The 230686-nt window shown below is 62.8% G+C and carries 187 protein-coding genes, 9 tRNA genes, 3 pseudogenes and 1 riboswitch (2 of these 200 cut by a window edge); of the genes and pseudogenes, 110 read left to right on the forward strand and 89 right to left on the reverse strand.

Annotated elements, in window-relative coordinates; all coding sequences use genetic code 11:
• From denD to Q2K57_RS10535, 8 genes are all read left to right on the forward strand, one after another.
• A protein-coding gene (gene denD, locus Q2K57_RS10500) for a D-erythronate dehydrogenase (RefSeq protein WP_304524992.1) crosses the window boundary here: on the forward strand, positions 1-855 show its 3' portion. Its footprint begins 108 nt before the window's first position; 855 of the gene's 963 nt are visible here — the last part of the coding sequence; the start codon falls outside the window, past its left edge; it ends in the stop codon at positions 853-855.
• 59 nt (positions 856-914) lie between these two features.
• Entirely contained in the window at positions 915-1916 is a 1002-nt protein-coding gene (locus tag Q2K57_RS10505; RefSeq protein ID WP_112055172.1) for a TRAP transporter substrate-binding protein, read from the forward strand.
• 64 nt (positions 1917-1980) lie between these two features.
• Complete coding sequence (locus Q2K57_RS10510) at positions 1981-2646, forward strand: TRAP transporter small permease (RefSeq protein WP_304524993.1); 666 nt, start codon at positions 1981-1983, stop codon at positions 2644-2646.
• Positions 2643-3917, forward strand: coding sequence for a TRAP transporter large permease (locus Q2K57_RS10515; RefSeq protein ID WP_304524994.1), 1275 nt, complete (start codon positions 2643-2645; stop codon positions 3915-3917). The genes Q2K57_RS10510 and Q2K57_RS10515 overlap by 4 nt, the downstream gene beginning before the upstream one ends.
• 84 nt (positions 3918-4001) lie before the next feature.
• The gene (locus Q2K57_RS10520; RefSeq protein ID WP_304524995.1) at positions 4002-5462 is read left to right on the forward strand and encodes an aldehyde dehydrogenase family protein; all 1461 of its coding nucleotides are present in this window, start codon (positions 4002-4004) and stop codon (positions 5460-5462) included.
• A gap of 76 nt (positions 5463-5538) precedes the next feature.
• Positions 5539-6426 (forward strand): NAD(P)-dependent oxidoreductase, encoded by an 888-nt coding sequence (locus Q2K57_RS10525; protein WP_304524996.1) that lies wholly within the window; start codon positions 5539-5541, stop codon positions 6424-6426.
• A gap of 84 nt (positions 6427-6510) precedes the next feature.
• Positions 6511-7257 (forward strand): trimeric intracellular cation channel family protein, encoded by a 747-nt coding sequence (locus tag Q2K57_RS10530; RefSeq protein WP_304524997.1) that lies wholly within the window; start codon positions 6511-6513, stop codon positions 7255-7257.
• A gap of 70 nt (positions 7258-7327) precedes the next feature.
• A complete protein-coding gene (locus tag Q2K57_RS10535) occupies positions 7328-8410 on the forward strand; it encodes a DUF3541 domain-containing protein (protein ID WP_304524998.1) in 1083 nt (360 codons plus the stop codon).
• Between the two features lie 20 nt (positions 8411-8430).
• Here Q2K57_RS10535 and Q2K57_RS10540 read toward each other — a convergent pair whose 3' ends face one another.
• The 4 genes from Q2K57_RS10540 to Q2K57_RS10555 form a co-directional block, all read right to left on the reverse strand.
• On the reverse strand, positions 8431-9231 hold the full coding sequence (locus tag Q2K57_RS10540; RefSeq protein WP_304524999.1) for a PEP-CTERM/exosortase system-associated acyltransferase: 801 nt from the start codon (positions 9229-9231) through the stop codon (positions 8431-8433).
• 15 nt (positions 9232-9246) lie between these two features.
• Positions 9247-11997 carry an EAL domain-containing protein gene (locus Q2K57_RS10545; RefSeq protein WP_304525000.1) on the reverse strand — a complete coding sequence of 917 codons (2751 nt, stop codon included), beginning with the start codon at positions 11995-11997 and terminating at the stop codon, positions 9247-9249.
• Positions 11998-12130: 133 nt separating this feature from the next.
• The gene (locus Q2K57_RS10550) at positions 12131-13351 is read right to left on the reverse strand and encodes a hypothetical protein (RefSeq protein ID WP_304525001.1); all 1221 of its coding nucleotides are present in this window, start codon (positions 13349-13351) and stop codon (positions 12131-12133) included.
• A complete protein-coding gene (locus Q2K57_RS10555; RefSeq protein ID WP_304525002.1) occupies positions 13320-13718 on the reverse strand; it encodes a hypothetical protein in 399 nt (132 codons plus the stop codon). Before Q2K57_RS10555 ends, Q2K57_RS10550 begins: the two co-directional genes overlap by 32 nt.
• Positions 13719-14184: 466 nt before the next feature.
• Here Q2K57_RS10555 and Q2K57_RS10560 point away from each other — a divergent pair, with 466 nt between their 5' ends.
• Positions 14185-15204, forward strand: a complete 1020-nt coding sequence (locus Q2K57_RS10560; protein WP_304525003.1) for an IS30 family transposase — start codon at positions 14185-14187, stop codon at positions 15202-15204.
• 82 nt (positions 15205-15286) lie between these two features.
• On the opposite strand, the gene nhaD is transcribed toward Q2K57_RS10560, so the two are convergent.
• Positions 15287-16708, reverse strand: a complete 1422-nt coding sequence (gene nhaD, locus Q2K57_RS10565) for a sodium:proton antiporter NhaD (RefSeq protein ID WP_258396502.1) — start codon at positions 16706-16708, stop codon at positions 15287-15289.
• A 575-nt stretch (positions 16709-17283) separates the two neighbouring features.
• Here nhaD and Q2K57_RS10570 point away from each other — a divergent pair.
• Both Q2K57_RS10570 and Q2K57_RS10575 read left to right on the forward strand, forming a co-directional pair.
• On the forward strand, positions 17284-17997 hold the full coding sequence (locus tag Q2K57_RS10570; RefSeq protein ID WP_304525004.1) for a DUF3581 domain-containing protein: 714 nt from the start codon (positions 17284-17286) through the stop codon (positions 17995-17997).
• 178 nt (positions 17998-18175) lie between these two features.
• Positions 18176-19144, forward strand: a complete 969-nt coding sequence (locus tag Q2K57_RS10575) for a magnesium transporter CorA family protein (RefSeq protein ID WP_304525005.1) — start codon at positions 18176-18178, stop codon at positions 19142-19144.
• A gap of 15 nt (positions 19145-19159) precedes the next feature.
• On the opposite strand, the gene Q2K57_RS10580 is transcribed toward Q2K57_RS10575, so the two are convergent.
• Both Q2K57_RS10580 and Q2K57_RS10585 read right to left on the reverse strand, forming a co-directional pair.
• On the reverse strand, positions 19160-21142 hold the full coding sequence (locus Q2K57_RS10580; protein ID WP_304525006.1) for a serine hydrolase: 1983 nt from the start codon (positions 21140-21142) through the stop codon (positions 19160-19162).
• A gap of 136 nt (positions 21143-21278) precedes the next feature.
• Entirely contained in the window at positions 21279-22178 is a 900-nt protein-coding gene (locus Q2K57_RS10585; protein WP_304525007.1) for a hypothetical protein, read from the reverse strand.
• A gap of 256 nt (positions 22179-22434) precedes the next feature.
• On the opposite strand from Q2K57_RS10585, the gene Q2K57_RS10590 reads away from it, so the two are divergent.
• Positions 22435-22899, forward strand: coding sequence for a hypothetical protein (locus tag Q2K57_RS10590; protein ID WP_304525008.1), 465 nt, complete (start codon positions 22435-22437; stop codon positions 22897-22899).
• Positions 22900-23042: 143 nt separating this feature from the next.
• Positions 23043-23351, forward strand: coding sequence for an antibiotic biosynthesis monooxygenase (locus Q2K57_RS10595; RefSeq protein WP_304525009.1), 309 nt, complete (start codon positions 23043-23045; stop codon positions 23349-23351).
• Between the two features lie 37 nt (positions 23352-23388).
• Here the strand turns inward: Q2K57_RS10595 and Q2K57_RS10600 are convergent, their stop codons facing one another.
• Positions 23389-23604, reverse strand: a complete 216-nt coding sequence (locus Q2K57_RS10600) for a DUF3820 family protein (protein ID WP_304525010.1) — start codon at positions 23602-23604, stop codon at positions 23389-23391.
• Positions 23605-23849: 245 nt separating this feature from the next.
• Between Q2K57_RS10600 and Q2K57_RS10605 the strand changes: the two genes are divergently transcribed.
• The gene (locus Q2K57_RS10605; RefSeq protein WP_304525011.1) at positions 23850-24482 is read left to right on the forward strand and encodes an SDR family oxidoreductase; all 633 of its coding nucleotides are present in this window, start codon (positions 23850-23852) and stop codon (positions 24480-24482) included.
• Between the two features lie 99 nt (positions 24483-24581).
• Here the strand turns inward: Q2K57_RS10605 and Q2K57_RS10610 are convergent, their stop codons facing one another.
• Positions 24582-26108 carry an FAD-dependent oxidoreductase gene (locus tag Q2K57_RS10610; protein ID WP_304525012.1) on the reverse strand — a complete coding sequence of 509 codons (1527 nt, stop codon included), beginning with the start codon at positions 26106-26108 and terminating at the stop codon, positions 24582-24584.
• A gap of 185 nt (positions 26109-26293) precedes the next feature.
• Here Q2K57_RS10610 and nfsA point away from each other — a divergent pair, with 185 nt between their 5' ends.
• Entirely contained in the window at positions 26294-27025 is a 732-nt protein-coding gene (nfsA, locus tag Q2K57_RS10615) for an oxygen-insensitive NADPH nitroreductase (RefSeq protein WP_304525013.1), read from the forward strand.
• A 193-nt stretch (positions 27026-27218) separates the two neighbouring features.
• Here the strand turns inward: nfsA and Q2K57_RS10620 are convergent, their stop codons facing one another.
• Together Q2K57_RS10620 and Q2K57_RS10625 are read right to left on the reverse strand one after the other, a co-directional pair.
• Positions 27219-28265: an ABC transporter substrate-binding protein gene (locus Q2K57_RS10620; RefSeq protein ID WP_304525014.1), complete on the reverse strand. Its 1047-nt coding sequence runs from the start codon at positions 28263-28265 to the stop codon at positions 27219-27221.
• Positions 28266-28323: 58 nt separating this feature from the next.
• A complete protein-coding gene (locus tag Q2K57_RS10625; RefSeq protein ID WP_304525015.1) occupies positions 28324-30078 on the reverse strand; it encodes a chloride channel protein in 1755 nt (584 codons plus the stop codon).
• Between the two features lie 76 nt (positions 30079-30154).
• On the opposite strand from Q2K57_RS10625, the pseudogene Q2K57_RS18355 reads away from it, so the two are divergent.
• Positions 30155-30232 (forward strand): annotated as a pseudogene (locus tag Q2K57_RS18355) (oxygen-insensitive NADPH nitroreductase); the annotation flags it as partial.
• 61 nt (positions 30233-30293) lie between these two features.
• On the opposite strand, the gene Q2K57_RS10630 reads toward Q2K57_RS18355, so the two are convergent.
• Positions 30294-30821, reverse strand: a complete 528-nt coding sequence (locus tag Q2K57_RS10630; RefSeq protein WP_112055556.1) for a YgjV family protein — start codon at positions 30819-30821, stop codon at positions 30294-30296.
• 379 nt (positions 30822-31200) lie between these two features.
• On the opposite strand from Q2K57_RS10630, the gene Q2K57_RS10635 reads away from it, so the two are divergent.
• Positions 31201-32709: an MFS transporter gene (locus Q2K57_RS10635; protein WP_304525016.1), complete on the forward strand. Its 1509-nt coding sequence runs from the start codon at positions 31201-31203 to the stop codon at positions 32707-32709.
• 174 nt (positions 32710-32883) lie between these two features.
• Here the strand turns inward: Q2K57_RS10635 and Q2K57_RS10640 are convergent, their stop codons facing one another.
• On the reverse strand, positions 32884-33177 hold the full coding sequence (locus tag Q2K57_RS10640) for a coiled coil domain-containing protein (RefSeq protein WP_112055554.1): 294 nt from the start codon (positions 33175-33177) through the stop codon (positions 32884-32886).
• Positions 33178-33415: 238 nt separating this feature from the next.
• Here Q2K57_RS10640 and blaOXA point away from each other — a divergent pair, with 238 nt between their 5' ends.
• Positions 33416-34222, forward strand: coding sequence for a class D beta-lactamase (gene blaOXA, locus Q2K57_RS10645; RefSeq protein WP_304525017.1), 807 nt, complete (start codon positions 33416-33418; stop codon positions 34220-34222).
• Positions 34223-34257: 35 nt separating this feature from the next.
• Here blaOXA and Q2K57_RS10650 read toward each other — a convergent pair whose 3' ends face one another.
• Positions 34258-35028 carry a DUF1499 domain-containing protein gene (locus Q2K57_RS10650; RefSeq protein WP_304525018.1) on the reverse strand — a complete coding sequence of 257 codons (771 nt, stop codon included), beginning with the start codon at positions 35026-35028 and terminating at the stop codon, positions 34258-34260.
• A 299-nt stretch (positions 35029-35327) separates the two neighbouring features.
• Here Q2K57_RS10650 and Q2K57_RS10655 point away from each other — a divergent pair, with 299 nt between their 5' ends.
• The 3 genes from Q2K57_RS10655 to Q2K57_RS10665 all read left to right on the forward strand — a co-directional run bounded on the left by Q2K57_RS10655 (position 35328) and on the right by Q2K57_RS10665 (position 38932).
• Positions 35328-36029 (forward strand): nucleotidyltransferase family protein, encoded by a 702-nt coding sequence (locus tag Q2K57_RS10655; protein ID WP_304525019.1) that lies wholly within the window; start codon positions 35328-35330, stop codon positions 36027-36029.
• A gap of 158 nt (positions 36030-36187) precedes the next feature.
• The gene (locus Q2K57_RS10660; RefSeq protein ID WP_304525020.1) at positions 36188-36547 is read left to right on the forward strand and encodes a DUF427 domain-containing protein; all 360 of its coding nucleotides are present in this window, start codon (positions 36188-36190) and stop codon (positions 36545-36547) included.
• Between the two features lie 624 nt (positions 36548-37171).
• A complete protein-coding gene (locus tag Q2K57_RS10665; RefSeq protein ID WP_304525021.1) occupies positions 37172-38932 on the forward strand; it encodes a diguanylate cyclase in 1761 nt (586 codons plus the stop codon).
• Positions 38933-38945: 13 nt separating this feature from the next.
• On the opposite strand, the gene Q2K57_RS10670 is transcribed toward Q2K57_RS10665, so the two are convergent.
• The 3 genes from Q2K57_RS10670 to Q2K57_RS10680 form a co-directional block, all read right to left on the reverse strand.
• Positions 38946-39962 (reverse strand): TauD/TfdA family dioxygenase, encoded by a 1017-nt coding sequence (locus Q2K57_RS10670; protein WP_304525022.1) that lies wholly within the window; start codon positions 39960-39962, stop codon positions 38946-38948.
• Positions 39963-40171: 209 nt separating this feature from the next.
• Entirely contained in the window at positions 40172-41167 is a 996-nt protein-coding gene (locus Q2K57_RS10675) for an ion transporter (protein WP_304525023.1), read from the reverse strand.
• A gap of 127 nt (positions 41168-41294) precedes the next feature.
• A complete protein-coding gene (locus tag Q2K57_RS10680; RefSeq protein ID WP_304525024.1) occupies positions 41295-42359 on the reverse strand; it encodes a nitronate monooxygenase family protein in 1065 nt (354 codons plus the stop codon).
• Positions 42360-42452: 93 nt separating this feature from the next.
• On the opposite strand from Q2K57_RS10680, the gene Q2K57_RS10685 reads away from it, so the two are divergent.
• The 4 genes from Q2K57_RS10685 (at position 42453) to Q2K57_RS10700 (ending at position 46035) form a co-directional block, all read left to right on the forward strand.
• On the forward strand, positions 42453-43322 hold the full coding sequence (locus Q2K57_RS10685; RefSeq protein ID WP_304525025.1) for a LysR substrate-binding domain-containing protein: 870 nt from the start codon (positions 42453-42455) through the stop codon (positions 43320-43322).
• 109 nt (positions 43323-43431) lie between these two features.
• Positions 43432-43875, forward strand: coding sequence for a GNAT family N-acetyltransferase (locus Q2K57_RS10690; protein WP_304525026.1), 444 nt, complete (start codon positions 43432-43434; stop codon positions 43873-43875).
• 694 nt (positions 43876-44569) lie between these two features.
• Positions 44570-45034 carry a toll/interleukin-1 receptor domain-containing protein gene (locus Q2K57_RS10695; RefSeq protein WP_304525027.1) on the forward strand — a complete coding sequence of 155 codons (465 nt, stop codon included), beginning with the start codon at positions 44570-44572 and terminating at the stop codon, positions 45032-45034.
• Between the two features lie 29 nt (positions 45035-45063).
• The gene (locus Q2K57_RS10700) at positions 45064-46035 is read left to right on the forward strand and encodes a toll/interleukin-1 receptor domain-containing protein (protein WP_304525028.1); all 972 of its coding nucleotides are present in this window, start codon (positions 45064-45066) and stop codon (positions 46033-46035) included.
• A 30-nt stretch (positions 46036-46065) separates the two neighbouring features.
• Here Q2K57_RS10700 and Q2K57_RS10705 read toward each other — a convergent pair.
• Positions 46066-47633 (reverse strand): IS3 family transposase gene (locus Q2K57_RS10705; RefSeq protein WP_304525029.1). Its coding sequence is split into 2 segments (ribosomal slippage): positions 46066-47151 and positions 47154-47633, totalling 1566 coding nucleotides; the frame shifts between segments, so codons are not numbered across the junction.
• A 110-nt stretch (positions 47634-47743) separates the two neighbouring features.
• Between Q2K57_RS10705 and Q2K57_RS10710 the strand changes: the two genes are divergently transcribed.
• Positions 47744-49279, forward strand: coding sequence for a hypothetical protein (locus Q2K57_RS10710; protein WP_304525030.1), 1536 nt, complete (start codon positions 47744-47746; stop codon positions 49277-49279).
• Positions 49280-49701: 422 nt separating this feature from the next.
• On the opposite strand, the pseudogene Q2K57_RS10715 reads toward Q2K57_RS10710, so the two are convergent.
• From Q2K57_RS10715 to dctP, 10 genes and pseudogenes are all read right to left on the reverse strand, one after another.
• A pseudogene (locus tag Q2K57_RS10715) lies at positions 49702-50010 on the reverse strand (integrase core domain-containing protein); the annotation flags it as partial.
• A gap of 120 nt (positions 50011-50130) precedes the next feature.
• On the reverse strand, positions 50131-52377 hold the full coding sequence (gene recD, locus Q2K57_RS10720) for an exodeoxyribonuclease V subunit alpha (protein ID WP_304525031.1): 2247 nt from the start codon (positions 52375-52377) through the stop codon (positions 50131-50133).
• Positions 52374-56471, reverse strand: coding sequence for a UvrD-helicase domain-containing protein (locus Q2K57_RS10725; RefSeq protein ID WP_304525032.1), 4098 nt, complete (start codon positions 56469-56471; stop codon positions 52374-52376). Before Q2K57_RS10725 ends, recD begins: the two co-directional genes overlap by 4 nt.
• Positions 56468-60148 carry an exodeoxyribonuclease V subunit gamma gene (gene recC / locus Q2K57_RS10730; protein ID WP_304525033.1) on the reverse strand — a complete coding sequence of 1227 codons (3681 nt, stop codon included), beginning with the start codon at positions 60146-60148 and terminating at the stop codon, positions 56468-56470. The genes Q2K57_RS10725 and recC overlap by 4 nt, the downstream gene beginning before the upstream one ends.
• A 121-nt stretch (positions 60149-60269) precedes the next feature.
• Positions 60270-60905, reverse strand: coding sequence for a methylated-DNA--[protein]-cysteine S-methyltransferase (locus Q2K57_RS10735; protein WP_304525034.1), 636 nt, complete (start codon positions 60903-60905; stop codon positions 60270-60272).
• Positions 60906-61131: 226 nt separating this feature from the next.
• A complete protein-coding gene (locus Q2K57_RS10740) occupies positions 61132-62655 on the reverse strand; it encodes a malonyl-CoA synthase (RefSeq protein ID WP_304525035.1) in 1524 nt (507 codons plus the stop codon).
• Positions 62652-64013, reverse strand: a complete 1362-nt coding sequence (locus Q2K57_RS10745; protein ID WP_304525036.1) for a malonyl-CoA decarboxylase — start codon at positions 64011-64013, stop codon at positions 62652-62654. Before Q2K57_RS10745 ends, Q2K57_RS10740 begins: the two co-directional genes overlap by 4 nt.
• A gap of 114 nt (positions 64014-64127) precedes the next feature.
• A complete protein-coding gene (locus Q2K57_RS10750; protein WP_112055534.1) occupies positions 64128-65468 on the reverse strand; it encodes a TRAP transporter large permease in 1341 nt (446 codons plus the stop codon).
• 2 nt (positions 65469-65470) lie between these two features.
• The gene (locus Q2K57_RS10755) at positions 65471-65992 is read right to left on the reverse strand and encodes a TRAP transporter small permease subunit (RefSeq protein ID WP_220086277.1); all 522 of its coding nucleotides are present in this window, start codon (positions 65990-65992) and stop codon (positions 65471-65473) included.
• 108 nt (positions 65993-66100) lie between these two features.
• The gene (gene dctP, locus Q2K57_RS10760; protein WP_112055578.1) at positions 66101-67105 is read right to left on the reverse strand and encodes a TRAP transporter substrate-binding protein DctP; all 1005 of its coding nucleotides are present in this window, start codon (positions 67103-67105) and stop codon (positions 66101-66103) included.
• A 169-nt stretch (positions 67106-67274) separates the two neighbouring features.
• Between dctP and Q2K57_RS10765 the strand changes: the two genes are divergently transcribed.
• Positions 67275-67961, forward strand: coding sequence for a GntR family transcriptional regulator (locus Q2K57_RS10765; protein WP_304525037.1), 687 nt, complete (start codon positions 67275-67277; stop codon positions 67959-67961).
• A gap of 69 nt (positions 67962-68030) precedes the next feature.
• Complete coding sequence (locus Q2K57_RS10770; protein ID WP_304525038.1) at positions 68031-69506, forward strand: YdiU family protein; 1476 nt, start codon at positions 68031-68033, stop codon at positions 69504-69506.
• A gap of 265 nt (positions 69507-69771) precedes the next feature.
• Here Q2K57_RS10770 and katG read toward each other — a convergent pair whose 3' ends face one another.
• Together katG and Q2K57_RS10780 are read right to left on the reverse strand one after the other, a co-directional pair.
• Entirely contained in the window at positions 69772-71949 is a 2178-nt protein-coding gene (katG, locus tag Q2K57_RS10775; RefSeq protein WP_304525039.1) for a catalase/peroxidase HPI, read from the reverse strand.
• A gap of 239 nt (positions 71950-72188) precedes the next feature.
• Entirely contained in the window at positions 72189-73247 is a 1059-nt protein-coding gene (locus Q2K57_RS10780) for a LysR family transcriptional regulator (RefSeq protein WP_304525040.1), read from the reverse strand.
• A gap of 279 nt (positions 73248-73526) precedes the next feature.
• Between Q2K57_RS10780 and Q2K57_RS10785 the strand changes: the two genes are divergently transcribed.
• Positions 73527-75026 (forward strand): CoA-acylating methylmalonate-semialdehyde dehydrogenase, encoded by a 1500-nt coding sequence (locus tag Q2K57_RS10785; RefSeq protein WP_112055530.1) that lies wholly within the window; start codon positions 73527-73529, stop codon positions 75024-75026.
• A 168-nt stretch (positions 75027-75194) separates the two neighbouring features.
• Here Q2K57_RS10785 and Q2K57_RS10790 read toward each other — a convergent pair whose 3' ends face one another.
• On the reverse strand, positions 75195-75866 hold the full coding sequence (locus tag Q2K57_RS10790) for a hypothetical protein (protein ID WP_112055529.1): 672 nt from the start codon (positions 75864-75866) through the stop codon (positions 75195-75197).
• A 265-nt stretch (positions 75867-76131) separates the two neighbouring features.
• Positions 76132-76265, forward strand: a riboswitch (TPP riboswitch).
• Here Q2K57_RS10790 and Q2K57_RS10795 point away from each other — a divergent pair.
• Complete coding sequence (locus tag Q2K57_RS10795) at positions 76255-77679, forward strand: sodium:solute symporter (RefSeq protein ID WP_112055528.1); 1425 nt, start codon at positions 76255-76257, stop codon at positions 77677-77679. (Overlaps the previous riboswitch by 11 nt.)
• Before the next feature lie 137 nt (positions 77680-77816).
• Positions 77817-79505 (forward strand): dihydroxy-acid dehydratase, encoded by a 1689-nt coding sequence (gene ilvD / locus Q2K57_RS10800; RefSeq protein ID WP_304525041.1) that lies wholly within the window; start codon positions 77817-77819, stop codon positions 79503-79505.
• A 144-nt stretch (positions 79506-79649) separates the two neighbouring features.
• Here the strand turns inward: ilvD and Q2K57_RS10805 are convergent, their stop codons facing one another.
• From Q2K57_RS10805 to Q2K57_RS10825, 5 genes are all read right to left on the reverse strand, one after another.
• Positions 79650-81191: an ABC transporter permease gene (locus Q2K57_RS10805; protein ID WP_304525042.1), complete on the reverse strand. Its 1542-nt coding sequence runs from the start codon at positions 81189-81191 to the stop codon at positions 79650-79652.
• Between the two features lie 30 nt (positions 81192-81221).
• Positions 81222-81875 carry an ATP-binding cassette domain-containing protein gene (locus Q2K57_RS10810; RefSeq protein WP_304525043.1) on the reverse strand — a complete coding sequence of 218 codons (654 nt, stop codon included), beginning with the start codon at positions 81873-81875 and terminating at the stop codon, positions 81222-81224.
• On the reverse strand, positions 81875-82717 hold the full coding sequence (locus Q2K57_RS10815; protein WP_304525044.1) for a putative selenate ABC transporter substrate-binding protein: 843 nt from the start codon (positions 82715-82717) through the stop codon (positions 81875-81877). The genes Q2K57_RS10810 and Q2K57_RS10815 overlap by 1 nt, the downstream gene beginning before the upstream one ends.
• Positions 82718-82919: 202 nt before the next feature.
• Positions 82920-85223: a selenide, water dikinase SelD gene (gene selD, locus Q2K57_RS10820; RefSeq protein WP_304525045.1), complete on the reverse strand. Its 2304-nt coding sequence runs from the start codon at positions 85221-85223 to the stop codon at positions 82920-82922.
• Positions 85224-85426: 203 nt separating this feature from the next.
• Positions 85427-85714 (reverse strand): XRE family transcriptional regulator, encoded by a 288-nt coding sequence (locus Q2K57_RS10825; protein WP_092525639.1) that lies wholly within the window; start codon positions 85712-85714, stop codon positions 85427-85429.
• A gap of 184 nt (positions 85715-85898) precedes the next feature.
• Here Q2K57_RS10825 and Q2K57_RS10830 point away from each other — a divergent pair, with 184 nt between their 5' ends.
• The 4 genes from Q2K57_RS10830 to Q2K57_RS10845 all read left to right on the forward strand — a co-directional run bounded on the left by Q2K57_RS10830 (position 85899) and on the right by Q2K57_RS10845 (position 90441).
• Positions 85899-86441 carry a YaeQ family protein gene (locus tag Q2K57_RS10830; RefSeq protein WP_304525046.1) on the forward strand — a complete coding sequence of 181 codons (543 nt, stop codon included), beginning with the start codon at positions 85899-85901 and terminating at the stop codon, positions 86439-86441.
• Between the two features lie 257 nt (positions 86442-86698).
• Positions 86699-87658: a TAXI family TRAP transporter solute-binding subunit gene (locus Q2K57_RS10835; protein WP_304525047.1), complete on the forward strand. Its 960-nt coding sequence runs from the start codon at positions 86699-86701 to the stop codon at positions 87656-87658.
• 94 nt (positions 87659-87752) lie between these two features.
• Positions 87753-88367 (forward strand): DUF1850 domain-containing protein, encoded by a 615-nt coding sequence (locus tag Q2K57_RS10840; RefSeq protein WP_369700257.1) that lies wholly within the window; start codon positions 87753-87755, stop codon positions 88365-88367.
• A 64-nt stretch (positions 88368-88431) separates the two neighbouring features.
• Positions 88432-90441 carry a TRAP transporter permease gene (locus Q2K57_RS10845; RefSeq protein ID WP_304525048.1) on the forward strand — a complete coding sequence of 670 codons (2010 nt, stop codon included), beginning with the start codon at positions 88432-88434 and terminating at the stop codon, positions 90439-90441.
• A gap of 177 nt (positions 90442-90618) precedes the next feature.
• Here the strand turns inward: Q2K57_RS10845 and Q2K57_RS10850 are convergent, their stop codons facing one another.
• A complete protein-coding gene (locus Q2K57_RS10850; RefSeq protein ID WP_304525049.1) occupies positions 90619-91275 on the reverse strand; it encodes a YbaY family lipoprotein in 657 nt (218 codons plus the stop codon).
• 276 nt (positions 91276-91551) lie between these two features.
• On the opposite strand from Q2K57_RS10850, the gene purE reads away from it, so the two are divergent.
• Positions 91552-92058 (forward strand): 5-(carboxyamino)imidazole ribonucleotide mutase, encoded by a 507-nt coding sequence (purE, locus tag Q2K57_RS10855; protein ID WP_304525050.1) that lies wholly within the window; start codon positions 91552-91554, stop codon positions 92056-92058.
• A gap of 12 nt (positions 92059-92070) precedes the next feature.
• Positions 92071-93237: a 5-(carboxyamino)imidazole ribonucleotide synthase gene (locus tag Q2K57_RS10860; RefSeq protein WP_304525051.1), complete on the forward strand. Its 1167-nt coding sequence runs from the start codon at positions 92071-92073 to the stop codon at positions 93235-93237.
• A 154-nt stretch (positions 93238-93391) separates the two neighbouring features.
• Here the strand turns inward: Q2K57_RS10860 and Q2K57_RS10865 are convergent, their stop codons facing one another.
• A complete protein-coding gene (locus Q2K57_RS10865; protein ID WP_304525052.1) occupies positions 93392-94387 on the reverse strand; it encodes a YeiH family protein in 996 nt (331 codons plus the stop codon).
• Between the two features lie 97 nt (positions 94388-94484).
• Between Q2K57_RS10865 and Q2K57_RS10870 the strand changes: the two genes are divergently transcribed.
• Complete coding sequence (locus tag Q2K57_RS10870; protein WP_304525053.1) at positions 94485-95390, forward strand: LysR substrate-binding domain-containing protein; 906 nt, start codon at positions 94485-94487, stop codon at positions 95388-95390.
• A 22-nt stretch (positions 95391-95412) separates the two neighbouring features.
• Here Q2K57_RS10870 and Q2K57_RS10875 read toward each other — a convergent pair whose 3' ends face one another.
• A complete protein-coding gene (locus Q2K57_RS10875; RefSeq protein ID WP_112055512.1) occupies positions 95413-95724 on the reverse strand; it encodes an NGG1p interacting factor NIF3 in 312 nt (103 codons plus the stop codon).
• Positions 95725-95932: 208 nt separating this feature from the next.
• Between Q2K57_RS10875 and Q2K57_RS10880 the strand changes: the two genes are divergently transcribed.
• The gene (locus tag Q2K57_RS10880; protein ID WP_304525054.1) at positions 95933-96442 is read left to right on the forward strand and encodes a fasciclin domain-containing protein; all 510 of its coding nucleotides are present in this window, start codon (positions 95933-95935) and stop codon (positions 96440-96442) included.
• 191 nt (positions 96443-96633) lie between these two features.
• Positions 96634-97473, forward strand: coding sequence for a fructosamine kinase family protein (locus Q2K57_RS10885; protein ID WP_304525055.1), 840 nt, complete (start codon positions 96634-96636; stop codon positions 97471-97473).
• Between the two features lie 79 nt (positions 97474-97552).
• Here Q2K57_RS10885 and Q2K57_RS10890 read toward each other — a convergent pair whose 3' ends face one another.
• Positions 97553-98464 carry an alpha/beta fold hydrolase gene (locus tag Q2K57_RS10890; protein WP_304525056.1) on the reverse strand — a complete coding sequence of 304 codons (912 nt, stop codon included), beginning with the start codon at positions 98462-98464 and terminating at the stop codon, positions 97553-97555.
• A 483-nt stretch (positions 98465-98947) separates the two neighbouring features.
• Between Q2K57_RS10890 and Q2K57_RS10895 the strand changes: the two genes are divergently transcribed.
• From Q2K57_RS10895 to Q2K57_RS10905, 3 genes are all read left to right on the forward strand, one after another.
• Positions 98948-100414: a TolC family outer membrane protein gene (locus Q2K57_RS10895; protein WP_112055509.1), complete on the forward strand. Its 1467-nt coding sequence runs from the start codon at positions 98948-98950 to the stop codon at positions 100412-100414.
• 315 nt (positions 100415-100729) lie between these two features.
• Entirely contained in the window at positions 100730-101902 is a 1173-nt protein-coding gene (locus Q2K57_RS10900) for an efflux RND transporter periplasmic adaptor subunit (protein ID WP_304525057.1), read from the forward strand.
• A gap of 3 nt (positions 101903-101905) precedes the next feature.
• Complete coding sequence (locus Q2K57_RS10905; RefSeq protein WP_304525058.1) at positions 101906-105082, forward strand: efflux RND transporter permease subunit; 3177 nt, start codon at positions 101906-101908, stop codon at positions 105080-105082.
• 213 nt (positions 105083-105295) lie between these two features.
• Here the strand turns inward: Q2K57_RS10905 and Q2K57_RS10910 are convergent, their stop codons facing one another.
• Positions 105296-105952 (reverse strand): TetR family transcriptional regulator, encoded by a 657-nt coding sequence (locus Q2K57_RS10910; protein ID WP_112055507.1) that lies wholly within the window; start codon positions 105950-105952, stop codon positions 105296-105298.
• Positions 105953-106222: 270 nt separating this feature from the next.
• Between Q2K57_RS10910 and Q2K57_RS10915 the strand changes: the two genes are divergently transcribed.
• A complete protein-coding gene (locus Q2K57_RS10915) occupies positions 106223-107254 on the forward strand; it encodes a succinylglutamate desuccinylase/aspartoacylase family protein (RefSeq protein WP_112055506.1) in 1032 nt (343 codons plus the stop codon).
• 133 nt (positions 107255-107387) lie between these two features.
• Here the strand turns inward: Q2K57_RS10915 and dusA are convergent, their stop codons facing one another.
• The 3 genes from dusA to Q2K57_RS10930 form a co-directional block, all read right to left on the reverse strand.
• On the reverse strand, positions 107388-108413 hold the full coding sequence (gene dusA, locus Q2K57_RS10920) for a tRNA dihydrouridine(20/20a) synthase DusA (RefSeq protein ID WP_304525059.1): 1026 nt from the start codon (positions 108411-108413) through the stop codon (positions 107388-107390).
• Positions 108414-108956: 543 nt separating this feature from the next.
• Positions 108957-109310, reverse strand: a complete 354-nt coding sequence (locus Q2K57_RS10925; protein WP_304525060.1) for a hypothetical protein — start codon at positions 109308-109310, stop codon at positions 108957-108959.
• A gap of 649 nt (positions 109311-109959) precedes the next feature.
• Positions 109960-110349: a tautomerase family protein gene (locus Q2K57_RS10930; RefSeq protein ID WP_112055503.1), complete on the reverse strand. Its 390-nt coding sequence runs from the start codon at positions 110347-110349 to the stop codon at positions 109960-109962.
• Positions 110350-110678: 329 nt separating this feature from the next.
• On the opposite strand from Q2K57_RS10930, the gene Q2K57_RS10935 reads away from it, so the two are divergent.
• The 4 genes from Q2K57_RS10935 (at position 110679) to Q2K57_RS10950 (ending at position 113120) form a co-directional block, all read left to right on the forward strand.
• The gene (locus tag Q2K57_RS10935; protein WP_112055502.1) at positions 110679-111011 is read left to right on the forward strand and encodes a TraR/DksA C4-type zinc finger protein; all 333 of its coding nucleotides are present in this window, start codon (positions 110679-110681) and stop codon (positions 111009-111011) included.
• 386 nt (positions 111012-111397) lie between these two features.
• Positions 111398-111760, forward strand: a complete 363-nt coding sequence (locus Q2K57_RS10940) for a hypothetical protein (RefSeq protein WP_146742489.1) — start codon at positions 111398-111400, stop codon at positions 111758-111760.
• Positions 111761-111986: 226 nt separating this feature from the next.
• Positions 111987-112121: a hypothetical protein gene (locus tag Q2K57_RS10945; protein ID WP_258396483.1), complete on the forward strand. Its 135-nt coding sequence runs from the start codon at positions 111987-111989 to the stop codon at positions 112119-112121.
• A gap of 102 nt (positions 112122-112223) precedes the next feature.
• Positions 112224-113120 carry a LysR family transcriptional regulator gene (locus tag Q2K57_RS10950; RefSeq protein WP_112055500.1) on the forward strand — a complete coding sequence of 299 codons (897 nt, stop codon included), beginning with the start codon at positions 112224-112226 and terminating at the stop codon, positions 113118-113120.
• A gap of 55 nt (positions 113121-113175) precedes the next feature.
• Here the strand turns inward: Q2K57_RS10950 and Q2K57_RS10955 are convergent, their stop codons facing one another.
• Positions 113176-113916 carry an SDR family NAD(P)-dependent oxidoreductase gene (locus tag Q2K57_RS10955; RefSeq protein ID WP_112055499.1) on the reverse strand — a complete coding sequence of 247 codons (741 nt, stop codon included), beginning with the start codon at positions 113914-113916 and terminating at the stop codon, positions 113176-113178.
• Between the two features lie 164 nt (positions 113917-114080).
• On the opposite strand from Q2K57_RS10955, the gene gltX reads away from it, so the two are divergent.
• The 3 genes from gltX to Q2K57_RS10970 all read left to right on the forward strand — a co-directional run bounded on the left by gltX (position 114081) and on the right by Q2K57_RS10970 (position 115836).
• Positions 114081-115559, forward strand: coding sequence for a glutamate--tRNA ligase (gltX, locus tag Q2K57_RS10960; protein ID WP_304525061.1), 1479 nt, complete (start codon positions 114081-114083; stop codon positions 115557-115559).
• A gap of 79 nt (positions 115560-115638) precedes the next feature.
• Positions 115639-115714 (forward strand) — tRNA-Ala (locus Q2K57_RS10965).
• Positions 115715-115760: 46 nt separating this feature from the next.
• Positions 115761-115836: transfer RNA gene (locus Q2K57_RS10970), tRNA-Glu, on the forward strand.
• An 857-nt stretch (positions 115837-116693) separates the two neighbouring features.
• Here the strand turns inward: Q2K57_RS10970 and Q2K57_RS10975 are convergent.
• On the reverse strand, positions 116694-117620 hold the full coding sequence (locus Q2K57_RS10975) for an NAD(P)-dependent oxidoreductase (RefSeq protein ID WP_112055498.1): 927 nt from the start codon (positions 117618-117620) through the stop codon (positions 116694-116696).
• Between the two features lie 120 nt (positions 117621-117740).
• Entirely contained in the window at positions 117741-119030 is a 1290-nt protein-coding gene (gltA, locus tag Q2K57_RS10980; RefSeq protein WP_112055497.1) for a citrate synthase, read from the reverse strand.
• A gap of 403 nt (positions 119031-119433) precedes the next feature.
• Between gltA and sdhC the strand changes: the two genes are divergently transcribed.
• From sdhC to sucD, 9 genes are all read left to right on the forward strand, one after another.
• Complete coding sequence (gene sdhC, locus Q2K57_RS10985; protein WP_112055496.1) at positions 119434-119811, forward strand: succinate dehydrogenase, cytochrome b556 subunit; 378 nt, start codon at positions 119434-119436, stop codon at positions 119809-119811.
• Positions 119805-120152: a succinate dehydrogenase, hydrophobic membrane anchor protein gene (gene sdhD, locus Q2K57_RS10990; protein ID WP_112055495.1), complete on the forward strand. Its 348-nt coding sequence runs from the start codon at positions 119805-119807 to the stop codon at positions 120150-120152. Before sdhC ends, sdhD begins: the two co-directional genes overlap by 7 nt.
• A 3-nt stretch (positions 120153-120155) precedes the next feature.
• Positions 120156-121928, forward strand: a complete 1773-nt coding sequence (gene sdhA / locus Q2K57_RS10995) for a succinate dehydrogenase flavoprotein subunit (RefSeq protein WP_112055494.1) — start codon at positions 120156-120158, stop codon at positions 121926-121928.
• Between the two features lie 17 nt (positions 121929-121945).
• Positions 121946-122650 (forward strand): succinate dehydrogenase iron-sulfur subunit, encoded by a 705-nt coding sequence (locus Q2K57_RS11000; RefSeq protein WP_175072129.1) that lies wholly within the window; start codon positions 121946-121948, stop codon positions 122648-122650.
• Positions 122651-122901: 251 nt separating this feature from the next.
• Positions 122902-125736, forward strand: a complete 2835-nt coding sequence (locus tag Q2K57_RS11005) for a 2-oxoglutarate dehydrogenase E1 component (RefSeq protein ID WP_112055492.1) — start codon at positions 122902-122904, stop codon at positions 125734-125736.
• A 43-nt stretch (positions 125737-125779) separates the two neighbouring features.
• Positions 125780-127369 carry a 2-oxoglutarate dehydrogenase complex dihydrolipoyllysine-residue succinyltransferase gene (odhB, locus tag Q2K57_RS11010; protein ID WP_304525062.1) on the forward strand — a complete coding sequence of 530 codons (1590 nt, stop codon included), beginning with the start codon at positions 125780-125782 and terminating at the stop codon, positions 127367-127369.
• A gap of 49 nt (positions 127370-127418) precedes the next feature.
• Positions 127419-128855 (forward strand): dihydrolipoyl dehydrogenase, encoded by a 1437-nt coding sequence (gene lpdA / locus Q2K57_RS11015; protein ID WP_304525063.1) that lies wholly within the window; start codon positions 127419-127421, stop codon positions 128853-128855.
• Positions 128856-128995: 140 nt separating this feature from the next.
• Complete coding sequence (gene sucC / locus Q2K57_RS11020) at positions 128996-130162, forward strand: ADP-forming succinate--CoA ligase subunit beta (RefSeq protein ID WP_112055489.1); 1167 nt, start codon at positions 128996-128998, stop codon at positions 130160-130162.
• The gene (gene sucD, locus Q2K57_RS11025) at positions 130162-131034 is read left to right on the forward strand and encodes a succinate--CoA ligase subunit alpha (protein WP_112055488.1); all 873 of its coding nucleotides are present in this window, start codon (positions 130162-130164) and stop codon (positions 131032-131034) included. The genes sucC and sucD overlap by 1 nt, the downstream gene beginning before the upstream one ends.
• A gap of 273 nt (positions 131035-131307) precedes the next feature.
• On the opposite strand, the gene Q2K57_RS11030 is transcribed toward sucD, so the two are convergent.
• Together Q2K57_RS11030 and Q2K57_RS11035 are read right to left on the reverse strand one after the other, a co-directional pair.
• Positions 131308-132384 carry a lysylphosphatidylglycerol synthase transmembrane domain-containing protein gene (locus tag Q2K57_RS11030; RefSeq protein ID WP_304525064.1) on the reverse strand — a complete coding sequence of 359 codons (1077 nt, stop codon included), beginning with the start codon at positions 132382-132384 and terminating at the stop codon, positions 131308-131310.
• A gap of 91 nt (positions 132385-132475) precedes the next feature.
• On the reverse strand, positions 132476-133594 hold the full coding sequence (locus Q2K57_RS11035) for a glycosyltransferase family 1 protein (RefSeq protein ID WP_304525065.1): 1119 nt from the start codon (positions 133592-133594) through the stop codon (positions 132476-132478).
• A 173-nt stretch (positions 133595-133767) separates the two neighbouring features.
• On the opposite strand from Q2K57_RS11035, the gene Q2K57_RS11040 reads away from it, so the two are divergent.
• Both Q2K57_RS11040 and Q2K57_RS11045 read left to right on the forward strand, forming a co-directional pair.
• Entirely contained in the window at positions 133768-134310 is a 543-nt protein-coding gene (locus Q2K57_RS11040; protein ID WP_304525066.1) for a phospholipase D-like domain-containing protein, read from the forward strand.
• A 51-nt stretch (positions 134311-134361) separates the two neighbouring features.
• Positions 134362-135024, forward strand: a complete 663-nt coding sequence (locus Q2K57_RS11045; RefSeq protein ID WP_304525067.1) for a phosphatidylserine/phosphatidylglycerophosphate/cardiolipin synthase family protein — start codon at positions 134362-134364, stop codon at positions 135022-135024.
• 114 nt (positions 135025-135138) lie between these two features.
• On the opposite strand, the gene Q2K57_RS11050 is transcribed toward Q2K57_RS11045, so the two are convergent.
• On the reverse strand, positions 135139-137079 hold the full coding sequence (locus Q2K57_RS11050) for an exoribonuclease II (RefSeq protein WP_112055484.1): 1941 nt from the start codon (positions 137077-137079) through the stop codon (positions 135139-135141).
• Positions 137080-137271: 192 nt separating this feature from the next.
• On the opposite strand from Q2K57_RS11050, the gene Q2K57_RS11055 reads away from it, so the two are divergent.
• From Q2K57_RS11055 to Q2K57_RS11085, 7 genes are all read left to right on the forward strand, one after another.
• Entirely contained in the window at positions 137272-138069 is a 798-nt protein-coding gene (locus Q2K57_RS11055; RefSeq protein WP_304525068.1) for a Cof-type HAD-IIB family hydrolase, read from the forward strand.
• A gap of 229 nt (positions 138070-138298) precedes the next feature.
• On the forward strand, positions 138299-139033 hold the full coding sequence (locus Q2K57_RS11060) for a response regulator (protein ID WP_304525069.1): 735 nt from the start codon (positions 138299-138301) through the stop codon (positions 139031-139033).
• A 122-nt stretch (positions 139034-139155) separates the two neighbouring features.
• Positions 139156-140574, forward strand: coding sequence for an ATP-binding protein (locus Q2K57_RS11065; RefSeq protein WP_304526683.1), 1419 nt, complete (start codon positions 139156-139158; stop codon positions 140572-140574).
• A 236-nt stretch (positions 140575-140810) separates the two neighbouring features.
• Positions 140811-142082: an ABC transporter substrate-binding protein gene (locus Q2K57_RS11070; protein ID WP_304525070.1), complete on the forward strand. Its 1272-nt coding sequence runs from the start codon at positions 140811-140813 to the stop codon at positions 142080-142082.
• Between the two features lie 92 nt (positions 142083-142174).
• Positions 142175-143104, forward strand: coding sequence for a carbohydrate ABC transporter permease (locus Q2K57_RS11075; protein ID WP_304525071.1), 930 nt, complete (start codon positions 142175-142177; stop codon positions 143102-143104).
• Positions 143097-143975 carry a carbohydrate ABC transporter permease gene (locus tag Q2K57_RS11080; protein ID WP_112055479.1) on the forward strand — a complete coding sequence of 293 codons (879 nt, stop codon included), beginning with the start codon at positions 143097-143099 and terminating at the stop codon, positions 143973-143975. Before Q2K57_RS11075 ends, Q2K57_RS11080 begins: the two co-directional genes overlap by 8 nt.
• A gap of 58 nt (positions 143976-144033) precedes the next feature.
• Positions 144034-145155: an ABC transporter ATP-binding protein gene (locus Q2K57_RS11085; RefSeq protein WP_304525072.1), complete on the forward strand. Its 1122-nt coding sequence runs from the start codon at positions 144034-144036 to the stop codon at positions 145153-145155.
• A 136-nt stretch (positions 145156-145291) separates the two neighbouring features.
• Here Q2K57_RS11085 and Q2K57_RS11090 read toward each other — a convergent pair whose 3' ends face one another.
• The 7 genes from Q2K57_RS11090 to Q2K57_RS11120 form a co-directional block, all read right to left on the reverse strand.
• The gene (locus Q2K57_RS11090; RefSeq protein ID WP_112055477.1) at positions 145292-145732 is read right to left on the reverse strand and encodes a universal stress protein; all 441 of its coding nucleotides are present in this window, start codon (positions 145730-145732) and stop codon (positions 145292-145294) included.
• 88 nt (positions 145733-145820) lie between these two features.
• Entirely contained in the window at positions 145821-146873 is a 1053-nt protein-coding gene (locus Q2K57_RS11095; protein WP_304525073.1) for a TIGR01620 family protein, read from the reverse strand.
• Positions 146870-148261: a YcjX family protein gene (locus Q2K57_RS11100; RefSeq protein ID WP_112055475.1), complete on the reverse strand. Its 1392-nt coding sequence runs from the start codon at positions 148259-148261 to the stop codon at positions 146870-146872. Before Q2K57_RS11100 ends, Q2K57_RS11095 begins: the two co-directional genes overlap by 4 nt.
• Positions 148262-148286: 25 nt before the next feature.
• A complete protein-coding gene (locus Q2K57_RS11105; protein ID WP_304525074.1) occupies positions 148287-149465 on the reverse strand; it encodes an MFS transporter in 1179 nt (392 codons plus the stop codon).
• Positions 149456-150484 carry a GlxA family transcriptional regulator gene (locus Q2K57_RS11110; protein ID WP_304525075.1) on the reverse strand — a complete coding sequence of 343 codons (1029 nt, stop codon included), beginning with the start codon at positions 150482-150484 and terminating at the stop codon, positions 149456-149458. Before Q2K57_RS11110 ends, Q2K57_RS11105 begins: the two co-directional genes overlap by 10 nt.
• A 241-nt stretch (positions 150485-150725) precedes the next feature.
• Positions 150726-152321, reverse strand: coding sequence for a solute:sodium symporter family transporter (locus Q2K57_RS11115; protein ID WP_304525076.1), 1596 nt, complete (start codon positions 152319-152321; stop codon positions 150726-150728).
• Between the two features lie 331 nt (positions 152322-152652).
• Positions 152653-152868 (reverse strand): hypothetical protein, encoded by a 216-nt coding sequence (locus Q2K57_RS11120; protein WP_304525077.1) that lies wholly within the window; start codon positions 152866-152868, stop codon positions 152653-152655.
• A gap of 143 nt (positions 152869-153011) precedes the next feature.
• Between Q2K57_RS11120 and Q2K57_RS11125 the strand changes: the two genes are divergently transcribed.
• Both Q2K57_RS11125 and Q2K57_RS11130 read left to right on the forward strand, forming a co-directional pair.
• Positions 153012-153560 (forward strand): DUF924 family protein, encoded by a 549-nt coding sequence (locus Q2K57_RS11125; protein ID WP_304525078.1) that lies wholly within the window; start codon positions 153012-153014, stop codon positions 153558-153560.
• Positions 153561-153900: 340 nt separating this feature from the next.
• Positions 153901-154143, forward strand: a complete 243-nt coding sequence (locus Q2K57_RS11130; protein ID WP_112055470.1) for a GlsB/YeaQ/YmgE family stress response membrane protein — start codon at positions 153901-153903, stop codon at positions 154141-154143.
• Between the two features lie 110 nt (positions 154144-154253).
• Here the strand turns inward: Q2K57_RS11130 and gabT are convergent, their stop codons facing one another.
• On the reverse strand, positions 154254-155552 hold the full coding sequence (gene gabT, locus Q2K57_RS11135) for a 4-aminobutyrate--2-oxoglutarate transaminase (RefSeq protein ID WP_304525079.1): 1299 nt from the start codon (positions 155550-155552) through the stop codon (positions 154254-154256).
• A gap of 29 nt (positions 155553-155581) precedes the next feature.
• Complete coding sequence (locus tag Q2K57_RS11140; protein WP_369700258.1) at positions 155582-157021, reverse strand: NAD-dependent succinate-semialdehyde dehydrogenase; 1440 nt, start codon at positions 157019-157021, stop codon at positions 155582-155584.
• A gap of 292 nt (positions 157022-157313) precedes the next feature.
• Here Q2K57_RS11140 and Q2K57_RS11145 point away from each other — a divergent pair, with 292 nt between their 5' ends.
• From Q2K57_RS11145 to Q2K57_RS11155, 3 genes are all read left to right on the forward strand, one after another.
• A complete protein-coding gene (locus Q2K57_RS11145) occupies positions 157314-159791 on the forward strand; it encodes a YbeU/YbeR family protein (protein ID WP_304525080.1) in 2478 nt (825 codons plus the stop codon).
• A 222-nt stretch (positions 159792-160013) separates the two neighbouring features.
• Complete coding sequence (locus Q2K57_RS11150; protein ID WP_304525081.1) at positions 160014-160622, forward strand: C40 family peptidase; 609 nt, start codon at positions 160014-160016, stop codon at positions 160620-160622.
• 57 nt (positions 160623-160679) lie between these two features.
• Positions 160680-161852 carry an MFS transporter gene (locus Q2K57_RS11155; RefSeq protein ID WP_304525082.1) on the forward strand — a complete coding sequence of 391 codons (1173 nt, stop codon included), beginning with the start codon at positions 160680-160682 and terminating at the stop codon, positions 161850-161852.
• Positions 161853-161859: 7 nt separating this feature from the next.
• On the opposite strand, the gene msrA is transcribed toward Q2K57_RS11155, so the two are convergent.
• Positions 161860-162528 (reverse strand): peptide-methionine (S)-S-oxide reductase MsrA, encoded by a 669-nt coding sequence (msrA, locus tag Q2K57_RS11160; protein ID WP_304525083.1) that lies wholly within the window; start codon positions 162526-162528, stop codon positions 161860-161862.
• Positions 162529-162821: 293 nt separating this feature from the next.
• Between msrA and Q2K57_RS11165 the strand changes: the two genes are divergently transcribed.
• The 4 genes and pseudogenes from Q2K57_RS11165 to Q2K57_RS11180 all read left to right on the forward strand — a co-directional run bounded on the left by Q2K57_RS11165 (position 162822) and on the right by Q2K57_RS11180 (position 167442).
• Entirely contained in the window at positions 162822-165083 is a 2262-nt protein-coding gene (locus Q2K57_RS11165) for an FAD-dependent oxidoreductase (RefSeq protein WP_304525084.1), read from the forward strand.
• The gene (locus Q2K57_RS11170) at positions 165061-165687 is read left to right on the forward strand and encodes a CDP-alcohol phosphatidyltransferase family protein (protein ID WP_304525085.1); all 627 of its coding nucleotides are present in this window, start codon (positions 165061-165063) and stop codon (positions 165685-165687) included. The genes Q2K57_RS11165 and Q2K57_RS11170 overlap by 23 nt, the downstream gene beginning before the upstream one ends.
• Positions 165684-166379, forward strand: a complete 696-nt coding sequence (locus tag Q2K57_RS11175; protein ID WP_304525086.1) for a DUF3047 domain-containing protein — start codon at positions 165684-165686, stop codon at positions 166377-166379. The genes Q2K57_RS11170 and Q2K57_RS11175 overlap by 4 nt, the downstream gene beginning before the upstream one ends.
• 116 nt (positions 166380-166495) lie before the next feature.
• Positions 166496-167442: pseudogene (locus Q2K57_RS11180) on the forward strand (IS1595 family transposase).
• Positions 167443-167510: 68 nt separating this feature from the next.
• On the opposite strand, the gene slyD reads toward Q2K57_RS11180, so the two are convergent.
• The gene (gene slyD / locus Q2K57_RS11185) at positions 167511-167993 is read right to left on the reverse strand and encodes a peptidylprolyl isomerase (RefSeq protein WP_304525087.1); all 483 of its coding nucleotides are present in this window, start codon (positions 167991-167993) and stop codon (positions 167511-167513) included.
• A gap of 217 nt (positions 167994-168210) precedes the next feature.
• Here slyD and Q2K57_RS11190 point away from each other — a divergent pair, with 217 nt between their 5' ends.
• Positions 168211-168495 carry a hypothetical protein gene (locus Q2K57_RS11190; RefSeq protein WP_175072094.1) on the forward strand — a complete coding sequence of 95 codons (285 nt, stop codon included), beginning with the start codon at positions 168211-168213 and terminating at the stop codon, positions 168493-168495.
• Between the two features lie 296 nt (positions 168496-168791).
• Here Q2K57_RS11190 and Q2K57_RS11195 read toward each other — a convergent pair whose 3' ends face one another.
• The 10 genes from Q2K57_RS11195 to Q2K57_RS11240 all read right to left on the reverse strand — a co-directional run bounded on the left by Q2K57_RS11195 (position 168792) and on the right by Q2K57_RS11240 (position 178496).
• On the reverse strand, positions 168792-169274 hold the full coding sequence (locus Q2K57_RS11195) for a glycine zipper 2TM domain-containing protein (RefSeq protein WP_304525088.1): 483 nt from the start codon (positions 169272-169274) through the stop codon (positions 168792-168794).
• Positions 169275-169561: 287 nt separating this feature from the next.
• Positions 169562-169780: a hypothetical protein gene (locus tag Q2K57_RS11200; RefSeq protein WP_304525089.1), complete on the reverse strand. Its 219-nt coding sequence runs from the start codon at positions 169778-169780 to the stop codon at positions 169562-169564.
• A 419-nt stretch (positions 169781-170199) separates the two neighbouring features.
• Complete coding sequence (locus Q2K57_RS11205; RefSeq protein ID WP_304525090.1) at positions 170200-171798, reverse strand: isocitrate lyase; 1599 nt, start codon at positions 171796-171798, stop codon at positions 170200-170202.
• A 340-nt stretch (positions 171799-172138) separates the two neighbouring features.
• A complete protein-coding gene (locus Q2K57_RS11210; protein ID WP_304525091.1) occupies positions 172139-172582 on the reverse strand; it encodes a GNAT family N-acetyltransferase in 444 nt (147 codons plus the stop codon).
• A complete protein-coding gene (locus Q2K57_RS11215) occupies positions 172579-173781 on the reverse strand; it encodes a cupin domain-containing protein (protein ID WP_304525092.1) in 1203 nt (400 codons plus the stop codon). The genes Q2K57_RS11210 and Q2K57_RS11215 overlap by 4 nt, the downstream gene beginning before the upstream one ends.
• A gap of 100 nt (positions 173782-173881) precedes the next feature.
• On the reverse strand, positions 173882-175249 hold the full coding sequence (gene purB / locus Q2K57_RS11220; protein ID WP_304525093.1) for an adenylosuccinate lyase: 1368 nt from the start codon (positions 175247-175249) through the stop codon (positions 173882-173884).
• A 78-nt stretch (positions 175250-175327) separates the two neighbouring features.
• Positions 175328-175963, reverse strand: a complete 636-nt coding sequence (hflD, locus tag Q2K57_RS11225; protein ID WP_304525094.1) for a high frequency lysogenization protein HflD — start codon at positions 175961-175963, stop codon at positions 175328-175330.
• A complete protein-coding gene (gene mnmA, locus Q2K57_RS11230) occupies positions 175960-177114 on the reverse strand; it encodes a tRNA 2-thiouridine(34) synthase MnmA (protein WP_304525095.1) in 1155 nt (384 codons plus the stop codon). The genes hflD and mnmA overlap by 4 nt, the downstream gene beginning before the upstream one ends.
• Positions 177115-177336: 222 nt before the next feature.
• The gene (locus Q2K57_RS11235; protein WP_304525096.1) at positions 177337-177786 is read right to left on the reverse strand and encodes an NUDIX hydrolase; all 450 of its coding nucleotides are present in this window, start codon (positions 177784-177786) and stop codon (positions 177337-177339) included.
• Positions 177783-178496 carry a pseudouridine synthase gene (locus Q2K57_RS11240; RefSeq protein WP_304525097.1) on the reverse strand — a complete coding sequence of 238 codons (714 nt, stop codon included), beginning with the start codon at positions 178494-178496 and terminating at the stop codon, positions 177783-177785. Before Q2K57_RS11240 ends, Q2K57_RS11235 begins: the two co-directional genes overlap by 4 nt.
• 285 nt (positions 178497-178781) lie before the next feature.
• On the opposite strand from Q2K57_RS11240, the gene Q2K57_RS11245 reads away from it, so the two are divergent.
• The 3 genes from Q2K57_RS11245 (at position 178782) to clpA (ending at position 184094) form a co-directional block, all read left to right on the forward strand.
• Complete coding sequence (locus Q2K57_RS11245) at positions 178782-181016, forward strand: NADP-dependent isocitrate dehydrogenase (RefSeq protein ID WP_304525098.1); 2235 nt, start codon at positions 178782-178784, stop codon at positions 181014-181016.
• A 252-nt stretch (positions 181017-181268) separates the two neighbouring features.
• On the forward strand, positions 181269-181655 hold the full coding sequence (clpS, locus tag Q2K57_RS11250; protein WP_112055447.1) for an ATP-dependent Clp protease adapter ClpS: 387 nt from the start codon (positions 181269-181271) through the stop codon (positions 181653-181655).
• A 156-nt stretch (positions 181656-181811) separates the two neighbouring features.
• The gene (clpA, locus tag Q2K57_RS11255) at positions 181812-184094 is read left to right on the forward strand and encodes an ATP-dependent Clp protease ATP-binding subunit ClpA (protein WP_304525099.1); all 2283 of its coding nucleotides are present in this window, start codon (positions 181812-181814) and stop codon (positions 184092-184094) included.
• Between the two features lie 245 nt (positions 184095-184339).
• Here clpA and infA read toward each other — a convergent pair whose 3' ends face one another.
• From infA to aat, 3 genes are all read right to left on the reverse strand, one after another.
• A complete protein-coding gene (gene infA, locus Q2K57_RS11260) occupies positions 184340-184558 on the reverse strand; it encodes a translation initiation factor IF-1 (protein WP_007111068.1) in 219 nt (72 codons plus the stop codon).
• Positions 184559-184749: 191 nt separating this feature from the next.
• A complete protein-coding gene (locus Q2K57_RS11265) occupies positions 184750-185490 on the reverse strand; it encodes an arginyltransferase (RefSeq protein ID WP_304525100.1) in 741 nt (246 codons plus the stop codon).
• Between the two features lie 2 nt (positions 185491-185492).
• Positions 185493-186218 carry a leucyl/phenylalanyl-tRNA--protein transferase gene (gene aat, locus Q2K57_RS11270; protein WP_304525101.1) on the reverse strand — a complete coding sequence of 242 codons (726 nt, stop codon included), beginning with the start codon at positions 186216-186218 and terminating at the stop codon, positions 185493-185495.
• Positions 186219-186441: 223 nt separating this feature from the next.
• Here aat and Q2K57_RS11275 point away from each other — a divergent pair, with 223 nt between their 5' ends.
• Both Q2K57_RS11275 and lolA read left to right on the forward strand, forming a co-directional pair.
• Positions 186442-189702 carry a DNA translocase FtsK gene (locus tag Q2K57_RS11275; RefSeq protein ID WP_304525102.1) on the forward strand — a complete coding sequence of 1087 codons (3261 nt, stop codon included), beginning with the start codon at positions 186442-186444 and terminating at the stop codon, positions 189700-189702.
• 156 nt (positions 189703-189858) lie between these two features.
• The gene (gene lolA, locus Q2K57_RS11280) at positions 189859-190488 is read left to right on the forward strand and encodes an outer membrane lipoprotein chaperone LolA (RefSeq protein ID WP_304525103.1); all 630 of its coding nucleotides are present in this window, start codon (positions 189859-189861) and stop codon (positions 190486-190488) included.
• Between the two features lie 160 nt (positions 190489-190648).
• On the opposite strand, the gene Q2K57_RS11285 is transcribed toward lolA, so the two are convergent.
• Complete coding sequence (locus Q2K57_RS11285) at positions 190649-191986, reverse strand: replication-associated recombination protein A (protein ID WP_304525104.1); 1338 nt, start codon at positions 191984-191986, stop codon at positions 190649-190651.
• Between the two features lie 396 nt (positions 191987-192382).
• On the opposite strand from Q2K57_RS11285, the gene Q2K57_RS11290 reads away from it, so the two are divergent.
• From Q2K57_RS11290 to Q2K57_RS11305, 4 genes are all read left to right on the forward strand, one after another.
• Positions 192383-192928, forward strand: coding sequence for a hemerythrin domain-containing protein (locus tag Q2K57_RS11290; protein WP_304526685.1), 546 nt, complete (start codon positions 192383-192385; stop codon positions 192926-192928).
• 382 nt (positions 192929-193310) lie between these two features.
• Complete coding sequence (murI, locus tag Q2K57_RS11295) at positions 193311-194138, forward strand: glutamate racemase (protein ID WP_304525105.1); 828 nt, start codon at positions 193311-193313, stop codon at positions 194136-194138.
• A gap of 32 nt (positions 194139-194170) precedes the next feature.
• Entirely contained in the window at positions 194171-195277 is a 1107-nt protein-coding gene (gene trmA / locus Q2K57_RS11300; RefSeq protein WP_304525106.1) for a tRNA (uridine(54)-C5)-methyltransferase TrmA, read from the forward strand.
• A 160-nt stretch (positions 195278-195437) separates the two neighbouring features.
• Positions 195438-200279 carry an NAD-glutamate dehydrogenase gene (locus Q2K57_RS11305; protein ID WP_304525107.1) on the forward strand — a complete coding sequence of 1614 codons (4842 nt, stop codon included), beginning with the start codon at positions 195438-195440 and terminating at the stop codon, positions 200277-200279.
• 146 nt (positions 200280-200425) lie between these two features.
• Here Q2K57_RS11305 and mgtE read toward each other — a convergent pair whose 3' ends face one another.
• On the reverse strand, positions 200426-201781 hold the full coding sequence (gene mgtE, locus Q2K57_RS11310; protein ID WP_304525108.1) for a magnesium transporter: 1356 nt from the start codon (positions 201779-201781) through the stop codon (positions 200426-200428).
• 112 nt (positions 201782-201893) lie between these two features.
• Here mgtE and Q2K57_RS11315 point away from each other — a divergent pair, with 112 nt between their 5' ends.
• Both Q2K57_RS11315 and Q2K57_RS11320 read left to right on the forward strand, forming a co-directional pair.
• A complete protein-coding gene (locus Q2K57_RS11315; protein WP_112055437.1) occupies positions 201894-202184 on the forward strand; it encodes an encapsulin-associated ferritin-like protein in 291 nt (96 codons plus the stop codon).
• Positions 202185-202397: 213 nt separating this feature from the next.
• Positions 202398-203420, forward strand: coding sequence for a quinone-dependent dihydroorotate dehydrogenase (locus tag Q2K57_RS11320; protein WP_304525109.1), 1023 nt, complete (start codon positions 202398-202400; stop codon positions 203418-203420).
• Between the two features lie 168 nt (positions 203421-203588).
• Here Q2K57_RS11320 and rmf read toward each other — a convergent pair whose 3' ends face one another.
• On the reverse strand, positions 203589-203795 hold the full coding sequence (gene rmf / locus Q2K57_RS11325; RefSeq protein ID WP_092526096.1) for a ribosome modulation factor: 207 nt from the start codon (positions 203793-203795) through the stop codon (positions 203589-203591).
• Between the two features lie 276 nt (positions 203796-204071).
• Between rmf and rlmKL the strand changes: the two genes are divergently transcribed.
• The 3 genes from rlmKL to Q2K57_RS11340 all read left to right on the forward strand — a co-directional run bounded on the left by rlmKL (position 204072) and on the right by Q2K57_RS11340 (position 207714).
• Positions 204072-206411 (forward strand): bifunctional 23S rRNA (guanine(2069)-N(7))-methyltransferase RlmK/23S rRNA (guanine(2445)-N(2))-methyltransferase RlmL, encoded by a 2340-nt coding sequence (rlmKL, locus tag Q2K57_RS11330; RefSeq protein ID WP_304525110.1) that lies wholly within the window; start codon positions 204072-204074, stop codon positions 206409-206411.
• A 242-nt stretch (positions 206412-206653) separates the two neighbouring features.
• Positions 206654-207310 carry a thiopurine S-methyltransferase gene (gene tmpT, locus Q2K57_RS11335; protein ID WP_304525111.1) on the forward strand — a complete coding sequence of 219 codons (657 nt, stop codon included), beginning with the start codon at positions 206654-206656 and terminating at the stop codon, positions 207308-207310.
• A complete protein-coding gene (locus tag Q2K57_RS11340; RefSeq protein ID WP_304525112.1) occupies positions 207307-207714 on the forward strand; it encodes a glutaredoxin family protein in 408 nt (135 codons plus the stop codon). Before tmpT ends, Q2K57_RS11340 begins: the two co-directional genes overlap by 4 nt.
• Positions 207715-207749: 35 nt before the next feature.
• Here Q2K57_RS11340 and Q2K57_RS11345 read toward each other — a convergent pair whose 3' ends face one another.
• On the reverse strand, positions 207750-208031 hold the full coding sequence (locus tag Q2K57_RS11345; RefSeq protein ID WP_112055432.1) for a hypothetical protein: 282 nt from the start codon (positions 208029-208031) through the stop codon (positions 207750-207752).
• A 227-nt stretch (positions 208032-208258) separates the two neighbouring features.
• On the opposite strand from Q2K57_RS11345, the gene pdxB reads away from it, so the two are divergent.
• Positions 208259-209449 (forward strand): 4-phosphoerythronate dehydrogenase PdxB, encoded by a 1191-nt coding sequence (pdxB, locus tag Q2K57_RS11350; protein WP_304525113.1) that lies wholly within the window; start codon positions 208259-208261, stop codon positions 209447-209449.
• A 188-nt stretch (positions 209450-209637) separates the two neighbouring features.
• Complete coding sequence (gene nhaC / locus Q2K57_RS11355) at positions 209638-211155, forward strand: Na+/H+ antiporter NhaC (protein ID WP_304525114.1); 1518 nt, start codon at positions 209638-209640, stop codon at positions 211153-211155.
• 172 nt (positions 211156-211327) lie between these two features.
• Here the strand turns inward: nhaC and htpX are convergent, their stop codons facing one another.
• The 4 genes from htpX to msrB form a co-directional block, all read right to left on the reverse strand.
• A complete protein-coding gene (gene htpX / locus Q2K57_RS11360) occupies positions 211328-212227 on the reverse strand; it encodes a protease HtpX (RefSeq protein ID WP_304525115.1) in 900 nt (299 codons plus the stop codon).
• Positions 212228-212349: 122 nt separating this feature from the next.
• Entirely contained in the window at positions 212350-213582 is a 1233-nt protein-coding gene (locus Q2K57_RS11365; RefSeq protein ID WP_112055428.1) for a pyridoxal phosphate-dependent aminotransferase, read from the reverse strand.
• Positions 213583-213711: 129 nt separating this feature from the next.
• Positions 213712-214683, reverse strand: coding sequence for a ribosome biogenesis GTPase YlqF (gene ylqF / locus Q2K57_RS11370; RefSeq protein WP_112055427.1), 972 nt, complete (start codon positions 214681-214683; stop codon positions 213712-213714).
• 92 nt (positions 214684-214775) lie between these two features.
• Complete coding sequence (gene msrB, locus Q2K57_RS11375; RefSeq protein ID WP_112055426.1) at positions 214776-215177, reverse strand: peptide-methionine (R)-S-oxide reductase MsrB; 402 nt, start codon at positions 215175-215177, stop codon at positions 214776-214778.
• Positions 215178-215497: 320 nt separating this feature from the next.
• On the opposite strand from msrB, the gene Q2K57_RS11380 reads away from it, so the two are divergent.
• The 12 genes from Q2K57_RS11380 (at position 215498) to Q2K57_RS11435 (ending at position 220180) form a co-directional block, all read left to right on the forward strand.
• Positions 215498-215573: transfer RNA gene (locus Q2K57_RS11380), tRNA-Glu, on the forward strand.
• 35 nt (positions 215574-215608) lie between these two features.
• Positions 215609-215683, forward strand: a tRNA-Gly gene (locus tag Q2K57_RS11385).
• 3 nt (positions 215684-215686) lie between these two features.
• Positions 215687-215762: transfer RNA gene (locus Q2K57_RS11390), tRNA-Glu, on the forward strand.
• 40 nt (positions 215763-215802) lie between these two features.
• Positions 215803-215877: transfer RNA gene (locus Q2K57_RS11395), tRNA-Gly, on the forward strand.
• A 3-nt stretch (positions 215878-215880) separates the two neighbouring features.
• Positions 215881-215956, forward strand: a tRNA-Glu gene (locus tag Q2K57_RS11400).
• Positions 215957-215977: 21 nt separating this feature from the next.
• Positions 215978-216052: transfer RNA gene (locus tag Q2K57_RS11405), tRNA-Gly, on the forward strand.
• A gap of 194 nt (positions 216053-216246) precedes the next feature.
• On the forward strand, positions 216247-217185 hold the full coding sequence (locus Q2K57_RS11410; protein WP_304525116.1) for an ABC transporter ATP-binding protein: 939 nt from the start codon (positions 216247-216249) through the stop codon (positions 217183-217185).
• Positions 217182-217955: an ABC transporter permease gene (locus Q2K57_RS11415; protein ID WP_304525117.1), complete on the forward strand. Its 774-nt coding sequence runs from the start codon at positions 217182-217184 to the stop codon at positions 217953-217955. The genes Q2K57_RS11410 and Q2K57_RS11415 overlap by 4 nt, the downstream gene beginning before the upstream one ends.
• A 2-nt stretch (positions 217956-217957) precedes the next feature.
• On the forward strand, positions 217958-218794 hold the full coding sequence (queF, locus tag Q2K57_RS11420) for an NADPH-dependent 7-cyano-7-deazaguanine reductase QueF (protein ID WP_304525118.1): 837 nt from the start codon (positions 217958-217960) through the stop codon (positions 218792-218794).
• A gap of 127 nt (positions 218795-218921) precedes the next feature.
• Positions 218922-219482: a nitroreductase family protein gene (locus Q2K57_RS11425; protein ID WP_304525119.1), complete on the forward strand. Its 561-nt coding sequence runs from the start codon at positions 218922-218924 to the stop codon at positions 219480-219482.
• A 3-nt stretch (positions 219483-219485) separates the two neighbouring features.
• Positions 219486-219983 (forward strand): YiiD C-terminal domain-containing protein, encoded by a 498-nt coding sequence (locus Q2K57_RS11430; RefSeq protein WP_304525120.1) that lies wholly within the window; start codon positions 219486-219488, stop codon positions 219981-219983.
• Positions 219984-220092: 109 nt separating this feature from the next.
• Positions 220093-220180, forward strand: a tRNA-Ser gene (locus tag Q2K57_RS11435).
• A gap of 181 nt (positions 220181-220361) precedes the next feature.
• Here Q2K57_RS11435 and Q2K57_RS11440 read toward each other — a convergent pair.
• The 4 genes from Q2K57_RS11440 to Q2K57_RS11455 all read right to left on the reverse strand — a co-directional run bounded on the left by Q2K57_RS11440 (position 220362) and on the right by Q2K57_RS11455 (position 224654).
• Entirely contained in the window at positions 220362-220700 is a 339-nt protein-coding gene (locus Q2K57_RS11440) for a cation transporter (protein WP_304525121.1), read from the reverse strand.
• Positions 220701-221066: 366 nt separating this feature from the next.
• On the reverse strand, positions 221067-223118 hold the full coding sequence (locus Q2K57_RS11445) for a bifunctional DedA family/phosphatase PAP2 family protein (RefSeq protein ID WP_304525122.1): 2052 nt from the start codon (positions 223116-223118) through the stop codon (positions 221067-221069).
• Between the two features lie 39 nt (positions 223119-223157).
• Entirely contained in the window at positions 223158-223706 is a 549-nt protein-coding gene (locus Q2K57_RS11450) for a phosphatase PAP2 family protein (protein WP_304525123.1), read from the reverse strand.
• A gap of 450 nt (positions 223707-224156) precedes the next feature.
• Positions 224157-224654: a hypothetical protein gene (locus Q2K57_RS11455; protein WP_304525124.1), complete on the reverse strand. Its 498-nt coding sequence runs from the start codon at positions 224652-224654 to the stop codon at positions 224157-224159.
• A gap of 610 nt (positions 224655-225264) precedes the next feature.
• On the opposite strand from Q2K57_RS11455, the gene Q2K57_RS11460 reads away from it, so the two are divergent.
• Positions 225265-226278, forward strand: coding sequence for an isocitrate dehydrogenase (locus Q2K57_RS11460; protein ID WP_304525125.1), 1014 nt, complete (start codon positions 225265-225267; stop codon positions 226276-226278).
• 172 nt (positions 226279-226450) lie between these two features.
• On the opposite strand, the gene Q2K57_RS11465 is transcribed toward Q2K57_RS11460, so the two are convergent.
• Complete coding sequence (locus Q2K57_RS11465; protein ID WP_304525126.1) at positions 226451-226945, reverse strand: CIA30 family protein; 495 nt, start codon at positions 226943-226945, stop codon at positions 226451-226453.
• Positions 226946-227179: 234 nt separating this feature from the next.
• Here Q2K57_RS11465 and Q2K57_RS11470 point away from each other — a divergent pair, with 234 nt between their 5' ends.
• Positions 227180-228298: an alkene reductase gene (locus Q2K57_RS11470; RefSeq protein WP_304525127.1), complete on the forward strand. Its 1119-nt coding sequence runs from the start codon at positions 227180-227182 to the stop codon at positions 228296-228298.
• Between the two features lie 151 nt (positions 228299-228449).
• Here Q2K57_RS11470 and Q2K57_RS11475 read toward each other — a convergent pair whose 3' ends face one another.
• Complete coding sequence (locus Q2K57_RS11475) at positions 228450-229724, reverse strand: O-acetylhomoserine aminocarboxypropyltransferase/cysteine synthase family protein (RefSeq protein WP_304525128.1); 1275 nt, start codon at positions 229722-229724, stop codon at positions 228450-228452.
• A 192-nt stretch (positions 229725-229916) separates the two neighbouring features.
• On the opposite strand from Q2K57_RS11475, the gene Q2K57_RS11480 reads away from it, so the two are divergent.
• Positions 229917-230351: a DUF3617 family protein gene (locus Q2K57_RS11480; RefSeq protein ID WP_304525129.1), complete on the forward strand. Its 435-nt coding sequence runs from the start codon at positions 229917-229919 to the stop codon at positions 230349-230351.
• 42 nt (positions 230352-230393) lie between these two features.
• Here Q2K57_RS11480 and Q2K57_RS11485 read toward each other — a convergent pair whose 3' ends face one another.
• On the reverse strand, positions 230394-230686 hold the 3' portion of the coding sequence (locus Q2K57_RS11485; protein ID WP_304525130.1) for an STAS/SEC14 domain-containing protein. Its footprint extends 124 nt past the window's final position; 293 of the gene's 417 nt are visible here — the last part of the coding sequence; the start codon falls outside the window, past its right edge; the stop codon is at positions 230394-230396.

Below are 230686 nucleotides of genomic sequence, written 5' to 3' on the forward strand. Positions count from 1 at the left end.
GTCGACCAGGTGGAGGCACCCGCGCCCGAAATTGCAGGCGTCGAGTGCGTCGCTCGGGCCATCGACATCGCCGCTCCCGGTGCACTGGACTCAAGCCTCGACGAGCACCCGGAGGTCATCTTTCACCTCGCCGCGGTGGTCAGTTCGGCCGCCGAGGCCGACCTGGATCTGGGTATCACCGTCAATTTCGAGGCCACTCGGGCGCTGCTCGAGGGCTGCCGGGCCCGCAAGCTATCGGCCACTCGCCTGATCATGGCCAGTTCGGTGGCGGTCTATGGCGGCGACCTGCCGGATGTCGTCGAGGACATGACCGCGCTGACGCCGCAGAGCTCCTATGGCACCCAGAAGGCGATGTGCGAGTTGCTGATTACCGACTACAGCCGCCGCGGCCTGATCGATGGGCGGGTGCTGCGTCTGCCGACCATCGTCATCCGCCCGGGTCGGCCCAATGCCGCGGCCTCGAGCTTTGCCTCGAGCATCCTGCGCGAGCCGCTCAACGGCGAGGATGCCGTCTGCCCGGTGCCCACCGATCTCGAGCTGTTCGTGATGTCGCCGCGCCGGGTCACCGAGGCGCTGATCCACGGCGCCGAGGTAGCCGGCGAGGCCTTCGGCCCCTCCCGAGCCCTGATGCTGCCGGGCATCACGGTGAGCGTCGCCGAGATGCTCGAGGCGCTGCGCGAGATCGGGGGCGACGAGGCACTGGCTCGAGTCCGCCACGAGGCTGACCCGCGCATCGAGGCCATCGTCGCCAGCTGGCCGTCTCGCTTCATCAACGCACGCGCCCGGGAGCTCGGCTTCCAGGGCGATGCCAACCTTCGCGACATCGTCGAGAGCTATCTCGGCGAGCGTGACTGAGTCCTCGATCCCGTCGAGGAACACCCCAGCGTGTCTCTGCAACCCAAGAGGTCATAACAATGAAAGCCAAGTTTGCACGCCACAGCCTGTCCGTTGCCATCGGCAGCCTCACCACCGCTGCCCTGGCGCTCGGCGCCATGAATGCCCAGGCGGCCCAGACCATCAACCTGGGGCATACCCTCTCCGACAGTTCCCACTACTCGGTGGGCGCGGATGCCTTCAAGGAGACCCTCGAGCGACTGAGTGACGGTGAGTTCGAGGTGGTCGAGCATCCGTCCGGCGCCCTGGGTGGCGAGCGGGCGATGATCGAGGGGCTGCAGATTGGCACCGTCGATGTGGTCATCACCTCCACCGGCCCGCTGGGCAACTTCGTGCCGCAGACTTATGTGCTGGATCTGCCGTTCCTGTTCAAGGACTACGATCAGGCCCGCTGCGTGCTGGACGGCGAGATCGGCCAGGATCTGCTCGACAAGATGGGCGAGCATAATCTGGTGGGGCTTGCCTGGTCGGAGAACGGCTTCCGCCACATGACCAACAGCAAGCGTCCGGTGACATCGCCGGAGGACGCCGCGGGACTGAAGATCCGCACCATGGAGAACAAGGTGCACATGGCGGCCTTCGAGCAGATGGGTGTGCATCCGACGCCGATGGCCTTCCCGGAGGTCTTCACGGCGCTGCAGCAGGGCACCGTGGACGGCCAGGAGAACCCCATCACGGTGATCGTGGCGAGCAAGTTCTGGGAAGTGCAGGATAACCTGTCGCTGACCGGCCACGTCTACTCGCCGGCCATCGTGCTCGGCTCGCCGGTGCTGATGGATGGCCTCAGCGAGGAAGAGCAGGGCTGGTTTGAACAGGCCGCTCAGGCCTCTGCCCAGGCCACTCGCGAGGAAGTGTCGCGCCTCGAGCGTGATGGCGTGGAGATGCTTCGCGAGAAGGGCATGACCGTCGAGACCGACATCGACAAGGCGCCGTTCCAGGAAGCCGTCAAGCCCGCCTACCAGATCTACACCGACCAGTACGGCAGCGAGATGCTCGACCGTATCCGTGCCAGCGACTGCTAACGCTGGCGACACCCTGATCCGGCGCCGGGCGGCGCCGGATTTTCCCTAAAGTATGGTGGATGTGATGGTGGAGCTCTTCCTGCGCTTCGAGCGCCTGACCACCCGGATCGCCCTGCTGGCGGCGATCGCGATGCTGATCATCTCGGTCACCCTGGGCTTCTATCAGGTAGTGACCCGCTTCGTGCTGGACGCGCCTTCGACCTGGTCGGAGGTGATCTCCCGCTCGGCGATGATCTGGTGCGTGTTCCTCGGCGCGGCGGCCGGCTTTCGCGGCGGCTTCATGATGTCTGTCGAGGTCATCTACAAGCTGCTGCCTACGCGTCGACTGATCTGGCTCGAGGCCTTCGTGGCCCTGTGCTGCCTGATCGTGTTTCTGGTGCTGGTCCAGTACGGCACGTCCATGACCCTGCGCGTGCGGACGCAAATGCTCTCTGGGCTAGAGGTGTCGATCGCCTGGGCCTATGCGGCCATGCCGGTCGGGGCGGGTTTCGCGCTGATCGCCGTGCTGGCGCGCCTGCTCGCTCAGGTCACCGGTCGCGAGACCATCGGCCCTGAGGAAAGTGAGACCCCCAAGGTCGCGGCGCCCACGCCGGACACCCATTCGCGCTCGGTGCATCAAGCCAGCGCTCCTGAATCAAATACTCCTGAATCAAGTGCTACTCAATCAAGTGCTTCGCGCGATGGCGCGACGGCGCAGACGACCCATCCGCAAGACGAGGTGCGCCCATGAATGCGGCCATTGGTCTGTCGTTGATCATCCTGTTCAGCCTCGGGGTGCCGATCGCCATCTCGATTCTGCTGGCCTCGATCATAGGCATCGAATTCTTCTCGCGTCTGCCGCTGCTGCTGGTGCCGCAGCAGATGTTCGTCGGCATCGACAATTTTCCGTTGATGGCGATTCCCTTCTTCATCCTCGCCGGCAACCTGATGGCCGCCGGCGGGATCTCCCGGCGCCTGGTCGATCTGGCCAAGGCGATGGTCGGCGGCGTGCAGGGCGGCCTGGCCATGACCTGCGTGCTGACCTGCATGATGTTCGCGGCGGTGTCCGGCTCAAGCGTGGCGACTACCTTCGCCATCGGCTCGATCCTGATTCCGGCGATGGTTAAGCACTACTACCCGCGGCCGCTGGCGGCCTCCATCCAGGCCTCGTCGGCCGAGCTCGGGGTGCTGATTCCGCCCTCGATCCCGCTGATCCTGTATGGCGTCAGCACCGATACCTCGATCGGCAAGCTGTTTATCGCCGGCATAGGCCCTGGGCTTCTGATCGGCGGCGCGCTGCTGCTGTTTTTGTACCTCTTCTGCAAGATCCGCGGCTATGGCCTGCGGGACCGTGAGGATCGCCACGATCTGCCCACGGCCTTCAAGCGCGCCTGGGCAGCGATGCTGATGCCGGTGGTGGTGATCGGCGGTATCTACGGCGGCGTCTTCACGCCCACCGAGGCGTCCGCGGTGGCAGTGTTCTATGCGGTGATCGTCGGTGGATTGGTGTATCGCGAGCTGAACATGGACGAGCTGGTGCCGATCCTCAAGCAGAGTGTGATTTCCACTGCTGCGGTGATGCTGATCATTGCGGCCGCAGCCCTGTTCAGCTTCCTGATCAGCCGCTCGGGTCTACCGGCTCAGGTAGCGGGATGGGTGACGCAGGTCTTCGATAGCCCGATCTCCTTCCTGCTGGCGGTGAACGTGATGCTGCTGATCGTCGGGATGTTCATCGAGACCTCGGCGGCGATCCTGGTGCTGGCCCCGATCTTCACGCCGATTGCCGTCCAATACGGCATCGACCCGGTGCACTTCGGCCTGATCGTGGTGGTCAACCTAGCACTCGGCATGTTCACGCCACCGCTTGGCGTCAACCTGTTCGCCGCCTGTGCGGTGGCCAAGCTGTCGATCGACCAGCTGTTGCCCTGGCTGATGCGCTTCGTGCTGGTGGTGCTGGCCTGCCTGATCGCGATTACCTATATGCCTTGGATCTCGCTCGGCCTGGTCGACCTGCTGTACTGACCGCCACCGATCAATCAACGACGAACGACGTAGACATGAGCGCGCAACACTCAGATATAACAACAAGCAAAGGAGAGTTAATCGATGCGTGAGCTGCCTATCACGCCTCCTGCGGGCGCCCTGATCGACGGCCGCTGGATGGACATTGCCGAGACGCTGATGGTCGAGGCCCCGGCCAGTGCGGAGCCGCTGGCGCGGATTGCCCGCGGTGGCGAGGCCGAGATCGACGCCGCCGTGGCGGCGGCGCGCCGTGCCTTTGATGGTGAGACCGGCGACTGGCCTGCCTGGCCAGCGCGCCGCCGCGGGCAGTGGCTCTCGGCTTTCGCAGACGCCATCGAGGCTGATGCCGAGACGCTGGCGGCCCTCGAATGTGCCGATACCGGCAAGCCGATCAGCCAGGCCCGGGCGGATATCGCCGCCTGTGCTCGCTATTTCCGCTTCTATGCCGGCGGGGCCGACAAGCTTCACGGCGAGACGATTCCCTTCGAGACCGGCTATGCGGTGATGACGCTGCGCGAGCCCTTCGGCGTCTGTGCGCAGATCATCCCCTGGAACTATCCCGCCCAGATATTCGGTCGCTGCGTGGCCGCGGCGCTGGCCGCCGGCAACACCGTGGTGTTGAAACCCGCCGAGGATGCCTGCCTGAGCGTATTGCACCTGGCGACGCTTGCCAGCCGCACGGAGCTGCCGCCTGGGGTGCTCAACGTGGTGCCGGGGCTCGGGCGCGAAGCGGGTGCGGCGCTGGCGGCGCACCCGGGTATCGATCATTTATCGTTCACCGGTTCGCCGGCCACCGGGACCCGGGTCAACCAGGCGGCCGCCGAGCACCATGTGCCGGTGACCCTGGAGCTTGGCGGCAAGTCGCCGCAGCTGGTATTCGCGGATGCCGATCTGGACGCAGCGCTGCCGGCGGTGCTGCGCGGCATTATCCAGAACGCGGGTCAGACATGCTCGGCCGGCAGCCGCCTGCTGGTCGAGGCGGCCTGCTTCGATGAGGTGGTGTCGCGACTGGCCGATCACTTCGCGGCCCTGCGCTGCGATGCCGGCGAGCGTGATGCTGACTGTGGGCCGCTGATCAACGGCCGCCAGCGCGAGCAGCTGGAAACGCGGCTTGCGGCGGCGAAGGCTGACGGCATTCGCGTTGCGGCGGCGGGGCAGCTTGCCCCGGACGCCCCCGAAAGCGGCCACTTCGTGGTGCCGCAGCTGCTGGTGGATGTGCCCGACGGGCATGCGGTGACCCGCGAGGAGCTGTTCGGGCCAGTGTTGGTGGTGCAGTCCTTCGAAAGCGAGGCTGAGGCCCTGAAACTCGCCAATGCCACCGACTTCGGTCTCTGTGCCGGCGTCTGGACCCGCGATGGAGGGCGTCAGTTGCGCCTGGCCAAGGGTATCCGCAGTGGTCAGGTGTTCGTCAATAACTATGGCGCCGCAGGCGGCGTCGAGCTGCCCTTCGGTGGGGTGGGGCGCTCCGGCCATGGTCGCGAAAAAGGCTTCGAGGGCCTGAAGAGCTATACCCGCCTCAAGACCGTTGCCATCCGCCACGGTTAGGCGCACTGACCCCCTTTTCCAATTTATCCCCCTTTTTATCACGGCCTATTCATCAAGGCTGACAAGGAGCAAGAGCATGACGGATTCCCGACGGGTAGGGCTGATCGGTGTTGGCCTGATGGGGCACGGAATCGCCCGCAATCTGCTGCGCCATGGCCACGCACTGAGTTTTCTCGATCACCCGGGCAACCAGCCGGTGGATGACCTGATAGCCGAAGGCGCAACGCGCCTGTCGAGCGCCGCCGAGGTGGCCGCGGCCGCCGATGTGGTGATCCTGTGCGTGACCGGCTCGCCTCAGGTCGAGGCGGTGCTCTGCGAGGCCAGCGGGGTGCTAGATGGCCTGGCGTCCGGCTCCATCGTCATCGACTGCTCCACGGCGATTCCCAGCTCGACGGTGGCGATCGCCGAGCGGGTCGTCGCCCGGGGCGGGCGTTTCTGCGACGCCGCCATGACCCGGACGCCCAAGGAAGCCGAAGAAGGGCGGTTGAATCTGATCGTCGGCGCTCCGGATGAGCTCTTCGCCGAGATTCGCCCCTTGCTCGAAAGTTTCGCCGAGGCGATTACCCACGTCGGACCGGTAGGCAGCGGGCATCGGGTCAAGCTCTTGCACAACTTCGTCTCGTTGGGTTTCTCGGCGGTGCTTGCCGAGGCATCAGCCGCCGCACGTCGGGCCGATGTCTCGCCGCAGGCGCTGATCGAAGTGCTCGGCAATGGCGGTGGTGCAGGCGTGGTCTTCGAGCGCCTGAAACCCTTCATTCTTGCCGATGATGCATCGGGCTTTCGCTTTTCGCTCTCCAACGCCGACAAGGATATCGGCTACTACCAGCAGATGGTCGAGGAATTGGGGGCCAGCCACCAAGCGGCTGATGGCATCGCCGGGCTGTATCGACAGACCATCGAGCAGGGGCACGGTCAGGCGGCGGTACCGGAGCTTGTCGCCCTGCTGGCCGAGGCATCGCGTTAGGTTTGGTGATGCCCGAAGGTGAATAGACACGGCGCCGTCACAAATCGCGTATCCTTACCTGGAACATGAGCAAGGAGCGATGATGTGACGGCGTTGGTCTATTGGATGGACATGGCGGGGGTGATCGTCTTCGCGCTGTCGGGGGTGATTCTTGCCTGCCGCACGCGCATGGATCCCTTCGGCATGCTGGTGCTGGCGGCGGTGGCCAGCATCGGCGGTGGCACCATTCGAGACCTGGTGCTGGGCGTGCGCCCGGTGTTCTGGGTCACTGATCCCACCTATCTGTGGGTGGTTCTGGCAACCGTGGGCCTCTCGATTCTCGGGTTTCACTATATTCATCGCCTGACGCGCACTTTTCTGCCGGTGACCGATGCCTGCGGGCTTGCGCTGTTCACCGTGATCGGCACTCATAAGGCGCTGATGCTGGGCAGTGCCGGCGTGGTGGCGGTGTTGATGGGCATGATGACCGGGGTAGCCGGCGGCATGCTGCGCGACGTTCTGGCTCGGCGGGTACCGATGGTGTTGCGCCAGGAGATCTATGCCACGGCGTCGATCATTGGTGGCACGGCCTATGTGCTGCTCCTCGAACTCCAGATGAATACTGTCCTTTCGATTGGCCTGGCACTGGGTTTGACCCTCTCACTGCGACTTGCGGCCATCTACTGGCAACTAAGCCTGCCGACCTTTGCCTGGGTGGTGACGCCACCACCAGAGCCCTCTGATACTGAATCCCGCGACGCCGCGGCCAGCGATGCCACGGCCAACGTGCGGCGCCGGCCCAAGGTGAGGGTTAAACTGATCAGCCCCAGAACGACACGCCGCCGCCGCTGAGGCATCTTCTGCAGTGAGGCTATACTTCGTGCAGCCATGCTGTTCAACCATCTTGTGGTAGGAGGGCGTCATGCGGTCTAGGTCATCTAGGTATGAAGCCTATCATCCAATGCAGAGCCGGGTGCGCTGGGCTCTGCTATGGCTGCTGTGCTGTCTGGTTGTGGGATGTGCTACTACCTATCCGCTTTCACAGCAGGATATTGCGGCCGAGATTCGCGCACGCTATGACACTGCCTTCGACACACTTCCCGTCGCCAACCAGCGCCATTATGCCCAGCGGCTTTATCGTCTTACCGGCGACGACCGGTACTTGCCTCCACTGCAGGACTACGGCACGCGACTCGTGGCATCTTTGCAAAAGGATATAACCGGCTTGGCCCAGCCGGGTTATGCCGCTCATCGAGCCGCCGGGATGCTAGAACGCTATCCTGAACGCACGGGCAAGCAACGCAGACGCAAGCAGATGCTGGGGGAGTGGGGCGAAATGATCTTCGCTAAAACCCTCGCCTTTCGGCTTAATCAGGCGCGCTTCCATGGCCTGTTGAATGACAAGCAGCTGCCGGAAATCGGTAGGGTGATGGCGTATCTCGAAGACCAGCCGTATCGCGACTTCCTGACGTCTCCCGAAGTACTCGAGGTCTATGCCGCCCAGGTCGCAAACCTGACCTATGATCTCTATGGGCTGGGGCTAGCTGATCTACGCCATGAGGTCCAGGCGGCCTTTCGTGATCACTACCCACCGGCCCGCGATGCAGCGCTGTCGCAAGCGTCCTTTCGCAACAAGATCTATGGCATGACGCACTTCGTGATTGCCGCCAGTGACTATTATCAGCATCCCGTGTCGGCCGCAGACAACGCCTGGATCCTCGAGGCTTTCGATGCTCAGATCGAGCGTATCCTGGCCGAGACCAAGGAAGACATCTACACCGAAGTCGGTATCAGCTTTCAGCTGGCAGGGCTGACCGATCACCCGGTCGTCTCGCATACTCAGCAGGCACTGATAAGGGCCTATGACCCAGAGGCAAGAATGATCCCCGGGGAGTTCGGCAGCACTGATCTGGCACGGGGCGAGCACCGCAATGTGCTGGCCATCATGCTGCTGGATTGGCCCGAGAGGCTCTATCCGGGGCCTATGCTTTTGATAGAAAAATAAGCTTCTTAGGATGACTCATTTTAAAGTTTCTGACTGACCGAGATGTGTTCGGCAGGAAGTTTTTCCTTAATCTGGTTTCTAATGTGTAGGTAGAGAGGGTTAAGCTCTTTCTTGAATTCATTTTTTGCACTTTCGTAGTTTATGTAGAAAGCACCTCTAGTTCCAAAGTATTCGAATATATCTGTTACCCTTGTAAAATAAAACCCTGAAAATGATAGGGCTCTAGGTAAGTTAGGTTGCATTAATGCAAAGACATGTGGTCTTCCTGTTAGTCCGACTAAGGCGAAGGTTGCAAGGAAGAGGCTGATCATGATTATTGGAAACAATTCAGACTCTTCGTCTTGGAATTTAAAGTTTTTTGAGCTTTCAGTTTCTTGGTTTTTGTTCTTCCGGAAAATCTTAGGGATTGCGAACCTTGATACTTCGCACACCTCATTATTAGGAAAGTTTCTTGGGTGAGAGTTGGGGTGATTAAAAAGTGGTGTGCAAACATCCTCTAGAGGTAGTGATAAATTATCCGAATCACCCTTCACGGGTTTAACTAGCCTCATGCACCCTGCTATCATTCCAGTTCTTTTATGCGTAATAAAGCAGTGTATAGATGAGTTGTCAAAGCGATCGTATTCAAATTGTTTATCTTTGTCAGCATTAAGCTTGTATTCAAGTTCTTCGATGAATATTTCATGCCTTAGCCTTCGGAGATTTTCCTCCTCCTTTTGTGTGCTGGCGATGTTGACTTGGAAATACTTGTCGAATAAATAGGCGTTTCTTCTAGCCGTATATTTTTTTTTGCTTGTCTCTAATTTTTCTTTAGTTTCCATGGGCTTTATTTTCGTTCAGGTTGTTTGTTTTCTAAATAGTATTTTTTTGGCAAGCTCTGGTTTTCCGATATGGAATCCTTGGCCATATTTTATCCCATAACTCTGTAAAGCAATGATGGTTTCTTCGTCTTCGATGAATTCTGCAATGGCTTGTTTCCCAAGCCCAGTGGATATATCTGATATGGCTTTTACGATAACTTTGCTATTATTGTTTGAGCATATTTCTCGGATAAATGACCCGTCTATTTTTATATAGTCAATCGGAAGTTTCTCTAAGTAGTGAAAGCTGCTAAAGCCAACTCCGAAGTCATCAAGTGCAGTTTTGCAGCCTATGTTGCGTAAGGATTGAAGCATATCTCTGGCGGTGATGAAGTCTGTCACTGCAGCTGTTTCGGTAACTTCCAAGATCAATTTTTCTGGGTTGGCGCCACTATCAATAACTTCCTGCTCAAGAAATTGTTTTAGCTCTTTGTCGTGAAGTGTGTGCCCGGAGAGGTTTACAGATATGGTGATTTCGGTGTTGTTGAGAAGGCTCAGGAGCTGGAGGCTTTTCCTAATCACCCAGCGGTCTATTTGAATAATCTGCCCGCTACGTTCGGCGATTGGTATAAAATGCCAAGGCGATATTAATTCTCCATTCTCACCACGAAGCCTCAGGAGTATTTCGTAATGTTTTACTTCGCGGTCGGCTAATCGAGCAATAGGTTGAGCCATTAGCTCAAACTCATCGTTTTTTAGTGCGTAACGAATTCGCTCTATCCAATAGACACGTTCTTGCAGCTCGGTTTTTGCTTCATCAAGAGTAGAAAGTATATGCCAACGATTGAGGCTGCTCTCCTTCGCTTTGTACATGGCAACATCGGCGTTGGCCATCAGATCCGCTGGCGTATGGCCATGTAGAGGATAGCAGGCGATGCCGATACTTACACTTGCGCGGTGACGACGTCCGTCTGGTAGCAACAAGCTAGTATTATCGAGTATTTTTTCGATAGCTTTCGCAATCTGAATAGCCTCGCCATCGCCTGAGTTCTCCAATAATACTGAAAACTCATCGCCACCCAGCCGAGCGACAATGCCTCGGCTTCCCAGATTATCCTCAATATTGCGGGCTACGATTTCAAGTAGTCTGTCACCGGCGGGGTGGCCGCTGAGTTCGTTGACATCCTTGAATTGGTCAAGATCCATGAACAGGATTGCCCCTGGAATGCCGCTATTTAATGCTTTTTCTACCCTATCTTGGAAAGCACGCCGATTATATAGACCAGTCAGAGGGTCACGGCTTGCTAGCCAGGCGAGTCTAGACTCTGCAGCTTTTCGGTCGGTTATGTCGATGCCGACAGAAATGGTATGCATAGAAGGGTCGCTGCTGTCAGATAGGCGAGCGTGATACCAGACAATAGTGCGTTGTTCTTCATTTTTACCGCGAAGTAGGCGTTCCTCTGCCTGGTGAGTCCTAATCTCATAATCAGCGTCGCTTGGATTATGGAATAGCGCTTCGAATCGTTGTCCAAGCATAATATCGTATGGCTGGCCAAAAATATCTTGGCAGTACTGGTTGACCAAGCTGATTCTGCCTTGATCGTCTTGTGTCAGAATCAAAACATGTGCAGTATCTAGAAGACTTTCGATGAAATCTCGCTCTCTGGCTAGTTCTGCCAGGCGGGCGTTCAAAAGCTCGCCGCGAGACTGGACTTCACCTTCAAGGGTCTCCAACTGACCTGCAAGATCCAATGCAGCGGCATCGAGTAGGTCGATTTCATCCAAAAGACGCCGTTTCGGCAGCGGTATCATCTGTTTAGCCTTGGCAAAACCGCCTTCTGCGAGTGCTGGCAATACGCTTGATAGCCGGCGAACCCGCGCCATGGGCTTCCAGAGGATGGCTAGAAGCATTGCTTCTGCAGCTAGCCATCCAATTAAACCGGTCGCGAGGATTGTGCCAGTATCTCGGTCGATGGCATCCATTTGCGATGAAATATCGGACATAAGTAAGAAGTGGCCATTCGCACTTCGTGTACTACCGCTGTTGAGGAGAATCGCGCTGATTTCTATATGATTATTATCATGTTTCAGCCTAATGGACCGATCTTGCAACTCTTCTAATGAACTGAGATATGCCGCTTGGTGTATAAGTGGCAAGGTTTCTTTTTGGTTGGTGAGTGTGGCCAACTTGCCATGCCAGGAACTGACACTGCGTGTTACGTCCAATTGCTCTCGAGCATATTGCCCTGTAATCAGCAGGGCGACATCGCTTCCGGATACTTCTCGGGCCTGCCGAGTTACATCAGCTAGTGAGCGAGAGACCAAGATAGCACCATGGCTTTGGCCATCTACCAGAATAGGAGCCAATGCATACTGCCGGCAGTTAGCGAAGCAGCGTAATGTCGTGAAGGGCATGTCGGAAGCAATAACTTTCTTGCCCCATTCCGTGATGGGTAAGTCATGGCCGGCCTGACTGGCACCCCATTGAGCAAGCGGCTGGCCAGTGCCATCTAGTACCATGAGTTCGTCGATACCCGCTTCCAGTTGTAGTGTTGGCCATTTATTACTGAAAGAGTCGGCGATGATTGTTTGATCAGCTTGCTTCAGAGCATTTCCAAGACCTGGGGTGAGAGAGGCGTTCAGTGCTGCGATCTGCCGCAGGCTATCCATAGACTGGCTGAGGGCTTGACGAATTATTCTGGTTTGCCGTTTCAGCTGAACGTTGCGGGAATCATCGAATTGTCGCAGAAGGTTGTCTCGGCCGACCATCGTGAAGACTGTAGTCATTCCAAGTAGCAGAAGGCTACTCAACGCAATTACGCGCCAAGTCAATCCAAGCTTAGGTTTTGTCTGCTGCGACCTGTCCATGGGTGAATAATTTTATCCTATTAGCATATGCCTGATCATAATGAAGAGGAAGTTAAAAGCGCAGCGAAAACTGAGTCAGGAACATATTCCAGTATTGACTAGTATTGGCCGCGTCAGGGTTGTCCTGAATAGGGGTCCAGCCCGTACCATTGATATAATGGTATTCTGCCGAGATGAGAATCTTGGGGTATGGTTGCCACTGCAGGCCCATGGTCCAATCCTTTGCAAACTGTGAGTGGGCTGGTCCCGCTCCACTGGATTCAAAGTACTTGCCTGAAGGGTCATCACGGTTGCTGATCAAGCTGTCATAACGAACAAGCCACTGCCAGTCCCTTCTCAGGCGATAGATGTACTGTAAATACCAGCTGTTTCCTGTGGATGAAAAATTCCTTGGCTCATTAAACCCATAAAGCTCAGTCTTTCTGACCGCATATTCTCCAGTCAGGCTCCAGTTCTCGGAATTATACTGAACAGAGAATACCCATGGTTGGAAATTAAGTTTACCGTTGTTGAGGTTGTTGTCATTTGATTCGTAATCTGCCTTGGCATGTCCAACACTAATGGCAGAGATGACCCGTCCAGCATCGTGCTCGTATCGAACTTGACCTATGAGGGAAGACTGGGACTTAAAGGACCCTGACTTATTGTAAAATCCAAGTGTTCTATCGACATCTTCACCTACTTGGGCCTCCCCGATGCCAACTTGTGCCCTAATGCTACCTGTGCTTAGTCGCTCCTCTGCGTAGATGCTAGCACCATCACCAGCCAGACCCAGAGAACGAGTTCTATCAAAATAGATCGATTGAGGAAGCAGGATGCTTGGCCGTGTAAAAGCTACATCGCGTGTCTGGTTGTAAAAGCCGAAAGGGTTTTTGAATCGCCCCAGCTGCAAGCCTATGTTTCGCTCCTGGTTTGAGAGTATTTGATAGTCAATTACTCCATAGTCCAGCTCGGGTTGCGCCTCACTTCCATCGCCACCTGCGCGCCTGCTTAGTACCTGCGCGGCGACCAGAACATCCTCGTGGGGACGCACGGAAAAGTTAACGCCGACTTCGGTGAACTTGGTGCTGCCACCGCTTTCGCTGCTGGGCCCGAAGAAATTATTGTCATCAGTGATCACTAGTGCCTGGCTGAGAAAGCCATGGACTTGTAGTGTATCGCCCATATCCTGAGCATCTGCATGTGTAGCAGTTCCGAGAAGACCCACAAGGCCGATGACGCCAAGGAGTCGTGCCCCTGCTTCACTCCATTGATATGACTTGGACACGATCATCCAGATGCTCCCTGTCGAGATACCCCAGACTTCCCGGGGTAGTGGCGATGCGTTCTAGCATTTCCGATTGTGATATCACTTTCGTGGGGGCCTGCCCGGTTCCCGAAAACACGACACGATCCCAGGACAGCTGAAGCTGGTGCGGGTAGACCGAAAGGTGCTGCTTGGCGAAGCGCTCATGTACGGGATGGTCGTTTGGCAGCACGAACACCCTCAATGCTTGTCCGTCTGGCCAGGTGCGTTGCCGCATGGCGAACATGGCTCGGGCGGTATCCCGGTTTAGCGATGTTGTTCTGACACCCTGGTGCGCGACCATGACGATATCGAGCTGTCCTTCCTCAGCAATAGAGATTGGTGCGAGCACCATGGCCAAGCTCGTTAGCAGCCAGCGCGCCAAGCTGAGAGGCAGACCAGACCTTATTCCCGACATGGTTCACCCAAACGGTTAATGGAACCTGGTTGGGCACTTCGCTGTTTACAAACTGCCCTGACAGCGTCATTCACGCTGCTGCTGGCAGAACAAGTGCTTGGGCCGGGAGAAAGGCACGCACAGCGAGCTATATTTAACGTCGGCTGATTGATAGACCTTTCACTCCTCATGTCGCAGTGGCCAAACTTGTGCGATCAGGTTCTAGTTACAACTTGAAATATTATTGCACTCATGAATTATGCTTATTTAAGCATCTTAAAGCACGCCTGAGGTATTGGCTATGCCGGCTGCTGCCTGAGCTGGAAAAGTCAGTGACAGGTGAGTCGAGACAGACAAACGCTATGAAAAGGGGGCGGTCTCAATGACCAAGTGCAACACGTAACCCATCAGGTACGGTGTTGCCATGACCTACTGCTACCGCCATCTCACTGCTGAAGACCGAGCTGCCATCATGATGATGCGAACGACTCACTCGATCCGAGCTATCGCCTGTCATCTGGGCCGTGCCCCGAGTACCGTATCGCGTGAAATCGCTCGCCATACGATTGACTCCATCAAAGGCTACGATGCCAGTCTCGCCGGCTACCGGGCCCGCCTAACGCGTCATCGGCCACGTCAGCGCCCCAAGCTGCATCCCGACGGCGAGTTGTTCGAGGTCGTGGTCCATCTGCTGCGCAAGTACTGGTCACCGCAGCAAATAACCCGCACACTGAAACGCATGTCTCCCAACGATTCACATCGACAAGTTTCTCATGAGGCCATCTACAACGCGCTCTATGTGATGCCCCGTGGCAGCCTCAAAAAAGAGCTCATCGCCTGTTTGCGGCAGGGCAACGGCAAGCGTCGGCCACGCAGCCGTGGCTCAGATCGGCGCCAGCAGATTCCCGATCTGGTCAGTATCCACATGCGGCCGCCTGAGATCGAAGACCGCTTGATGCCTGGCCACAGGGAGGGCGGCCTCATCATTGGCGCCAATAATCGCTCCGCGGTCGGTACATTGGTGGAGCGCACCACGCGGCTGGTGATCCTGGCGAAGGTGGATGGCACCACGGCTACGGCGGCGGCGGTTGGCTTCAGCGACAAGCTCAATGAAGTGCCTCGATCCCTGCGTCTGTCCATGACGTACGACCAAGGCAGGGAGATGGTTAAACATGCCGAGATCACCCAAAAGACCGGTACGGCCATCTACTTCGCTGACCCGCATAGCCCATGGCAGCGGGGCTCGAATGAGAACACCAACGGGCTGTTACGGCAGTACCTGCCGAAAGGCACAGATCTTTCTGTCTACAGCCAAGAAGAGCTCGACGCGATCGCGGACTCACTAAACACGCGGCCGCGCAAGACACTGGACTGGCGCACGCCAATGGAAGTATACGCCGAGGTGCTCAAAAAATCGGTCGCCGGTCCCGGCACCCTTCAATAGCGTTGCACTTGGAACTTGAGACCGCCGAGGAAATAAGGTCGGAGAAAGGTAGCCGGCAGCGGAAACTGCCGGCTAGAGCAGGTTAGTGCAGAGCGAAACTGCCTGCATTCAGCCACAGATGGACGAGGATACTGGCCACATAGCCGAGGAAAATGATGGGTGTCCACTTGAGGTGTCCGAGGAAGGTATAGGAGCCGCGTGCCTGCCCCATCAGCGCCACGCCCGCAGCCGAGCCGACCGACAGCAGACTGCCGCCGACGCCAGCGGTCAGGGTGATCAGTAGCCAGTGACCATGCGACATATCCGGTTCCATGGTCAGTACCGCAAACATGACCGGAATGTTATCGACCACCGCCGAGATCAGGCCCAGAAACACATTGGCCCAGGTGGCATCCCACTGGCTGTAAAGCACTTCGGAGAGCATCGACAGGTAACCCATGAAACCCAGGCCACCAACGCACATCACTACCCCATAGAAGAACAGCAGCGTATCCCACTCGGCACGGGCAATGCGGTTGAATACGTCGAATGGCACGACACTGCCCAGGCGTTCCAGCGCCTGGAGGTCTCCGCGCTGCCGGTAATGATTGCGCTGGCGCTCCAGTTCGCGAGGCAGGCTGCGGCGCAGGTAATAGCCGAAGAATTGCAGGTAACCCAAGCCTGTCATCATGCCGAGCACCGGTGGCAGATGGAGCAGGGTATGACAGGCCACTGCCGTCGCCACCGTCAGCAGGAACAGCAGCACGATTCGCCGCGCGCCGCGCTTCATCTCGATATGCTCACCGTGGGCCTTGGGATGATATTTCTGGACGAAGAAGCTCATCACCACCGCCGGCACCAGGAAGTTGGTCAACGACGGCCCCAGTAGCTCGAAGAATTCATAGAATTCCACCAGACCGGCCTGCCAGACCATCAGGGTCGTGATATCGCCAAACGGGCTGAAGGCGCCCCCGGCATTGGCGGCCACCACGATATTCACGCAGCACAGGTTGATGAAGCGGTGATTGCCTTCAGCCACCTTGGTGACAACGGCGCACATCAGCAGGGCGGTGGTCAGGTTGTCGGCGACGGGGGAAATCACGAAGGCCAGGCCGCCCGTCAGCCAGAACAGGCTGCGGTAGCTGAAGCCGCGTTCCAGCATCCAGCCACGCAGGGCATCGAACACCCCGCGTTCATCCATGGCATTGATGTAGGTCATCGCGACCAGCAGAAACAGCATCAATTCCGAGAATTCGAGTAGCGTGGCCCGAAACGCATGTTCGGCAGCGTCCGGCATGCCATTGCTAACATAGACCCAGCCGATCAGTCCCCAGATGATGCCCGCGGCCACCAACACCGGCTTCGACTTGCGCATGTGCAGCTTTTCTTCAAGCATGACAAGTACATAGGCAAGAACGAAGATGGCGACGGTGAACATGCCTACCGCCGAACCGGTTAGGTCGAGCTCGCCGGACATGGCCAGCACCGAGGGGCTGACGGCCAGGCAGAGCAGGGCGAGTGCCATTGCTGGGAGGTAGCGTTGCCATGAAAAAGGCGATTTATTGTTCATAATTTATTGTATCGGCTTTGGTTTAAATAACGGTTTTCTACGATGCTATCATGCCGCGTAGTCACACCAATTAGAGACCTTCGATGCATAGCGGCAATTAACCTGCGTGCATGCTCTACATCATGATTCTTATTCAGCTTTAGGGTGGACAGAAAAGCATCTGAGAAGGGAATTCTGAATACCCGCGATACAGAGAGCACCGATTCGACAGATCGTCGTCAATCATGGCGGTGATGGCGGTATTCAGGAAGGAGTGGACTTGCGAGTTGGTGCGGATATCGCATCGCAGCGATAGGCGAATTTTTGACAACATGTTACGTTACCCCCGCGAAGTCTAGTGATACAGCAGAGAGTGCTGGCTTCCGCGAAGCATGAGGACTAGGTGAGACAATAGTGTCGCTCATCGCCGACAATTTGCCGGCCAATGGCGTCAGGTAAACAGGATGTCCGCTGTCCTTGGACTGTCGTGACCGCTCTCGCCCCGGGAAGGGCGAAGCCTAATCTTTTCTTGAGGTGCAATAAGACGACGCATGTTTCTCGACAAATTCCATCAGGTCCACGACGGCCGCATCAGCATCAGTGCGGAGCAAGCCAGCCATTTCGCCAAACAGGTCGCCGGAGACTACAACCCGATCCACAACCCGGATGCGCGGCGCTTCTGTGTGCCGGGGGATCTGCTCTTTGCGCTGGTCTTGTCGAAGTTCGGCTTGTCTCAATGCATGACCTTCCATTTTCGCAGCATGGTAGGGGCGGAGGTCGCGCTGGATTTCCAAGAGCATGACGATGGCTCCATCCGCGTCACTGACGACCATGGCAAGGTGTATCTGGAAGTAGAGCGAAGCGGTGGACTGACGCATGACGAAGACGTGATTGCGGCGTTTACGCGTCGGTATGTGGCGTTTTCTGGCAAGAACTTCCCTCATTATCTCAAGCCGCTGATGCAGACGCATGGCGTCATGTTCAATCCCCAGCGTCCGCTGGTGATTTACGACAGCATGGGCTTTTCGCTGGACCGCCTCGACGTCGAAGACCCTGGCCTTGAGCTCGAGGACTCATCCTTCGAAGTGCTCGGCAAGCGCGGCGAGGCCCTGCTGGAGTTCGGCCTCACCGCCTGTGGCCAAAATATCGGCCGGGGGTCCAAGAAGCTGGTGGTCAGCGGTCTGCGTGACTATGACACCGCCGCCATGGATGAGATCGTCTGCGAGTTCTACCGCCTCAAGGCCGCCTATGAGGCAGCCGTCTGATGTGATTGCCCCTACGACGAGGTCTCTCGGTAGGGTGTTGCTCTAGCACCTGCCTGCATGATGCTCAGTTGCGTGTTTGTCAGCCCGTCTCTCAGTCAGTCCGTCTGTCAGCCAGTGCAAAGTCATGGGGACTGGCTTATCTTGGCACCTTTCCATTATCCAGGAAGGATCGTGCCTCATGATTCGCACGCTACTGCTCGACACCGAGGGTCATTCGCACACGGGCGGAGAAGAGTTGATCGCCAACTGGCGAGAGCAACCGGAAAGTCGCATCTGGATCGACCTGCAGGGCTCTTCACCTGAAGGACAGCGAGCCCTGCTCGAGGACTTCGACTGCCACCCTCTGGCGATCATCGACGCCCAGCGGGAGCGCCATCCTCCCAAGATCGAAGAATTCGAGACGCACACCCTGATTATTTATCGGGGCATATCGTCCTTTGACGCTGAGCTCAACTATGCCCCACAGCAGGTCGCCTTCTTTATCGGCGATCGCTATCTGATCAGCCTGCATCCGAGCCTTGCCATGAGCATTGATCGCATGTGGGGACAGGATGGCAGCAAGCTGCTGGGGCAATCACCCGGGCAGTTGGCGCTGAAGATCATGCATCTCTCGGCGGGTTTCTATCTCGAGAGCCTGCTGGAGTTCGAGACTCAACTAAGCGATCTAGAGGATGGCCTGATCGAAGCCGGCAATGACAGCCTGATGAAGCGGATCATCAGCTATAAGTCGCGGCTGGTGAAGATGCGTCGGATCTTCAACTACCATCAGGCGATCACCCAGGAACTGACGGCCTATGATTACGATCACCTGCCCCGGGAAGATGCCGACACCCTGCATGCCGTCAACGACGTTCATGAGCGTTTCGAGCGCCTTTATAGCCTGACGCAGATGTATTACGACATCTGCGGTGACCTGGTAGACGGCTATATCTCAATATCGTCTCACCAGCTCAACATCACCATGCGCGTGCTCACCGTTATCACCGCCATCTTCGTGCCACTCGGCTTCCTGGCCGGTCTCTACGGGATGAATTTCGCCTATATCCCCGAACTCGGCTATCAATATGGCTATTTTGCCCTGCTTGGCGTGATGGCCGTGATTGCGACCAGCCTGATCTGGCTGTTCCGCCGCAAGGGCTGGATGTAGCCGGGGTTACGAGACTCAGGTACCCAGTAGCTGAAAGCCTAGGAAATGAAACCCCAGGGCATTGAAGCTCCAAAGGATCGCTGTGCAGGTCACCATGATCAGTACCACCAGGGTATGCCGCAGGCATCGCCAGTTTGGCCAGTGCCCGCGGCGCCATACGGGATAGAGCAGCCCCACGCTGATCAGGGTCAACCCGGACGCAAGCAGGGCGATGGCCAGGGACGCGAGGAACAGCGGCGACGGGAAGTGGTAGAAGACGTTGGCCGCGTCTCGGGTGAGCGGCAGGGCGGCGACCAGGCCGGTTGCAAAGGTGGCCAGCCATGCCAGTGTCGCTGCCACGATCAGGCGGCCAGCCCAGCGCTCACCCGCTGCCTGCCTCGAGCGTCGACGGCGCCGCAGCCAGGCCCCCACCGGCACGGCGGCGAAGACCGGCATTGCCGCGCCGAGGGCGAGTTGGCGAAGCTGGGGATTCTTCCACGCCGAGACCTTCTCCATAACCATCACCGGAATCGGCAGCGCCAACTGAGTCACCTGGCCGGCCTCATCGCGCAGGAACCTGACCCGCTCACCGGTCTTCGGGATAACGAAAGTATCGCTTCCTTCCTCGCTGGCCCCATCATCCGCCCTCGCCAGTCGAGTTTCCCGGCCATGCCAGGTCAGTAGCAGGTCTCCTTCTTCGCCGGCGCCGATCGTGGCCAGCGGCACGTTAAGCAGCGCCTCGACGGTGGTATAGGCGCGCCGGGTAGACAGGTAACTGCCGACATAGTCGTCCAGGGAGAGAGCCGCATGGCTTTTGGCCGGTGCGGCGGCTGCTGAATCGGGTGTGGAGCGTCCAGCCGCCGACGGGCCAGGAAAATAGCGGGTCACCAGTTCGCGCACGAAGTCGCGTACCAGCGCCTCGCCGCTGGGGGTGTTGGTGGACACGAACACGCCGAGCCCCAGGGCCGGAATCAGCTGCAGGTCGGAGACAAAGTAGACGGTACCGCCGCCATGGCCAATGGCCCGGTAGCCGCCGATCTCGCTCTCGATGAAGCCATGGGCGATGCCCGGCAGGCCCGGGGCGAGGGTGGCATGCTGGCGGTGCATGCGCCGCGCCGTTTCTGCGGCCAGGATGCGCGAGCCGTCCAGTTCGCCGGCGTTGAGTTGGGCCAGCATCCAGCGGGCCATGTCGGTGGCGGTGGTCGAGAGCGCCCCGGCGGGGCCGATGCCGCTGATGAACGCGAAGCCGCCGGGATGGAAGGCGCCATGGCGGTAGACATAGCCCCGGCTGACCTCTGCCCGCAGTGCCTCGCTCATGGGCCTCCCCGGGCGCTGCGGCCCCCAGGGTTCTCGGAAGGTGCTGTGGGCCATGCCCAGCGGCGCGAAGAGATGCTGCTCGGCGTAGGCCTCCCAGGACATTCCGCTGACCTCAGCGACGATCAGACCGGCCAGCGCTACCCCGAAGTTCGAGTAGGCGGGCAGTGTGCCCGGCGGGCGAACCTGGGTGGGATGATGGCTGACGAGGTAGTCCCGCAGCGTCTGTACCTGCGTCGGGTCGTCCTCGAACAGGTGGCCCATGGCTGAATCCTCGAAGCCCGCGCGATGAGCCATCAGGTCAGCCAGGGTGATCGGGGTGTCGAAGCGCGTCTCGAGGGGGAAGTCGGGTAGGTAGCGGCGGATATTCGCGTCGAGCGACAGCTGCCCCTGCTCGACCAACTGCATCACCGCGGTCCAGGTGAACAGCTTGGAGATCGAGCCCGGACGAAAGAGCGTGCGGCTGGCATCAACGCGCCGGCCGTTAGCCAGGTCGGCATGGCCATAGCCCTTGGCCAGGACAAGCTCACCCTGATGCACGATCGCGACGCTGAGCCCGGCAATGTTATGGGCGGTCATGCGCGCCTCGACGAAGCCATCGACGAAGGCCGCCAAGTTATCCCGCGGCAGCAGGCGTGATTCGGCCTGTACTGAGGGTGCCATCAGGCTACAGGCCAGCATCACCAGGCCGATCAGTGTCCGCATTCTTTTCGCCTCGCTCGTATGCCTGTTTATTCGATCCCGAGGGGGTCAGTAGACACGAACGAAGCGCCAGGTCCGATGACCTGGCGCAAGAAAAGGCAGCATGCTGATCCGGCCATCGTTTATGGCCGGTGCTTTATCACTGCAAGTAGATCTGACCCTGTCCATAGAGGCTCTGGCAGTCGGCGGCGTCGTGATAGCGGTCTTCAGCGAGGTTGTTCGCATTCACCCCGGGGCCGGCAAATCGCGGATCGTCGCATTCACCGTCGTTGGACCACTGGCTGGTGTTATCACCCCACTGGATGTCGTTTGAGCTGTTGACCGTGCCACTTTCCGACGCGAGCGTGATACGGCCCTGTTCATAGAGACTCTGGCAATCCACAGCGTCGTGATAGCGGTCCTCGTCGACGTTGAGCGAGTGCACCCCTTCACCTGCGAAGCGCGGGTCATCGCATTCGCCATCATTGGCCCACCGGCTGGTATTGTCGCCCCATTCGATGTCGCCGCTATTGTTGACCGGCGTGGTGCTCGAAGAGGAGTCGCTCGGCATGCCTGTCCATTCAGGGTCGCGCTCGGATACCTTGACGACCGCCTGGGGCATTTCGCCGGGGTTAAAGGTGCCAACCCAGACGTTATAGTTGCCGGAAGGCGCTGAACTCCATTGCAGCGCTGGATTGTTGCCGCTGGTGGTCGAATAGTCGTCGTTGCAGTGCCAGTTGCCGTTGGCGTCATAGACCACCAGCGTCGTGTCTGCTTCGGACTCAACATAGATGGTGAGTGGGTACTGGCCAGCCTGGAAGTTGATGTCCAAATCCGGCGTTTCGCCGTTTACGAAGCCGCTGCAGTTGGGGCCGGCTTCTGAGGCGTCGATGTCACCGCCCGCGCTTATGCTGATCTGGTGAGGATCAGGCTGGAAACCTGATTTCAATTCAATGGTTTCGTAGAGCGGCGCGGCCTGCCAGTTCAGCGCCTGGGCGGTGCTGGCCAAGCACAGCAGCGGGACGGCGGCGAAGACAGCACAACGTGAAGCGGACATCATGAATGCATTTCCTTGCAATGAGAGAGCGATGATGAGGCACATCGCAGGATAATATGGTCAGAAATGCTGAGAATGTCACGCGATGCAAGACTTTTGGGGGTGATTTTCCTGGACTCCTTAGCTGAGCGCCTGGCCTGAACGATCACCTGAGTTGGAGCCTTCCAGGCTGTCTTTGCCGGCAAGGGGCCGGGCAAGCCACTATGCTGTGGACAGGCCCGTTCGGGCCTCTTCGTCATGCTTCGGGAGGTTTCGCATCATGGACAGGAATCACTTCACGCTTCGCTCAGCCACTTCAATGCTGATCGCCACGGCTCTCTTTTCCACCGCCTTGCTGGCCGCTCCAGCGCTGGCCGCCGATGGTCAGGATCTCACCTTCCAGGGAGACGCCAGCTTCGGCGGCCCACACGGCGGCCAGGAGATTAAGGCTGCCCTTGTCGATACCGCCTCGGGCGAGGTGCTTGCCGTGCAGTCCGACACTGTTTCCGCCGACGGCGATCCGGCCTTCTCGTTTACCTTCCCCGGTGCGCTGCAGGCCGGTGGTAGCTATGCGGTCGACTACTGGATCGATTCCAACTTCGGTGGCGGCAGCGTCGGCACCTGCGACGGCATGCAGAATGACCACCAGTGGCATATCCCCATCGAGGCCGGAGATATGGCAACGACACATGTCGAAAGCCACGATCCCTCCGCGCAGTCCCCGGTTTGTGCAAGCTTCGAATAGCCGCTGCACCCTCCGTTCAGCCGCGAGGGCGAATTCACATTCTTGAGGCCACCCGGGCTGAGGTCCGGGGTTGGCCGGCCTGACTAACCTGCCGTGGAAGGGATGACAACGGTCAATTCGGGGCCGATCGACAGGAGACCCGCATGAAGTATCTCTTCGAAGTGCGTATCAAGGACGGCTATACCGCCGAGGAGTATGCCGAAGCCTGGGTGCGGGCCAGCGAACTTATCCAACAGGCGCCCGGCGCCCGCGGCACCGAGTTACATCGCAAGATCGGCGATCCCGACACTCTGATCGCCATTGCTCGCTGGGACAGCAAGGCCAGTCGCGACGCCATGGAAGCCGAGCATCCGCCAACCATCGACGCCATTATCAAGAGCGCGGCCCCTTGCTGTGAGATTAGTGTGATTGGCGAGTTCGAAGAACCCGATTGGGTCGTAATGCCAGAGTGATAAGCAAAGAAGCGCTCGAGGCCGCCTTTATATAGCGTTAGGCACGGCGACGCAGCGGATCGAGCAGCCCGCTGAGGCCGTTGTGGTCGATCTCTTGCATCAGCTGTAGTAGCCGACCGATCTCGCCATTAGGAAAACCCTCCCGGGCAAACCAGTTGAGATAGCCGCCGGGCAGGTCCGCGATCAGCGTGCCCTGGTGCTTGCCAAAGGGCATCTTCAGGGTCACCAGGCGTTCCAGATCTTCGGGGTTCACGGCATTCTCCTTGAAAGGCGTGCGATGGTTTGCGGCGTCCATGAAGGCTTGGGGTAGGGATAAGGTCTCGGCTCATCCATGTGAGCGGCGAGCTTACGTCAGCGGCCGTCTTCGCTCCAGCCTCATCCCTCCTTGTCGGCCTGTTGCCAGCAAGCGCCAGCATGTTGAGAATGCTGGTGGTGACGACTATTAGGAACCTAATAGTCGGAACCTAGCGAGCGACACGAACCGACAGGGAGACGAGCATGACCACCTTAGTGATCGGTGCCAACGGCCAGATCGGCCACCAGTTCTGCGCGATTGCCGCCAAGGCCGGACTGCCCATCAAGGCCATGATCCGTAATGAAGACCAGCGCACCTGGTTCGCCGAGCAGGGCATCGACACCGTGATCGCCGATCTGGAAGGCGACTTCCGCCATGCCTTCGAAGGCTGCGATCAGGTGCTCTTCACCGCCGGCTCCGGCCCCCATACCGGGCCCGACAAGACGCTGCTGATCGACTTGTACGCCGCCACCCGCGCCGTCGATACCAGCCGCGAACTCGGCATCAAGCGCTTCCTGATGGTCAGCGCCCTGCGCGCCGAAAACCCGCAGGAAGCCCCCGAGAAACTGCGCCCCTACATGGCCGCCAAGTTCGCCGCCGATGCCTACTTGAGAAGTGCCGGCGTGCCCTACCTGATCCTCAAGCCCGGGCGGCTGACCGACGAGCCCGCAAGCGAGCGCGTCGCTACCTCGCTCGAGGAAACCGGCGGCGTGAATACCGTCTCTCGCGCCAACGTCGCCCATGCGCTGGCGCATCTGGTTAAGGCAGATGACCTCACCGACCGCGAGTTCTACTTGCTCGACGGCGAGCGCGAGATCGGCGCGGTGCTGCGCTAGCCGCCCGCTTGGTATCACTCGACCCGGCATGCCCGTCCCTGCGTCGCCTGGCGGGGCGATGCCGTCGCCTTCCGGCAGGCGTGCACCACTAGGCCGCGCCTAGCGTGAGCGGATACGGGCCTCCATCTTGGCCTCGGCCTCTAGGCTCTCCCTATCCCGGAAGATTGTCGCCACCGCCAGAGCGTGGCCGCCGGCGATGAAGCGCGCAGTGAAGTCGTGGGCAGCCGGGGCGCCGTCGGTCTCGATGCGATCCCAGTGCGTGGCATGGCCCACGTAGTTGATGCCGATGTCGTAGTGCTGGCTCCAGAAGAAGGGCACGGCGGCCCGGGTATCCTCGGCGCCGAGGATATTGCGAGCGGCGCGCTGCCCCTGGCGCTGGGCCACCGTCCAGTGCTCGATGCGCACGCGCTCACCGCTCAGCGGATCCGGCCCGCAGGCGATGTCGCCGGCGGCATAGATGCCGGACACGCTGGTTTCCAGGGTGTCGCTTACCCAGACGCCATTGTCCACCTTAAGGCCCGCGGCCTCGGCCAGTGCGGTGCGCGGGAGCACGCCGATGCCGGCCACCACCAGATCGGCGTCGAGGCGCTCGCCGCCTTCAAGTTCCACCATATCGGCGCTGATGCTCGCCACGCGCTCTTCCAGGTGGAAGATCACGCCCTTCGATTCGTGCAGCCCGCGGATAAAGTCACTGAGCTTCTCGCCGAGGACTCGCTCAAGCGGGTGTGCCTCGGGGGCGACCACCCGCACCTCGAGCCCACGCTGGCGCAGCGATGCCGCCACCTCGAGGCCGATGAAGCTGGCGCCGATCACCACGGCCTGACGGGCACCTGCCTCGACGGCGGCGATCAGCGCCTCGCTGTCGGCCTGGCTGCGCAGGGTATGCACGTGGGGCAGTTCGGCGCCCGGCACCGCCAGGCGCACCGGCTCGGCGCCGGTCGCGAGCAAAAGCGCCCCGTAGCCGAGCACCTCGCCATCGGCGAGACGCAGTCGCGCGGCCTTGGGCTCGATCGCCACCACCGCGGTGGCGAGCCGCAGGGTGATATCGTGGCGTGCATAGAAGTCATCGCCACGCAGCGGAATCCAGGCGGCCTTCGCCGTGCCGGCCAGGTAGTCCTTGGAGAGGTTTGGCCGGTCGCAGGGCGGGGCCGCCTCCTCGCTCAAGATCGTCACCGGCCCCGTGTAGCCCTCGCGGCGCAGCATCTCCGCGGCAGCCTCGCCGGCCGCTCCACCGCCCACGATCACCACCGAGGAGGGCGACCGGGCCGGACGGCGCGCGGGCGCAGGGTCGGCGCGCTCGCGCACGTGGACCCGGTCGCCGACCACCTCCGTCTTCCAGCAGGCCAGGCCGTCCAGAGCCGGCGCGGCCAGGGCCTCACCGCTGCGCAGGCTGAAGCAGGCGTGATGCCAGGGGCAGCGCACGCTGTCATCGACGATCAGCCCATCGCCGAGCGGCGCGCCATAGTGGGTGCAGTGGGCGCCGACGGCATGGAAGTCGCCGCCGCTGCGAGCCAGCAGCACGGCATCCTCGCCGACATGGCCGGTGAGCATCTCGCCCTCGGCCAGCTCGCTCAATGGGATGCCGTCGGCCAGGTCCGGGCCACTCGGGGACTTGTCGGTGCTCATGGCGCTCACTCCTGTGAATGAAGGGATGTCTTCAGTCACTATAGGAGCCGTACCCAGAAGTCGCGTTGGCGCTTCACCCTGCGTCGAGTCGAGGTGGCGCTCGTCCGGTGCTGACATTCAGGGTGGAAGATAATAAGCAGGCTAGGTATCTTGGCCTGTTCCCCTACTGCATTCCGCGAGGTTCCATGAACGCTACCATCGAGTTGCTGAAATCCCATCGGTCGATCCGCAAGTTCACCGAGCAGAAGATTTCCCACGAGCTGCTGCTGGAGCTGATCCGTGCCGGCCAGAGTGCCGCCACCTCCAGTCACGTTCAGGCGTATAGCGTCATCCACGTGAAGAACCCGGCTAACCGCAAAAAAATTGCCGAACTGGCCGGCGGACAGGCCTATGTGGCCGACGCCTCTGACTTCCTGGTGTTCTGCGCCGATATGAAACGCCCCACCGAGGCTTCCGAGCGCACCGGTGCCAATGTCGTGCGCGGCATGACCGAGCAACTGCTGGTGGCCAGCGTCGACACCGCCCTGATGGCGCAGAACGTGGCGGTCGCCGCCGAATCCGAAGGGCTGGGCATCTGCTATATCGGGGGTATCCGTAACGATCCCCAGGCCGTCAGCGACCTGCTGCACCTGCCCGAACACGTCTATCCGGTATTCGGCATGTGTATCGGTTACCCGGCCCAGACCCCGGATATCAAGCCGCGGCTGCCGGTAGAGGCGATTCTCAAGGAAGACTACTACGACGATGATCATGAGCAGGTGGCGGCCTTCGACGACACCATGCAGCGCTATTACAGCGAGCGCAGCGGCGGCACCAAGGACACCAACTGGTCCAAGAACCTCACCCCACTGTTTGATACCAAGCTGCGCCCGCACATGCGCGACTTCCTGATAGAGCGCGGCTTCAAGATGAAGTGAGATTCGGTCTCAAGAACGGTCCCAGCTTCAGCCGTGAATGTGGCGCAGCGGGCATCCGACCCAGGCCGAGGTCGTGCTTGGTCTCTCAGGAGCCCGGGCTGAGCGTCTCGCCGCCCGCAGGGGGCTCGGCGCTGGCGCCGGATGCCTCGTTGGGCGTGTCGAACAGGGCCGCGCGGAAGTACTAACGAAAGTACTAACGAAAGTACTCATGAAAGTACTCGCCGACCCGCTCCTGGGTCCGGGCATACCAGTCATCGTCGCGGGTCACCGCGCGCTCGGCATTCAGGGGATGGGTGGGAATGTGCAAGCGCATGTCGATGCCGGTGTCGTGGTGGGTGGAGACCTGGCGTGCCGCCGACTGCCGGGATGGGCCGTAGGGTATGTACCGGGCCAGCTCCGCCTGGCGCTCGGTGGTGGTGGCGAAGCGCAGGAAACGACGGGCCGCCTCGGGGTGGGGAGCGTGGCGAGGGATGACCCAGGTCTCGTGCTCCTGAAACTGGCCGTCCCAGAGGATCTCGATGGGCAGGCCTCGGTTGACCATGGCGTCGAAGAAGCGTCCGTTGTAGCCCGAGGCCATGACCACCTCTCCCTCGGCCAGCAACCGCGGCGGCGTGTCGCCGGCCTGCCACCAGCGCAGGTCCTCCAGGCCGGCCAGGCGCGCCAGGGCGAGGTCCAGGCCGCGCCGGGTGCTGAGCAGCCGGTAGAGTTCCTCCCGGGGGACGCCGTAGGCGAGCAGGGCCCACTCCAGGTTGGCCGCCGGGGTACGTTGCAGGGCGCGTGGCCCGGGGAAACGACGCTGGTCGAAGAGGTCGGCGATGGAGGTGGGGCGGCGTCCCGGGAAGGCGTCGCGGCGATAGGCCACCACGGTGGCGAACACCGAGTGGGTGATCGCGCAGTGGTCGAAGGAGCCGGGGAGGAAGTCCTCGGCGGGCGGGGTGCCATCGGGGGCTGGGGCCACCAGCGAGGGCAACAGCGGTTCGAGCAGGCCCTCCGCGCAGGCGGCCATGGCCTCGCTGCGGGTCATGTCGATCAGATCCCAGGGCACGTCCTGCTCGGCCACAGCACGGCGCAGGGCCGCAAGGCCGCCGTTGTAGCGGGCCACGCGCACGGGGATACCGGTGGTCTCGGTGAAGGGCTCGAACAGGGCGCGCTGCTGGGCCCGTTCGTAGGCACCGCCCCAGCTCAGCACCGTCAGGGCGGCCGGCGAAGCGGCGGCCGGCAGGGGCCTGCACAGCGCCATGCCCATTGCCAGGACCAGGGCAATGACCCACGCCAGGACGGGGGCGCCCCGCCTGCGCTCAGCCCGCACCATATTCTTCTCGGCGCAGCGCATCGCTGTGCTGCAGGAAGGCCCGGGCGATGCTGGTCTCGTAGACCACGCCCAGGAAGACACCGTCCGCGGCCTCGTCCACCACGGCGATGGCCTCTCCGGTGACCTCCTGGAGATGGCGCATCGCCTCCCAGACCGAGGCCTGGGGCCCCAGCACGGGGCGCGGCGTGCTGGGGCATTCCTCCACCGGGCGCTGGCCGTCGCCGTCCTCCCGCATGGCCTCCAGGTCGGCCAGGGTCACGCTGCTCCGGTAGCGGCCCTGAGCGTCGACCAGGTGGGCCTCGCCGTGGCCGGAGCGGCTCAACCGGGTCACTGCCTCGCTGACGCACTGATCCGGAGGAAGGGTCACGCAGTCGTGACTCAGCAGGTCGTGGAGCCGGGCATCCTGCAGCACGGCACGGCTGCGACCAGCGGAGAGGTCCAGGCCCCGCTTCGCCAGCTGGATGTCGAACAGCGAGCGACCGAACAGCTGGGCCGCGATGGGGCTGGCGAGGGTCACGCTTGCCAGGGCCGCGGTGGTTAGCGCGTAGTTGCCGGTGAGCTCGAAGACGATCAGCAGGCTGGTCAGGGGGGCGCCGATCACTGGCGCGGTCACCGCCACCATGCCGCAGATGGCATAGAAGACGAAGGTGTCCTGGGCGCCGCCGAGGCCGCCGACCAGGGTGCCGCACAGGGCCCCGAACAGCGTGCCGATCACCAGCGCCGGGCTGAACACCCCGCCGCCAAAGCCCATGCCCAGGCACAGCGCCGTGGCAGCCAGCTTGAGGCCCAGCACTACCAGCAGTTCCAGGCCGCCGAAGGCCCCGGCGATGGTGGCGAAGCGCAGCGTCTCCTGGCCCATGCCCAGGATGTCTGGCACCCACAGGGCGGTCACGCCGAGCAGGGCCCCGGCAATCGCAGGTCGCAGAGAGGGAGAGAAGGGCAGGCGTTCGGCCAGCCGACCGACGCCGAGGATCGAGCGCATGTAGGCACCTGCCACCAGGGCGCCCAGACCGCCGATGAGCACGAATACGGCGAATTCCCAGGGGCGGGGCAGCACGGTATCGGCGACATGGAAGAGGGCGCCGCGGGAGAGCACATTGGTGGCGATGACGTGTCCAACGATGGCCGCGGCCGCCACCGGGGCGAAGGCGCGCAGGGCGTAGTGGCGCAGCACCACCTCATGGGCGAAGACGATGCCGGCCAGGGGCGCGTTGAAGGCCGTGGCGATGGCCGCCGCCACGCCGCAGGCGATGGTGATGTTGTCGTCGGAGCGGTCCAGCCTGAGTAACCGTGCCCCCCAGGACCCCAGGCTCGCCCCCAGATGCACCAGGGGACCGTACTGCCCCACCGAGGCGCCAGCGCCCAGGGAGACCAGGCCGCTCAGCGCCGAGAGCACCCCGGCCCGCACCGGCAGTCGGCCGCGGCGAGTCTGCACGGCGGCGATGACGTCGGCAGGTGTGTGAGGGCGGCGCTCGGGGGTGGCGCGGTGCAGCAGGCCAACTACCAGCCCGCCCAGGGTCGGTACCAGCACGGTGGCGATCGCCAGCGCCTCGGGGTGGGCGAACATCATGCGTCCCCGGGGTGAGACCAGCAGTAGGTCGTTGAGCCACAGCACGGCCGCCACGAACCCCACCGCGGCGAGTGCCGCCAGGCCGCCGATCAGCGCGCCCAGCGCCACCAGTCCCAGGAAGCGCAGCATTCCCTTGGGCCCTGGTGGAACATCTTCCCCTACATCCGGCATGGTCATCTTCAAGGTGTAGGCGGGCCGGTAACCCCTTGCAAGGATGACCGACCCTGGCGGGGCGAGGATAGGCCGCCTAATCCCACTGTTCGATACCAAGCTGCGCCCTCACATGCGGGATTTCCTGATCGAGCGCGGCTTCGATATGAAGTGAGGCACTGTTTCCGCAACGGCCTCAGCAACAGTCTCAGCAACGGCCTCAACTGGTCTCGGCATCAGCCGTGGATATAGCGCAGGTGGGCATCACGCCGAAGGCGGATAATGGTGATCACGTTAGTCACGAAAATCAGGCTTTCGGCGATGGTGCCGCCAATCGAACCAGCGAGCAGGTTGCTGGCGACCCAGCATAGCGCCGCCACCGCCAGGGCGGCGCGCATGGCAATACCGCGCAGCATGAACATGCCCCAGGTGCCCAGCAGCCCCGCCGCCACCGCCGGGATGTCTCGCGGGCCGCTCCAGGTCAGCATAGCCACCGCCAGGGTGGCCAGTAGCATCCCGAGCATAAGCCTGACGTTGCGTGGGAAACGGCGCACCAGCGCGATGCGCAGCACGATCAGCGCCGAGATTCCCGCCGCCACCCAGCTACCGAACAGCGCGAACTGTGCGGCGAAGGCGACGTTGGCGAACAGCAGCAGTACGAACAGTTTGTCGTCGCGTTTGCTGGCAAAAGCGACTAAACAGAGGGCCAGGGCCACCAGGCTGACGCCTTGGCCCAATAGCCATGTTGGGCTGATCTCTTCCATGCAAGATTCCATTCAACACTCCATGCAACATCCGCTGTCGGGTTGCGGGAGTGGTCGGGGGATACGATCGGAGATCGGCCCATGCTATCACGCTGATTGCGCGACAGTGGTCGCCCTGGCTAGCCAGATCCGCTGGCGACAAGCCCCGCCAGGTTTGCGGAAAAATGCGTGGCGTCGATAAATGGGCTATCGCTAAGCGCATTAGCGTCTATCGTTGGTTCATGCTCGGGCCAAGGCGGGGGTGAGTCTGTTACCGTCGGGCCTGCGATAGTCGGCGCCTTCATATGCTGCTTGACTAGAGCGTGCGGTCAGCGCTGCAGGGGCAGTACCTGAAGCCGAAGCGGGCCGCCAGTGTCGATGCTTGCCAGAAGGAGTCCGAATGAAGCCGCTCTCTAGTACCGGGTTTGCGCTCTTTGGTGCAGCGCTGATCGCGATCAGTTTCGGGCTCGCGCGTTTTGCCTTCGGCCTGTTCGTGCCTCCCATTCGCGATGAGCTGGAACTCACGGCATCCGTGATCGGTATCATCGGCGCGCTGCCCCTCATCAGCTTCCTGCTGGCCACGCTAGTTGCCCCGTTCGCTGCCGATCATCTCGGTGCCCGTAATGCGGCGGTGCTGTCTGGAGCCTTCGGCGTCGTCGGGCTGGCGTTGATCAGTCAGTCCACTGGCGCACTGACCCTCGGTGCAGGGGTGTTCGCGTGCGGCATCTGTACCGGCCTGATGATGCCAGCGCTCACGGCGGCCATGCAGGCGTTGGTCAGGCGCTCGCTGCACGGGCGTGTTAGCTCGGTCATGAACGCGGGCACTAGTATCGGCGTGGTCGTGGCCGTGCCAACGGTGCTGTTCCTGACCGGTGCCTGGCGCCTCGCCTATATTTCCTTCGCCGTTCTGGCAGGCATCGGCGTGATCGCCGCATGGTTTCTCCTGCCCTCGGTGTCACGGATCTTGCCGGCGAACGCCGCTCCGCCGCCTCCGGTCAGCGAACTGCCGTGGTCGCGCCTCGTCAGGCTCTCGCTGTTTGCCTTCGTGATGGGCTTCGTCTCAGCGGCCTACTGGATCTTCGCGCCTGATCTGGTGGTCACCCTGGGCGGCCTGCCGGCTGGTACCACCGGGTGGCTGTGGCTCGCGGTGGGTGTCGCCGGCCTTGGCGGGGCCGTGGTGGCTGACCTGGCCGATCGCAACAATCCCCCCATCACCCATGCCCTGATGTTGATGATGCTGGCGGCAAGCCTAGCATTGCTCGCGGCAAGCCCCGGTCAGTCGCTGCTGGCGTCATTTTCTGCGCTGGTCTTCGGTTTGGCCTATATGAGCCTGACGGGCCTCTATCTGATGACCGGCATCCGCCTGTTGCCGGGGCGGCTGTCGGTAGGGCCGGTGCTGCCCTTCATGGCCGTATCGCTGGGCCAGGCGACCGGCTCGCCCGTCGTCGGCATGCTGGTGAACGCATTCGGCTACGCCAGTGCCTTTGCCATGTTCTCCGCCCTCGGCATCTTGGTGGCCATCCTCTCGCCATTCTATCCGGGCTACATCGCCCAGGCCGAAGAGGAAGACACCGAAGAAGAGTCTGGTCTCCAGGCGGCCTACGATTACCAGCTGCAAGACGAAGAGGGCGAGCCGCTTCAGCCCGAGGCGGATATTGTCGAAGAGGCTGAGGAAGCCGAAGCCGAAGCCGAAGCCGAAGCCGAAGAAGCGGCTAAGGCAGAAGAAGCCATAAAGGCAGAAGAAGCTGAAGCTGAAGCTGAACAAGCTGCCAAGGCCGAAGAAGCGAAGACCGAGGCCGCCTCTGAAGGTGAAGAAGCCAAAACCGAAACCGCTCCTGAAGGCGAAGAGGCCGCCAAAGCCGAAAAAGCCACCGATCCGCGGAAGCCAACCCCTAAGGGCGATAACTGAGGGACGTCGCCCACAACGGCCAAGGTCAGGGCGACGGCATTCCTTGCGTGAAGGGAAGAGAAGAACGGGGCAGTGAGGGGGCCGCGCCGAGTTGGCATGAGAAGGGTTGGCATGAGAAGGGTTGGCATGAGAAGGGCGCCCACGAGAAGGGCGCCCAAGGTATGAGGTGGTGGATTACTTGAAGCGGGAACGCGCTTTCTCCAGGGAGTCGCTCAGAGAGTCCCAGGCACGTTCCGCGCCGGCCTTGATGTCGTCCCAGGCGTCGTCGCTTGAGTTGCGAAGCTCATCGAGCTTCTCGCGCATCTCATCGCGTCTTTCCTCGAGCTTATCGATCTCCTGCTGTTGCTCCTGCTTGATACGCGCATCGGCCTGGGCACCCTGGGCTTTCGCCTTCAGTTTATCCACCTCGGCCTGTAGCTCATCCAGCTTGGCGCGCAGCTTCTGCTCGTAGGCACTCTTCTCGCTCATGGGAAACTCCTTTCCTTTTTGCCGATATAGGGAACCTTGAAGATAGCTCGTCCTGGGCGACAAGGCAGTTTCGTGCCAGCGTGACATACCGAGCCGGGGCGGTTGCAAGGCCAGGATAGTCCCAACGGCCAACATGTTATGTCGCGCACGCTACCTTGCCGGCTATTTCGTCACGTTTTTCGATACGCTCTCCCTTTGCCCTTATGATAACGCCTGCCCATACGGAAACGCCGATCGCATGACACGACTCGCCCACCTGGCCGCTGTGGCCCTGCTTGCTCTGATACCCCTGAACGCCTCGGCCGATGATTGGCAACAGCGCCCGGACTGGGCCGACGTGTTCGCCGAGCAGAAGGCCGTCAACGGCACGCTGGTGATCGTCGATAAGCGTGAGGGCCGTGCAGGACGCTTCGTGGTGAACCCCAGACGTGCCAATGAGCGGCTCTCGCCGGCTTCCACCTTCAAAGTGCCCCACGCGCTTTTCGCGCTGGATGCCGGCGCAGTAGATGACGAGTTCGAGGTGTTTCCCTGGGATGGCACCGAGCGTGATGTGCCCGCATGGAATCAGGACCAGACCCTACGCTCGGCGCTGCGCTACTCCACCGTCTGGGTCTTCCAGCGTCTGGCCAACCAGATCGGCCGCGAGCGCGAGCAGGCTTACCTGGGCGAAATCGGCTATGGCAACGCCCGGGTGGGTGACGGTGTCGAAACCTTCTGGTTGGATGGCAGCCTGAGAGTCAGCGCCGTCGAGCAGGTCGACTTCCTCGAACGGCTCTATGACATGGCGCTGCCTTTCACCGAAGCCGACCAGCGGCTGGTGAAAGACATCATGATCAATGAAGCCGGTCGTGACTGGATTCTGCGCGCCAAGAGCGGCTGGGACGGCCAAGTCGGCTGGTGGATGGGTTGGGTCGAGCGGCCCAGCGGCCCGGTGTTCTTCGCCATGAACCTCGACACCCCCGAGCGCATGGCCGACCTGCCCAAGCGCGAGGCCATCACCCGAGCCGTACTGCGTCGCCTGGAAGTGCTACCGGCACCGGAATGAGCAAAGCCCCGCGCTAACTGACGCTTTTTGAGCCGCTAGTCCGCCGCCACCCGCGCATCCAGAGCCACCAGGAAGTCCTGGATGCGGGCGGCATTGGTGCCCAGGTCGCTCTTGCCGATGCGTGAGGCCGAACGCATGTCGACCTGAACCCCGGCGTCCGTCTGCGTCAGGCGGATCGCTACATCGTCCTTGAAGCCGAACCAGCGGGTGGTGGCGGTGGCCTCAAGCCTCGAGTCGCTGACGGCGGCCACGTCCCAGCCCTGTGCCTCTACCGTCGCCTTCACGGCGGCCATGGCCTCAGCCATCGACACGGGGAGGGGGATCGCGTGCAGCCTGCCATAGGCCGCTCGTTGCTGGTCGGCGAAGTCCTGTGGATAGGCCACCTCGTTGGGGGCGGCTTCCCGCGCTGCGGCCAGCGCCTCAAAGGCGGGCGGATTGTCGAGATCGGTAGTGATGTCATGGATTGGCGGCACCGTCTGGGCCCGCTGCATCATCTGCGCGGGCAGGGCGACCATCGCCACCACTGCGGTACTGGTGAGCAGCCCCACCATCACCGGGCGCCAGCGACGGCAGAGCGCCGCTACCAGCACCGTCACCAGCCCCACCGCCCCAGCGCCTACCGCCAGGTGCGCGCCCTGGCGCAGCATCGAGAACGACGTGCTAAGCGACACCCAGTCCCACCGATAGGCCGTGCCCGAGACCGCCATCAGCACCGCTGAAGCGATTAGCAGCACAACCCCCAGCCAGGCGACCACGACCGGCCAGGCACCGCCGCGCGGTCGCGGCTTGAATATCGAAGATGCCATCTCGACTCCTTGTCAGTTTTTCACCCGGAATTCGTTGATGATTCGTCAGGCATTTGTCGTTGGCGTTATCTGTGTAGTTATCTATATAGCTGTCTATGTAGTTGAGTTGTCTATGTAGTTGAGCTGTCTAGGCAACAGTGGCCTCAGCATACGTGCAGGAGCGCCTCTCTGCCTATTCTGCTGCCAATGGCGGGTTGAGCCTTAGCGTTGGCGAGCGATACGGACAACACAATCCCCTGCGCGCTATTCTGCCCCGAAGCCACCGTTATTCCTGACTGATGGAGCCATACCCAAGCGCCATGTCCCCCACTTCCCACACGCATCCAGGTGACAGCCTGACAGCCAAGAGCACCGACCAGAGCGGGAGCCTGAATGTCAGAAAGAGCGCCAACACAAGCGTCGCCGTGATCATGGCCGCTGGAGCCTCAAGACGCTTCGGCGCCGCCGACAAGCGCCTGGCCAGCCTGCCGGATGGCCGACGCCTGCTCGCCGCCACCGTGGCCTCTGTGGCCGACGTCTTTCCCGCCCTGCGCGTGGTGCTGCGAGAAGGCGACGACACCAACGCACTCGGGCTTGCACCTGATACCCCAATCATTCGTGCGCCCCATGCAAGCGAAGGGTTGGGCGCGAGCATTGGTGATGCCTTCGCAGCCCTGGCCCGTGATGCCGAACTGGCTGATGCACAGGTCGCCGCCATTCTGCTCGGCGACATGCCAGCCCTACGCCCTGCCACACTCGATGCCTTGCAGCGTGAGGCCGGGCGCGAGCTCATACTGCGACCGATTCAAGCCGGTCGCCCGGGCCACCCCGTACTGTTCGGCCGCGCCTTCTGGCCTGAGCTTGCGGCCCTGGGCGATAGCGCAGGCGGTGAAGAGGGCCGCGACGAAGGAGCAAGAAGTGTGATCCGCGCCCATCGCCATCACTATGTGGAGCTTCTCGTCGACGACCCCGGCATCCATCTGGATATCGATAAGGTAACCGACGTGGCTCGCCGGCTTTGAATCAGAACGTCTTGAATCAGCCTGCCTTGAATCAGACTGACCGGAATCAGACTGACCGGAATCAGAGAGCTGATAAAAAATAGGCTAAAGCACGGGTGACAGTCGCAGACATCCTGATAGGCTAGGTTCTAATAAGGATCTCCCAAAGGACCTGTGTGATGCCTAATACCTCAAGCACTCCCCGCATCACCCTGCACCCGAACACTCGCCGGGTACGCATCTATTCAGGCGACACCCTGATCGCCGACACCGAAAACGCCATCGAACTGCGCGAGCGTGGTTATCCACATCGTCACTACATCCCGAAAGAGGATGTGGATATGTTGAAGTTGTCGACGTCCCCCACCGTGACCCACTGCCCCTTCAAGGGCGACTCCACCTATTACTCACTCCCCAGCATTACCGACGCTGCTTGGAGCTATGACCAGCCGATTGAGGAAATGAAAGCAATTGCCGGGCGCTTGGCGTTTGATACGGAAAAAGTGACGGAGCGGGTAGGGTCGCGAAAAACATCATGACGGCGAAACATCGGATGGTCGTAGGGTTAAAATAAAGGCCACTATGAAGAAACCTCTTAAGTTTCCGGTTGACCATGTCATCCATGGCTGTGCCGGGATGAAAGATTCACTCTAATGGCTCATGCATTGAAATATTCAATGGGTCTGGAACGGCTCTCTGGGAGGCCGGGAAATATCGGGGCTATAAATAACAACCTTCACTTAATTTTTTTACTGTACTTGAGAGGCCAAGTTAAACGATTGAAGAAGAAGGTCGGATAACGAAATTTCTAACAAAAAGATAGGCTAAAACCGCTTGATCATAGCGTTATATACAAGGATTAGTGCTAGGGAATGGAGGGTGGACTAAGGCGTGCTAATTAAATCAAGGTTGGTCAGCCCCTTTGCATCTCTGCTTTTCTCTGTGCCCACAGCCTCTTTCATCTGGCTATGGGTCGCCGATCAAGCACCATGTCCCAAGGTATGTTTGAATATATTGCGGTCGACTACAGTCGCACGGAAGCGCATAGCGTGTCTTAATTTGCCTGCCTGCACGCTTTGGGGCAGGCTGTTCGCGATTAACTGAGTGCTCAATGAGCGGTGGCGCTATACAAAAAACCGGACCTTACAGGCCATAGGATGGCAATGACTTTCGCTATAACCGACCAGGAGCTACTGCAAACCGCCCTCGAAACCGTTCGTGAAGCGGTTCTGATCACGGACAGCCAACTGGCACGTCCTGGTCCTACTATCGTTTACGCTAACCCCGCCTTTCGTGAGCTGACCGGCTATACGGCTGAGGAACTGCGTGGGCAAACGCCGCGACTGCTTCAGGGCGAGGAAACCGACGGTGATCTGATGCAAAGCCTGCGACAGCAACTGTCAGCGGGTGAAGTGTTTTCCGGTGAGACCGTGAACTATCGCAAAGACGGCCGTCCGTTTCGCATGGAATGGACTATTCGCCCTTTTCCCGCTGAAGGCGAGCCGCGCTATTTCATCGCCGCCCAGCGCGATGTTTCGGCAGTGCGCAATCTTGAGCAGCAACGCCAGCAGCTGCAGACCCTGGCTGAGATCCAGACCCGTGTGGGTACCGCCGGCCTGGATTTGCAGGAGCTGCGCGATCAGGTCGCCGATATAGCGCTGGCGGTGACAGGCGCCGATGGCGCCGCGATTGAGGAAGCCGAGGATAGTGAGATGGTCTATACCGCCACCAGCGGCCGGGCTGTCGGCTCAGTGGGGATGCGACTGCCGATTTCGGGCAGCCTATCCGGTCTCTGCTACCACCAGCGCGAGTCGATTCACTGTCGCGATACCCACGAGGATACCCGCGTGGCAAGGGTCGCCGCCGATCATGTCGGCTTCCGCTCGGGTTTTCTGGTACCGCTGATCCATCAGGATCACTGCTTCGGCGTGCTCAAGGTCTATTCAGATCGCCCTCATGCCTTTAACGAGGGCGACCTGCAACTGCTCAATATGGCCAGCCATGTGCTTGCTTCCTCGCTGTCTGATGCTCGGCTCTTCAAGGGTGAGCGCGACCGGCGCAGCCTGCTGGTGGATTCGCTGCCGATTCTGATTTCGTACATCGATAATCAATTGCGCTATGTCGAGATCAACGTCGCCTACAACCGCTGGTATAACCTCCCGACCGAGCAGGTTGTCGGTAGGCGAGTGGCAGAAGTCATGGGCGAGGAGGCATTCGAATCAATCCGTCCTTATATGCTGTCTGCACTGGCCGGCGAGCGGGTGACATTCGAAAACCGCTTTCCTCACCCGGATGGCACTGTCACGCCGGTAGAGGTGGACTACACGCCGGTGCGTAACACCCACGGCGATGTTCAGGGCTTTTTCTCAATGATTCGTGATATCAGCGATCTCAAGCGCGCCGAACAGGACTACTTGACCGGGGCATTCAACCGCCAGGGCTTCGACGACCGGTTGGCAATGGCCTGTGCTACGTCTCGACGCTACCTCCGCCCGTTGGCGCTGATCTTTTTAGACCTGGACCACTTCAAGAGTATTAACGACAGCTATGGCCATGCCGTGGGCGATGACGTACTACGCGGCGTGGCGAAGACCCTGTTGAACGAGGTTCGCGATAGCGACATTGTCAGCCGCTGGGGTGGTGAAGAGTTTGCCATCTTGACGCCGGAAACCTCGTTGAAGGATGCCTTAGGTCTCGCAGAGCGGTTGCGGCAGGCGTTGAATGAACACCACTACGCGGCCGTGGGCCGAATCACCGCAAGCTTTGGCGTGGCGGCGTTCGACCCCGACGAAGTCGAGAGGGACTTTGTACGCCGCGTTGACGAGGCGCTTTACAAAGCCAAGGTTGGTGGCCGCAACCGAGTCCAGCAGGCTAGCCACCTGTCGCGGTCACACCATTCGACCCTGAGCTCAATGCCTTTTTGAATGCGAGCGTGGATCAGTTTTGCATGGGAATACCATCTTCCCAGCGAAAGCCGATACCGCCGCCCTGCCAGACGCCTTCATCCAACGGGCTGGGCCCATTAATGTCCACATGCAGTGGCAATCCAAAGCCGGGCGCGAGGTCCTGGGTGCCGCGAACGGTACTGCGGTGCATGATCCGCAGACCCTGCTCCTCGGCGGGCAGGTGAGCGCCGGGGGCCGCGCGATGCGCGACGGCCAGGTTGTCGATGAACACGCAGTCGTTTTCCTGATATTCGAATTCGGCGGCGTAGCCGTTCTCAAGCCCCGCATTCAGGATATCGTTGTATTCATGGCAAAGCCGCTTCAGTTCATCGGCGGTCAGCAGGCGAAAGGCCTCCTCGTCGGGGAGCTTTTCGATCACCGCCCCCGTCATGCCCAGGTGCAGCCAGATGCACTTGCGCTTGGAGATGGGGTGCTCGTGCACCACAGGATGCACCACGCCGGATGAAGAGTTCACCGAGGCGAGGCGGCTCCAGTAGGCCTGCCGATCCGCCGGAAGGGCGTCATAGGCGGCACCCTGATGGGCGAAATAGGTGCCCCCACCTTTCTCGGCCGGGCGGATGATGTGGTAGCCCGAATGCGAGAAGGTATCCGGGTTGAAGCTGCCGTCGTTGTGCCATTGCGGCCCTACGCCGGGAATGCCATGACGCTGATCGTTCGACAGGCGGAAGATGTGCCGATTGCCCTTGGGTGTGGCCGGGTGCACGCCATGGGTGCTGTGCAGCTCCTTACCACCCCACCAGCAACTGGCGCGCAGAAAGTCGTCAGCCTCTAGTGGCGTGTCGTTCTTGAACACCAGAAAACCGCGATTGGCCATTTCCTGCTCGAGCGCCTCGATCACCTCAGGCGGCGGCGCGTCCTGGGCCGACAAATCGATGCCGCGCACCTCGGCGCCTAGCGGGTCGAGCGGGGTGATGGTGCCGCCGAATTGCTCGATGACGGCGACGCGGGTGGAGTCGAGGGGCGCAATGGTCGATGGGTTAGTCGTCATGGCTAACCTCCTGTTGCTGATTCCCGTGCCAGACGAATGACAGTGCCGCGTAAGGCGACATCTTGAGGAAAAGGCGCCATCGGCGGGTCCCCGTCATCCGCGCACGGAATGGATGTGGCCCTCATTCTGGCAGAGACAAAATACTGCTCCAAACGCCGGCCGTTCACTCGATGACCCACCCATGCCCGGGCGGCGTCGCGCCGGCGCGCTCACTCGTACTTGTGCTGCCAGCGCTTCACCGCGATCTGTTCCTTGAGCAGTTCCAGCATATCCACCAGCACCTGCTCGGTGATCTGTTCGGTTTTGGGGTCGGTGCGCAGCCAGGCATCGAAGCCGCTCTCGGCCAGGTGCTCCACCAGCGATGAAAACTCCGCCGATTTCAGCCCCGCCAGCGCCTCGTCGACGAGGTGGCAGGCCAGGTCGGAAAGCGATCCCTCGAGGCCGCGCGTCAATTGGCTGCCCATCGGCAGGCGCGAGAGCCGCTTGAGCTCCGGGCTTTCCGCCAGGGTGCGGCTGACCAAGCCGCGCACATAGCGCAGGGTATCGTCACGATTATTGGTGTAGGCATCGCCCGCCATGGCCTCCAGCCGCTGGCTGATCTCGCGGATCAGCGCCTGTTTGCGGGGCTCCACCACCCGCTCGACCATCGAAGACGAGAGCCCATCGCCGGAACGCAATTCCTGCTGCACGTTGTCGAGCATGCGAATGGCGATGCGGTCGGTGAGCTCCTCCATGAGGATATCCACGTACTTGGCGACCACGCTGTAGAGGTACCAGCGGCGCACATCGATCAGCCCCATGCGCTGCAGGCGGTGAAGCAGCGAGATCACGCGCAGGAGTCGCAGCAACCGAAAGCCACTCAGCGGGATGCAGCCCAGCACGTCGTACCAGTGCACGAAGGGATAGAAGAACCAGCGGTGATAGTGCCGCTCGGCGATGGCCACCGCCCAGCCCAGCAGCACGTCGAGCAGAAAAACAGCCACGAACGCCAGGTCGATGCTGAGGAAGTTGGCGTGGATGTTCTGTTCGTAAGCGCCATGCAGGCCGGGCGCCACCGCCTCGAAGGCAGCGTTCAGTGGCGGCAGCAGAAACAGGCTATCGAACAGCAGCAGCGACAGGTTGGCGATCACCAGCACGATGATGAACAGGTCCCACACCAGGTGGGCCCGTTCCAGGGCGGGCGAGGTCGTGCGGGTGGCAGGCATGGTGCCTCCTTGAACTCGATGCCGAGGGGTCGCTCCCTATCCTATAGCCTCCGCCTGCCGTCGACACCCTGGCGTGCTCCTAGACGCTGGCACCGCATGGTAATCAGGCGTTTATTGCCCCATGACGTCAGGTGCCGTTTCGCCATTCCTGAAGCAGCCGGCTCACGAGTTCACCGGCGGGGAGTTCGCGTGCCAGTGGCGCGCCCTGTCCGGCCCAGTGTGCCGCGAATTCATGATGGCCGAGGCCGGCCGCCGACGCGTTGAGCCGCTTGGCCGCGTCGTACGCCACGGGGTAAGCGGGAGGCATTGCTCCAGGGGTGGCATCGGCATGGCGAATCAGGCGGTTGAGGATGCCGCGTGCCGGGCGCCCCGACAGTACCGACGTCATGCGGGTCATCTCGGCGCGTTCGCTCTTGAGGGTCGAACGATAGCCTTCATTGGCCGCCGATTCGGGGCAAAGGATAAAGGCGGTTCCCAGTTGGGCGGCACAGGCGCCGAGCGCCAGGGCCGAGCGAATGCCCTGGCCATCCATGATGCCGCCGGCCGCGATGACCGGCAGGGCCATCTCCTTGACCAGCCGGCGAACGAGCACCGGCGTGCTTAGCCGTTCATCGCCAGCTTGCGGATCAAAGCAGCCGCGATGCCCGCCCGCCTCATAGCCCTGGGCCACGATCGCGTCGACGCCCCGCGCCTGGATAGTGCTCGCCTCCTGCAGGTTGGTCGCCGTCGCCAGCGTGTAGATGCCGGCCTCCCGCAGGGCGCGTATCCGCGCCTCGGACGGCAAGCCGAAGTGAAAGCTGACCACGGCGGGGCGCGTCTCGAGCAGCATCGCGAAGGCCGCATCGTCTTCCACGAAGCTGCGGTAGATCTCATCGAGCTCGGCTGGCGGCTCACCGCCACTTTCCCGAAACAGCGGCGCCAGATGCGCGAGCCAGGCCGACTCCCGGGCCGCGTCACGCAATGCGGGCGCATGGCAGAAGACGTTGACGTTAAACGGGCGTGACGTCAGCGCCCGGGTCTGTTCGATCATCGTCCGGGCTTGGTCGACGCCGCTGGCGCCGATGCCCAGAGAGCCCAGGCCGCCGGCATTCGACACGGCTGCCGCCAGTTCCGGCGTGGCCACGCCGGCCATGGGTGCCTGGATGATGGGCTGGATGCCCAGCCGGTCGGTCAGGGGATTCGACGATGTCATGTGAACGGCCTCCACGAGCGCGAGAAACGATGGCTTTTATTCATTCTCATATTAAGAATAAAATAGGTTAATAGATTCCAAAAGGCGAATCATATGGACCTGGAAACCCTGAAAATATTCGAGGCCGTCGCCGCTGAGCTGAGCGTGACCCGCGCCGCCGCGCGGCTTGGGCGTGCCCCCTCCAACGTCACGACGCGCATACAGCAATTGGAAGCGGAGCTGGACGCGGCGCTGTTCATTCGCCTTGGCAAGCGCATCACGCTTTCGACGGCGGGGCAGCGCTTCCTCACTTACGCACAGCGCCTGCTGGCGCTGGAAGACGAGGCCCGGCAGGCCGTGGGTGCCGGTAGTGGCGGCAGTCTGCGGATCGGCAGCATGGAGAGCACGGCGGCTAGCCGGCTGCCGGCGCCGCTGGCAGCCTTCAACCGCGCCCATCCGGCGACCCGGCTCGAAGTCAGCACCGGCCCCTCGGGCCCGCTGGTGGAAGAGGTGCGCGACGGGCGGCTGGACTGCGCTTTCGTGGCCGTTCCCGCAGAGCTCGAGAACGAGCCAGCCCTGGCCGAGATGGGGCTGCAAAGCGCACCGGTTTGGGAGGAATCGTTGCTGCTGTTGTTGCCGCCCGCCGATGCCGGGGCCAGCTCGACGGCGGAGCTGCGTACCCGCACCCTGGCGGCCTTCAAGCCCGGCTGCACGTACCGGGCCATGGCGGAGCAAAGGCTCGGCATCGTCGTCGGGAGCGCGTGGCGCATCCAGGAACTGGGCTCCTACCACGCCATGGTAGCGGCCGTTTCTGCGGGCGCCTGCGTCACCTTGCTGCCGCGCAGCGTGCTGGAGCTGAGCCGCGTGTCGGACGACCTGACCACGCTGGAGATGGGCAGCGTCACCACGCGCCTGCTGTGGCGCCGTGGCTACGAGACGCCTGCGTTCCAGGCGTTCGCCGGGCAGTTTCTGGGGGACGCATGACCCGCGCACCCGCGTGGCTGTGCTCCGCCTTCATTATTTGACACTGGCAGGCGGCATGGCGTCTTTTATTGGCGCGGTAGCTGTACATGACGCAACAAGGGAATGTTTGATGCACGTCGAGAGCGTAGGGAAAAAAGACTATCGTGAGCTGCTGGATGTCTGGGAGGCATCGGTCAGGGCAACACATGATTTCTTGCGCGAACAGGACCTGTTGGAGCTGAAGCCCCTCATTTACGAGCAGTATTTCGGCGCGGTCGATTTAACGTGCGTAAAAGGCGGGAGTGGTGAAATTCTGGGCTTCTGTGGCGTGCACGACGGCAATATCGAGATGCTATTCATCGCTCCGCAGGCGCGCGGGGAGGGCATCGGCTCTTTGCTACTGGATGACGCGGTGACAGCCCAAGGCGCCACCAAGGTAGACGTCAACGAACAGAACCCACAGGCGCTGGGCTTCTACCAGCACAAAGGGTTTGCCGTCAAAGACCGCTCCCCGCTCGACGGGTTGGATAAGCCCTACCCATTGCTGCATATGGAACTTGAAAATACGCCGTGATTTGCTGCGGCAGCGGCGCTTCTGCGCAGCGCCTTTGCTCATCCCGATAATCTTCCACAGCCCATTATCGCCACCCTCATGATGCGCAAGTGGCGTTAGCGCAAAGCATCCGATGCCTCGGTTGATGCTGCGCGGGCTACTCTCATGAGACTGACGTTGATCAAAAGCCTAAGTGAAATTGGCCTCAAGCGGTGACATTCTGAGTCCCTCGTTCTAGGCTGAAGGATCAGCCAACCAGCAAGGGACTGCCGATGGCCTATCACTCCGCCTCACCCCGCATTACCCTTCACCCGCACTCCCGGCGGGGCCGCATCCTTGATGGCGATACCCTGATCGCCGATTCGTGCAACGCCATCGAACTGCGAGAGCGCGGTTATCCATCGAGACACTATCTCCTGGGGGTGGATGTGGGTAGGTCGAAGATCTCGGTATCCGCCAGCGTGATGCATTGCTCGTGTAAAAGAATTCATCCGTTACTCTCTGCATGCTGTCGTCAACTTAGTCTGCGGAGATGATGTGAAAGTTATGGCTCTTGGGCTGGGGTTTTATGCCGGAAATTTCCTGAGGTTTATGGGGTGAGGGGTTCTATAAACTTTAACAGGTCATTGCGACATCGCTACTCATCTAAGGTTTAAGGTGTGAGTGATGCTCATTGGTTATTTAGAGTTTTTTTTGCTGTCTTTGGGCTTAGGGTATGTTGGTATTAATTGATGGAGGTGAATTGATGAAGAAAGTTTTTTTCTCTTATTCTCATAAAGACGAAAGCATGAGAGATAAGCTTGAGGTGCAACTATCTTTACTGAAAAGAAGGGGGCTTGTTGAGGCATGGCATGATAGGGCCATTGATGCTGGCGAAGAGCTAGACGAAAAAATCAATGAGCATATTAAAAGTGATGATATAATATTGCTTCTGATTAGCCCTGATTTTATTGCCTCAGATTATTGTTACGATACTGAGATGAGGGTTGCGATGGAACGCCACAACAGCGGCGATGCCGTCGTGGTGCCAATTATTATACGACCCTGCGACTGGCATGAAGCTCCCTTTGGGAAGCTGATGGCAGTTCCTACGGATGGCTACCCAGTGAGTTTATGGGTAGACCAAGATTCGGCTTTTCTCAATGTGGTAGATTCAATAAAGAAAGTAATAAGTCGCTGAAGAGGCTTATGGTTTTTAGGAGTGAATTAATGAAAAAAGTAGTAATAAGTTACAGTAGAGAAGATGAAGAGTTTAAGGAGCAGCTGATTTCCCACTTGAGTGGGTTGGTAAATAGGGGTGTGATCGAGACTTGGCACAATAGAGACATTGTTGCCGGCGATGTAAGAGCAGGGGAAGTTGATCAAAATATAAATCAAGCGTCAGTTGTTATTTTGATGGTGAGTCCCGAATTTATTGGTTCAGAGTACTGTTACGCTGAAGAAATGAAGCATGCGTTAAGATTGCACGAAGATGGGTGTGTAAGAGTAATACCTCTTAGGCTACGACCATGCGATATTGAAGGTGCTCCCTTTGAGCAGTTAAAATGCATTCCGGAGCAAAGGTGGATAAGTCAGTATGCAGATAGGGATAGTGCATTTTTAGAAGTGATAGAAGAAATTAAAATAGCAATAAAAGAGGTTGTTCCAAAAAAAGAATTAGCTTTAAGGGAGAGGCGCGAGTTAAATCATGAGTTTTCGAAGTGGTTGAATGATACAGAGGTTGTTTTAAAAAGCAGAGCAACTGAAGTGATAGAGCTAGATGATATATATGTTTATCCTGATCTTCGAAGTTTAGATTCAAGCGATGATAATTTTATAGAAACATCTTCGTCCCGCTTAGCAGAGGCGGAGGGATACACCCTTGTTCTTGGAGAAGAACAGTCGGGGAAAACAGCTTTTGCCAAGTCACTTTTCAAAAGCTGTTTCGAAAATAATAAAAAGCCGGTTTTTATCAATGCCGAGGATGGAAATGAGAGCAATATTTCGGAGCTTTGCAATGAGGCGATAAAGGCTCAGTATGAGGATATAAATGATCTGTCAGAAATAAATAAAAGCGATAGATTTCTAATAATTGATAATTTTTCTAGAATCTCTTTAAATAAGAAGCACCAGAATATATTGTTGGCTGGTATAGAAGGAGAGTTCAATACTTGCGTCATTCTCGCTGCTGACTCTCGGTAGTTTTCAACCCAGTTGTCCAAATCGCTTCCATTAAGCAGCTTTCTGATTCCGTTCTTTTTCCTGCGGCTTGCCAGGATTGAGCGATACTTGTCCGATGGCCTCCCAGCGTCGAACGTCGCCAGACCAGCGCTTGGGATTCAGGCGCTTTGCGCGTTCATAAACCCCTTTTCGCTCGGCCAAGCGCTTAGTATCCGTGCCACGATGCCGGTCGGCAGGCGTGACGAAGTTAATGCCACTGTGAAGGTGTTGTTCATTGTAGGCGTGCTCGAACGACAACATCCATTCCCGCACAACGGCCAGTGAGGAAAAGCCCTTCGCTGGCCACGCTGGACAGTACTTAACGGTGCGGAACAGCGCCTCTGAATAAGGATTATCGTTGCTCACGCGTGGTCGGCTATGGGACATCAGCATGCCCAGCTCCGCCAGTCTCGCGCGCAGGGTGTAAGAGGTCATCGGCGCGCCGTTATCCGAGTGCAGAACCGGCGGCGTTTGCCAGCAACCCTCACGCAGCAGCGCGCGCTCAACCAGTTGTTTTGCCAAGTATCCAGACTCGTTGTCATGGATTTCCCAGGCAATGATCTTGCGACTATAGACGTCCAGGATCAGGTACAGGTACCAGTGCTGACCACGCACCTCAGAGGGGCAGTAGCTGATGTCCCAACTCCAAATCTGGTTGGGTCCCGAGGCCGTGAAGCTGGTCGGTTCAGCGGCCTTGCGGGCTGGCGTCATGCGGCCCCGGTGGTTCAGCTGCTGGTGCTTTTTCAGTACCCGATAAAACGATGACTCCGAGGCCAGATAACGGCCCTGATCTGCCAGAAGAGGTACGATCTGTGATGGCGGCAAGCTCTGATACGCTGGTTGGCAACAGGTGTTCAGAATCGCCTCTTCTTCCGCCTGAGTGAGCTGATGGGGCTGCGCAACACGCGCGGCGTGCGGGCGCTGATCCATGGTCACGCTGCCATTGATCTGTCGCCAGCGTTTTAAGGTGCGCTGACTCAGCCCCATCACTTCGGCTGCCTTATAGCGTGCCGCGCCACCAGCCACCGCCTCATCAAAGTCCTTCAACAGCCTTGTACGTTCGCTCAACGACGTTAGTCGTCCTCGTTGTCCGGGGCTTCGCCGTACAAGGCTTCGAGCTTTTTTGACAGCACCAGCAACGAGGTCGTTTCTGCCAGAACCCGGTCCTTGCGACGGACGTCGGCCTTCAGCTTCTTGATCGTACGGCGGTCATCGCGCTGCTGCTTCTGAGCGGCTTTATCTCGGTTTTCCTGCATGCCGGCACCTTGGAGGCAGGCCTCCTTCCAGCGTTGCACCTGTTCAGGGTATAAGCCTTTTTCCCGGCAATACGTGCCAAGCTCGGTCTCTGATAGAGAAGCCGTTTCAATCACCACAGCCAGCTTGGCGTCAGCTGACCAATCATCTCCGGTCTTACGGTTCCCTGGCACAGGCACTCCTTGTCGGCGGCATGTTTTCAGCCAACCATACAGGGTCGCATCCGATATGCCTTCCTCGGCGGCCACCGACGCCACACTGCGGTTGTCAGGCGGTAGCAGCTTCTTTAGCACCGCGGCCTTACGTTCCTCGGAATAACGTGGCATGAACAATCCTATGCCGCCCACTCTGATGTGGATTCAGGCAAAATCGCCAACTGGACAACTAGGCTGACAGAGGGGGCTCTTTCCAATACGTTATCCCTGATATTGAGGGTGTGTCGGGCTTTTCCGTTAAGGAAATATTACCTTTCGGAAACTTTAAGCGAGAAAAGCTAATTGAAAAATGGGTTTCTGTTGGGAGGGATAAAGAGATTGATGAGGCGGAATTATTTTATAATGTAGATGAGCTTAAGACAAAAATAGATTCGCTAGTAAGACGCAGCGTGATTCCTCCAAAGCCTATATATCTTCTAAGTTTGTTGCAGATCTTTGAAGCATATACTGCCCAGCAAATTGACTTGACTTCATTTGGCCATTGTTACCAACACTTAGTATACCAGGCTTTAGAAAAAGCTGATATAGCCGGGAGAGAGATTGAGAAGTATATGAATGTAATGACTGAGTTTTCTTGGGCTCAGTTCGAAAACAGCGGAGAGCTTAGTGATGAAAAGCTTGGCGTTTTCTTTAAAAAATATTCAGAAGTATATTTGGCAGTAGATGAAAGGAATGTCCTGGACCGGCTGATGCGCTGTAGTATTTTGTCGAAAAACGAAAAAGGATATAAGTTTAAATACCCATACATATATTATTTCTTTGCAGCTAAGTATATATCAGAGCAGTACAATAAAAGCGATCATGTGAGAAGGAGGTTTATTTATTTGTTGGAAAATCTTCATAAAGAAGATTGTGCAAATATAATCATTTTTATCACTCATCATACAAAGGACGCTTGGATTTTGGATGAGATACAAGTTTGCATGATGGACTTGTTTCAAGAAGAAACTGCCGCTACTTTAGACCGCGATTCTTTAAGGTTCATGGAGAGTTTTCTCGAAGATATTCCAGATTTGATTCTTGAGAAAAGAAAAATTGAAGATGAACGTGAGAAAAATGCTCACGATATGGATCGGCTCGAAAAGCAAACAGCTCGTTTCGATAGTGAGATTGAAAAGTTAGAGCCAAGTGATACTTTGGCACGAATAAATAAGGCCTTTAAAGGGATAGAGATTGTAGGCCAAATTGTTCGAAACAGGTCTGCATCCCTTCCTAAAGATACTCTGGTTGATATAGTTGAGGAGGGGTTTCATACAGGATTAAGGTTTCTTTCATATTTTCTTGGCATAACAGATGTTTCAAAAGATGAGGTCCTGAAAATAATCGAGCATATCTTGCAAGAAAATCCGAGAGTGAGCGACAAGGACTTGGAAAAAGAGGCTAAGCATACCTATATGTTGCTTACATATGGCGTTATATTTGGTGTTCTTAGAAAAATATCGAGATCACTGGGAGGTGTGGAAGTAGAAGAAATATGCAGGATAATTGAGGAGAAAAATGGAACTCCCGCTATAAAACTGATTAACCAGTCTATGCACTTGCATTTCCATAAAAGATTGGACTTTAAACGCATAGCTGATCTACAAAGAGAATTTCGCTCAAATCCAACGTGCAAAAGAATTCTTAGAGAGAATATAATACAGCATACATACATGTTTCCTGTCAAATATAAGGATAAGCAGCGATTATCTCAGTCATTGAATGTAAGTATGCAGACGCAACGCCGGATAGAGAGTGCTAAAGGCGGTAAGGTATAAAGCATAAAAAAGCAAAAAACCGTGGTGGCGGCTCACGGTTTATCGATTCCACTGATTCGCAGGTGCTTATAGAGGTGCCTGCCTTTAAAGTGCTTGTCTCTCCCATCTCAGTGGTTAGAATTTTGGTAAATCATGCCTCGTTGGTTTGTTGTTTTTTTTTGCGATAGATTTGTGAGTTTTTTTATGGGTTTAAATTATATTTTAATCCGCCCTGGAGGTTTGGGTACTGGGTGGGGGTAAGTGTTTTTTTTTAGGTGGCCATTCCGAGCAATTGGGCGATTTTTGATTGTACTTAAAAACTATGCGGGCCACATAATAGAGTTCGCTGAATTATTTCTCTTGGCCGGAGACTGACCTGCGCTGTGTCTTGAACTGACCTTCCCCCTGATTTAGGTTCGCGCTCAATGTGAGAAACCGCTCCTTCATGCACACCGCTGGGCATAGGCAACAGGTGGCATATAACCCAGCGCGCTGTGCGGTCTGACATGGTTGTAGTGGGCCCTCCATTGGTCGATTTCATGTCTAGCATCGGTCAGGCTCAGAAACCAGTGCTGATTGAGGCAGCCATCGCGGAACTTGCCGTTGAAGCTCTCGATGAAGGCATTCTGTGTCGGCTTGCCCGGCTGGATGAAGGCCAGCGTGACCTTCCGCTCACGCGCCCAGAAGAACATCGCCTTGCTGGTCAGTTCGGGGCCGTTATCGCAGACAATCGACCCGGGCAGCGCACGCTGCCCCCCTCTGTCAGGTAAATACCATCACACCTCATGCTGTGGACGTTATGGCAGCCTGAACGCGCGCTCCCTGGCTGAGGAAAGGCTCTACTGCTACTTGAATAACGGAGCCGATGCTCATCAACTCCCCAACCCACTCACCCGCATCACCCTTCTCTGCGCCGCGTCCATCAGCTGGCCGCGGCCGGTTTCCACTAGCGTCAGCCAGTGGCGGGCGCGGGTGATGCCGGTGTAGACCAGCTCCCGGGTGAGGATGGGATTCGGCGCGTCGGGCAGCACCAGGGCGGCGTGGGTGAACTCCGAGCCCTGTGATTTGTGTACCGTCATCGCGAATACCGTCTCCACCGCTTGCAGGCGCGAGGGCAGTACCCACTTGATGCGGTCGGTGCCGTCGCCGGCTGGGAAGGCGACCCGCAGCAGGCGGCGGCTGCCGTCGCCGGGCTTTGCATCCGGGCGCGGCATATCCAGGGTGATGCCGATATCGCCGTTCATTAGCCCCAGTCCGTAGTCGTTCTTGGTGACGAGCACCGGGCGGCCGGGGTACCAGCGCTGGCGGCCGTCCTGGCTGTCGATCAGCTTTTCTCGCTCCAGCGCTTGGCGCACTCGCTCGTTCAGGCCTTCCACACCCCAGGGGCCGCGGCGCAGCGCGCACAGCAGCTGGAAGTCGCCGTGGGCCGCCAGCACGTCGCGGGCCCAAGCATCGAACTGTTCCTGTTCCGCGCCATCCGCCGGGCGCCGCTCCGCCATCACGCTCAGAAAGTGGCGATAGCCCACTGGGGGCGGCAGCGTTTCGCCGCGATGTATGCGGCCCTGGCCGGCATTGGGAAAACGCTCGGGGCAGCCGCTCACGGCCAGGCGGGCCAGGCCGCGCTCGTCGTCGGTGGAAAGTTTCAGGTGCGAAAGGTCGGCGAAGCCGTGGTTGAGTGCGTCACCGATGGCGCGGCGCTTGGCGGTGGGCTCGGCTTCCATGTTGATCGCGGCGGCCAACTGTCCGATGCCGCTCTCGGCGGTGAAGCGGTGGCTGACGCGCAGCATGGCGATGGCTTGGTCGAGGGTCTGGCCGTCGGCGTTCAGGGTGTTCTCGGGCAGCGGCTGGCCGGTGGCCTTGGCTAGCCAATCAGCGGTGGCCGGGGTGTAGTGGCCGCCCTCGGCCCGGGCGCACAGGTCACCGAGCACCGAGCCGGCCTCCACCGAGGCGAGCTGGTCCTTATCGCCCAGCAGCACCAGCCGCGCCCGGGGCGGCAGCGCTTCGAGCATCGCGGCCATCATGCCTACGTCTACCATCGAGGCCTCGTCCACCACCAGCACGTCTAGCGGCAGCGGGTTGTGGCGGTCGTGGCGGAAGCGGCGGGTGTCAGGGCGCGAGCCCAATAAACGGTGCAGGGTGCTAACTTCCTTGGGAATCACCTCGCGCAGCCTTTCGGGGTCGTCGGCTAGGCCGTTGAGATCGAGCTTGGCCACCTGGCCGGCGATGGATTCATTGAGCCGGGCGGCGGCCTTGCCGGTGGGCGCGGCCAGGCGGATGCGCAGGGCCTGTTCGCCCCCATCTTCTTCACCCTTGCTATTCGCCATGTTATTCCCCAAGGCAAGCGCCTGAAGCAGGGCGAGCAGGCGCACCACGGTGGTGGTTTTGCCGGTTCCGGGGCCGCCGGTGATCACCGCGAAACGCGAGCGGTCGGCCAGGGCGCAGGCGGCCTTTTGCCAGTCGAGGGGCGCGGGCTGTGTCGGCTCGGGAAACAGCGCGTCGAGAATCGGGCGCAGCCGGGCCGCGTCCGTAGCATCGTCGCTATCCGTTCCATCGAGCCGGGCGACGATCTGGCTGTGGATATCCTGCTCGTGCTGCCAGTAGCGGCGCAGGTAGAGGCGCGGGCGGGCGTTGGTGCCGGCGAGCACCAGTGGCGTGCTGCCGGGGCCTTCGGCCACCAGCTCGGGCTGAGTCAGCGCTGCGCGCCAGGCGTCGAGATCCAGCGCGGCCATCACTCGGCTGGGCAGCGGCGGCGGGTCTTCCAGGCTGTCGCCTTCCGGCGGCAGCGAGAGTGCCAGGTCCGGGGTGGCCAGCGTCTGGGCCAGGTCCAGGCAGACATGGCCGCGGCCGAGCTGATGGCTGGCCAGCGCCGCCGCCAACAGCAGTAGAGGTGAGGCCTCACTTACCGTTTTCGCCTCGCGATGCAGGAAGGCGGCGAAGGCGCGGTCCAGCGAGCGCAGCCAGCCGCGCTCCACCCAGCGGTCGAGTAGGGCGAACAGCGCCGCGTGATCGGCCAGCGCGTTTTCGGGCGCTCTAATAAGCGCGTTTTCGGGCGCTTGAATCAGCGCGGTCTCCGGGGCGTCGGTATTGACCGGGGAGGTGTTGGAAGATGTCGGCATCATGCGGTGGCCTCCTCGGCACTGAACAGGGCATCGAGCGCGAGGATCAGCTCGCTTGGCGGGCGTTCGGCGTGCACGCCGCGGGAAGGCGCGCGGGTGCCGCGCAGGAAGACGTAGAGCGCCCCGCCCAGGTGGCGTTCGATATCGTAGTCCGGCAGCCGGGCCTTGAGCAGCCGGTGCAGGGCCAGCAGGTAGAGGCAGTACTGCACGTCATAGCGCTTCTCGAGTACGGCATCGGCCATCGCCGTCTCGGTGTAGGCGGCATCGTCCGCACCCAGATGGTTGGACTTCCAGTCGAGCACATAGAAGCGCCCTTCATGTTCCACCACCAGGTCGATGAAGCCCTTGAGCATGCCGTTCAGCGTATCGGGCTCGAGCGCCGGCCGTGGACGCCCGTCGAGTGTGTGAGCGCTTACGAGGGCGTCCAGCTTGCGCGTATTCACCTTGTGGGCGGCGAACCAGAATTCCAGCTCGACGCGGTAGTCGGTAGCGCCGTCCAGGGCATCCAGGCGCAGCGGCGCGGCCTCTCCATCGCCTGAATCCGGCACTGGCAGCGGCGTGGTCAAAAGCTCCGGCAGCCACTGTTCGAGTGCGGCGATCTGGCCTTCCCAGCCGCGACGGTTGGCGCGCCGGGCCAGGGTGTCGGTGCGCAGCTCGGCGTCCTCGGCGATCTTGGCAAAGCCTTCCTCGCCGGCCCATTCCAGCAGGCCGTGCAGGAAGGTGCCTGCAGAGGGCCCGCGGGGGAAGCGGTGGAGCGAGCCTTCGCTCACCGTGGCGGCGTTGGCATCGAAGGGCTCGTGGATCACCTCCATGGCCGTCGCCTCATCGGCGGTGGTGGGCTCGGGCGACGGCTCCGCCTCGGCGCTGGCTTCTGTATTGTCCTCATCCGGGGTGGCGCCTGTGCGCAGCGCCGAGTAGCTGGCGATCCACCAGTGCTCGCGGATCGTCCGGGTGGGCGCGCGGGCCTCACCGAGCGGCGTGTCGTCGCTGGCGAGTTCCACCGGCGTGGCATCGGCCTCGGGAGCATCCTGCACCGTAACTCTTTGAGCTCCATCGCCGGCGTGCTCGTCGGCCAGCGCTTCGAGTGCCGGGCGCAGCTTGTCGGGTGAGAGCGCCTGGCCGCCAGCGATCAGATGGCCGACGGCGCTGCGTTCCATGGCCTCCAGCGGCGCCAGGCCGAGCCAGGTGGCGTGGCGGGCGCGGGTCAGGGCGACGTAGAGCTTGCGCAGATCCTCGCCCAGGCGCTCGTGGTCGGCGCGGGCGAGGGTGGCCTCGTCGGCGGACAACGTCAGGCGCAGGTTCCCGTCGTCGTCGTGCCAGCGCAGCGGCAAGTCGCCGGCCTTTACCGGGCGGAAGGCGGCGATGAAGGGCAGGAACACCAGCGGGTACTCCAGGCCCTTGGACTTGTGGATGGTAACCACCTGCACCAGGTCTGCGTCGCTTTCCAGGCGCAGGCGGTGGGTGTCGGATTGGGCCTGTGGATGCGCGCGGGACTCGGCGAGAAAGCGCAGCAGGGCGTGCTCGCCGTCGATCTCGGTACTGGCCTCCTGGAGCAATTCGCCGAGGTGCAAGAGGTCAGTGAGCCGTCGCTCGCCCTCGGGCACTGCAAGCAGCCGGCCGGGCACCGCGAAGTCGGCCAGCAGCCGATGCAGCATGGGCAGCACGCCACGGCGCTGCCACTGGCGGTGGTAGTCGCGAAACTGCATTACCCGCGCCTCCCAGGCCAGCTCGTCCTGCTGGGGGCCGCCGTTCAGGGCGTCGAGCTCGGCAAGCGACAGCCCCAGGCTCGGCGTGGCGAGCGCGGCACGCAGGGAGCGTTCGTCGTCCGGCGCGGCGCAGGCGGCTAGCCACATCTCCAGCTCGGCGGCGGCCTCGGTCTCGAATACGCCTTCCTTGTCGGAGAGGTAGACGCTGCGGATGCCCCGGGCCAGCAGGGCGCCCCGGATGGCGCGGGCCTCGCCGGCGTTGTTGACCAACACGGCCAGATCCGACGGCGCCAGCGGCTTAAGCGCTCCGTCTTGCTTGGTGTTCGTCTGCACAAAGCCCGTCTGCCCGGCCTGGCCCTCGCGTAGGAGACTGGCCATCTCGGTGGCGCAGCGTCCGGCCAGCTCGTGGAGGTAGGCCGATTTCGACAAGGCGTCTTCAGCGTCCAGGTGCCAAAGCGTCAGCGCGGGTTGGGGCGCGCCGAGGCGAACCAGGGCATCCTTGCGACCGTTCGCGTCCACTGGTGCAAAAGGCACCGGATTGTCATCGCCGCGGCGGAAGAGGAAGGCGCCGGCTTCGCTCTGCTCGGCATGTTCGAACACCCGGTTGACCGCCTCGACCATCGGCGTGGCGGAGCGGAAGTTGGTGCCCAGGGTGACGTGGCGGCCGGCGGTGTCGCGCCGGGCCTGAAGGTAGGTATGGATATCGGCGCCGCGAAAGGCGTAGATCGCCTGCTTGGGGTCGCCGATCAGCAGCACGGCGCTCTTGTCAGCGCCCGAAGCTGCGCTCTTGTCAGCGCCCGAAGCCGCGCTCTTGTCAGCGCCCGAAGCCGCGCTATTTTCAGCGCCCGAAGCTGCGCTGGGGCTCTTTTCACTGTCATCAACGCCGCCGCGGTTCTCGGCCAGCCGGTAGACCCGGTCGAACAGCCGGTACTGCACCGGGTCGGTGTCCTGGAACTCGTCGACCAATGCTACCGGGAACTGCTCGCGGATGCGGGCGGCCAGGGTCTTGCCGGCCTCGCCTGCGAAGGCGGCGTCCAGCCGGTGCAGCAGGTCGTCGGGGCCGAGCTCGGCGCGGCGGCGCTGCACGGTCTCGCGGCGGGCGGCCATCCAGTGAACGGCGTGGGCGAGCAGGTCGGCGAATGGGTCGGGCAGCTCGGCGAGCTGATCCGGCAGCGCTTCCAGGGCCTCCAGCGCCGGCAGGTTGGGGACGGGATCTTCCTTCCAGATCTCGGCGATGCCTTCGGGCGTCAGCCGTTTCCAGGCGGCGTCGGTCAGTGCCGGCTTGGCCAGTTCGGGGTCATTCGCCCAGTCGCGCAGGGCGGCGAGCCAGTTGGCGCGGCTTCGGGCGTTGAGCTTCTGGCCGTTGAACGCCTTGCGCTTGGCGGCGGCCTCAAGAAGCGCTTCTAACTCGTCGAGCCAGGCCGGCCACGGCGCCTTGAGCTCGGCCAGCGCCGCGGCGCGCTGCTCACGGTAGTTGGCCAGCGCCTCGAAGGGCGGCGGTGCCACGGGCAGGGCGGCGGCGTGGGTGCGCAGCCGGCCGGCGGTGTCGTTAAGGGTGTCCGGCGTGGTCCAGTAGCGGGCGATGAGCTGCAGCGCTTCGGGGTCGAGGTCGTAGTAGAAGCTGCGCCAGTAGTCCCGGGCGATCTCCAGGTCCATCTCCGACTGATCCAGCGACATCTCCAGGGCGAACAGGCTGCCGCTGTCGAAGGCGTGCTCGCGCAGCATGCGGTGGCACCAGGCGTGAATGGTGGAGACGGCGGCTTCGTCCATCCATTCGGCGGCCAGTCGTAGGCGGCGGGCGCAGGTCGGCCAGCTCTCGCGGGGGTAGCTGTCGCGCAGGGCGAGCAGAGGATCGCCGCTCGGCTTCTCATTGCTCAATGGAACGCCGCCCGACACTTCGTCTGCGGGCGCTACGTTATCCACAGCCGGTTCGGCGAAGAGATCACCTGTCAGTCCTTCGTCCGACGAAGCTGATTCGCCGGCAGACCAGCGCGGAGGCGCTATAGACCCGTCCTTGGGCGCTACCGATGCCATCCCTGGCATCGGACCTCCGCCATGGTCTGCCTTCGGCGCTTCGCCTTCTGGGTTGGCCGCTTGTTGAAACGCCTCAGCCGCTTCCACTAGCCGGGCGCGGATGCGGTCGCGCAGCTCCTGGGTGGCGGCATTGGTGAAGGTGACCACCAGGATCTCCGGCGGCGTCAGCGGCCGCGGGAAGCTGGCCGCGTCGTCTTCGTTCCGCGGGCCGAGCACCAGGCGCAGGTAGAGCAGGGCAATGGTGAAGGTCTTGCCGGTGCCGGCGCTGGCCTCGATCAGCCGGCTGCCGGTAAGCGGCAGGGCGACCGGGTCGAGGCGTGGCGTCTCGGCCGCTTGCATGGCTTCCGTCATCGTCATGCCTTGCCTCCCTGGCCCTTGCTGCCGTTCTTTTCGTTCTTTTTATCGCCGCTGCCCTTTGCCTTCACGGCATCGTGCAGCGGCGCGTAGAGCGCATTCGTCAGCTCGGTGAAGTGCTGCCCGGAGGTCTGATGGCGTACTAGGCTTGCGAGGTCGCGCCACTGGCGGGCCAGATACGGGTCGCGGTCGCGCTCACCGGGCGTGTAGTCGTTGCCCTCGAACACCTGAACGGCGGCCTTCCAGGCCTTGAAGTCGGCTTCCTCTGCTTTCTTCTCATCGCCACCGAAGACGCGGGCCAGGGCGTTCTCGTCGCCCCCCTTCTCGTGCCAGGCGAAGGCGGTGTCCCGGGCCAGCGGCAGCGGGGCGGTCATGCCGGCGCGCCAGGCGCGGGCGACGGCCTCTAAATGCTTGCGGGCGGTGCCGGCGTCCAGAGGCGCCAGGGTGCCGCCGCCGGCCCGGGAGAGCAGCACCGTGGTCATGGGGCCCAGGGCGAGTTGGCCGGCCAAGTGGGCGACCCAGGGGGCCAGCCAGTGCTTCCAGTTGTATTTGCCCTTGTTGACCAGGCTGCTGGTCATCAGCACCAGGCGGCAGCGTTCGCCGTCTGCGTTCTCGCGCAGGCCGTCCAGCCAGTCCTCCACCCGCAGCGGATCAGTCGACAGTGGGTCCTCGCCCGTATCAAGCGTCAGCGAGACCGCCGCCGGGGTCTCCCAGGCGTAGGGCCAGGCCTCGAGTTGGTCGGCGTAGTCGCCAAGCACCTTGTCCAGCGGCTCGACTAGCTGTTCGCGCATTAGCTCGGCGAAGCCGCCCATGGCCAGGCGCCCCTCGCGCTCCAGGCGCTCCAGAGTGTCGTGAATGGCGGGCGTTGGCGGTTCGGACGCATCGACGGCGCGGCGCCCGGCCTCGATCAGCGCCTGCTGGAGCTGCCAGTGGTCCAGGCCGTCCAGGGCGAAGGGCTCGTGGTCCGGGCTTTCCAGCGCCTCGCGCTCGAGGTAGACGCCGAGCCGGGTGGTGAAGAAGGCCTTCACCGGGTCCTTGAGAAAGCCACTGAGGCGCGCCAGTGGCAGTGCCGTGTCGATCTCCATCGGCGGCAGCTCGCCGTCGACGGCGGTTTCGGGAGATGAATGGCCGGCATGGATCGCTCGCCATTCATGAGCATAGGTATACAGGCCTCGCTCGCCCGTAAAGTAGTGTCTGCTAAACGGCTGCAGCGGATGCTCGGTGGTCAGGGCGTCGACGAGGGCCTGGCCGGTGGCGTCGCCTTCTTCTGCGCCGGCCAGTTTCCAGCCAGCGGCGAGGTGGTCGCGCAGCTGGCCGAGCAGTACCGAGGGTGGGCACGGCTCGTTGTCGTGGATACTGCGGCCGACCCAACTGATCATCAGGCTGTCGCGGGCCGAGAGCAGCGCCTCGAGGAACAGGTAGCGGTCGTCCTCGCGGCGCGAGCGGTCGCCAGGGCGGTAGTCGTGCCCCATCAGGTCAATATCCAGCGGGCGCTGTACCCGCGGGTACTCGCCGTCGTTCATGCCCAGCAGGCAGACGTGGCGGAACGGGATGGCGCGCATCGGCATCAGGGTGGCGACGTTCACCGCGCCGGCCAGGAAGCGCTGGGAGAGGTTGGCTTCGTCGAGCTGGCCAAGCCAGTGCTCGCGTACCACCGAGAGCGGTAGGGCTTCGGTAAGGCCAGCGTCCTCTGTGGTCTCCTGCCAGTCTTCCAGCAGTTCGCCCAGGCGGTTGAGGGTAGCAAGGTCGGCCTCGTCCTCGGCGGCGAAGCAATCGCTCAGCAAGCCGCGCAGGCGGCGGCACCAGGTGGCTACGTCGGCGGGCTCGCTGAGCGCGCGCCACTGGGCCTCGAGGGCGTCGAGCAGGTCCATCAGTGGGCCGGCCAGCGCGGCCTCCAGGCCGCCGATGTCGCCATAGGGCTCGATGTCGTGCCAGGGACCGCCGGCGCTTTCGTTGTCCGTACTTTGGCCCACCGCGTAGCCTAGCATCAGGCGACGCAGGCCAAAGGCCCAGGTGTTGGCGGTAAGACCGCCTGGCAGGTCGAGCCGGGCGCGCTGCTCGGCGTTGAGCCCCCAGCGGATGCCGGCGCCCTCGATCCAGCGGCGCAGCACCGGCAGGTCGTCGGCGGTCAGTCCGAAGCGCCCGCGCAGGGCGGGGACTTCCAGCAGGTCGAGCAGGTCACTCACCGTGAGCCGCGATTCCGGCAGGTGCAGCAGCGCCTCCAGCGCCACCAGCAGCGGCTGGCGGTGGCGGCTGGTCTGGTCGGAGAGCGTAAAGGGAATGTGGCGCGGGTCGTCCTGGGGTAGCCGGCCGAATACCGCTTGTACAGCGGCGGCGTAGGTGTCGATGTCCGGCACCATCACCAGCACGTCGCGCGGGCGCAGCGTGGGGTCGGCGTCGAAGGCGGCCAGTAGCTGGTCGTGGAGGATCTCCACCTCGCGCAGGGCGCTGTGGGCGACGTGGAAGCGCAGGCTGCGATCAAGGGCCGGGTCCACCGCTGGCCAGGTGTCGCGGGTCTCCTGGGGTGGCCGCAGTTCGAGGATGTCGTCCTGAAGTTGCTGCAGTAGCCCCGTGGTCTCGCCGTCGGCGGGCGAGTCGAACAGGTCGATGCGCAGCGCCTCGGCATCGAACAGCGCCCGGTAGGCGTCCTGGTCGTCGAACTCATCGAGTAGGCGCAGGTAGTCGCGGCCCTGCTTGCCCCATGCGGCCAGCAGCGGTTGGGCGTGCAGGTGCAGCTGGGTGTCATCGAGTTCGAGCGGCATGCCGGGGCGATGACGCTGGCGCCGACGGGCGGCCCGCAAGAGGTCCTTGTGCTCGATGATGTCTGCCCAGTAGTGGCGGCAGGGGTTGTGCACGCATAGCAGCACCTGGGTGACCTTCGACACCGCGGCTAGCGCCTCCAGCGTTTGGCGGGGCAGCGAGGAGATGCCGAATACCACTACCCGGCGCGGTAGTCCGGCCGGTCGCGTCTCTTTGTTCAGGGCTTCGGGCGTCAGTTCGCGGCAGGCCTCAAGGAAGCGGGTGTGTACCCAGGCACGGCTGGTGGCCAGGCCGTTTTCGCCCAGTCCTTGAGAAATGTCGTCGCGCAGCCGCCGCCACAGCGCCGGTTGCCAGCACTGGTCCTCGGCGAGCGGCCGGGCCTGGCCGCGGGCATCGATCAGCTCGTCGCGGCCCTCGGCCCAGGCGGCCAGCCAGTCGGCGCGGTAGACCTGGTACTGGTCGAACAGGTCGGCCAGGCGCTCGGCGAGCTGATGGCGCTTGCGCAGGTCATCGTCGTCGGCCAGAAAGCGCGCCAGCGGGGCGAAGGTCTCGTCATCCACCAACTCCGGCAGCAGACGCATCAGTCGCCAGATAAGGCGCGGCTTGTCCAAGGGTGATGACGGCGGCACGGCTTCATTGCCCAGCACTGCGCGGTAGGCCTGCCACAGGTAGCGGGCTGGCAGGGTGACATCCATCGCCGCGGCGATGCCGGCGCCGGCGGGCGGGTCGGCGGCCAGCGCCAGCTTCAGCCACTGGCTGATGCCGTTGCTCTGCACCAGAATCACTTCGTCTTCCAGCGGCCCCAGCGGATGGGTCCGCAGCCATTCCACCGCCAGGTCGCGCAGCGTTTCCAGGCGATTGCCGTGGATCACCATGAAGCCGGGGCTGAGCTCGGATCCCTGGGAGAGACGGAGGGGCATGGCGATTCCTTCGCGGCGTTGAGACGGAGGTCAATGGTGCCGCAAATCGCCCACGGCATAAATCAGCTGTCGCTCATTTCAGGTCGATGGGCGTGTTTCGAGCCGCCGGGCTTAGCCGAACTCACCCCAAGTCGAAGGGAATTTCGCCGGCCTCATGGGCGAGCAACCACTGCTTGCGGCCGATGCCGCCGGCGTAGCCGGTCAGGCGTCCGTCGCTGCCGATCACTCGATGGCAGGGCACCACGATGGCCAGCGGATTCTGGCCGTTGGCGCGGCCCACTGCGCGCTGGCCGCCACGACGGTTAAGCTGCTCGGCGATCTCGGCGTAGCAGCGGGTCTCGCCGAAGGGAATGGTGGAAAGCGCCTGCCAGACCCGCTGCTGGAAGTCGGTGCCCTTGGGCGCCAACGGCAGGTCGAAGGTCTGGCGCAGGCCGTCGAAGTATTCCTCGAGCTGGGCGTGGGCGCGGTCGGTCAGGGCGTTGGGACGGGGCGTTTCATCGGCCTCCGCCTCGCCGACGAAGACGATTTCGGTGAGACCCTTATCGCTGGCGCGCAGGCGGACCAGGCCCAGCGCGGCGGTTTCCGGCGGCCGATAGTAGTCGAGGGCCTGATCGTCGAGCAGATCGCCCCGGGATTCGGCGACCTGGTCGGCAGGACGGTCATCGTCACGCTCATCAAGGTGCTTATCCGGATGCTTATCCAGAAGGGCATCCGGTTGATCAAAAAGCGAGCGGGAGGCAGCGGGGGCAGAGGACATGACGGTGACTCCTGAGATGATCGTTCTGGAGAAGGATCTTTGGAAAGCGCTACCGAGACCATAGCGGAAACTGGCCCTGGCTGCTGGTGATGCTTGCTACTGTGTTCGTCTCTGCGCGTGTTATCGGTTCTTTTTTTTGCTCTCGTCGCCGGTCTCTACAACCGACGAGGCCGCCTCATGGGGCGGCCTCGGTGAGTGCTTATGTCCAGGTACGGGCAGGAGCCGGTCAGGCGTCGCTGTATAGGTCGCGGTAGTCGTCGCGTAGCTGCTTCTTCTGCACCTTGCCCATAGTGTTGCGGGGTAGGCTGTCGACGAACAGTACTCGCTTGGGCTGCTTGTACTTGGCGAGGTGGTCGCTCAGCGAGGCGATTACCAGTGCCTCGTCGATCGTGGCGCCGGGCTTTTTGACCACCACGGCGGTCACGCCTTCGCCGAAGTCGGGATGGTGCACGCCGATCACGGCCGATTCGACCACGCCGTCCAACTCGTCGATGACCTGCTCGACCTCTTTCGGGTAGACGTTGTAGCCCCCCGAGATCACCAGGTCCTTGTCCCGCCCGACAATATGCACATAGCCGCGCTCGTCGATCATCGCCAGGTCGCCGGTGACGAAGAAGCCATCGTCGAGCAGTTCTTCCTTGGTCTTTTCCGGCATGCGCCAGTAGCCGACGAAGACGTTGGGACCGCGCACCTCGAGCATGCCGATCTCGCCCTGGGGCAGGTCACGATGGCTCTCACGGTCGGTGATGCGAACCTCCACCCCGGGCAGCGGCATGCCAACGGTGCCGGCGATCCGGTCGCCCTCATAGGGGTTGGAGGTGTTCATGTTGGTCTCGGTCATGCCGTAGCGCTCGAGAATCGCATGACCGGTGCGGGCCTCGAACGCCTGATGGGTGTCGGCGGTCAGCGGGGCCGAGCCGGAGGTGAAAAGGCGCATGTTGGCGGTCAGTTCTGGTGTCAGGCGCGGGTCCTGCAGCAGGCGGGTGTAGAAGGTCGGCACGCCCATCATGGTGGTGCCGCGGGGTAATTCGTCGATGATCGCCTCGACGTCGAAGCGTGGCAGGAAGCACATGCTGGCGCCGGACATCAGCACCACGTTGCAGGCCACGAAGAGCCCATGGGTGTGGAAGATCGGTAGCGCATGGATCAGCCGATCGGCTTCGCTGAACTGCCAGGTGTCGACCAGCGCCTTGGCGTTTGAGCCCAGGTTTGCGTGGGTCAGCATCGCGCCCTTGGAGCGTCCGGTGGTGCCGGAGGTATAGAGGATGGCGGCCAGGTCGTCGCCTTCGCGGGCCTGAATGCCTTCATATGGCGTTGCCTTGGCGGCGGCCGTCATCAGGCTGCCGTCGGCTTCAATGCCCAGAGTGGCCACCTGCGCGCAGCCGGTCTCGTCGGCGATGCGCCGTGCTTCGTCCTTGACCGCGGGGCGACAGACGAACAGCGCAGGCTCCGCATCGCCGAGGAAGTAGCGGATCTCCTCGCCGGTGTAGCCGGTATTGAGCGGCAGGTAGACGCCGCCGACGCGTAGGGTGGCCAGGTACAGCAGAATGGTTTCGGGGCTCTTGTCGACCTGCACGGCGACCCGGTCCCCCGGGCTCACGCCGAGCGCGACCAGGGCACCGGCCAGTCGTTCGCTGGCTGCGAGGGCCTGGGCATAGCTGTAGCCGCGGCCGTCGCGGGTGGTGATGAAATCGGCGTCACCGCGCGCCCGCATGCGTTGAGCGAAGGTATCGAACAGGTTGTGGTTCATTTTGTTGGTTCTCCCTTGAGCAGTTTGCGGGCACGTCGGTCCAGGTCGCGCACGGCCGACGAGCAGGCGATCGTGCCGTGGGTGGTGTATTTCTCGTGATTGCGTTCGATGTCTTCGAGCACATAGAGGTAATTGACCATCAGCCCGGCGGCCTGATGGAGTCCCTTGCCCGATGTGTCGCCCAGCCAGTTGATGCGATGCAGTTGAGCGCCGTTGCCCAGGTGAAAGCGGGCTACGGGATTGAGAGGCAATGCCTTGGCATTCTTTTCCTTGAGCAGGTAATGCGCCGCCAGCGGTTTGATGAGTTCCTTGAGCCGCTGTGATTGTTCGGGGTCGCTGGCCCAGTCGGGCGCATTGAGGTGCTCAAGCGCCGCCTTTGCGTCCTCGTCGAGGCCGTCGCCTGCGTCTTGCAACACGGTCTCCAGCCACTTGCGAAAGCCCGGCACCGGCGACAGGGTGACGAAGTGCTTGAGATGGGGCAGTTCCTGCTTGAGTTCTTGCACCACCTGCTTGATCAGGAAATTGCCGAAGGAGATGCCGCGCAGCCCGGTCTGGCAGTTGCTGATACCGAAGAAGGCGGCGGTGTCGGCGGCCTCCGGGTCCTCGATGTCGTAGGTGGCGGGATCAAGGATCGCCTGGATCTGGTCGGGCAGTCCCTTGTGCAGGGCCACTTCGACGAAGATCAGCGGCTCGTCGCCGAGAGCCGGGTGGAAGAAGGCGAAGCAGCGCCGGTCGCGGGCATCGAGGCGCCGGCGCAGGTCGTTCCAGTCGTGGATCTCGTGCACCGCCTCGTAGCGGATGATCTTCTCGAGGATCACCGCCGGCGTGTTCCAGTCGATACGCTTCAGCACCAGGAAGCCGCGATTGAACCAGGAGGCGAATAGGTGGGCGAAGTCTGCATCGATGGCCTTGAGATCGGGGTGTTCGCCGAGCATCGCCAGCAGATCCTCGCGCATGTGCACCAGCTCATGCGTGCCGCCGCTTGGCAGGTTGAGCCGGCGCAGCAGTTCCTGGCGACGGGGCTCGCAGACATCGAACAGGTGCTGCTGCGTGAGGTTGTCGCGGGTCTCGCGGTAGGCCGCGTAAGCGGCATCGATCTCCTCGGGGTCGGCGGCGAAATCGTCGGCCAGCCCCATGAAGAACTGCCGTTTCTGGTCGTCGTCAAGGCGGGCATAGATCGCCAGGGTCTGGCTCGCCAAGGTGATGCTCGAGGCCTCGCCGTCACTTTCGAGCAGCGCCTGACAGGCCTTGATCAGCATGGCGTGATCGACGGGAGAGCGCTCATCTTCTCGGCGCCTGAGCAGTACATCGCGCTGAGTGATGTTGCTGAACAGCTCCTGCAGGAAGCTCATATTCATTATTGATCCCTCATTGGTGAGCCCAGGTCCAAAGACAAAGATAAGGACAATGACAAGGGCGCGTCGGCGTCCGGGTGCAAGTGCAATGCTGGCGCATGATCAGCTGGCGCATGGTCAGGGCTGGCCCATGATCAGGTTGGGTAGCCAAGTCACAATGCCCGGGAAGAAGCACAGCACCACGATGCCCAGCACCATGCACAAGGCATAGGGCAGGCTGCCCATCAGCACGTCACGCAGTGAGATGTCCGGGGCGATGCTGTTGATGATGAACAGGTTGAGGCCCACTGGCGGCGTGATCAGGCCGATCTCCAGGTTGATGGTCAGGATGACGGCGAACCAGTAGGGATCGAAGTCAGCGGCCAGGATGATCGGTAGCAGGATCGGTGCTGTCATCACGATCACTGCTACCGGCGGCAGGAAGAAGCCGGCCACCAGCAGGAACAGATTGATGATGCCCATCAGCACCCAGCGGTTGACCTCCAGATCGGCGATGGTGGCCGCCACTGTCTGGGTGATGAACAACGATGACAGTGCATAGGCGAAGACCTCGGCGGCGGCGATGATCAGCATGATCATCACGCTCTCGCGCAGGGAGTCGCGCATGATCAGCTTGATCGGAGCGACGTGCCACATGCGATAGACGATGATCGCTAGCGCCAGGCACAGGAAGGCACCGGCCCCGGCCGCCTCCGAAGGCGTGGCCAGACCGCCGTATAGCGCGAACAGAATGCCGGCCACCACCGCCAGGAATGGCAGCACTCGCACCAGCGCCTTTAGGTTGCTGTCGACGTTGGCCTTGATCGTTTCCTTCATCTTGTCGGTGGCCGTGACCATCGGGGTGTCATAGCCTCCTGCCAACTTGCAGGCTATCAGCGTCCAGACCATAAACAGACCGGCTAGCATCAGCCCTGGGATCGCACCGGCGATGAACAGGCGTCCGATCGAGGTTTCGGTGGCAATGCCGTAGACGATCATGGTCACCGAGGGAGGAATCAGGATGCCCAACGTGCCGCCAGCGGCGATGCAGCCGGCGGCCACGCCATCCGGGTAGCCGCGCTTGCGCATTTCGGGGATGCCCATCTTGCCGATGGCGGCACAGGTGGCGGGAGAGGAGCCTGAGAGGGCGGCGAAGATCGAGCAGGCGCCGATGTTGGAGATCGCGAGACCACCGGGCAGGCGTCCGAGCCACAGATCCAGCGAGCGATAGAGGTCGCGACCAGTGGGCGACGAGGCCACGGCCGCGCCCATCAGGATGAACATTGGAATCGCCACGAAGCCGAACTCGGCGATGCGGTCGAAGAAGGTCTCGCCGAAGTAGGTCAGCTCGCTCATGCCGCGGTCGGCCACCAGGGCAATCAGCGACACGGCGCCCAGGGCGAAGGCGATCGGGGTGCCGATGGCCATCAATACAAGCAGCCCCACGGCCACGGCAATGCCGGCGGTAATCGGGTCCATGGTCAAGGCTCCTTACGCAGGGTTTCGGCGACGTATTGCAGTGTCAGCAGGGTGGACCCGAGCGCCATCGGCACCAGTGCCGGCCATAGAAGTGGGTTCCATACCGAGCCGGTGGTCCACTGCTGGTGGTAGGCCTCGGCCACATAGAGCCAGGCGGCATAGGCCAGGGCGGCGCAGAAGCCGATTCCGACCAGGGATGACACCAGGCGCATGATCTTGCGGGGCAGCCCGCCGATCATGTCAGGCAGCAGGGTGACCGCCACATGGCCGCCCGTCATCAGTACATAGGAACTGCCCATCAACATCGCGCCGCTGACGATGTAGATGGTGAATTCGGTCTGCCAAGTGGAACTCATGCCCAGGATGGTACGCACGAAGATCATGTGACAAATGGCCAGCACGCCGGCCATCAGCATGGCCGCGGCCAGGTAGGCCATGGCGCGCGACAGGCGATCCATGACGTGTGTATAGATGCCGATGATCTTGACGGGGGTCGAGAGCTCGCGGCGAGAGAAGTGCTCCATATGCCCTCCGGATAGTGTGAAGGAGGGCCGCCTCATGCAGGGCGGCCCGGCAAGCCGTGAACCGTCAGGCGGTCATCGGCATTGATGTCACAGGTAGCGGAGGTGGTGTCACTCCACGGCGAGGGCCGCATCAATCAGGGCCTGGCCGTTGGGCACGTTCTCGGCGAAGGTTTTGTAGGAGCTCTGCTGGGCGATATCCAGCCAGGCCTGGTAGTCCTCTTCAGACATGCTGACTACCTCGACGCCATTTGCCTTGAACTCGTCGATCATCTTCTGATCCAGTGCCGCGGCTTCACCGGCGAAGTACTCTTCTGCCTTCTGACCGGCCTCGACCAACGCCTGCTGCTGCGCTTCGTCGAGCTTGTTCCAGCTCTGTTCTGAAATCAGGACCGGTTCATACATGAACCACAGCGCGTTTTCACCGGGCGCTGTCAGGCAAGACACCTGCTCGTAGATGCGATATGACACGAACGAGCCGGACGACGTGTTGGCGCCGTCGAGCACCCCGGTTTGCATGGCGGTGTAGATATCCGAGGACGGCATCGAGGTGATAGATGCGCCGGCGCTGGCCAGCATTTCATCGAACGCCGGGCCGGCGGCGCGCAGGGTCTGGCCCTCGACCGTTTCCGGCGAGGTGATACAGCGCTTGTTCGAGGCAAAGCCACCGGCCAGCCAGGCGTCGGCCAGCACGCGGGCGCCGCCTTCATGAATCACGTCCTTGATCATGGTCATGAACTCGGAATCGTTGAGCCGCTGGGCACGTTCGTGATTGCGCACCAGCCCCGGCATCAACGTTGCCGAGAACTCCGGGTGGCGGCCACTGGCGTAGTCAAGCGGCAGCGATGTCATGTCCAGGCGGCCACGCGCCAGGGCGCTCCACTGTTCCTTGGCCTTGAACAGGGATTGGCCTGGATAGACCTGGATGGCGAGGTCAACGTCGGCTGCGGCGACTTCCTTGGCCATCAACTGCACCATTTCGTCTCGAACATCGCCCTGTCCACCAGGGAACTGGTGCGAGGCGCGCAGCACGGTTTCTGCCGAGGCAACGCTTGAAAAGGCAAGGGTCAGGGTGGCGGCCGCGATGGCGGCGGTGGAGGTGAGCTGGTGTGTCATCGGGCGTGTCATAGTGGCGTGACTCCATCGGTCTATTATTCTTGTGAAATGTTTATCATCGACGATGATGTATACTTGAATAGGCTTCTGGGATATTTGTGTCAATTAAATGACGCTAGACCATGGTCGATGCGGTGACGCAAGCGATTGATCGGGCAAGGGGGAAAATATGGCGGGCACCAAGCGATCGAATGCTCAGCGGCTCAAGGATTCGCTGGAGGACGACATCATCAATGGTCGACGGGTCCCCGGTGAGCGTCTCGATCCGGAAGTTTTGGGCAATGAGTTCGAGGTATCCCGCACGCCGGTGCGTGAAGCCATCCAGCAACTGGTGGCCAGTGGGTTGGTAACAGTCTCGCCGAAGAAGGGCACCTTCGTGGCCAAGGTGAGCATCGAGCAACTGATCGAGATGTTCGAGGTCATGGCTGAACTCGAGGGCATGTGCGGACGCCTGGCCACGCGGCGCATCACGCCCGGTGAGCTGTCCGATCTGCATCAGGCGCTTGAGCGCTGTGAGGCCGCCTCGGCAGGCGGAGATCCCGATGAGTATTACTACGAGAACGAGGTCTTCCATCACACGATCTACGCGGCGAGCCACAATGCCTTCCTGGCCGCGGAGGCCCGTCAGCTCAAGCTGCGACTGAAGCCTTATCGGCGACTGCAGTTACAGGTCCGCCATCGCATGAGCAACTCGCTGAGCGAGCATCGTGAGATCATCGCGGCCATCGAGGCCGGTGATGCCGTCCGGGCAGAACAGGCACTGCGGGATCATGTGCTGGTTCAGGGTGAGCGCTTCAGCGACCTGATCGCCAGTGTGAAGGATTTCGGTATCAAGGATGCCGACGAGCCCGTATAGAAAGGCAGGGAATGTTGGCCGCATTTGCCTGTCCCTGTAGGGTAGGCGAGCCCTTTTGGAGGAGGCGTCATGTTCCCGAGTTTTTCCCTACGCTATGCGCACCTGCCGTCGCGCATGAGTGCCGAGTGTGCCCCGACGCGGGTGGCGAATCCGCGCCTGGTTGCCTTCAATCATGCGCTTGCCGAGGAGCTGGGCTTCGACTCGACTGCATTCGATGCTACCGAGGCCGCCGAAGCGCTGTCCGGAAATGCGCCGCCTGACGGCAGTGAACCGCTGGCGATGGCCTACGCCGGCCATCAGTTCGGTAATTTCGTTCCTAGGCTCGGCGATGGTCGGGCGCTGCTGCTCGGCGAGGTCATCAACCGCGAGGGGGAGCTGCGCGAACTGCAGCTCAAGGGCGCCGGGCGCACGCCCTTCTCCCGGGGCGGCGACGGCCGGGCGCCGCTGGGGCCGGTGCTGCGCGAGTATCTGGTCAGCGAGGCCATGCACGCGCTGGGCATTCCCACCACCCGGGCGCTGGCCGCGGTGACCACCGGCGAGCGGGTCATGCGTCGCCTGCCCGAGCCCGGTGCGGTGCTGACCCGGGTGGCGTCGAGCCACCTGCGGGTGGGGACCTTCCAGTATTTTGCCGCCCGCCAGGACGTCGAGGCGATCCAGTTGCTGGCCGACATGGCCATCGAGCGCCACTATCCGCACCTTGCGCCGCTGAGCGGCGGCGGGCGCTATCTGGCCCTGCTCGAGGCGGTGGTGGCTCGCCAGGCCGAGCTGGTAGCGCGCTGGATGGGCGTGGGCTTCATCCATGGGGTGATGAACACCGACAACTCGACGATCTCCGGCGAGACCCTGGATTACGGCCCCTGCGCCTTTATGGATGCCTACGATCCGCTCACCGTGTTCAGCTCCATCGACGAGCGCGGCCGTTATGCCTTCTCCAACCAGCCCCACAGCGCCCAGTGGAACCTGGCCCGCTTCGCCGAGACGCTGCTGTCACTGCTCGATGAGGATCATGACCGAGCTGTTGCGCTTGCTACCGATGCTATCGAGGCCTTCCCCGAGCACTTCGAGGCAAGCTTTGGCGCGGTCAAGCGCGGCAAGCTGGGACTTGTCCGGGTCGAGGAAGGCGACGAGACCCTGGCTCAGGAGCTGCTGGACACCATGCAGGCCGGCCACGCCGATTACACCCTGACCTTCCGCCGCCTCGCTGATGTGTTTGAGGAGGACGGCGAGGCGCGGCTGGTGGAACTCTTCGACACGCCCGAGGCCATTCGGGCCTGGCTGACGCGCTGGCGTGAGCGTCTTAGCCGCGAAGACGCCGATGCCGCGACCATTGCCGCGCGTCTGCGCGCCACCAACCCGGCGGTGATTCCCCGCAATCATCAGGTTGAGCATGCGTTGATGGCGGCCGCCGACGAGGACGACTACGGTCCCTTCGAGGCGCTGCTGGCGGCCATTACCCGGCCCTTCGAGGCACCCGAGGGCGAGCCTGACTACACCCAGCCGCCGCAGGCAAACGAGCGGGTGTTGCGGACTTTCTGCGGTACCTGAGACGCCGCTGAATCACGCAGTAGCGACATCAGACAAGACAAAAGGAAGCCGCGCTGGCCAAGGGCCAACGCGGCTTTTTTTAGCTTGCTTCTCTTACTGGCGGTGATGCATCCGGCTGTTAACCGAACTGCCGAAACCTGTGTCCTTTAAAACGGTGCTCTTTAACCCTTTGCCCTTTAAACCTGTGCTCCATAAAGCTGTGACCTATGGGCGCCGCCGGGGCAGCGCCCAAGGGTCAGGGTAGAGCAGGCCGAATCAGGACGTTTCAGGCCAAGTCGAAGCGGTCGGCGTTCATCACCTTGGTCCAGGCCTTGACGAAGTCCTTGACGAACTTCTCCTGATTGTCGTCCTGGGCGTAGACCTCGGCGTAAGAGCGGAGGATGGAGTTGGAGCCGAACACCAGATCAACCCGAGTCGCGGTGAACTTGGTGTTGCCGCTCTGGCGGTCCACGATGCCGTACGCGTTCGCTCCCTGGGACTCCCAACGGTTTGCCATGTCGGTCAGGTTGACGAAGAAGTCGTTGGTCAGCTGGCCCACGCGATCGGTGAACACCCCGTGCTGGGTGCCGCCGTGATTGGTGCCCAGTACCCGCATGCCGCCGATCAGCACGGTCATCTCCGGGGCGGTCAGGCCCATCAGCTGGGCACGATCAAGCAGCATCTCTTCCGGCTTGACCACGTACTCCTTCTTCTGCCAGTTGCGGAAACCATCTGCCAGCGGCTCCAGCGGGTCGAAGGAGGCAGCGTCGGTCATCTCGTCGGTGGCATCACCCCGCCCCTTCATGAAAGGTACCTGAACGTCATGGCCGGCCGCCTTCGCCGCCATTTCAATGCCCAGGTTGCCGCCCAGCACGATCACGTCGGCCACGCTGGCGCCGGTGTCGGCGGAGATCTTCTCGTAGACCTTCAGCACCTTGGCCAGGCGATCGGGTTCGTTGCCCTCCCAGTCTTTCTGGGGTGCCAGGCGGATTCGGGCCCCATTGGCGCCGCCGCGCATATCGGAACCGCGGAAGGTGCGCGCGCTGTCCCAGGCGGTAGAAACCAGCTCATTAATGCTCAGCCCGGCGTCCGCAATGCTGTCCTTGACCACCTCTTCGATGTAATTGGTCTCGCCCTGCGGCACCGGGTCTTGCCAGATCAGGTCCTCAGCCGGCACTTCCGGGCCGATATAGCGCGACTTCGGCCCCATGTCGCGATGGGTCAGTTTGAACCAGGCGCGAGCGAAGGCGTCCTTGAAGTATTCCGGATCCTTCATGAACTTCTCGCAGATGGCCCTGTACGTCGGGTCCATCTTCATCGCCATGTCCGCATCGGTCATCATCGGATTATGGCGAATGGAGGAGTCGGTGGCGTCGACCGGCTTGTCTTCCTCCCTGATGTCGACGGGCTCCCACTGGTTGGCGCCGGCGGGGCTCTTCTTGAGCTCCCATTCATGGCCGAACAGCATGTCGAAGTAGCCCATGTCGAATTGGGTGGGATTCGTGGTCCAGGCACCCTCCAGGCCGGAGGTGATGGCGTTGGTGGCCTTGCCCTGCAGGTTGGGGTTGAGCCAGCCGAAGCCCTGCGCTTCGACGTCGGCGCCCTCTGGCTCAGGCCCAAGGGCCTCGGCGTCGCCATTACCGTGGGTCTTGCCGACCGTATGGCCGCCGGCGGTCAGCGCCGCGGTCTCCTCGTCGTCCATCGCCATGCGCGCGAAGGTCTCGCGAACCTGCTCGGCGGTCTTGAGCGGGTCGGGTTGGCCGTTCACACCTTCCGGATTCACGTAGATCAGGCCCATCTGCACCGCGGCCAGCGGGTTCTCCATGGTATCGGGCTTGTCGACGTTGTCGTAGCGCTCGTCGGAGGGCGCCAGCCACTCCTTCTCGGCCCCCCAGTAGATATCTTTCTCGGGCTGCCAGATATCCTCGCGGCCGAATGAGAAACCGAAGGTCTTGAAGCCCATGGACTCGTAGGCGACGTTGCCGGCCAGGATGAACAGGTCGGCCCAGCTGATCTTGTTGCCGTACTTCTTCTTGATCGGCCACAGCAGACGCCGCGCCTTGTCGAGGTTGCCGTTGTCCGGCCAGGAGTTGAGGGGGGCAAATCGCTGGTTGCCGGTGCCAGCGCCACCACGCCCGTCGGCCAGGCGGTAAGACCCCGCCGCGTGCCAGGCCATGCGAATCATCAGGCCGCCATAGTGGCCCCAATCGGCCGGCCACCACTCCTGGCCGTCGGTCATCAGGGCTTGCATGTCCTGCTTGATGGCGTCGAAGTCGAGCTTTCTGACTTCTTGCCGGTAGGCGAAGTCCTCGCCCATCGGGTCGGCCTTGCGGTCGTGCTGGTGAAGGATGTCGAAGTTCAGCGCCTCTGGCCACCAGTCGGTGTTGGAATGCCCGGACGCGGTATTGCCGCCGTGCATTACCGGGCACTTGCCAGCATCGGTGCCTTGTTGTCCGTTGCCCATCGCGTTATCTCCCGTCATTGGTATGGATGGGGCTTGACTCCCCACCAGCTTCGATGGCCCTTTCTCTTTTATGGCGTGCTAATAGGTTTGCTGTCGACTCAGTCAGCGGAAAGGGCGCTTTTTACTGCTATTGCTTTACATCACAGCTTAGTGGCGACCCTCAGGGCTTCAATTTTTCTTTACTCAAGAAGCTGATAGCTAATTTTCATCGGAGATCGTGCATGCAAGCGAGGCCGGTGTCACTCGGCGCTGGGCCCTGCAGACGGGCATGTCAGGCAGGCGCCTGGTTCGCCCATCAGGAAGGCTCGGTTGGCCTCGACGGTCTCGCGCAGGTACTCCCAGGTCAGGCGGACACGAGACAGACGACGCTGCTCCTGGCGGGCGGTGATCCAGAATTGGCGGGTGAGGTCGATGTCGTCCACCAGCACCGCTTCAAGCGCTGGATGCTGCTCGGCCATGAAGCAGGGCAAGACCGCTAGCCCCGCGCCCTGAACGGCCGCGCTGTACTGGGTGGTGACGCTGGTGCTGCGGATACTGAACTGCGGGGCGTGTCGCACGGTTTCCGGGGATGCGGCCGCGGCGGCGAGCGAGGAAGCTTCCTGCCGCGGCTTGCGCTGGGAGGCAAGCCGAGAATCTAGAGGCGTTTCGTGAGGGTGCTCGAGCGGCGGTTCGAGCAGCGGTTCCAGATAATTCAGCTGATCGCTGAAGATAAGGTCATCGATATAGCCAATCAGACGGTGCTGGCCGAGCTCACGGCGAGTCGTCGGCCGGCCATGGCGGGCCAGGTAGTCGCGACTGCCATAGAGCCGCAGCCGATAGTCACACAGCCGCGAGATCACAAGGCCCGCGCTGCTCGGGCGCTCCACGGTGATGGCCAGGTCGGCCTCGTGGCGACTTAAGTTGACCACACGTGGCAGTGCCAGCAGGTCCAGCGTCAGCGCCGGGTGGCGTTCGCCGAAGGCGGCTAGCAGGGGCGCGATCACCCAGGTGCCGAAGCCCTCGGTGACGCCGAGGCGTACCTGGCCGCTGAGCTGTCGGTCCTGATCGCTCAGGCCCTCGGCAGCCTCGATGGCGTGGCGGGCCATCTCCTCGGCGTGGGCCTGCAGGCGATGGCCGGCCTCGGTGAGTCGGTAGCCATGCGTGCTGCGCTCAAAGAGTTGGGTATTGAGTTTTTGCTCGAAGCGTTTAGTGCGCCGTGAAAGCGTCGAATGATCGACCCCCAGGCGCCGGGCCGCATCGGTCAGCCGCTCGCTGCGAGCGACCTCGAGAAAGACCTGAATGTCCTGCCAGTCGAGCATTGCAATGGCCCTCTCTTGGTTGCCTTGGGAGTGATGTCAGTTGTGCGTGGATGCACAAGCAATGTGCTGCGCTGCCCGTTGTGTGTCAATTCATCCCCTGTCTACACTCGAACTAGCCGCTTCCTACGCTTTGGCCGTGTCGATATGCACATAAAGTCGAAGCCGGGGTGCCATGGCTTAATGCACTATACCTCCGCCAGTTCATCCACAATCACAAGAGGCTGTCCCGCGCGTGGCGCCGTGTCGCCATCGCCAGAGGTCTGCCCAGGAGCCGCCATCATGTCAGTGCGTGAGATTTCCCTTTATATCGACGGTCAACCGGTGCCCTCCCAGAGCGGGGAATGGCGCGACGTGCTCAATCCGGCGACCCAGGAAGTGGTGGCCCGGGTGCCGTTCTGCACAAGCGACGAGGTCGACCGCGCCGTAGCCAGTGCCAAGGCGGCCTTCAAGACCTGGCGCAAGGTGCCGCTGGGCAAACGCATGCGCATCATGCTCGCCTTCCAGGCACTGATTCGTGAGCACACCGCCGAGCTCGCTGAACTGATCACCGAGGAGCACGGCAAGACCTTGCCGGATGCCGAAGGCGAGGTCGGTCGCGGCCTGGAAGTGGTCGAACATGCCTGCTCGATTCCGAGCCTGCAGCTTGGTGAGCTTGCCGAGAATGCCGCCAACGAAGTCGATGTCTACACCATGAATCAGCCTCTCGGCGTGGGTGCGGGCATTACCGCCTTCAACTTCCCGATCATGCTGCCCTGCTTCATGTTCCCGCTGGCCATCGCCACCGGGAACACCTTCGTCTTGAAGCCCTCTGAGCAAGATCCCTCTTCGACCATGCGCCTGGTCGAGCTGGCCCACGAGGCCGGCGTGCCGGCCGGGGTGCTCAACGTGGTGCACGGCGGCCCGGACGTGGCCAACCAGATCTGCGATCACCCGGACATCAAGGCGCTGTCATTCATCGGTTCGACCCATGTCGGCACCCATATTTATCGCCGTGGCTCAGAGGCCGGCAAGCGGGTGCAGTCGATGATGGGCGCCAAGAACCATTGCGTGGTGATGCCGGATGCCAACCGCAGCCAGGCCATCAACAACCTCCTGGGCTCGGCCTTCGGGGCCGCCGGCCAGCGCTGCATGGCCAACTCGGTGGTGGTGCTGGTGGGTGAGGCCAGGACATGGCTTGAGGACATCATCGAAGGCGCTCGCAACATGAAGGTCGGCCCCGGCACCCAGCGCGACGCCGATCTGGGGCCGCTGGTGTCGCCCGCCGCCCGCGAGCGGGTCGAAGCGATGATCGAGGCCGGAGCCAAAGAGGGCGCGACCCTGGCGCTGGACGGTCGCGGCCTCAAGGTTGAGGGCTATCCTAACGGTAACTTCGTCGGTCCTACGGTGTTCAGTGACGTGACCGCCGAGATGACCATCTACCGCGAAGAGGTCTTCGGGCCGGTACTATGCGTGGTGGGCGTCGAGACCCTCGATGACGCCATCGACTTCGTCAATGCCAACCCCAACGGCAACGGCACCTCGATCTTTACCAATTCCGGCTGGGTGGCACGGCGTTACGAAAGCGACATCGATGTTGGCCAGGTGGGCATCAACGTGCCGATCCCTGTGCCGGTCGCCTACTTCAGCTTCACCGGCTCGCGGGCCTCGAAGCTTGGCGATCTCGGCCCCAACGGCAAGCAGGCGATCGCCTTCTGGACTCAGACCAAGACCGTCACCGCCCGCTGGTTCGAGCCAGAGAACATCTCCGGCGGCATCAACAGCACCATCTCGCTGGGTTGATCGCGTTCTAGCCAAAGCTTTGTAGCCGGCGCTGGGTCGCCGGCACCTTGTCACAAGAGCTTTGTCACATGAGCGCTGCGGCGAAGTGCTTTCCCGCACGGTAATACACGGCCCCGTCTCGAGAGAGGCGGGGCCGTCTGCGTCGTTGGCTAACGTTTTCCCGGGCGTTCAGCTCAAGTCGCTCAGCAGCGCTAACACCGGCTCGACCTGGCTGACGTGCAGTACCAGTTTCACTCCGCCGGCCTTGGCATCGTGCAGCGGCGTAACCACTGCAAATTCGCCTTCCTCGAGGTGGAACTCATGGATTTCGCGCAGGCCTTCTGAGGTCTTACAGCAGATCGAGCGGTAGGCATCGTCTTCGCCGTAGGTCAGGCGGTGGTAGACCTTGAAGAAAGTGTAAAGGGCAAGGCCGTTGGGAAAGTCTGGCCAGCGGGCAGGACTTTCTCGGGTCTCAGCATCGATTGTTGCGCCGTTTTGCTCGGCCGAGGCGATAGCGTTGGCCAGGGGCTCGGCCAGCAGTGAGCCGGTATCGATCGGCAGCGGTGTCAGGTTAGCCAGAGCATCACGGTAGTAGGCGAGGCTGGCGGCGATGTCGTCTGTACCGCGAAGCTTATGCTCGTGGTGATGCAAATCCGCGGGTGCGAAGGCGCCATTTTCCCAGCCATGGATTACCTGCAGGGTCAGTCGTTGCTCGCGCAGCGCTTCGTCCAGTAGCGCCTGAAGTGCTACGCGCAGATGAAGCTTGCGTTCCGGGACATCGTTATCGAAGGCTTCGTAGGGCATCGCAAATATCTGGTGCAGGCACCCTTCGGCGTGCTCCTTGGCTTCTGTGTAGTTCATCCTGAATTCCTGCAGGTAATTGTTGGCATGGGGTATTCTGAGCATCGCCTAGGTTATCGGCTGAGAATGGCATTACCTGAGTGATTGAGGCGATTTGGCCGGCCGGGATGACTCAAGTATCCTGTCACGAGATAATCACAGCGTTATACTCGTCAGCAAAGTACTCACCATCGAAGTACTTACTAACGTAGTACTTGCTGACGAGTACTTGACGACTTAGTACTGACCATTTTAGTACTGACCATTTTAGTACTCACAATTCATTCACTGTCGCCAGGGGAGTCCCCGGCTGTGCCGTCAATATGGACAGGCGCGAGCTGGGACTGAGAGTGCACCACGTGCTGACCCTGGAACCTGATCCGGTTAATACCGGCGGAGGAAGTGCGACATGCCTTACCCAACGTTAGCCGCGCTGGGCGCGACGCTTGTGCTTTTCACTTTGCTTGGCCTGCGCGCCCGGCATTTCAACAGGGCGCTGGGTGACGGTGTTCCCGATGACGCCCTCGATGACTATGTCACCGCCCGCAACTCCCAGAACGCCTCGACCCTGGGGCTGTCCTTCCTGGCTTCCGGCATGGGGGCGTGGATTCTCTTCGCGCCGCCGGAAGTGGGTGCCTTCGCGGGGCCGGTCGCACTGGCCGGTTATGCCATTGGCGCGGCACTTCCCTTCCTGGTGCTCGCCGCCTGCGGCCCGGCGATCCGCCGCTATCTCCCCGAAGGGCGCAGCATCGGCGAATTCGCCGAGCGTCGCTACGGAGCCGGCGTGCGCCGCTATGTGTCGCTGATTTCTATCCTCTACATGGCCTGCTTCCTGGCGGCGGAGTTGACCGCCATCGGCGGCATCACCGCGCTGCTTTCCGAAGTATCGCCGGCGTTGGTGGTGAGCGGTGTGGCCCTCACCACGTTGCTTTACACGGCGCTCGGTGGGCTGCGGGCGAGCCTCGCCACCGATCGCTGGCAGGCGGGGCTCTTGATTGCGCTGCTGGCGGTGGTCGGCTGGCTGGGCCTGTCGCGGCTGCCGGCTTTGCCGGAAGAGGCTACGATGCCGGGCATCCCCACCGGCAGTGCGCTGTCCGTGGCGTTGACCCTGGTGATCGCGGTCACGGCGGCAAACCTTTTTCATCAGGGCTACTGGCAGCGGGTCTGGGCGGCAAAGAGCGGTCAGGCGCTGGGACGTGGGGCGCTGCTGGGTGGCCTGGTGACCGTAGCGGTGGTGGCGGTGGTCGGGGGCCTGGGCATTCTCGCCGCCATGTCAGGCGTTGCCCTCGGCGAGCCGCCGATGCCGTTCTTTGCCCTGCTGATCGACGCGTCGGCCGGCCTGAAGCTGCTTGGCCTGGTGCTGGCGGTAACGCTGGTGGCCTCGAGCGTCGATACCCTGCAGAACGCTATCGCCTCGCTGGCGGTCGGCGATGGCAGTGAACGCGGCCGGACGGGGCTTGGTCTGCCGATGGCCCGCTGGCTGACGGTGGCGCTGATGGTGCCGGTGGTGGTGCTGGCGCTGCAGAATCTCTCTGTGCTGCGACTGTTCCTGATCGCCGATCTGCTCTGCGCCTCGGCGATCGTGCCGGTGCTGCTCGGCCTGTGGCCGCGCATGACCACCTTGGCGGCGGTGGCCGGCGGTCTGGCGGGCCTTGTGGGTGCCGTGCTGCCCGGCTGGCTGGAACAGGGCAGCTTCACGGCGGGGCTCTTGGCGGCAAGTTTTCCCGGTGGCGTACCGACCCTTGAGCCTTTCCTCGGCGCGCTGGTCGCCTCGACGCTTCTAAGCCTCACCGTTGCATCTCTGCGCCCGGCGCGAGAGGCTCGCGCCGTCTAACCGTCGCCGAACAGGCTGCCTAGACGCGGGGGCTTGCCAAGGCGGCTTGCAAAGGCGGTTTGCAAGACCGTTTACAAGGGCAGGGCATGGCGCCCACTATCAGGGGATTGACGACCAACCCGCTGATAGGAGGCTCCATGTCTGACACGCCCAAGGATTCACGCCGGCGCTATTCCGCCCCGGTGGTCGATGGCCTCGGTAAGTCCGCCAGTCGCGCCATGCTGCGCGCGGTGGGCTTTACCGATGAAGACTTCGCCAAGCCCCAAGTGGGCATCGCCTCGACCTGGAGCCAGGTCACGCCCTGCAACAGCCATATCGACGGCCTCGCCGACGAGGCCAGTGCCGGTGCCGATGGCGCCGGTGGCAAGGGCGTGATCTTCAACACCATCACCATCTCCGATGGCATCGCCAACGGCACCGAGGGCATGAAGTATTCCCTGGTCTCGCGGGAGGTGATCGCCGATTCCATCGAAACCGTGGCCGGCTGCGAGGGCTTTGATGGCCTGGTGGCGATCGGCGGCTGCGACAAGAACATGCCGGGCTGCCTGATCGGCCTGGCCCGCCTCGATCGTCCCAGCGTGTTCGTCTACGGCGGCACCATCCTGCCCGGCGAAAACCACACCGATATCGTCTCGGTGTTCGAGGCGGTGGGCGGTCACGCCAAGGGCGATCTCGACCTGATCGACGTCAAGCACATCGAGGAAACCGCGATTCCCGGCCCTGGCGCCTGCGGTGGCATGTACACCGCCAACACCATGGCCTCGGCCATCGAGGCGTTGGGCATGAGCCTTCCTGGCAGCTCGGCGCAGAACGCCGTTTCACAGGCCAAGCGCGACGACTGCGCGGCTGCCGGGGCCCAGGTGCTCGAACTGCTCGAGCGCGATATTCGTCCCTCTCACATCATGACCCGCGAGGCCTTCGAAAACGCCATCACCCTGGTGATCGCGCTGGGCGGTTCTACCAATGCGGTGCTGCACCTGATCGCCATGGCGAATAGTATCGGCGTCGAACTGGGTCTCGACGATTTCACCCAGCTTGGCAAGCGGGTGCCGGTGCTCGCCGACCTGCGCCCCAGCGGCCATTACATGATGAGCGAGCTGATCGAGATTGGCGGCATTCAGCCGCTGATGAAGATGCTGCTGGAGGCAGGACTCCTGCACGGTGATTGCCTGACCGTGACCGGCCGGACACTGGCCGAAAACCTGGCGGGCGTGGCGCCGTATCCCGACGATCAGCGCATCATCGCGCCGCTCGATGCGCCGCTGAAGGCCGAAAGCCACCTGCGCATCCTGCATGGCAACCTGGCGCCGGAAGGGGCGGTGGCCAAGATCACCGGCAAGGAAGGGGTGCGCTTTACCGGCACCGCCCGGGTGTTTGGCTCTGAAGAGGAGGCTCAGGCGCGCATCAATGACGGCACCGTGGTGGCCGGCGACGTGGTGGTGATTCGCTACGAAGGCCCCCGCGGCGGCCCCGGCATGCGGGAGATGCTGACTCCGACCTCGGCGATCATGGGGCGTGGGCTCGGTGATTCGGTGGCGCTGATCACCGATGGGCGCTTCTCCGGGGGCAGTCATGGCTTCGTGGTCGGCCATATCACCCCGGAGGCCTTTGACGGTGGGCCGCTGGCGCTGCTCGAGAATGGCGATCAGATCACCATCGACGCCGAAGCCGACACCATCACCGTGGCGCTTCACGAAGACGAGCTCGAGCGTCGTCGTGCCGCCTGGCAGCAGCCGGCGCCACGTTATCGCCGCGGGGTGCTGGCCAAGTACGCCAAGACGGTGAGTTCCGCCTCGACCGGTGCAGTGACCGACCTGCCTGACTAGTCAGTGCCGCTGTGGCGGGTGGAAGCCGGCAAGGTTGGCGGGAAAGCTCGTCAGGAAAGCCCGTCAGGAAAGCTTGCTATGCAGTCTTGTCATGCGGGCTCGGCAGAAAAAATGGGCTGGCGTCCTGATCCTCCGGCCGGTCGCTCAGGGCTCGCAGTTGGCGGTATGGCGCAGCCGCAGGCGGGCGCGCAGGTGACGGGCCAGCACATCGACGCCGATGTTGAGCAGGGCGGTGATCAGGATCAGCACCATGGCGCGGTCGAAACGGATCTCCTGAATGGCGCTGTCGACGTAGAACCCCAGGGTGGTGATGCCGAGGATACCGAGAATGGCCGTCTCGCGCATGATGATCTCCCAGCGGTAGAACAACAGCGCCAGGAAGGGGCCGTATAGGCGCGGCGTGAGCTCGTAGGCATAGCGTTCGAGGCCGTGAGGCGCATCCTGGCGCAAGCGCACCTCGTTGCTGCGCCGGCCGACCAGGTGGGCGATGATGCCGCCGTTGTGAATCGCCAGCGCCACCACCGCCGGTAGCATCGAGGGCCCCCATAGCTGGAGCAGGATAAAGGCCAGCAGGTACTCGGGGGTCGAGCGCATGATCACCAGCAGCCCATGGCCGAGCAGATGAGCCAAACGATTGCCCGGGACTCTGGCGCCAGCTTGCTGTGTGCTGGCAAGCGCCAAACGCCCATGCCACCCACGTCCCTGAAAGAAATGACGCGAGACCAGCGGGTAGAGCGCCAGCGCCAGTAAGCCGGTCAGCACCAGGGCGATCTGGGTCAGCACCAGAGTTTGCCAGATGCCGGGCAGTGCCTCATTGGCCATGATGTCGCCAAGCCAGCCGACGAGACCGGATACTCCCTCACCATGGCGCAGCGGCGACGGCACGATGTCTTCGGTGAAGAAGCGCGAGACGTTGCTCCACACGATCGGCAGGCCGCTGCCCAGGCAGAAGGGCGCCACCACCAGATACACTGGCACCAGCAGCGGGCGCACCCAGAGCCGAAGGCTGGCGATCAGGGCGTAGAACAGCAGCAACAGGGCGCCCACGGTGTCGTAGTGGCCCTGGGCGAAGGCCGATTCCAGATAGAAGCCAAGCGTCGGCATGCCGACGAAGCCCAACACGGCGCTGGAGCGCAGGCCGCATTCGAGCCGGTAGCTGGTATAGCTGACCAGGTGCGGCCAGGCCTCGCGCAGCCGCGTGAAGGCAAGCGTCGAGAGCCGTCCGCTGCCGGCGGGCAGCACGCGCTCGGGAAGCGGGTCGGTTTCCTCGAGGATCTCCGCAAAGACCTTGGCGAATACCCCGGCATAGGGCAGGGCGATGGCCAGCACCCCGGTCAGCGGATGCAGGCCAAAGAACTGCAGGAAGATCAGCGCCCAGAACAGTTCGTGGATGGCGCGCACGAAGGCGCAGACGCTGCGCACCAGGCGTGAGTGAAAGACCAGCGCCAACAGGAAGCCTGCCGTCGCGCCGAGCCCCACACCGACGAAGGCGAAGGCCAGGGTGCGCAGCAGCGCCACCCACAAGTCATCGACGGCGCTGACATCCGGCTGCACCAGGCCCTGCACCAGCCGGCCGAGTTCATGCCAGGGATCGTGGGCAGTAATGGACAGATCGGCGATGCCGAGGCAAAAAATCGCCAGGGCCACGAAGCCTAGGCTTAAACGAACCGTTGCGGAATGCCACATGGGAAGGCCTTGCGGATAGGGTGCTTCAGTTCAGTAGAGTGGCAGCAGGTCCTGAGCGGTGAGGCGCACGCTGGGGGCGTCCAGCGCGATGCCGCCATCGGCGATGCCGATCACCCGGTCGGTGAAGCGCAGCGCCAGCTCGACGTCGTGCATGGCCAGCACGGCGGTGGGGTAAGCCTGGGTCAGCTCGATCATCAGCGTCTCCGACTGAGGGCCGTCCAGCGCCGAGACCGGCTCGTCGGCCAGCAGCACTTTGCCACCCTGATGGATCGCCCGGGCCGCCGCCACCCGCTGGCGCTGGCCACCGGAGAGCTCGCCGGCCATCGCCCAGCACTTGTCGTCGATCGCAAGCCGCGCCAGTAGCGGCCGGATGGCGGCTACGTCGCGGCGGAAGGGTTTCGCCAGGGTCACCAGGTTGTACCAGGTGGGGTGCGTCGCCAGCGCGCCCATATAAACGTTATGAAAGACGCTGAGCGACGGTACCAGGCCCAACTCCTGAGGCATCAGGGCCGCGCCGCGGCTCCGCCAGTGCTGGTGCATCACCGACAGCAGGCTAGATTTGCCGGCACCGCTCTTGCCCACCAGCGCGACGCGCTCGCCACGCTGAAGGGTCAGGCTGAGTGGCCCCAGCACTCGCTGGTGGCCATAGTCGGCGACCGCCTCGGTCAGGGCCAGGGTGCTCATCAGTCGATCAGGTCCAGTTCCTTGCCGACGGATTCGATGATCGCGTAGTCATCGTTGCTGGCCGGGATGAAACCGGAGCGCGGGAAGCTTTCCAAAAGCTCGGGGTCTTCCATGTTGAGCAGCGCCTTCTGGACACGATCGGCGAAGCCTGCGCCGAAGCGCTCATCGACGTCGCCGCGGATGGTCCACTGGTAGTCCGGGTAGTTCGGAGTCTTCCACACTACCTCGACCTGGTCGGTGTCGATGTTGCCGGCCTCGACCTCGTTCTCCCACACCGTGTAGTTGACGGCGCCCAGGTCATAGGCGCCGGAAGCCACCAGCGAGATGGTGCGGCTGTGATTGCCGCTGAAGCCGACCCGCGAGAAGACCTCTTCCGGCGGCTGACCGAAGGCCTCGCGCAGATAGTACTCGGGCATCAGGCGACCGGAGGTGGAGCCCTTGGAGCCGAAGGTGAAGGTCATGTCGCGCATCTTGTCCGACAGGCCTTCGCCTGCTTCAAGCCCCGTGCTCTGGTGAGCGATGAAGTAGGTCATGAACTCGGCATCCTCGACGCCCTGGGCGAGCGCGCGGGAATTCGGCACCCGGGCGCGGGCCTGGACGCCGAACCAGGCCAACTGGACCTGATTGTTGCGAAAGGCGGTCACGGCGGCGGCATAGGACTTCACGGGCACGAAACGCACGTCGACCTCGAGCTGCTCCTCCAGGTAGTCGGCAACATTCTGGAAGCGCTGCTGCAGGCGGGTCTCGTCCTCGTCGGGAATGGCGGTAAAGACGAAGGTTTCGGCGCTGGCGACCGGGGCAGCCAGCAGCACGGTCAGTGCGAGGGTCAGGCGCTTGAGCATCGATATTATCCTTGCGGCGCGAGTGGAGAGCCGCCGTGGCGGGCTTGATCAGGCGCTATGGTACTCAAAAACGGGCTGACTTGTCCCGCGCAGAGGGCAAGCGCCAGCAAGGCGAGTAACACCTTGTCGTGTGTCTGCCGAGAGTGGGTCAATGGATGCACGCGTTCATCGTCGATGCCCTTACTCGCCTCTTACTCGCCGCTTACTCGCAGAGCCGGATCGGGGCCGGGTCGTCGGTCGCATCCTCCGCTGGCGCGATTACCCGGCCGATGATGGCCGCCTCGGCGTAGCCCAGCGCCTTGAGCTCGGCGAGACAGGCCTCGGCCTTGTCGGCCGGGACGCCGGCCAGCAGGCCGCCAGCGGTCTGCGGGTCGAAGAGCAACCCGTAGCGGGGATGCTCGCGCCAGCGTGCCTGATCCCGAATGGCTCGGCGCAGACGCACGTTGGACGGCTGCAGCGAGCTCAGGATGCCAGCGGCGACGGTAGTCTCGGCCCCTTCGAGCAACGGCAGCGCCGACAATGTCAGTTCAGCACAGACGCCCGAGGGGCGGGTCATCTCGATCAGGTGGCCGAGCAGGCCGAAACCGGTGACATCGGTGCAGGCCTGGGCACCATGGGTCTGCAGGCAGGTCGCACCGGCCTGGTTCGAGCGGCACATGCTGTCCAGTGCCGCATCGATCCAGCGGCCGCGGGCGGCGAGCTGGGCCTGGGCGGCGAATAGAGTGCCGGTGCCCAGCGGCTTGGTGAGGATCAGGGCGTCTCCCGGGCGCAGGCCGCTCTTGCGCATGGGGCGATCGGGTTCGTCGTCGATCAGGCCGTTGACGGCGAAACCGAGCGCCAGCTCCTGGCCTTCGCCGGTATGCCCGCCGACCAGCTGGCAGCCGGCGGCGTCGAGCACCTCGACGGCGCCGGTCATCATCTGGCGCACGGTGTCCTCGACCTTGGCCTCGAGCCCCGGCGGCACCGTGGCCACCGCCATCGCGGTCTGGGCCTCGGCGCCCATGGCGAAAATATCGCCCAGCGCATGGTGAGCGGCAACCTGGCCAAACACATAGGGGTCGTCGATGAAGGCACGGAAGAAGTCGATGCTGTGCACCATGGCCTTGCCCGGCGGCACCCTGACTACGGCGGCATCGTCGGGGTCGGCGAGACCTACCACTACCTCGTCGTGCTCGATCGGGGAAAGCTCGGCCAGCGCGCGCGACAGCACCGAGGCGCCGACCTTGGCCCCGCAGCCACCGCAGCGCATGGCCAGTGCCGAGAGCGCCTGGGTGTGCTCGTCACCGTCCAGTGTCACGCGGCTGTCGGTGCGAGCTGGCGCCTTGTCGGTCATCGCGGGCAGCTCGCTGAAGCGTGCCATGAAGCGTCGGTCGATATGATCCTTCCAGCGCCACAGCCAGGCCCCGGCCCAGGAAAGGGGGCCGCGGGAGGCCACGGCGTAGCGGTCTCCGCTGCTGATCAACGCCAGCCACTGGCGCTGCGGGCAATAGGCTGTCAGCTTCTTGCCGATCAGGCTGGCACGCAGGTTGTCGGCCAGGGGACGTCCCTGGCGCACCGCGAACACACCGGCCTTTTCCCGGGGCCGCCCGTCCTGGCTGGCGATATCGCCGGCGGCGAAGATATCGGGGTCGTTGACGCTCTGCAGGTAATCGTTGACCCGAATGAAGCCCTGCTCATTCAGGGCAAGGCCAGTGCCTTCGAGCCAGGCGGTACCGCCGGCCTGCGTCACCCAGACGGTTTCGTCGGTAGCGAAGACCTCGCCCCGGGCATCGGTCAGCCTGCCGGCTTCGACGCGGGTGATCTGGCAATCGAGGTGCAGCGCGACGCCGCGGGCTTCCAAGAGCCGCGTGAAGCGTGCCCGTACCCGGCGGTTGTGGGTGGGCAACACCTCGGCGCTCTGGGTGAAAAGGGCGCACTGGAGCGCGTCGGGGTCGCGGCCCTGGGCCTCAAGCTCGCGGCGCAGGCGGTATTGCATGGCCAGCAGCAGCTCGACGCCGCCGGCACCGCCGCCCACCACCGCGAGGCGCAGCGGTCCGTCTCGCTCGGTGGGGCGCTCGGCGATGCGTGTGAGCAGCTCGCGCCAGCGCTCGCGGAACGCGCGGATTGGTTTGACCGCAACCGCATGATCCGCGGCGCCGGTCACCTGGCCGACACGCGGCGTCGAGCCGATATTGATCGACAGCTTGTCATAGGGGAGCGGCGGGCGGTGGGCGAAGGTCACCGTGCGAGCGTGGCGGTCGATGCCGGTGGCCTCGTCGCGCACGAAGCGTGCGCCGGCGGCCTGGGCCAGGTGGCGCAGGTCGATGTGCACCTCGTCGAAGTCATAGTGCCCGGCGACATAGCCCGGCAGCATGCCGGAATAGGGCGTGTGGGTGTCCCGGCAGACCAGCGTCAGGCGCACCCCAGGCTCGGGACGCATCGCGAAGCGCCGCAGCACGGCGACGTGGCTGTGCCCGCCACCGATGAGCACGATATCTCGACTGATCGGGGTGTCCGCTGACTGCATGCGCTGGGTCTCTGCAAGTGGGTGACTGATGAAGGTGGCTGATAGACGGTGATGCGCCGACCACACAAAAAATCCAGACCCGTCGCCGGGGCTGGACCTTTATAGTCTATCGACCGGGCGTGGCGTTACGCCATGCCGTCTTCCGCGCAGCGCTAGGCCGGGGCGAGGAATCGATCATAGAGTTTGAGTTGGAGAGTCATGTTCTAGGGCGGCAGTGGGCTGCCATCGTCGACGCAGACGCAGTTACGCAGCGATTGAAGCTCATCGACCGAGAATTGCTCGATCTTGCCGGCCAGCAGGTCGCTGAGCCGTTTGGAAGGGATGCCCGCGCGCTGGGCAATTTCGCGATTGGGAAGCTCGGAAAGAGCGATCTTGCGAGAAACAATGCGCATCAGGCGCGAGCGCTTCTCCAGTTCCCTGACGTCCAGGTCGGGTGCCATTCGCGAGGGTTCGAGGGCATCCCAACCGGTCGATAATCGTGCCGTACTCATGACGCTCCGTAGACTTGGCTTTCGATGGGCTCAGCATGCAAGGTTTTGGCGATATCCGCCAGAGGAATTGTCACGATTTTTGCGATCTTTTCTGCTCCTGGTCAAGGCCTGCCTCGTCTTCATCGTGCTGAGGCGGCAAGGGGAGTAGACTGCCGCCCCAACACCCCCTGACTGGACGTATTGCATGGCGCTTACCGCGACCCCCTACAAGGTGGATATCAACCTCACCGATCTTGATCGCAACGTCTACCAGACGCTGCGCTTCACCGTGGCCCGCCATCCTTCCGAGACCGAGCCGCGCATGGCGGCCCGCCTGTTGGCTCATGCGTTGTGGTATGACGAGGCGCTGGCCTTCGGCCGCGGCCTGTCTGATGTCGATGAGCCCGCGCTGTGGGTAAAGAGCCTGGACGGGCGCGTGCTGCACTGGATCGAGGTCGGCCAGCCGGATGCCGAGCGCCTGACCTGGTGTTCGCGGCGTACCGAGCAGGTGTCGCTGCTCGCCTATGGCAGCCTGCGGGTCTGGGAGACCAAGGTGCTGCCGGCGGTGTCGACCCTCAAGAACCTGTCCATCGCGGCCTTGCCTCAGGAGGCGCTGGAGGCTCTGGCCGAGGACCTGCCGCGCAGCATCAACTGGGCGATCATGATCTCGGAAGACACCCTCTATGTGACCGACGAGCGTGGCCAGCACGAACTGGCGCTTAGCTGGCTCCAGGGCGGCCGCGACTGAGCCGGACGTCTCGTGATGGCCGGGGACTGACATGGCGGTGTGGGGCCAGTTCGCTGGGGCCTATCCATTGGTCTAAGGGCATGGTGGCGCTGCGCGACTGCATGCTAGCGTTTTAGCTAAGTTGCATGAGGCGACGGGGCTGCCGGCATGACCGGGATGTCGTGTCGCTGCGAATCACAACCGCGGAGCCGCCCGGTTCGGGATATTCCGGCCGAGGCTATCCGGCGCCCGCCCAAGCCCTGCACCAAGGAGTCTCCATGCGCGTTCTCAAGTATGCTCTCGCCGCGTCCCTGATCGCGGCCTCGTCGTCGGCCATGGCTCAACAGATTTCGATCGCCACCGGCGGTACCGGCGGCACCTACTACCCCTACGGCGGCGGCCTCGCTGAGCTGATCAACAACCAGCTCGACGGCTATGAAGCCGTCGCCGAGGTCACCGGGGCGTCGGTTGAGAACATGGCGCTGATCTATCGCGAGGATTCGGACCTGGCCATCGCCCTGGCCGACACCGTCTACCAGGCCTATTCTGGAACCGGTGACTTCGACGGCCGTCAGGTCGAGAACGTGCGCGCCATCGCCTCGCTGTACCCGAATGCGGTACAGATCGTGACCCTGGCCGACTCCGGCATCGAGAGCCTTTCCGATCTCGAGGGTAAGGTGGTCTCGGTGGGTGCGCCGGGCAGCGGCACCGAGCTCAACGCCCGCGCCGTGCTGGAATCCAATGGCATCACCTATGACGATTTCGACCCGCGCCGGCTGAACTTCAACGAGACCGCCGATGCGCTGCGCGATGGCGATATCGCTGCCGGTTTCTGGAGCGTCGGCCCGCCGACCAGCTCGATCCTCAACCTGGCCACCACTCGCGATATCCGCCTGATCGGGCTGACCGACGAGGAAGTCGCCAACGCCCGCCAGGCATCCGAGGTGTTCGCGCCCTACAAGCTGCGTGCCGGCATCTATGAGGGCGTCGAGGAGCCGGTGCAGACCATCGGCATCCCCAACGTGCTGACCGTCAACGCCTCCATGGACGATCAGCTCGCCTACGACATCACCAAGCTGCTGTTCGAGCAGACCGACAAGCTGATCGCCATCCACCCGGCGGCCAACGACACCACCGTCGAGTTCAGCATCGATGCCACGCCGATTCCCTTCCATCCGGGTGCCCTGCGCTACTACGAGGAAGTGGGTGCCGAGGTGGCGGACTATCAGCGGCCGTAATGTCATGACGTCTTCGCTTCACGACGATCCACAGGGGCGAGCCGGCGGGCTCGCCCCCTTGTGTTCTAGCCTGTTAGCTAGACTGAGTGCTAGATTGACCCGTCGCCCCGTTGTTCGGCCGCGTGCTGTCTCGATGCTGTTGGCGCCGATAGCGATGCTGGTGCTGGTCGTCCCGGCTAGTGCTTCTCCAGACAGCAGTTCTCAAGGCAGCATGTCTCAGGGCAGTATTTCTCTCGAGAGTACGTCGTCTGACGCCTCAGCCCAGCGCGCTGTCGCCAACGCCGCCGAAGGCGCGTCTGAGAACCGGGTGCTCGAGGTGCGGGATCGCAGCGATTCGCTGTTGGTCAGTCTGCCGGTGCCGCAGGGAGAGGGCTGGTGTCTTAAGTGGAACCACTCGGTCGAGGGCTTCCCGGTCCTCGACTGCTACCGCAACGAGCACGGCCGGATGGTGCTCGAGCGCAGCCATCAGCCGGACTTTGCGGCCGGGCTCGGCCATGTGCCGGGACGGGGTCGCCAGGTCAGTGACGGCCATGGCGGCTACTGGATCGAGGATATCCACGAGCCGGTGCCAGGCAATCGCTACCTGCTGAGAGTCGGTGCGCTGCGGGTCAACCATCGCCTGATTCATGAAGGCAAGGCGACCAGCTTGAGCGCACGGGCGGCCGGGCAGCGGGTGAGCATCGGGCTTCGCCCGGCGCCTGCTCACTGATCGTTTTTCATCTGTCCGCTGCCATTGGGGCGGTCGGGCGATATCACCGTACTGAAGGGACTCCATGAGCGATTCGGCAACTTCCCCTATCGTGCCTGGCAGCCAGGCCAACCATGCGCGACCGATTCTGTGGCTGATCGCCCTGGTGGCGGTGGGCCTGTCGCTGTTTCAGCTCTACTCGGCCGGTATCCAGCCGCTGGGCCTCTTCTACCAGCGCAGCATCCACCTGGCGCTGATCATGATGCTGGCCTTCCTGATGTTCCCGGTCTTTGGCCCGAACCGCCGGCGGGGCATCGTGGGCGGGGTGATCGATCTGGCCTTCTTCGCCGGGGCGGTGGTCACCGGCGGCTACCTGGTGCTGTATCTGGATGACATCTTCAACCGCGCCGGCTTCTGGAACGACACCGATATCATCATCGGCTGCATCGCCACGGTCACGGTGCTCGAGGCCAGCCGCCGGGCGGTGGGGCTCGGCATGACGGTGATCGGCATCCTGGCGCTGCTTTACGCCTTCGCTGGCCCGCGGGGCGAGCTGCCCTGGCTCGGCCAATTCCTGCCCGGGATCATGGAGCATCGCGGCTACAATCTGGATCGGGTCGTGGGTCAGCTGTATCTGGGACAGGAGGGCATCTTCGGCCTGCCGATGGGGGTGGCCGCCACCTATATCTTCATCTTCGTGCTGTTCGGCGCCTTCCTCGAGATCACCGGGGCCGGCAAGTTCTTCATCGACATGGCCTACGCGGCCACCGGACGCCAGCGCGGCGGCCCGGCCAAGGCGGCGGTGCTCGCCTCGGCGGGGATGGGCTCGATCTCGGGTAGCGCCATCGCCAACGTGGTCACCACCGGGGCCTTCACCATTCCGCTGATGAAGCGGTTGGGCTTCAAGCCGGCCCAGGCCGGGGGCATCGAGGCCGCGGCCTCCACCGGTGGGCAGATCATGCCGCCGCTGATGGGCGCGGGCGCCTTCCTGATCGCCGAATATACTCAGGTGCCCTACCTCGAAGTGGTCAAGGTCAGCGTGCTGCCGGCCATTCTCTACTTCGCCACCGTCTACCTGTTCGTGCACATCATCGCCCTCAAGCAGGGCATGCAGGGCATGCCGCGCAGTGAGCTTCCTCAGATGCGCGAGGTGATGCGCTCGGGCTGGCACTTCCTGCTGCCGCTGGGGGTGTTGGTATGGCTGCTGGTGATGAACATGTCGCCGATGCGGGTCGGCTACTTTGCGGTGATCACCATGCTGGTGGTGGCAGCCCTGCGCTTCTCGGTGTGGTTCCTGTTCGTGGCGCCGGCCCAAGGCCAGCCGGTGACCGGTCCGCGCATTCGCGAGGCGCTGTGGGCCGGGGTGGTCAAGGTGACGCAGGGCCTGGAGCTTGGTGCACGCAACGCCGTGGCGGTGTCGATGGCCTGCGCGGTGGCCGGCATCATCGTCGGCGTGGTCGGCCTGACCGGCCTGGGGCTCAAGTTCTCGGCGATGATGCTGGCCTTCTCGGACGGCAACCTCTTGCTGGCGTTGGTCATGGTGCTGCTGGCAAGCTTGGTGCTGGGTATGGGCCTGCCGGTGACGGCGAGCTATATCGTACTCATCGTGCTGGTCGGTCCGGCGCTGTCCAACGAGTTCGGCGTGCCGCTGCTGATCGCACACCTGGTGGTGTTCTGGTATTCCCAGGACTCCAACGTCACGCCGCCGATTGCGCTGGCGGGCTTCGCCGGGGCGGCGATAGCCGGCAGCAAGCCAATGGAAACTGGCTTCCAGGCCTGGAAGTTCGCCAAGGGGCTCTATCTGATCCCGCTGTTCATGGTCTTCAATCCGGAGATCATCATCGGCGGTCCGGTGCCGGTGGTGATCTGGAATGGCGTGATTGCCATCCTGGCGCTGGGCGCCTTCGCCGCGGCCCTGGAAGGCTACCTGTTCACTCGCATGTCCTGGCCGGTGCGCCTGGTCATCGTGCCGGCAATCGTCGGGGTCTTCTATCCGGACCTGCGCGCCGAGATTGCAGGCGCCACGGTAATGGCGTTGGCCATCGCCGGCAACTGGCTGGCCTGCCGACGGGAAGCGTCACCAACGGCTGCCTGAGCGCCGTTTGATGCAACGGGCCGAATGACCGGTCAGCTCGTAGGCAAGAACGTCATGTGAGGAACAGGTCGTATCACTAAGCACAGGCCCCACCCGGGCAACGCGGGTGGGGCCTGTGCTTTTTGCGGCCGGGACGTGATAGCGGTGATTGGTTCACGCCTTGAGCAATGACCGGGTTCAGCTCTGTTCGGGCGCCTCTGGCTCAGCCTGTGCCTTTTCCGCCGCAGGTTTGGCCTGTTGGTCTGATTGGCTGAATACCTGCTCGCTCGGTGCGTTTTTCACGGGCTCCAACATCAGGGCCATCGGGCCCGGTGTGCTGTCGGCGTTCAGGGCCAGGGCTTCGGGCTCGGCCGTCGACCACAGCACCAGGTCATTCGCATTGCGCACCTCGGCCTGCAGCACCTGGCGATGGTCATCATTGAGGGTTGCACTCGGCATCGTCAGGCTGAAAGGCAGGGGCAGGGCGACCTGGTCGGCGTCGAAGGCTTCCTCGGTCAGTACCTTGGCGCCACCGTCCTCGAGAGACACATCGATCAGCTGCACGTGGATCTCGGCTTCGGCCGGCAGTGAGGTGCTTTCGGGGGCGCTGAGCGTGCCACTCAGGGTCAGCGTGGCGGCATTCTCTAGGGCTTCGTCATCGTTGCTGTCGGCGTTCTGCTGGGTGGTGGTCGTTTCGGCTAAGCCCTTCTCGGCGATGGCCTGACCCGTCGCTTGATTGGTGCTTGAGCCCGCGTTAGTGCTGTTGCCGGCGGCGTTCTCCTCGTTACGGGCATCGCAGGCGGCCAGGGTCAGGGCACTGGTCAGGGCGGCGATCAGGGTAAGATGGCGTGTCATGGGGCGTCTCCTTCAATCGAGATCGGGGGCGGGCCCCGGGATGACCGGCAATCCTGCCGGTGTCGATGGGGAGACCCTAACAAGCAAGTACGCACTCAGGGTGCAAGTTGCTGTCTCTGCTGAGCGACGCTAAGCGACCAAGAGACTTCCCCCAACGCCCGCGAGGCGGTATGCTGCGCGGTTTTCAGGCGGCTGGACCGGGTTGTGTCGGGCCGTCTCCTCGCCCCGCTGTGCGGCGTCCTCAGATCGTGCAGCCCAACCATCAGGAGCAAGGCGATGCAGCCGTCGAACGAGCCACCACGCGTTGGCGTGATCATGGGATCCAAGTCGGACTGGCCGGTCATGGAGCACGCGGTGGCGATGCTCGAGAAACTCGGCGTGGCCTACGAGACCAAGGTGGTGTCTGCCCACCGTACGCCGGATCTGCTCTTCGACTACGCCAAGAGCGCTTCTGAGCGCGGCCTCTCGGTGATCATTGCCGGTGCCGGCGGGGCTGCCCACCTGCCCGGCATGGTGGCCTCCCAGACGCCGCTGCCGGTACTCGGCGTGCCGGTGGAGTCGAAGTCGCTCAAGGGGCTGGATTCGCTGCTGTCGATTGCTCAGATGCCTGGCGGCATCGCCGTGGGCACCCTGGCCATCGGCAAGCCCGGCGCCACCAACGCCGGCCTGCTGGCCGCGCAGATCGTTGGCCTGCAGGATGCCAAGGTGCGCGAGGCCGTCGAGGCCTTCCGTGCCGAGCAGACCCAGAAGGTGCTGGATAATCCCGATCCCCGGACCGAGTGAGGAGAAACTGTCATGAGTGATGCTGCGAACGATGCTGCGAACAACGCGACCGGAACCGCCGTCGGCGTGCTGGGAGCCGGCCAGCTGGGTCGCATGCTGGCGCTGGCGGGCTATCCGCTGGCCAACCGCTTCGTGTTCCTGGACACCACGGGCAACCCGAGCGCCGGTATCGGCGAGGTGATGATCCTCGATCCGCAGGCGCAGCAGCGCCAGCTCGAGGAATTCCTCGCCAAGGTCGATCTGGTCACCTACGAGTTCGAGCACCTGCCGGTGTCACTGGTGCAGGCCATTGAGGCGCACAAGCCGGTCTATCCTTCTAGCGAGGCGATTCGCGTCTGCCAGAACCGGGCCGAAGAAAAGGCGCTGTTCGATCGCCTGAATATCCCCACCCCCGCCTATCGTTTGGTCGAGAGTGCCGAAGAGCTCGAGGCCGCTGCTCGCGAACTTGGCACGCCGGTGGTCGCCAAGTCGGTCACCGAGGGCTATGACGGCAAGGGTCAGGCGGTGCTCAAGTCGCCGGACCAGGCCAAGGACGCCTGGGCCTCGATCAACCATTCGCGGCTGATCGTCGAAGCCTTCGTCGACTTCGTGCGCGAGGTATCGATCATCGCCGTGCGCGGTCGCGACGGTCAGGTGGTCTTCTATCCGATGGCCGAGAACCAGCATGTCGATGGCATCCTGCGTTACTCGGTGGCTCCGCTGCCGGATCTTGACGACAGCGTTCAGCAGACCGCCGACGACTACATTCGCGCGCTGCTCGATGAGCTGGACTATGTCGGGGTGCTGACGCTTGAGCTGTTTCAGACCCGCGACGGTCGCCTGATGGCCAACGAAATGGCGCCCCGGGTCCACAACTCTGGCCACTGGAGCCAGGACGGCGCGGCGACCAGCCAGTTCGAGAACCATCTGCGCGCCATTCAGGGCCTGCCGCTTGGCGATACCGCGGCTCGGGCGCCGACTTGCATGGTCAATGTGATCGGTCGCGAGGGCGACCCCGCCGAGATTCTTGCCATCGAGGACGCCCACCTGCATCGCTACGGCAAGAGCGAGCGGGCCGGGCGTAAGCTTGGTCACGTCAATCTGGTGGCGCCGACTCATGCGGCGCTGATGGAGAAGGTCCGCGCCTGTGCCGCCCTGCTGCCCGATGCACCGGCGCCGAAGATGAGCTTCGAAGACTAATTTCTGAAAACTACGTATCTAAGACTCAGTTTCTAAGACTCAGTATCTAAGAATAAGCCTCGCTCGCTGGTCAGTGCCTGAGCAAGACGACGCCGCACCCCAAGGGGTGCGGCGTCTTCGCGTGTCGGTGGTATGGCGTCCGAGCGACGGCGGATCAGCCCATCAACCACTGGCTCGCCAGGCCGCCCCCGCCGAGCAGCAGCGCGAACAGGATCAGCGCCAGGATGAAGGGGCGCATGCCCAGCGAGCGTAGCCGCTCGAGTCGGGTCTCGTAGCCCAGCGCCGCCATGGCCATGGTCAGCGACAGCTGGCCGGCGAGTACCAGGCCGTCATGCAGGAACGCGGGCAGGGTGATGAAGCTGTTGAACACCACCATGGCCATGAAGCCGAAGGCGAACCAGGGGATCACCAGGCCGCCCTTGGTGCCGACCTCGGCGGCGCCGTCGCCGCGGGCAAGCCACCATTGGCCGACGATCAGCAGGAAGGGCACCAGCAGCATCACCCGTACCAGCTTGACGATCACTGCATTGACGAGTGCCTCGGGCCCTACCGCCTCGCCGGCGGCGACCACCTGGGCGACCTCATGCACGGTGGCACCGATATAGACGCCGAACAGCCCCTCATCCATTCCCATCAATGGATACAGCAGCGGGTAGACCAGCATGGCAAGCGAACCGAACAGCACCACCGTGGCGACTGCCATGGAGGTTGCGGCGGGGCGGGCGCGAATGGTGGACTCGGTGGCCAGCACCGCGGCGGCACCGCAGATGGCGCTGCCGGCGCTGGTCAGCAGGGTCGTTTCCCGGTCCATCCCCAGCAGCCGGGTGCCGATGAAGTAGCCGCTGACCAGCACGCAGCTGATGATCAGGATATCCAGCAGCAGCACCTTGGGGCCCAGGGCCATGATCTGCTGCAGGGTCAGCGAGAGGCCGAACAGCACGATGCCTGTGCGCAGCAGCCAGCGGGTGGCGAATTTAAGCCCGGCGGCGGTGTCGGTGAGCCGCCGGGAGACGGGCAGGTTGCCGATCACAATGCCCAGCAGCAGCGCTACCACCAAGGGGCTCACGCCGTTGTCGGCGAGCAGGGGGAGTTGGCCCAAGCCGACCCCGGCGGCGGTGAGTGCGATGCAGACCATCAAGCCTTGCCACATGAGTCGTGTCTCCTTGAAACGTGATGCGACAAGGCTAGGCGAGGATAGATCGAAAGGTTATCGTTTAATAACGATATCCCTTTTCGGTAGAGCCGATATGACGCCCCCGGTCAGTTTTCGACAGCTTCAGGTCTTCGTGACAGTGGCTCGCCGCGGCACGGTGAGTGCCGCGGCGCGGCAGCTGAGCCTCTCCCAGTCGGCGACCAGTCAGGCGCTGTCCGATCTGGAGCGGGCGCTCGACGTTGCACTCTTCGATCGGCTGGGTCGCCGTCTGCGCCTCAATGATAGTGGGCGTCACCTGCTGCCCCAGGCCGAGCGGCTGCTCGATGGCATGCAGGAGTTCGTTGCCTCGGCCCGGGAGCCTGAGGGAGCGCTGCGCGGTACCTTGACGGTGTCGGCCAGCGCCACCATCGGCACCTATCTGCTGCCGCCCCTGGCGGGTGTCTTCGGTGAGCGTCATCCCGGCGCTGACCTGCGCCTGAGGCTGCGCAACAGCGGTGAGGTAATGACGGATCTGTTGCGCTTCGATGCGGACCTTGGCCTGATCGAGGGGCAGTGCCACGAACCCGGGCTTGCCAGCGAGACCTGGTGCGATGATCAACTGCTGGTGGTGGCCAGCCCCCGTCACTCGCTGGCCGCGCGGCAAGGCCTCGATGGCGAGGCGCTGGCCGAGGCCCGATGGATTCTTCGTGAGCAGGGCTCCGGCACCCGTGAAGTCTTCGAGGCGGCCATGGCACCGGTGCTGCAGGCGGCTCCTTCGCACCGCCTGCAGGTGCGCATGGAGCTTGGCCAGCACGAGGCCATCAAGCAGGCGGTGAAGGCGGGGCTGGGGCTCGGCTGCCTGTCACGGCTCAGCGTGGTGGGCGAGCTCGACCGCGGTGAGCTGGTGGCGCTCTCGACGCCGCTGTCGCTGGTGCGGTCTTTTTCGCTGGTGTGGCACCCCGAGCGCTATCGCAGCCCGCTGTGGCAGGCGTTCAAGGTGTTTCTCGACGAGGAACGCTAGTGGGCCCCCACCCCAAACGCCGTTAAAAGTTTTCCAGTCTCCATACCTCATAGGCCGGCTCCTCATAGGGGTGGGCCTTCTTGAGGGCCGCCACGGCGTCGCGAATCAGCGCGTCCTGGCACACCAGCTCTATCTTTACCTCTTCGACAAGAGAAAGATCGCCGACGCGACCGATATGCGGGTCGGCTCCGCTCAGCGGGCGGAACTGGCCGATGCCCGACGTCTGAAAGCAGCAGGCTTCGTAGTCACCGATGCGTCCGGCACCGCTTGAGAAGACGGCCTCTTTCACGGTTTCGGCCGCCTCGGTGGGGGCGAAGAAGGCGAGCTTGTACATGGTTCTCTCCCTGATGGATGGGGGAATGACAAAAAAAACTTGTGCGATCGGAACTAATTGTCCAGCCTTTGTACAAATAGGTTGTGTGGTACAGGGCTGGCGCGACCCTCTCGCGTCTCGAAGGCCGCCTCGGGTGACTACTTGAGTGAAGCGGTAAGCGCTCAAGGTCAACGTCTTTCCTCAGGTACGTCCTACAGGAGTAAGTTCCATGAAAGCCATCGCAGTCGCAGCACCCCAGTGGATGGGCATCGGTCTGGTTGGCATGATGCTCGCCGGTACGGTACAGGCGGATGATCATGGTATGGCCCAGGCCGACATCGTCGACACTGCCATCGAAGCCGGTCAGTTCGACACTCTCGTGGCCGCGGTAAAGGCCGCTGACCTTGTTGACACTCTCAAGGGAGAGGGACCGTTCACGGTATTCGCCCCCACCGACGAAGCCTTCGCTGCCTTGCCGGAAGGCACTCTCGACACCCTGCTGATGCCGGAAAACAAGGATCAGCTGCAAGCCGTGCTGACCTACCATGTGGTACCCGGCAAGATTATGGCGGAAGACGCCATGGCCGCCAGCTCCGCTACCACCGTTCAAGGACAGGATCTGACCATCACCACCATGGATGGCCAGGTGATGATCAATGATGCCACCGTGACCGCCGCCGATGTAATGGCCAGTAACGGCGTCATCCATGTGATCGACACGGTCCTGATCCCGGAGTAAGGCGACGATGCCTGAACTGATGCCTGCCTGCGCGGTGGCATGAGTTTCAGGGTTCTTCGAGCGACCTGCTCCTGGCTAGCCCGACACCATCCCGTCGTGCCCCCTGTACCGCCTCCCCCGGGAGGCGGTATTTTTGTGTCTGTGCGTATACAGCATTGATGGAGACATCATTCACCTGGCTGGAGATGAGCATGGACGATCAACTGACCGCGATGCTGGAACGTCTGGATCTCGAGCCGAGCGGGGCTCTATCGCCCCTCAGCGGCGGTGATATCGCCGAGGTGGCGAGCCTCGAGACCCGCCAGGGCGCGATAGTGGTCAAACGTGACGATCCGCAGCGCCTGGCCGGCGAGGCCGAGGGGCTCAGTGCCCTGCATGATGCCTTGGCAGGGAGTTCGCTGCGGGTGCCCAAGGTGCTGGGGCAGGAGGGGCCCTGGCTGCTGATGGAGTCGCTTAACGTTGCGCCGCGCACGGCCGCCAGCGAGGCCGATCTGGGCGAGGGACTGCGGATACTGCACGGTGTGACCCGCGAGGCCCACGGCTGGCCGCGGGACAACGCCTGTGGCCAAACGCCCCAGCCCAATGCCTGGCTCGATGACGGCCGCGCCTTCCAGCGCGAGCGCCGTTTGAAGCCCCTGGCGACCGCCTGCCATGAGCATGGGCTGCTCGATCAGCGACTGAGAGCACGACTGGAAGACGTGGCCGAGCGGCTCGACGACTGGCTGTCCGACGCCCCGGCAAGCCTCGTTCATGGCGATCTGTGGTCTGGCAACGTGATGCATACCGACCGCGGCCCGGCGCTTATCGACCCGGCGGTGTATGCCCATTACCCGGAGGTGGACCTGGCCATGCTGACGCTGTTTGGTTCGCCCTCGGCGGCCTTCTTCGAGGCCTACTGGAACGGAAACCGCCCCGGCGATTGGCCGAGGCGGGAAGCCCTGTTCCAGCTTTATCCGCTGCTGAATCATCTGCTGATGTTCGGTGGCAGCTACCGGGGCGCCGTGGAGGGGGCCCTGGCACGCGTTGAGTAGGACTAGGGGGCGGCGAAAGTAGTTCCAAACGTGGCATGGCCGCAGAAGAACCGGGTGTTGACCCTCTTAACGCTTGGTTTCATTTGCTTATCCTGCGCTTTAGCCAGTCGCGACTGCGCTGCCACCAATGCCGCTCTGATGGTGCCCTGGTGCCCCCGGTGTGGCGCAGGAAGTCGGCGAGGGGGGCGACCTGGCTGGGGCGATCGAGCATCGGCGCGTGGCCGCAGCCCGGCACTTCCAGACTGACAAGCGCCGGCTGCTCCTGTCGCATGCGCTCGATGCTCTCGTGGGCAAGCAGCGGCGAGCTTGCGCCGCGAATCACCATCAGCGGGCATTGAATGGCGCGCCAGTCGGCCCAGGTGTCGCGTGGCGTGTCATGGATGAATTGCTCGCCAATGCGCGGATCGTAATGGTAGGTCCAACTGCCGTCCGGCAGGCGCCGAGCGCTGTCCAGCGCCAGCTGTCGCCAGGCAGCGTCGCTGTCGATGCCAAAACCCGCGTAGTGTTCGCGCAGTTCGGCTTCCAGGTCGCCGAAGTGGACGAAGCGATGCATGGCGCCGAAGTAGGTCGCGAGACTCGACAGGCCGTCCGGGTCCAGCTCGGGGCCGACATCGTTGAGCACCAGGCACTCGATGCGCGAGGCGGTGGTGGGCTCGGCGGCGAGCAGCATGCCCAGCAGCCCGCCCATCGAAGTGCCTACCCAAGGCACCCGCTCAAGCTCGAAGTGGTCGAGCAGGGCCACGGCGACTTGCTGGTAGTGCTCATACAGATAGTCATGGGCGGGGTAGAGCGACCAGCTGGACAGGCCGCGTCCCGGCGTGTCAGGGGCCAGTACGCGCCACTCGGGGCCCAGCTCGCGCGCCAGGGCCGCAAAATCGCCGCCGTGACGGGCCAGCCCGTGCCAGGCTATCAGCGTGCGTGGGGCATCGGGATTCCAGATGCGCACCGCGATCTGCAGTGCCCTGACCTTGACCAGTTCCAGGCGATCCATAGTGCTACCTTTTGACGTGGGGGCAGAGGTATGTGGTGTAGAGGTATGTGGCGAAGAGTCATGCCGTGCCCTGCGTTGCAGCCGGCAAAGACGCGTCGGCTTGCGGGGCGTTATGTTGCCATGCAGCATAGACTACAACATCGAGAGGCAGACGCCATGATGGTGAGTGAGATGGATAGCTGACGTCGCCTGGGGCGTCCTGGAGAGCGGCTTGAGGCTCATGAGCCCGTTCATGAGCCCGTCGAGGCGCCGTTTTCCAGCAGGAGGCCGGATATTGATAGGCAGGCTCAATCATGGTCGAAAAAAGGAATAATCATTAGCCTGCTAGTATACATACACGCATGTAGCTATAATGCTCGCCAATTGACATAAGCGTGAACCGTCGTTTCTGGCATGATGTCTGGCGACGGAGAGGGGGGACGAGTGATAGCGCTTCCCCCTATGCTATATCTGCCTCCATCTTCCCTTGACCAAGGAAAGCTCATGCCGCTCATCACTGATCTCTCTGCATCCGGCAGGCGCCTGACTCGGCGGGCCATCATGCTGCCCCTGGCGATGTCCATTGCTCTTGCAAGTCAGGCTCAGGGCGCTGACCTGCTGGGTATCGCAAGCGATGCCCTGGAAAACGATGCCAGCCTTGCCTCAGCGCGAGCCAGCCTGAAAAGCACCCAGGAAAGCCGTGACGTGGCCGGTGGTGACCTGCTGCCGCAGATCAATGCCTCTGCCGAGTTGGCGAATAACCGCACCTACGACAGCCAGCAGTCGACCATATCGGGTGCGGGCGTCAGCCAGAGCGCGGATGATGACTACAACAGTGGCAGCCTGGCCCTCGATGCCAGCCAGGCCCTGTATGACGCGGCCAATGCACGGGAAGTCGATCAGGCCGAGAACCAGATCGATCAGGAGAGACTGTCGTTGATTGCCAGCGAGCAGCAGCTGTTGTTCGATGCGTCGACCGCGTATTTCGAGATCCTGCGTGCCAATGACATCCTCGCAGCCCGTCGGGCTCAGGAACGCGCGATCTCGCGCCAGCTGGAGCAGGCCCGTGAGCAGTTCGAGGTCGGCCTGATCGCGATCACCGACGTCGAGGAGGCCCGCGCCAGCTTCGACCAGGCCCGGGCCGAGCGCATCACCGCCCAGAGCGATCTGGAGGTCAGCTTCGAGGAACTCGAACGCCTGACCGGCAAGCGTTACCAGAGCATCCAGAGCCTCACCGAAGACCTGCCGGTCGAGCTGCCGACGCCTGCTGAACGTGATGCATGGGTCGATATGGCCCTCGAGGAAAGTCCGCTGCTGAAAAGCGCCATGGCGGCAGTCGACGTCTCACGCTCAAGCGTCGATATCTCCAAGGCAGCTCGTCTGCCGGTGGTAGAGGCCTTTGCTGCCTACAACTATGCCGACAGCGATCGCGATCAGGTCGAGGGCCATGATTCATCCAGTCAGCTCGGCGTGCGCGCGAGCCTGCCGCTGTATACCGGCGGCTCGACCAGCGCCCAGATTCGCCAAAGCACCTACACACTGGCGGCCAGTCAGTATGATGCCGAGGCGCAGCGCCGCTTGACCATCCAGCAGGTACGCTCGCTTTACACCCAGGTGCGCAACGATGTCGCCACCGTGGAGGCGCGCCGTCAGGCGGTGGTCTCCAACCGCAGCGCTCTGGACGCGACCCGTTCGGGCTATGAGGTCGGTACCCGCAACATCGTCGATGTCCTGGCGGCCGAACAGAACCTCTATGACGCTATCTCCAACCTGGCCGAGGCGCGCTATGACTATGTGCTCGACAAGCTCGAGCTGCGCCAGCAGGCCGGCACCCTGGATGTCGAGGTGATTCGCGAGCTGAATGCTCAGCTCAGCGCCGATCAGGCCGTGCTGCTGGAAGTCAGCGAGGACGGCGGCGGCTCCTACGATTCCATGAGGGATATCGGCGAGCGTCCGCAACCCGACGCCTGAGCCATGACCGCCGCCCCGTCGGGCGGCGGTTTCTTGTCGGGCTGGCCATCCGCCCTTGTCACCCACCAGTGACCCCTTCGCTGGCGCGTATTGCACGACGGGTGAGTCAAGAGCCAGTCCATAAGAACCAGTGACAAGAACTGGTCATTTACACGCTAGCCACCCACCGTCATACCCCCATTGCCCCGGACCTGAGTCTGCATTCAGGCCCGTTTCGCATCGTCAATATCCGTACATGTATGGATGTTTAATATCGGGCATCGACGGTGGTGGACAAGCCACGCATTGATTTCATCATTCGAGCGGGAGACAGACATGCAGAACAACGCAAACGCGATGCGCCCTTGGCGACTGGCGCTGCTCGGCCTGGGGCTTGCCGGTCTCATGGCCGGCTGCGGCAGCGAGTCGGGCGGCCAGGCGCAGGCAGCGGGCAGTGACCAGGCGGCACCTGCGACGCCCGGCCAGGTCATGAGCGTCGAGCGTCGTGATATCGCGCTCGACAAGTCCTATCCCTCGCTGCTCAGCAGCGAGAACGAGGTCACCGTCGTGGCGCGGGTCAGCGGTCTTCTGGAGGCGCGTCAGTTCGAGCCCGGCGACCGGGTCGAGAAGGGCGACAGCCTCTATACCATCGAGCCGGCCACCTATCAGGCGTCGGTGCGTAGCGCCGAAGCCGACCTCAAGAGTGCCAAGGCCGAGCGGGAGCGCGCCCAGCGCGACGCCGACCGCTACCAGCGCCTGCTGAACCAGAACTCGGTGAGCCGTCAGGATTACGACGATGCCCTGGCGGATCTGCAGGTGGCACGCGCCACCGTGGCGCAGAACGAAGCCGCGCTGGACAGTGCGCGCATCGATCTCAATTACACCGACGTCGAGGCGCCGGTGAGCGGAGCGATAAGCCTGAGCGAGATCAACGTGGGCAACCTGGTGGATCCCGGCACGGAGCTTGCCACCATCACCCCGCTGGACCCTCTCGAGGTGCGCTTCCAACTGCCCCAGACGGATGCCCTGGCGCTGCGCCGTCAGCGTGACGACAAGGAAGCGCCGATCGGCGCCACTCTGTCGCGTCCCGCCGAGCAGGGCAATGCCGCGCAAAGCCTTGACGGCAAGCTCGACTTCCTGGGTAGCCGGGTCAGCGAGAGCACCAGCACCGTGGAGGCGCGGGCGATGTTCGACAACCCTGAGGGCAGCTTCCTGCCGGGTCAGTTCGTGCGTATCTCGCTTGCCGGCCTCAAGCGCTATGACGTGCTGGCGGTTCCTGAGATTGCCGTGACCGAGGGGCTGATGGGCCCGCAGGTGTTCGTGCTGGATGACGACAACAAGGCCCGTGCGCGCACCGTCGAACTCGGTGAAACCGCCGGCCACTGGCTGATCATCAATAGCGGTCTGGAAACCGGTGAGCGAGTGCTGGCCAGCGACCCGGGCGGTATCCAGCCCGGCACCACGATCGAACCCCAGCCCTTCGACGGCGACGCAGCAAGCGGGAGCTGATCCATGACGTTTTCCGATTTCTTCATCCGGCGGCCGGTGTTTGCCACCGTGCTCTCGGTGATCATTGCCCTGGTGGGCATCATGGCGCTTCGTGTGCTGCCCATCGAGCAGTATCCGAGCGTGGTGCCGCCGACGGTCTCGGTCAAGGCCACCTACCCGGGCGCCGATGCCGACACGGTATCGCAGACCGTGGCCGCCCCGCTTGCCGAGGCGATCAATGGCGTCGAGGACATGCTCTACATGAACTCGACCACTGCCGATAACGGCTCGCTCTCCATGAGCATCGCCTTTGCCATCGGCTCGGACGGCGATACCAACACCATCAACGTCAACAACCGCGTTCAGCAGACGTTGTCGCAGCTGCCCGAGTCGGTACAGGCGCAAGGGGTGACGGTCGAACTTAGCTCCAGCAGCATCCTGATGGTGCTGGGCCTGACCTCGCCGCAGAACGACTACGGCAAGATCTACATGCAGAACTACGCGACCCTCAACCTCCTCGACGAGCTGCGCCAGGTGCCTGGCGTGGGCAGCGCCGAGGTGCTGGGGGGTGGCGAGTTCGCGATGCGCATCTGGCTCAACCCGGACAAGCTGGCCGAGTACGACATGACCCCGGCCGAGGTGGCCGATGCGGTCAGTTCGCAGAATACCGAGGTAGCGGCAGGGGGCCTGGCCAAGACGCCGCAGGGCGAGTCACGGGCCTATAGCTATACCATTACCGCCCCCGGCCGTATGAGCAACGCCGATCAGTTTCGCGACATCATCCTGCGTACCAATCCGGACGGCTCGGCGCTGCGCCTGGATGACGTCGCGCGCATCGAACTGGGGGCATCCTCCTACAATATTGATGCGCGTCTGAACGGCGGCACCATGACGCCGATCATGATCAACCAGCAGCCCGGCGCCAATGCCCTGGAAACGGCCAAGCAGGTGGTCGCCACCATGGACCGTCTCAAGGAGCGCTTCCCGCCGGGGCTCGACTATGAAGTGCCCTACGACACCACGCTGTTCATCGATGCCTCGGTGACCACCGTGGAGCACACCTTCATCGAGGCGTTCCTGATCGTCGCTGCGATCGTGCTGATTTTCCTGCAGAACTGGCGGACCACCGCCATCGCTCTGTCGGTAGTACCGGTCTCGGTGGTGGGCACCTTTGCTGGGCTTTACCTGTTTGGCTTCTCGATCAACCTGCTGTCGCTGTTCGCGCTGGTACTGGCGATAGGCATCGTGGTCGATGATGCCATCCTGGTGGTGGAGAACGTCGAGCGTATTCTCGAAGAAGATCCCAACATCAAGATCCTGGCCGCATCGAGTCGGGCGATGAAGGAGGTCGGTGGCCCGGTTATCGCCACCTCGCTGATCATGGCGGCGGTATTCGTGCCGGTGGCCTTCCTCGGTGGCTTCACCGGGCAGATCTATCAGCAGTTCGCCTTGACCATCGCGGTGTCGGTGGCGATCTCGGCGGTGGTGGCGCTGACATTCACCCCGGCGATGTGCGCGATCTTCGTGCGCCACAAGTCTCGTCATCCGCGCTCCAAGCTCGTCAGAGGCCTGACCGCACCGCTGCGGGCTTTCGATCGCGCCTTCGCCGCTGTTACCCGGGCTTACCTTTGGCTGGTGGACTTGCTGATCAAGCGCTGGGTGTTGGCGCTGGCGCTAGGGATCGCTACCTGCGTGGGTTCCTACGCCCTTTATGAGCGGACTCCGACCTCGCTGGTACCGGAGACCGACCAGGGCATGGTGCTGGCCAGCGTGTCGCTGCCCGAGGCTGCCTCGCTTCAGCGGACCCAAGACTACATGGCCGAGCTCAGCGATAAGATCGAAGCGGTGCCCGCGGTGCGTTACGTGGCCGCGGTGGCGGGTTACGACATGCTGTCCAGCGCCGTCAACAGCGCCCGCGGCATCATGTTCATCGCCATGGAGCCCTGGGCCGAGCGCGACATCAGTGCCACGCAGTTGATCGGGCAGATCATGAAGTTCGGCGGCAGTATCGATGGCGGCAAGACCATGGCCTTCAACCTGCCGCCGATCATCGGGCTGTCGACCACCGGCGGCTTTACCGGCTATCTGCAGTCCTATGATGGCGCGGATGCCAACGAGCTCTACCAGGCCTCGATGAAGGTGATGCAGGCGGCCAATCAACGCCCCGAACTCAACCGGGTGTTCACCACCTACAACGCCAATGTGCCGTCCTATCGCGCCGATATCGATCGTGAGAAGGCGCTGAGCTATGGCGTGTCGCTGGATGATCTCTACACCACCCTGTCGAATACGCTGGGCAGTGGCTTCGTGAACTACTTCTCGTATCGTAGCCGCAACTTCCAGGTCTACATGCAGAACGAATCGGAATTCCGTCAGACGCCGGACGCTTTGGATCAGATCTTCGTGCGTGGCGGTGATGGCAAGCGTATTCCGCTTTCCGCGTTCGTGACCCTGGAGCGTCAGTCGACGGCCTCGGTGATGACCCGCTTCAACGTCTATCCAGCGGCGCAGTTCCAGGGCGGTCCGGCAACGGGCTATAGCTCCGGTCAGGCGGTCCAGGCCATGCAGGAGGTGGTTCAGGACACCCTCGGCGACGGTTGGGGCATGGGCTGGACCGGTACGGCCTATCAGGAAACCAACGCCGGCAGCGCGGCTACCCTCGCTGTCGTGTTCGGTATCATCATGATTCTGCTGATCCTGGCGGCCCAGTACGAAAGCTGGTCCCTGCCGCTGGCGGTGATTACAGCGGTGCCCTTTGCCTTCCTGGGCGCCATCGGCGGTATCGTGCTGCGCGGGCTGGATATCAGCATTTATGTCGAGATCGGCATGCTGGTAGTGGTCGGCCTTGCCGCCAAGAACGCCATCATGATCGTCGAATTCGCCGAACTGCAGCGCAAGGAGCACGGTAAGTCGATCCGGGAGGCGGCGATGATCGCGTCCGAGCTGCGTTTCCGGCCAATCGTGATGACCTCGCTGGCCTTCATCTTCGGCACCTTGCCGCTGGCCACCGCTACCGGTGCCAGTGACACCAGCAGCCATCACATCGGGACCACCGTCGCGGTGGGCATGGCCTCGGTGGCCGTGTTGGCGAGCCTGTTCGTGCCAACCTACTATGCGATGATCGCCAACATCCAGCAGTGGCTGGCCGACAAGCGTGGCAAGCACCATGACGAGGCGTCGCTAGAGCAGTCGCACAACTGACCGCGTCGCATCACGTCACGACAAGGCCGCTTCCCCTCGGGGAAGCGGCCTTTTTTGTGTGACGGCTAACCTGGCGAGTCAGGAATGGCTGCCTGCCCTTGCGGATCACGGCCGACAGTCGCGGCTACGGTCAATCAGTGACAAGCGGTGTGAGCGCACACGTCATTGCGCGCAGGAAGGCGGTAAGTGACGACAAGCTTAGCTACGACCGGCTCAGGAAGGGAGCGCGCCCGGTGCCGTGGACGCGTCGCCTGGGGCGTTACGCGACAGCAGATCAAACAGGCTGTCGATAATGACCCGACCCCGCTCGGCCAGCGAATATTCCTCGGGCGTGCGCAACCAGTCCTGAATCATTCCGCCGATGGTGTACTCCATCAGCTGGGCGGCGTGGACGGCATTGATATGGGGGGCCAGTTGGCCGGACTGCTCGGCCATTTCGAAATGGCGCAGCATCGAGCAATAGCAGTCCTCAGCCATCTTATGCTGCATCTGCAGCGGGTTGATGTCGCTGAAGAATTCGCAGCGATGCAGGATGATCGACAGCACCCGACGATGGCGGGGCTGTTCAATGCGAATGAAGGCGTGCCGCAGCGTCAGGCGAATGGTATCAAGCGGCGTACGTCCTTGCTGCGGTGACTCGAGTTCGCGAGTCAGCTCCTCGAAGGGCAGATGCACCCGGTCACTCATGGCGTGAAAAAGATCCGCCTTATTCTTGAAATGCCAATAGACGGCGCCGCGGGTCATGCCCGCGTGGCGAGCGATCTGCTCGAGGGTGGTTCGGGCAACGCCTTTATCGAAGAAGACATCTTCGGCGGCATCCAGCAGTGCCTCGCGGGTCGCTTCGGCGTCGGCTTTGGTCTTTCGGGCCATAAGGAAGACAGCGTTGATCATCACGGTAAATGTAGGGCTATTCTAGCGCAATAAGCGCCCACTTACATGCATGCATGTATGCATCTATCGTCTTAGCCAAGCGGCGGCAGGCTCGTCAGAAGGGTCATGAAGGCGTATAACGTCATTCATCAGAAAACACTGTTTTCAAAGCTGAACCCGACCAGGGCCGCGTTCGCATGATGCGCTGGACTCTTACTCTCCACACGGTTCTCGCTCGATTGCCTCGATTGCCACAAGGAAGCTTTGCTCATGGCTCGTGCCCCCTTTGAACTCGCCGGTGTCAGAGTGGCCCCCGGCGCCCGCGCGCAGATCGATGTGCCGGTGGCCAAGCTCTACACCCATGCGCCGCTGCATATCCCCGTCGAGGTAGTGCACGGCCGCCAGCCCGGCCCCACACTGCTGGTCTGTGGCGCCATCCACGGCGACGAGATCAACGGCGTCGAGATCGTGCGCCGGCTATTGCGCTCGAAGGGCCTGCAGGGGCTGCGTGGCACGCTGATCGCAGTGCCTATCGTCAACGTATTCGGCTTCGTGCAGCACAGCCGCTATCTGCCCGACCGTCGCGACCTCAACCGCTGTTTTCCTGGCAGCGAGTCCGGTTCTTTGGGCTCGCGAGTGGCGGCGCTGTTCCGCGAAGAGATCGTCGATCAGGCCACCCATATCATCGACCTGCACACCGGTGCCATTCATCGCACCAACCTGCCGCAGATCCGCGCTCAGCTGACACCGGATAGCGAAACCGAGGCCATCGCCATGGCCTTCGGCGTGCCGGTGATCCTCAATGCCGAGTTGCGCGAGGGAAGCCTGCGCCACTATGCGCAGTCCCGCGGTATGCCGGTGCTGACCTACGAGGCGGGCGAGGCGCTGCGCTTCGATGAGTGGGCGATCGCGCCCGGCGTGCGTGGCGTGCGCCGGGTGATGCGCGCGATCGGCATGCTGGCCAATGACCGTCGCCGCGCCACGCCTCGCCAGGCGGAGGTCGCCAATGGCTCGAGCTGGGCGCGGGCGCCGATCGACGGCATCTTGAGGCCCAAGGTGCGCCTTGGTACTCGAGTCGCCAAGGGGGAGGTGCTGGGCAAGGTTGCCGATCCGTTCGGCAACTCGGAAGAAGATGTGCTGGCGCCGGCCGATGGTATCGTCATCGGCATGGGTAACCTGCCGCTCGCCAATGAGGGCGAGGCGCTTTTTCACGTGGCGCGCTTTGATGCCATCGAGGAAGCCGAAAACGCCGTCGAGACCTTCCAGTCGGATTACGATCCGGCCCCGGAAGGCATGTCATAGGCTCTTCGTATCATAGCCTCTTCGTGTCATAGGCTCTTCGTGTCATAGGCTCTTCGTATCATAGCCTCTTCGTGTCATAGGCTCTTCGTATCATAGTCCCTTGATGACATAGCCCTCGGGGCTTTTGAGTCTCTCAGGCCGGCTGGGCCAGGCGCTCTTCAGACACCAGTGACAGCGCTTCGTCGAAGACCTCGAGGCCGGCGCCGTCTCGGTGGGCGTTTTCAGAGAGGTGACGGCGGAAGCGTCGGCCGCCTGGGCAGCCCTGGAAGAGCCCCAACAGGTGGCGGGTGATGTGGTTGAGTTTGGCGCCCTCCGCAAGCCGCATGGCGATGTAGGGGCGGAAGGCCCGGGCCGCATCGTGGCGACTGGTGGCCGGCCCCTGCTTGCCGTAAATCGCCTCATCGACGCCGGCCAGCAGCCAGGGGTTCTGGTAAGCCTCGCGGCCGAGCATCACGCTGTCGACCCGTTCGAGGTGTTCTCGGCACTCATCCAGCGTCTCGATGCCGCCGTTGATGCCAATGTGAAGCTCGGGACGTTGCTGCTTCAAACGGTGTACTCGGCCGTAGTTGAGCGGCGGCACGTCGCGGTTCTCTTTCGGCGACAGGCCTTCGAGCCAGGCCTTGCGGGCATGCAGGGTGAACACCTCGCAGCCGGCGGCGGCGACCTCGTCGATGAAGCGCTCGAGATCCGCGTCCTCATCCTGATCGTCGATGCCGATGCGGCATTTCACCGTCACCGGGATCGACACCGCCGCCTGCATCGCCTTGACCGCTGACGCCACCTTGTCTGGATGCCCCATCAGGCAAGCCCCGATGAGATTGTTCTGCACCCGGTCGCTGGGGCAACCAACGTTCAGGTTAACCTCGTCATAGCCCCATTCCTCGGCGATCGCCGCGCACTCGGCGAGCTCGCCGGCATCGCTGCCACCCAGCTGCAGCGCCAGCGGATGTTCGACGGCCTCATAGCCCAGAAAGCGCTTGCGCGGGCTGCCGTGCAGGATGGCGCCGGTGGTGACCATCTCGGTATACAGCAGGGCATGACGGCTCAGCGTGCGAGCGAAGGCCCGGTAGTCGCGAGTCGTCCAATCCATCATGGGCGCGACGGAGAAGGTGCGATCCAGAGGTGCGGGTGGCGAGGTCGCGTTGGCCAGGTCAGTCATAACGTTGCAGTGCCGTGGTGATGCCCGGTGATCGGCGCCACGCCGCGTGTTCGCAGGTGTCTCGCCTGGGCCGAAGGGCAGGGGCTTGGTCAGAGTCGGTGCGACGAGCGCACCCTGAAAAGGGGCGTATTCTCCCATAACTGCTTGCCGGGTGCATGTGGCCATCGACAGCGGATGGCTGCAGCCACTCGCGCGCTCCGCTCTAGTGGGCATCCAGCCTCAGAAAAGCGCTTAGACCAAGTGATTTGGTCAAGTGGGTTAGGTGATGTAAGTGCTTTTGCGGGGGCATCTGGCATGAGTGTATCGAGAGCACATATATGCGGGGTTCAACCTCAACGATGAAAACGGTGCGTCGTTAATCGCACCTACGACTGCATGGTCTGCAAGAGTTACGTTAGACGTTAGTGCCGCACTCTAATGATAATCAAATCGTTGAGCGTTGCTGTCTTTTCGCACTGAGCTTCTCACACTGAACTTCTCGAACAAAACTTTCTGCACATAACCTGGAGCACCGCCCCGCCCTGCGTCTGGAGCATTGGCCTATCAGAGGCGCTCAATGTCTACCAGGTGGCCAATGATGGGGTAGCCCGCCTTCTTGGCGGCTTCTTCCGCTTCCATCTGAGCTTCCAGGCGAGAAATGCTGCTTGAGCGATGTTCGAAGATGGTATCGAGTTCGAGGCGCTTAGTACGCACGGCGAGTTTGACCAAGTGGCCCGTCTTGTAGGATTCAACCTGTTCCTTGGTGGGGCGCTGCGTCTGGCTTGGCTTGGTATCCGGGGCCGGGGTCTTGTTGGCGGCTTGTGCCTGGCGCTTGGCTTTTTCTTTCTCGCTGTTGTCTTGGAATGCGTCAATCTCGCGACGCATGCTCTCTTCAAATTCGCTTAGATTAGTCATCATGATAGTGCTGTTCCTAATAATATGGTTGCCATCCTTTAATCGGATGATGGCAGTTGTGACAATGCGTTAACTTTTTAAATGCTCGGTTCTGTAAAAAAGTTGCTCGCAAGATGTAACTTGGCGAACAGCTTTAATGAAGTTGAGCGGCACGTGACAAGCAATCAGTCTTTCTTGTCGGTGGCTTCGATCATTCAGGCGAATACATCAATCCACTGGCCTGTGTGCCTGTCTCAATGCTTCCCTCGGACAAGGCTTGGTCACTTCAATCGAGTGCCCTTAATGACCACTACGTAGGTGAACGACGTAGGTGAGCATTGCTGCGACCATCGGGCAGTGAAAGCTCTGATATGCGCATGGGGCCATGGGGCATCGAGGTGATGAAACCGACGACAGGTGTTGCGGCGCTGATTGCTCGCCTGTGGCCTAGCGGCCAAAAATTGTCGATATTCAGCTGAAGATACATGACCCTTAGCGCTTTGGCTACTATTGGCTCCAGGTCTGCCCTCATGGCCTGTATAGGCTGTCGGAGCCCTTTTCTGGTGGCCATAAGGAGCCAGCCCCCGACGGCACGATCGTCTTCACTATCACTGCCGCCCTCAGGTCTTCCATTGTGAAAGGTCGTGTCGAGAGGGCGATGATTCGAGCGTGGTTACAGCTTGCCGGTCAGGAACTGAGCTTCACCCATGCCAAAGCTCCAGTCGGCGTCTCCATTCTCGGTAATAGAAACCATCAGGTCCTGAGATGAAATACCGCACTCGGATTCCAGCCGTTCGGCGAGTAGAGCGTAGAGTCGTTCTTTCTGGTGCTGCGTTCTAGGTTTGCTGACGATGCTGATCATCACCAGGTTGTCGCTTCTGCTGAACCCGAGACCGGTGTCCTCGACGATCAGTTCGTTAGGCTCGTGCTGGTGCACGATCTGATAGCGGTCCGTTGCCGGCACCTCGAATGCTTCCAGCATGGCCGCATGGGCGGTATCCAGCATGGTCCTCAGCGCTTTCTCGTCGCGCCCTTTGACCACATCGAAACGTAATAGCGGCACGGTTAGTCCCTCTGGCAGTCGCCTGATGGCATTCCAGCATGCCTGAAGGCATGCGCAGAATGATGAAGAGTGGATGACTATTTGCGCGCTAAAGAAATGGGGCTTGCCGAGGTTTTTTTAAAGGCCAGTGGCGGCGAAAGAGGTCGGCAACAGATAACGTGCACCTCGCTGATAGTGTCAGGCACTGCAGCATGACAGTGAGTTGGGGGCGCCGTTCGAAGCGATAACAGGCCTGTAGGCAGTAGATTGGCTGTGTGTGCCGTTGGTGCTTGTGCTAGGACTATTCATAAGGCTTGCGCAACCGCGGGCCGGTCGCTGAAGGGAATGACATGAGTCAACGCACTGCGGCCCTCGAGGCCCTCCGAAACGACCTGATCGCCCGTATCGAGCGCTATCAGGCCAGCAAACAGCGCTCAGAAGGCGCGCTGGACAAGGATATGGAAGACCAGTCTATCGAGCTTGAGAATAGTGAGGTGGTCGACTCTCTGGAGAACGAGGCCGAAGCTGAACTCAGGCAGGTCATGCATGCTCTCGAGCGGGTCGAGGCGGGAGAAGGGGAGCGCTGCGAGCGCTGTGGCACCACCATTGATGACAAGCGGTTAGCGGCGCTGCCTTATACCACGCGCTGCATGAACTGCGCCGAGCAGCTACCCGGCGTCTGATGTTCTATCGCCGAGCCGGAGCAGGCTTTCTCATCCGGCTGGCACCTGCCATGTTTTACTTTCTGCCATGCGAACTATCATGCTCGCGATGACGGACTGCAGGCGTCAGAATGAGGCACAGCAAATGGGCGATAGAGGCAAGCATGCGTGATGGTGCCAGCAAGACGATAACTCTGAAGAGGGCATGGCCTTGGCATTGGCGGCCTGGCGTACTCTGTGTCGCATCACTGTTGATGCTTGTCGGTTGCGAAGGAGGCTCGGCTCCGCCGTCCGAAGAGGGAACCAAGGGGACATCTTCCGCTCAGGCTCAGACATCATCATCGGTGCCAGCAGGGGCGTCCACATCGTCAACTGAAAAGCCGGAAGCGTTGACCGAGCCCGTCACTGTGACCGTGACGACGCAGCTGACCAAGGCGCGGCGTCTCGAGGTGACGGGGCGCACCAACCTGCCGGACCGGACCCAACTGCTGGTGGTGCTGGAGCGCGAGGCCAGCGGCGTCAACTGGCAGGTGCGTACCGAAGCCCGTGACGGCCTTTTCACCGCCGGGCCGCTGGGCCCGGGCAGCGGGCTGGTCGCCGGGCGCTATCTGATTCGCGTGTCGATGCCGGCGGCCGACGTGCAGCCGCCGGCGGTCAAGGCGCGCATCGGCGCAAGCGGCGAGCATCTGACCGGGCCCTTGGTCGCACGCTCGCCGCATGGGCTTGGCAACGTCATCGAGTATCGCCAGGAGTATCTGTTCGATCAGTAGCGTCCCGTGGGCGCGTCAGTCCAATGTGACACGGCCTGGGGTTGCCCGTAAGTGGCTAGAAAGTTGCCAGGAGGTAGCTTGAAAGTAGTTAGGAGGTTGCTACCAGGTCGCTAGTAAAAGAAAGCCGCGAGTCCTTCCCGAGATGAGAGGTCTTCGGTCGAGGGTAGAAGGCGGGAGCCGTGCCCGAGAGGAAAAGGCTGGCGGATAACTGGCGGATAAAAAAGAAATGCGTGCCGGTCTTGCCGGTCACGCAAAAAAGAAATGCACTGAAGGCGACATCCAGGCGATGGCGGGATTGCCTGCGCCTGATGACGTTGACGTGGCCAAGGAGGTGATTTGGGCCTGCCTTGAACACGCCTGAGCAGTATAGGGAGTCGGCCTTTGCGGAATAAGTGGGTACAATCGAAAACTAGTGTTTCCAATTTGGAAACACTAGCTCGAACGTATCGCTAAGGAGCCGACGATGGCAGTACTCGATGCACTCAGGGTCTTCGTCGAGGTGGTGAGAGCCGGCAGTTTCACCGCTGCCTCGCGTCGCTTGGGGATTTCCAAGTCCATGGCTTCCAAGCGTGTGGCGGCACTGGAAGATGAGCTGGGGGTCAACCTGCTGCATCGTTCGACCCGCTCGCTGCACCTCACCGAAGCGGGGCAGATCTATTACGAACACGGCCTGCGCATCCGCGAGGAGCTGGATGCCGCCGAGGCGCAGGTACAGTCGGTCACGGCAAGGCCGCGTGGCCAGCTCAAGGTCAGTGCCCAGGTCAGTTTCGGCTTCATGTATCTGGCAGAGCCGACTACCGCCTTCATGCGACGCTATCCTGACGTCGCGGTGGAGATCCTGCTCGAGGATCAGCGCTTCGAGCCCATCGACGACGCCGTCGATCTGGCCATCCGCATGGGACCGCTGCCGCCTTCTAGTCTGGTTTCGCGTCCGCTGTGCAAGGTGGTCTATGGCCTCTATGCGGCGCCGGAGTATCTGGCGAGGGTCACCGACCCTGTGCATCCCCAGGACATTCGCGACCACGACACTATCTTCTACGGCAACTATGACCTGGGCGCGCATTGGCGCTTTTCACTCAATGGCCAGCCGCTGGACATCGAGCCCCACTCACGGCTTGTCATCAACAACCTGCTGGGGGTGGTAGAGGCGGCCAAGGCCGGTTTCGGCCTTGCCTACCTGCCGACCTTCGCCGCCCGTTCGGCGGTGGCCGAAGGGCGGCTGGTGCCGCTGCTGCAGCCCTACTGGAACGAGCATGGCAGCATGCTAGTGCTGTTTCGCTCCCGAAAGTACCTGCCGGACAAGACCCGCGCCTACCTGGATTTCATCACCGACTGGTTTCGTGAAAACCTGGTGCTGTAATAGCCACCCGGCCGATCATCGAGGGTCCGTAAGCAGATGCTCCAAGCAAATGCGCTTACCAGGGGATCGGCTCACCGGCCCAGTCCCAAAAGCTGCCGCTGTCGGCGGGGGTGCGGGCATCCATTACCTCGAGTAGCCGTTCGGCCACGAAGGTAGGAGTGAACAGCTTGCCTTCGGGCACCCGAGCCTGGAAGGGCTTGGATAGCGCGGTATCGGTGGTCCCCGGGTGCAGGCTTAGCAGGATGGCCTGCTTGTTGAGACGCCTGAGTTCGACGCTTGCGCCCTTCAGCAGCATGTTGTGGGCCGCCTTGCTGGCGCGATAGGCGTACCAGCCGCCGAGGCCGTTGTCGCCGATTGAGCCGACCCGCGCCGAAAGGCTGGCGAAGATGGTGGGATGCTTGCCCTTGAGCGACGGCGTCAGTGCCTGAAGCAGCATCGCCGGTGTGGCCGCATTGATGTGATAGAGATGCTCGAGGGCAGCGAAGCTTAGCTCATCGAGTTTCTTCTCGGGGGCGATCCCGCGTTGTTCGTCGTGCAGGGTGCCGATGGCATTGAAGACGAGGTGCACGGGGGTGCCAGCAAGGTGGTCCGCCAGCGCGTCGAGGCCTTGGTCGGTGGTGACGTCCAGTGCCAGGTGGGTGAGGCGCGGGTCGTCATGGTCAGGCGTCTGGCGTGAAACGGCGATCACGCATCCCAGGCGCGGGCTTTCAAGCAGCGCCTCGAGCATGGCCCGGCCGATGCCGCCGCCAGCGCCGGTGATCACGGCCGTGAAGTTATCGGGAAGATGTTTGAGCATGGGCGCGTCCTTGTCGTTGTCCTTGTCATGGTGGAACTCAAGAGAGCCAAGTCGAGCCGGTGGGGCTATGGACTCGGCGAGGCGCGAATGATTCCCGGCTGATGGGGGACGAGGGAGTGCGTATAATGCCTCACCAGGTTTCAACCACCCATGGATCGATCGACATGACCGTACGTACCCGCATCGCGCCGTCCCCCACCGGCGATCCCCACGTGGGCACCGCCTACATCGCACTGTTCAACCTGTGCTTCGCCCGCGCTCACGGTGGCCAGTTCATCCTGCGCATCGAAGATACCGACCGCGAACGCTCCACCGCAGAATCCGAGCAGATGATTCTCGATTCCCTGCAATGGCTGGGTCTGGATTGGGACGAGGGCCCGGATGTCGGCGGCCCCCATGGCCCCTACCGGCAAAGCGAGCGCGGTGATATCTATGCCGAGCACGCCCGTCAGCTGCTCGAAGCGGGACATGCCTTCAAATGCTACCGCACCAGTGAAGAGCTCGACGAGCTGCGCGAGTCGCGCAAGGCCGCCGGTCAGCACATGGCGCTCAAACCGGCCGACCTGGCACTGCCCGCCGAGGAGCATGCGCGTCGCGAGGCCGAGGGCTGGCCCTATGTGGTACGCATGAACGTGCCCGGCGAAGGGACCTGCGTGGTCGAGGACATGCTGCGTGGCACTATTGAGGTCGAGTGGACCCAGGTCGATGCGCAGATCCTGCTCAAGTCCGACGGCATGCCGACCTACCATCTGGCCAATGTGGTCGACGACCACCTGATGGGGATCACCCATGTGCTGCGCGGCGAAGAGTGGATCAACTCAGCGCCCAAGCATCAGCTGCTGTATGAGTATTTCGGCTGGCCGATGCCGACCCTCTGCCACATGCCGCTGCTGCGCAATCCGGACAAGTCGAAGCTCTCCAAACGCAAGAACCCGACCTCGATCAACTATTATCGTCGCATGGGCTTCCTGCCACAGGCCGTCACCAACTACCTGGGTCGCATGGGCTGGTCGATGCCCGACGAGCGCGAGAAATTCACCCTCGACGAGATGATGGCGCACTTCGATGTGCAGCGTGTGTCCCTCGGCGGCCCGGTTTTCGACCTGGAGAAGCTGACCTGGCTCAACGGCGTCTATATCCGCGAGGATCTGGACGATGCGGCCCTACTGCAGGCGCTGCGCGACTGGGCCTTCAACGAAGACTATTTCCGCGAGATCCTGCCTCAGGTGCGCCCCCGGGTGGATACCCTGTCCCAGGTAATGCCGCTGGCCGGGCACTTCTTCTCGGGTCTGCCGGCCATCGATGAGTCGAGCTTTTCAAGCGTCAAGCTCGAGCGTGATGAGCTCGTCAAGCTGCTGCAGTTCCTGGTCTGGCGGCTCGAGGGCGTGACCCGCTGGGACAAGGAGTCGCTGCTTGCTGAGGTCAAGCTGCTGGGCGAGCACTTCGAGCTCAAGATGAAGGCCTTCCTGGCGCCGGTGTTCATCGCGATCACCGGCTCGGCGACTTCCACCTCGGTGATGGATGCCATGGCCATCCTCGGCTCCGACATGACTCGCGCGCGTTTGCGCCACGCCATCGCGGTGCTCGGGGGCGTGTCGAAGAAGCAGGCCAAGCGCCTCGAGAAGGAATTCCGCGAGCTGTAGGTCGCTACGATAAAGTTGCCGAAGTATATTGACGAGAGCGGGGCGCATCAGTAATATACGCCTCGTTCTCGAGAGACACGGGGCCTTAGCTCAGCTGGGAGAGCGCAACACTGGCAGTGTTGAGGTCAGCGGTTCGATCCCGCTAGGCTCCACCAATCTCGTCCGAAATTCTCATTTCGGAAAAAGAACGGGTTACGATGCGTCCCATTCGTCTAGTGGTCCAGGACACTGCCCTTTCACGGCAGTGACAGGGGTTCGAACCCCCTATGGGACGCCACCCGATTCTCCTACAGCAGTTGTCAGCATAAGAGACCAGACGCCCGAGGCGTCTTTTTTTGTCGCTGTCATTCCGTCTGATCCCCCCTTCTATTGAACTTGACCTACACCGTTCTGGTGACTTCGGGTCATGTCCGCTCCGCTATAGCCGATTCTGGCGTCATCCGCCGATTTGGCCTTCTTGATACTTGACATGGGCGCCGAGTTGTCCACGTCCCCTTTGTCGCCGCTTCGTCTTGTGCATAATTCTTGTACTCGTCAACCCCTGTCGCGCAATTTTAAATAAAAGCATTAAAATCAACAAGTTACTATTGTTCAAAAAATAATCAATCTGAGCGTAACCCCCCTGTCATGGTGGCTGCTGGCAGTTTTCTCAAGGTTTTAAACAGACTTATCCACAGAAAGTGTGGAAAACGCGATGAGGCCTGTAAACAGCTGGGGTACCAAGGCCAACGGCAGGCAAAAACCAGTGTCCATCGTGCCCTCCGATCGACCCCAAAGCAGGAATTGCCGGTATGAGGCTTCGACAAACCTTGTGCAGTAAGCAAGGGTAAATCCCCCGCTGTTCCTGTTTCATGCCTTGCGTTCTGTCAGGCGTCGCGGCCTGTATCGAATGCCAGCGTGAGGCCTTGTCGGGATGTCGGTGGCTTCCAGGCTGAGCCTTTCCATGTTGGGTCGGTTCATGGTGAGTCGTTATATGGTGAGTCGTTATATGGTGAGTCGCGCCATGCAGAGGCTGACGATGCCGATAGGAGGGCGATATTGCGGGGCGGATGGGGTGACAAGTCGGCCCGGGGAGCGCCCGGGCCTTGGGTGGAAGCGTCTGAGTGGGTAGGTGGTAGCGGTCAGCGGGTGGCGTCAGTCGCGGCGGAGGCGCTTGAGCAGCGATGAGGTGTCCCAGCGGCCTCCGCCCATGGCCTGGACATCGCCGTAGAATTGATCGACCAGTGCGGTGATGGGCAGACGGGCGTCGAGCTCTCGCGCTTGGTCGAGGCAGATGGCCAGGTCCTTGCGCATCCAGTTCACCGCGAAGCCATGGTCGTACTCATTCTCGATCATGGTCTTGTGGCGATTTTCCATCTGCCAGGAGCCGGCGGCCCCCTGGGAAATCACCTCAATGACCTGTTCGCGATCGAGCCCCGCCTGTTCAGCGAAGTGCAGGCCCTCGGCAAGACCCTGAACGACGCCGGCGATGCAGATCTGGTTGACCATCTTGGTCATCTGGCCGCTGCCGGCAGGGCCGAGCAGGTTGAGTGCCCGCGCATAGACGTCGAGGGCACCCTGCACGCGCTGGAAATCGGCTTCTTCGCCACCGCACATGATCGTCAGGGCACCCTTCTCTGCCCCCTGTTGGCCGCCCGAGACCGGGGCATCGATAAAGGCAACTCCCTGCGCCCGGCAGGCGGCATCGAGCTCATGTGCCAGGTTGGCCGAGGCGGTGGTGTGATCGACCAGCACCGCGCCCTCGTGCATGCCGTGAAGGGCGCCGTCCTCGCCCAGCGAGACCTGGCGTACGTCATCATCGTTTCCGACGCATACCAGTACCAGGTCGGCCCCCTCGGCGGCTTCCTTGGGCGTGGCGTGATGGCTGCCGGCATAGTCGTTTGTCCAGGTCTCGGCCTTGGCGGCGGTGCGGTTGTAGACCCGCACCGTATAGCCTGCCTTGGCCAGGTGACCGGCCATGGGATACCCCATGACGCCAAGGCCAATGAAGCTGACGGTCTGGATGGCGTTGTCACTCATCTTGATCTCCTTGTGGATTGGCAGCCACCGTCGTCGGGGCATACGCAAATCAGGGCATGCGCAATTCGAGTCATACGCAAATAAGAGCACGCGCCACTAGAGGCATGCAAAAAGAGGCCGCCCGTGGGCGACCTCTTTCATTCATGACGCAATCACGTTGGCTTACTTGGCCGGGTAATCGCGCTGGGTGTAGCCGGTGTAGAGCTGGCGCGGGCGGCCGATCTTGTAATTGCCGCTGCTGATCATCTCGTTCCAGTGCGAGATCCAGCCGATGGTGCGCGACACCGCAAAGATCACCGTGAACATGTTGGTGGGAATGCCAATCGCCTTGAGGATGATGCCGGAATAGAAGTCGACGTTGGGATAGAGCTTGCGCTCGATGAAGTAGTCGTCTTCCAGGGCGATCTGTTCGAGGCGCTTGGCGATCTTGAGCTGCGGGTCGTCGGCCATGCCCAGTTCGCTGAGTACCTGGTCGCAGGTTTCCTTCATGACCTTGGCGCGCGGGTCGAAGTTGCGATAGACCCGGTGGCCGAAACCCATCAGCTTGAACGGGTCGTTCTTGTCCTTGGCGCGATCGATGAAGGCCTGGATGTTCTCCTCGGAATCGTCGCCGATCTCGTCGAGCATGTTCAGCACGGCCTCGTTGGCGCCGCCGTGGGCCGGGCCCCAGAGTGCTGCAATACCGGCGCTGATGCAGGCGTAAGGGTTGGCGCCAGTGGAGCCGGCCAGGCGAACCGTAGAGGTCGAGGCGTTCTGCTCATGGTCGGCATGCAGCATGAAGATGCGGTCCATGGCCTTGGCGAACACCGGGTTGATCTCGTAGGTCTCGCAGGGGTTGCCGAACATCATGTACAGGAAGTTCTCGGCGTAATTCAGGTCATTACGCGGATACATGAAGGGCTGGCCGATGTTGTACTTATGACACATGGCAGCCAGTGTTGGCATCTTGGCGATCAGACGAATCGCGCTGATGCGGCGGTCCTCCTCGCGCGTGATGTCCATATGGTCGTGATAGAAGGCGGCCAGGCCACCGATCACACCGCACATGATCGACATCGGGTGGGCGTCGCGACGGAAGCCCTTATAGAAGTTGGACAGTTGCTCGTGGACCATGGTGTGGCTGCGCACGGTGCGCTCGAACTCTTCGTACTGTTCGGCGGTCGGCAGTTCGCCGAACAGCAGCAAGTAGGAGAGCTCCGGGAAGTCAGAGTGAGCGGCCAGCTGGTCGATCGGGTAGCCACGATGCAGCAAAATGCCGTTGCCGCCATCGATGAAGGTAATGGCTGACTCGGTGGCGGAGGTTGCCATGAAGCCTGGGTCATAAGTGAACAGGCCCGCCGCGCTAAGCTTGCGCACGTCGATGACGTCGGGGCCCGCGGTGCCGGAATAGACCGGCAGCTCGATAGCCTCGTCCAGACCATCTATCGTCAAATGTGCTTTTCTGTCAGCCATGCTAGGCTCCTCATTGTCTGGTATCCGGCGATAAGTCCTTGACTCGCTTGATGTACGGGCAGAAAAAGTTAGCCCACTATAGAAGCGATCCAAGGATTGTCAATTCGCCATTGGGCGGGCCGCCTTGTGCAATCTTGTGATTTCTGTACTTGTTTTGTACAGTTATTGGTGCTTTGCATCATTGTGCGCCTTTCCCGGTATGGGTCAAGGCGTAACTAGCGGGGCTCCGGTTGTCGCAATTTGTCATGGTTGCGCCCAATCCCTATAATCCACTCCGCGCGACTGGCCTACAGGTATGGTCGTGTCGACTTGGCAGACGGCCGAGCCCTTCCTCAAAACCACCGCCCGCTCGGGCACTAGTCCCGACGCACCCACAGCGGGCCAAGAGAGTGTGTAAAGAGCCGTGAATAGCAAACGACCCGTAAATCTCGATCTCAGTACGATCAAGTTCCCCCTCCCGGCACTAACGTCGATCGCTCACCGCATCACAGGCGTCATCCTCTTCATCGGCCTGATCTTCGCCTTCTGGGCGCTGGACACGTCGCTGTCTTCCCCGCAGGGATTTGAGGCTGTAAGCGATGCGATTGCCCACAACTTCCTGGCCAAGTTGATCACTTGGGGCATGCTGTCCGCCCTGGCCTTTCACTTCGTGGCCGGCATCAAGCACTTGCTGATGGATGCTGACATTGGTGTGACCCTTGAGGGCGGTATCAAGAAGGCGCAGATCACCGTCGTGATCAGCGCCGTTCTGGTGATTCTGGCAGGAGTCTGGGTATGGTAACCAACATTACGAACTTCGGTCGTAGCGGCCTGTCTGATTGGCTGATCCAGCGCGCCTCGGCCGTCATTCTGGCGCTTTACACGCTCTTCATGGTCGGCTATCTGCTGCTGCACCCGAACCTTGACTACGCCACTTGGAGCGGCCTGTTCGGCTCGACCTGGATGCGTATCTTCTCGCTGCTCGCCTTCGTGTCGATGGCCGCCCACGCCTGGATTGGCCTGTGGACGGTGACCACCGATTACCTGAAGCCGACCGCCATCCGTCTCGCAGCCCAGGCCGTGATCATCCTGGCCATCTTTGTCTTTCTGGTGTGGGGCGTTCAAGTCCTGTGGGGAGCCTGATAAATGTCTAACATGCGTAGCCTGACCTTCGACGCAATCATCATCGGTGGTGGCGGCTCCGGCCTGCGTGCCGCTCTCGAGCTGGCCAAGTCCGGCAAGAAGACCGCGGTACTCTCCAAGGTCTTCCCGACTCGCTCGCATACCGTGTCTGCTCAGGGCGGTATCACCTGTGCCATCGCGTCCTCCGATCCGGACGACGACTGGCGCTGGCACATGTATGACACCGTCAAGGGCGGCGACTACATCGCCGACCAGGACGCGGCCGAGTACATGTGTTCTGAAGGTCCCAAGGCGGTGTTCGAGCTCGAGCACATGGGCCTGCCGTTCTCCCGTTTCGACAACGGCCGCATCTATCAGCGTCCGTTCGGCGGTCAGTCCAAGGACTTCGGCAAGGGCGGTCAGGCGGCACGTACCTGTGCGGCCGCCGACCGTACCGGCCATGCGCTGCTGCACACGCTTTATCAGAACAACCTGAAGAACAACACCACCTTCCTCAACGAGTGGTATGCGGTCGATCTGGTCAAGAACGCCAACGGCGACGTGGTGGGTTGTATCGCCATGTGCATCGAGACCGGCGAAGTGGTGCACGTCAAGTCCAAGGCCACCGTGCTGGCGACCGGCGGTGCTGGCCGTATCTACGCCTCCACTACCAACGCCCTGATCAATACCGGCGACGGCATCGGCATGGCCATGCGTGCGGGCTTCCCGATGCAGGATATGGAGATGTGGCAGTTCCACCCGACCGGCATCTACGGCGCCGGCACCTTGGTCACCGAGGGCTGCCGCGGCGAGGGTGGTTATCTGATCAACAAGGACGGCGAGCGCTTCATGGAGCGTTATGCGCCGAACGCCAAGGATCTGGCCGGCCGCGATGTGGTCGCCCGTTCCATGGTCCTGGAGATCCTCGAAGGCCGCGGCTGTGGCGAGAAGGGCGATCACGTCTTCCTGAAGCTTGACCACCTTGGCGAGGACGTCCTCGGCAAGCGCCTGCCGGGCATCGTCGAGCTGTCCAAGACCTTTGCTCATGTCGATCCTGCCAAGGAGCCGATCCCGGTCGTGCCGACCTGCCACTACATGATGGGCGGTATCCCCACCAACATTCACGGCCAGGCGGTCATGCAGGACGAGGACGGCAACGATCAGATCGTCAACGGCCTGTTCGCCTGTGGCGAAGCGGCCTGCGTGTCGGTTCACGGTGCCAACCGTCTGGGCGGCAACTCGCTGCTCGACCTGGTGGTGTTCGGCCGCGCTGCCGGCATGTACATCGAAGGCGCGCTGAATGAGGGCATCGAGTACCTTGACGCCACTCAGTCCGATATCGATGCGGCCATGACGCGCCTGAATCGCTGGAACGAGTCCAGTGGCGGCGAGTCCGTGCCGGCCCTCAAGGCCGAGCTGCAGGACATCATGCAGAGCGCCTTCGGCGTCTTCCGCCAGGAAGACAACATGCAGGAAGGCGTCAAGAAGCTCGCCGAGCTGCGTGAGCGGATCAACAACGCTCACCTGGGCGACAAGTCGAATGCCTTCAATACCGCACGTGTCGAAGCCCTGGAGCTCGACAACCTGATGGAAGTGGCCGAGGCCACCGCGATTTCTGCGCTGGAACGCAAGGAAAGCCGCGGTGCGCATTCCCGTTACGACTATCCGGACCGTGACGATGTCAACTGGCTGAAGCACTCGCTGTTCTTCCCGGCCACCAAAACGCTGGGTAAGCGCGACGTCAACTTCACGCCGAAGACCGTCGACACCTTCGAGCCTAAAGTCCGTACCTACTAAGGGGGTCCACGATGTCCATGCTTCAGGTATCCGTCTACCGCTACAATCCGGAAACCGACTCCGCGCCGTACATGCAGGAGTTTCAGGTGGACACTCAGGGCCGCGATGTAATGGTTCTGAATGTCCTGGCCATGATCAAGGAGCAGGACAGCTCCATGGCCTATCGTCGCAGCTGCCGGGAAGGGGTCTGTGGCTCCGACGGTATGAACATGAACGGCAAGAACGGCCTGGCCTGCATCACGCCGCTGTCTGAAGTGGTCAAGGGCGGCAAGCTGACCCTGCGTCCGCTGCCCGGCCTGCCGGTCATTCGTGACCTGGTGGTCGACATGGCACTGTTCTACAAGCAGTACGAGCGCATTCAGCCGTACCTGCAGAACGACACGCCGGAGCCGGCCATCGAGCGCCTGCAGTCGCCGGAAGATCGCGACAAGCTCGACGGTCTCTACGAGTGCATCCTGTGCGCCTGCTGCTCGACGTCCTGCCCGTCGTTCTGGTGGAACCCGGACAAGTTCGTCGGACCGGCCGGCCTGCTGCAGGCCTACCGCTTCCTGGCCGACTCGCGTGACGAGGCGACCAGTGAGCGTCTCGCCGAGCTCGAGGATCCGTTCAGCGTCTTCCGCTGCCGTGGGATCATGAACTGTGTCGCGGTCTGCCCGAAGGGTCTCAACCCGACGCGGGCGATCGGCAAGATCCGCGAGATGCTGCTGGCGAATGCCACTTAAATCGTCGCGCTCGTCTTGCTATCATGGGCGCCGATCTCAGGCCGTGGCGTTTCGCCGCGGCTGAGCCGGCCCCGTCGCCAAGAGCCGGTGCCCTGTGCACCGGCTTTTGACGATCGAGACCTGGGCTTACGGTTCGTGCCGAAGCTCGCCGGATCAGGACACAAGCCCAACCGGCAGGGCAACAGTCACGCCGATGCGGCGATGCCGTAGATGGCGCCGATAACACCCCATCAGTGTAGGGTGACCGAGACATGCAAGAAGGCATAATGGAGTTGATGTGGCGCACCTCCCATGTCAGTGGCGGAAATGCCCACTATGTGGAAGCGCTATACGAACAGTACCTCGTCGATCCAAACGCTGTCCCCGACGAGTGGCGCAATTACTTTGATCAATTGCCCCGCCCGGATGGCAGCCCCTCCCAGGATATTCCGCTAAGTCCGATTCGCGACCAGTTCTATCAGCTCGGCCAGTCCCGTCGTGGCACACAGGCCGTTGCCAGCGTCGACAGCGGTGAGAGCAAGAAGCAGGTCAAAGTTCTTCAGCTGATCAATGCGTATCGCTTTCGTGGCCACCAGAAGGCCGATATCGATCCCCTGAACCTGCGCAGTCAGGTGCCGGTGCCGGATCTCGACCTGTCCTTCCACCAGCTGACCAAGGCCGACCTGGATACCGAGTTCCAGACCGGGTCTTTCTTCCTGGGCAAGGACAAGGCGCCGCTCAAGGAAATCGTCGACGCCCTGGAGCAGACCTACTGTCGCTCCATCGGTTGCGAGATCATGCACATCGTCGACACCGAAGAGAAACGCTGGCTGCAGCAGCGTTTCGAGTCGGTGCGCTCCAAGCCCAAGTTCAGCCCGGACGTACGCAAGCACGTGCTCGAGCGGCTGACGGCGGCCGAGGGTCTGGAAAGCTACCTGGCGTCCAAGTACCCGGGCACCAAGCGCTTCGGGCTCGAGGGTGGCGAGACCTTTATTCCGATGATGGACGAGATCATCCAGCGGGCCGGCGGCTATGGCACCAAGGAAGTCGTCATCGGCATGGCGCACCGCGGTCGCCTCAACCTGCTGGTCAACATTCTGGGCAAGAGCCCCTCCGAGCTGATCGAGGAATTCGACGGTAAGAAGGTGATCTCTCAGGGCTCCGGCGACGTCAAATACCACCAGGGCTTCAGCTCGAATGTGATGACCAGTGGTGGCGAAGTTCACCTGGCGCTGGCGTTCAACCCGTCCCACCTGGAGATCGTCTCCCCGGTGGTCGAAGGCTCGGTGCGGGCCCGTCAGGACCGTCGCGACGACAGCGATGGCAGCAAGGTGCTGCCGATCAACATCCATGGTGACGCGGCCCTAGCAGGGCAAGGCGTAGTCATGGAAACCTTCCAGATGTCGCAGACCCGTGCCTACAAGACCGGTGGCACGGTGCACATCGTGATCAACAACCAGGTCGGCTTCACCACCTCGCATCCTGGCGACACGCGCTCTACCGAGTACTGCACCGACATCGCCAAGATGGTTCAGGCGCCGATCTTCCACGTCAACGGTGATGATCCGGACGCCGTGCTGCACGCGACCCAGGTCGCCATCGACTATCGTCATCAGTTCAAGCGTGACGTGGTCATCGACCTGGTCTGCTACCGTCGTCGCGGCCACAACGAAGCCGACGAGCCGTCCGGCACGCAGCCGATGATGTATCAGAAGATCAAGAATCATCCGTCGGCGCGCACGCACTTCGTCAAGCGGCTGGTCGATGAGGGCATCATCACTGAAGACGATGCCAAGGCGCAGATGGAGAAGTATCGCGACGACCTGATGGCCGGCAACCATGTGGCCAACGCGCTGGTCAAGGAGCCGAATACGTCGCTGTTCGTCGACTGGGCGCCGTATCTGGGCCATGAGTGGACCGGCGATGCCGATACCACCGTCGACATGAAGCGCATGCAGCAGCTCGCCAACAAGATGTGCGAGGTGCCGGACGGCATTCAGGTCCAGCGGCAGGTCGCCAAGATCTACGAGGACCGTCGCAAGATGGTCGCCGGCGGCATGGCGCTGAACTGGGGCTTCGCCGAAACCCTGGCCTACGCCACGCTGCTCGATCAGGGCCATCCGATCCGCATTACCGGTCAGGACAGTGGTCGCGGCACCTTCTCCCACCGCCACGCGGTGGTGCACAACCAGAAGGACGGCAGCACCTATGTGCCGCTTGAGCACATCGCCGACGGTCAGCCGCGCTTCACCATCCACGACTCCTTCCTCTCGGAAGAAGCCGTGCTTGCCTTCGAGTACGGCTATTCCACCACCATGCCCAATGCGCTTGATGTGTGGGAGGCCCAGTTCGGGGACTTCTTCAACGGCGCCCAGGTGGTGGTCGACCAGTTCATCTCTTCGGGCGAGACCAAGTGGGGGCGGCTGTGTGGCCTGACCATGCTGCTGCCTCACGGCTATGAGGGGCAGGGGCCCGAGCACTCCTCGGCGCGTCTCGAGCGCTTCCTGCAGCTGTGTGCCGAGCACAACATGCAGGTCTGCGTGCCGACGACCCCGGCGCAGATCTTCCATCTGCTGCGTCGTCAGGTGATTCGTCCGCTCAGAAAACCGCTGGTGGTGATGTCGCCGAAGAGCCTGCTGCGCCACAAGGAAGCGACGTCCACCCTCGAGGAACTGGCCCACGGCAAGTTCCAGATGGTGCTGCCCGATCAGGGCAAACTCGAGGCCGATAAGGTCAAGCGGGCGGTGCTGTGTTCCGGCAAGGTCTACTATGATCTCGCCGCCTACCGTGCCGAGAACGAGCGTGAAGACACCGCGGTGGTACGCATCGAGCAGGTCTACCCCTTCCCGAAGGAAGAGCTGCAGGCGGCCCTCAAGGTCTATCCGAACCTCGAGCAGGTCGTCTGGTGTCAGGAAGAGCCGCTAAACCAGGGTGCCTGGTATCAGAGCCAGCATCACATGCGGGTTGTCGCCGACATGCTGCGCGAAGGCATGGGTCGCGACCTGAAGTTTGCCGGTCGTCCCGCCTCTGCGGCCCCGGCCGCCGGCTATATGTCCGTGCACGTAGAACAGCAGCGCCAACTGGTGGACGACGCCTTCAACGCCTGAAGGCGTCCCCATCGGACGAGAGAGAACACACAAGGGAAATTCAATGGCTACCGAGATCAAAGCGCCAACCTTTCCGGAATCCGTTGCCGAGGGCAGCGTCGCTGCCTGGCACAAGAAGCCGGGTGACAGCGTCGAGCGTGACGAACTGATCGTCGAAATCGAGACCGACAAGGTGGTGCTCGAGGTCGTGGCACCCGAGGCTGGCACACTGAGCGAGATCAAGGCCGAAGAAGGCGATACTGTCGCCTCCGAGCAGGTCCTGGGCATCCTCGGCGCAGCAGGTGAGGCCAAGGCCGAGCCCAAAGCCGACGACAAGTCTGCTGACCAGGCCTCTGGCAAGAGCGACGCAGACAAGAGCGACGCCGAGCCGGCCCCGAAGGCCGAGGCCTCCGGCAAGTCCCATGACGTCAAGGCGCCGACCTTCCCGGAGTCCATCCAGGAAGGCACGGTCGCGACCTGGCACAAGAAGGTCGGTGAAGCGGTCAAGCGCGATGAAGTGCTGGTCGATATCGAGACCGACAAGGTGGTGCTCGAGGTGGTCGCGCCGGCCGACGGCGCGCTCTCCGAGATCAAGGTCGAGGAAGGCGCTCAGGTCGAGTCCGAGGCCGTGCTGGCAAGCTTCGCCGAAGGCGCCGGCGGCGATGCCGCTTCGGCCGACAAGGGCAGCGCCTCTGCGTCTCAGGACAGCAGCGATCAAGGCAGCGACGACCAAGGCAGTGACGAGAAGGTCGGCGACAAGATTCTCGCCCCGGCGGCGCGCAAGATGGTCGCTGAGCATGACCTGGACGTGGCCAAGATCGAAGGCACCGGCAAGGGTGGTCGCGTGCTGAAAGAAGACGTCCAGAAGGCCGTCAAGGAAGGCAGCGCCAAGAAGTCCAAGGCACCGACCAGTGCCGCGGCGCCCGCCGCTACCGCTCCGGTCGTCGAAGGCGAGCGTCCCGAGAAGCGCGTGCCGATGAGCCGTCTGCGCAAGACCATTGCCAAGCGCCTGGTCGAAGCGCAGCAGACCGCTGCCATGCTCACCACCTACAATGAGGTGGACATGGGCGCGGTGATGGATCTGCGCGCTCAGTACAAGGACACCTTCCTCAAGGCGCACGACACCAAGCTCGGCTTCATGGGCTTCTTCGTCAAGGCGGCCTCCGAGGCGCTCAAGCGCTTCCCGGACGTCAACGCCTCCATCGACGGCAGCGACATCGTCTACCACGGCTATCAGGATATCGGCGTTGCCGTGTCCACCGAGCGTGGTCTGGTCGTGCCGGTGCTGCGTGACACCGACAGCATGAAGATCGCCGATGTCGAGAAGACCATCGTCGACTTCGGCAAGCGGGCCCGCGCTGGCAAGCTCGGCATCGATGAAATGCAGGGCGGTACCTTCACCATTACCAACGGCGGCATCTTCGGTTCGCTGATGTCGACGCCGATCCTCAACCCGCCGCAGACTGCGATCCTTGGCATGCACAAGATCCAGGAACGCCCGATGGCGGTGAACGGCAAGGTCGAGATTCGTCCGATGATGTATCTTGCCGTGTCATACGATCACCGCATGATCGATGGCAAGGATGCGGTCCAGTTCCTGGTGACCATCAAGGAACTCCTCGAGGACCCGGCACGCCTGCTGCTCGATATCTGAGCCGGCGTGACGCCAACGATTCAAGCGAACCGAAAACAGGAAGGAAACCATGGCCGATAAATTCGATCTGATCGTCATTGGTGCTGGCCCCGGCGGCTATGTCGCCGCCATTCGTGCCGCCCAACTGGGTCTGAAGACTGCCTGCGTCGAGAAGTGGATCGACAAGGAAGGCAAGACCGTTCACGGCGGTACCTGCCTGAACGTGGGCTGTATCCCGTCCAAGGCACTGCTCGAGGCCTCCCACAAGTTCGTCGAAGCGCAGCACGACTTCGATGACATGGGCATCCAGGCGGGCGACGTCACGATGGACGTCAAGAAGATGATGGCCCGCAAGGACAAGATCGTGAAGAACCTGACCGGCGGCATCGCGGGTCTGTTCAAGGCCAACGGTGTGACCGCTCTGGAAGGCGCCGGCAAGGTGCTGTCCAGCAAGCAGGTCGAGGTCAGCAAGGACGGCGAGAAGACCGTCTATGAAGCCGACAACATCGTCATCGCCTCTGGCTCTGTGCCGGTCGATATTCCGCCGACCCCGCTCACTGAGGGCCTGATCGTCGACTCCACCGGCGCGCTCGAATTCGAAGAGACGCCCAAGCGTCTCGGCGTGATCGGCGCCGGCGTTATCGGCCTCGAGCTTGGCAGCGTATGGAACCGTCTGGGCTCCGAGGTCACCGTCCTCGAGGCCATGGACAGCTTCCTGCCGATGGTCGACCAGGCCGTCTCCAAGGAAACCCAGAAACTGCTCAAGAAGCAGGGCCTGGACATCAAGCTGGGCGCGCGGGTCACCGGCTCCGAGATCAAGGATGACGAGGTCGTCGTCAAGTACGCCGACAGCGAAGGCGACAAGGAGATCACCTTCGACAAGCTGATCGTCTGCGTCGGTCGCCGTCCCTACACCCAGGGCCTGCTGGACGACGATGCCGGCGTCAAGCTAGACGAGCGTGGTTTCATCTTCGTTGACGATCACTGCCGCACCAGCGTGCCGGGCGTCTACGCCATCGGTGACGTGGTACGCGGTCCGATGCTGGCTCACAAGGCATCTGAAGAAGGCATCATGGTCGCCGACATCGTCGCCGGTCATAAGGCCGAGATGAACTACGATGCCATCCCGAGTGTTATCTACACCTTCCCGGAAGTCGCCTGGGTAGGCATGAACGAGCAGGAAGCCAAGGCGGCCGGCATTGAAGTCAAGTGCGGCACCTTCCCGTTCGCGGCAAGCGGTCGCGCGATGGCCAACAATGCCACCGAAGGCATGGCCAAGGTGATCACCGATGCCGAAACCGATCGCGTGCTGGGCATGCACATCGTCGGTCAGCATGCCGGCGAGATGATCGCCCAGGGTGTGATCGCCATGGAATTCGGCTCCAGCGCCGAGGATCTGGCGCTGACCTGCTATGCGCACCCGACCATGTCGGAAGCCGTGCACGAGGCCGCTCTGGCGGTCGACGGCCACGCTATCCACATGGCCAACCGCAAGAAGCGCAAGTAAGTCGTCGAACAACGAGCGCCGCCTCTCTGAGCGGCGCCTCGCCCCGGCCGGTTCGGGGTGAACGGGGATGACCTGGCCCGCTACAGTGGTGGCGGGCCACGGTCATCGTTCGAGTCAAATGCAACCAATGGCATGACACGATGAACCTTCACGAGTATCAGGGCAAACAGCTGTTTGCCGATTATGGTCTGCCGGTATCCAAGGGCTTCGCCGTGGATACCCCGGAAGAAGCTGCAGAAGCCTGCAAGAAGATCGGCGGTGACAAGTGGGTCGTCAAGGCCCAGGTCCACGCCGGTGGCCGCGGCAAGGCCGGCGGCGTCAAGCTGATCAAGAGCCCGGAAGAAGCCAAGGCGTTCGCCGAGCAGTGGCTGGGCAAGAACCTGGTGACCTTCCAGACCGACGAGCACGGTCAGCCGGTTGCCAAGATCCTGGTCGAGAACTGCACCGACATCGCCAACGAGCTGTACCTGGGCGCCGTCGTCGACCGCACCACCCGTCGCGTGGTGTTCATGGCCTCCACCGAAGGCGGTGTGGAGATCGAGAAGGTCGCCGAGGAAACGCCCGAGAAGATCCTCAAGGCCGAGATCGATCCGCTGGTCGGCGCGCAGCCGTACCAGGCCCGTGAGCTTGGTTTCGCGCTGGGCCTGAACAAGGAACAGATCAAGCAGTTCACCAAGATCTTCCTGGGTCTGTCGAAGCTGTTCCACGACAAGGATCTCGCCCTGCTCGAGATCAACCCGCTGGTGATCACCGACGAAGGCAACCTGCACTGCCTCGACGCCAAGCTGGGCCTGGACGGCAACGCTCTCTATCGTCACCCGGACCTGCAGGCCATGCAGGACCCGTCTCAGGAAGACGCGCGTGAAGCCGAAGCGGCCGCCTGGGAACTGAACTACGTGGCGCTCGACGGCAACATCGGTTGCATGGTCAACGGTGCTGGCCTGGCCATGGGCACCATGGACATCGTCAACCTGAACGGCGGCAAGCCGGCCAACTTCCTTGACGTGGGCGGTGGCGCCACCAAGGAGCGCGTGGCGGAAGCGTTCAAGATCATCCTGTCCGACGACAACGTCAAGGCCGTGCTGGTCAACATCTTCGGCGGTATCGTGCGTTGCGACATGATCGCCGAGGGCATCATCGGTGCCGTCGAGCAGGTCGGCGTCAACGTGCCGGTCGTGGTGCGTCTGGAAGGCAACAACGCCGAGCTGGGTGCCGAAAAACTGGCGTCCAGCGGTCTGAACATCATCGCTGCTACCAGCCTGACTGACGCGGCACAGCAGGTCGTCAAGGCAGCGGAGGGCAAGTAATGAGTATCCTGATCGATAAGAACACCAAGGTCATCTGCCAGGGCTTCACCGGTGGCCAGGGGACCTTCCACTCCGAACAGGCCATCGCCTACGGCACTCAGATGGTCGGCGGCGTGACCCCGGGCAAGGGCGGCCAGGAGCACCTGGGCCTGCCGGTGTTCAACACCGTCAAGGAAGCCGTCGCCGCGACCGGCGCAGAAGCGTCCGTGATCTACGTGCCGGCTCCGTTCTGCAAGGACTCCATCCTTGAAGCTGCCAACGGTGGCATCAAGCTGATCGTCTGCATCACCGAAGGCATCCCGACGCTCGATATGCTGGATGCCAAGGTCAAGTGCGACGAGCTGGGCGTGCGCCTGATTGGCCCGAACTGCCCGGGCGTTATCACCCCGGGCGAAAGCAAGATCGGCATCATGCCGGGCCACATCCACAAGCCGGGCAAGGTCGGTATCGTGTCGCGTTCCGGCACCCTGACCTACGAAGCCGTCAAGCAGACCACTGACCACGGCTACGGCCAGTCCAGCTGTGTCGGCATCGGTGGTGACCCGATTCCGGGTTCCAACTTCATCGACATCCTCGAGATGTTCGAGAAGGACCCGCAGACCGAAGCCATCGTCATGATCGGCGAGATCGGTGGTACTGCTGAGGAAGAAGCCGCGGCCTACATCAAGGCCAACGTTTCCAAGCCGGTGGTCGCCTACATCGCGGGCGTGACCGCACCTCCCGGTAAGCGCATGGGCCATGCCGGCGCTATCATCTCCGGCGGTAAGGGCACGGCCGACGAGAAGTTCGGCGCGTTGGAAGCCGCGGGCGTCAAGACCGTGCGCTCCCTCGCCGACATCGGCGACGCCCTGAAGCAGGTCACCGGCTGGTAAGCCAACGGACCCGCCTCATGGCAAAAGGGCACCCTTCGGGGTGCCCTTTTTTTATGTGCGGTTTTTTCTTACGGCGGTTTTCCACGAAAGCAACTTCCAACGTATGCGACGGACCAAAGAGGCTGAAGCAAAGAGATCACGTACCAAGAAGGCAGCGTACCCAGGAAACAGCCATGCATGGAATCAAGCCATGCCCAGACGCGGTGCGCGGGATTTGTCAGCCGTTGGCGAGCGCAGGCAGGACGGTAGTGACGCAGAGATTTCCCGGCAGATCTAGCGTCGCTGACTGGCCAGCCAAGCCAGTACCGGAGCGCCGGCCAACAGGTACCAATGGTAGGTGACAAAGCGCCAGATCAGGACCGCGGCGGCGGTGGTCTCGCCGCCCAGTGTCGGTAGCAAAAAGGCGCCGATGGTCAGTTCGACCCCGCCGGCACCGCCCGGCAGCAGGCTCAGCTGACCGGCGGCCATGGCCAGCATCTGCACCATGAAGGTCCAGACCCAGGCGACCTCGACGCCCAGCCCATCCAGCGTCAGGTACAGCAGGCTGTAGCGGGTGAGCCAGTGAGCGCTGCACAGGGCGAAGATGGCGGCGAGCGTCAGTGGCGGCTGTCTCAGGGTGGTGGCAAGCCCCTGCCGAAACTGCAGCAGCTGTCGGGCCAGGCGGTGACGCCGGGGGCGGGCGAGCCCCAGCCGGGTGAGCGGGGCACGGCTCAGGCGCAGCACGCGGGGCAGGTAAAGTAGCAGTGCGATCAGTATCACCAGGATAGCCACCAAGGCGGCACCGGCCAGCCGGATAAGCTCGGGCCGAGGCCAGGTGTCCGGGTGCAGCAGGGCGTATCCGCCTATCGCGGCCAGGGCGAGCAGAAAGAACAGCATGTCGCATACCTGATCGATCAGGAAGATCCCCGAGGAGGTCGCGGGGCGCAGGCCGTGACCCCTGAGCAGCATCATCAGGGTCAGGGGGCCACCGCTGCCGCCCGGCGTTGCACAGGTGGCGCATTCGGTGGCCATCACCATCGCCAGTGCCCGGCGCTGGCCCAAGAGTAGTGGAGTGCCTGGAGCAGTGCCCTGAAAGGCACAGGTCGGCGAGCCTTGGGCCGGCGATGACCCGGCCAAGCGGCCGTTGCCTGATCGATCGAGTGGTTTATCGCCAGCCCCGAGACGGCCGGCAAGCAGCAGGCGCAGGCGAAGCGCGTTGAGGTTCCAACAGCCAAGCACCAGCGACAGCATCAGCGCCAGTTGCGTAAGCGGAAAGTCGAGAAGGGCCGCGAAAGGTGCCATGCCATCGAGCAACAGCGGGATCAGCGCCGCCATCAGCAGCGCCAGGATCAGCAGTGCTCGGCCACGCAACAGCCTCCACGCGCGCCTCAGACCTTTCATAAATGCTTCCGTGCGGTTCCTGAGGATGCGCCGACCGTCGGGGAACTCAGCGACCGGTCGTCTAGCCATGCTGGCAGCGTGTCATGGTGGCAAGGGTCGGTGACAGAGTGCGGTAATGGTCAAGCAGGCCATCGATGACCTTCGACCAGCGGTAATGACGCTCCACGTGGCGACGGGCATGGCGGCCGATGGCGGCGGCATCGTTGAGAAAGAGTTCCTCTACGGCGCGTGCCATAGCGTTCGGCGCATGGGGCTCGCAGAGCACGCCGCAGCCCAGCGGTACGTTCTCGATCAGTGCACCGGCCCGCGCAGCCACCACCGGCAGGCCGCTGGCCATGGCTTCCAACGCCACCAGGCCAAAGGTCTCGCGGGTGCCGGCGTGGACCATGGCATCGGCACTGGCCAGGGCGCGAGCCACCTCATTGGGTGAGCAGCAGCGGCTGATCACGCTGACGTTGTCCGGAACCTGGGTCGGCATCCCCGGCCCCATCAGCAGCAGGTGATAGCCGCGACCGAGTTGCTGGGCGGTCGCCAGCAGGTCATTGATGTTCTTCTCCCGGGAGTTGCGACCGGCGAAGACCAGCAGTCGGGTGGCGTCGTCGAGGCCAAGGGTCTCTCGCAACGTTTCTTGGCGCCGGCGGGGATGGAAGGTGTCGAGATCGACCCCCAACGGCTGCACGCGCACGCCCTGCACGCCCCAGTCCTCGAGGCGTTCGCCCATCGAGCGGCAAGGCACCAGTACGCTATCGAAGCGCCCGTAAAGATCCGCCACATAGCGCTTGAGGCGCCGGGCCACCGGCGGGCCGAAGCGATCGCCCATCAGCCGTGGCAGGTCGGAATGGTAGAACCCGACCACCGGCACCCCTAACTGCTGACCGGCCTCCAGCGCCGCCCAGGCGGTGACGTAGGGGTCGCCGGCCTCGATCAGGTCCGGGCCCAGTTCGACCAGTGCATCGCGCCAGGGGCTGCGCCGCAGCGGGAAACGATAGCCCTGGCCCAGCGGCAAACGAAAGGCGGGTAGGGTCTGCAGGGCTCCCAGGGTCTGACGCTCGCCGGCGGGGACCAACAGGTTAGCCGCGACGTCCGGTAGGGTCGCCAAGTGACGGTGCTTGGCCTGAAGGTAGGTGCGCACGCCGCCGCTATCCGGCGCATGAAACATGGTGATATCCGCAAGGTGCAAGACCGTCTCCTGTTGCCGTTGGCTCTCGCTCAAGGGTAGCGAGGCAATGCGACAGTTCGACGACAGGTCGGCTTCGCCGTCTCGGCAGAGAATGCTCGAGGCTCTACGGGTGGCGCTTTGCGGCCATGCATGAGACATATGATGACACGCGCACACGACAAGGAGAGGAGTGAATGCCAGCCGACACCGGTTCAGGCGAGAGCCGTTCAAGCGAGCGTCAGCGCAAAGAGGCCCACTCGCTCGAGAAACGGGACTCGGATGCGTCAGGGCCCGCGTCGCCCCGAGAGGAGGCCTATTACCGCACCGAGCTCGAGTACGCGCTGGGGACGCCGTTCACTGCCGGCAATCATGTCGAGGTGATGCGCAATGGCGTGGAGATATTCCCCGCTATGCTCGATGCCATCGATGCCGCCGAGGCCAGCATCGATCTGGTGACCTACGTCTACTGGACGGGTGACATCGCGCAGCGCTTCGCCGAGGCTCTGGCCCGTCGGGCTCGCGAGGGTCTCCGGGTTCGGGTCGTGCTGGATGCGGTGGGAACGCAGAAGATGTCGTCTGAGGTGGTCGCTCAGATGCGCGAGGCCGGCGTCGAGGTGCGCCTTTTCCGGCCGATCAAGCTGCCAAGGCCCTGGCAGATCGACAAGCGCACGCACCGCAAGATCATGGTATGCGACGACCGTCTCGGCTTCGTCGGCGGGGTCGGCATCGCTGCCTAATGGGAAGGCGATGCCCGCACGCCGGATGAATGGCGCGAGACGCATCTACTCGTGTCGGGTCCGGCGGTCATCGGGCTGCATTCTGCCTTTCTCGACAACTGGAACGAGTGTGGGCCTTGGCAGTGGGAGCCGATTCGCCAGCGGCCGCCGGTTCACGAGGATGGTCTGCTGGTCCAGTGCGTGCGGGCCTCCTCGACCATCGGTTGGACCGAATCCGCTGCAATGCTGCGCTCGCTGGTGGCGGTCAGTCAGGTCAGGCTACGCATCGTGACCGCCTACTTTGCCCCGGATGATGTCTTGATCGAGCAGATCATCTCGGCACTCGAGCGAGGTGTCTCGGTGGAGCTGCTGGTGCCGGGTCGCCACAACGACAGCCGCCTGTCGCAGCTGGCCGGGCAGCCGAGCATCGAGCGGCTGCTTGATGCCGGTGCGAAGGTCTGGGTGTTTCTGCCGACCATGCTGCATGCCAAGGTGATTACCGTCGACGGTCGGCTTGCCTGCGTCGGGTCGGTGAACGTGAATCATCGGTCGATGGGCAAGGACGAGGAATGTTGCGCCCTGATGCTCTCCGAGGCTGTCACGGCGACCCTGGATGGGCAATTCGACGATGACTGCCAGCGTTCGCAGCGTCTGGACGCCGACGAGTTCCGTCGGCGCGGACGCTGGACACAATTCATGGAGCAGGGGGCCCGAATGCTGCTGGAGCAGCTGTGAGCCCGTGTGGGACCATTGATCGGCTGTGTGGCCTCCGCGCGGCACAGGCTTGAAACGACAATGCCCCGGCGAGTGGCCGGGGCGTTGTGCGTCTTGCAGGCGGTCAGCGCTTGATCAGACCGCGGGGCGGGCCACCAGCGAGCGGGTCTCTTCACGCGCTTCCGTGAGAGCCACGCGGGTCATGTCGCCCAGCTTGAAGCGCTCTTCGCCTTCGATCTGGATGCGACCTTCCTTGTCGTCGATCACTACCTTGTCACGTTCGCTGTGCATCAGCGGCGCCGGAATGAAGGCGGTGGCGCCATTTGCGACCAGACGCACCCGCATGCCGCCGCGGTTGACGGCGATGATCTCGGCCTCGAACTCCTGCTGCTCCTTGGCTGCCTCTGTCAGGTAGCGCACGTAGAGCCAGTCCTTCACATCGCGCTCTGCCATGCGGTTCAGGCGGCGGCGTTCGGTGAGCTGCTCGGTCAGCGCCTGGCTGGCCTCGGCCGGGGCGCTCTCGCCCTTAAGCACGCGCTTGATCAGGCGGTGGTTGACCATGTCGCCGTACTTGCGGATCGGCGAGGTCCAGGTGGCGTAAGCGGCCAGGCCCAGGCCGAAGTGCGGGCCGGGCAGGGCGGACATGCTGGTGAAGCCCTGGAAGCGGCGCAGGCGAACATCAAGCCAGGCATCATCGCGGGCCTCGAGTTCGCGCTTGAGCTCGCGATAGCGCGGCAGCTCGAGCAGGGCCTCGCGCTCGACCTGGATATCCTGGGCGGCGAGGAACTCGTGAGCCGCGTCGGCTTTCTCCGGCTCGAAGGCCCGGTGCACGTTGAAGATGCCGTGACCGACCTTGTCCGCTAGCAGGTCGGCGCAGCAGGCGTTGGCCGCAATCATCGATTCCTCGATCATGCGGTTGGCGATGCGCCGATCCTCGGTGCGAATGTTCAGCACATTGCCGGCGTCGTCCAGATCGAAGACGTAGTCAGGACGATCCTTGAACACCAGCGCATTGGCGGCGCGCCAGGCGCTGCGTGCCTCGGTCAGGTCGCGCAGGGCAGTGAGCTGCGGCGCGATGGCTTCATCTGGTGCCCAGTCGCCCTGACCTTCGATCCAGTCGGAGACATGGTCATAGACCAGGCGTGACTTCGAGATCATGTTCGCGGCGAAGAAGCGGTAGTCGCCCAGGTTGCCTTCGGCATCGATGTCCAGCGCGCAGGCCAGCACCGGACGCTCCTTGCCTTCCCACAGCGAGCACAGATCGTCGGCCAGCACTTCCGGCAGCATGGTGACGTTCTGTCCCGGCAGATAGACGGTGAAGGCGCGGGTGCGCGCTTCCAGGTCGGCGGCATGGCTCTCGTCGACGTAGGCGGTGGGATCGGCGATCGCTACCGTCAGGCGCCAGCCGCCGTTGTCCAGGGTCTCGACGCGCAGGGCGTCGTCCATGTCGCGCGTTTTCTCACCGTCGATGGTGAAGAAGGGCTCTGCGGTCAGGTCTTCGCGCGTGAGGCCTTCATCGGCCATCGGCCAGTCGTCACCGGCTTCCGGCGAGGCCTGCTCGAGGGCATGGCGCGCCAGCGTCACGCGCCAAGGTACTGCCGGGTTGTCGCTCTTGGCGACCAGCTCATCGATCTGAGAAAAGAAACCGCGGTCGCCTTCTTTCAGTGGGTGGCGCACCAGACGGGCCACCACCCAGTCGCCATCGGCGATGCTGTCTTCGTCGAGGCTGCGCTTGAGGCGCGCCTTGAGCACGTTCTTGACCGACGGGTGGTCGGGCACCACGGCCAGGCGGCCTTCACGCTTCTGGACCCGAGCCACGAAACGCTGCATGCCGATTTCCAGCAGGGTATCCGGCTCGACCGAGGTCTTTTCGCCTTCCTCCTTGAGGATGGCCTTCACCCGGTCGCCGTGAAGCACCTGCTTCATGGCGGGAGGCGGCACGAAGTAGGAGTCGCCGTCGTCGGTTTCGAGGAAGCCAAAGCCCTTGTCGGTGGCTTTGATCACGCCCTCGACCCGGGGCGTGGTATCGCGGATCTGCTGCTTGAGCTGAGCAAGCATCGAGTTGTTCTGAAGCATCGGACACTTTTGCATGGCGGGAAGAGTGGGGGCCACTATACGGATTCCTCCAGCCCGCGCCAATCGGGGCGGACAGCCGCAGAAGGTGTGCACGACCAATCAAGACGTTAGGGGTGAGCTCGTGGCAAGACCGGCGAAGACAGCCATCGACTCCCTTGGGTATGCTAGCGACTAAGACGCCAAGGAGCCCACATGTCGCCACAGCTGATCGTCACCGACCTCGACCGCACCCTGCTCAACGCCGACCATGATCTGGACCCGCTCACCATCGAGACCTTCCAGGCCCTCGCCGAGCGCGGCCATCATCTGGCCATCGCCTCAGGCCGCCACTATCGGGACATCCTGCCCCTGCGCGAGCGGCTCGGCGTAGAGGCCCACATCATCAGCACCAACGGCGCCTATCTGCATGGCCCGGACGATGCGGTGCTGTCGACCCAGCATGTGCCCGAGGCGATGGCCCGGGAGCTGATCGCGCTCGAGCGACCGCCGGGCATGCGCCTGAACCTCTATCGCGATGACGACTGGTTGATCGATGCGCCGGCGCCGGAGCTGCTTGCGCTTCATGCCCACACCGGCTTTGGCTATCGGGTGGCCGAGCCCGGGGAACTCGATGGTCGAGGTGTCGGCAAGGTGTTGTTCATCGGCGAGCCGACGGCGCTTTCGACCATCGAGGAGGCCGTGGAGGCGCGCTACGGTTCGGCCCTGCACCTGACGTACTCCTTGCCCGGGTCGCTTGAGATCATGGCCGGTGGCGTCAACAAGGGCACTGCCCTGGCGCGACTGCTGGAGCGGCTGTCGCTGCCCGCCGAGGCCTGCCTGGCCTTCGGTGACAACCTCAATGACACCGAGATGCTGGATCTGGCCGGTCAGGCGTTCGTGATGGCCAATGCCCATCCCGAGCTGCCCGGGCGGGTGCCCCGGGCCACCCGTATCGGCCATCATGATGATGCCGCCGTTGCCAGCACGCTGCGCGAGCGCCTGCTGGGCTGACAGGGTCGGGCGTCCTTAGCCGGGCGTTGCCGGGTCCGTGATTGGCCCGTGCGGGGGCGCACCGCCCCTACCACCTTGGTCGCAAGCATCTTGCCGGGTCGGCATGGCATCCACCATGATCGCAGTAGACTACCTTGATCTCCTTCATGGCCGATATGGGCCCGATGCGGCCTGTTCGGTCGGCGCCATGGATTCGGACTGCCATGCTTATGCTGCGATACCTGCTGCAATGACCCATTCGCCTGCGACCCTGATCGTGGTCGACGACGACCCGGAAATCCGTGAGCTGCTGGCCGACTATCTTGGTCGCCATGGCTTTCGCACCCTGGTGGCCGAGGATGCCGACTCGCTGGAGACGCTGCTGGCCGTTGAAATGCCGGACCTGTTGATCGTCGATCTCATGCTGCCCGGCGACGATGGCTTCACGATCTGCCGCCGGGTGCGTCGCGACAGCGACGTGCCGATCATCATGCTCACGGCAAGCGCCGACGAGACCGATCGCATCCTGGGCCTCGAACTCGGCGCCGATGACTACCTTGGCAAGCCCTTCAATCCCCGTGAGCTCCTGGCGCGCATCAAGGCAGTGCTGCGCCGCACCCGCCGATTGGCCGACCCGGGCGTTGAGAAGCACCCCGATCAGGCGCGGCTGGTGGCCTTCGGCGACTGGCGACTCGACCGGGTGACCCGCGAGCTGATCGACGGAGACGGCGAGCGCAGCGCCCTGTCCGGCGCGGATTTCCAACTGCTGCAGGTGTTTCTCGAACATCCAGAAGAGGTGCTGTCCCGGGAGGCGCTCTATGACTTGAGCCGCGGGCGCCCGGCGCCACCGCTGGATCGCTCCATCGACGTGCACGTCTGCCGGCTGCGTCAGCGCCTGGGCGAGGACGCCCAGCACTCCCAGTTGATTCGCACCGTCCGCGGCGCCGGCTATGTGCTGGCCACACGAGTGGATGCGCTGGCGTGAGCGCAGAGTCGGGCGCTGATCACAACGAGGCCTCGGGCGCTGACAGGCACATCTGGCACCGCCTGAGGCGCAGCCTGGCCCGAGGGCTGCCGCGCAGTCTGCGCGGTCGCTTCGTGCTGATCATGCTGGTCGGGGTGCTGGGCGCCCAGCTCGCAAGCTATGCGATCTGGACCCACCAGGCGCAGGACAGCCGCCTCGAGCAGGTCGATGAGCTGTCCCGCAACGTCGCCTACAGCGTCGCCTCTACGGTGCGCTTCTTCCGCTCGTTGCCGGTCGATTACCGGCATATCGTTCTCGATCAGCTGCGCGACATGGGAGGCACGCGCTTCTTCGTCAGCGTCAACGATCACCGCATTCCCATTCAGGACATCGGCAGGGGGCCCGCCCAGGCGGTGGTGACCGATAACTTCCGCGAGATACTCGCCTCCGAGCTCGGCGTCGACAACGCGCGCGTCGAGTTTTCGTCTCCCGACACCCTGCGCCTGTTCAACAATGAGGTGCTGCTGAACGACCTGCCGCCCCGCTGGGGGCGTCATAGCCTGTTGATGGACCCCATCGATCCGCCGATCCTCGTCGTGCAACTACCGCTGGATGCTCAGGGCTGGCTCTATGTGGCGACGCTGCTGCCGGTGCCCGAGCTCTTCGATGACGGCTGGCTGTCCGGCGAACGGCTGTTCGCGGCGCTGATCGTGCTGCTTGCCGTGATCGGGTTGTCGCTGCTCGGCATCCGCAGCGCCACCCGGCCACTGGCACGACTGTCGCGGGCCGCGCGCCGGCTCGGCGACGATCTGGACAGCCCGCCGCTGCGCGAGACCGGCCCCCGCGAAGTAGCGGCTACGGCGGTGGCCTTCAACCGCATGCAGCAGCGCATTCAGCACCAGGTCGAAGAACGCGAGCGGCTCTTCACGGCGATCTCCCACGATTTGAAGACGCCCCTGACCCGCATGCGCCTGCGGGCCGAGATGCTCGATGATGATCATCAGCGCGAGCGTTTTTGCGCCGCCCTCGACGAGCTGGACCTGCTGGTCAAGGGCGCCCTGGCCTCGGTCAGGGGGCTCGACCTGCATGAAGCCATCGAGCCGGTCGACGTGCGCGCGTTGCTCGACGGCCTCGCCGAGGAAATGGCCCTGCAGGGTGGCGAGGTGACGGTCACCGGCCGGGCCACGCCGCTTGCTGCCAAGCCTCTGGCGCTCAAGCGCTGTCTGGCCAACCTCCTGGAGAACGCCGTCTTCTATGGAAAGCGCGCTGAGGTGCATCTTGAAGACAGTGCGGCGAGGCTCAGGATCACCCTGCGTGACCATGGCCCCGGGATACCCGAGAGACAGCGCGAGCGGGTGTTCTCGCCCTTCGTGCGCCTCGAGCCTTCGAGGAGCCGCCATACCGGCGGCAGCGGCCTGGGGCTCGGTATCGCCCGGCACATCCTGCGGGCCCATGGCGGGGAGATGACGCTTGATAATCATCCCGGCGGCGGCCTGGTAGTGACCCTCGAGGTATCGCGTCACGCGCATGATGACCCTGGACATGATGCAGACTTGGCATGACGCCCGACGGGCCTGACAGACTCTCGAGTCAGAGCGGGGCGCGACCTTGGTAGCATAGACCTTTGGCCTATAAACATTAGTTTAATCAATGAGTTATATATTTCAGTCCTGTAAGAAACCCGCAACACTATCCAGCACTAGGTAACCCCTCCCGTGCCTTCGAATGGGGTAGCGTGTCATCAGCCGCGAGTGAATCGGCTCACGACAATCAATAACAATCGATGGAGACACGCCCCATGCGCTCATTGCTGCGATTCCCGCTCAAGAAAACCTTGCTCGGCCTCGCCGTCACCGGCGCCGTGGCGTCGGCCCCGGTGCAGGCCGGCGAGGTCGAGGTGCTGCACTGGTGGACCTCCGGTGGCGAGGCCCGCGCCGCCAACGTATTGAAGGAGCTGATGGAAGCCGAGGGCCACACCTGGAAGGACTTTGCGGTGGCCGGCGGTGGCGGCGAGACCGCCATGACGGTGCTCAAGTCTCGCGCCATGTCCGGCAATCCGCCGTCGGCGGCGCAGATCAAGGGCCCGGAGATTCAGGAATGGGGCGAGCTTGGTCTGCTCGGCAATCTCGATGACGTGGCCAAGGCCGAGAACTGGGACAGCCTGCTGCCCGTGGTGGTAGCCAACATCATGCGCCACGATGGCCACTACGTGGCGGTGCCGGTCAACGTGCACCGGGTCAACTGGCTGTGGGCCAATCCCGAGGTGCTCAGTGAGGCCGGCGTCGAGGTGCCGACGAGCATCGATGACATGTTCGAGATCTCCGACGAGCTGCGCGACGTGGGCGTCATCCCGCTGGCCCACGGTGGCCAGCCCTGGCAGGACGCCACGGTGTTCGAGACGGTGGTCCTTGCCGAGGCCGGCCCCGAGTTCTATCGTCGCGCGTTGGTCGAGCTCGACCCCGAGGCGCTCAACAGCCCGACCATGATCGACGCCCTGACCACCTTCAAGCGCATGCGTACGCTGATGGATGATGGCATGTCGGGGCGTGACTGGAACATCGCCACCTCGATGGTGATTGGCGGCCAGGCCGCCATGCAGCTGATGGGCGACTGGGCCAAGGGCGAGTTCACCGCCGCTGGCCTGACGCCGGGCGAGGACTATGTGTGTGTGCCGGCCCCGGGCACCGAGTCCGCCTTCACCTTCAACATCGATAGCCTGGCGATGTTCAAGGCAAGCGATGAAGAGGCCCAGGCGGCCCAGGATGACCTGGCCCGGCTGGTACTGGAGCCGACCTTCCAGGAGGCCTTTAACCTGGCCAAAGGCTCGATCCCGGCCCGCGCCGATCTCGACATGAGCGCCTTCGACGCCTGCGCCAAGCGCTCCATGGCCGACTTCAAGGCGACGTCCGAGAACGGTGGCCTGGTACCCAGCATGGCCCACGGCATGGCGGTGCGCGCCTCGGTGCAGGGTGCCATCTTCGATGTGGTCACCAACTTCTTCAACGACCCGGACATGAGTCCCGAGGCCGCCGCCGAGCGGCTGGCGAACGCCGGCAGCTCGCTGCTCTAGGCTCCTCGCCGCAGGCCGCGAGCCCAAGCAAGGCTCGCGGCCTGCCCCTCCCGTCTTTTGGTTGACGAGGCTCTGGCCTCGAGGACGTACTCATGTCGACTTCTCTTTCTTCGGCGCCCGCCGCCCGCGGGCCCGTCAAGCGCTCGGCGCTTGGTTGTTTGACCGACTGGCTGCCGCGCCTGGTGCTGGCGCCTTCGATCGTCGTGTCGCTGTTCTTCGTCTACGGCTTCATGATCTGGACCTTCGTGCTATCGCTGACCAACTCGCGCATGCTGCCGAGCTACGACTTCGTCGGCTTCGCCCAGTACGCGCAGCTGATGGCCAACGATCGCTGGTGGGTGGCTGCCACCAACCTGGTGGTGTTCGGCGGCCTCTTCGTCGGCATCTGCCTGGTGCTGGGTGCGGGGCTTGCGATCCTGCTCGATCAGCGCATTCGCCAGGAAGGCAGCCTGCGCACGATCTATCTCTACCCCATGGCGCTGTCGTTCATCGTCACCGGCGTGGTCTGGAAGTGGCTGCTCAACCCGAGCCTCGGCCTGCAGGCCATGGTGCGCGGCTGGGGCTTCGAGGGCTTCACCTTCGACTGGTTGGTGGACCCGGACATGGCGGTCTACACCCTGGTGATCGCCGCCGTCTGGCAGGCCTCGGGCTTCGTCATGGCACTGTTCCTGGCCGGGCTGCGCGGCATCGACGACAGCATCATCAAGGCCGCCCAGCTCGACGGTGCGAGTCTGCCGCGCATCTATGCCCGGGTGGTGATGCCCTGCCTGCGGCCGGTGGTGTTCAGCGCGGTGATGATCCTCTCGCATATTGCCATCAAGAGCTTCGATCTGGTGGTGGCGCTGACCGGCGGCGGCCCCGGCTATGCCACGGACTTGCCGGCCACCTTCATGTACACCCATGCCTTCACTCGCGCCCAGATCGGGCTTGGCTCGGCCAGCGCCATGCTGATGCTGGGCGGAGTGCTGGCGATCCTGATTCCCTACCTGTATTCCGAACTGCGGAGCCGTCGTCATGGATAACGTGATTCGCCGGCGCACCCCGGGCGCGCGGCTGGCCCGGGCGGCGCTCTACGCCGTGCTGATCATCATGGCGCTGTTCTACCTGCTGCCGCTTCTGATCATGCTGCTGACCTCGATCAAGCCGCTCGACGAGATCGGTGCCGGTACTTTGCTGGCGCTGCCCGAGCACCCGACCCTGGCGCCCTGGATCACTGCCTGGGGCGAGGCCTGTACCGGCATGCGCTGCGAAGGGGTCGGCGGCTACTTTTGGAACTCCTTTGCCATCGTGATCCCGGCCGTCGCCATCTCCACCGTGGTGGGCGCCCTGAACGGCTATGCCCTGACCAAGTGGCGCTTTCGTGGCTCGGAGCTGGTGTTCGCGCTGATGCTGTTCGGCTGCTTCATTCCCTTCCAGGTAGTGCTGCTGCCGATGGCGCAGACGCTCGGTTGGCTGGGGCTCTCGAGCTCCCGGGCGGGTCTGGTGCTGGTGCATGTGGTGTTTGGCATCGCCTTCACCACGCTGTTTTTCCGCAACTTCTACGTCGCAGTACCCAGCGAGCTGGTCTCGGCGGCCAAGCTCGACGGCGCCGGCTTCTTTCGCATCTTCTGGCGGATTCTGCTGCCGGTTTCGGCGCCGATCATCGTGGTCTCGGTGATCTGGCAGTTCACCCAGATCTGGAACGATTTCCTGTTCGGCGTGGCCTTCTCGGCGTACGACACCCAGCCGGTCACGGTGGCGCTGAACAACCTGGTCAACACCTCCACCGGGGTGAAGGAATACAACGTCAACATGGCTGCGGCGATGATTGCCGCGCTGCCGACGCTGGTGGTCTATGTGCTGGCCGGCAAGTATTTCGTGCGGGGTCTCACTGCGGGCTCGGTCAAGGGCTGATGGCGAGCGAACGGCGAGCTCTAGCCATCACGACGCGAACAATAACGAGGTAATCATCATGTCAGCTTTGGAAATTCGCGAGGTCCGCAAGGATTTCGGCAGTACCCGGGTACTCAAGGACGTCAGCCTGGCCATCGATTCCGGCGAGTTCCTGATCCTGGTCGGGCCGTCGGGCTGTGGCAAGTCGACGTTGATGAACGCCATCGCCGGCCTCGAGCCGGTTACCGACGGCCAGATTCTGATCGGCGGCGACGACATCACCTGGCGCACGCCGGCCGAGCGCGATATCGCCATGGTCTTCCAGTCCTATGCGCTCTATCCGAGCATGACGGTGGGCCAGAACATCGCCTTCGGCCTGGAAATGCGCAAGGTGCCCAAGGCCGAACGCGAAGAGGCCGTGGAGCGGGTCGCGGATCTGTTGCAGATCACCCACCTGCTCGAGCGCAAGCCGGCTCAGCTCTCCGGCGGTCAGCGCCAGCGGGTGGCGATGGGCCGAGCGCTGGCCCGGGAGCCGCAGATCTATCTGTTCGACGAGCCGCTTTCCAACCTCGACGCCAAGCTGCGCGTCGAGATGCGCACCGAAATCAAGAAGCTGCATCAGCGCCTTGGCACCACCATCGTCTACGTGACCCACGACCAGATCGAGGCCATGACCCTTGCCGACAGCATCGCGGTGATGCGCGACGGCCATATCCTGCAGCTGGGCTCGCCGGACGAGGTCTACAACGACCCCGCCGACATGTTCGTGGCGGGCTTCATGGGCTCGCCGTCGATGAACTTCATCACGGCGACCCTTGAGGGCCAGGTGGGCGACTATCGGCTGCGTATTACTACCCCCGAAGAGCAAGAACTGGTGCTGCCCTGGCCTGTAGACCGGATCACCGCCGAGCTTGCCGACCAGCTCGGGCGGCCGGTGGTGCTGGGGCTGCGCCCGGAGCATTTCAGCGAGCAGGACGCGCGGCTCGAAGGCCAGCAGGAGGGCACGCTGCTCGAGGCGCGTGTCACCGTCGTCGAGCCCACTGGCGCGGATATTCTGCTGCGCCTGCCGCTGGGGGATAGCGAGGTGACGGCGCGAGTGGGGCCCAAGTGCCCGGTGGCGGCCGGCGAGCGACTGGCGCTGCGTATCGACATGAGCCGCGCGGTGCTCTTTGATCCACAAAGTGAAAGCCGGCTGGCCTAGCGTCTGTTATTGCTCCTGCTGCTGTGTCTGCCATCAAGCCTGGCGTGATGTGCCGGATAGATGCCAGCGTGCTCAAACGAAACGGCCCCCGTCATTCGGCGGGGGCCGTTGCTTTGATGCGAAGAGTAACGCCTGACTAGTGCACGGTGATGACGGTGCATTTGGCGGAGTGGCTGACCTTATGCGAGACGCCGCCGACTACCAGGCTCGAGAAGTCGCCGAGCCCCCGGCTGCCCATGATGATGGCATCGACGCCGAGTCGTTTGGCCTGCTCGAGGATGGTGCGGCTGGGCTCGCCCTGGGCAAGGGTCGTATCGATATGCTCGGCGCCCAGCGCGCTGGCTTCGCGGGAGGCCCGGTCTATCAATTCGCGGCCGTATTTCTCGAGTTGGCTCGAGGTCGTCTCCAGCGTCACAGCGCCGACTCCCCAGATCAGCGTGGTCTCATGGGCCAGCGCCTCGGGGATATGCAGGATATGCAGGGTGGTGTCGCTGTCCTTGATCAGCTGACAGGCGACTTCGAGAGCCTTGCGGGCATGTTCGGAACCGTCGACGGGCACCATGACCGACTTGAACATGGCATCACCTCCTTGATGAGTATGCCTTCATCCTAGTCTAGACGCCCCTTGCTGACTTGATCCTGATCAATCCCCACGGGATTGGCTGTCAGGCGTCGCCGCGCGGTTTTGCCCTTTCCTTGCTGGAGGCGTCGTCGAGCCGTGACAGGCGCTGCCAAAGCTCACGGCGAAGCTCCACGAGTCGTGGCGCCTCGCCGGCTTCGAAGGGCAGCGGCCGGGACAGCCCCAGCGCCTTGAGCCCAAGGCGTGCGCTCATCAGGCCGACCCCGAGCCCCTGGGCGGCGCGGGTCGAGAGCCGTCCGGCGAGATCCATCGACAGCCATTCCATGCCGATGTCGCTGGCAAGCTCGCTAGTGCCGGCGAAGGCGACGTTGTAGAGCACCTGGCGGAACAGCTTGAGGCGGCTGGCGTAGCCAAGTTCCAGCCCATAGAGCCTGGCGAGGCGGTCGATCATGGCCAGATTGCGCCAGGCTACCAGCGCCATGTCGAGTAGTCCCAGCGGGCTTGCTGCGACCAGCACGGCAGTGTCGCCTGACATCCGTGCGATCAGCCGGCGGGCCTCACGATCGCGCGGGGCGAGCAGGTGATGGGCGAGCAGCACGCGCTGCTCGGCGCCGCCGTGATGGTCGTTACGGGCGGCGAGATAGCCCTGCCAGTGAGGGTGGTCCGCCTCCAGGTCGAGCCGGTCCCTGAGTTTCTCGGCGAGGCGCTGGGCCTGCTGGGGCGTGGCCTCGGTGATGTCTTCGAGACGCTCGCGCAGGGCGCCGTGGCGACGCAGACGACGCAGGCGCAAGAGTTCCCTGGCGATGGCCTTGCCGGCAAGGCCGAGCCCCGCGAGCAAGAGAAGGCTCCAGGCGCCGGCCAGCCAGTCACCGGTCAGGGCCGCGGTGAAGGTGGAGTGTGCGGCTTCCACGCCGCCGAGCAGCAAACCGCCGCCTAATAGGCCCAGTAGCCCCCAGCGGCGACGCCTTGGCCTGGCGAGGCTCGCGGCCAGGTCGGCCTCGGCCGCCGATTCGTCGTCCAGCGGGCGGCTGGCTTGAGCCTCGGGAAAGTCCTGGGCGGGGCGCGGATCCCGGTAGCCCGGGTCGATCTCCACCGCTGGATCTTCCGAGAAGCGCTGTGCGGGGCGAGGGTCGTTCATTGAAGTTTGTCTCCGAGCAGCCAGTCGAGGGTCGCATCGAGGCGGATATGGGGCAGCGCCGCCTGGCCCCGCGGGGCCGGGCGGAAGGCGCGGAAGTCAAAGCCCTGGCGGGCCCAGAAATCGGCATCGGGTAGCCGGGACGGCACCTCGCCGGGAAATACCAGCACCGACTCATTATCCAGGGTGGTGCCGCGCAGCGCAGGGGTTGTGCGGCCCTGGTGTTCGACGCTATGGGCGCTGGTGGTGCGGATCGCCGCCAGCGAGAAGGCCTTGACCGGCACATCGGCGAAGCGCAGGTCCTTTAGCGGCTCGGCGAGCAGCGCCTCGAGCAGACTCACCAGATGGGGATGCTGCTCCGGGGTGACGTGATCGGCCTTGGTCGCGGCGATGGCCAGGCGGTCGATGCGCGGCGTGAACAGGCGCGACAGCAGGCTGCGGCGGCCGTAGTCGAAGCTCTTCATCAGGGTGCCCAGGGCGCGGGACAGGTCGGCGAAGCGATCCGGCCCGGCATTCAGGGCGCCGAGCACGTCGACCAGTACGATCTGACGATCGAAACGCCGGAAGTGCTCCTGATAGAAGGGCCTGACGATATGGCGCTGATAGTAGTCGAAGCGCCGGGCAAGGGTCTGATAGACGCTGTCTGCCGGCAGGGCCTTGAGCCGGTCGCGATCGTCTTCGTCAAGGCCGGGCAGCGGGAAGAACTGCAGCACCGGGGCGCCGTCAAGCTCTCCCGGCAGCAGGAAACGCCCTGGCTGCAGATCGGCAAAGCCGGCTTCGCGGGCGGCGCGCAGGCCTGATGCATAGGCCTCGGCGATCTCGGCAAGGCGCGCCTCATCGGCGGTGGCCGCCGGGTCAATATCGGCAAGCGACGCTCGCCAGTCGGCGAACAGGGCCGCGTACTCGCCGTCATCGCGCTGGGGGCGAGAGGTGCTCCAGCTCAGGTAGTCGTGATCCAGCAGCGGCAGGTCGAGCAGCCACTCGCCGGGGTAGTCGATCAGGTCCAGGGTCAGGGTCGCGGCACGTCGGGCCAGCAGGCCGCTGCGCTTGGGGCGATAGCGAATCGCCAGGCGGAGCTCGCTGATGCCCCGGGTGGGATCGGGCCAGCGCGGCGGGTCGGCGTCCAGTGCCGCCATGGCCGGGTCATAGGGAAAGCGCGGCACGCCAAGGTCCTGCTGGGCAACCCGCTGGGCCCCGAGCAGGCGGCCCTCACGGGCGGCAGGCAGCAGGTCGAGGCGCGCCTCGAGCCCAGCGTGTCGCAGCTGGTGGACCAGTGAGGTCAAAAAGGCCGTCTTGCCGGCACGAGACAGGCCGGTGACCGCCAGGCGCAGCTGGCGATCGCGGCCGCGATCGAGAAGATCATGAAATTCGCGAGCCAGGGGCTGGCGCATGAGGGAGTTCCGTTCAGCGTAGAGTTCAGCCCCCAATGTGCGGGCGCGGCGCCCGGCTGGCAAGTCGCTGCCAGGCCAACGCCAGGATTGGCACCAGCGATAGTGGGATCAGCAGCGTGTTCAGGTAGGCCCAACCGAATTCGCTGACCAGCGGACCGGCCATAAGCGCGGTGGCGGCGACGGTGGAAAACACCAGGAATTCGTTGGCGGCCTGGGTGCGGGCCTTGTCGGCCGGACGGTAGCTCTCGGTGAGCAGGCCGGTAGCGGGCAGGAAGGTGAAGTTCCAGCCCAGGCCCAGCAGTACCAGTCCGGTATAGAACCCGCCCACGCTCTGGGCTACCTGGGCAACCAGCGCACTGGCCACCAGCAGCAGGCAGCCCAGCACGATTATGGTTCGCGCCCCGAATCGGGCACTCAGATGGCCGGTGAAGAAAGACGGCAGGAACATCGCCAGCACGTGCCACTGAATGGTGGTGGCAATATGAGCAAAGTCGTGGCCGGCGGCAGTCATGGCCAGCGGGGTAGCGGTCATGGCGACGTTCATGACGCCATAGCCGACCATCCCCGCCAACACGGCGACGATGAAGGCCGGTTGGCGCAGCACCTGGGCCAAGGGGCGCGGGGTGCCGGGCTCATGGGTGGTCTCGGGGGGCGGCAGGCGGACGATGGTGAGCACCAGCAGCGCCAGCACATAGAGGGCGCCAAGCCCTACAAAACTCATCAGAAAGGGCGTTTCCCCCAGTGCGCGGCTGGTATTGGCAAGCCAGGGGCCCAAGAAGGCGGCCAGCACACCGCCGCTCATGACCAGGCCGATGGCCCGATCGCGGAGCCGCAGCGGGGCCACTTCGGTGGCGGCGAAGCGATACAGCTGGCCGAAGCCAATACCGATGCCGATCAGCCAGGTGGCGAGCATGAAGCGCCAGAAATCCTCGCCGATCAGGGCCTCGCAGGCCACGCCGACGCCGACCAGCCCTATAAGATGGCCGAGCATGAAACCGCGTCGCCGGCCGAGGCGAGCCATGATCAGCGAGGCCGGCACGGTCGCGCACATCAGTCCCAGCCACTGGGTGGCCACTGGCGCCGTTGACCAGGCGGGACTCGGTGCCAGGCTGGCGCCAATCAGTGGCGACACCGGGATGAGCAGGCTGTTGCCAGTGATCAGCAGTGCCTGGCACAGCGACAGCAGGAAGACGCTCAAGGGCATGAGGGGGAGTCCTCCAGGCGGGAGAGGCTAGCGCCAAAGCGCTGACGATAGACCGACGGTGACACGCCATAGCGTCGATGAAAGAGACGGCGTAACTGTTCGGCGCTGCCCAGCCGCCATTGGGCGGCAAGGCGCTCCAGAGGCGGAGCCGGGCTGGCCGTGAGCAGTTGCTGGCGCGCCCCTTCGAGGCGCAGTTGCGTCAGGTAGGCGCCGGGAGTGGTATCGAGGTGGTGCCTAAAGAGACGCGACAGGTGGCGCGGGGTGACCGCCATCCGAGCCGCCATGCTCTCCAGGTCATGCGGTTCGGCGGGATCGGCGTGCAGCCGGTCCAGCAGCTCGCGCAGCGACCCGCTGGCCCGCTGTTGGTAGCGCAGCGCCTCGCTGAACTGGGCCTGGCCGCCCGGACGATGCAGGAACATCACCAGCTCGCGAGCCACCTGACCGGCCAGCTCGCCACCCTGATCGGCCTCGACCAGCGACAGGGCCAGATCGATGCCGGCGGTGACCCCGGCGCTGGTATAGCGTCCCCGGTCTTGCACATAGAGGGCATCGGGTTCGACCTGGATCAGCGGATAGGCCTGCGCCAGCGCCTCTGCATGGCGCCAGTGAGTCGTGGCCCGGCACCCGTCCAAAAGTCCGGCCCTGGCCAGCAGGAAGGCGCCCGTGCAGATGGCGCCCAGGCGCCTGACTGTTGGGGCTATCTCGCGAAGGTTATCGATATGCTGCTGCGCCTGGCATTGCGCGAAGACACCACTACCGCCGGCCACCAGCAGGGTGTCCGGCGCGCCCCTTGCCGTCAGGCTCGCCCAGTCCAGGTCCGCCACCATCGACAGCCCGCCGTTGGTGGTCAGGGGGCCGGGTTCTTGGGCGAGCAGTTCGAGCGAGTAGAGCGCTTTGCCGGCACAGGCGTTGGCGCTGGCGAAGACCTGCCAGGGACCGCAGACATCGAGCACCTGACAGTCCGGATAGGCCAGCAGCGTGATGTGGCGTGATGGGGTGGGCGACGATGGGGATGACATCCAAGCACTCCAGGACGGGGAATGTCTTGAGTCTGGGCGCAAGGCCGGATGTCCACAACGACCAATATCCCACCGATAAGGACATTGCTTCCCACATATCTCCCCACATGGCTTCCCAAACAGACGACGCCCTGCCGAGTGGCAGGGCGTCGAGCGAGGACTCTGTCGGTGCTTGAGTCGGTGCTTGGGTCAGTGCTTGGTGCTTATTCAGCACGCAGGTCACTGCCTGGTCCGTTATCGGCTAGCCGGCGAAGGCGACATAGATGGCGATCACCAGGATCACTAGCACGATGCCGGCGGGCACGGCGCCTTTCCAGGGCGTCAGGTCGACGGCCTTGCTGTCTTCCTGCACCCAGTCGGTTTCACGGGGGCGCAGCTTGCCGATGATCAGCATGACCGCTACCAGCAGCACGAAGACCGCGGCCACGAAGTGGAACTCATGCATGATGGTCGGCAGCTTGTTGAACGGCGGTACGAAGTAGCCGGCGAAGATCAGCAGACAGCCGCCGATCAGGGCGATCTTGGCGGCGAGCGGTGGTACGCGCTTGGTCAGCAGGCCGACCACCACCACGGCAAGGATCGGGATGAAGTAGATGGCGTTCATCTTCTGCAGGTAGCCGAACAGGCTTTCCTGACCGGCCAGCAGCGGGGCGATGGTCATCGAGACGAAGGCCATGACCCAGCCGAACACCTTGCCGCAGTTGACGACCTGATCTTCGGTGGCGTCCTTCTTGAACACCCCCTTGTAGATGCCCAGGCTGAAGATGGTGGTGGTGCTGTTCAGCGCCGAGTTGAAGGACGACAGAATGGCGCCGACCATGACCGCGGCGAAGAAACCGGTGAGATAGGGCGGCAGCACGTCGAACACCAGGCGACCATAGGCTTCATCCGCCGCCACGCCCTGATCGGCATAGAGGTGATAGGCGATGATGCCTGGCAGCACCAGGTAGAGCGGCCCCAGCAGCTTGAAGAAGCCGGTCAGCAGCACGCCTTTCTGACCTTCGGCGAGGTTCTTGGCGGCAAAGGTGCGCTGGATGATCTGCTGGTTGGTGGTCCAGTAGAACACGTTGATCAGGAAGACACCGGTGAACAGGGTAAAGAAGGGAACCTGCTGCTCCGAACCGCCGATCGAGTTGAGCTTTTCCGGATTGGTCTCCTTGAGGATCTCCCAGCCGGCGAGCACGCCGCCGTCGGCGCTGACGGCCTGCAGGCCGAAGTACACGATCACGAAACCGCCGACCAGCAGGCCGATACCGTTGAGCGTGTCGGACACGGCGACGGTGCGCAGGCCGCCAAACAGGGCGTAGACCGAGCCGATCAGGCCCACCACCCAGACGGTCAGCCACAGCAGAGAAGTGCTGGACTCGATGCCGGTCAACCCTGACAGGTCGAGCATGCCCTGCAGACCTATGGCCCCGGAGTAGAGAATGATAGGCAGCAGGATCACCGCATAGGCGATCAGGAAGATCACGTTGGTGATCAGTTGAGTGCCGGCATCGAAGCGGATCGATAGCAGTTGGGGCAGAGTGGCAATGCCGCTCTTGAGAAAGCGTGGCAGGAAGAACAGCGCCAGCGCCACCAGGGCGATGACCGCCACGACCTCCCAGGCCATCACGGAGAGGCCATCGCTGAAGGCCGCCCCGTTGAGCCCCACCATCTGCTCGGTGGACAGGTTGGTCATCAGCAGTGAGCCGGCGATCAGCGGAAAGGTCAGGGAACGACCGGCCAGGAAATAGCCTTGGGTACTTTTATGGTCGTCGCGCCGGGTGATCCGCCAGGTGATGAAGGCGACCAGACCGGTAAAGAACACGAACGACGCCAGGGTCAGGGCATGCACGGTGGAATAATCCTTAAACTGCGGGCAAAAGCGGCGCCTTCAGCGTTTTTTTGCCAAGGAATGGAGTAACTTTACGAGCGTGGGGTGATGCTAGGGAGCCTTAGACTAAAGCTCTATGCATCTTTGGTCTAAGGCCTGCCATGGCGGCTAAGTTTGCCATCATTGTCGGCCTCTGTATGCGTCACCCTGGCTCGTCAGCATAGTGTTTATGCCCCGTTTTGCAGCCAGTTTGGTAGCCCCGTTTTTTAGCCCGGGTTCAAGCCCGCTCGTTAGGCGCGGCGCTTTAGGGCGATCTTCATGAACGGCTTGTGATCAACGTTCAATATATCAATCACCCCCCTAGGGGGATGGCCGGTGGCGGAGGTATCACACCGGCCAGCTGGCCGAACATCGGGCTGGCGGCCACCAGGAACCCAAGGCCGGCCAACAACTGACCGAGCCGTTTGCGACTCGGTTGACGTGCGATCGTCAGCCCCACCAGGCAGATGACCAGGCCCAGGGTGTGCAGCACCAGTGTCAGGGTGGGCAAGAGATCATGCAGTGGCATAGGGCGACCTGATGAGCGTGGCTTGGGGCCGGGTGGAGAGTCGGCTAGGATGGAAACAGGAATCCCATCATATCAAGGTGTTTCGGCCGCCGGCATTGCGGCCGTTATCAGCCCTGATCGTCATAGCCAAGGAGGAGAAGATCATGGCCGACGCCGGTCCCGAGGCGGTCATCGACTTCTGGTTCGAGGAGCTGACCCCCAAGCAGTGGTTCGCCAAGGACGAGGTCCTGGATGCCTTGATCGCGACGCGCTTCGAGCCGATCTGGAACGCCGCCTGTCGCGCCGAGCTGTGGACCTGGCGGGCGACGCCGCAGGGGCGTCTGGCCGAGATCCTGATACTGGATCAATTCTCGCGCAACATGCATCGCGATCATCCGATGGCCTTCGCTCAGGATGCACTGGCACTCGTGCTGGCTCAGGAGGCGGTGGCTCAGGGCGATGATCAGGCGCTGACGACCCGTCAGCGGCCCTTTCTCTATATGCCCTACATGCACAGCGAATCCCTGCTCGTTCATGAAGAAGCGCTGCGGCTCTTCGATCAGCCGGGTCTCGAGGAAAACCTGCGCTTCGAGCATCGCCATCGCGACATCCTCTTGCGGTTCGGGCGCTATCCGCACCGCAATGCCATCCTGGGTCGGGATTCCAGCGCCGAGGAACTGGCCTTTCTGGAGCAGCCGGGTTCAGGATTCTGAGTCGTTGGCATCGGGCATTGGAGTGCTCGACGCCATGTGGCCCGTTGTTTTGCAAGGCGTATCCGCGTGGATGAGCAGCCAGGGTATGATAGCGAGCAGACATTATTTTCAAGAGCGTGTTTCAGACGCCGCGCTTTCCGGGCACTGTGTCATGGACTGTGCTGTGGACTGTGTATAAGTACCGGTTATCAGTAGTATTTTATAAGCACCGTTTCGTGGGGGCTGTTATACAAGTACTGTGCAGTAAGTATGGTGTAGGAAGCACTGTGTCAGGGTCACCCTCTAAAAGTTGCTATCTGAAGGTAGTCAGGCAACACCTCACAGCAAAGGAGAGCATTCTATGGGAATCATTGCGTGGTTGATCATCGGTGGTCTGGCCGGCTGGATTGCCGGTAACATCATGCGTGGCGGCGGCTTCGGTGTGCTGGGTAACATCGGGGTCGGTGTGGTCGGCGCCCTGGTGGGCGGCTTCATGTTCAGCCTGCTGGGGCTATCCGCAGGCGGTTTCATCGGTTCGCTGGTCACGGCAACGGTGGGCGCCGTGGTTCTGCTGTGGATCATTTCCAAGGTCAAGAGTGGCTGACGCCATCGCCTTGCCTTGCCGCTTTATCGGCAGCATAAAAAACCGCCCGGCCAATTGGCCGGGCGGTTTCGTTTCAGGGCTGGTCCAGCCGCGTCATCCGCAGATGGCGATCAGGCGGTAGCGGCGCTCTTGCTGCCGACCAGTTCCTTGAGGGTCTCTTCGATGATGGCCAGGCCTTCCTCGAGGATCTCGTCCTCGATGGTGACCGGCATCAGGAAGCGGATGGTGTTGCCGTAAAGACCGCAGGACAGCAGGATCAGTCCCTTCTCGCGCGCCTTCTTGCAAAGGGCGCCTGCCAGGTCGGCATCCGGCGTGTGGTTGGCCTTGTCGGTCACCAGGTCGATGGCGGCCATGGCGCCCATGTTGCGACCGTTGTCGACACAGTCGAAGTCCTGCTGCCATTGCGCGAAGCGCTTGGCCAGCTTGTCACCCAGCGCCTGGCTCTTGCCGAGGATGTTTTCTTCCTCGAAGACTTCCAGCACCGCGAGGGTGGCCGCACAGGAGACCGGGCTGCCGGTATAGGTGCCGCCGAGAGAGTTGGGGCCGCAAGCGTCCATGACCGTGTCGGTACCCACGACAGCGGAGATCGGCATGCCGTCGGCCATGCTCTTGGCCATGGTGATGATGTCCGGCTCGACGCCGCTGTGCTCGATGGCGAACAGCTTGCCGGTACGACCGAAGCCGGACTGCACTTCGTCGATAATCATCATCATGCCGTGCTCGTCGCAGATTTCGCGGATCGCCTTGAGGAAGCTGGTCGGTGCCGGGTAGAAACCACCCTCACCGAGAACCGGTTCCAGCACGATGGCCGCGGTATCCTTGGGGTTGGCATCGGTCTTCAGCGCCATCTTCAGGCCGCGCAGGGCTTCATCTTCGCTGACGCCGTGGTACGGCACCGGATAGGGCGCCCGGAAGACGTTGCCCGGCATGCTGCCGAAATCGGTGGCGTAGGGCGCGACCTTGCCGTTCATGGCCATGGTCATGAAGGTACGGCCGTGGTAGCCGCCGTCGAAGCAGATGACGTTGTTCTTGCCGGTGGCGCCACGAGCGATCTTGACCGCGTTTTCCAGCGCCTCGGCACCGGAGTTGGCCAGCATGACCTTACCATGACCGCGCACCGGAGTGACCTGGCTAAGCTTCTCGGCGACCTTCACGTAGCCTTCATAGGGCATCACGGTCTGGCAGGTGTGCATCACCTTGTCGAGCTGGTCCTTGACGGCCTGCACGACCTTGGGATGGCGATGACCGATGTTGAGCACGCCGATGCCGCCGGCGAAATCGATGATGCGGTTGCCATCGGCATCCCAGATCAGGGCATTCTCGGCACGGTCGGCAAACTGAGTGGCCGGGCTGGCGGCGCCGTTGGCTACGTAGCGCTGCTTGAGTTCGTTGAGTTGGGCGTTATTCATCAATCTCTCCTGTCAGAGTCACCTGGCGCTCAGAGGCCGCCAATACAGACGTACTTAAGTTCAGTGTAGTCGTCCAGTCCGTGACGTGATCCCTCACGGCCAAGCCCGGATTCCTTGATGCCGCCGAAGGGGGCCAGCTCGGTCGAGAGGATCCCTTCGTTGATTCCCACCATGCCATATTCCAGCGCCTCCATCACATGCCAGATGCGGGCATAGTCACGGGCGTAGAAGTAGGCCGCCAGGCCAAACTCGGTGGCATTGGCCATGGCGATGGCCTCGGCATCGTCGGTGAAGCGGAAGACGGGTGCCAGGGGGCCAAAGGTCTCTTCCCGGGCGACCCGCATCTCAGGCGTCACGTCGGCAATCACCGTGGGCTGATAGAAGGTACCGCCAAGTGGGTGAGATTCGCCACCACAGATAAGACGGCCGCCATGTTCGAGCGCGTCACGCACGTGGGACTGCACTTTTTCCACGGCCGCCGCATTGATCAGCGGCCCCTGGTCTACACCTTCTTCGAGACCATTGCCGACACGAAGTTCGCCGACACGGGTGGCGAGCTTGTCGAGGAAGGCGTCATAGACACCGTCCTGAACCAGCAGGCGGTTGGTGCACACACAGGTCTGGCCTGAGTTGCGGAACTTGGAGGCGATGGCGCCTTCCACGGCGGCGTCCAGGTCAGCGTCGTCGAAGACGATGAAGGGCGCATTGCCGCCAAGCTCCATGGAGGCCTTCTTGACGGTGCCGGCACACTGCTCGAGCAGCTTCTTGCCGACCGGCGTGGAGCCGGTGAAAGAGACCTTGCGTACACGCGGGTCGGTGGTCAGCACTTCGCCGATCGCCGCCGGTTTGCTGGCGGTGACTACATTCAACACGCCGGCCGGCAGGCCGACGTCTTCGGCCAGCTTGGCCAGCGCCAGGGCGGTCAACGGGGTGGCTTCGGCGGGCTTGATGACCACCGTGCAGCCGGCGGCGAGGGCCGGGGCGACCTTGCGGGTGATCATCGCCAGCGGGAAGTTCCAGGGTGTGATGGCTGCAACCACGCCGATCGATTCACGCATCACCATCAGACGCTTGTCGTCGCTATGGCTGGGCAGGGTCTCACCGGCCATGCGCTTGGCTTCTTCGGCGTAGTATTCGATGAAGTTGGCGCCATAGGCCACTTCGCCCATCGACTCTGCCAGCGGCTTGCCCTGTTCCTGGGTCATCAGGCGAGCCAGCGACTCCTGATTCGCCATCACGGCGTCGAACCAGCGGCGCAGCAGCGCCGAGCGTTCCTTGGCGGAGCGCTTGCGCCAGTCAGGCCAGGCCGCCTCGGCGGCGGCCACGGCGTCGCGGGCCGCGTCGGCATCGAGGTCTGCGACCTCGGCGATGGTGTCGCCGGTAGCGGGGTTGGTCACGGCAAAGCGCGTCGGCGCCTCACACCACTGGCCGTTGATATAGGCATTGGACATCAGTAGATCGGACGACATCGTCGACAGGCCTCCAAGGGGTGTTGTCATCATATTCAACGAGTGTGCATTATTTAAAACAATCCGCCAAGCCTTATCGAAATGCTTCGTCAAGGCCCTTTATAAGCCGGCCCTTGGGGTTGGGTTCACACCGTTACGGATCAAGCGCATGGGCGCTCTGGGCCTATTTCCTGCCGATGCGCGTCGTGTCCCTGATAAGCTAGGCATCGGCGAATCCCCCAGTTTCCGCTAAACTAGGCGCCAAAAATTCCTATGTTGTCTTGATGACAAGCTGCGCGTGGTGAGGTGAGTCTTGGTCGATCCCCTGAGTGCCTGGTGGGCTCAACAACTGGTGCTGTGCGACTGGGCCTTTTCGCCCGACCCGACGGCCGTGGAACCGGACCTGGCGGTCCAGCGTCTGGCCGAAATGGAGGTGGCGGATCGCGGCGAGCTGGGCTGGCGGCTGATCGAGGCCTTTTCCCCCGGCGCGGTGAATCCGGTCGGCCACCTGGAAAGCCTTGAGCTGCTGGCCCTGGCGACGGCAGCCGGCTGGCTGCCCGTCGAACAGGCGCGTGCCTGGGTAGCCCTTATCGCCGCCGACATCTGCGCGCACTGCAACAGTCTCGAGGATTGGCTGGCCGTGCTCCGCCAGGCGCGCAGTGCGCTGGGCTGGGAGCGCGGTGACGATGGCTTCCTGGAGGCCTGCGCGGCCCTGTCGTCTCTGGAGCGCGAAGGCGCCGGCATTACCTGGGACCTGCTTGCCGAGACCGTCAGGCGGCGTCGTCAGGCGCCGCTGTGGCCGTCGGCTGCAGGAGACCGGGCCTGGCGACTGCGGGCCGCCTTTGCTCCCCTGCTGGTGACCGATGCCGATGAGGCGCTGGATGCCCCTCAGGCCCGTGCCTTTCTCGCCGATGAGTGGCAAATCAGTGACCGCGATGGTCTGGTGCGCCTCTTGCTGTGGCTGGCCGGGCAGGGCGATCGCTATGCCTGGGATCTGGATGCCACGCGGCTGCTCGAGGCATCGCGCGAGCAGCGTGAGGCTTGGCTTGCCGGGCAGAAGGGCGAAGCGACGGCCTCCGGCAAGGTGTTGCTGGGCTTCCTCGAGCGCGGCGAAACTCTGGAGTGGGCGGCCTGGGACTGGCTGCGGCTGGTCGACCTGGCCTATGCCGGCCTGGCGCTTGGCTGGCTCGACCAGGCCGAAGCACAGGCTTTTGCTCACCATGCCCTGGATTTGATCACGCGCCGCTACAGCGACTGGGTCGCGATGGTGACGGCCTATCAGCGTGGGCGCAGTCTCTTCGAGGGACGCGACAGCCTGGGCGAGCTCAACCGGGACTGGGGGCTGCTCTTGCAGTCACCGGCAAGCCCCTGGCGGGAGCCGCTCAAGACCCTGCAGGACCAAGATTGCCTTGAAGCATCGCGCATGGCGATGCGGGCCTGGCGCGCCGATGCGCGTCATTGGGTGTTGGCGCTGGCCTCGGTGCGCGAGCCCGAGCTGCTGCTGCGTCAGGGGCCGGCACCCTCAGTATCTGAACAGATCCGCAAAGAGGCGCGCCACTATCTTCAGGAGGTGCTCGGGCTCTACCCCGATGACGGCGTGGCCGGGCTCGCCCGCTACTGGCTGCCGGCGCAGGCGCATCACCTCAACCAACTGGCCGCTGATGCGGATCATGGCGCCCTGCCGAGTCTGACCACGCCCTTTGGTCAGCCCGTCGCGGAAGGGCTTGCCCAGCGCGATGCTCTGCGGGGCTGCAGCCGTTTCTCGGCCACCGTTCACATGGCCGAGAAGTATGCCTTCTACCTGCAGATGGCCGGTGACAGCGAAGAGTTCGAGGTCGAAGGCCTGTCACGACTGGCGGCGTCGCTGCGCGGCGTGCTGTGCCACTTCTACCCGGATGCACGCCGGCTGCTCAACGCCTGGGCCTGTTGGGAAGCCGCACTGCCCGAGCCGCCGCTCGAGCACAGCACCCCGGTATCGCTGGCCCACGAGATTCGTTGGCATCGGGACGACCCCGGGAGCCCCTTTCACTGGCTCGACTGGCGGGCAGGGGACAGCTGGCAGGAACCCGGCCCAAGGCTCAGCCTGCCAAGCTTCACTGCCCTTGCCTTGGTGGGGCCGCTCAACGGCGGCGCTTGGAGTGAGCCACTGCCCGAGAGCGATCGTGAGGTGGAGGCCATCCGGGAGTGGATAGATGGTCATTACGGCCTGCAGGACGGCGAGGCACTCAGGGAGTTTCTCGATTACCTGCTGACGGTCGGCGATCGTCAGGAATATCAGATCAACTATGCGCCCTATACCCTCAATGCCGCGCGGCTCAAGGCAGAGATCGCGATCCTCGAGAGCGATGACTGCAGCGAGGATGAACGCAACCACCTGCTGCGTCTGAAGCGGGTGCGAGACAACGATGCAGGCTGCAATGCCTTCGATATGGCCGCCTGGGATATCGCCCAGGCCGTTGACCTGGCGATTGCCGGACGCCAGCTTGCGTGGCTGAGCGAGGCGCAGTTCAGCTCCGCCCTCGACCGGGCCTCGGCGCTGGCCGCGAAGCATTATCCGGGCTGGCAGGCCTACGCCCGGGGGCTTTATGCCGGCTTTTCGTTCTTCATGGGCGAGACCGATGAACGCAAGGCGTTCCTGTCGAGCTTCCGTGAGGCACTGGTGGGCTGGCTGACCGGCGCGCCGCCGCTGGCCGGTCCCTGGGCGAGCCTGGATTTCCCCGGCGCCCGTCCCCGCCATTGGGCTCCGATGCATATCGATACGCTGCCGGGCGATGCGCGCACGCTTCACTAGGGCTGAGTATCAGGGGGAATATTAGGACTGAGTAGGCACTGGCCAGGGGCGTTGTAGAGGGTCTGCTCCCCGTGGGACGGGCCATAAGGGCTCGTCATACCCACCGTCAGTCGCTATCATGCATGTTTTGCTGCTCTTGGCCTGCAAAATGCTTGAGTACGTCAGCCTTTTATCTCGGAGTCGCCGCGGCGAGATCCGGACCACAGGGAGGAGGTCAGCGCGATGTCGCGGATTGCCGTCACGACAGCGCTTTTGGCGCTGCTAGCCGGGCTTGCGGGCTGTACGACATCGCCGCCGCCAGCTTCCGAGGTGCCACCGGATTATTTCGCCATGCAGCTGCCGGGACTATCCCGCGGCCTCATGTCGCCGGTGGATAACCCACTGCTCGACCATCAGGGGCTGCATCAGCCGAGTCGCGAGGTGATCCGGGACGCCTTGCTTGAAGAGCACGAACGCTGGCTGGGCACCCCCTACCGGCTGGGCGGGGAGAGTCGACATGGCATCGACTGCTCGGCGCTGATCCAGACCATCTTCCGTGAGCGCTTCGAGACCGAGCTGCCCCGCACGACTTCTCAGCAGATCCATCAGGGGCGGCGCGTCGAGCGCGGCAATCTCAAGGCCGGTGACCTGGTGTTCTTCCGTCCGCCGGGGAGTTATCGTCATGCCGGCATCTATGTCGGTAACGGTTTCTTCCTTCATGCGTCGTCGTCTCAGGGGGTTGCCCTGTCACGTCTCGACAACAGTTACTGGCGCCGTTACTTCTGGCAGGCACGCCGCCCGCTGGCGCCGACACAACTTGCCCAGCGAGCGCTTCTGGCCACCAGCGGCTGAACCGAGCCCGCCTTCAGGCGGGCCTGCCACCCTCGGATGCCACATGACTGCCCCCTTATGATTCAGGCTCACACTCGCGACTGGTGGCGAGCCACCCTGGCGCTTTGCCTGGGCTCCTTCATCGTCTTCATCAACCTCTATGCCCCGCAGCCGCTGCTGCCCGAGCTGCGCAACACCTTCGGCGTTTCGACGCTGATGGCAAGTCTGGTCATGTCCTGCGCGACCCTGGCGCTGGCGGCTTCGCTGCTGATCTACGGCACCCTCTCTGATGCCCTGGGCCGGGGCACCATCATGCGGGTCAGTCTGCTGCTGGTTGCGCTCTGCTCGTTGGCGATTGCGCTGGTGCCCAACTTTGCAGGGCTGTTGGGACTGCGTCTGCTGCAGGGGCTGGTGCTTGCCGGTCTGCCGGCGGTAGCCGTGGCCTGGATGAGCGACGAGTTCGAGCCCCAGGCGATGATGCTGGCGGTGGGGCTCTACATCAGCGCCAATAGCCTGGGCGGCATCGGTGGCCGGGTGATGGGCGGCTGGGCGGGAGAGGCCGGCGGCTGGTCCCTGAGCTTTCTGGTGGTAGGCACCATCAGCCTGGTAGGCGTCGCGGTATTCTGGCGGCTGCTGCCGCCGGCGCGGCATTTCACGCCATCGCGCTTTCGCCTGGCAGAGGCGCTGGCAAGCATTCGGGGCCATCTGAAAACCCCGGTACTGCTGGTGGCCTGTCTGATTGGCGGCCTGAATTTCATGGTATTCATCAACCAGTACAGCTACATCACCTTCCGGTTAAGCGAGGCGCCTTTCGGGCTGGGGGCTCAATGGCTGGGCATGCTGTTTTTGACCTATCTGGGCGGCACCCTGGGCTCGGCCTGGTCGGGGCGGCTGTCACAGCGCTGGGCATCGCCGCTGTGCATGATGGCGGGCATCGTCATCTTCATGCTGGGAAGTCTTGTCACCCTGGCCCAAGGGCTTGGGGTGATCGTGGTCGGGCTGACCATCAACGCCTTCGGCTTCTTTCTGTGTCATGCGACGGCGTCGGGCTGGGTCGGGCGTAACGCCAAGCGGGCCCGGGGCACCGCTACGGCGCTCTATCTGGTTTTCTACTATCTGGGGGCGAGCCTCGGGGGCTTTTATCTGGAGCCGTTCTGGCAGTTCGGCGGCTGGGGAGGCGTGACTCTGGCCGCCGAACTGATCCTGCTGGTGACGCTCGCCCTCAGTGCCTGGTTGTGGCGTCGCGGCTGAAGATCGATTATTGAGCGTTGGCGCTGAGCGCACCCTGGGTGCCGGCTTCATCGCCCCAGACTTGTTCGAGGCGGTCGACCCGTCCGCAGGCAGACTTGTAGAAGTGGTACCTTAAACTGTTGGTCTTGTAGTAGTTCTGGTGGTAATCCTCGGCGGGATAGAAGGCCTTGAAGGCTTCGATCTGGGTCGCGATATCGCGCTCGAAGCGGGCCTGCATCTCGTCGAGACTGTCCTTAGCAAGGACACGTTCTTCCTCGTTCATGGGGAAAATGGCGCTGCGGTATGAGGTGCCGACATCGCAGAACTGGCGATCAACGGCGAAAGGATCGATGTTGCGCCAGAATACGTTGAGCAGCTGTTCGTAACTGACCTCGTCCGGGTCGTATTCCACCTGCACCACCTCGGCATGTTCGGTGCGCCCGGCAGATACCTGCGAGTAGGTCGCGGTATCGGCGGTGCCGCCGCTGTAGCCTGAGGTGGTCTCGAGTACCCCCGGCACCTTGTCAAAGGCCTCTTCCATGCACCAGAAGCAGCCACCGGCGAAGACGGCGTCCTTGGGATCAGCGGCGAGTGCGTCTGCCGAGGCGCCAATGGCGAGTGCCAGTGGCAGGGCTCTGAACCAGCGATGAGTGGCCAGGAAAGCAAAGCGTGTAGCAGCATGCGGATTGTGCGCCATGATCACTCCCGATCTGTTAGCAGATGCTGGTTGGATGGGAACTTGAGCTCAGGGTTCCCTGCCATAGCGCTAAACCTTCGCCCGACGAGGGCATCGCCGTAAGCGATGCAGCCAGACTCGAGAATCGAAAGTCCAGAACCGAGAGTCCGGCGACAGGCAGTCGGCGTGTGTTTCGATCAGCGCGGTATGAAACATCCCGCCTTGGGTCTGTAAGGAAGCATCCTGGCGTGCGACTCAAGGGGCATAGCCGGTCCTGGGTCGCTGCCGAATCCGTCATTTAAGGAGTCTATCCGTTGAACCGACAACGCCTCGTCATTCTTGCCCTCATCGCCCTGGCGGTCGGCGCTTTTTTCTTGAGCGGCGCCCACGAACTCTTGACCCTGGATGCCCTCAAGGCCGAACAGGTGCGGTTCCAGACCTGGCTTGCCGAGGACCCGCTGACGGTGATCGGTGGCTTCTTTGCTCTCTATGTGGCGATGGCCGCGCTGTCGCTGCCCGGGGCCACGCTACTGACGCTGCTCGGTGGAGCGCTGTTCGGGCTTGGCCTGGGCTTGGTGATCATTTCGTTTGCCAGCGCGCTCGGCGCGAGCCTGGCTTTCCTGATCGCTCGCACGCTGGCCCGCACGCCTCTGGAGCGGCGTTTTTCCCGCCAGCTCGATAGCATCAATCGCGGCATCGAGCGAGAAGGTGCCTTCTATCTGTTCACGCTGCGTCTGATTCCGCTGTTCCCGTTCTTCGTCATCAACCTGGTGATGGGCCTGACCCGGATGCGCCTGCGTACCTTCTACTGGGTCAGCCAACTGGGCATGCTGCCGGGCACCGCCGTGTTCGTGAATGCGGGACGCGAGCTGGGAACCCTCGAGTCACTGGGTGGGATATTGTCCCCGGGGCTCTTGGTCTCCTTCGCGCTGATCGGGGTCTTTCCCTGGCTGGCGCGCTGGGGCGTGGAAATCGCCAAGCGTCGCCGCATTGCCCGCCAGTATGACAAGCCCAGGCACTACGACTATGACATCGTGGTGATCGGCGCTGGCTCGGCCGGGCTGGTGGCGAGTTATATCGGCGCGGCGGTCAAGGCGAAGGTGGCGCTTGTCGAGCGCGATAAGATGGGCGGCGACTGCCTGAATACCGGCTGCGTGCCCTCGAAGGCGCTGATTCGCTCGGCGCGTCTCGCTCAAGACATGCGCGAGGCCAAGCGCTTCGGCCTGTCGGTTGCTGAACCCGAGGTCGACTTCCCGGCCGTGATGGGCCACGTTCATCGCGCCATCGAAGAGGTCGAGCCCCATGACAGCCCGGAGCGCTATCGCGGTCTCGGCGTCGAGGTGGTTCACGGGGATGCCTGGCTGCAGACGCCCTGGGAGGTGCGGGTCGGCGAGCGGGTGCTGACCACCCGTCACGTGATCGTGGCCACCGGCGCTCGGCCGCGGGTACCCGAGCTGCCAGGGCTTGAAGATAGCGATGTGCTGACTTCCGACAACCTCTGGCAGCTCGAGTCGCTGCCCGAACGTCTGGTGGTGCTGGGCGGCGGGCCGATCGGCTGTGAGCTGGGCCAGAGCTTCGCCCGGCTGGGCAGTCGCGTGACACTGGTGGAAATGGGGTCCCAACTGCTGCCGCGAGAGGATCGCGATATCGCCGAGGCGGTCGAGACGCGGCTCGAGGCCGAAAGCGTGCGGCTGGCGCTGGGCGCGCGGGCGGTAAGGGTCGAGCCAGGCCCGAGCCATGGCGACAGCGGGCGAGTGCTGGTCATCGAGCGCGACGGCCCGCAGGGCGTGGAGACTGAGCGCCTGGTCTTCGATCGGCTGCTGGTGGCGGTGGGACGGGTGGCCAACGTCAGTGGCTTCGGCCTCGAGGGGCTCGGCGTGCTGCCCCGTGCCAATGGCACCATCGATGTCGATGGCACTCTACGCAGCCTGCACCCGAACATCTGGGCCTGCGGCGACGTGGCGGGACCCTTCCAGTTGACCCATGCCAGCGCCCATCAGGCCTGGCACGCCACGGTCAACGCGCTGTTCGGCGAGTTCAAACGCTTCACCGTCGACTATCGCAACCTGCCGGCGGTGACCTTCTGCGACCCCGAGGTGGCAAGGGTCGGGCTCAACGAGCGTGAGGCCGCCGCCCAAGGCGTGGAGGTCGAGGTGACCCGCTATGCCTTCTCCGAGCTTGACCGGGCGATCGCCGACCAGCACACCGAGGGCTTCATCAAGGTGCTGACGGTGCCGGGCAAGGATCGTATCCTCGGCGCCAGCATCGTCGGCCACGGCGCCGGCGAGCTGCTGGGCGAGTACACCCTGGCCATGACCCATGGCATCGGCCTCAACAAGCTGCTCGGTACCATCCATCCCTATCCGACCTTCTCGGAGGCCGCCAAGGCCAGCGCCGGCGTGTGGAAGAATGCCCACAAGCCTGAGCGTCTGTTGGGCTGGCTCGCGCGCTACTTTGCCTGGCGCCGCCGCAGTGCCCATTCGTCGGCTACCACAAAAACCTCGGCCGCCGCCACTAGCTCGGCCACTAGTTCGGCTACGAGGAGCGAAACCCATGCTCGATCGCTGGACCAGTGAATGGATCAAGCCGCCGCTGGCCCGGCTCGCCAAGGGCCTGGCCGGGCGCGGCGTGACCCCCAACCAGGTGACAGTCACCAGCTTCCTGATCGGCATGTTGGCGCTTCCGCTGCTGGCGCAGCAGGCCTATGGCTGGGCGCTGGCGGCGATTCTCGTCAACCGCCTGGGCGATGGTCTGGATGGCGCCCTGGCCCGGCATACCGGGCAGTCGAGCGATGCCGGTGGTTTTCTGGATATCGGCCTCGACTTCCTGTTCTATGCCGCGGTGGTGCTGGGCTTCGCCCTGGCCGATCCGGCGGCCAATGCGCTGGCGTCGGCCCTCTTGCTGTTTGCCTTCGTCGGTACCGGCAGCTCGTTTCTGGCCTTCGCGATCATGGCCGCCAAGCACGACCTGGCACGGCCTAGCTTCGAGAACAAGGCGTTCTACTATCTGCATGGCCTCACCGAGGGCACCGAAACCATTCTGGCATTCGTGGCCTTCTGCCTGTGGCCTGAGCACTTCGCCTTACTGGCATCGATCTTTGCCGCCGCCTGCCTGCTGACCACCGGCACTCGGCTATGGGGTGGCTTTCATACCGTCAGGGCAAGGGAGCGCAGTGCATGAGGCATCAACGACATGTCAGGCCGACCTCGGCGCTGGCCGGACTGCTGGTGGCAGGCCTGGGGCTGACCGTTCTTGCTGGGCCGCTGAAGGCGGCCGAGACCGCCTTCAGCCCAAGCGACATCCAGGCCTGGTCGACGCGCACCTTCGATGGCGAAACCGACTACCGGCTGGTGGAACTGGACGGAGAGCAGGTACTCATGGCGCAGGCTCGCGGGCAGGCCTCGGCCAAGTATCTGGAGCAGGAGATCGACCTTGACCGCACCCCCTATCTACACTGGTGCTGGCGTGTTTCGTCGACCTATCCGGGGCTCAAGGAAACCACCAAGAGCGGTGATGACTATCCGGCACGGGTCTATGTGGCGCGCAAGACCGGCTGGCTACCGTTTCAGGTGCAGTCGGTGAACTATGTCTGGTCATCGAACCAAGTGGCGGGTAGCGCCTGGCCGAATGCCTTCACCGAACGCGCCCAACTGCTGGCGCTCAAGGGCAAGGAGGCCCCGGTCGGGCAGTGGGTAGCCGAGGTGCGCGATGTGCGTGAGGACTTCAGCCGCCTGTTCGGTGAACGCCCGGAGCGCCTGAGCGGCGTCGCGCTGATGACCGATGGCGACAATGCGGGGGGCGATGCCACCGCCTGGTATGCCCGCCTGGCGTTTTCCGACTCCTCTGCGCCTCCCCGCTGTCCGGGGCAGTGACGGGCGGGTAGCATGATCCACGACCCAATTCCCGCGGCGCATTTAAAAAAAGGCTATGTACCCGTTACGTGTTGGACAGCTATCCTGTTGATAGATGCCTTGAGAGGTACCTGCTCATGGATGCCCACGCCTTCCAGCATTGGCTTGGTCAACTGACCCAACTCAACACCAGACAAAAGAACCTTCTTCGGTGTCAGCTTCAAAAGCGACCCCAGCAGGACGCACTCCACGATACCTTGCCGACGCTCCAGGCCTGCCCGCACTGTGCGGCCGGTGCCGCGCAGTTAGCCCCATGGGGTTGGAGCCGCGGGTTGCGCCGCTACCGGTGACGGGAGTGCCGTCGTACCTGCAATGCCTTGACGGCCACACCACTGGCGCGTCTCCGTCAGGTCGAGTGCTGGCTGGGCTATGCCCAGGCACTGATCGAGGGGCTCACGGTAAGAGAGGCAGCGCGACGCTGTGGGATCAGCAAGAATACGGCCTTCCGATGGCGACATCGTTTTCTGGCGCGGGTCGCCGAGCATAGCGACACACGCGAAACCGGCATCATCGAAGCGGACGAAACCTTCTTCCTGGAATCCTTCAAAGGCCAACGTCGCCTGCCACGACCATCGCGCAAGCGAGGGGGTGTCGGGGCGACACGAGGCACAGGACCGGACCAGATTCCGGCTATGGTCGTTCGCGACCGAGCCGGCCACACGGCCGATTTCCAGTTGAAGAAGCTCGATGCCCGTCATGTGCGGGAGGCGCTCCAGCCCTTGGTTGATCGCGAGTCCGTGTTGTGCTCGGACAGTGCCAGTGTATACGCGGCCTTTGCCAGAGACTGCGGCATCACCCACCAGGTGGTGCATGCCAAGCCCGGGCAGCGAGTCCGGGCGGGCGCTTTGCCTACCACAGCCGGTTGAAGCGCTGGATGGGCCGTTTCCATGGGGTCGCCACCAAGTATTTGGTCAACTATCTCGGCTGGCGACGCATGCTGGAGCGCTATGCCAAGGCGATACAGCCCGTTCACTGTCTTCAGGAAGCGGTCGGGCGTCACATACAACACGTAACGGGTACATAGCCTAAAAAAAGGGGCAACCCAATGGGCTGCCCCTTTCTTGATCAGCGTGTTGAGCGCTGTGGGCGAGCTTAGTGCTCCACGCCACCTTCGCCGTGCACGTGGCCGTGCTCGACTTCTTCTTCGCTCGCTTCACGCACTTCGGCGATTTCGACGTCGAAGTTCAGGTTCTGACCGGCCAGCGGGTGGTTACCATCGACGGTAACGGTGTCGCCTTCAACCTGAGTCACGGTCACCATCAGCGGGCCGCCCTGAGTCTGAGCCTGGAACTGCATGCCCGGCTGCACGTCTTCGACGCCTTGGAAGGCATCACGCGGCACTTCCTGCACCAGGCCTTCCTGGATTTCGCCATAACCTTCTTCCGGTGTAACGGCCACCTGCAGCTTGTCGCCGTTCGCCTTACCTTCCAGCTCTTTTTCCAGACCCGGGATGATGTTGCCGGAGCCGTGCATGTAGGTAAGCGGATCGCGACCTTCGGAGCTGTCCAGCACCTCACCAGAATCATTTTTCAGGGTGTAGTGGAACGCGACTACGGTGTTCTGCGCAATTTGCATTGATGGACCTTTCGGTGAGTGCATGTCTCATCAATGGTAACGCGATGGCCCAAGGGCTGTCAGGGGCGTCTGGGTATTTTTCAGCTTGATCGGGGCTATCATGATGTTGATTCAAGCCTGTGGGCCGCAGTTGCGTGTCACCCGAGGCAGGGATACCCTGAATTTGATTGTTCATCACCCTTTCACCCGACTACGAATGCTGCTGGAGAGAATGTCCATGACCGTGACGCTGATCTGGCTGATCGCCTTTGCCGTGATCCTGTTATTGACCGTTAAGAGCTGGAGCGGGGCGTTGGGAACCTTCTTCGAGCGCAAGATGCCATCGCTGTTGCTCAGCGGTGGTGATGACCGCTGGGTCTGGTGCCCGGCGATTGCCGTGCTGGGCGCGACCACCGTGGTGCGTCCGGTCGACATGGTGTTCACCGTGCTGCTGCTGGCACTGATCGTGTGGCTCGCCAAGAGCCTGATCGGTTGGGCCATGAACCGGGTCAAGCTGCACTGATTGCCTGTTCTGAGCCTTTGTACGCAGTTGATTTACTGGGTTCATGTACCGAATCGATGCACATGAACTCATGTACTGAATCGAAGCACTGAATCAAAGTTCTGGTTCCCCCGCGAGCGCTAGGGGAAGCTTTCTGGCCGGGTCCGCGACCATGTCCCGCCAGGCAGAAACGACTAGGCCCGCGAGCGTGCTCGCGGGCCTTGTTGCGTTCTTAGGGCTTGTTGGGCTTTTGCTTGATGGGCCTTGCTAGGTTCTGGGTTGCTCGGCCCAAGTCGCCCTTTCTGCGTTCCCCGTTATCAGTAGGGTGCCACGCTGAGGTTGGAGCCGCTGCCGATCAGGCGCACGCGCTGGCCGACCTGGAAGGCACGGTCAGCTTTCTGCACCACCACTACACTCTGGCCGTTATCGCGGCGAATCTCCATTTCCCAGGCGGCGGTCCGGTTGGCAGAATCCTCGACCTTCTTGCCGGCCACGCTGCCGCCGATGGCGCCGGCTGCGGTGGCCAGCGTCCGGCCTGAACCGCCGCCGATCTGGTTGCCCAACAGGCCGCCAATGACGGCGCCGCCGATGCCGCCAAGCGCACCGCTGTTCTGGTCGCCGGCCTGGATCTGCACCTGGCGCAAGGCGGTGATAGTGCCGTAGCTGACCGTCTGAGCGGTCTGTGCCTGGTTGCCTCGATACACATCCCCTGAGTAGGGGCTGGTGTTGGCGCAGCCGGCAAGCGTCAGCAGGCCGGCGGCCAGCACGGGGAGCAGGGCGTGTGATTTGAGGTGGCGCATGGGAGGTCCTCCTTCGCTTACGCGATATGAAACTCAAGGCGTGCGTATCGCCATTGGGAAACAGTGTTCTTTAACTAGTCTAACGTCATTCCCGGCGCTCGACCAGCGATGCTTTGACCGAAAAGTCACGCCGGAGTGCCTGACGGCGCTACCTGAAAGAATATCGCCCTGGTTGGCACTTATCGAGACATGAAAAACCCATCCCGCCTGGCGGGATGGGTCATGGTCGGTCAATTGATGCGTTGTTTCTGATGTGCTGCTTCGTTCGAGTTTGCGGCGCTGGTGGATCAGTCCTCCTCGATTACTGGCATGTCACCAGTCAAGACTTCATCCCAGGCGTCGTCGAGGGAGTAACCCGCGCGGCTATCAACGGTGTCGATGACTTCGACGGCGTGCTGTAGAGATTCCCGCTGGCCTTTCAGAGCGACCACCAGTTTGGCGAGTTCCTGCTTGCTGAACGTGTCGGCGATCAGATCGGCTTGGTGGCTCAGTTCGATGCAGTTCATGTGTAACACCTCGTACAGTGGCCATCGGCGATGGCGTTATGGACCGTTTGCTACTCATGCCGGGCCGGGTAAGTGCCCGTCGCTGCAGTGGCGAAGTGGTCACACGCTTGGAAAGACCATCGCTCAAGGCGCCTGGGTCATTGATCGGAGCGCCTTCGTTGTAGCTCAGTGCAAGGGATCCTGAGTCGGGGTAGCGACACTGGCTTGCGCTGTGATTTGACTATGGTGCAGCACAGCAGAATCGACCATGCCTCATTGGCCGCAGCTTGTGTTGTAACCCGACTACAAGATGTCAGTAACGTCGGCGAACTTGTCGATATCTTTCATGGGGCCCCGGGGCCATGGAAAACAGACATCAAAAAGGGGAGGCCTATGGCCTCCCCTTGGTGATAACTCGCTCGGTGTGGCGAGTTCGTCGATCAGGCGAACTGGTTCATGGTGTTGTCCTTGCCGCCGGCCTTAAGGGCGCCTTCGCCGGAGAAGTACTCCTTGTGATCATCGCCGAGGTTGGAACCGGCCATGTCCTGGTGCTTGACGCAGGCCAGGCCCTTGCGGATTTCCTGACGCTGAACGCCTGCCACGTAGGCCAACATGCCTTCCTCGCCGAAATAGCCCTTGGCCAGGTCGTCGGTGGACAGGGCTGCAGTGTGATAGGTCGGCAGGGTGATCAGGTGGTGGAAGATACCGGCCTCGCGAGCAGCATCGCGCTGGAAGTTGCGGGTCCAGTCATCGGCGAGTGTGGCAAGCTCGCTGTCATCGTAGGCCGCGTTCATCAGGTCGGCGCGATCATAGGCGCTGACGTCTCGACCTTCCTGTTCCCAGGCGTCGAAGACCTGCTGACGGAAGTTGAGCGTCCAGTTGAAGGAGGGCGAGTTGTTGTAGACCAGCTTGGCGTCAGGGCAGACCTCACGGATGCGATTGACCATGCCGGCGATCTGGCCGACGTGTGGCTTCTCGGTCTCGATCCACAACAGATCCGCCCCGTGTTGTAGCGAGGTGATGCAGTCCAGCACCACCCGGTCCTCGCCGCTGCCCGGCTTGAATTGGTAGAGGCCATTGGCCAGGCGTACGGGCTTTCTGAGCTCGCCGTCGAGCTTGATCAGGGTGTCGCCCTCGGCGACATCGTCCGCCGAGGCGACCGTGGTGGTCTCGAGGAAATGGTTGTACTGGCTAGCCAGGTCGCCGGGTCCGTGGGAGACCGGAATCTTCTGGGTCAGGCCGGCGCCCAGGGAATCGGTGCGGGCGACGATCACGCCGTCTTCGACGCCGAGTTCCAGGAAGGCATAGCGCACGGCGTTGATCTTGGCGAGGAAGTCCTCGTGGGGCACGGTCACCTTGCCGGCCTGGTGGCCACACTGCTTGGCATCCGAAACCTGGTTCTCGATCTGGATGCAGCAGGCACCGGCCTCGATCATCTTCTTGGCCAGCAGATAGGTGGCCTCCTCGTTGCCGAAGCCAGCATCGATATCGGCGATGATCGGCACCACATGGGTCTCGAAGTTATCGATCTTGTCCTGTGCGGCCCGAGCGCCGATTTCATCGCCTTCGGCGCGAGCCTCGTCCAGCGCCTTGAACAGATGGCCAAGTTCCCGGGCATCGGCCTGGCGCAGGAAGGTGTAGAGCTCCTCGATGAGTGCCGGCACGCTGGTCTTCTCGTGCATCGACTGATCCGGCAGCGGGCCGAAATCGGAGCGCAGCGCGGCCACCATCCAGCCGGACAGGTAAAGATAACGCTTGTCGGTGGTGCCGTGGTGGCGCTTCACCGCCAGCATCTTCTGCTGCCCGATAAAGCCATGCCAGCAGCCCAGTGACTGGGTGTACTGGCTGGTATCGGCGTCGTAGGCGGCCATGTCGCGACGCATGATGCCGGCGGTGTAGCGGGCGATCTCCAGCCCGGTACGAAAGCGGTTCTGGGTCTTCATGCGTGCCGCGTACTCGGGGTTGATGGTGTCCCACTTGCCGCCTTGGGCCTCGCGCAGGGCGGTCAGGGTCTGGATTGCATCTTGATATGCTGACATGGAGCCATCCTCATCGGTCGGTTGTTCCTGGCGGCGGCATGCTGCGTCGAGTGTTTCATGCTGCGCTGCAGGATATATCAAGCGTTAGCCAGGGGAGCGGTCTTGTCTGTGCTGCCTTGGTCGAAGGGGACATGGCATTAAATCCGTTGTAATGAGCCGGAAGATTTCGGGATATAAAACGGTTGTTTTAATGTCGCCCTGGTAAGGACTATGGCCCATGGCATCGGGGCTTCACCATGATTACTTAGCGGTAGGGAGCGTTGTAGTAAGACTACAAACCAGGCCTTTTTCGGCCATGGATGTAGTCTTATTTCCGGAGAGTAAGGGAAGGGCTTGCGAATCAGTCGCCTAGCGTGAAGCGCATATTGCGGTGCGGTATTCCGGCATCGAGAAATTCATCACCGAAGGCGACGAATCCCAGGCGTTCGTAGAAGGGAAGTGCATGCGTCTGGGCGGCGAGCTCTACATGAGCATGGCCATGAGAGCGAGCGGCCACGATGGAGGCCTGCATCAGCGCCACCCCGATACCGAGGCCGCGGGCCTCGGCCAGAACAGCGACGCGCCCGATGTGGCCATCGGGCAGCAGGCGGGCGGTGCCCAGCGCGGTAGTGCCGCGCCAGGCCAGGATATGCAGGCAGTCGGGGTCGCGACCGTCCCACTCGTCTTCCACCGGCACGGCCTGCTCCTCGATGAACACAAGACGGCGGATTTCGCCGGCGATGGCCCCCAGTTGCTCCCAGCTGCCCTGCTGGAGCGTTATCTCATCCTGTCGCTGCTGGCTCATGCGTCATCCTCATCCTCGCCGTCTTGCGGCCAGCTCAGGCTGCCGCGATCCAGCAGGCCGGTGAGCAGCGCCGCAGCACCGGGGTAGGCGAGCAATTCGGCGTCGATGGGCGTCTGCGAGGCCAGGGCCCGGGCCAGGCCCGGCGTGCAGGGCAGGCCATCGCCGTCGACGAACAGGGTTGCCTGGGTGTCGTCCAGCGCGCGCCAGGCGAAGCGCGAGCCCAGGGTGCGCTCCAGATGCCCCCCGGCTTCGAGCTCGGCGGTGAGTTCATCAACCGGCGTCGGTTCCTCCTGCGGCACCAGCTGGTCGACATATTTGGGCTGAGTCATCGCCCGTCCGAACCACTGGGCCAGCTGGGCAGGGTCATCGAGGGTATCGAGGATCAGCCGGCGCATGCGCTCGAGCGCCTCGTCGTTCAGCTCGCCGGGGTCGGCGGGTGGCGTCATGTCGGCATCGCTGTAGCGCAGGGAGGCCGGCAGCGTCTCGCCCAGGTAGTCGGCGAAGGAGGTCACCGACTCGTCGGCGGACAGCGCCCGGAAGCCCACCGAGAAGGTCATGCAGTCTTCCGACTGGCTGATGCCGTGGTGGGCGTGGCCCGGCGGGAGGTAGAGCATGTCGCCGGGCTCGAGCACCCAGTCCTTGTTCGGCGTTACCTCGAACTGCTCGAGGATTCGCAGGTCGATGCCGTCGATGATCGGGGCATCCTCGTCGACGGCACCGCCCAGCTGCCAGCGGCGCTGGCCGCTGGCCTGTAGCAGGAAGACATCGTACTGATCGACGTGGGGGCCAACGCTGCCGCCCGGCGGGGCGTAGCTGATCATGATGTCGTCGAGACGCCAGCGGGGCAGGAAGCTGAAGGCTTCCAGCAGTTCGGCGACCTCGGGCACGTAGTGGTCCACGGCCTGCACCAGCAGGGTCCAGTCACGCTCGGGCAGGCGCGAGAAGGTGGCCTCATCAAAGGGGCCATGACTCACCTGCCAGGGCTGTGGATTACCCTTGGTATCGTGGCCGTGTTCTTCGACCAGGCGTGCCTCGATGCCTTCCTCGCAGGCAAGGCCTGCCAGTTCATCGGGTGACAGCGGGCTTTCGATATCCGGGAAAGCGCCGCGGATCAGCAGCGGCTTGCGCTGCCAGTACTGGCCGAGGAAGTCGGCGGCGCTGAGGCCGCCCAGCATGGGCAAGGGCGTGTCGGCAGGCATGGTGTGGGGTCCTCAGATGAAGGCAAACAGGCGCTGGCGCGAGCCAGCGCCTGTCGGTGACGCTTATATGGGCGGGTGACCGGGGCGCGGGCCTTAAAAGTTAAAGTGCCTTGGCCTGGGCCGCGGCATTGCCGATATAGGTGGCCGGGCTCATGGCCTTGAGCTCGCTCTTGACCTCGGCTGGCAGTTCCAGGGTATCGATGAAGGTGGCGAAGCCGACTTGGTCGATGCGCTTGCCGCGGGTCAGTTCCTTGAGCTTTTCGTAGGGCTTCTCGATGCCATAGCGACGCATCACGGTCTGGATCGGCTCGGCCAGCACTTCCCAGCTGTTGTCCAGATCGGCGTCGAGGCGCTCCGGGTTGGCTTCGAGTTTGCTGATGCCCTTGAGCGAGGCCTGGTAGGCGATCAGGCCCTGCGCCAGTCCGGTGCCGAGGTTCCTGAGCACGGTGGAGTCGGTCAGGTCGCGCTGCCAGCGGGAGATCGGCAGCTTCTGAGCCAGGTGCGTCAGCACGGCGTTGGCGATGCCGAGGTTGCCCTCGGAGTTCTCGAAGTCGATCGGGTTGACCTTGTGCGGCATGGTCGAGGAGCCGATCTCACCGGCCACGGTACGCTGCTTGAAGTAGCCAAGCGAGATATAGCCCCAGACGTCGCGATCGAAGTCGATCAGGATGGTGTTGAAGCGGCATACCGCATCGAACAGCTCGGCGATGTAGTCGTGGGGCTCGATCTGGGTGGTGTAGGGGTTGAAGGTCAGCCCCAGCTCGGCGACGAAGGTCTCGGCGTTGGCTGCCCAGTCGATGCTTGGGTAGGTCGCCAGGTGAGCGTTGTAGTTACCCACGGCGCCGTTGATCTTGCCCAGCAGCTCGACGGCTTCTATCTGCTTGAGCTGGCGGCGCAGGCGCGCGGCGACGTTGGCCATTTCCTTGCCAAGAGTCGTTGGGCTCGCCGTCTGGCCATGAGTGCGCGACAGCATCGGCTGGTCGGCATGCTCGTGGGCCAGGGCGACGATGGATTCGGTGACCTCATGCATCACCGGCAGCAGCACCTCTTTCAGGCCGCCGCGCAGCATCAGGGCGTGGGACAGGTTGTTGATGTCCTCGCTGGTGCAGGCGAAGTGGATGAACTCGGTGACGGCGTTGAGTTCGGCGTTGTCCTCGACCTTCTCCTTCAGGAAGTATTCCACCGCCTTGACGTCATGGTTGGTGGTGCGCTCGATGTCCTTGATGCGCTGGGCATCCTCGACGCTGAAGTTGGCGACGATGGCGTCGAGCCAGGCACTGGCGTCGGCCGACAGGGCCGGCACTTCCTTGATGCCGTCATGAGCGGCCAGGCGCTGCAGCCAGCGCACCTCGACAGTGACGCGGGCGCGGATCAGGCCGAACTCGCTGAAGTGCTCGCGCAGGGCTTCGGTCTTGGTGCCGTAGCGGCCGTCGACGGGGGAAAGAGCGGTGAGGGCTGAGAGTTGCATGACAGTCATCCAGTGCGGTGAGGAAAAGGGAGCTGGAATTAAGGACGTAGGCGCTATAAGCCAGCGGCTAATCAGAGGCTAGCCGAACTCGTCGAGGGCGCGTCGCATGGCGCCGCGCTGGAAGATCAGCTTCCAGCGTCGACCGCCCTGCTGATGCCACAGCAGGGCAAAGCGCACCCCGGCCAGCAGGGCAGCCCGCACGCGCTCCGGCATCATGCGCTGCTGCAAGAGGCTTGGTTCACCCTGCACCACGATGCGGTAGCGGAAGGTCGAGATGGTGTCCTGATAAATCTCGCCGAGGCTCGCCACCACGTTCTCGTGGGTGTCGCCAAAGTGGCCGGCCTGGCTCTGAACGCGGGTCAGTCGGGTGCCGAGCGTGTCCATCATCTGCGGGCTCTTGCGCAGCTTCTGCGAGAGCAGCAGGAGCGAGAAGCCGTAGCGCAACACCACCGGGTTGGCCTGCTGCTTGCCGACCACGGCGCTCAGGGTGTCGAGTCCCTGGCGCAGGTGGTTGGGGTGGCCGCCGTAGATGGCCTCGAAGCTTTCCGGGTCGGTGTCGACCGTGGCGCGAATCAGTGTCTGCCAGGCGCGTTCGTCGACCTGACCGGTGCGGGCCAGCTCGTCGACTACCACGGCGGCCTGGAAGACGCCGGCCAGCGCCAGCACCTGGCGGCTGATGGGGGAGTCCGGGGCGCGGTGAATCGGGGTGGTCATGAGCGACGCTCCTTGCCGTGCCAGGTGTTCAAGATCACGCCGCCGCCGAGGCAGATCTCGCCGTCGTAGAGCACCAGCGACTGACCCGGCGTCACGGCGCGCTGCGGCTCATCGAAGATCACCTCGACGCCGCCATCCTCGCGAGTGCGCATGCTGCAGGCGACATCCTCCTGACGATAGCGGGTCTTGGCCATGAAGCGGCCCTCGCTTGCCGGCGCCTCACCGGCGACCCAGTCCATCGGCTCGGTGATCAGCATATCGCTGTAGAGCAGGTCATGATGCTTGCCCTGTACGGCGATCAGCACGTTGCGCTCGAGATCCTTGTGGGCCACGTACCAGGGCGCATCCGGGTGGTTTGGCAGTCCACCGATGCCGAGACCCTGGCGCTGGCCAAGGGTGTAGTACATCAGGCCGATATGCTCGCCGATGACCTCGCCTTCGGGGGTCTCGATGACACCTGGCTGGGCCGGCAGATACTGGCGCAGGAAATCGGAGAAGCGCCGCTCGCCGATGAAGCAGATGCCGGTGGAATCCTTTTTGCGCGCCGTGACCAGATCATGACGCTCGGCGATGGCACGCACCTCGGGTTTCTCTAGCTCGCCAACCGGGAACAGCGTGCGGGCGATGGCGGCTTCCGGCACGGCATGCAGGAAGTAGCTCTGATCCTTGTTGGTGTCGAGGCCCTTGAGCAGACGCGGCCGGTCCTTGCGCATGCCTTCGCGCACATAGTGACCGGTGGCGATCTTCTCGGCGCCGAGCATCTCGGCATACTCGAGGAACACCTTGAACTTGATTTCGCGGTTACACAGGATGTCCGGGTTCGGGGTGCGACCGGCCTGGTACTCGGCCAGGAAATGCTCGAAGACGTTATCCCAGTACTCGGCGGCGAAATTGGCGGTGTGCAGCCTGATGCCGAGTTTGTCGCAGACCGCCTGGGCATCCGCCAGGTCTTCCTTGGCGGTGCAGTATTCTGTGCCGTCGTCTTCGTCCCAGTTCTTCATGAACAGGCCTTCGACCTGGTAGCCCTGCTCGATGAGCAGGAGGGCGGACACGGAGGAATCGACACCGCCGGACATGCCGACGATGACCTTGCCCGCCGCGGAGGGGTGCGCGGCGGATGATCCGGCAGCGACTGACGCAGCAACTGACATAGGCGCTCTCGACGTCATGAGGGGAGTGGAATGGCGTTCGTTAAATGGGCGGGAATTATACACGATAGTGGCCGGCCGCTTCGACCACGCTTTCGACAGGCAGAGAAGCACAGGGTCGCACCCGGGTGGCGGCTGTGCTCCTTATGACTGTGTTCCTGGTGACTGTATTCGGTGACTGTATTCGGTGACTGTATTCGGTGACTGAGCTGCCAGGGCCCTGGCTCAGCGTTCCTGAATCACATCCAGCGGGAAAGTGCGGCCACGCTGCACGTCACGGATGCGCCGCATCACCAGCGGGCTTCTCAGGCGCCCGGCCCTCTCCAGGGCTTCCAGTTCATCGAGTGTCAGCCAGTGGGTGGCAAGAATGTCCCGGTCCAGATCGTTGCCCAGGTGCGCTAGTGCCATGCCGGAAAAGCCGTGGCTGTGAAAGGTCAGGCCATCCGGCGCACGGTAGACATATAGGCCCAGGTAGTCGGTGATGCCCACGTGCCAGGCGGTCTCCTCGCGGACCTCGCGCTCGGCGGCGGCCCGAATTCCCTCGTCGGACTCCAGGTGGCCGGCGGGTTGATTGAAGACCGTATGAGGCCCGCCGCGATCCTCCTCGACCATCAGGAAGCGTCCGGCGCGCTCGATCACGGTGGCCACCGTGACCCTGGGTGACCAGCGGCTCATCGTGACCCTCTCGGCGTCCTGGCCTTTCTATCCTTCGCCCTGGTATCGCGCTTGTCTGAGTTCTTGTTCAATTGCTTGCTCAAGTTCTTGCCCCCGGTGGCTTTCGATTTGCCGCCCTTGCCATCCTTACCGGCGCGTTGCGGTTTGGCGGGAGCGTGCAGCGTTTCCTGTCGCCATTCGCCGGGGGCCAGGTCGTCAAGGCGCCAGGGGCCGATCGCCGAGCGGATCAGACGCAGGGTGGGGTAGCCGACCTCGGCGGTCATGCGGCGCACCTGACGATTGCGACCCTCGCTGATGGTCAGCTCCAGCCAGTGGGTGGGGATGTGGCGACGCTCACGCACCGGCGGGGTGCGTGGGCCGACCGGTGGAGCGTCGAGGCGACGCACCTTGGCTGGCCGGGTCGGGCCGTCGTTGAGCACCACGCCCTTGCGCAGGGCTTCCAGCGCCGCCTCGTCGGGCTCACCCTCTACCTGTACCCAGTAGGTCTTGGGCTGCTTGTGCTTGGGGTGGGTGATGCGGTGAATCAGTTCGCCGTCGTCGCTGAGCAGCAGCAGGCCCTCGGAGTCGTAGTCGAGTCGCCCGGCCGGATAGATGCCCGGCACCTTGATGATATCGGCAAGCGTGGCGCGTCGCTCTCCTTCACCGGCGCCGCGGTCGGTGAACTGGGAGAGCATGCGGAAGGGCTTGTGAAGGAGATAGAGAGTGCTCATAAGGGCAAGCTTACCGGCAAGCGGGGCGGGATGGCAGGGGCGTCTCAGTATTATTGCTTATGCGCCGAGCCGGGCACGCTGGTATAATGCCGCAGCTTGCTGGGAGCGCCCTCGACTCGATCGGGGCCTGCTAAGAGTAACCTGCTGGGCGCCGATGTTCCCTGCGATACCTGGCTTCATCACCTTGCCGGGTGGGTCGCACCGAGCCCCTGAGGCGGACATCGTGATCGCGCGCTACCGATCCAGTTTCATGCCACCGCAGTGACCAGAGAGATCAACGCCAACATGTCAAAAACGCCGAAGATTATCTATACGCTCACCGACGAAGCGCCGGCCCTGGCTACCTTTTCCCTGCTACCGATCATCGATGCCTACACCGACTCCGCCGGTATCAGCGTGGAGACTCGGAATATTTCCCTGGCCGGCCGCATCATCTGCCTGTTCCCGGAATACCTGAACGACGAGCAGAAACTCGGTGACCATCTGGCGGAGCTCGGTGAGCTGGCCAAGACCCCCGAAGCCAATATCATCAAGCTGCCCAATATCAGTGCCTCGCTGCCGCAGCTCAAGGCGGCCATTCGCGAGCTGCAGAGCCAGGGCTACAAGCTGCCCGACTATCCCGATGAGCCGACCAGCGACGTAGAGCGCGATATCCAGGCGCGCTACGACCGGGTCAAGGGCAGCGCCGTGAACCCGGTGCTGCGTGAAGGTAACAGTGACCGTCGCGCGCCCCAGTCGGTGAAGAGCTACGTCCGCAAGTACCCGCACCGCATGGGCAAGTGGACTGCCGATTCCCAGTCTCACGTGGCCTGCATGAGCGACGGTGACTTCTACGGCAGCGAGAAGTCCGCCACGCTGGCTTCCGAGGGCGTGGTCAAGATCGAGCTGGTTGGCAAGGACGGCACCACTACGGTGCTCAAGGAGAAAACCCCGGTACTGGCCGGCGAGGTGATCGATGGTTCCATGATGAGCCGCAAGGCGCTCTCCGCCTTCGTCGCCGAGCAGATCGCCGATGCCAAGAAGCAGGGCGTGCTGTTTTCCCTGCACCTCAAGGCGACCATGATGAAGGTCTCTGACCCGATCATGTTCGGCATGGTGGTCAACGAGTTCTATCGCGACGTGCTGGAGAAGCATGCCGAGGTGCTGGACGAGGTCGGCTTCGATGCCACCAACGGCATCGGCGATCTCTATGCGACCATCGCCAAGCTGCCCGCCGAGAAGCAGGATGAGATCAAGGCGGATATCGAAGCGCTCTACGCCGAGCGTCCGTCCCTGGCGATGGTCGATTCTCACAAGGGTATCACCAACCTGCACGTGCCCAGCGACGTGATCATCGACGCCTCCATGCCGGCGATGATTCGTGACTCCGGCAAGATGTGGGGCGCCGATGATGCCCTGCACGATGCCAAGGCGGTGATCCCGGATCGCTGCTATGCCACCATTTACCAGGCCACCATCGACGACTGCAAGGCCAACGGTGCCTTCGATCCGACCACCATGGGCAGCGTGCCCAATGTCGGCCTGATGGCTCAGAAAGCCGAAGAGTACGGCTCCCACGACAAGACCTTCCAGATTCCCGCCGACGGCACCGTGCGCGTCACCAGCGATTCTGGCGAGGTGCTCTTCGAACACACCGTGGAGCAGGGCGATATCTGGCGCATGTGCCAGACCAAGGACGCCCCGATCAAGGACTGGGTCAAGTTGGCCGTGGCTCGTGCCCGCGACAGCGAGACGCCGGCGGTGTTCTGGCTCGATGCCCAGCGCGCTCACGATGCTGAGCTGATCAAGAAGGTCGAGACCTACCTCAAGGATCATGACACCAGTGGCCTGGATATCCGCATCATGGCCCCGGTGGATGCCATGCAGTTCAGCCTGGAGCGAATCCGTCGCGGCGAGGACACCATCTCCGTCACCGGCAACGTGCTGCGTGACTACCTCACCGACCTGTTCCCGATCATGGAGCTGGGCACCAGCGCCAAGATGCTCTCCATCGTGCCGCTGATGAACGGCGGTGGTCTGTTCGAGACCGGCGCCGGTGGCTCCGCGCCCAAACACGTTCAGCAGCTCCTCGAGGAGAACCACCTGCGCTGGGATTCCCTGGGCGAGTTCCTGGCGCTGGCCGCTTCCCTCGAGCATCTGGGCAAGACCTTCGACAACGCCCGCGCTCGGGTGCTCGCCAAGGCGCTTGACGAGGCCAACGGCAAGTTCCTCGACAGCAACAAGTCGCCGTCGCGCAAGGTCGGTGAGCTGGACAACCGCGGCAGCCACTTCTACCTGGCCGTCTACTGGGCCGAGGCCCTGGCCGCCCAGGACGAGGATGCCGAACTCAAGGCGCTATTCGGCAAGCTGGCCGAAGAATTCCACGCCAAGGAGTCGGTGATCGTCGAGGAGCTCAATGCGGTGCAGGGGCAGCCCGTGGATATCCAGGGCTACTACCACCCCAACGGTGAGCTGACCGAGAAGGCCATGCGCCCCAGTGAGACCCTCAATGCGGCCCTGGCTCTGGTGGCCAAGGGGTAACCACCCTTAGCCGCCCTCGGCACGCATGTGCCCCCGGCCCTCGTCCGCCTAGCGGGCGAGGGCCCTTTACGTTTCTAGGGGCGCTGAATAACAGCCTTAGAGAGCATGTTTGACAGTGTTTGATGGTCAGCGCCCCTTGCAAGCGGCTCATCACGGCCGCATCTTATAACTGAACCCTCAGCGGGCCTTGGCGTCCAACCATAGTTGATGCGTTGAAGGCTCACAGGCTTGAGAGGATGGGTAACGCCTTTTATGTTCAAGATAGATGATCCTTACCAACGCTATGTCACGGCGTCGCTGGAAGCCGGCATGACCCGCCCTTCGGGTCCTCAGGAAGAGGGCGAGGACGACGTGGCGGTCGAGCGTGCCGAGCCGGACCTGGCGCCGCCGCCGATGTTCAAGGTGGTGCTGCACAATGATGACTTCACGCCCATGGAATTTGTGGTCGAGGTGTTGCAGACCTTCTTCAACATGGACAGCGAGAAGGCCGTGCAAGTGATGTTGGCGGTTCACACCCAGGGAAAGGCGACCTGTGGCATTTTTACCCGCGACATCGCGGAAACCAAAAGTCATCAAGTCAATCAATACGCCAAAGAGTGCCAGCATCCGTTGCTGTGCGATATCGATAGGGCCGACTGACGACTGGCAAGCTGATTGTCAGGCAAGCGGAAGACAGCCAGTGCAGGATCGGCGTGACCGGCTCGAACTCGAGCTTGCGAATCCCGAGAATGTACCCGATGGTGAAATTGCCGGCGATCGCCGGCCGACGCCCGAGGTGGCGAGAAGGGGACTGCCATGCTGAGCAAAGAACTCGAACTCACGCTGAATACGGCCTTTACCGTGGCGCGCTCCAAGCGTCATGAGTTCATGACCGTCGAACACCTGCTGTTGGCGTTGTTGGACAATGCCTCAGCGGCTGATGTGCTGCGTGCCTGCGGCGCCAATCTGGACAAGCTTCGCTCGGACCTGCAGGACTTCATCAATTCCACCACGCCGCTGATTCCCGAGGACCAGAACGACCGGGAAACCCAGCCGACCCTGGGCTTCCAGCGCGTGTTGCAACGGGCAGTTTTCCACGTACAGTCCTCCGGCAAGAGCGAGGTCACCGGGGCCAATGTGCTGGTGGCGATCTTCTCCGAGCAGGAAAGCCAGGCGGTCTACTTCCTCAAGCAGCAGAACGTGGCGCGGGTGGATGCCGTCAACTACATCGCCCACGGCATTTCCAAGGTGTCTGGTCACGGTCAGTCGCCGTCGTCTTCGCCGTCTCACGATGCTGAAGAGGCCGAAGAGGGCGTCAGCGAGGGCAATACGCACCCGCTGACCGGGTATGCCACCAACCTCAATGAGCAGGCACGCCTTGGCAAGATCGACCCGCTGATCGGTCGTGATCATGAGCTCGAGCGTGTGGTGCAGATCCTCGCCCGGCGACGCAAGAACAACCCGCTGCTGGTGGGTGAGGCCGGGGTGGGCAAGACGGCCATCGCCGAAGGGCTTGCCAAGCGCATCGTCGAGGAAGACGTGCCCGACGTGATCGCCGATGCGGTGGTCTACTCGCTGGACATGGGCGCCCTGCTGGCCGGCACCAAGTACCGTGGCGACTTCGAGAAGCGCCTGAAGAGCCTGTTGGCCGAGCTCAAGAAACAGCCCAACTCCATTCTCTTCATTGACGAGATCCATACCGTGATCGGCGCCGGTGCGGCATCCGGCGGCGTGATGGACGCGTCCAACCTGCTCAAGCCGCTGCTCTCCTCGGGTGAGCTGCGCTGCATCGGCTCGACCACCTTCCAGGAGTTCCGCGGGATCTTCGAAAAGGATCGGGCCCTGGCACGGCGCTTCCAGAAGGTCGATGTGCCGGCACCATCGGTCGAAGACACCATCCGCATTCTCAAGGGACTGCGCGGCCGCTTCGAAGAGCACCACAAACTCAAGTACACCGATGGCGCGCTTGAAAGTGCCTCAAGGCTGGCCGATCGCTACATCAATGATCGTCACCTGCCGGACAAGGCCATCGACGTGATCGATGAAGCCGGCGCGCACCAGCGGCTGCTGCCGCCGGAGATGCGAGTGGATACCATCGACGTCGATCAGGTCGAGGCGGTAGTGGCCTCCATCGCCCGGATTCCGCCGAAGAGCGTCTCGAACTCCGATCGCAAGCTGCTCGCGAACCTCGAGCGCGACCTGAAGATGCTGGTGTTCGGTCAGGACGAAGCGATCACCGGTCTGTCGGCGGCCATCAAGCTGTCGCGTGCCGGTCTCAAGTCGCCGGACAAACCGGTGGGCAGCTTCCTGTTCAGCGGCCCCACCGGGGTGGGCAAGACCGAGGTGGCCCGCCAGTTGGCCTCGCTGATGGGAGTCGATCTGGTACGTTTCGACATGTCCGAGTACATGGAACGCCACACCGTATCGCGCTTGATCGGTGCGCCGCCGGGATATGTCGGCTACGACCAGGGCGGCCTGCTGACCGAGGCGGTCACCAAACAGCCGCATTGCGTGCTGCTGCTCGATGAGATCGAGAAGGCTCACCCGGATGTCTTCAACCTGCTGTTGCAGGTCATGGACCATGGTCGCCTGACCGACAATAACGGCCGTGAGGCGGACTTCCGTCACGTGGTGCTGATCATGACCTCGAATGCCGGGGCCGAGCAGATCTCGCGTCGCTCCATCGGTTTCAATCCGCAGGATCATTCGACCGATGGCATGGAGGTGATTCGCAAGACCTTCTCGCCGGAGTTCCGCAACCGCCTGGACGGCATCATCCCGTTCAGCTCGCTGCCCGCCGAAGTGGTGCGCAACGTGGTCGACAAGTTCCTGGTCGAACTTCAGGCACAGCTCGACGAGAAGCGGGTTCAGCTCGATGTGGACGAGGACGCTCGCGCCTGGTTGGCTGAGCGTGGCTATGATCCGGAGATGGGCGCGCGGCCGATGGCTCGCCTGATCCAGGAGAAGCTCAAGAAACCGCTGGCTGAGATGATCCTGTTCGGCAACCTGGCCGAGCAAGGCGGGGTTGTGCACGTCACGCTTGATGAAGGCAGCGACGAGTTGAATCTCGCCACCGAGGAAGAGCTGGCGGAACCCTGAGGGTCGGGTGAGGGCCAAGGCAATGGTTCAAGCGATAGCTTGAGCCATTGTCTGAGGCTTCTTCGACTGACACGCCTAACTAACACTGACTATAGGGGGGCTATAGACTTAGCGGCTGATGACGTGGCAACTAACGGAATAGCCGCCGATGACATAGCCACCACCGACCGGCGCCCTGTCTGATGACGGGGCGTCTTTTTTGGGCCGGTCGGTTGGCGAAAGGCGTCGGGCGCGGCCCGAAGTGCTTAACGCGAGCGGTAGACGATGCGGCCCTTGGACAGGTCGTAGGGAGTCAGCTCAACCTTGACCTTGTCGCCGGTGAGGATGCGGATGTAGTTCTTGCGCATCTTGCCCGAGATGTGGGCGGTGACTACGTGGCCGTTTTCCAGCTCGACGCGGAACATGGTGTTGGGCAGCGTATCGACGATGACGCCTTCCATTTCGATATGGTCTTCACGAGCCATATAGGCATTTCCTCATGATGGTTTTTTGCAAAGCGATGTGTCGACGATGACAGTGCCGGTAGCATCGCGGCCGGAACGGCCGGGATTGGGACGGCAACGTCTGTCACCGATCATCAATATAGCGCGGTATTGTGCCGTATGCCGGACGTCAAGGCAAAACATGCTGTGGGTCAAAGGTTAAGCGCGTAGCATCAGGTCGTTGGAATCGAGCGTCGCCAGTGGCGGCCATCGAGGTATTCCAGCGGCTGAAAGTAGCGCTTGTAGTCCATTTTCCTGCATTCCCGGATCCAGTAGCCCAGGTAAACGTGGGGCAGGTCCTCGGCGCGGGCGCGTTCGATCAGGCTCAGCACCGCGAAGGTGCCCAGCGAGCGACGGTCGAGGGTTGGAGAGGGTTCGAAGAAGGTATAGATGGCGGACAGGCCATGCCCCAAGCGGTCGATGGCGGTGACGGCCACCAGTCGGCCGTCGAGGCGAAACTCCAACAGGCGCGCATAGGCATGGTCCAGCGTCAGGAAGGTGCGGTACTGCTCGTGACTCGGCGGGAACATGTCGCCATCGGCGTGGCGGGTGCGAACGTAGCGCGCATAGAGCTCATAGTGCTCGGGATCGTAGTTGGCGCCCCGTTCGTGCATGGTCAGATCGGCATTGCGATAGATGATCTTGCGCTGGCTGCGGCTGGGAGCAAACTCGGCGACCGGAATGCGCACCGATACACAGGCGCGGCAGCCTTCGCAATGAGGCCGGTAGAGATGCCTGCCGCTGCGGCGGAAACCGAGCAGCGTCAGGGCGTCGTAGACGCTCTGGCCGGGGGTTTCCTGGGGGTCCAGAAAGAGGGTGGTTGCCTCATGACCCTCCAGATAGCTGCACGCATGGGGAACCGTCAGGAAGAAACGCAGGTCTCGAACCGGATGTTGTGGCGCCCGACTACTCACGTTCAACGGCCCCCTTCGCTAATGATGTCATCCTCGGGGGCCTTCGCGGCCATTCGTGGCGCGATGCCATCTTGCCCCTGAATGTACAGATCAAGATAGTTGATGAACTCCTGGCGGGCGATCTCACGGGCGCCCATGCTGGCAAGATGCGAGGTGTGCATCTGACAGTCGATCAGTCCGCCCCCCAGTGCCTGCAGGTGGCGGGCCAGATAGACCAGGGCAACCTTGGATGCATCCGGCACACGGCTGAACATCGATTCACCGAAAAACACCCGGCCCATGCCGACGCCATAAAGGCCGCCGACCAGGCTGCCGTCGCGCCAGACCTCGATCGACTGTGCATAGCCAAGTGAATGCAGAGCGACATAGGCCTTGCGCATGTCATCGCTGATCCAGGTGCCCTCGTCATCCGATCGGGTGGCGGCGCAGGCCTCGATGACGGCCGGAAACGCCGTGTTCCAGGTTACCTTGAAGCCCGCGTTGCGCAACCGCTTGGCCAAGCTGCGGCGAATGCGGATCTCTCCTGGGAACAGCACCATGCGTGGGCTGGGGCTCCACCACAGGATCGGCTGGTCGTCGCTGAACCAGGGGAAAATGCCGCATCGATAGGCCGCGATCAGCCAGTCAGGCGTCAGGTCTCCACCCGCCGCGAGCAGGCCATCCGGCTCGTCAAGTGCCTGATTGATCGACGGGAATTGCACGGGAGAAGTGGGCAACCAGGGCAGCATGGCGGAAGCGTGTTCGTTGGTAGAAGCGCGAAGGTGTCGAAAGCCCAGTGTGACGGGCTTCGCAGTCCACCTCAAGCGTGGCGTGGTCATGGCTGGCCTATGTTCTGCGGCGACAGGAGTGAAGTGTGGCATGGCCCCTGTGCCCTGGCCCCAAGGCTCGGTATCATGCTTGTCGATGTAGGACACACGAAGACGCCACAGACGGCGCAAGGGGAATGGCGACTTGAGTGTCAAGAACAAGGCGAGTAGCCGCCGCGAGACGGCAGCCGGCGCCAAGGAGAGGGCGCGCCGCTTCGGGGTGCGACTGCAAGGAGCTGCCCGTGAGGGCGTGGTGATTCTGCTGTTGGCGGCCTGCGTTTTCCTGCTGCTGGCAATGTTCAGCTATCAGGCCTCGGATCCCGGCTGGTCGCACAGCGGCCCGGATGTAACCGTGAACAACTGGATGGGGCCGGTGGGCGCCTGGCTTGCCGATGTGCTGTATTCGTTGTTCGGCGCCAGTGCTCTCTGGTGGCCAGGCATGCTGGGCTTTGCCGGCTGGCGGATGAGCCGGGTACGTCAGGTGCACCTGCAGTGGGATACGCTGGGGCTGGCCGTGCGTACCGGCGGGCTCTTCCTGCTAATGCTGGGTACCACCACCCTCGGGGCCCTGCATTTCTTCAATCCCGAAAGCGGGTTGCCCTATGCCGCTGGCGGTATCGTCGGCGAAGAGATGGTGCGCACTCTGACGCCGCTGGTCGGCAGTCACGGCACCACGCTGCTGTCACTGGTCGCGCTGCTATGCGGTTTCCCGCCTTTCTCCGGGGTCTCCTGGCTACGGGTGATGGACGAGTCCGGTCATCTGGTGCAGCGCGTGATTGGCTGGTGCCGTGATCGGTCGCAGCGTGCACGCGAAGAAGCCGATGCCCAGGAACCTGTTGCTGAGACCGAGCCCGCGGAAGTCAGCGGCGAAGATGATGATGCGGCACAGGCGCCTAGCTGGTGGCAGCGCCTGTGGCCCTGGAGCCGTCGCTATAGCGACGACGAGATGCCGGCCGAGGAGGCTGGGCTTCGCGAGCCGCAGTGGAATCCTGATCAAGGCACCGATATTCCCTGGGAGGTGCCCGAGCGCACGCCTTCGGCCAAACAGCCAGGCGCCGCTTACAGTGAGCGGATGGCCCCGAAGGACGCCAATGAGCAGGCGTCACCGGACTCTCGGCCGGCCGAGCCCGAGCCCGCGAAGGCGCCCCCGCTGCGGGCTGAGACGATTCCAGAGCCGGTGCTGCCGGAAGACGACGAGCCTCCCTGGACCGGCATGTCGCTGCGGGCCGAGCGCGATATGCCCGCCAAGGCACCGGAAGCCCCCCCGGAGCCAGCTCAAACACAGGCATCAGAATCGGTTTCAGAGACGCCGACAGCGCCTGGGCCCGTTGACGACGCAGTGGACCAGGATGACCGCCCCGCGCCGGCCATGGCGTCTTCGGGGTCTTCGCCGCAGTCCGTTGCACGTCATGCCCGCCGTGAACCGATGATCAGCTGGCAGGACGCGGACTGGGACGATGACAAGCCGCCTCAAAAGGCGAAAGAACGTCAGGCAGACAGCAAGACAGAGAGTTGGGAAGAGCGCGGCGAAGAGAATGAGCCCCGCAGCGAGGGGGCCGAGGTAGCGTCATCTCCCGCGCCCGTGCTGCCTCCAGTTGCGCAGCCTGCTGCGTCTACCACGTCGCCTTCTACCTCGCCTCTGGAGCAACGAGACGAGACAGCTCAAGAGCAGGTGAGACAAAAAGAGTCGACTGAAGAATGCTCAGCGCAGCCAATGTCGGCCCAAGAAAGCGTTGCTCAAGAAAGCTCTGATCAAGTGCCAGAGACTCCCGCCGAGCCCCGGGTCGCCAGCGCCGAGCAGGCTCGCGCGGCGGCGGATCACCCGGATGAGCCCGCGCTTTGGACCGTCGAGCACCTGCAGAACCAGCGCTCTTCAATGGATGACCTGCCGGATATCGACGGGGAGCTGCCCTCGCTCCGGCTGCTGACCCCTGCCGAAGCCCATCAGCCCAACTACACAGAGGAACAGCTCGCCGAGATGGCCGAGCTGCTCGAGGTGCGCTTGCGGGAGTATGGCGTCAAGGCTGAGGTGGTGCACACCTGGCCGGGGCCTGTCATCACGCGCTTCGAGATCAAGCCTGCCGCCGGGGTGAAGGTCTCCAAGATCAGCAATCTGGCCAAGGACCTGGCGCGCTCGCTGATGGTCAAGAGCGTGCGGGTGGTCGAGATCATCCCCGGGCGGCCCACCGTGGGCATCGAGATTCCCAACCCGCACCGTGCCATGATCCGCCTGCGCGAGGTCATCGACTCCGACAGCTATCAGGATGCGAGTTCGCCATTGACCATGGCATTGGGCCAGGACATCGGCGGGGCGCCGGTGGTGGCCAATCTTGGCAAGATGCCACACCTGCTGGTTGCCGGTACCACCGGGTCGGGCAAGTCGGTGGGCGTCAACGCCATGCTGATCTCGATGCTGCTCAAGGCCACGCCCGATGAAGTCCGCATGATCATGGTCGACCCCAAGATGCTGGAGCTGTCGGTCTATGACGGCATCCCGCATCTGTTGGCGCCGGTGGTCACCGACATGAAGGAGGCCGCCAACGCCCTGCGCTGGTGCGTGGCCGAGATGGAGCGGCGCTACAAGCTAATGGCGGCGATGGGCGTGCGCAATATCGCCGGCTTCAATGCCAAGCTCGACGAGGCCGAGCGTGCCGGGGCCCAAGTCGCCGACCCGTTGTGGGAGCCGCAGCCCTGGCAGATGCATGAATCGCCGCCGGTGCTGGAGAAGCTGCCCTACATCGTGGTGGTCATCGACGAGTTTGCCGATATGTTCATGATCGTCGGCAAGAAGGTCGAGGAGCTGATCGCGCGGCTGGCCCAGAAGGCTCGTGCGGCGGGGATTCATCTGATTCTCGCCACCCAACGGCCTTCGGTGGATGTGGTGACCGGTCTGATCAAGGCCAACATCCCCACCCGCATGGCCTTCCAGGTGTCCTCGCGGATCGACTCGCGGACCATCCTCGACCAGGGCGGCGCCGAGAACCTGCTCGGTCACGGCGACATGCTCTACCTGCCGGCCGGCGCAGGCCTGCCGATGCGCGTGCACGGCGCCTTCGTCGATGACGACGAGGTGCACCGGGTCGCCGAGGACTGGAAGCGGCGCGGCGAGCCCGAGTACATCGACGAAATCCTCTCCGGCGGTGTCTCGGCGGATGCCCTGGCCGGCCTCGAGGGCGATAGTGGCAGCGGCGATGACGACGCCGAGCAGGATGCCCTCTACGACGAGGCGGTAATGTTTGTCACCGAGTCCCGTCGCGCCTCGATCTCGGCCGTGCAACGCCGCTTCAAGATCGGCTATAACCGCGCAGCGCGCCTGGTTGAGACCATGGAAGGCGCCGGTGTGGTGTCAACCATGGGCACCAACGGCTCCCGCGAAGTGCTGGCGCCGCCGCCGGTGGGCAACTGACGCCGTTGCTCGTGATTCGACCAACCGTGCAGCAAACAAGGAAGGCGCGTTGCCGGGGCAACCCGGCAACGCGTCACCGGTCTCAGTAGTGCACCCTCGCTGGATGCACGCGGAGACGGGATACATTTGCCGGCGATTGCCGGCCAAGGAGACGCCATGACACCGACACGCCTAGCTACCTTCGGCTTCGCCCTGATGATGCCGCTTACGGCACTGGCCGACGAAGGCGCCGAGCGCTTGACGCAGCTGCTGGAGCCGATCAACACTTATCGGGCCGATTTCGAGCAGCAGATCCTCGACGGCAGTGGCCAGCGCCTGCAGCAGGCCAGCGGCCGCATGTGGCTGTCGCGTCCGGGCCGCTTCCGCTGGGAGGTCGAGTCACCCTATCGCCAGGTGGTGGTCTCTGACGGTGAAGATATCTACCTGCATGACCCGGACCTGGAGCAGGTCACCGTGCAGCCGCTGGATACGCGGGTCACCCATACCCCGGCCCTGCTGCTCTCGGGCAGCGCCGATGAGCTCACGACGAACTACGACGTCGAACGTCGCCAGCAGGGAACCGCTGAGACCTTCACCCTGGACCCACGCAGTCCCGATACGCTCTTCGAGGAACTGCAGCTGACCTTCTACGCCGAGGAACTCGGCATGCTGCAGATGACCGACAGCACCGGCCAGCGTACCGCTATCGCCTTCGATAACGTGGAACAGAACGCCGCCATCGATGACGCGCGTTTCACGTTCGAGATTCCCGAAGGGGTCGATGTTATCCGCGAGACCGCGCGCTAGCCTCTGGCACGCTTAAGCCTCTGACACGCTATAGTCCCTGACATAACTAAACATCTGACATAACTAAGCTCCTGACAAAACGCCCCTGAGCCTCAAGGCCAGGGGCGTTTTGGTTAGCGCTGCCTGATCAGGGACGTTCATCAGGAGTGGCGGGGTATTGTCACTGCTGCTGATCGGCCTGTGCGTCGAGCTCGGCGCGCCAGTCGAGCATCTGCTTGAAGCGCTTCTCCTGGCCGTATTCGCTGGGAGTGTAGAGGCTGGTGCGCGGTGCGCCCTCCGGCCAGCAATCATGTGACGAACCGGCCGGATAGCCGTTGGGTTCGTTATGGGCATAGCGATAGCCCTGACCGTGGCCGAGGGATTCCATCAGCTTGGTGGGGGCATTGCGCAGGTAGCTCGGGACTTCGAGGGTGGGGTGCTCGGCGGCAAAGGCTTTGGCCTTCTTCCAGGCCTGGTCGATGGCATTGCTCTTGGGGGCGATGGCGAGATGAATGGCGGCCTGAGCGATGGCTCGCTGGCCTTCGTAATCGCCCAGGCGCAGGTAGGCATCCCAGGCCGCCATGACCAACGGCAGCGCCCGCGGGTCGGCATTGCCCACGTCTTCAGAGGCAATTGCCGTCAGTCGCCGGATCACATCCAGCGGGTCGCCGCCGCCCTGGGTGAACTGGGCGATATAGAGCAGGGCCGCATCGACGCGCGAGGAGCGGATCGACTTATGGATGGCCGAGAGCAAGTCATAGAAGTGATCGCCCTGCTTGTCGAAGGCACTGGCCTGATGGCCGAGCACCTCGGCCAGGCCCTCTTTCTCGAGCCGCTCGCCGTCGCCGTCGGGATGGGTGAAGTCGCAGGCGGTTTCCAGAAGTCCCAGCGCCCGGCGGGCATCGCCACCGGCAGCATGCGCAAGCAGCTTGAGCACGTCGTCTTCGGCACGGATGCGTCGCGCGCCAAGGCCTCGCTCGCAATCCTCCAGCGCCTGGTGCAGCACCGCGAGCAGCTCCTCTTCACCGAGCGCCTTGAGTACATAGACCCGCGCACGGGAGAGCAGTGCCGAGTTGACCTCGAAAGACGGGTTCTCGGTGGTAGCTCCGATCAGCGTCAGCAGGCCCGACTCCACATGCGGCAGCAGGGCATCCTGCTGGCTCTTGTTGAGGCGGTGGATCTCGTCGAGGAAAAGCAGCGTGGGGCGGTTCTGGCCCTGAGCGACGCCCGCCCGCTCCACGGCGGCGCGGATATCCTTGACCCCCGCCATCACCGCCGACATGTGCTCGAGCTCGGCGCCGGATTCATTGGCCAGAATCTCGGCCAGGGTCGTCTTGCCGACCCCCGGCGGCCCCCACAGAATCATCGAGCGCACGGTGGCGGTTTCGGCCATGCGGCGCAGCGGCTTGCCGGGGCCGACCAGCGCCAGCTGGCCGACATAGTCGCTCAGCTGGCGGGGGCGCATCCGGTAGGCCAGGGGCGCGTGCTCCTGGGCGTGCTGCTGGCTGAAGAGATCCATGATTAGCGGTGTCCTGTGACGAGTAGAGTTCAGCGTCGCTTTTAGTGCTAAGGTTTATATGTATATAGCTTCTAGCGCTAGGCATATCGGTGAAGGAGGCGCTAGGGTTAGATATTCTAGGCTGGCAGCAGGAGGGTCACCATAGGCGCATCCTATTAGGCGTATCCAGACGGGGGCCAGTATCGGGGCACTAGTGAGCAGCGCCCGTAATGCCTATGTCGCCGTTGCACCAGTGGGGACTGCATCTGCTTTCATGCTGGTTGTCCAGATCGTTGAGTGAGACATTAGCGGTCAGAGATGCTTGCGCTGAAAGATTATCGAACCCGGAGACGCTCGGAGAATCCAATGACCATACAGACGTTCGCCCCGGACAGCACAGGAGGTCCCGTCATGCCGATGCTGAATCAACTGCGCCTGGACCATGCCAACATGGCGCGGCTGCTGCACGTGTTGCAGCTCAAACATAAGACGCTGGCGGAGGGTGAGCGCCCAGATTTCCAACTGGTGCGCGAGGTCGTCGATTACATCCTCGACTACATGGACGGTTTTACCGTGCCGCTGGAGAAGGTCTTCGGTCAGGAGTTGATGGACAAGGCGCCCGAAGCCGAGGGGCTCAGCGAGCGCTTGGCTGATAACTACCATGCCCTGCATGAGCGCCTGATGCGTCTGTCTCACGATCTGGACATGGTGCTGATGGACGTGGCGATTCCCATGGACCGCTTCGCCGATGATCTCGGGGCCTACCTTGAGGCACACCGCGCCTATCTGCGCGACGAACGCGAGGAGCTCTTCCCGCTGATTCGTGAACATTTTGATGACGAGGCCATGAAGCTTCTCGCCGAATCGCTGCCCGAGGGTGCAGCAGCCAAGCTTGAAAGCCTTCAAGAAGCCTACCCGGAGCTCTATGCCGAGCTTTGCGCGGCGCCGGACCCGATGGTCTGATCTGCCTCTTTCCTTGCGTCTCCTGACCGAGACCTTAGACGGAAGCTTTGTACAGGCTTTCAAAGATAGAGATTTTCAAAAATAGAGTCTTTCATAGACAGAAACCACGTATCGCCCTGTCCGCCCGGCCACTTGGCCGGGCGGTGTCGTATCGGCGGCGCCATTCGGTTCGATGGGCTCGGCCCCTGGCCGGCGGCTGGGGTAGAATGCTTCCCTTTGCGGGGCTCTTAACCCCAGTGCCATCCTCAGCAGGCCTGCCCCAGCGAGGCAAGTCGTTGACGGGACAAGGCGCTTGGAGAAATACCGTTTAGAAAGCCTCGGAGTGGGCGCACCATAACGCTAAGGAGACCTAGTCCATGCAGTCGATTCAGGGCCGTGGCGGATGAGCGGTCCTATTCTGATCTTCGATTCAGGTGTCGGTGGCCTTTCGGTGGTCGCCGCCATTCGCCAGCGCCTGCCCGAGGCGGCGCTTTGTTATGCCTGCGACAATGCCATGCTGCCCTACGGTACCAAGCCCGATGACTGGTTGGTGGCGCGCATTGTTACGGTCTGCCAGGCGGCCGTGGAGGCAAGCCAAGCCAGTGCCCTGGTGGTGGCCTGCAACACCGCGAGCACCCTGGCGCTCGAGGCACTGCGCGATAGTCTGGCGATTCCGGTGATCGGCACCGTGCCGGCCATCAAACCGGCAGCAGCGGCCAGTCGCAGCGGCCATCTGGCACTGCTTGCGACCTCGGCGACGGTGCATCGACCTTACACGCGCCGGCTGATCGAGGACTTCGCGGGTCACTGCCAGGTGATGCGACTGGCCGCCGACCCGCTGGTCGGGCAAGCCGAGCGTCAGCTGGCCGGCGAACCGCTGGATAATCAAGTGATCGCCGATTGCCTGGCGCCGCTGTGGGAGGATCCGGCACTGGATACCGTGGTGCTGGGCTGCACCCACTTTCCGTTGCTGACGCGAGCGCTTGCCGCGGCCGCGCCGCGTCCGATCACCTGGATCGATTCGGGAGATGCCATCGCCCGCCGCGTGGCGCAGGTAGTCGCGCCGCTGCCGCGCGCAGAAGGTTCCGGCGGTGAGGGCCCCGGCGCCGCCTGGGTGACCGCGCCGAGTGTTTCTCTCGCCGCGGTTTTGGCCGTCTATGGCTTTGCCACCACCAAAAGGCTCGCGCTGGCGACCACGGCCCCTGAGGCCGACTCCCCGCTGCGTACTTGATAGACCGACTGACTGATTCACAAGGAGACTCTGTGGCCGTACCCGTTGTCGACCCCGCCCGCTATGGCGAGCAGCTTGAGGCCAAACGCGAGCGCATCATCACCCAGTTCTCGCACCTGGCGACGCCTGAGCTCGAGGTCTTTGCCTCGCCGGCGAGCCATTACCGCATGCGCTGCGAGTTTCGCATCTGGCGCGAGGGCGACGAGCTCTTCTATGCCATGTTCGAGCCTGACCCGGAGCGCCCGGACAAGAAGCGCCCGGTTCGGGTCGACCAGTTCCCGGTGGCCAGCGAGCGGATCAATGAGCTGATGCCACTGCTGCTTGAGGCGGTGCGCGAGGATCCGGTGCTCGGCCGCAAGCTGTTTCAGGTCGATTTTCTCACCACCCTGTCCGGTGAGGCGCTGATCACCCTGATCTATCATCGCCCCCTGGGCGAGGACTGGGAGTCCGCGGCCCGGGCGCTGGAGGAGCGTCTCGGGGTGATGATCATCGGCCGCTCTCGCAAGCAACGCCTGGTACTGACCCGCAATCATGTCTGGGAGCGCCTCACCGTCGAGGGGCGAGAGCTTAACTATCAGCAGGTCGAGAACAGCTTCACCCAACCCAATGCCGCGATCTGCCAGTCGATGCTTGGCTGGGCACTGGACGCGACGCGCCACAGCGAGGAGCGTGACCTGGTCGAGCTCTACTGTGGTAATGGCAACTTCACGGTGGCGCTGGCCGAGAACTTTCGCCGCGTGCTGGCGACCGAAATTTCGCGTACCTCGGTGGCGTCGGCCAAGGCTAACCTCGCCGCCAACGACGTCGATAATGTGCATGTGTCGCGGATGTCCGCCGAGGAGTTCTCCCTGGCCTTGAAGGGCGAGAAGGGCGGACGCCGAGTGGCCGAGATGGGGCTTGCCGACTACGATTTCTCTACCGTGCTGGTCGACCCGCCCCGCGCTGGGCTTGATGACGAGAGCTGCGATCAGCTCAGCGGTTATGACCGTATCATCTACATTTCATGCAACCCGGATACCTTGGTGAACAACCTGGCGCGCCTGACCCAGACCCATGACATCACGCGCTTCGCCCTTTTCGACCAGTTCCCCTGGACGCACCACTGTGAGTGTGGGGTGCTTCTCGAGCGCCGGGCATGAAGTCAAGGACCGATGCGTAACTGACATGCTCCATGACAAAGGGTTAATTCAGTGGGGCCCGTTGCGGCTCTGACGTATCCTTAAGGTCTCCATGACCGTCATGGACGTGTCTACGAATTTCCCGCCGACCCAGGAGGGTCGGTGTCAGCCGAGGTGATTGATGCAACACGTCGCGATCGATGACAAGCAGGAATTGCTGGCCCAGCTTAAGGAACAGCTGGCGCACCGTCTGGACGAAGACAAGGTGAAGGCCATCGCCTCCTTTGCCGAGGTGTTCTTCGCCAACGCCCCCTATGCCGATCTGGCCGAGCGCCGTCTCGAGGATCTCTACGGGGCTGTGCTCTCCGCCTGGCATCTCATGCAGCAGCACAACCCCGACGAGCCCGTCGTGCGGGTCTTCAACCCAGACTTCGAGGGACATGGCTGGCAGTCGACGCACACCCAGGTCGAGGTGGTCGGACGCGACATGCCGTTTCTGGTCGACTCGGTGCGCATCGAGCTCAATCGTCGCGGCATCACCGTGCACTCCATCTATAACGCGGTGCTGGCCACCAAGCGCAACGCCAAGCATCAGCTCGAGTACATGACGGGCACCCATGCCAAGGATGCGCCGAAAGGGCGTGAGTCGTTGATTGTCATCGAGGTCGACCGCCATTCAGACCCCGAGCTGCTGGCCGACATCGAAGCAAGCCTGCACGATGTGCTGTCCGATGTGCGCACGGCGGTAGCCGACTTCGAGCCGATGCGCGAGCAGGTCAAGGCATCCCTTGCCGAGCTCAAGGCCGTCAAACCTGCCAAGGTTGCCGCCGCTGACCACAAGGAAGCGATTGCTTTCCTCGAGTGGCTGCTCGAGAACAACTTCACCTTCCTTGGCTATGACGATTACGACGTCGTTCAGGTCAAGGGTCAGGATCAGCTCAAGAAGCGCAAGGGCAGCGAGCTTGGTGTCTTCACGCTCGATGCGTCACGCTATCAGGAGCGGATCCGGAACGATCAGGGCATCGATGGCGACCACTATGTACTGGTGCCGGAGCTGCTGTCGTTTGCCAAGAGTGCCTATCACGCTCGCGTGCATCGTCCGACCTACCCCGACTACATCTCCATTGATCGCTATGACGAGCAGGGCAATGTGATCGGCGAGCGCCGCTTCCTGGGCCTGTTCGCTGCCACCGTCTACAACGACTCGCCGCGCCACATCCCCGTACTGCGCCGCAAGATCAATGCGGTCATGGAAGCCGCTGCCGTCGATCCGGACGGCCACGACGGCCACCAGCTGCGCCAGATTCTCAACGTCTATCCGCGCGATGACCTGTTCCAGATCAGCAACGAAGAATTGACCCGCACCGCGGTGGGGATTCTCAATATTCGCGAACGTCGTCGGGTGCGTTTGTTCGTGCGCGAAGACCGTTTCGGCAAGTTCTATTCCTGCCTGGTGTTCGTGCCCCGCGATGTCTTCTCCACCGACCTGCGCGTGCGCATTCAGAACCTGCTCTGCGAAGAGCTCAATGCCAGCTTCGGTGATTTCAATACCTATCTTTCCGAGTCGGTACTGGCGCGCATTCAACTGATCCTGCGCTTCAACGACGACGCCCCGGTGGACTACGACTTGGCGCGCCTGGAGCAAAAGGTCAGCGCTCTGGCGACCAGCTGGCGCGATGACCTGCACAACGCCATGGTGGAAGGCTTCGGCGAGGAGCAGGCCAATCGCCTGCTGGATATCTATCGCGATGCCTTCCCGGCCGGCTACCGCGAGGACTTCAGTGCCCGCTCCGCGGTCTACGATATTCATCACTGCGCCGAAGTCGAGCAGGGCGCACCGCTGTCGCTGTCCCTGTATCGCCTGGTCGAGGAAGACGTCGATGGCGTCAACCTGAAGCTCTTCCACAAGGACCGTCCGATCCCGCTGTCCGACGTACTTCCGGTCATGGAGAACCTGGGCCTGCGCGTGATCGGTGAGCGCCCCTACGAGATCACGACTCGCGATGGCAGCTACTGGATTCACGACTTCAACCTCGAGCATCACGGCAGCGAAATCGTCAACCTGCAGGAAATGCGCGAGCCCTTCACCGATGCCTTCCAGCGCATCTGGCGCGGTCAGGCCGAGAACGATCCCTTCAACCGCCTGGTGATCGGCGCCAACCTGAGCTGGCGGGAAGTTGCCATGCTCCGAGCCTATGGCCGCTACCTGAAGCAGATTCGCTTCGGGCTGTCCCAGCTCTATATCGCCACCACTCTGGCGAGCCACCCGCAGATCACCCGCGAGCTGGTGACCCTGTTCGAACTGCGCTTCGATCCTGAGCAGGAAGGCGACCGCGCCGCCGAGGCCGAAGCCTGCCAGGCACGCCTGCTGGCCCTGCTCGATGATGTCGCGAGCCTCAACGACGACCTGCTGATGCGTCGTTACATCGAGCTGATCCAGTCGACCCTGCGCACCAACTACTATCAGCCGGGCGACGACGGCGAGCTCAAGGACTACTTCTCCTTCAAGCTCGACCCGTCCCAGATCACCGGCATGCCCAAGCCGCGGCCGATGTTCGAGATCTTCGTCTATTCGCCGCGGGTCGAGGGCGTTCACCTGCGTGGTGGCAAGGTGGCCCGTGGCGGCCTGCGCTGGTCGGATCGTCGCGAAGACTTCCGCACCGAGGTGCTCGGCCTGGTCAAGGCCCAGCAGGTCAAGAACGCGGTTATCGTGCCGGTCGGCGCCAAGGGCGGCTTCGTCTGCAAGCGTCTGCCGGAAGGCGGTGATCGCGACGCCATCCAGCAGGAAGGCATCGCCTGCTACAAGACCTTCATTCGCGCCCTGCTCGACGTCACCGACAACCTGGAAGCCGGCGAGGTCGTGCCGCCGGTCAAGGTGGTGCGTCACGACGCCGACGATCCCTACCTGGTGGTCGCGGCCGACAAGGGCACTGCGACCTTCTCCGACATTGCCAACGAGATCTCGCTGGAATATGGCCACTGGCTGCGTGACGCCTTTGCTTCCGGCGGCGCCAACGGCTATGACCACAAGAAGATGGGCATCACCGCCAAGGGGGCCTGGGAGTCGGTCAAGCGCCACTTCCGCGAGCAGGGCGTGAACATCCAGGCCGACGAGTTCAGCGTGGTAGGCATCGGCGACATGGCCGGCGACGTCTTCGGCAACGGCATGCTGCTGTCCGAAAAGATTCGCCTGCTGGGTGCCTTCAACCACATGCACATCTTCGTCGACCCGACGCCGGACGTCGCGGCTTCCTTCGCCGAACGCCAGCGTCTCTTCGCGCTGCCGCGCTCCAGCTGGGAAGACTATGACGCCTCGCTGATCTCCGAGGGCGGCGGCATCTTCAAGCGCAGCGCCAAGTCGATCCCGATCTCGGCGGCGATGAAGAAGGCCTTCGGCATCAGCGAAGACAAGCTGTCGCCCAACGACCTGATCCGCGCCATGCTCAAGTCGCAGATCGACTTGATCTGGAACGGCGGCATCGGGACCTACGTCAAGGCCGAGGCCGAGACCGATGCCGACGTGGGCGACAAGGCCAACGATGCGCTGCGCGTGAACGGCAACGAGCTCAACTGCCGTGTGGTCGGCGAGGGCGGTAACCTGGGTCTGACCCAGCGTGGCCGCATGGAGGCCGCGCACAAGGGGGTGCGGGTCAACACCGACTTCATCGATAACGCCGGTGGGGTCAATTGCTCGGACCACGAGGTCAACATCAAGATCCTGCTCGACGACATCGTCAAGCGCGGCGACATGACCGACAAGCAGCGCAATCAGCTGCTGGCGAGCATGACCGACGAGGTCTCGGAGCTGGTGATCCGCGACAACTACCGCCAGACCCAGGCGCTGTCGCTGTCCGAGATCCTCTCCCACGAGGGGTTGGGCCCCTATCGTCGTTTCATCAACGAGCTGGAAGTGGCCGGGCAGCTCGACCGCGAACTCGAGTTCCTGCCCAACGACGAGGAGATGCTCGAGCGCGCCAATGCCAACCAGGGCATGACCCTGCCTGAGCTGTCGGTGCTGATCTCCTACGCCAAAAGCGCGCTCAAGGGTGACCTGATTGCCTCCGACGTGCCGGACGATCCCTACATTCAGCAGCATCTGGAGCGGGTCTTCCCGAGCGTGCTGGTCGAGCGTTTCCACGATGAGATGTACGAGCATCGCCTGAAGCGCGAGATCGTCGCCACCCAGATCGCCAATGACCTGGTTGACCACATGGGCGTCGTCTTCGTGCGCCGCCTGATCGATACCACTGGCGCCGGCCGTGCCGAAATCGCACGGGCCTATATCGTGGCCCGCGACAGCTTCAACCTGGACGGTCTGTGGCAACAGGTCGAGGCCCTGGATAACCAGGTGCCAAGCCAGGTGCAGTACCGCATGATGCTCGACCTGATGCGTCTGCTGCGCCGTGCCACTCGCTGGTTCCTGCGTCAGCGCACCGGCATGACCGCCAAGGACTGCATCACCCATTTCGCCCCGCGGCTGACTCAACTGCAGGAAAGCATCGGCAAGCGCCTGCGAGGTGATGAGCGCGAAGCCTGGGCCGCGCGTCGTGACGAGCTGACGGCAGCCGGCGTGCCGGACAGCCTGGCTAACGTGGTAGCGGCCACCGGCAGCCTCTATGCGGGGCTCGGCATCATCGAGGCCGCCAAGCAGACCAACGAGAAGATTCAGCGCGTCGCTGAGGTCTTCTACGAGGTCGGCCATCGCCTGGAACTGCCGTGGATGACCGAGCAGATCAACGCCCTCGAGGTGCGCGACAGCTGGCAGGCACAGGCCCGCGAGACCTTCCGCGATGATCTGGATCGCCAGCAGCTGGCGCTGACCGTCGGTGTACTGCGCATGGAGAGCGGGCCGCGCGAGGTCGAGCAGCGCGTCGAGCAGTGGTTCGAGAATCACGCGGCCATGTACCAGCGCTGGTGCCGTCTGCTGGTCGAAGTGCACTCTGGCTCTCAGGGCGGCTTCCCGCTGTTTGCGGTCGCCATCCGCGAGCTGGTGGACCTGGCCGAAGGCAACGCCGAAGCCTGACGCCATCCTAAGCGCCACACGCAACGACCCCGCCAATGGCGGGGTCGTTTGCGTTGCGGGAAACGAAATATTGGGTCGCGGTACAGGCGCGAAACCGAGGCATCATGGATGCGTCCCGCTTTTAGGCGGGACGCGTGCCGGTCGCCTTACAGCAGAAAGACCGTCGCCAGCCCCAGAAAGGCCATGAAGCCGATCACGTCGGTGACGGTGGTCAGGACCACCGAACCCGACAGTGCCGGGTCGATGCCCAGACGCTTGAGGCCTAGGGGAATGGCGATGCCGGCGATGCCGGCAGCGAGCATGTTGATGACCAGGGCGACGGCGATGATGCCGCCAATGCGCACATCCTGGAACCACAGGGTGGCGATCACGGCGACCACCAGTGCCCACAGCACCCCGTTGATCAACGAGATGCCGATTTCCTTGCGCATCAGCCAGTTGCTGTTGGTGCGGCTGATCTGACCCAGCGCCAGGCCGCGAATCGCCAGGGTCAGGGTCTGGCTGCCAGCGATGCCGCCCATGCTGGCGACGATGGGCATCAGCACCGCCAGGGCGACGATCTGGTCGAGCGCTGCCTCGAAGCGGCCAATCACCCACGCTGCCAGGAAGGCCGTCATCAGATTGATGCCGAGCCACACCGCCCGGCGCTTGGCGCTGGGTATGACCGGGGCGAACAGGTCCTCCTCCTCGTCGAGGCCGGCCATGTTCATCAGTGCCTGGTCCGAGCCCTCGCGGATGACGTCGACGATGTCCTCGATGACGATGCGTCCCAGCAGCAGGCCATTCTCGTCGACCACCGGCGCCGACACCAGGTCGTGCGTCTGGAAGAGGGTAGCCACGTCCCACGACTTCATGGTCACCGATACGCTGTCGATGTCGCTTTCCAGTACGTCGGCCACCGCAAGCTCCGATGACTGCGAGACCAGTCGAGCCAGCGGCAGCACGCCCAGGAAGATGCCGTTGCGGTCGACCACCATCAGCGCGTCGGTGTTGTCGGGGATGGACTGGTTTTTCCAGCGCAGGAAACGCTGCACGGTTTCGAGCGTCACGTCGGCACGCACGCTGACGGTGTCGGTGCGCATCAGACGGCCGGCGGAATCTTCCTCGAAGGCCAGCGCTTCCTTGAGACGCGCGCGCTGCAGCTCGTCCATCGAGCGCAGCATGTCTTCGGCGACCTGTTGAGGCAGGTCCTCGAAGAGTTCGGCCAGGTCGCTGGTGTCCATGTTCGAGGTGGCGGCGACGATCTCATGATCGTCCATGTCCTCGATCAGGGTGCTGCGAACCTCATCATGGACGTGCAGCAGGACTTCGCCGTCGACGTCCTGCGAAACCCGCTCCCAGAGTCGAGTACGCGCGGACAGAGGCAGGGATTCGAGCAGTAGGGCGATCTCTGCCGGTTCGAGGTCATCGAGCACCTCGTCGATGACGGCGAAGTCATTATCGACCAGGGCTTCATGAATGCGCGATAGCCGGCCTTCCAGGGTGTCAGTGGTGTCGGTCATAGGATCTCCCTGAGATGAAGCGGGGCGTGGCCGCGTTGACGGTGAAAGCTGACAGCGACGCCGCTTTGGCCTAACGTTGGATACGCACAGTAGACCACAAAAGGAGAGGCCCATGGCAGGCAGCAGTGACAGCTATCACGAGCCGGTGGAAGAACTAAGCGCCGCTACCCGCGATTATCACCGGGCCATCGTTTCGCTAATGGAGGAACTGGAGGCGGTCGATTGGTATAACCAGCGTGTCGATGCCTGTCAGGATCCGGAGTTACGCAAGATACTGATTCATAACAGGGATGAAGAAAAGGAGCATGCGGTCATGACCCTGGAGTGGCTCCGTCGCCAGGACAAGACGCTGGATGCGCATCTTCGGGAATTCCTGTTTACCGACGGCGAGATCGCCCACTGAGCCAGACAGGCTGTGTGATTTCCCCTGATTCCCCATATTACCGACGGCCCCGCTTCGCGCGGGGTTCGTCGTTAATGGGGCCGATGCGCTATAATCCCCGCCGCTTTTTCTACCCGCGACGTTGCTATCCGCCATGTTGCAATCCGCGATGTTATCCGAGGTGGCTCACTCGTTTGCGTTGCTTCGTTCGTGTTCACCAGTTTAGGGAGTGCCATGTACGCCGCCGCCCGTTCGATACTCTTTCGCCTTGATCCCGAGACTGCCCATGGCGTGACGCTGATGGCGCTCGATATGGCGCATCGCCTGGGCCTGTCCGGCAAGTTGGGCGGCGGCGCGCGGGTCGACGATCCCGTCGAGCTGATGGGACTGCGCTTCCCCAACCGGGTGGGCCTCGCCGCCGGGCTCGACAAGAATGCCGATCATCTGGATGCCCTCGGCGCCCTGGGCTTCGGCTTCGTCGAGGTCGGCACCGTCACCCCCAAGCCGCAGCCGGGCAACCCCAAACCACGCCTGTTTCGCCTGCCCGAGAGCGGGGCGATCATCAACCGCATGGGCTTCAACAATTCAGGCGTCGATCACCTGATTGCCCGGGTCAAGAATACCCGCTATGACGGTTTGATCGGCATCAACATCGGCAAGAATCTGACCACCCCGGTGGAGCAGGCCGTCGACGACTATCTGTTCTGTCTCGAGCGGGTGCATGCCCACGCCGATTACATTACGGTCAACATCTCCTCACCCAACACGCCCGGGCTTCGCAACCTGCAGTTCGGTGAGCATCTGGACAAATTGCTCGGCGCGCTGCGCGAGAAAAGCCTGCGGCTCGATCATGACAGCGGTCGGCGTGTGCCTCTGGCGGTCAAGATCGCGCCGGACATGAGCGACGAGGAGGTCGGTCTGGTGGCCGAGGCGCTGGTCGCCAACGGCATCGATGGGGTCATTGCCACCAACACTACGGTGGCACGCGATGCCGTGACCGGCCAGCCACACGCCGATGAGGCGGGGGGCCTTTCCGGTCGTCCGGTCTTCGAATCGTCCAATCGTGTGATTCGTGAACTGCGGCGCCGGCTGCCGGACATGCCGATCATCGGCGTCGGCGGTATCGACAGCGGTGAGGCGGCGGTGGCCAAGCGTCGGGCCGGGGCGGATCTGGTGCAGCTCTATTCGGGCTTTATCTACCGCGGCCCGCCCCTTGTGGGCGAATGCGCCCGGGCCTTAAAGCTTGCCGCCGACTGAGCGCTAGTCATAGCACGCCCGCTGGCGGGAGCGGCAGTCAGTCGGGATATCCCGGTAGGGCCTGACGGCAAGATAGGGCCAGAAGACAAGTGAGGGCGAACGATCAGACAGGGCGCAAAATAAAAAGGCCCGTGAGCTCACGGGCCTTAGGGCGTTGAAAATGGGGAATTACATGACCATGGGATTTTTGTGAATGCCGGACACGCCTGTCATGCCCGACCATTGATCCCCTCGACCTTCACGCCAACCGCTCATCCAGTATTCGCGAAGATTGACATCCTGACTGGGACATTCATCACGGGAACGGCCGCTGACCCCTGCCTTGTAACCGTGAACATAAGCGCGCTGGAAGCGATCACGTTTCTGTCGTTTCATCGGATGGCCTCTTGATGAACCAGTTTTTTATGCAAACCAGTGTTTATGGGGCATAGGCTGGGACGAGCACGGATTGCACAAGGCTAACCGCAATCCCGAGGCTCAGCGCCTGATGCCGATAGCGTCCTTGGACCAGATAACACATGCGTACCGCGTAGCTACCCCTCTACAACTAGCGCACCCGCCTAGTCGATGTCGACAGGCGATTTGGAATAAGCGCAGTACCAAAATAGCATTTCAGTAATATGACGGCGCGTCGCGCCAGGTGGCTCTTTCATGAAAGATCAGCAAGCTATTGAAACTATGACCTTATTCGCCACCTGCCCCAAAGGCATGGAGCTTTTGCTGGCCGACGAGCTTGGCAGTCTGGGGATGACGGTCACCAAGACGACGGTGGCCGGGGTGCACCTCACGGGTTCCCTCGAGGCCGCCTATCGCGCTTGTCTGTGGTCGCGCCTCGCCAATCGCATCGTGCTCTGCCTGTCGCGGGAAGAAGGCATCGAGACACCCGACCAGCTCAAGGGCTGCGCCGAGGCCATCGATTGGCGCGGCCACCTGGCGCCGGGCAAGACGCTGGCGGTGGATTTCCACGGTCAGTCCCAGGCTATCCGCCACACCCGCTTCGGCGCCCAGACGGTCAAGGATGGGGTCGTTGATGCCCTGAGAAGTGCCGGCCGCGAACGGCCAAGCGTCGACCCGCGGGACCCGGACCTGCGTCTCTATGCCCACCTGCACCGCGGGCGCCTGACCCTGGGCATCGACCTGTCCGGCGATAGCCTGCACCGTCGCGGCTATCGGCGTGAGCTTGGGCATGCGCCGATCAAGGAAAACCTCGCCGCGGCGCTGCTGGTGAGAGCCGACTGGCCGGCTCGCGCCAAGGCCGGCGAAGCGCTGATCGACCCGCTGTGTGGCTCGGGCACCCTGGTCATCGAGGGGGCGCTGATGGCTGCCGATGTGGCGCCGAACTTACTGCGCGAGCGCTTCGGCTTTCACGGCTGGGCGGGCCATGACGCCACCCTGTGGCAGGAGCTCAAGCGAGAGGCCGAAGCCCGGGCGAGCCTGGGGCGCAAGCGCTGCAAGGCCAAGCTTTATGGTCGCGACCAGAGCCCTCAGGCGATCTCGGCGGCCCGCGCCAACGCCATGCGTGCCGGTATTCCGGCGCTGATCGACTTCCAGGGGGCATCGGTCAAGCAGCTGGTGCGCCCCGCCGACCTGCCCGCCGAAGCGTTGGGGCTGCTGATCACCAACCCGCCCTACGGCGAGCGTATCGGCGAGCTGCCGGAACTGGTGCCGCTCTATGCCGCGCTCGGTGCCCGCGCCCAGGCGCATTTTCCCGGCTGGCGCCTGGCGATGCTGACCGGTAACCCGGAACTTGGTCATCGCACCGGGCTCAGGGCCGGCAAGCAGTATGCCTTCAAGAACGGTCCGCTGGACTGCAAGCTGCTGCTGATCGAGCTGGATCAGGGCCAGGCGTCGGCGCCGACCCCTGATCAGGCGGCGCCTGCCAAACGCCGCGCCGTTGGTGGTCAGTCATCCGGGGACGATCATGATGGCGACGCGTCCGGCGACGAGTTCCACAAGGCGGCCTCTAACTCAGCCACTAAGTCGTCCAAGGAGGCGGCCGCTCACTCTGACGAGCGCCCGGCGCGCTCGGAAGGGGCGCAGATGTTCGCCAACCGCCTGCTGAAGAATCGCAAGCGTCTCAAGTCGTGGCTCAAGCGCAGCGGTGAGCCCTGTTATCGGCTGTATGACGCCGACATGCCCGAGTATGCGCTGGCGATCGATGTCTACGGCGATCGGGTGCATGTACAGGAGTACGCGCCGCCCAAGTCGGTGAATGCCAACCAGGCTCAGCGCCGGCTGCTCGACGCCCTGGGGGTGATCCCGGAGGTGCTCGAGGTCTCGCCGGAGCATGTCTACATCAAGCAGCGCGAGCGTCAGTCGGGCAAGGCCCAGTACCAGAAGCACGCCGCCAGCGGTGAGCGCTTCCAGGTCCGCGAGGGCCGCGCGCAACTGTGGGTGAATCTGCGTGATTACCTGGATACCGGGCTCTTTCTCGACCACCGGCCGGTTCGCCGGATGCTGGCCGAGATGGCGCCGGGCACGCGCTTCCTGAACCTGTTCTGCTATACCGCCACGGCGACCGTGCAGGCCGCACTGGGCACCGAGGCCGAAGGTGGCGCCAGTGACAGCGTCAGCGTTGATCTCTCGAATACCTATCTCGAGTGGGCACGGGAGAACTTTGCGCTCAACCGTCTGGATCCCAGCCGCCATCGGGTGGTGCGTGACGACTGCCTGCGCTGGCTGGAGACCGCCGGCAGCGAGTTCGACCTGATCTTCCTCGACCCGCCGACCTTCTCCAACTCGAAGAAGATGGAGGCGACCCTCGACATCCAGCGCGATCAAGGCCAGCTCGTCGAACTGGCCATGGCACGCTTGGCGCCGGGTGGCACCCTAGTGTTCTCCAACAACCAGCGCCGTTTCGTGCTCGATGCGGCACTCGAGGAACGCTTCGCGGTGGAGGACATCTCGGCCAAGACGTTCGACCCGGATTTCACCCGCCGCCCTGACCTGCACCACTGCTTTCTGATCCGCCATCGGGACGATGCAGCATAAGACCTTCGACCCACTCTTGGTATGGCCAACGCCGCCCCGACCTGCACCACTGCTTCCTGATTCGTCATCGGGACGAGGCGGCATGATATGACGGGCCCGCTGCCGGGCCCGTTATGTCTGCGAGCAGTAAGGGCATGTCGAGGCCTGAGCCTGGCATCAGCGACGATGTGTCGCTCTCGGCGGTGCCATTGCGACGCCAATTCGCCATAATCGGCATTCACCCTGCCATCTGGAGTCCCGCGATGGAGCAAGCGTTCTGGCAAGAGCGTTGGCAAAACGACCAACTGGGCTTTCACCTGCCCTTCGTTCATCCAATTCTCACGCGTTTTTTGGCGGGCTACGCTTTGCCCGCCGGAGCGCGGGTCTTCGTGCCGCTGTGCGGCAAGACGCTGGATATCGGCTGGTTGCTGGATCAGGGCTACCGGGTCGTCGGCGCGGAGCTCAGTGAAAGGGCAGTCAGCCAGCTGTTCGCCGAACTGGGCGTAGAGCCGCAGATCGATGCCTGGAAGGGCGGTCGCCGCTTTTGTCATGGCGCGCTGACGGTCTATCAGGGTGATATCTTCGCGCTTGAACCGGTGGACCTGGGGGCGGTGGCGCTGGTCTACGATCGGGCAGCGCTGGTGGCGTTGCCGGCGGCGATGCGCCAGGCCTATGTGGCACAGTTACGGGCCCTATCGGACGGCGCACCGCAGTTGCTGATCAGTTTCGAATACGACCCACAAGAGATGGATGGGCCGCCGTTTCCGGTGTTGCCCGATGAGCTGGAGCGCCTCTATGGCGGTTCACACACGCTTGCCGAGTTGTCGCGCAAGGACGTGATCGCCAATCAGCAGCGCTTCCGCGAGGCAGGGGTGACGCGCTTTGTGGAAGTCGCCTGGCGGCTGACGCCTGCGGTATGACAGGTGGGCCTTATGGAGGTTGTGTTATCAACAGCAGCGCGGGCCTGACGCTCTATACCACGCTGGGGTGTCATCTCTGCGAAGAGCTGGAGACCTGGCTTGCGCTGCTGGGGCCAGAGACGCCGGCGCTTCGCCGCATCGAGGTCGCCGGCGATGCGGCGCTGCTTCAGCGCTACGGCGAGCGGATTCCGGTGCTCAGGGATGCGTCGGGAAACGAGCTGGAGCGGGGCTTTGAGCCCGCGCGTTTAGCCGCCTGGCTTGAGGCGCGGGGATGGCTCGATCATGCGGCCTGGCAGCGGGCGCAAGGAGTAGATGCCCCTGCCGAGCCTGAGCCCGAAGGGGCGGTGATGCATAACGGCCGGCGCTATCTTGGCGGCCTTGGCGGTTCGCGCGGTGAGGATTAGCGCCTAGAGGAGCGGCGCTGATTGAGGCGTCGTGCCTAGAGGGCGTCGAGCAGCGAGAGCTGCTGCACGGCGTCGCGGCCCTCAGGGGTATCGTCCTGCGCTTCCAGTATCTTGTGGAAACCGCGGGACGTCTGGATGGTGGCGACGTCTTCGAGCCAGAGCATGGCCTGGGCATAGTCGTCCGCCAGCCGGTGCTGCAGGCCGCCGAACTGGGTGCCGATCTGCCCCCAGGCGCGGCTGAAGATCCAATCGCCGAACATGTCCTGATGCACGTGCACCAGCACATAGTCGTGGTTACTTTCCCAGCGAACGATCACGGCGGCTCCTGGCGGCATTCCGCGCGCGCGCAACAAAAAAATAGGGGCGCGGAAACGGGGGTGAAAACGATAGTAAAACGGGACTAAAACGAGACGGGCCCCGCCCTAGTGGGCGTGGCTCGCATGCTATTGTAACGGCCTGACCGGCATGAACAACCCATCTCACTGGCCACGGTCGTGCCGGGCACCGGCCCGCCAACCCGTTTCGCAAGCTGCAAGGAATCGCCATGCGTCTGCTTATCGACTCCCATGTCCCCAAGGCCGAGGCCTGCTTCGCCGATCTTGGCTCGATCACCCGGCTGCCCGGCCGCGAGATCGATGGTCAGGCGGTGCGCGACGCCCAGGCCGAGGTGCTGGTAGTACGCTCGATCACCCGGGTCGATGAAGCGCTGCTCGAGGGCTCGACGCTGCGCTTCGTCGGCACCTGCACCATCGGCACCGACCACATTGACCAGGCGGCCCTCGAGGCGCGGGGTATCGGCTTTGCCAATGCGCCGGGCTGCAACGCCGAGGCGGTGGTCGACTACGTACTCTCGAGCCTTTTGACCCTGGCCGAACGTGAGGGCACCGAGCTCGATCAACGTCGGATCGGCATCGTCGGCGCCGGCAACGTGGGCGGGCGCCTCTATCGACGCCTGACAGCGCTGGGCCTGAATTGCCGGGTCTGCGATCCGCCGAGGGCCGAACGAGAAGCCGAAGAAGTGGCTGAGCGCGAAGCCGGTGATCCGCAAAGTCCCCCGTTCGATGATCTCGATACCCTGATCGAGGAGTGCGACGTGCTCTGCCTGCACACCCCGCTGGTGCGCGAGGGCGAGCACCGCACCCATCACCTGCTCGATGAGGCGCGCATCGAGGCCCTCAAGCCGGGCAGCTGGCTGCTCAACGCCGGGCGGGGCGACTGTCTCAACGGTCAGGCGCTGCTGGCGCGGTTGGCGGCCAGGGGCGACCTGCGCAGCGTGCTGGACGTGTTCGAGGAGGAGCCCGCCATCGACGAGGCCCTGTGGCGGCTGGCCGATATCGCCACCCCACATATCGCCGGCCATAGCCTGGACGGCAAGCTGCGCGGCACTCATCAGGTCTATCGGTCGGCGATGAAATACTTCGGTTCGCCGGTGCGGGTCGCGTTTGCGGACCTGGCGCCGCCGCCGGCCCTGCCATCTCTGACCCTGGACGCCGGCCTCTCGCCCTGGGAGGCGTTAAGGCTCTGTGTGCGCGCCTGTTATGACGTGCGCCGGGACCATGATGCGTTGATCCGCTATCAGCAGCACAAGGGCCTGACGGCCGGGTTCGACGCCTACCGCAGCGAATATCCGCTGCGCCGCGAGTTTTCTACCCTGACGGTACGGCTGCGCCCGGCGGCGGCGTCGCTCGAGCCATTGCTCACCGCCGCTGGCTTCGCCGTGGTGGTCGACGGTTGATCCGGCGGACGGACGGGGTGATGGGGTGCTAAGCCGAGCGGTGTCGGCGTATGCGACCTTAGTCTTATAAAAAAGCTCCGTGTTTTTTCGATCCTGGGACATCGTCTCTAGGATCGGGACACTGGGGCTGCCCTCGCCCTGCGCGGACAGGCAAGCTTGCCCGCTCATTGTTCGAGGGAAGCAAGATCATGTCTGATACCCAGTCGCGCGAGGTGCGCGCTCCTTCCTTTCTCGATGCGCTGATGCCGGTGGCGGTGGTGGTGGCCATGCTGGTGCTGGCGGTCGTGCTGTTCGGTGCCGATGCCTCCTGGGGCCCCAATCAGGTCGTGCTGCTGCTGGGCGCCTTGCTGGCAGGCCTGGTGGGCATGAAGAACGGCCACGGCTGGCAGGACATCGAGGAAGCGATCAACCACGGCATCCAGATTTCGCTGGGTGCCATCCTGATTCTGCTGGCCGTGGGGGCGATGATCGGCACCTGGATTCTCGGCGGGGTGGTACCGTCGATGATCTATTATGGGCTCGACGTGATCGCCCCGCAGTACTTCTATGCCAGCGCCTGCCTGCTGTGCGCTGTGGTGGCGCTATCGGTAGGCAGTTCCTGGACGGTAGCCGGCACCCTGGGCATCGGCCTGATCGGTATCGCCGATGGCCTCGGCCTGTCGTCGGCAGTAAGTGCCGGTGCGGTGATCTCCGGTGCCTATTTCGGCGACAAGCTTTCGCCCTTGTCCGATACCACCAACCTGGCGCCGGCCGCGGCGGGGGTCGAGCTCTTCGATCACATCCGCCATATGCTGTGGACCACGGTGCCGAGCCTGGTAATCGCGCTGATTGCCTTCTGGGTGCTGGGCCTGCAGGCGGAGGCAGGCCAGGCAACGCCCGAGCAGGTGCTGACGCTGCAGGGTAGGCTGAATGACAGCTACGCCATCGGGCCGCACCTGTTGATTCCGCTGGCGGTTTTACTGGTGATGGCGGTGCGCCGTTGGCCGGCCTTCCCGACCATCGTGATCGGTGCCCTGATGGGGGCGGTGTTTGCGGTGATTTTCCAGCCCCAAGCAGTGCTTTCCCTGGCCGGCGGGGCGGACCTGGCCACGCCGCTTTTGCTGCTCAAGGGCGTGTGGATGGCGCTTTTCGATGGTTACGTGGCCAATACCGGCAATGAAGTGTTCGATGACCTTCTGAGCAAGGGCGGTATGGCGAGCATGCTCAATACCGTCTGGCTGATTCTCTCGGCGATGGCCTTTGGCGGCGTGATCGAGCGCCTGGGGCTGCTCGAGCGGCTGGTACGCGGCATGTTGGGCGTGACCAAGAGCGCGGGCGCGCTGATCATCACCGCGCTTGGCACCGGGCTTTCGTCCAACATCATCACCGGTGATCAGTACATCTCGGTGATTCTGCCGGGGCGCATGTACCGGGCCGAATTCCGCCGCCGCGGGCTGGCGCCGGTCAACCTGTCGCGTTCGCTTGAGGACTCCGGGACCATCACTTCGCCGCTGATTCCCTGGAACAGCTGCGGCGCCTATATGGCGGCCACTCTCGGCGTGGCGACCCTTTCCTACCTGCCGTTCGCCATCTTCAATCTGGTGAACTTCGGCCTGGCGATCGTCTATGCCATGGTCGGCTTCAAGGTGGTGCCGCTGGCCGCCGCCGAGGCCGAGGACAGCGAGCCGACGCCGATGGCCGAGTCGCTGGTCAGCGAGGCCCGCTAGGCGGAAACTGCCGCTGTGACGCAGGGCGTCGATGCCGGCAGACACTGACCTGACGCAAAAGGGCCCGCCCTCATGATGAGGGTGGGCCCTTTTCATAATTGCTGCGCTCTCGTTGCGTTCCCAGTGCATTCTCTCAGCGGAAAGGCCATGTACTCAGTGAAAACGGCGGCGCTTAGCGGTAGGCCGATTCCTTCAGCGCGCGAATGCGATCATCCAGTGGCGGGTGGCTGGCGAACAGCTTCTCCATCAGCTTGCGGCTCTGGCCGGTGGTGATGGCGAAAGCGGTCAGGGTGTCGGGCATCTGGTCTGGCATCTCGTGCTCGGCCTTTAGGCGGGCCAGGGCGTTGATCATCGCGCCGCTGCCGGCCAGTTTGGCGCCGGCCGAGTCGGCACGGTACTCACGAAAGCGCGAGAACCAGGCGACGATGATCGAGGCGATCAGGCCGAAGACGATCTCGGCGACGATCACTACCGCGAAGTAGCCGAAGAACCCCAGGCCCCCGCCGTTGTCGTCCTTGCGCAGGAAGCTGTCGACCAGTTGCGCGACGATGCGCGCGAAGAACATCACGAAGGTGTTCAGCACGCCCTGGATCAGCGCCAGGGTGACCATGTCGCCGTTGGCGACGTGGCCGATCTCGTGGGCCAGCACAGCGCGGATCTCTTCCGGGCGCATGCGGTTGAGCAGGCCCGCAGAGACCGCCACCAGGGCGTCGTCCTTGTTCCAGCCGGTGGCGAAGGCGTTGGACTGCTGGGCCGGGAAGATGCCGACCTCGGGGGTCTTGATGCCTGCCTCTCGGGCCAGTTCGGCGACGGTTTCCAGCAGCCACTTTTCGGTGGCGTTGCTCGGCTGCTCGATGACCTGGGTGCCGGTGCTGCGCTTGGCCATCCACTTGGAGATGAACAGCGAGACCAGTGAGCCTGCCATGCCGAACACGAAACAGAAGATCAGCAGGCTGTTCATGTTCATGCCCTGGGCATTCAGGTAGGGCTCGACCCCGAGCAGGCGCAGGGTGATGCTGGCGATCAGCACCACCGCCAGGTTAGTGGCCAGGAAGAGGAAGATGCGCATCATGTGGAGGAAGCTCCCGCTTTGAGTGCTGGGCGCCGGCGGTCGCCGGCGCGTTCAATACGTTAGCTTAGATACGTCTTATGGGTGCCGGTTTCAAGTCCTATAGACAGAGATGCCTCAAGTGATCACTGACGGTAGCGCGACAGGAAACGCCCGAAGCGCTCCAGGGCGTCGCCCAGCTGGTCGGCCCAGGGCAGGGTGACGATGCGAACGTGGTCAGGCTCCGGCCAGTTGAAGGCCGTGCCCTGCACCAGCAGGATCTTTTCCTGCAGCAGCAGGTCGAGCACCATCTTCTGGTCATCGACGATCGGGTGCACCTTGGGGTCGAGCTTGGGGAAGGCGTAGAGGGCGCCCTTGGGAGTGACGCAGGACACCCCGGGGATGTCGTTGAGCTTCTCGACGGTGATGTCGCGTTGCGCCTTGAGACGCCCGCCGGGCAGGATCAGATCGTTGATCGACTGGTAGCCGCCCAGGGCGGTCTGGATGGCGTGCTGGGCCGGCACGTTGGCGCACAAGCGCATCGAGGCCAGCATGTTGAGGCCCTGAATGAAGTCGGCGGCGCGCTGCTTGGCGACGTTGCCGGAGAGAATCATCCACCCTGAGCGAAAGCCCGCGCAGCGATAGCTCTTGGACAGACCGTTCATGGTCACTACCAACTGGTCATCGCCGGCCAGGGCCCCGGTGGAGACATGCTCCGCCTCGTCATAGAGGATCTTGTCGTAGATCTCGTCGGAGAACACCACCAGGTGGTGCTGACGGGCGATCTCCAACAGCTCGCGGATCACTTCCGGTGCATAGACGGCGCCGGTGGGGTTGTTGGGGTTGATCAGCACGATGGCCTTGGTGTGGCTGGTCACCTTGGCGCGGATGTCGTCCATATCCGGCGCCCAGTCGGCCTGCTCGTCGCAGCGATAGTGCACCGCCCGGCCTCCGGACAGGTTGGTGGCGGCAGTCCACAGCGGGTAGTCGGGGGCTGGAATCAGCACCTCGTCGCCGTCGTTGATCAGCGCCTGCATGGCCATCACGATCAGTTCCGAGACGCCGTTGCCGATGAAGATGTCCTCGATGCCGACGCCGGGAATCCGCTTGCGCTGGCATTCCTGCATGATCGCCTTGCGCGCCGAATAGAGTCCCTTGGAATCGCAGTAGCCCTGGGCGGTAGGCAGGTTGCGCATCACATCTTGAAGGATCTCTTCCGGGGCCTCGAAGCCGAACGGCGCCGGGTTGCCGATGTTCAGCTTGAGGATGCGCTGGCCTTCGTCCTCGAGACGCTTGGCGTGGTCGAGCACCGGCCCGCGAATGTCATAGCAGACGTTGTGCAGCTTTTGGGACTTGTTGATGGGCGTCGGGGTATCCATGGGGTGTCCGGGTAGTGAGTCCAGGGGTGGCCCCGCTAAACGGGGCCCGGCGCGCGTATCGTCGGCGCAAGACGGAAGTAGCTTTCTGCTTCAGGGGCGGCGCTCTCAATCGCCCAATCGCCGCTCAACTCAAGAATCGGCGTTGGCCGCGGCATCTTCGCTGTCGGCCTCATCGGCTTCGGGAGCCGGGGGCGGCGGAATATCCGCCGGGGTCTCAAGCGTCAGCCGGCCCAGTTTGCCATCGCGCAGTTCGTGCAGCAGCACCTCGGCGCCCCGGTGCAGGTCGACCTCGCCACCCGGGCGAAGGCCGCCGCGCTTGGCGGCGATGTCGCGCACGATGGCGTTGCCGTCGAAGCCGGCCAGGGCCAGCAGATCGATGCGTGCCGGGCCATCGGCCTCCACCGAATCGGCGGCGGGGTTGCCCTGGTAAGGCGGCAACGCCTTGAGCTTGTAGCGATTGCTCAGCGCTTGGGGGTAGCGCTTGGCCAGTTCGGCGGCGGTGACCACGGCGACGTCCAGGTAGTCGATGGCGGTATCGCGGATCGCGCCGCTGGCGGCCAGTCGGTGAGCACTCGCCTGATCCTCGATCTTGGGCCACAGCACCCCGGGGGTATCGGTCAGTGCTACCCGGCCATCGATGCGCACCTTCTGCTGGCGCTTGGTGACCGCCGGCTCGTTGCCGGTCTTGGCGATCTTGCGCTTGGCAAGGCCATTGATCAGGGTCGACTTGCCGACGTTGGGAATGCCCATCACCATTACTCGCACGTCGCGGTCGGCACGCACCTCACCGGCGAGCTCATGGCACAGCTTGGGAATGCGCTTGAGCTCGCGGGCCTGGGTAGTGGTCACCGCCAGGGCCCGGGTGTTGGGCTGGGCATCGAAATAGGCCACCCACTCTTTGGTGCGCTCCGGGTCGGCGAGATCGGCGCGAGAGAGGATCTTCAATACCGGCTTGTGCTCGGTGAGCTCGGCCAGCATTGGGTTGGCGCTGGAATAGGGCAGGCGGGCGTCCAGCACCTCCAGCACCACGTCGATTTCCGGCAGCGCCTCAGTAATTTGGCGGCGTGCCTTGTGCATGTGTCCCGGGTACCAGCCCAGCATGGCCTCTTCTCCTGCGCGTTTCTAACGGCCGCCCATCTTAGCAGATGGACGGCGGGCTGGGGCCAGCGGGGAAGGGCGGCGGGCCTCTGGTGCTACTCGTCGCGGTTGAAGTCGATGGCCACCGAGTTGATGCAGTAACGAAGGCCGGTGGACTCCGGCGGGCCGTCCGGGAAGACGTGGCCCAGATGGGCATCACAGTGCGAGCAGACCACTTCGGTACGCTGCATGCCATGGCTGGTGTCGTCATGCTCCTCGACCGAGCCCTTGCCTAGCGGGCGGTCGAAGCTTGGCCAGCCGCACCCGGCATCGAACTTGTGCTCGTTCTCGAACAGCGGGGCATGGCAGCAGACGCAGTGATAGATGCCCTGGGCGTCTTTTACCTGGTAGTCACCGGTAAAGGGCCGTTCGGTGCCTTTCTCACGCGTGACCCGGTACTGCTCGGGGCTGAGCTGGCTGCGCCACTCGGTGTCGCTTTTCTCTATCTTCTTGCGCATGGCGTACCTTCCGATATCAGAAATGATCGCTGTCGGGCGAAGGCGGTCGGGTGAGTACATCAGCCGACACGCGTCCTTCACGCCGATAGCTTACTGTGCCACTGCTGGCCGTTGCCTCACAATGCGCGGCGCGCCCTCTGGTTTCGGCCAGTTTGGATGGCCGCCTTTCACGTCTGCTAAGCTCAATGCCTAGTGGCTTGATGGCCTGCCTTACGATTTAAAGGGTAGCCTGTCGATGAGGAAACGCGCGGCACAACAGGCGCTTGACAGTGTTAGGTGTGCTCAGTAACATACGCGCCATCTTAAAGAGGTCTGGCCACGTCCCATTCGTCTAGTGGTCCAGGACACTGCCCTTTCACGGCAGTGACAGGGGTTCGAACCCCCTATGGGACGCCATCCTCTGTAAGATGCCGGATGACCGGGAAGTAAATGCGGAAATAGCTCAGTGGTAGAGCATCGCCTTGCCAAGGCGAGGGTCGGGAGTTCGAATCTCCTTTTCCGCTCCATGCGTCCCATTCGTCTAGTGGTCCAGGACACTGCCCTTTCACGGCAGTGACAGGGGTTCGAACCCCCTATGGGACGCCACTTCGGTCATTCAACAAGCAGCACAGCGTTTGTGAGATAAGCGGGAATAGCTCAGTGGTAGAGCATCGCCTTGCCAAGGCGAGGGTCGGGAGTTCGAATCTCCTTTCCCGCTCCATGCGTCCCATTCGTCTAGTGGTCCAGGACACTGCCCTTTCACGGCAGTGACAGGGGTTCGAACCCCCTATGGGACGCCACTTCACAACGCACATCGATAAGCGGAAATAGCTCAGTGGTAGAGCATCGCCTTGCCAAGGCGAGGGTCGGGAGTTCGAATCTCCTTTTCCGCTCCAATCGTCTCCCCATTTGCTTTGCTCAATCGTGATTCCTCGGCCATCCCTGGCTACACGTTCTTAGCAAGCCTATCATCCGTTTTTCCAGTGCTTTTTCGCGTGTTTGCGCCTCAGTTCCGTCCCCGGCATTGAATTCTGAGCACTCGCCCCTATCCTTAGTGTCCTAATTTTTTAACCATCTCACAGGTGTCCTGATGGCTGAACCGGCGCTGTCCATCCGTGGCCTGACCAAGGTTTACGGCAACGGCTTTCATGCCTTGAAAGGCATCGATCTCGATGTCCAGCAGGGTGACTTCTTCGCGTTACTGGGTCCCAATGGGGCCGGCAAGTCCACCACCCTCGGGGTGGTCTGCTCGCTGGTGCAAAAGACCGCCGGCAAGGTGTCGGTGTTCGGCACCGATATCGATAAGGACTTCGCCCGCGCCAAGTACAACCTCGGCGTGGTGCCCCAGGAGTTCAACTTCAACCAGTTCGAGAAGGTCGAGGACATCATCCTCGCTCAGGCCGGCTACTACGGCATGTCGCATCGCGAGGCCAAACCCCGTGCGGCGCAGCTGCTCAAGGACTTGGGACTCTGGGACAAGCGCGACGGCAGCGCACGCGCACTCTCGGGTGGCATGAAGCGTCGCCTGATGATCGCCCGCGCCCTGATTCACCGCCCCAAGCTGTTGATCCTCGACGAGCCCACCGCTGGGGTCGACATCGAGCTGCGCCGTTCGATGTGGGAATACATGCGCCGCATCAACCGCGAGGAGGGCACCACCATTATCCTCACCACCCACTATCTCGAGGAAGCCGAGAGCCTGTGTCGCAACATTGCGATCATCAATCACGGCGAGATCGTCAAGAACACCAGCGTGCGTGAACTGCTCGGCCAGTTGAATACCGAGACCTTCCTGCTCGACCTGGCCGAGCAGGTAAGCGAGGCGCCGACCCTTGGTGACTTCCAGGTCGAGAAAGTCGACGCAAGCCAGCTGGCGGTGTCGGTCAAGCGCGGTCAGCGCCTTAACGATGTGTTCAGCCAACTTTCCGAGCAGGGGCTGACCGTGGTGTCGATGCGCAACCGCGCCAACCGGCTGGAAGAAATGTTTGTCTCGATGGTGGAAGAGTCCAACGCGGAGGCCGCGAAATGAATGCAATGCAAATAGCCGTGGCGCTGTGGACCCTGGTAGGCAAGGAAGTGCGCCGCTTTACCCGTATCTGGCCGCAGACCCTGCTGCCGCCGTCTATCACCATGACCATGTACTTCATCATCTTCGGCAACCTGATCGGGTCGCGGATCGGTGCGATGGACGGCTACGACTATATGGACTTCATCGTGCCCGGCCTGATCATGATGGCGGTGATCACCAACAGCTACTCGAACGTGGCATCCTCCTTCTTCTCCAACAAGTTCCAACGTTCGATCGAGGAAATGATGGTCTCGCCGATGCCCAATTGGGTGATCCTTGCGGGCTTCATCCTCGGTGGCATGGCGCGGGGCCTGGGCGTGGGTATCATCGTCACCGGGGTGTCGCTGTTCTTCACCCGGATCGATGTGGCGCATCCACTGCTGACCATTGGGGTCGTGGTGCTGACGGCGGCGCTGTTCGCTACTGGTGGTTTCATCAACGCGCTGCTCGGCAAGAAGTTCGATGATATCTCGATCGTGCCGACCTTCATTCTGACGCCGCTGACCTACCTGGGCGGGGTCTTCTATTCGATTTCGCTGCTGCCTGACTTCTGGCAGGGCGTTTCGATGCTTAACCCCATCCTCTACATGGTCAACGTCTTCCGCTACGGCTTCCTGGGTGTCTCCGACATTCCGGTGGGCTGGGCGCTGGCTGCTATCTGCGCCTTCATTACCGTGCTGTTTGCCATCGCGCTGTGGATGCTGGAGCGCGGCAAGGGCATCAGGGGCTGATCATGACTCACGACCGTCCCGACACCCTTGCCGAAGCCCCGCTGGGACGCGAGTCGGCCTATCCGGAGCAATACGACCCGGCCCTGCTGTATCCCATTCCCCGGGCTGCTAATCGGGCGCCGCTGGGCATCGTGAATGATGCCCTGCCGTTCGTCGGCGAAGATGAGTGGCACGCCTTCGAGGTCTCCTGGCTGACGCCGCGTGGCAAGCCGGTGGTCGCGGTGGCGCGTTTTCGTCTGCCCGCCGACTCGCCGAACCTGATCGAGTCGAAGTCCTGGAAGCTGTACCTGAACAGCTACAACCAGACGCGTTTTGCCTCCCGAGAGGAGGTCATCGCCACCCTCGAGCAGGACCTTGCCACCGGTGCCGGGGCGCCGGTCTCGGTTGAACTCTTCGGCGTCGACGATCAGGCCCTGGCCACCCAGCGCCTGCCCGGCGAGTGCATCGACGATCTCGACGTCGAAATCGATGCCTATACGCCTGACCCTGCGCTGCTCAGCGTGGGCGACGAGGTCGTCGAGGAAACCCTGCATTCGCACCTGCTCAAGTCCAACTGTCCGGTTACCGGTCAGCCCGACTGGGGCAGCGTGCTGGTTCGCTATCGCGGCCCGCGGCTTGAGCGCGAGGGGCTGCTGAAGTACCTGGTGTCCTATCGACAGCACCAGGACTTCCACGAGCACTGCGTCGAGCATATCTTCACCGATCTGATGGCGCGCGCCCGCCCCGAGCGGCTCCTGGTACTGGCTCGCTACGTACGCCGCGGCGGGCTGGATATCAGCCCCTGGCGGGCGACGCCGGGCGAGCGACCGCCCGAGCCGCTGCGCCTGGCGCGCCAATAGCCATCTGGCGTACAGTCACGCTAGACGCCTTTCGGCGGGCACTAGTCTTCAGTCACTAGGCTTCGGTCACCAGGCTTCGGTCAGTACCGAAGACGGCCCGCCACCCCATCGCTGCAAGGAGACCCGGATGGATGCAATGACGCTACTGCATGAACGCAGCTCCATGGGCAAGTTGCGCGGTCCGGCCCCCAGCGCCGACCAGTTGGATGCCATCTACCGCGCAGCCCTGCGCGCACCAGATCACAAGGAGCTCACCCCCTGGCGGTTTATCGAGTTCTCGGGTGAGGGGCTCACCCGGCTTGGCGAGTTGTTTGCCGAGGCCGAGTTCCACAATAACCCGCACATCGACGATGCTGCCCTGAATGCCGCGCGCAAGAAACCGCTGCGGGCGCCGATGATCATCGCCGTGGTCGCCAAGATCACCCCGGACGAGCCCAAGGTGCCGCCCCTTGAGCAGTCGCTCTCTGCCGGCTGTGCCGCTCATGGCATGCTGCTGGCGGCTCAGGCGCTGGGGCTCGGCGCGATGTGGCGTACCGGGCACTATGCCTTCGACCCCACGGTCAAGAAGGGTCTGGGCCTTGGCGAGCACGACGAGCTCGTGGCCTTCCTGTACCTGGGGCAGATGGGCGGGCGCCACAAGCCATTGCCGTCGCGTGACCCGGCCGACTTCGTCGAGCGCTGGAACTGAGCCGTGCGTGAGGTTGGTGTGCCGCATCCGCGCTTGGCGCTGCCTGCGGCAGGGCAGGGCGATGACCTGATCGCCTTTCGCCACTGGCTAGAGGCGGCCATTCCGCTGGTGCCGCCGTTGGGTATTCGGGATATGCACTGGCAGGACGACACACTGGTCTGGTCGCTGTCGCTTGCCCCCAACCTCAAAGACAAGGGCACTGGTTTCGGCGGCTCGCTGGCCGCCCAGACCACCCTGATCGGCTGGTGCTGGGTCACTCTCTGGTTGCGCTCCCAGGGCCGCGAGCAAAACGTGGTGGTCGCCGAAGCGAGCCAGCGCTTCAAAGCCCCGGTGACCGGCGACTACCGCATCCTGTGCCGCCCGGAAGACCTAGCAGGGCCGGCGGCCCTGGCCGACCGCCTCGCCAGCCGTGGCAAGGGGCGCATCGCGCTGGTTCAAGAGCTCTATTGCGGCGATACCCTGTGCCTTACCGCTCGCGGCGACTATGCGGTATTGCCCTGAAGATATTGGGAAAATTTAGCGCCCGGCTTGCAATCGCCGCCTGATCTCGATACAGTATGCGCCGTTCTGACGCGGAAGGCGCAGCCTTCACGGCAGGACTAAAAATTGCGGAGGGGTGTCCGAGTGGTCGAAGGAGCACGCCTGGAAAGTGTGTAAGTCGAAAGGCTTCGAGGGTTCGAATCCCTCCCCCTCCGCCACCGAATTTAAAAAAGCCACTGATTTCAGTGGCTTTTTTTTGTTTCTATAATATCCCAGCCCATACTTTCTATACATGGGCCTCTCAAGGGTCTCGACTCATCGGACTAGGCGCCGATCATAGAGGCTCAAGAGCGCCATCTCGTAAGAGTTATCGCGGATCGTGTCAGCTCGTGACTAGGACTAATGACAACTCCACGGCTCCTTGCTGGCATTGTCCTTGATGTTCTGGTCGACGAACCGGTAGTGGTCTTCCTTGAAGCGGTTCCACCAGCTGTGGCTGATCTCGATGGCGTGCTGGGCGAGAATCTCTTCGATATGGTCGATGCACAGCCGCGATCCGTCATAGGCCATGCTGAGCTTGCGCTTGCCGGTGTCGTAGGTGACGCGTTGCAGCCCGAATAGTTCGTCTATCTCTGCGATGGCGAGACGAAGTGCATCGGCATCGCAGGGCTCGAGCTTCAACTTGCGAGTCACTAGATTGACCTCGTTCACGCCTAGTCGTCTTTCATTCCTGGACATGCGGAACACTTCCTCTTGTCTGTATCTTCATGACCTCGCTTGCGTCATTTCCCTGCAGGGGCGCCGACTTTCTGATCGTTCAGGACGGGGCTCGCAGAACGAAACGGCCCGGATGATGCAGGCGGAGTAGCCGCCTATCATGTGTGGGTACGTTACAGCCCTTGTGTTGCCCAATGGTCAAATTGTGGTGTGCCGCTAGGGGGCGGGCAGCCACAATTTTTGATCGTGGTCATGCAATCCTCACCTCTATGTCGCACGCCAACAGCTGGGTGGCGAAGCTGAACCAAGGCTGAATGAGGCTCCCGTTGTTGGTGTCATGGACGCGTCAGCGAGGCATGTCCGCCAGCATGACGTTGGCCCATCGCTTCACTGGCTGCCACATGGCGGGGCGAGGCTCGCGGGGGCGGCAAGCAGCAGCGGCGTGTCGGCGGACAGGCTGTGAAAGTGCGTGGTCGTGTCGGGCGCCTGCACTGTCTGCTTAAGTACGGGTTGTGTGTCGGTGACGCCGGAAACATCACGCTCCACGGCCAGCAAGCCGAACAGGTCGCGGCGTTGCTGGATCCTGAGCGAGGCGACCCACAGTGGCTGAGGTGACGCCTGGCAGGTGCCGGTCAGGGTGAAATCCGTGGGCCAGACATGCAGGACCCGGCGGCGGCCCGTCTGCCCGGCGACCAGGTGCGTGGCACGCAGAGCAGAGGGCTGACCGCCGTTGAGGCGCGGCAGCGTCGGCAGGCCGGCGGCGGCATGACCGGGACTCAGCCAATGCAGGGCGTTGATCAGGGTCCAGGGGACATCGACTTGCCAGCCGGCCTCGCTCAGGCGATGTCGCAGCCCCTCCAGATCCCCCGCCCATTGCAGGACAATGGGCTCCTCGCCTTCTCCGCCCAGGTCGGTGCGATGGTCCGGGAGCTGGTGATAGGCAGTCTGAGACCAGTCCTGCCAGGCCAGTTGCTGAATCGTGGGGTGAGGCACGTAGCGGGCGCGATCGGCGGACAGTTGTTGATAAAGGTGATACGGCCAGACCACGGCCAGGGTCAGCAGCACCACGATCAACAGCCCACGCGCCTCCCGGAGCGGCGCGTGACGCCGCTGGTGGCTGATCGCCAGCAGGATCACCCAGGCGAAACCGATGGCGATACCGGCGCTGACGTCGGCCAACCAGTGGGCGCCCAGATAGAGACGAGAAACGGCGATCAGAGCTACTATCAGTGCCGCAGCGCCGACCACCCAGCCGCGTCGACGGGCGGGTAGGGCCCGGGCGATGAGATAGGCCAGGAAGCCGTAAAGCACCGTGTTGATGGTGGCGTGACCGCTGGGGAATGAGAAGGCCTCCCAGCCGCTATAGAGCCCGGCAGTCGGACGCGGCCAGTGGACTAGCGCCTTGATCAATGGCGTGAACAGTGCCGCGCCGCCCACCGCGGACAGCCAGTAAAGCGTGCTGCGCCAAGCCCGGCGGACCAGCAGCCAGGCGGCGACCGTCACGGTGAGGCTGGTGGTCACGATACCGTCGCCCAGCTCGGTGATCGCCAGCATCAGAGTGTCGCTCCAGTGGGTGCGCAGGGCCTGCAGGGCATGGAAGACCGCCTGGTTGGCCTGCACCAGCGGATCGCCGGTGAGCAGATCCTCGAGAATGCCCATAAACAGCCATAAGCAGCCGATCAGCACCGCGATGGCGATGGCCAGCATCAGCCCCTCGCCCCGGGCCGTGGCCAGCAGGCGGGCTACGCCGCGCTGCGCGGTAGTCGCCTGCGGCGCACACCAGTGCTCCAGGTGGGTCACGCCAGCCTGCAGCGCCTCCAGGCCCCGTGTCAGCAATACGCGGCGGGTCAGCCAGACGATGGCCCAGACCAAGAGCGCCACCAGTACCATCAGCAACACCAGGCGCCCGGCGACCTGAGCGACCACATGGAGCGACTCGCCGAGCAGTACCCCGGCCAGTACGTGGGTGGTGGCCCATATGATCGCCGAGGCGATGTTGACGCTATAGAAGCGCACCGGCGACATGCCGCTCATGCCCGCTGCCAGCGGCACGAAGGCGCGCGGCCCCTGCACGAAGCGCGCCAGGAATACGCCCTTGCCGCCGTGACGTTGAAAGAACGCCTCGGCCCGCGCCACCCATTGCGGATAACGGCTCAGCGGCCAGATGCCGGTAATGCGTGACTCGTAGCGGTACCCGAGCCAAAAGGAGATGCCATCCCCGGCGATCGCCCCCGCCAGTGCAGCGAGTATCAGCGGCACGGTGCCCAATGCCCCGGTGCTGACCAGGGCGCTGATGCCGACGATCAGCACAGAGCCCGGCACCAGAGTGCCGGCAACCGGTAGCGCCTCTGCCATAGCGGACAGGGCCACGATGGCATAAGCGATGGCACTGTGCTGCGACGACAGGTGCGTGATAGCGGTGACGAGCGTTTCCAGCATCGGGTAGCGGCTCCGGCCGGGGGAAATTGGAGGGATAGTTTACAGCAGGCGCACCAGACGACGGTTCAGCCAGCACTCGCGCGTATAGAAACCTCTGACAACCAGCGCCGCCAGACAGCCCGTCACCAGACCGCCGAGAACGTCGCTTGGGTAGTGGGTGCCGACGTAGACGCGCGACAACATCACCAGAAGGCCGGCTAGCGCGAAAGCACCGCCCGAGCGGAAACGGCGTTGCAGCAGGAAGGTCGCCGCGATGGCGGTGACGGCGGTGGCATGGTCGGAAGGAAACGATGGGTCCGCACTCGGCGCAATGAGCAGATGTGACAGGCCGTCGGTATAGGGGCGGGCGCGCTGCACGAACAACAGGACCAGCTGGTTGAGCACCAGCCCACCGATAAACGCCAGGCCTGCCGAGGCTGCGAGGTGACGCTCCCGATCACGCTGCGAGCGGGCCCACCACAGCGGCACCACGGCCAGCACCATCAATAGTACGCCGAAGCGAGTGATGGCGATCATCAGGGTATTGAGCGCGGGAAACTGGCTGGCCAGGCCGTTAATGGCATGCAGCAAGGCGATATCGGGTGACACGGGCGACTCCGGCAACGGAAAGAACATTGCCGCTATATTGCCTGCAACGCCTTAAGGTTGGCTTACTCACACTTTTCCCTATTCGCCGACATCGATGCTAGCCGAGGACGACCCTGGCTAGCCAGGGCGCCTCGCTCGGTAGTAGGCCCGCACGCCAGACAAGTCAGCCGGTAACGCTTCTGCCCCAGCCAGCGGAGCTCGCATGCCGAGCAGTGCATGAATTTCCCGCCGGGCACCTCTGACAGGCCACGGGGACGCATCATTACCCTGGGTCGGGTGAACAGGTCGCCCCCCTTCTTAAGGTGTCTTTACCGTTTTTCCGACGTAGTAAATGTTGGGTCATTAAGGAGGGAAGAGTATCGATGTGGCTTTCTTTAGAGGCCACTGGTGTGGCTGGGGGAAGGGCCTTGCCAGTGGATAACAGCAAGGCCCGGTACTGAATTGGTGTAGTTACTCGCTGGTCTCTAGCGTTCCTAAGCTGGTTTCCTTCACGAAATACTGCCCCACCAGTTTATCCATCAAGGACAGGTTGTTACGTGCTATGACAAAGCCCATCTTGGGGTGCTGACGAACGAAGACGGTATTGCCTGGAGCAACATCAATGTCGATGGAGGCCCAGTTTTCAGCCTTGGAGAAGATGGTGTGCTGGCCAGGTTCCACCGGGAAGTAGATATGCTGGCTACCTCGGGTGTAACCGACCTCTGATTCAGGTGCCTGGTTGTCCACGAATACGTTAAAACGGACCAGAGTACCAATCATTTCGGGCCGGACCACGTAGACCAAGCCCTGATCCTCTTCTGGCTGCTGGGGGAGGGAGTACCCTTGAAGGTCGGCCTGCATATTGGCAGTTGAAGGCGCTTGAGCTGCACAGCCGGTGATGAGCGCCATCACCAGCAGGGCCATCAGCAGTTTGCCATATCCCACCATTCCCCTGTTCCCTGAATGCATAAACAACTCCTTGTGATGTTATAGGCCTCGTCATGAGTGCCCTTTTTAGATGCTTCTGTATTGCTTTTAGGCATGCATCGTCATCGCACCAGTTGCGTTTGGCGCGAATGCAGAAAATGCCCTAACGACAGCTCACATATTGTGATCGGCAAAGCCGAGTATTAATTTAGCTTTATCTGATTTTTGCTTTCAAGTTACATCTATATGCCGATCCGCTTCCTGCAGGAATAGGGTGTTAACTGGGCTGTGCCTCCGGGTCTCACGCTGACCTGGCCCGGTACAGGTGCTCTTCTTTTGCCAGAGCAGTATCGCCCGTGAAACCTTTATGGGAGAGAATCCGAAACTGCAGTGCAGTTGAACTATTCTGGCTGGCGAGCTCAACGGTCACGTACATGCTGCCTCGTCCGGGCTTACAGCATGCTCCAAATGCATCGTGCCCACTGGATGCAGGCTGCTCGTCGTCATCACCATGGTGAGATATTAAGCATTTCGCCTGCTTCGGGCTTCGTTTCTGGTCAGCGGATCGACATTCTGACACTCTCACGTCACTTGCAGGCGCCAGCGTAGAGACAACGCTGCTCAATGATTCACCCACCCAAGGAGACTCGCTATGCCCCAGACTATCGCCGTTATCAAGGGAGATGGTATTGGCCCTGAGATCATGGATGCCACGCTAAAGGTGCTCGATGCTCTGGACTGTGGCTTTGATTATGACGTGATTGAGGCTGGCCTCGGGGCTCTGGAGAAGCACGGTACCTTGATTCCCCAAGCGTCGCTGGACAGCATCGCCGAGCACGGCCTTGCCCTTAAAGGCCCGCTGACCACGCCGGTGGGCAAAGGGTTCTCGTCCATCAACGTTCAGCTGCGTCGCCATTTCGACCTGTACGCCAATGTGCGCCCGGCGATCAGCTTCCCCGGCACGCGGTCGCGTTACGATGACATCGACCTCATTACGGTGCGCGAGAACACCGAAGGCGCCTACATGGCCGAAGGCCAGAGCGTGAGTGAGGACGGCGAGACGGCGGTCGCTAGTATCAAGACCACCCGCAAGGGTTCCGAGCGCATCGTGCGCCATGCCTTTGAGCTGGCTCGTGCCAAAGGGCGCCAGAAAGTCACGGCCGTCCATAAGGCCAATATCATCAAGTCAAGTTCCGGGCTCTTTCTCGATGTCGCTCGAGAAGTCGCCAAGGATTTTCCTGAGATCGAGTTCCAGGAAATGATCGTCGACAATGCCTGCATGCAACTGGTGATGAATCCCCATCAGTTTGACGTCATCGTCACCACTAACCTGTTCGGCGATATTCTGTCTGACCTTTGCGCGGGTCTGGTCGGCGGCCTGGGGATGGCACCGGGGGCCAATATTGGCAAGCAGGCGGCGATCTTCGAGGCGGTACACGGTTCGGCGCCGGACATTGCCGGTAGAGGCGTGGCCAACCCCTGCGCCCTGCTGCTGGCCACAGCGGAAATGCTGGACTACCTGGACATGAAAGATAAAGGCACGCGGATTCGCACCGCTATCCGCGAGGTACTCGAGAGCTCTCGTGACCAGGTGACACCGGACCTGGGTGGCACCGGAACGACCGAGACCTTCGCCGACGCCTTGGTGGCGGCCGTCAGGAACTGAATGTCCTGCTACTCTTCTCGCCCTGGGGCCTTCCCAGGGCGATGTGATCACTCTTGCCTTTGACTCTTTCCGTTGCTGCGCAGCTGGTATTGCGCGCCTGACATTTCACACCTGATCCTCACGCCTTAGATTCCGCGTCTCTCCCGGCACTTGCGCCGTCAGTCGATGCCGGCTATTCAGCGGTGGTCACTCGATTTACCCGCAGGCAGAAGGGCCCGGCGGTGCGATCGGCAATCAGGAAACCGATCTGATGAATATCTTCAGGCGCCAGGGGCGGTGCGTCACTCAATATGGTGCCGCGCCTCACGGCCTCGAATGCTGCCCATGGGAAGGTGAGCGTCTGCCAGGCATCCGTGTCCGGGGTGAAGGCCACTCGGTAAGCGCTGGAATCGCCAAGCGCTGAGCTTTTCAGGCGCAGTTGGTAGGTGCGGCCATCGCCGCGCACGGTGATGGCGATGCCCTTGGCCTGGGTAAAGCCTGATTCCGTACCGTCCGGTTGGCGTCGCACCGACGCAAACCCGCCGCCGTTCTCAAGCGACACCTCGCCATGAAAGCGCCCCTCGCCCTGCGAAACGCTGAACGCACTTTGCGAGATGCCGCCCATGACGCCGTCATTCACCGCATACCAGCGCTGTTGCTCCTGCGGATCGTTGAATCTCAGTTCCATCATCGCTCCTTTTGTCTATCCCCTCGTCGCTCCCTTCATGGCGGCGTCTTGGCGCTGCAACCATCCTCGTTACGCAACGCTCGTCGAGCCGCCATGAATTTTAATTACTGCGCTAATAATTAGCGCGGGGTAGTCAGCTCTCCAAGGTTACTAGTAAACTGGTCTAATCAAAGCAGGCGAAGATCGCAAGCGTGCGAATCCAAGCCTTGAATCTATTGTAACGGGAGTTGCCGAATGGCCTACGATACCCTGCTGACACCGACTCGTTTGGGCAGCCTGACGATACCCAACCGCATTCTGATGGCGCCGCTGACCCGTGCCCGCACGCCTGATAGCGTCCCGGGCAAGCTGCAGGAAGCCTACTACGGCCAGCGTGCCGGCGCCGGGCTGATCATCAGCGAGGCGACCAATATTTCCCCGACGGCTCGCGGCTATGTGTATACGCCGGGCATCTGGACCGATGAGCAGGAAGCCGGCTGGAAGGGCGTCGTGGATGCCGTGCATGCCAAGGGCGGACGTATGGCGCTGCAGCTGTGGCACGTCGGTCGCGTCTCTCACGAGATGGTGCAGCCCGACGGCCAGGCGCCGGTGGCGCCGAGCGCGCTGAAGGGCGAGGGCGCTCAGTGTTTCGTGGAATTCGAGGACGGCACCGCCGGCCGGCACGAGACCAGCACCCCGCGGGCACTGGAAACGGACGAGATCCCGGGCATCGTCGAGGACTATCGCCAGGCGGCCATTCGCGCCAAGCGGGCAGGCTTCGACATGATCGAGGTACACGCCGCTAACGCTTATCTGCTCAACCAGTTCCTGGCCACCGGCACCAACCAGCGCACCGATCAGTACGGCGGTTCACTGGAAAACCGCGCCCGCTTCCCGCTTGAGGTGGTTGATGCGGTTGCCGAGGTGTTTGGGCCCCAACGCACGGGGATTCGCCTGACGCCGTTCATCGAGCTCTTCGGGCTGACTGATGACGAATCCGAGGCAATGACCTTCTACCTGCTGGAGCAGCTGTCCAAGCGCGGCCTCGCCTATGTGCACGTCAACGAGCCCGACTGGGCCGGCGGCGACATCAAATTCAGCGATGATTTCCGTCGTGCGATGCGCGCCCGCTTTACCGGCAGCCTGATCTTCTGCGGTCACTACGACGCCGAGCGTGGCGAGCGGATCATCAGCGACGGCATCGCCGATGCGGTGGCTATCGGGCGTTCCTACATCGCCAACCCGGACCTGGTCGAGCGCATTCGCTTGGGCGCCGAGCTCAACGAGCCGGATTCCGAGACCTTCTATGGTGGTGACGAGAAGGGCTATACCGACTATCCGTTCCTGGATAACGGCTTCGATCGCCGCGCCTGATTCGTTCGGGCCTTGTATATGCCCAATGCTCTGCTTTTTGGCCCCCTCACTGAGGGGGCTTTTTTATGGCTGACTTTCTATCGTTGACCTTCTATGGATGACTTTGTCATGGCTAGCAGAAGCGGGACCGGGCGCGAGCCCACTGGCGCTGTCAGGCCTTGGCGGCGGCCAGAGCCTGATCGATATCGGCGATGATGTCGTCGACATGCTCGATGCCGATCGACAGACGAACCATGTCCGGGGTAACGCCGGCGGCCTTGAGTTCCTCATCGTTGAGCTGGCGATGCGTGGTCGAGGCCGGGATCGATGAGCAGGTCTTGGCGTCGCCGATATTCACCAGGCGCAGGATCAGTTGCAGCGCATCGTAGAAGCGGCCGCCGGCCTCGCGGCCGCCCTCGATGCCGAAACTCAGGATGCCGGAGGCACGTCCTCCCATGTAGCGCTCGGCGAGGGCATGGTCCTTGTGGCTCTCGAGGCCCGCATACTGCACCCAGGTGACTTGCGGGTGCTGTGCCAGGTGCTTGGCCACCTTGAGGGTGTTGTCGCAGATCCGCTCGATGCGCAGGGCGAGGGATTCGAGTCCCTGCAGCAGGTTCCAGGCGGCTTGGGCTGAGAGGGCGGCGCCCATGTTGCGAAGCGGCACCACTCGGGCGCGGGCAATGAAGGCGGCATCGCCGACGTCGCGGGTGTAGCTGACGCCGTGATAGGACACGTCCGGTTCGTTCAAGAGCGCGAAACGCTTGGGGTGATCGGCCCAGGGGAACTTGCCGGAGTCCACGATCACCCCGCCCACTGTGGTGCCATGGCCGCCGATGTACTTGGTGGCCGAGTGAATGACGATATCCGCTCCGTGTTCGATGGGGCGCCACAGGAAAGGGGTGGGCACGGTGTTATCGACGATCAGCGGCACGCCGTGGCGGTGCGCCACGTCGGCCAGCGCCTGCAGGTCGACCACGCTGCCAGAAGGGTTACCCACACTCTCACAGAATACGGCCTTGGTGCGGTCATCGATCAGGGCGGCGATGCCGGCCATGTCGTCCTTGTGGGCGAAGCGCACCTCGATGCCCTGGCGGGGTAGCGTATGGGCGAAGAGGTTGTAGGTGCCGCCGTACAGCTCGCTGATCGAGACGATGTTATCGCCTGTTTCGGCAATGGTCTGGATCGCATAGGTGATCGCCGCCATGCCCGAGGCCACCGCCAGGCCGGCGATACCGCCTTCCAGGGCGGCGATGCGCTGTTCCAGCACCGCGCAGGTCGGGTTCATGATGCGTGAGTAGATATTGCCCTCGACCTTGAGGTCGAACAGGTCGGCGGCATGCTGGGCGCTGTCGAAGGCGAACGAAGTGGTCTGGTGGATCGGCACGGCCACGGCGTTCTGGTTGTCCGGTTCGTATCCGTGGTGCAGAGCAATGGTTTCGAGCTTCATGTAGATTCCTGGCGGCTGATTAGGGGCAACGATAGGCAATAGAAGATGACGGGTGATATGGAGCGATGCATCACGCCAAGGATCATATTAGCAGCGGCTTGGTTTGATGCCTTTGGTCCTTCGCCTTAGCTTGGGCTGAGCCTGTATTGAGCTACGCTTGAGGAGCCAACAGCCACCCCGGAGATGTGCCTCATGCCCCATATCGCTTTGCTCTTTATTGCCGCCCTGCTGATGCTGCCGCTGCCGGCCATGGCGCAGGAGGAAACGCCGAATCTGGTGCCTGGGATGTGGGCGTTCAGCAGCATGACCCATGTCGAGGGAGACCTGCCGATTCCCGATCAGACGGAATCTCATCAGGAATGCCTGACCGAAGCAGACATCGCCGATGCCCAGCGCTCGCTGGTTCAGGAGCAAGATAGTTGTGAGGTGATCGAGTCGACCAGCAGTCGGGATCGCATGGATTACCGCATGGTCTGTCGGGGTTCCGGCGGTGAGGCGAACATCGATGGCAACCTGCGTTTTCTCGGCGAGCGGGCCGAGGGCAGCGTAGACGTGGACACCACCACGCCGATGGGCGCGCTCAAGATGCACACCACCATCGAGGCTCAGCGGATGGGTGAGTGCTGAGCACCAGAGACCTTCGCTGTGAACCTGTGAACCTGTGGGCCGCTAACCGGCCGCTGCCTCGTCGGCATCGGCGGTCTGGGGCGCCTGAGGCAGCTGGCGAACCCATTCCTTGGCATCGTCCCTGTGGTGGGTGTCGAAGACACGCACCTCGAACGGTTTGAAGAGATGGTTTTCGATTGTCGCCAGTGGACGCAGCCAGTTGTGGTCGGTGACCACGGCGGCGCGATGGTAATGCGCCATATCGCCGATCTGGGTAAGGCCGTAGCCCAGGTCGCGCAGAATGGCGGTCAGGGTCATCCAGCGCATCTCGTCGATCTCGGTGTAGAGGCTGATTC

The sequence above is a fragment of the Halomonas sp. I5-271120 genome (assembly GCF_030553075.1).
Classification (GTDB): Bacteria; Pseudomonadota; Gammaproteobacteria; order Pseudomonadales; family Halomonadaceae; genus Onishia; species Onishia taeanensis_A.

Excerpts from the sequence above, each read along its gene's own strand:
- Q2K57_RS10505 (WP_112055172.1), top strand. The coding sequence starts at position 915 with ATGAAAGCCAAGTTTGCACGCCACAGCCTGTCCGTTGCCATCGGCAGC.
- Q2K57_RS10510 (WP_304524993.1), top strand. The coding sequence starts at position 1,981 with ATGGTGGAGCTCTTCCTGCGCTTCGAGCGCCTGACCACCCGGATCGCC.
- Q2K57_RS10515 (WP_304524994.1), top strand. The coding sequence starts at position 2,643 with ATGAATGCGGCCATTGGTCTGTCGTTGATCATCCTGTTCAGCCTCGGG.
- Q2K57_RS10520 (WP_304524995.1), top strand. The coding sequence starts at position 4,002 with ATGCGTGAGCTGCCTATCACGCCTCCTGCGGGCGCCCTGATCGACGGC.
- Q2K57_RS10525 (WP_304524996.1), top strand. The coding sequence starts at position 5,539 with ATGACGGATTCCCGACGGGTAGGGCTGATCGGTGTTGGCCTGATGGGG.
- Q2K57_RS10535 (WP_304524998.1), top strand. The coding sequence starts at position 7,328 with ATGCGGTCTAGGTCATCTAGGTATGAAGCCTATCATCCAATGCAGAGC.
- Q2K57_RS10540 (WP_304524999.1), bottom strand. The coding sequence starts at position 9,231 with ATGGAAACTAAAGAAAAATTAGAGACAAGCAAAAAAAAATATACGGCT.
- Q2K57_RS10545 (WP_304525000.1), bottom strand. The coding sequence starts at position 11,997 with ATGACTACAGTCTTCACGATGGTCGGCCGAGACAACCTTCTGCGACAA.
- Q2K57_RS10550 (WP_304525001.1), bottom strand. The coding sequence starts at position 13,351 with ATGATCGTGTCCAAGTCATATCAATGGAGTGAAGCAGGGGCACGACTC.
- Q2K57_RS10555 (WP_304525002.1), bottom strand. The coding sequence starts at position 13,718 with ATGGTGCTCGCACCAATCTCTATTGCTGAGGAAGGACAGCTCGATATC.
- Q2K57_RS10560 (WP_304525003.1), top strand. The coding sequence starts at position 14,185 with ATGACCTACTGCTACCGCCATCTCACTGCTGAAGACCGAGCTGCCATC.
- nhaD (WP_258396502.1), bottom strand. The coding sequence starts at position 16,708 with ATGGCACTCGCCCTGCTCTGCCTGGCCGTCAGCCCCTCGGTGCTGGCC.
- Q2K57_RS10570 (WP_304525004.1), top strand. The coding sequence starts at position 17,284 with ATGTTTCTCGACAAATTCCATCAGGTCCACGACGGCCGCATCAGCATC.
- Q2K57_RS10575 (WP_304525005.1), top strand. The coding sequence starts at position 18,176 with ATGATTCGCACGCTACTGCTCGACACCGAGGGTCATTCGCACACGGGC.
- Q2K57_RS10580 (WP_304525006.1), bottom strand. The coding sequence starts at position 21,142 with ATGCGGACACTGATCGGCCTGGTGATGCTGGCCTGTAGCCTGATGGCA.
- Q2K57_RS10585 (WP_304525007.1), bottom strand. The coding sequence starts at position 22,178 with ATGATGTCCGCTTCACGTTGTGCTGTCTTCGCCGCCGTCCCGCTGCTG.
- Q2K57_RS10590 (WP_304525008.1), top strand. The coding sequence starts at position 22,435 with ATGGACAGGAATCACTTCACGCTTCGCTCAGCCACTTCAATGCTGATC.
- Q2K57_RS10595 (WP_304525009.1), top strand. The coding sequence starts at position 23,043 with ATGAAGTATCTCTTCGAAGTGCGTATCAAGGACGGCTATACCGCCGAG.
- Q2K57_RS10605 (WP_304525011.1), top strand. The coding sequence starts at position 23,850 with ATGACCACCTTAGTGATCGGTGCCAACGGCCAGATCGGCCACCAGTTC.
- Q2K57_RS10610 (WP_304525012.1), bottom strand. The coding sequence starts at position 26,108 with ATGAGCACCGACAAGTCCCCGAGTGGCCCGGACCTGGCCGACGGCATC.
- nfsA (WP_304525013.1), top strand. The coding sequence starts at position 26,294 with ATGAACGCTACCATCGAGTTGCTGAAATCCCATCGGTCGATCCGCAAG.
- Q2K57_RS10620 (WP_304525014.1), bottom strand. The coding sequence starts at position 28,265 with ATGGCGCTGTGCAGGCCCCTGCCGGCCGCCGCTTCGCCGGCCGCCCTG.
- Q2K57_RS10625 (WP_304525015.1), bottom strand. The coding sequence starts at position 30,078 with ATGCCGGATGTAGGGGAAGATGTTCCACCAGGGCCCAAGGGAATGCTG.
- Q2K57_RS10630 (WP_112055556.1), bottom strand. The coding sequence starts at position 30,821 with ATGGAAGAGATCAGCCCAACATGGCTATTGGGCCAAGGCGTCAGCCTG.
- Q2K57_RS10635 (WP_304525016.1), top strand. The coding sequence starts at position 31,201 with ATGAAGCCGCTCTCTAGTACCGGGTTTGCGCTCTTTGGTGCAGCGCTG.
- Q2K57_RS10640 (WP_112055554.1), bottom strand. The coding sequence starts at position 33,177 with ATGAGCGAGAAGAGTGCCTACGAGCAGAAGCTGCGCGCCAAGCTGGAT.
- blaOXA (WP_304525017.1), top strand. The coding sequence starts at position 33,416 with ATGACACGACTCGCCCACCTGGCCGCTGTGGCCCTGCTTGCTCTGATA.
- Q2K57_RS10650 (WP_304525018.1), bottom strand. The coding sequence starts at position 35,028 with ATGGCATCTTCGATATTCAAGCCGCGACCGCGCGGCGGTGCCTGGCCG.
- Q2K57_RS10655 (WP_304525019.1), top strand. The coding sequence starts at position 35,328 with ATGTCCCCCACTTCCCACACGCATCCAGGTGACAGCCTGACAGCCAAG.
- Q2K57_RS10660 (WP_304525020.1), top strand. The coding sequence starts at position 36,188 with ATGCCTAATACCTCAAGCACTCCCCGCATCACCCTGCACCCGAACACT.
- Q2K57_RS10665 (WP_304525021.1), top strand. The coding sequence starts at position 37,172 with ATGACTTTCGCTATAACCGACCAGGAGCTACTGCAAACCGCCCTCGAA.
- Q2K57_RS10670 (WP_304525022.1), bottom strand. The coding sequence starts at position 39,962 with ATGACGACTAACCCATCGACCATTGCGCCCCTCGACTCCACCCGCGTC.
- Q2K57_RS10675 (WP_304525023.1), bottom strand. The coding sequence starts at position 41,167 with ATGCCTGCCACCCGCACGACCTCGCCCGCCCTGGAACGGGCCCACCTG.
- Q2K57_RS10680 (WP_304525024.1), bottom strand. The coding sequence starts at position 42,359 with ATGACATCGTCGAATCCCCTGACCGACCGGCTGGGCATCCAGCCCATC.
- Q2K57_RS10685 (WP_304525025.1), top strand. The coding sequence starts at position 42,453 with ATGGACCTGGAAACCCTGAAAATATTCGAGGCCGTCGCCGCTGAGCTG.
- Q2K57_RS10690 (WP_304525026.1), top strand. The coding sequence starts at position 43,432 with ATGCACGTCGAGAGCGTAGGGAAAAAAGACTATCGTGAGCTGCTGGAT.
- Q2K57_RS10695 (WP_304525027.1), top strand. The coding sequence starts at position 44,570 with ATGTTGGTATTAATTGATGGAGGTGAATTGATGAAGAAAGTTTTTTTC.
- Q2K57_RS10700 (WP_304525028.1), top strand. The coding sequence starts at position 45,064 with ATGAAAAAAGTAGTAATAAGTTACAGTAGAGAAGATGAAGAGTTTAAG.
- recD (WP_304525031.1), bottom strand. The coding sequence starts at position 52,377 with ATGATGCCGACATCTTCCAACACCTCCCCGGTCAATACCGACGCCCCG.
- Q2K57_RS10725 (WP_304525032.1), bottom strand. The coding sequence starts at position 56,471 with ATGACGATGACGGAAGCCATGCAAGCGGCCGAGACGCCACGCCTCGAC.
- recC (WP_304525033.1), bottom strand. The coding sequence starts at position 60,148 with ATGCCCCTCCGTCTCTCCCAGGGATCCGAGCTCAGCCCCGGCTTCATG.
- Q2K57_RS10735 (WP_304525034.1), bottom strand. The coding sequence starts at position 60,905 with ATGTCCTCTGCCCCCGCTGCCTCCCGCTCGCTTTTTGATCAACCGGAT.
- Q2K57_RS10740 (WP_304525035.1), bottom strand. The coding sequence starts at position 62,655 with ATGAACCACAACCTGTTCGATACCTTCGCTCAACGCATGCGGGCGCGC.
- Q2K57_RS10745 (WP_304525036.1), bottom strand. The coding sequence starts at position 64,013 with ATGAATATGAGCTTCCTGCAGGAGCTGTTCAGCAACATCACTCAGCGC.
- Q2K57_RS10750 (WP_112055534.1), bottom strand. The coding sequence starts at position 65,468 with ATGGACCCGATTACCGCCGGCATTGCCGTGGCCGTGGGGCTGCTTGTA.
- Q2K57_RS10755 (WP_220086277.1), bottom strand. The coding sequence starts at position 65,992 with ATGGAGCACTTCTCTCGCCGCGAGCTCTCGACCCCCGTCAAGATCATC.
- dctP (WP_112055578.1), bottom strand. The coding sequence starts at position 67,105 with ATGACACACCAGCTCACCTCCACCGCCGCCATCGCGGCCGCCACCCTG.
- Q2K57_RS10765 (WP_304525037.1), top strand. The coding sequence starts at position 67,275 with ATGGCGGGCACCAAGCGATCGAATGCTCAGCGGCTCAAGGATTCGCTG.
- Q2K57_RS10770 (WP_304525038.1), top strand. The coding sequence starts at position 68,031 with ATGTTCCCGAGTTTTTCCCTACGCTATGCGCACCTGCCGTCGCGCATG.
- katG (WP_304525039.1), bottom strand. The coding sequence starts at position 71,949 with ATGGGCAACGGACAACAAGGCACCGATGCTGGCAAGTGCCCGGTAATG.
- Q2K57_RS10780 (WP_304525040.1), bottom strand. The coding sequence starts at position 73,247 with ATGCTCGACTGGCAGGACATTCAGGTCTTTCTCGAGGTCGCTCGCAGC.
- Q2K57_RS10785 (WP_112055530.1), top strand. The coding sequence starts at position 73,527 with ATGTCAGTGCGTGAGATTTCCCTTTATATCGACGGTCAACCGGTGCCC.
- Q2K57_RS10790 (WP_112055529.1), bottom strand. The coding sequence starts at position 75,866 with ATGAACTACACAGAAGCCAAGGAGCACGCCGAAGGGTGCCTGCACCAG.
- Q2K57_RS10795 (WP_112055528.1), top strand. The coding sequence starts at position 76,255 with ATGCCTTACCCAACGTTAGCCGCGCTGGGCGCGACGCTTGTGCTTTTC.
- ilvD (WP_304525041.1), top strand. The coding sequence starts at position 77,817 with ATGTCTGACACGCCCAAGGATTCACGCCGGCGCTATTCCGCCCCGGTG.
- Q2K57_RS10805 (WP_304525042.1), bottom strand. The coding sequence starts at position 81,191 with ATGTGGCATTCCGCAACGGTTCGTTTAAGCCTAGGCTTCGTGGCCCTG.
- Q2K57_RS10810 (WP_304525043.1), bottom strand. The coding sequence starts at position 81,875 with ATGAGCACCCTGGCCCTGACCGAGGCGGTCGCCGACTATGGCCACCAG.
- Q2K57_RS10815 (WP_304525044.1), bottom strand. The coding sequence starts at position 82,717 with ATGCTCAAGCGCCTGACCCTCGCACTGACCGTGCTGCTGGCTGCCCCG.
- selD (WP_304525045.1), bottom strand. The coding sequence starts at position 85,223 with ATGCAGTCAGCGGACACCCCGATCAGTCGAGATATCGTGCTCATCGGT.
- Q2K57_RS10825 (WP_092525639.1), bottom strand. The coding sequence starts at position 85,714 with ATGAGTACGGCACGATTATCGACCGGTTGGGATGCCCTCGAACCCTCG.
- Q2K57_RS10830 (WP_304525046.1), top strand. The coding sequence starts at position 85,899 with ATGGCGCTTACCGCGACCCCCTACAAGGTGGATATCAACCTCACCGAT.
- Q2K57_RS10835 (WP_304525047.1), top strand. The coding sequence starts at position 86,699 with ATGCGCGTTCTCAAGTATGCTCTCGCCGCGTCCCTGATCGCGGCCTCG.
- Q2K57_RS10845 (WP_304525048.1), top strand. The coding sequence starts at position 88,432 with ATGAGCGATTCGGCAACTTCCCCTATCGTGCCTGGCAGCCAGGCCAAC.
- Q2K57_RS10850 (WP_304525049.1), bottom strand. The coding sequence starts at position 91,275 with ATGACACGCCATCTTACCCTGATCGCCGCCCTGACCAGTGCCCTGACC.
- purE (WP_304525050.1), top strand. The coding sequence starts at position 91,552 with ATGCAGCCGTCGAACGAGCCACCACGCGTTGGCGTGATCATGGGATCC.
- Q2K57_RS10860 (WP_304525051.1), top strand. The coding sequence starts at position 92,071 with ATGAGTGATGCTGCGAACGATGCTGCGAACAACGCGACCGGAACCGCC.
- Q2K57_RS10865 (WP_304525052.1), bottom strand. The coding sequence starts at position 94,387 with ATGTGGCAAGGCTTGATGGTCTGCATCGCACTCACCGCCGCCGGGGTC.
- Q2K57_RS10870 (WP_304525053.1), top strand. The coding sequence starts at position 94,485 with ATGACGCCCCCGGTCAGTTTTCGACAGCTTCAGGTCTTCGTGACAGTG.
- Q2K57_RS10875 (WP_112055512.1), bottom strand. The coding sequence starts at position 95,724 with ATGTACAAGCTCGCCTTCTTCGCCCCCACCGAGGCGGCCGAAACCGTG.
- Q2K57_RS10880 (WP_304525054.1), top strand. The coding sequence starts at position 95,933 with ATGAAAGCCATCGCAGTCGCAGCACCCCAGTGGATGGGCATCGGTCTG.
- Q2K57_RS10885 (WP_304525055.1), top strand. The coding sequence starts at position 96,634 with ATGGACGATCAACTGACCGCGATGCTGGAACGTCTGGATCTCGAGCCG.
- Q2K57_RS10890 (WP_304525056.1), bottom strand. The coding sequence starts at position 98,464 with ATGGATCGCCTGGAACTGGTCAAGGTCAGGGCACTGCAGATCGCGGTG.
- Q2K57_RS10895 (WP_112055509.1), top strand. The coding sequence starts at position 98,948 with ATGCCGCTCATCACTGATCTCTCTGCATCCGGCAGGCGCCTGACTCGG.
- Q2K57_RS10900 (WP_304525057.1), top strand. The coding sequence starts at position 100,730 with ATGCAGAACAACGCAAACGCGATGCGCCCTTGGCGACTGGCGCTGCTC.
- Q2K57_RS10905 (WP_304525058.1), top strand. The coding sequence starts at position 101,906 with ATGACGTTTTCCGATTTCTTCATCCGGCGGCCGGTGTTTGCCACCGTG.
- Q2K57_RS10910 (WP_112055507.1), bottom strand. The coding sequence starts at position 105,952 with ATGGCCCGAAAGACCAAAGCCGACGCCGAAGCGACCCGCGAGGCACTG.
- Q2K57_RS10915 (WP_112055506.1), top strand. The coding sequence starts at position 106,223 with ATGGCTCGTGCCCCCTTTGAACTCGCCGGTGTCAGAGTGGCCCCCGGC.
- dusA (WP_304525059.1), bottom strand. The coding sequence starts at position 108,413 with ATGACTGACCTGGCCAACGCGACCTCGCCACCCGCACCTCTGGATCGC.
- Q2K57_RS10925 (WP_304525060.1), bottom strand. The coding sequence starts at position 109,310 with ATGATGACTAATCTAAGCGAATTTGAAGAGAGCATGCGTCGCGAGATT.
- Q2K57_RS10935 (WP_112055502.1), top strand. The coding sequence starts at position 110,679 with ATGAGTCAACGCACTGCGGCCCTCGAGGCCCTCCGAAACGACCTGATC.
- Q2K57_RS10945 (WP_258396483.1), top strand. The coding sequence starts at position 111,987 with ATGCGTGCCGGTCTTGCCGGTCACGCAAAAAAGAAATGCACTGAAGGC.
- Q2K57_RS10950 (WP_112055500.1), top strand. The coding sequence starts at position 112,224 with ATGGCAGTACTCGATGCACTCAGGGTCTTCGTCGAGGTGGTGAGAGCC.
- Q2K57_RS10955 (WP_112055499.1), bottom strand. The coding sequence starts at position 113,916 with ATGCTCAAACATCTTCCCGATAACTTCACGGCCGTGATCACCGGCGCT.
- gltX (WP_304525061.1), top strand. The coding sequence starts at position 114,081 with ATGACCGTACGTACCCGCATCGCGCCGTCCCCCACCGGCGATCCCCAC.
- Q2K57_RS10975 (WP_112055498.1), bottom strand. The coding sequence starts at position 117,620 with ATGCCCCGACGACGGTGGCTGCCAATCCACAAGGAGATCAAGATGAGT.
- gltA (WP_112055497.1), bottom strand. The coding sequence starts at position 119,030 with ATGGCTGACAGAAAAGCACATTTGACGATAGATGGTCTGGACGAGGCT.
- sdhD (WP_112055495.1), top strand. The coding sequence starts at position 119,805 with ATGGTAACCAACATTACGAACTTCGGTCGTAGCGGCCTGTCTGATTGG.
- sdhA (WP_112055494.1), top strand. The coding sequence starts at position 120,156 with ATGTCTAACATGCGTAGCCTGACCTTCGACGCAATCATCATCGGTGGT.
- Q2K57_RS11000 (WP_175072129.1), top strand. The coding sequence starts at position 121,946 with ATGCTTCAGGTATCCGTCTACCGCTACAATCCGGAAACCGACTCCGCG.
- Q2K57_RS11005 (WP_112055492.1), top strand. The coding sequence starts at position 122,902 with ATGCAAGAAGGCATAATGGAGTTGATGTGGCGCACCTCCCATGTCAGT.
- odhB (WP_304525062.1), top strand. The coding sequence starts at position 125,780 with ATGGCTACCGAGATCAAAGCGCCAACCTTTCCGGAATCCGTTGCCGAG.
- lpdA (WP_304525063.1), top strand. The coding sequence starts at position 127,419 with ATGGCCGATAAATTCGATCTGATCGTCATTGGTGCTGGCCCCGGCGGC.
- sucC (WP_112055489.1), top strand. The coding sequence starts at position 128,996 with ATGAACCTTCACGAGTATCAGGGCAAACAGCTGTTTGCCGATTATGGT.
- sucD (WP_112055488.1), top strand. The coding sequence starts at position 130,162 with ATGAGTATCCTGATCGATAAGAACACCAAGGTCATCTGCCAGGGCTTC.
- Q2K57_RS11040 (WP_304525066.1), top strand. The coding sequence starts at position 133,768 with ATGCCAGCCGACACCGGTTCAGGCGAGAGCCGTTCAAGCGAGCGTCAG.
- Q2K57_RS11050 (WP_112055484.1), bottom strand. The coding sequence starts at position 137,079 with ATGCTTCAGAACAACTCGATGCTTGCTCAGCTCAAGCAGCAGATCCGC.
- Q2K57_RS11055 (WP_304525068.1), top strand. The coding sequence starts at position 137,272 with ATGTCGCCACAGCTGATCGTCACCGACCTCGACCGCACCCTGCTCAAC.
- Q2K57_RS11060 (WP_304525069.1), top strand. The coding sequence starts at position 138,299 with ATGACCCATTCGCCTGCGACCCTGATCGTGGTCGACGACGACCCGGAA.
- Q2K57_RS11065 (WP_304526683.1), top strand. The coding sequence starts at position 139,156 with ATGCTGGTCGGGGTGCTGGGCGCCCAGCTCGCAAGCTATGCGATCTGG.
- Q2K57_RS11070 (WP_304525070.1), top strand. The coding sequence starts at position 140,811 with ATGCGCTCATTGCTGCGATTCCCGCTCAAGAAAACCTTGCTCGGCCTC.
- Q2K57_RS11075 (WP_304525071.1), top strand. The coding sequence starts at position 142,175 with ATGTCGACTTCTCTTTCTTCGGCGCCCGCCGCCCGCGGGCCCGTCAAG.
- Q2K57_RS11080 (WP_112055479.1), top strand. The coding sequence starts at position 143,097 with ATGGATAACGTGATTCGCCGGCGCACCCCGGGCGCGCGGCTGGCCCGG.
- Q2K57_RS11085 (WP_304525072.1), top strand. The coding sequence starts at position 144,034 with ATGTCAGCTTTGGAAATTCGCGAGGTCCGCAAGGATTTCGGCAGTACC.
- Q2K57_RS11090 (WP_112055477.1), bottom strand. The coding sequence starts at position 145,732 with ATGTTCAAGTCGGTCATGGTGCCCGTCGACGGTTCCGAACATGCCCGC.
- Q2K57_RS11095 (WP_304525073.1), bottom strand. The coding sequence starts at position 146,873 with ATGAACGACCCTCGCCCCGCACAGCGCTTCTCGGAAGATCCAGCGGTG.
- Q2K57_RS11100 (WP_112055475.1), bottom strand. The coding sequence starts at position 148,261 with ATGCGCCAGCCCCTGGCTCGCGAATTTCATGATCTTCTCGATCGCGGC.
- Q2K57_RS11105 (WP_304525074.1), bottom strand. The coding sequence starts at position 149,465 with ATGCCCTTGAGCGTCTTCCTGCTGTCGCTGTGCCAGGCACTGCTGATC.
- Q2K57_RS11110 (WP_304525075.1), bottom strand. The coding sequence starts at position 150,484 with ATGTCATCCCCATCGTCGCCCACCCCATCACGCCACATCACGCTGCTG.
- Q2K57_RS11120 (WP_304525077.1), bottom strand. The coding sequence starts at position 152,868 with ATGCCACTGCATGATCTCTTGCCCACCCTGACACTGGTGCTGCACACC.
- Q2K57_RS11125 (WP_304525078.1), top strand. The coding sequence starts at position 153,012 with ATGGCCGACGCCGGTCCCGAGGCGGTCATCGACTTCTGGTTCGAGGAG.
- Q2K57_RS11130 (WP_112055470.1), top strand. The coding sequence starts at position 153,901 with ATGGGAATCATTGCGTGGTTGATCATCGGTGGTCTGGCCGGCTGGATT.
- gabT (WP_304525079.1), bottom strand. The coding sequence starts at position 155,552 with ATGAATAACGCCCAACTCAACGAACTCAAGCAGCGCTACGTAGCCAAC.
- Q2K57_RS11140 (WP_369700258.1), bottom strand. The coding sequence starts at position 157,021 with ATGTCGTCCGATCTACTGATGTCCAATGCCTATATCAACGGCCAGTGG.
- Q2K57_RS11150 (WP_304525081.1), top strand. The coding sequence starts at position 160,014 with ATGTCGCGGATTGCCGTCACGACAGCGCTTTTGGCGCTGCTAGCCGGG.
- Q2K57_RS11155 (WP_304525082.1), top strand. The coding sequence starts at position 160,680 with ATGATTCAGGCTCACACTCGCGACTGGTGGCGAGCCACCCTGGCGCTT.
- msrA (WP_304525083.1), bottom strand. The coding sequence starts at position 162,528 with ATGGCGCACAATCCGCATGCTGCTACACGCTTTGCTTTCCTGGCCACT.
- Q2K57_RS11170 (WP_304525085.1), top strand. The coding sequence starts at position 165,061 with ATGCTCGATCGCTGGACCAGTGAATGGATCAAGCCGCCGCTGGCCCGG.
- Q2K57_RS11175 (WP_304525086.1), top strand. The coding sequence starts at position 165,684 with ATGAGGCATCAACGACATGTCAGGCCGACCTCGGCGCTGGCCGGACTG.
- slyD (WP_304525087.1), bottom strand. The coding sequence starts at position 167,993 with ATGCAAATTGCGCAGAACACCGTAGTCGCGTTCCACTACACCCTGAAA.
- Q2K57_RS11190 (WP_175072094.1), top strand. The coding sequence starts at position 168,211 with ATGACCGTGACGCTGATCTGGCTGATCGCCTTTGCCGTGATCCTGTTA.
- Q2K57_RS11195 (WP_304525088.1), bottom strand. The coding sequence starts at position 169,274 with ATGCGCCACCTCAAATCACACGCCCTGCTCCCCGTGCTGGCCGCCGGC.
- Q2K57_RS11200 (WP_304525089.1), bottom strand. The coding sequence starts at position 169,780 with ATGAACTGCATCGAACTGAGCCACCAAGCCGATCTGATCGCCGACACG.
- Q2K57_RS11205 (WP_304525090.1), bottom strand. The coding sequence starts at position 171,798 with ATGTCAGCATATCAAGATGCAATCCAGACCCTGACCGCCCTGCGCGAG.
- Q2K57_RS11210 (WP_304525091.1), bottom strand. The coding sequence starts at position 172,582 with ATGAGCCAGCAGCGACAGGATGAGATAACGCTCCAGCAGGGCAGCTGG.
- Q2K57_RS11215 (WP_304525092.1), bottom strand. The coding sequence starts at position 173,781 with ATGCCTGCCGACACGCCCTTGCCCATGCTGGGCGGCCTCAGCGCCGCC.
- purB (WP_304525093.1), bottom strand. The coding sequence starts at position 175,249 with ATGCAACTCTCAGCCCTCACCGCTCTTTCCCCCGTCGACGGCCGCTAC.
- hflD (WP_304525094.1), bottom strand. The coding sequence starts at position 175,963 with ATGACCACCCCGATTCACCGCGCCCCGGACTCCCCCATCAGCCGCCAG.
- mnmA (WP_304525095.1), bottom strand. The coding sequence starts at position 177,114 with ATGTCAGTTGCTGCGTCAGTCGCTGCCGGATCATCCGCCGCGCACCCC.
- Q2K57_RS11235 (WP_304525096.1), bottom strand. The coding sequence starts at position 177,786 with ATGAGCCGCTGGTCACCCAGGGTCACGGTGGCCACCGTGATCGAGCGC.
- Q2K57_RS11240 (WP_304525097.1), bottom strand. The coding sequence starts at position 178,496 with ATGAGCACTCTCTATCTCCTTCACAAGCCCTTCCGCATGCTCTCCCAG.
- Q2K57_RS11245 (WP_304525098.1), top strand. The coding sequence starts at position 178,782 with ATGTCAAAAACGCCGAAGATTATCTATACGCTCACCGACGAAGCGCCG.
- clpS (WP_112055447.1), top strand. The coding sequence starts at position 181,269 with ATGTTCAAGATAGATGATCCTTACCAACGCTATGTCACGGCGTCGCTG.
- clpA (WP_304525099.1), top strand. The coding sequence starts at position 181,812 with ATGCTGAGCAAAGAACTCGAACTCACGCTGAATACGGCCTTTACCGTG.
- infA (WP_007111068.1), bottom strand. The coding sequence starts at position 184,558 with ATGGCTCGTGAAGACCATATCGAAATGGAAGGCGTCATCGTCGATACG.
- aat (WP_304525101.1), bottom strand. The coding sequence starts at position 186,218 with ATGCTGCCCTGGTTGCCCACTTCTCCCGTGCAATTCCCGTCGATCAAT.
- lolA (WP_304525103.1), top strand. The coding sequence starts at position 189,859 with ATGACACCGACACGCCTAGCTACCTTCGGCTTCGCCCTGATGATGCCG.
- Q2K57_RS11285 (WP_304525104.1), bottom strand. The coding sequence starts at position 191,986 with ATGGATCTCTTCAGCCAGCAGCACGCCCAGGAGCACGCGCCCCTGGCC.
- Q2K57_RS11290 (WP_304526685.1), top strand. The coding sequence starts at position 192,383 with ATGCTGAATCAACTGCGCCTGGACCATGCCAACATGGCGCGGCTGCTG.
- murI (WP_304525105.1), top strand. The coding sequence starts at position 193,311 with ATGAGCGGTCCTATTCTGATCTTCGATTCAGGTGTCGGTGGCCTTTCG.
- Q2K57_RS11305 (WP_304525107.1), top strand. The coding sequence starts at position 195,438 with ATGCAACACGTCGCGATCGATGACAAGCAGGAATTGCTGGCCCAGCTT.
- mgtE (WP_304525108.1), bottom strand. The coding sequence starts at position 201,781 with ATGACCGACACCACTGACACCCTGGAAGGCCGGCTATCGCGCATTCAT.
- Q2K57_RS11315 (WP_112055437.1), top strand. The coding sequence starts at position 201,894 with ATGGCAGGCAGCAGTGACAGCTATCACGAGCCGGTGGAAGAACTAAGC.
- Q2K57_RS11320 (WP_304525109.1), top strand. The coding sequence starts at position 202,398 with ATGTACGCCGCCGCCCGTTCGATACTCTTTCGCCTTGATCCCGAGACT.
- rmf (WP_092526096.1), bottom strand. The coding sequence starts at position 203,795 with ATGAAACGACAGAAACGTGATCGCTTCCAGCGCGCTTATGTTCACGGT.
- rlmKL (WP_304525110.1), top strand. The coding sequence starts at position 204,072 with ATGAAAGATCAGCAAGCTATTGAAACTATGACCTTATTCGCCACCTGC.
- tmpT (WP_304525111.1), top strand. The coding sequence starts at position 206,654 with ATGGAGCAAGCGTTCTGGCAAGAGCGTTGGCAAAACGACCAACTGGGC.
- Q2K57_RS11340 (WP_304525112.1), top strand. The coding sequence starts at position 207,307 with ATGACAGGTGGGCCTTATGGAGGTTGTGTTATCAACAGCAGCGCGGGC.
- pdxB (WP_304525113.1), top strand. The coding sequence starts at position 208,259 with ATGCGTCTGCTTATCGACTCCCATGTCCCCAAGGCCGAGGCCTGCTTC.
- nhaC (WP_304525114.1), top strand. The coding sequence starts at position 209,638 with ATGTCTGATACCCAGTCGCGCGAGGTGCGCGCTCCTTCCTTTCTCGAT.
- htpX (WP_304525115.1), bottom strand. The coding sequence starts at position 212,227 with ATGATGCGCATCTTCCTCTTCCTGGCCACTAACCTGGCGGTGGTGCTG.
- Q2K57_RS11365 (WP_112055428.1), bottom strand. The coding sequence starts at position 213,582 with ATGGATACCCCGACGCCCATCAACAAGTCCCAAAAGCTGCACAACGTC.
- ylqF (WP_112055427.1), bottom strand. The coding sequence starts at position 214,683 with ATGCTGGGCTGGTACCCGGGACACATGCACAAGGCACGCCGCCAAATT.
- msrB (WP_112055426.1), bottom strand. The coding sequence starts at position 215,177 with ATGCGCAAGAAGATAGAGAAAAGCGACACCGAGTGGCGCAGCCAGCTC.
- Q2K57_RS11410 (WP_304525116.1), top strand. The coding sequence starts at position 216,247 with ATGGCTGAACCGGCGCTGTCCATCCGTGGCCTGACCAAGGTTTACGGC.
- Q2K57_RS11415 (WP_304525117.1), top strand. The coding sequence starts at position 217,182 with ATGAATGCAATGCAAATAGCCGTGGCGCTGTGGACCCTGGTAGGCAAG.
- queF (WP_304525118.1), top strand. The coding sequence starts at position 217,958 with ATGACTCACGACCGTCCCGACACCCTTGCCGAAGCCCCGCTGGGACGC.
- Q2K57_RS11425 (WP_304525119.1), top strand. The coding sequence starts at position 218,922 with ATGGATGCAATGACGCTACTGCATGAACGCAGCTCCATGGGCAAGTTG.
- Q2K57_RS11440 (WP_304525121.1), bottom strand. The coding sequence starts at position 220,700 with ATGTCCAGGAATGAAAGACGACTAGGCGTGAACGAGGTCAATCTAGTG.
- Q2K57_RS11445 (WP_304525122.1), bottom strand. The coding sequence starts at position 223,118 with ATGCTGGAAACGCTCGTCACCGCTATCACGCACCTGTCGTCGCAGCAC.
- Q2K57_RS11455 (WP_304525124.1), bottom strand. The coding sequence starts at position 224,654 with ATGCATTCAGGGAACAGGGGAATGGTGGGATATGGCAAACTGCTGATG.
- Q2K57_RS11460 (WP_304525125.1), top strand. The coding sequence starts at position 225,265 with ATGCCCCAGACTATCGCCGTTATCAAGGGAGATGGTATTGGCCCTGAG.
- Q2K57_RS11465 (WP_304525126.1), bottom strand. The coding sequence starts at position 226,945 with ATGGAACTGAGATTCAACGATCCGCAGGAGCAACAGCGCTGGTATGCG.
- Q2K57_RS11470 (WP_304525127.1), top strand. The coding sequence starts at position 227,180 with ATGGCCTACGATACCCTGCTGACACCGACTCGTTTGGGCAGCCTGACG.
- Q2K57_RS11475 (WP_304525128.1), bottom strand. The coding sequence starts at position 229,724 with ATGAAGCTCGAAACCATTGCTCTGCACCACGGATACGAACCGGACAAC.
- Q2K57_RS11480 (WP_304525129.1), top strand. The coding sequence starts at position 229,917 with ATGCCCCATATCGCTTTGCTCTTTATTGCCGCCCTGCTGATGCTGCCG.